This is a genomic window from Yersinia sp. 22-579 (genome assembly GCF_030433455.1).
Classification (GTDB): Bacteria; Pseudomonadota; Gammaproteobacteria; order Enterobacterales; family Enterobacteriaceae; genus Yersinia; species Yersinia enterocolitica.
Map to the genome: position 1 here is coordinate 57,672 of NZ_JAUJTZ010000008.1, position 175,569 is coordinate 233,240.

Below are 175,569 nucleotides of genomic sequence, written 5' to 3' on the forward strand. Positions count from 1 at the left end.
CTGTCGAGCTTCTTTAAAATCCACCGCCACCATACCGTGATAATGGGTGCCCTGATAACTGCAAGCCAGCAGCCGGCGACACAACTCCGGATTACGGCCAAATTGTTTACTCATCAAATACAGTTTTACCTGGTGATGATGGGCAGCTTGCAGTAGCAAACGGGCATTGGCTTCAGTTTGTTCCACATCGATGACATAGCTATCAGGATAAATCTTTCCCTGGTACCAGAATGAGATAGCCGCATCAATAAGTTTAGTGTTCTGTTTTAATAGGGTTTTTAAAAACATTTTATGTCCTGGACGCCCTAGGCATAATTACGTTTGTTAAATAATTATTATTTTGAATATTTTTTATAAAAGAGAACCTGGTGTTGTATTTTGGGGGCACTACCCCGATAAATCTGCTTTAGCGCAACAGGGGCGTGTCACTAGAAAGGTATAGACCGTAAAGGTTCGCGAGTAAATATCCGATTTCATTTTCTGCCGGTTTTAATGAAAAATAAGCTAATAAATCCTGATTTATTTCCCGGATATAGTGAATTTCTTTGCTTTGAACAATTTCCGCTAATATTGCCGGGTCCAACGCAGCGATCTCTTCGCCACGGCGGGTGCGCATTAATGCATTTGCCATATGAGTGATAGCCATCACCCCTTGGTCACCATGTACCGGCAATTGCCAGAAATGTTCTAACCGGTTGATAACCTGGTCTAATCCCTGACCAATATCCTGATCGATAACCCCTGACTGACATAGAATATTAAGACGCGCATCAATACAAATCTTCAAAGAGTGGCCTCCCGAAAATAGCCTGGTTTGCTGCCAGATTGATATGATTAATAACGAGGTTCTATCTCGCCATTCTGTACTGCTCGCTGGTGGTTAAGCAGTAATGTCTCATTAATGCCTTTTTCCAGCAGCAATTTGATCGGATGATTATCAGGTCGGATAAGGATAACGGCTTGCGAAGCTTGAATATAGCGCTCATCGCCTTGCAGTTTTATTGCCTGCAAATCTTCATGAGGGACATTATCCGCCAGATTCCAAATAGCGGCATCAATATCACCACGATTTATATGTGCGATGCAATCGCTATAAGGTAATTCAACTAATTCGATAGGTTGTCCGGCAAATTTAATCTCAGTGAGCAGACATTGATCGGGGGAGCGCGGATCTAACCCAACACGACGAATGTTATTTTGCTCACCACGACGGCAAATAAGTTGGTGACCATCCACATAAGAGCCATTTCCCAGATTCAGTGCCAGAGCGACTTTCCCTTGATCAAGATAACTTTTAGCTGCCAGATGCGAAACCACAGCCATGTCGTAAATACCGTCTATCAGACATTCGATCCGCACTTCAGCGCCGCGCATATGGGCAAAATAGAGGGGAAGTAAGGTAAATTGCTCTCTTAAACCGCTGGCCAAACCTTCATAAAGCTTGGTGTAAGGTAGTGGCATGGCACACACCATATTACCCAGATCAGCCTGTTGCAGTAACAGTGGCATATTCAGGTCAATCAACAAGGTACCATTACGACCTCGGCGTTCAACGATGATAGCGCCATCCGCTTCCAGCACTTTTAATGCATGCTGTACCACGCCGACGGAGATACCGAAATCATCGGATAACTCATCGATGGTTTTAAGCCGATTCCCGGCGCGCTCACCAATTAAATAGCGCGCCATAGATACCAATGCCAACCCTTCTTTTTTTATGAATTTCTTACTCATGGTAGGTCAATTCAGCCTTAATTTACCCTGTGTTACCGGGCAATAAATAGTAAGGGATAATGTTAGCCACACTATTAATTTTCAGTTATATGAATATTTAGACATTCATCTTAATGCCTCATCGTGGCAATATTAAATTAGGATATATGAGATCTAAATCACGTTCTACCACATTTAAAAGCAATAAGTAGACGGTTTTTTTATAACGGATATGCAGGGGAGCGAGAATGGCATCCCCTGAGAAATGAAATAAAATTCAATAATTAAATGACTTTATGCGGGCCGAAGCACTCGTAATGAATTCGCTCGGCTGCTACTCCCTGCGCTAATAATTGGCGGCCGGCAAATTGCATAAAAGCTAACGGGCCGCAGAAGTAATAATGTCGGTTGGGATCGGCTGCCAGCCACTGATGTGAGCTGAGGTCCATTAACCCCTTACTGTGATAATCCTTCTCATGATTATCTTGGGCGGTTGGCTCGCGATACCATACATGGCGGCTGAGATTGGGCATATTGTCTGAAATGGCGGCAACTTCGTCAGCAAAAGCATGAACTTGCCCATTTTCAGCGGCATGTAACCAATGCACTGGTGCGGGATGTTGCTGATTGTGCAAGGTATTGAGCATACTTAACATCGGGGTTTGACCCACGCCAGCTGAAATCAGCGCTACGGGGGTATCCGGCGTAATGTCCAAGAAGAAATCACCACGCGGAGGGGCAATGCGCACACTGTCGCCCTCGTTCAATTCACGGTGCATATAATTAGAAACGGTTCCTTGCTCTTCGCGTTTCACCGCAATACGGTAGGTTTTTCCGTTTGGTGCTGCTGTCAGGGAGTATTGGCGGATTTCCTGATATTCAAGCCGTTCATCTTCAATATAGATACCCAGATATTGTCCTGGTTTGAAATCCAATACCCGGCCACCGTCTTCAGGTGCTAACACAAAACTGCAAATAACCTCACTCTGCATCTCTTTTTTGATGATGCGGAAACGGCGCAAGGTTCGCCAGCCGCCGGTACTATTTTCACCTTGTTGATAAATTTGGCTTTCCCGCGTAATAAACACATCAGCCAACACACCGTAGGCTTTCGCCCAGGCATCTAACACTTCCTCACCAGGAGAAAACATTTCATCCAGCGTACTTATCAAGTGATGACCAACTATCGAGTAATGCTCGGGCTTAATGTTCAAGCTGGTGTGTTTCTGGGCAATACGTTCAACCGCGGGCAGTAAAGCGGCCAGATTTTCAATATTCGCTGCATAAGCACAAATGGCGTTGAACAGGGCTTCGCGTTGATCCCCATTAAACTGATTGCTCATATTGAAAATATGTTTCAGCTCGGGATTGTGCTCAAACATGCGGTCATAGAAATGTGCCGCTAGCTTGGGGCCAGTGGCGGCCAGTAACGGAATAGTGGATTTAACGGTGGCGATGGTTTGACTATCCAGCATGCGGTGCTCCTTAAATATTTATCCCTTTCGCCCTGACTGCAACGCCAATGACTTCAGGTGTTATTGTGTATGATTTAATACATGTATTTTAAATGCATCTTATAGATTGCAGCCTAATTTGTAAATGCACATCATTCTTATAAGGGATTAGCGTGCCGTGTCAGTTCACAGAATATGAAAAAATCACATAATGAATATGAGGATAATTCCGTTGCTTTGGATGAAGTCTGAACAGGTCAAAGCCTTACGCTGCTTGAAGCCAATCGTTTGCGTAAAAACCTCTGTCAAGACCTATCTTAACGGGGGGGAAACAGTTTACACTGTGGGACAGAACCCAAACGGGTGGTCCACTAGGTATATTTAGCAAGCTAAGTCAGGAGAGCCGGATGTTAAAGCGTGAAATGAACATTGCCGATTATGATGCAGATCTATGGCGTGCAATGGAGCAAGAAGTGGTGCGCCAGGAAGAGCACATCGAGCTGATTGCCTCTGAGAACTACACTAGCCCGCGCGTTATGCAGGCTCAGGGTTCTCAGTTGACCAACAAATATGCTGAAGGCTATCCGGGCAAGCGTTACTACGGTGGCTGTGAGTATGTCGATATCGTTGAGCAGTTGGCTATTGACCGCGCAAAAGAGTTGTTCGGTGCTGATTATGCCAACGTTCAGCCGCATTCCGGTTCTCAGGCGAACGTGGCCGTTTACTCAGCATTGCTGCAACCGGGTGACACTGTTTTGGGGATGAATTTGGCGCACGGCGGTCATTTGACCCACGGCTCACCGGTTAACTTCTCCGGCAAACTGTACAATATCGTTCCTTACGGCATTGATGAGTCTGGCAAAATTGATTACGAAGATATGGCGCGTCAGGCCGAAATTCATAAACCAAAAATGATCATCGGCGGCTTTTCTGCCTATTCCGGTATTGTTGACTGGGCAAAAATGCGCGAAATCGCCGACAGCATCGGCGCATGGTTCTTTGTCGATATGGCTCACGTAGCGGGCCTGGTTGCTGCTGGCGTTTATCCTAACCCAGTTCCACATGCACACATCGTAACTACTACCACGCACAAAACACTGGCTGGCCCACGCGGTGGCTTGATTTTGGCGAAAGGCGGTGATGAAGATCTGTATAAAAAACTGAACTCCTCTGTGTTCCCAGCGAACCAGGGTGGCCCATTGATGCATGTTATCGCCGGTAAAGCGGTGGCACTGAAAGAAGCTATGGAGCCTGAGTTCAAGGTTTACCAGCAGCAAGTGGCTAAGAACGCGAAAGCCATGGTGGCTGTCTTCCTGGAACGCGGCTATAAAGTGGTTTCTGGCGGTACAGATAACCACTTGTTCTTGCTTGATTTGGTCGATAAAAACATCACCGGTAAAGATGCCGATGCTGCTTTGGGTCGTGCCAATATCACGGTAAATAAGAATAGCGTACCTAACGATCCGAAAAGCCCGTTTGTCACTTCTGGTGTGCGTATTGGTAGCCCGGCAATCACTCGCCGTGGTTTCAAAGAAGAAGAGTCTCGCGAGCTGGCTGGCTGGATGTGTGATGTGTTGGATAACATCAACGACGAAGCCACAATCGAACGTATCAAACAGAAAGTTCTGGCTATCTGCGCCCGTTTCCCGGTTTACGCATAATCTTGCCAGATTCGCTCTAACCTAATGAAAACCCGCAAAATGCGGGTTTTTTGTCGTTTACATAACGTAAATGTGAAGCCAATCTCAAATTACATGTTTGCCTAATGACAAAGTTGCTAGCAGACGGGGCCTCTGTCACAGTGACCGGCTGACCTCGGAGGGATTCATGGTATTGCAATCAACACGCTGGCTGTCGCTCAGCTATTTCACCTATTTCTTTTCTTATGGCATTTTCCTGCCTTTCTGGGGCATCTGGTTGCAAGGGGAAGGGATACCGCCTGAAACTATTGGTATTTTGCTTGGTGCTGGATTAATTTCCCGCTTTCTCGGCAGCTTGATTATTGCTCCCAGTGTTAAAGATCCCTCTTATCTGGTCACTGCCATCCGAATTCTGGCACTCCTGACATTAGCCTTTGCGGTTGGCTTTTGGTTTGGTCATGGTTGGGCCTGGTTGATGGTGATTATTGCCGGTTTTAACCTATTTTTTGGCCCATTAGTGCCACTTACCGATGCGCTGGCGGCGACCTGGCAAAAACAGATAACCATGGATTACGGCAAGGTTCGGCTATGGGGGTCGCTGGCTTTTGTTATTGGTTCTGCATTGACCGGCAAGTTAGTTTCGGTCTGGGGTCACCCGGCGATTCTTTACAGTTTGCTGTTCGGCGTTTCAGCTATGTTACTGGGAGCATTGCTGAAACCCAGCGTGATGCCTCAGGGAGAAGTTAAGCACGCTAATGTAGCTGCCACCGACTGGAAAGTGTTGCTATCTGAGCCGCAGGTGTGGCGCTTTTTATTGTGTGTGACCTTATTACAAGGCGCACATGCCGGTTATTACAGTTTCAGTTCAATTTACTGGAAAGATGCGGGTTATTCCGCGGCGACAATTGGCTATTTATGGTCGCTGGGCGTGGTGGCCGAGATCCTGGTATTTGCATTCAGCAATGTCCTTTTCCGTCGCTGGACTGCCCGTAGCCTGCTACTGCTTTCGGCCGTGAGCGGCATTATTCGCTGGAGTTTGATGGCTTCTACGACAGAACTGCCGTGGTTGATCCTGATGCAAATCCTGCATTGCGGCTCATTTACTGTTTGCCATTTGGCCGCGATGCGCTTTATTGCCGCCCGGCGTGGGGCAGATGTGATTCGGTTGCAGTCCGTTTATTCTGCACTGGCGATGGGCGGGGGAATTGCGGTGATGACGGTTATTTCGGGGTTCCTGTTCGAACATTATCAGGGGGGGGTGTTCTGGGTAATGGCATTAATAGTGATCCCTGCGCTATTTATTCGCCCTCGGGTGGTGGCAAACCCGGAAGACCTCGCCCATTAGGGCAAATCCAACAGGCGGCGTAACTGCTTGTTTTGTTGTTCAGTTATGGGCAATAACACCTGAATCAGTGGGGGCGTTGATTCAGGTTGTCGCACAGCATAAGGCGTTAGCACCACCGCTGTACCGGAGGGGGCACCAGATTGGAGATACACATCATGGGGCAAGTACTTAATATGTAATGGTAAAAGCGTTAACTCACGAATTTGCTGCTCAACTTGTTGTTCTAATTCCGAATTATTACGTGTCAGTAGTAAAATCTGCTTTTCCTGTAATGCATTTTCTTGCATCAACCAGGCACCAAAACTAATGGCTATCAGCGCAACTTCGTCGGCAGAAAATTGAATCTGGTACTCTTGCTCGAATACGACCAATGCCTGCTGAGTGGTTCGTAACAGCCGGGGATATTGTCGGTTCACTTCTTCCAGTGATGAATTATCAATCCCGATATTGAAATAACAGCGTTCGATAGCAGGGGCGAGATGTGCAAAAAGCTGATTCATCAGCATCTCATTGCTGCCGAGTGTCATTCCGGAAAGCTGTTGAAAACGCATGACTAATTGGTTAGTGGCCGTGATCAGACGTGAATCTTCCGCTGATTGGGTACTGTGATAACGGTGTGCCTTAATCATGGTTAACATCAAGATAAGTACGTCGCGTTCGATTTTATCGAGCGGGTTGCCCAACAGTGGATTAAATGAATCAAATAGACTGTCAGCAGCCGCCAGTGCGGGCTTACGTGTCAACCATTGTTGCTGGGTGAGGGATAACTCTGGCGCAGCATGTTGCCGATTTTCCCAAGTACAATAGGCCAAATACAGTTGTAAGAACTGACGATCTTTTTCATTAAGTTGGCGGTTCAGAAAGGGTTCACACTGAGTGATAATTTGGGGTAAATTCTCTGAAATCAGTCGGTTATCCCATGAGAGTGCCTCATATAAACGGGGAGCGAAATAGTGCTCAACAAATTCAGGACAATAGCGTACACCCCGGCGTAGCCAGTGGATTAAGCACAGCCTTTTGTCCAGCCGATTGCCCTGAATCAAGCAGCTATCATCGGCATTAGCACTCAGTTGCAAATGGTAGAAACGCTGGATTTCATTAGCAACCTCGGCTATATCTTGCCGGGTAGTTGGCTGCTCAACGCCGTTGAATTGGCTGATAGTGTCCAAGTGTACTGTGCTTGCGGGCATAAATAGCATCAGTAACATGTGGCAGCGGCGTTGTTGACCGGATAGTGGTTGACTGGATAACTGGGGCACAGAAGAAGTGTCCAAGTGCATATAACCTTCCGTGATGGATGCGTTGTTATTCATCAGTCTTAAGCATAGCAAAAGAGATTCTATCCGGTTTACTGAGGTCAGGAGCTTTTACATCGACTTACAACTTACATCACAGTTATTGCTGAATTTCCAAGGATTGATCCATGCAGGCTATGTTATGTTATAACAAATTAAGTGCATTTAAGCGGCTGATAGCTCTACTGTTAGTGGGTAGCACTTGTATTTATAGCCAAATAGCGGAGGCGCATCCGCACAGTTTCATCGATATGGATGCCACTTTTGTCAGCGAAAAACAGACATTAGTGGGAATAAAAATGGTATGGACAATGGACGAAATCACCTCTGCGGACCTGCTATATGATGCAGAAAATGCCAAAAGTGATTCTGAAATTTGGAAGAAATTGGCAGCCGAAGTGATGGCTAATGTGTTGGGGCAGCACTATTTCACTGATATCTACCGTGATGGTAAGCCGGTGAAATATAAAAATTTACCGACAGAATATCATTTGTCTCGCAAAGGCCATCAGGCGGTTTTGGAATTCGTGTTACCTCTGGCTGAACCGCAACCCTTAGTCGGAAAGCCTTTTATTATCTCGACTTACGATCCGACCTACTTTGTGGATATGACTTATGCCGATAATAAGGCAGTCAGGCTGTCGACTGAAATGGCAAAAAGTTGCAAATTAACCTTATTCACACCAAACCCTAATGCTTCCTTACAGGCTTATGCGTTGTCTTTGGATAAAAGTGATTCACCGGGAGAAGATATGGAACTTGGCAAACAATTCGCCCAACGGATAACTGTGCAATGTCAGTAGGTCTCACTCCCGTTACGCGGCCAAGACATTGGCTAATCAATTTATGGCCGCTGCTACTTTTCTTAGTATTATTGGCCGGTGCCGCCCAACTTGCCTGGCTCTATTGGCCGGAACTGCTGTTCAAAACGGTAGTCTGGCAAAAAAGTATGCATCAGCAGATGGCCCAGTTACTGCAACAGGTCAAAGCCAATCCGCATCAAACTGGTCTGGCGTTGATGATGTTCAGCCTGATTTACGGCGTGCTTCATGCTGTTGGGCCGGGGCACGGTAAAGTGGTGATAGTGACTTATCTTGCAACCCATCCGGCACAACTCAAAAACAGTCTGAAACTGACTTTTGCTGCGTCGATATTGCAAGGTGGTGTCGCGATCATGCTGGTAACGGTGCTGCTGGGGGTGTTGCAACTCTCGTCGCGTTATTTGCATCAAAGCAGCTTCTGGTTGGAAAAAGGCAGTTTTCTGCTGGTTATCGCGCTCGGAATTTTGTTATGTTTTCGCGCAATAAAACGGCTTTACCATCAAGTAAAGCTATTGAAGCCGCAGAAAATCAGCATCCAGCGTATACAGCCGTTGAGTGCAGATCATGTTCACAGTGAGAGTTGCGGCTGCGGGCATCGACATATGCCGAGTTCTCAAGAGCTGCAAGCGGGCAATGACTGGCGCACCCGTTTAGCGATTATTTTGGCGATGGGCATGCGGCCTTGCTCCGGCGCAATTATGGTGCTGCTGTTTGCCAAAGTGATTGGGGTTTACTGGTGGGGCATTTTGTCGGCCATTGCTATGGCTATTGGCACATCATTGACCATCTCCTTGCTGGCGCTGTTTGTTCACTATGCGCGGCGTTTGGCAGTGCATTTAAGTCGTAAACGAGCACCTGCGGCCTGGGGATCAATAGCCTGGGCGACATTGGCCTTAACTGGCGGCCTCATTTTATTGTTTGCCGGAGTGCTACTTTATCTTTCCAGCCAGCCTGACTTTATCGGTGGAGTTAGGCCATTCGGGCGTTAATTCTCACAATAAAAAAGCCAGTCAGTGTTAGCCGACTGGCTTTTAATGTACATCCGTTAATTGTGTTTAATTAACGTTTTAAGGCATCACTCACTTCGGCCTGAACTATAGACTGAAGAATACCTTTTACAACGCGCGGGTTACCGGCCACGATATTGCCAGAGCTGAAGTGATTATGACCACCGGCAAAGTCAGTTACCACACCACCTGACTCACGAACTAACAGCTCGCCGCCAGCAAAATCCCACGGCTTCAGGCCAATTTCAAAGAAACCGTCAACACGGCCGGCGGCAACATAGGCCAAATCCAGTGCCGCGGAACCGGTGCGGCGAAAATCTGCGCACTGTTCAAACAGTTTGCCAACAATACGGATATACGCCGGAGCATGTTGTTTAACTTTGAATGGGAAGCCAGTTGCCAGAATGGTGCCGTCTAAATCTTTGGCATTGGTGCCACGCAGGCGATAACCATTTAATTGAGCGCCTTGACCACGAGTAGCTGTAAACAGTTCGTTACGCATTGGGTCATAAACTACGGCAACTTCGGTACGGCCTTTGATGCGTACGGCGATAGAAACAGCGAAATGAGGAAGACGTTTAATGAAGTTGGTGGTGCCATCCAGTGGATCAATAACCCATTGTACATCATAATCTTCGCCGACCAACTCACCGCATTCTTCACCAATAATGGTGTGTTTTGGGTAAGATTTACGGATAACGTCAACAATCATAGACTCGGCATCGCGGTCAACGTTGGTAACAAAATCGTTACTGCCTTTTTGGCTCGCTTCGACGGAGTCAGGCGTTTCATAATGTTTGGCAATCAGGTTACCGGCCTTACGCGCAGCGCGTATGGCGATAGTCAGCATTGGATGCATGGGTATCTTCCACTAGGATGTTAAAGAACGAGAAACGGCGCGTAGTATAGCAGGGGTTCGGATAAATTCCTATGTCTGTGTTAAGATATGCCGATTCCCCGTTACCCTCAGAGTTTGTATGTTACACAATATTCGTATCGTTTTGGTTGAAACCTCACACACTGGCAATATGGGTTCGACAGCCAGGGCCATGAAAACAATGGGATTAACCAATTTGTATCTGGTCAATCCTTTGGTCAAACCGGATTCTCAGGCAATTGCATTGTCTGCTGGTGCCAGTGATGTGATTGGCAACGCCACCATCGTGGATACCCTGGATGAAGCGCTGGCGGGATGCAGTTTGGTAGTCGGAACTAGCGCCCGTTCGCGTACTTTGCCTTGGCCAATGCTAGAGCCGCGTGAATGTGGCGTGCGCAGCGCACGTGAAGCTGAACATGCGCCGGTAGCACTGGTGTTTGGTCGTGAGCGGGTCGGCTTGACGAATGATGAGCTACAAAAGTGCCATTATCATGTGGCAATCCCAGCCAACCCGGAATACAGTTCTCTGAATCTGGCCATGGCGGTGCAAATTTTAGCCTATGAAGTGCGAGTGGCTTTTCTTGATAGACAGCAAGCGGCTGCCCCAATAGTAGAAGAAGAGGAAGCCCCTTATCCATTAGTGGATGATCTAGAGCGTTTCTATCTGCATCTGGAACAGGTTTTGTCTCATACGGGCTTTATTCGCCAAGCCCATCCGGGGCAGATTATGAGCAAGTTGCGCCGCCTTTTTACCCGTGCGCGTCCGGAAGCTCAAGAGCTGAATATTCTGCGTGGAATGCTGACATCCATTGAGAAACAAGATAAATACCCACAACGTGGTGCTGATGTCAGCGAGCATAACAACAAAAATTAATGCCTTATATCAATTGGTTATTATAGAAACTGGTCCATATTATTGAAAATGTAATTGTTAAATAATACTTGAGCGATTTACTAGGTTAAATAGTTGACTGAAACACTCGGGTATGTCAAAGTTCTGGCTTGTTCTCACCAACAGGTAATTTTAGCTATGAGACTGACATCCAAAGGCCGTTATGCCGTGACCGCTATGCTTGATGTAGCATTACATTCCCATGACGGGCCAGTTCCTCTGGCCGATATTTCTGAACGTCAGGGGATTTCATTATCCTACTTGGAACAGCTTTTTTCACGGTTACGCAAAAATGGCTTAGTAGCCAGCGTTCGTGGTCCAGGTGGCGGTTACCTGCTGGGTAAAGATGCATCAGCAATCGCGGTCGGTGCGGTTATCACTGCCGTTGATGAATCTGTCGATGCTACCCGTTGCCAGGGTAAAGAAGGTTGTCAGGGTGGCGATCGTTGCCTGACTCATACTTTGTGGCGTGATTTGAGCGAGCGCATTAGCAGCTTCCTCAACAACATCACATTGGCGGAACTGGTTAATAACCAAGATATTCTTGAGGTTGCGGATCGTCAAAATAACGATACGCGCCGTACGGCCAATGGCCGACCGCAAGAGACGATTAACGTCAATCTGCGCGCATAAGCAGAGTCTGCGGAATTTTACGTTTTGGAAGTGATGTACGGAGCATAAGAGCAATGACCGAATCAAAAATAAAGACACCGATCTATCTGGATTATGCAGCAACGACCCCGGTAGACCCTCGTGTCGCTGAAAAAATGATGCAGTACCTGACTCTGGACGGTATTTTTGGTAACCCCGCCTCTCGTTCTCATAAGTTTGGCTGGCAAGCAGAAGAAGCTGTTGATATTGCACGTAATGATATTGCTGCATTGGTAGGTGCCGACCCTCGCGAGATAGTCTTCACCTCCGGTGCAACGGAGTCCGATAACCTTGCGATTAAAGGTGCTGCTAACTTCTACCAGAAGAAAGGCAAGCACATCATCACCTGTAAGACCGAACATAAAGCCGTGTTGGATACTTGTCGCCAGTTGGAGCGTGAAGGCTTCGAAGTGACTTATCTGGCACCGCAGTCTAACGGTATTATCGACCTGAAACAGCTTGAAGCCGCCATGCGTGAAGACACCATTCTGGTTTCTATCATGCACGTGAACAATGAAATCGGTGTGGTGCAGGATATCGCGGCCATTGGCGAAATGTGCCGTAGTCGCGGGATCATTTTCCATGTTGATGCGACACAAAGCGTCGGTAAATTACCTATTGATTTGAGCAAACTGAAAGTCGATTTGATGTCTTTCTCTGCACATAAAGTTTATGGCCCGATGGGCATTGGTGCACTGTTTGTTCGTCGTAAACCCCGTATTCGCATTGAAGCACAGCAGCACGGTGGTGGTCATGAGCGCGGTATGCGTTCAGGGACTTTACCGGTTCATCAGATAGCGGGCATGGGTGAAGCTTACCGCATCGCCAAAGAAGAGATGGAAAGCGAAGCAGCGCGTCTGCGTTCGCTGCGCCTGCGGTTGTGGAATGGCCTCAAAGATATTGAAGAAGTTTACCTGAATGGCGATTTAGAGAATGGCGCACCTGGCATTCTGAACATCAGTTTCAACTATGTTGAAGGTGAGTCGCTCATCATGGCACTGAAAGATTTGGCTGTTTCATCGGGTTCAGCCTGTACTTCCGCGAGTCTGGAACCTTCTTATGTGTTGCGTGCGTTGGGGATGAACGACGAACTGGCCCACAGTTCAATTCGTTTCTCTCTGGGGCGTTTCACCACTGAAGAAGAGATCGACTACGCCATTGCGCTGGTACGCAAATCCATTGGGCGTCTGCGTGACTTGTCTCCGTTGTGGGATATGTTCAAGCAGGGCGTGGATATCAGCAGCATTGAATGGTCTCACCATTAATTCCAGACTTTAAGACTCAGGAGTAATCACATGGCTTACAGCGAAAAAGTAATCGATCACTACGAAAACCCACGTAACGTCGGGTCATTCGACAACGCAGATCCTACCATTGGTAGCGGCATGGTTGGCGCACCCGCTTGTGGTGATGTCATGAAGTTGCAGATTAAAGTTAACGACGCTGGCATCATTGAAGATGCGCGTTTCAAAACTTATGGCTGCGGCTCTGCTATTGCTTCCAGCTCTCTGGTAACTGAATGGATGAAAGGTAAGTCTCTCGAGCAGGCTGAAGCGATCAAGAATACTCAGATCGCAGAAGAGCTGGAGTTACCGCCAGTCAAAATTCACTGCTCAATTTTGGCTGAAGATGCCATTAAAGCAGCTATCGCCGACTACAAAAGCAAACATACTGCCAAGTAGTTGTAACATAGGTTCTTTAGAGTTGAGGTTGTTGTATGTCGATATCAATCAGCGACAGTGCTGCACAACGGGTCAGCGCCTTTTTAAATCACCGTGGTAAGGGCTTAGGTCTGCGCTTAGGCGTGCGGACGTCGGGCTGCTCCGGTATGGCATATGTCCTGGAATTTGTTGATGAAATGAACGATGACGATATCGTTTTTGAAGACAAAGGCGTGAAAGTGATCATCGACGGCAAAAGCATGGTCTATCTTGACGGCACCGAGCTGGATTTCGTCAAAGAAGGTCTGAACGAAGGCTTTAAATTCAACAATCCGAATGTCTCTAATGAGTGCGGATGTGGTGAAAGCTTTAACGTCTGACCCCTGTTTTTGTTCCTGCCTCAGGAACTTGATGCCTATATACCCAAAGTCATTGGAGTTGCAGGTAGATAGCCAGCACAAATCCTGATGAGCTTATTTAAGTAGGTCAACTACAAATAAGTTATTCGGGTGAGTGAGCGCAGCTAACGGCCATGCAATTTCAAGGACTAAGGGGATAACCCCAGAGCATGCTATGGATTACTTCACATTATTTGGGCTGCCGGCTCGGTACCTGATTGACGGCAACCAACTCACGACCCGCTATCAAGAATTGCAACGCCAATTCCACCCTGACCGTTTTGCAAATCAGCCTGAACGCGAGCGTCTGGCCTCATTGCAACAAGCCGCGACCATTAATGATGCCTACCAAACCCTCAAGCACCCGTTAAAACGGGCTGAGTATATGCTATCTTTGCAGGGTTTTGATTTAGGCAACGAACAGCATACTATGCGCGATACCGCGTTTCTGATGGAGCAATTGGAGTTGCGGGAAGAGCTTGATGCTATCGAACGCAACCCAGATGCTGAGACGGAACTCGCTGCATTCAGCCACCGTTTGGCACTGATGACGAAAACACGCAGCCAGTTGATGGTCGAGCAATTGGGTAGGCAACAGTGGGAACAAGCCGCTGATACGGTTCGAAAATTACGTTTTCTGGATAAATTACAGCAACAGGTTGAACAGCTCGAAGAGCGGCTGTTTGATGACTTCGTTTGATTTAAATATCGCATGCAATTAATTAAAAACAAATAAAATCAAAGTATTAATGAAGTTTTAATCACTGCAATGTCTGAATAGTTATTATTAGAGCAATATCGCCGGATAGATTTTGCTCTTTAGACTCATGATTGATGGAAGCTCAACATGGCCTTATTACAAATTAGTGAGCCTGGTTTAACTGCGGCACCACACCAACGTCGGTTGGCCGCAGGGATAGATTTAGGCACCACAAATTCATTGGTAGCCACTGTGCGCAGCGGTAAAGCGCAAACTCTGGCAGATGAACAGCTGCGGGACCTTTTGCCGTCGGTGGTTCACTATCAACAAAATAACATTGATGTCGGCTGGAATGCGCGCGATTTAGCTGCATTGGATCCAGTCAATACTATTAGTTCAGTCAAACGTATGATGGGCCGTTCTTTGGCCGATATCGTGCAGCGCTACCCTAATCTACCTTACCAGTTTCAGCCAAGTGAAAATGGCCTGCCGATGATCCAGACTGCCAGCGGGTTAGTTAACCCGGTGCAAGTGTCTGCGGATATCCTAAAAGCATTGGCACAGCGGGCGCGAGCTGCATTGGAAGGTGAACTTGACGGTGTAGTGATTACCGTTCCGGCTTACTTTGATGATGCTCAGCGTCAGGGAACCAAAGATGCTGCCCGCTTAGCGGGGTTGCATGTGTTGCGTTTGCTTAATGAGCCGACCGCAGCGGCTATCGCCTATGGTCTGGATTCAGGCCAGGAAGGGGTGATTGCTGTTTACGACTTAGGCGGCGGAACATTTGATATATCTATCTTGCGCTTAAGCCGTGGCGTGTTTGAAGTGTTGGCAACTGGCGGTGATTCTGCGCTGGGTGGGGATGACTTCGACCACTTATTAGCTGATTGGCTGCGCGAGCAAGCCGGTATTGATTCCCGTGATGATCATGGTGTCCAGCGGCAATTACTTGATGCGGCGATCGCAGCCAAAATTACCTTGAGTGATGCCGAGGTTGCTGATGTCTCGGTCGCTGGTTGGCAAGGGCAAATCACCCGTGAGCAATTTGAATCGCTGATCGCTTCATTAGTTAAGCGCACATTAATGGCTTGTCGTCGTGCGTTAAAAGATGCTGGCGTGACGGCTGACGAAGTGTTGGAAGTGGTGATGGTAGGCGGTTCGACCCGTGTGCCTTTGGTGCGTGAGCAGGTGGGGCAATTCTTTGGTCGCACGCCACTGACCTCGATTGATCCCGATAAAGTGGTCGCTATTGGCGCGGCGATCCAAGCAGACATTCTGGTGGGGAATAAACCTGACAGTGATATGTTGCTGCTGGATGTTATCCCGCTGTCATTAGGGCTGGAAACCATGGGCGGTTTAGTGGAAAAAGTGATTCCACGCAATACCACCATTCCGGTCGCCCGCGCGCAAGAGTTCACCACCTTTAAAGATGGTCAGAGTGCGATGACTATCCACGTGCTACAAGGTGAACGCGAGTTGGTACAGGATTGTCGTTCTCTGGCCCGCTTTGCTTTACGTGGTTTGCCGCCGCTGCCAGCGGGAGGGGCACATATTCGTGTGACTTTCCAGGTTGATGCGGATGGGTTATTGAGTGTCACGGCGATGGAGAAATCCACCGGCGTGGAGGCATCGATTCAGGTGAAGCCTTCCTATGGGCTATCCGATGATGAAATTGCCAATATGATTAAAGATTCAATGGCGAATGCGCAAAGTGATATCGGCGCGCGTAAGCTGGCGGAACAACAAGTCGAAGCTTCTCGTGTGCTGGAAAGTTTACAAGGCGCATTGGCAGAAGATGCAGCATTACTCAGTGAGCAAGAAAGTACTGCTATCGCTCAGGCGATGGCGGCATTACAGCAGCAGATGCAGGGCACTGACCCACACGCAATCGAAGCTGCGATAAAAGCGTTAGATGCACAAACGCAAGATTTTGCCGCGCGCCGAATGGATGCTTCTATTCGCCGTGCTTTGGCTGGCCATTCAGTGGATGAGGTTTAATCATGCCCAAAATAGTATTTCTGCCCCATAAAGACCTTTGCCCGGATGGTGCAGTACTGGAAGCAACTCAAGGTGAAACCATATTAGATGTCGCCTTGCGTAATGGAATCGACATCGAGCATGCCTGTGAGAAATCCTGTGCCTGTACCACTTGCCACTGTGTGGTGCGGGAAGGTTTTGATTCTCTGCCAGAAAGCAGTGAACTGGAAGATGACATGCTGGATAAAGCCTGGGGGCTGGAGCCAGAAAGTCGTCTGAGTTGTCAGGCCCGAGTGACGGATGAAGATCTGGTGGTTGAGATCCCGCGTTATACCATTAACCATGCGCGGGAGCATTAATTATACTCGTCATACTTCAAGCTGCATGTGCGTTGGCTACGTTCAATCACCCGAATCACTTACAACAGTAAGCTCATCGGGACTCATTCACTTGCCGCCTTCCTGCAACTCGAATTATTTAGAGTATATACACGAGGACATGATATGAGCTTAACCTGGCAAGATACCCGCGAAATTGGCGAAGTGCTGTATGATCAGTTTCCGGATACTGATCCGAAAACAGTGCGTTTCACTGATATGCACCAATGGATCTGCGACTTAGAAGATTTCGATGATGATCCGCAGGGATCAAATGAAAAAGTGCTGGAAGCGATCCTTCTGGTCTGGTTAGATGAGTTTGAATAAATACCTGAGGGTCGCACGAGCGGCCCTTTTTTCTATTGTTACTTTATAGCTGGCTGTTACTGTATAGCAGACAGTATTTTTCGAGTAGAACGTTTTGATCCGCCGTGGCTAACACAGGGCCACGTATAACTAGCTGAATAACAGCAAAAAATAATAATGAAGAGGTTGTCATGACAGAAACAATGCAAGTATCCCTATCAAATAACCCAGCTGACGCCCGTTGGGGTGAGAAAGCGTTACTCAGCACCGATGCTGAGGGGATAACGATTCATCTGACCGGTAATGGCAAATTAGGTGCGATTCAACGTGCCGCCCGTAAAATCGACGGGCAGGGCATCAAACGCGTAAAATTGGCCGGGGACGGCTGGGGTTTGGAACAAAGCTGGGCATTCTGGCAGGGGTTCCGTGGGCCAAAAGGCCAGCGCAGCGTGGAGTGGGCAGAACTGCCAGAGAACGAAAAAACCGAGCTGGAACAGCGGCTGAAAATTATTGACTGGGTGCGCGATACTATTAATGCACCAGCAGAAGATTTGGGGCCAGAGCAACTGGCTAAAAACGCGATCGATTTACTGTGTTCAGTATCATGCGATGCTGTTAGTTACCGTATTACCAAAGGCGAAGATCTGCGTGAGCAGGGTTATGCCGGGATTTACACTGTCGGTCGTGGTTCTGATCGCGCGCCGGTGTTGTTGGCGTTGGACTATAACCCAACCGGCAATCCCGATGCGCCAGTGATGGCGTGCCTGGTCGGTAAAGGTATTACTTTTGATTCAGGCGGTTACAGTCTGAAACAGAGCGCCTTTATGGATTCGATGAAATCCGACATGGGTGGTGCTGCGACAGTTACCGGTGCATTGGCACTGGCTGCGGCTCGTGGTTTGAAAGAGCGCGTGAAACTGTATTTGTGTTGCGCAGATAATATGGTGAGCGGTAATGCCTTTAAGCTGGGTGATATCATTCGCTATCGTAATGGCAAGACTGTTGAAATTATGAATACCGATGCCGAAGGGCGCTTGGTATTAGCCGATGGCCTGATTGATGCGTCGGAACAGGATGCACCGCTGATTATTGATGCGGCTACCTTAACCGGCGCAGCGAAAACTGCCTTGGGTAATGATTACCATGCTCTGTTTAGCTTTGATGATCAACTGGCGCAAGAGTTGTTAAACAGTGCCAAAAGTGAGCACGAACCTTTCTGGCGTTTGCCGCTGGCAGAATTCCATCGCAGCCAGTTACCGTCTAATTTTGCTGAATTGAATAATGTCGCGGGGGCAGCCTACAGTGCCGGTGCCAGCACCGCTGCTGCGTTCTTGTCACATTTCGTGAAAGAGTATCAGCAAGGCTGGTTGCACATTGACTGCTCTGCCACTTACCGTAAAGGCGCGGTTGAGCAATGGTCGGCCGGTGCCACAGGGCTGGGTGTTCGTACCATTGCTAACCTATTGTTGGCGAAAGCAAAACAGTAAGTTTGGTGAAGCAGGGGCTAGCATACCTACGGGCACTCCGGCGGCTCACGCCGCTACGACCCAAACGGCATGCTTCCCCTTCGTCAAGCTTTGTAAGTTATCAATGGGGGCGCATTTGCGTCCCTTGGTTTGATCTGTTTGATGTACTTCTGGAGTAGAGCATGAGTGTGCCGCAGTCCCCTGATGATAAGCACGATCATCACCATCACGATGAAGACCAAAGCCTGGAGTCCTTGCTAAAACTGGCGGCGACGGAGTCTATTTATCGCACCGCCTTTTTCCGTGCATTGCTAGATGCGACAGTTTTAGTGCTGGTGGACGATTCAGAGCAGCGCGGTGAAGACGGTGAAATGACATTTACTGCGGGCAATGGGGTGAATATTCTGCATTGGGAAAAGCAGGATGGTGAATCGGTTATTCCATTCTTTACCTCGGTCGAGGTGTTACAGCAGGCGCTGGATATTGCCGAAGATCAATCGATTGACAGTGAGAGTCTGTCTATTAATACCCCAAAACAGCCTTTTATCGCGATGCCAGTGCGGGTGTTATTTGAAATGACACAGGGTGCGCATCTGTTTTTGAATCCTAAATCAGAGCACGGTAAAGAGTTTTGGCCGCAAGAAGTGGCAATGTTATTGGAAAACGGCGGTTTAGCTCAACCGGCGGAAATGGTAGTGGATAAAGAGAGTCAAATTCTGCTGGGCCAACCGGAAGAGTACCCGTCGGCAATGGTTGATGCTTTGATTCAATTGTTCAGCCAACGTAAACCGGTACGGCGTGCATTTCTGGCGCTGATGCATGATAAGAGTGTGGATGAGAAACCTAATTTATTGTTTGGGCTGGAAGTCGATGGCTCCATTGATGAGATTGACCAACTGATTCAAGAGGCCGGTAATGTGGCCAGTGACCATGCGCCTGATGATGGCCCGGTCGATTTTTGTGTGGTGAATGAGAACGAGCGGGGAGTCAGTCACTATCTGATGACGCATACCCAGGCATTTTACCAGCGCAGATGGGGCAGCTGGCTGAGAAATGCGATTCCTTCAAGCAGTCATTAATACAAGCAGTCATTAATAAATAATAATAAGGGGAGCCAATTGGCTCCCCTTATGTCACACAGAACTATCATTGCTACATGAAGAACTTATGCTGTTTTAGAAGGTGTAAGCAACGCCCATATTGATGGTCATTGGGGTTGCAATGTTCTTACCTTTAGAAACCTTAACTTCAGAACCGACAGACAGGTTAGAGGTCAGGTTGACATTGACACCCACACCGGCATTTGCACGAGTCCCTTTCAGGCTGTTATCAAACATTTCGTTGTTAATCACTACATCATTTTTCGCCATCAGATCGTGATCGACGGAGAAGATAGCGTAAGGTTTAATTTCAGCACCGCTGTTCAATACAAAACGATAACCGGTATTCATACCAATAGTGCCGGTGGTAGTACGAGCGCCTTGGCTCTGTGCTTCCATACCGTTAGACAGTTGGTACTGACTTTTGCCGGAGGTGAAGCTGCTCATAGCAACAAATGGTGAAACATACAGCTCATCAATAGTGATATGTTTACCCGCTTTTACTGCCAGCCCCAGACCAGAGAAGTTAGCATTGCCACTGGCGTTGCTGCCTTTAGCCGTGACGTTGAGATTCTGTTTAAACTGGTTGGTTTTCATCACACCATTCAGGTAATAGCCGCTATTTGCCAGATATTGCGCGTAAGCACCCAATGAGTTACTTTCTACACTGCCGCTGCTTTGGTAGTCGGACTTAATATTTGAGCTACTGTGGCTGGCAAAGGCACCGATACTAAATACCGCCTCGCCCAGTTCCATTGCTTTATCGCCACCCAAGGTCATGCCGTTCAACTTCTGTTTGAAGTTAGTTGCCGTGCCTTTCACATCATAGTTGTCGTTCAGGTAAGTGAGCCACACGCCACTTTCGTTAGCTGATGCACTTTGCTTATCCAAACGATTCTGAATTGAACTTAATTCAGCGTTAAAGATCGTCGGTGTGGTATTGGCTACGGCCAGAATACCTGCCGCACCCGGGGTCAATGCCGTTTTATCGGCTACCAGTTTGAAGCCGCCTTTGCCATCACTGACCAGGTTGTGCTTGTAGTTACCCAAATTGACCGGGCCATTGGAGAGCGCAAAGCGTGCATTATTAGTGCCTTTCACATCAACGATACTTAAGTTGGCTGGAGCTACACCGCTGGCATCAATCTGAACGTTGAAAGCACCAGCAGCATCACCCGTCACATTCAGTGGTGCCGTGGTATGACTATGCAGGGCTGAACCCAAGTTAAAGCTACCGTTACCTGCCAATGCGTTCATGGTCAGTTGCGCTTTCGTTTGGCTCATATCGATAGAACCGCCCGCCAGCGTGACATCTTTAAAGGCGAATTTAGCCGGTTTGCCATTCATGGCGCTAAAGGCCGCACGGGAAGTTGGGTGTAGCCTGACATAAGGTGCATCTTCGGCTACAAATACCATGTTACCTGCTAAGTTCAGGTCTGCATGCTGGGTTACTGCACCGTCATGGACGCTCAGGAAACTGCCTTTGTTGGCATTAATAGTCCCTTCGACTGCGGCAGTTTGGGTGAAAATGGTGGTACCGCCATTTAACTCCGCGTCTTTCAGCGAACTGGCGATCAGCGCATAACCGTCTTCAACCAAAATCTTATTGGCTTGCATGCGCGACTTAAGATTAAAAATACCGCCATTTACCGTGGTGTTGTCAGCTTTGGCATTGCCACTAACGATGAATTCTGCGCCGTTATTAACCGTGGTATGCTGAGCGTTTGCGCTACCAGCAAGCTTGAAATGACTGTTATTCAGCTCGGTATGTTCGGCTGTGGCACCATCGTTAACAATGAACTTGCCGCCATTAACCGTTGTTCTTATTGCCGCAGTATCAGTTTTAAGAGTGAAAACACCGCCATTCAATGTGGTATCCATGGCAATGGTTTTATTTTGCAGGGTTAAGCTCCCCCCCTTGATGATAGCTTTAGAGATAATAGCGTTATCTTTGGCAGTAATATCACCTTCACTGACCAGATCACTGACAACAGAATACTCTGCTGCTGTAATCTGGCCGCCTTTGGCAACAATAGCCCCTTCTGATATGGCTCGTTCAGTGTCATTTTTCCCTGTAAGGGTCAACTGACCTTCTGCGCCAATGACGGTATTCATATCCGTACCACCGTTATTTTCCATAATGCCTTTGGTGATAACAGTGCTATTTGCCAATGCGCCAAGCGCCAGGTTTACCGTGCCATCTTCACTAATAATGCTGCCAATGATTTCGCCGCCTTTTTCCACATTTTGTGTGCCGCCCGATACTTGGGTATCAAGTGCAAAGGTTCCCGTAGCGACTTTTTGTTGCTCAGCGCTGGCAATTTTTTGCTCAAATGCAGGTATATCAACAGTGGTAGTCGTTACTGTCTCTAAATTAGATAATGCTGCTGTCGCATTGTTCATTTCTGTGGTGCTAGTAGCGAGTTTAGCCGCAGCGTCAGTTTTAATCTGCTTGGCAGCAGTAACCTTAAGCTCAATGTCATTAAAAGCAACATCGGCAGACTGATATTTATTGGTTGCGTCAACAACTAACTGTTCTTGTGCTGCTGCATCCTTGATGGCCTTTTGCGCGTCTTCAGCCTTGGTTCTTTTGGTCGTATCAGTGGCTTGGTTTTTAATCAAATCCTGAAGCTGTTGTTCGAGATCTGCTGTATTTTCATTCCAGGCTGGATTGACAGCTTTAATTGCCGTGCTTTTTTCAGTATCAAGCTGTTTTAAGTCATCTTCAGCTTGTTTTTTTTCTTGCTCAGCTTTTTCTACGACTGTTTTAAGAGTAGCGGATTGGTTACTCAGGTCGGCAGCATCAGCTTCTGCCCTGGTGTTTGCTTTGTTGGCTGCTTCCTCTGCCTGTTTAGCAACAGCCAGCTCGTCGAACTTAGTTTGTTTCTCGGTAAAATAAGCTGCCAGTTTTTCTTTTTGTTCCTGGCTAATCACACCTTGAGTCAGGTAATTTTGCACCTTAGTCAGGGTATTTTGGCTTGCTTGTTGCTGCTGTTTGACTGCGGTGACTTTTTGCTCAAGTTGTGGCGAAATAGCTGAGTTGTCGTTGGTTAATGATGCATTAAACAGTAAGTTGGCTTCTTCAGCGGTGAACTGACCCGGTGCTTTATTATTGAGCGAGGTTGTAAAGGCATCTTTTGCTGCTGCATTGAGTTTTTTTTTGTTGTCTTCGGTATCGTCTTTTGCATAAGCAACAACGGCTGCTAGCTGCTTGATTTGTTTTTCAAATACATTTTTAAATGAGTCTAATTCTTTTTGTGCTATTTTTTGTTGTGCAGGTGCTAATGCAGTAATGCTGGTTTCAATATCCTTAATCTGCTGCTGGTGATTCTGTTGCATTGTTTTAATTTGCGACTCAACCTCGGCAGTCATCTTTGATGTGATTGCTTGGCCTTCAGGGAAGAGGCTTTCCAGCAAGATATCTTCAGGGGCTTTGGTGTTAACCACGGTGTTAGTGGTTACTATGAAGCTGCCACCATTGGCTATACCAAGAGTTGCACCGGGTATAAACGTAGGTGTTGATGCAGCCATTGCCCCACCCGATACCAACGATGAGACCAAAATAGATAACGGCAATAAACGTGTATTTAATGTGTTGCGATAACCCATGGTTTTATACATTCCTATTTACAGATTAATTTAAAAGACGAAATATTCAAGAGAATTAATAACGACAAAATGTTGGGTGAAATATAACGATGCGATGCTGACATTCCTATTTATTAAAATATTAAATCTATTCTTTTATATTATTTTTATTTAATAAATTATTTGTGATATTGAGTTTGTTGTATAATACTTTGTTTTATAAGTGTTTTTTGTGTATTGATTTGTGGTGTTTTTGTCTGGAGTCGCGTTTTTATTTATTTTTAAAAAAAAGATTAAATGCAAAGAATTTGCAAATCTAACCTTGAACTTATCTAAGATAGGCTAGATATCAGGCGGTGAATCATCGGCTAAATAATATGAATGGGTTTTATCATAGAAAAAGAGAGAGAATCATGGCGATCCTCTCTCTGTAATTGGCGGGGTATACGAATATAAAAATAGAACCTTAGAAGTTGTAAGCGACACCCATATTAATGGTCATTGGTGTCTCAACGTTCTGGCCCTTCGATAACTTGACTTCAGTGCTGATAGCCAGATTAGCGTTCAGATTGACATTGATACCAGCACCAGCATTTGCACGGGTGCCTTTTAGGCTGTTATCAAATATCTCGTTGTTAACGGATACTTTGTTATTTGCCATCAGGTCATTATCCACCGAGAAGATAGCATATGGCTTAATCTCTGTGCCGCTATTTAACACATAACGGTAGCCACCGTTGACCCCGATGGTACCCGTTACAGCGGTGGCACGTTGATTCTCTGCGGTCATACCGTTAGATAAAGTGTTCTGGCTCTTGCCAGAGCTAAAGCCACTCAAAGCAATATGTGGTGAAACATAGAATGCATCTAAATTGATATGCTTGCCGGCTTTCACCGCCAAACCCAGGCCATTCAATTTAGAGCTACCGGTCGCCTGGCTGCTTTGAGTCGAGATATTAACATTCTGATTGAAACGGTTAGCTTTCAGTACAGCGTTAACATAATAACCATCATCGACCAGGTATTGGCTGTACATCCCTATTGAGAAGCTGTCGACTTTGCCTGAACTTTGATAATCAGACTTGATATTTGAGCTACTGTAGCTGGTGAAACCACCGATACTCAGTACGCCGTTATCCAGTTTTGTCGCTTTATCCGCACCGAACGTCATACCATTTAATTTCTGATCGAAATTAGCAGCAGTGCCTTTCACCTTGTAGTTATCGTTCAGGTAAGTTCCCCATACACCACTTTCATTGGCGGCAGTGCTTTGTTGGTCTAAACGATGATGAATCGAGCTTAACTCGGCATTAAAGATGACTGGGGTGGTGTTAGCTAGCGCCAAAACACCGGCAGTGCTGGGGGTTAGCGCTGCGTTTCCACCTGCGTTACGGCCATTTGTATCAGTGACTAACTTAAAGCCACCTTTGCCATCACTTTGCAGCTTATATTGATAGTTACCCAAATTTACCGTGCCAGTGGCTAAAGTAAAATCGGCATTACCTGAGTTTATTTTAGCCACATCCAGATTGTTCGGCGCAATCCCGCTGTCATTGATAGCCACCATAAATTGGCCATCAGCCTGTCCGTTGACATTCAGCGGCGCGCTGGTGTGATTGATAAACGTCGAGCCAAGGTTAAAAGTCCCGGTTCCTGCCAGTGATGTTGTATTCAACTGAACAGTCGACTTACTCATATCAACCGTACCACCATTCATTGCCATACTTTTGAAAGCGTGTTGGGTAGGAATACTATTATTGGCAGCAATAAACTCCATTTTACCGGCTAATTTTAGGTCAGCATCTTGAGTGGTTGCTTGGTCATAGACACGGATAAAGCTATTGGATTCGGCATTAATCGTGCCGCTGATAATGGCGTTATTATCAAAGGTAGTGGTACCGCCTTTGATAATAACGTCTTGCAAGCTGCTGGCGATCAAAGCATCACCACTTTCAACCACCAATTTAAAGGCCTGCATGCGAGAGCGGAGGCTAAATTTCCCGCCTTTTAATGTTATACCATCAGCAATTGCATCATCAGTAACCTTAAACTCACCACCATTAACTGTGGTGTCTTTGGCGGAGCCGTCAGACAAGGTAAAAGTGCCGCTATTGAGTTTAGTGTTGCTGGCAATGGCGTCTGTCTGCACATCAAATTCACCACCGTTGATAATAGTGCCATCAGTGGCGGCACCATTTCCTAGCGTAAATTTCCCGCCATTCACTTTGGTATTAATGGCTGTTGCACCTTTATTCAATGTAAAGCTGCCCTTCTGTAGCAGGGTATCTTCCGCGCTTGCACCGTCTTGCAGGGTAAAAGTGCCGCCATTGATCTCGGTTGCAATGGCTTTTGCACCCGCCTGAACGATGAACATCCCCTTTCTCAACAGTGTGCTGTGTGCCACTGCACTATCCGCCAGTGTTAAGCTGCCGTCAGCGATGATGGTGTTTGTAAGTGTTGCTTTGCTATCGGCAGTGATGTTACCGCGACTGGTCATATCATTGACGATCGAATCATCACTTACAGTGACACTGCCACCTTTGGTCACCAAGGCATTATGGGATACGGCACGGCCAGTGAGGCTCAGTTGACCGCCAGCTTGTACCACGCTATCGGTATCGGTACCGCCCTGATTATTTAGCGTGCCATCGGTGATGGTGGTGCTAAACGCAGCTGCGCCCGCAGCCAGATTTACTGTTCCACCTTCTCTAACCATGCTGCTAATGATTTTGCCATCTTTTTGCACATTTTGTGTGCCGCCAGCCACATGTGTAAGTACGGCTAGGGAGCTCCCGGCAACGGTTTGTGTAATCGTCTTATCCAGCGTTTGGTCGATGACCGGAGCATTAACCGTTGGGTTCACTCTATTGAGCTGAACTACGGCTTCTTTGGCGTCTTGCAACGCCAGCATTTGATCCTTAACCTTTTTTTCAGCCTCAGATTTAGCCTGTTCAGCGGTGTCAAACTGCTGTTTGGCAGTAGCATTGTTTATTTCGGCTGTATCGAGTGTTGTTTGCGCATCCTTAGCATTTTTTTCAGTGATAAGAGCAAAATCAAAGGCCTCTTTAGCTTGGGTGGCGATAGTGAAATCATCGCGAGCTTGCTCCAGCTTACTTTTGTCCTCTGTAATTGCTTTATGGATGCTTTCTATTTTTAACTCAATTCGCTTAATTTCTTTCAATAAAGCTTTTTTATTTTTATTCTGCTCAGTTTGCTTGTGATCCAACTCCGAACGTTTATCGCGGTGAGCTTTGGCAATTGCTTCTTCGTCTGCGGTGTAATCTTTGGGGTCTTTTGCAATAAATGACTGTGAATTCCACATTGATTCATTTGAGCTTATATCAATGGCTATTTTCTCAAGTTCTACATCGATATTTGTGCGTTCATCGCCCTTGGCTATTAGCTGGTCTGTGGTGTCTTTCAAATGTTTATCATTATCTATAACTGTTTGTTTTTTATTATTTAATTCATCTTTTTTATCATAAAGATTGTTATCTATTTCGTTCTGAGCTGTAGCTGTAAGACTCAGCCCCGCATTCGTCAACGCAGTATCTTTCTTTTTATTCGCTTCATCTCGCGCATCATTGGCTGCTTTTTTGCCTGCTTCGGCTACCTGAAGGTCGACTTTTATGGGGGTCCACAGATCATTTTGGTGTGCAGCTTCTTCAACTGCGGTCTTAAATTTTTGTTCTACTCTTTTAACTTCCGCTTTAGCGATTTCTTCTAATTGTTGTTTCTGTACTTTCTCTTTCATGCGCTCTTGCAGTTGTTGCTGCTGTGTCGCATCTATAACATTCGAGGTCTTAAAATCTTGCAACTTATCTGAGATACTTTTTTCTGTTCCAGCTGCAATAGCACCACCTGATACCAATGATGAGATCAAGATAGATAAAGGCAATAAACGTGTATTTAATGTAGTAGAATTTAACATGGTAAGAATATTTCCTATATATAGTTTTTTTTATAATTAAAGTTAATTAAGATAAATGTATTGTGGTAAACATTGGCGCTCAATATATCAACAAAAATTTAAAAGACTATTTATTAAAAGATTAAAACTTATACTTTTGCCATTTTACTTCATTTTTTTAGATGTTTGCTGACGTTAATTGGTAGGTTTATTTGTTGGTTAACTACATGATTTTATTGATTTTTATGTTAAGTTTTTATCTGATTTTTAGTGAGTTACCAATCCATGGAAAATATTAAATTAAAAAAATATTAAAAAAATATTAAACACCATTTGGTTGTCTTTTAGTTAAGGGTTGTTAATTTATCCTAGGTATAACCGAGAATATTTCCTAGATAAAAGTCTTCATATTTATCTCCCTATATTCCCTTTCAGACGAATGCTATAATCTTGCTATCAATCAGGGAGCAAGATATGAATCACAATGGTTTGCATCGGTTAATATCGAAAATGAGAGCGTGCCAACTGGCCCTCTTGGTCAGTGCTGTCGTATTTTTGGCTGGCTGTGATGACAAGAGCGAAAATAAGGATGTTGCGGCCCCCTCTGCTCCGGCATCTACACAGGTAACTGAATCGGTAGCTAAAGCGCCGGTGAGCAAAATAAACGATGCAAATAAGTTGGCGGAATTGGCAAAACAGCATGCTGGTCAGCCGCTCACTTTACTGGATGCCTCTGAGTTACAATTCGAGGGGGCCAGTGCCATGGTGCTGACTTTCTCGCAGCCATTGGATCCCAAGCAAGACTTCTCCGCACGGGTTCATTTGGTTGATACCGTTAGTGGAAAAATAGACGGAGCCTGGGAGCTGTCTGACAACCTGATGGAGCTGCGGCTACGCCATCTTAAACCTGAGCGTAAATTACTGCTGACCGTCGATAGCACGTTGCAAGGTATCGGTGGTGCTGAGCTGGGTAAACAACAGCAGCAGGAAATAACCACTCGCGATATCAAGCCAAGTGTCGGTTTTGCCAGCAAAGGTTCTTTGTTACCGGGTAAATTGGCCCAAGGTTTGCCAGTGATGGCGCTCAATGTTGATAGTGTTGATGTTAATTTTTTCCGCATCAAGCAAAGCAGTCTGGCTAATTTCCTCGCCAGCTGGCAATACCGCAGTGCATTGTCGAACTGGGAATCAGATGAACTGCTGAAAATGGCTGATCTGGTCTATACCGGTCGTTTTGACCTTAATCCTGCCGCCAATACCCGCGAAAAGTTATTACTCCCGCTCGCCGATATCAAGCCGTTGCAAGAATCGGGTGTCTATCTGGCGGTAATGCAACAAGCCGGGCAATACAGTTACACCAATGCAGCCACCTTATTTACCCTGAGTGATATTGGTGTTTCGTTACATCGCTACCATGACCGGATGGATGTCTTTACCCAAGCATTGGCAGGCGGAGCGGCCTTGAAAGGCGTGTCGCTACAATTACTGGATGAAAAAGGCCAGGTGCTGGAACAGGTTGAGACTGACGCTCAGGGCCATGCACAACTAGAAAAGAATGCCAAAGCCAAATTGCTACTGGCTGCGCAAAACGGGCAGACCAGCCTGATTGACCTCAATGCTCCGGCGCTGGATCTGGCTGAGTTTGATATTGCCGGGCCAGAAGGTTTCCAGAAACAGTTTTTCGTCTTTGGCCCACGCGACTTGTATCGCCCCGGAGAGACGTTAATTGTCAATGGCTTGCTGCGCGATGCTGATGGTAAACCACTGACCACCCAACCGGTTAAAGTGGATATTCTCAAGCCGGATAATCAAGTGGTACGTAGTTTTGTCTGGCAGCCACAGGATGGTTTGTATCAATACCAGTACGCGATTGCAGAAAATGGCCCGACCGGCGAGTGGTCATTGCGCATGAATTTGGGCGATAACCAGCCGCGCCTGTACAAATTTAAGGTGGAAGACTTCCTGCCAGAACGGATGGCGCTTGAGATTGCCACCCGTAAAGAGCCGATCGCCACTGACAGCGAAGCCAGTTTTGCCATCACTGGCCGCTATCTCTACGGCGCTCCGGCAGCCGGTAACCGATTGCAAGGCCAATTATTCCTGCGCCCATTGCGCGAAGCGGTTACCTCATTACCCGGTTTTGAATTCGGTTCGATTATCGAAGAAAACCTTTCGCGTACCTTGGATGAGTTTGATACCACACTCAACAGCGACGGCCAAACTGAGGTTGAAGTTGATAACAGTTGGCAGAATGCGCAATCACCACTGAAGCTGATTTTACAGGCCAGTTTGCTGGAGTCCGGCGGGCGGCCAGTCACGCGGCGCGCTGAGCAAGCTTTGTGGCCAGCCGATGCGCTGGTCGGTATTCGCCCGTTATTCAACAAGCAGCAAGTTTATGATTATCGCAGTGACAGTTATAAATCACAGGCGATGGTCGATCAGGACACCACGGCTGATTTTGAAATTATTTATGCCAATGCTGATGGTGAAAAACTGGCGGCGAAGGGTTTGAAAGCGAAGTTGGTGCGTGAGCGCCGCGATTACTACTGGCAGTGGTCAGAAAGTGATGGCTGGCAGTCACTGTATGATAAAAAAGATCTGACTCTGGCAGAGCAGTCAGTGAATGTTGCCGCAGACGGTAGCGCTAAAGTCAGCTTCCCGGTGGAGTGGGGCGCATATCGTATTGAGGTGAGTAATCCAGATAATGAATTAGTCAGCAGCTCTCGTTTCTGGGCTGGTTACAGCTGGCAGGATAATACCGCAGGCAGTGGTGCTGTGCGGCCAGATCAGGTCAAACTGACACTGGATAAACCGGCTTACCGACCTGGCGAAAAAGTAAAACTGCATATTGAAGCACCGGCTGCCGGTAATGGCTATCTGCTGGTGGAATCCAGTGATGGCCCATTGTGGTGGCAGGAAGTGACTATTCCAGCTGGAGGCGCTGAGGTTGAAGTGCCGATTAACAAACAGTGGAATCGCCATGATTTATATCTCAGTGCGACAGTGATTCGCCCTGGTGATAAGTCACAGCAGGCGACACCAAAACGCGCCATTGGTTTGCTGCATCTGCCGCTGGTTGATGAAACCCGCAAATTAGCGCTAGAGCTGGAATCACCAGAGCGCATTCGTCCTAATCAGACCTTAACGGTAAAAGTAAAAGCCAGCCGCAGCGGTGCGCCGTTACCTGAGAAAGTGCAGGTATTGCTATCGGCGGTCGATAGCGGGATTCTGAATATTACTGATTACGCCACGCCCGATCCCTATGACGCCTTCTTTGGCCGCAAGCGCTACAGCGCCGACCAATATGATGTTTACGGGCAATTAATTGAAGGGCAGGGCCGTCTGGCAAGCCTGCGCTTTGGTGGTGATGGCGATGACGAAGACGCGCTATCCCGGGGCGGTAAGAAACCGATAACTGAAGTCACTATTGTGGCGCAACAGGCCCAGCCGGTGACATTAAACGCGCAGGGTGAAGGCACTATCGAGCTGGCTATTCCAGACTTTAACGGTGAGTTACGTCTGATGGCGCAAGCCTGGAGTGATGAAGATTTCGGTAAAGCTGAGTCTAAGGTGGTGGTCGCGGCTCCGCTGATTGCCCAACTCGCCACCCCGCGTTTTCTGGCGGGAGGAGATAGCACCCAACTGGCATTGGATTTAAGTAATCTATCCGGCCAGCCGCAGACGCTGTCACTTAACTGGGCCGCCAGCGATTTACTGGCACTCAATGGCGCGCCAACCTCAACTATTTCGCTGGCAAATGGCGAGCGCAAGACAGTGCTGATCCCGGTGCGGGCGTTGAATGGTTTTGGGCAGGGTGATATCGGCCTGACTATTACTGGTATGGTTTTACCGAATGAGAAACTGCCCGATTATCAGCATCATTGGAAAATAGGTGTACGGCCAGCTTATCCTGCCCAGACACGCCATTTCGCCAATGTGTTGCATAGCGGTGAAAGCTGGAATCTGCCAGCGGAGGCGACCAAAGGTCTGGCTCCTGAAACGCTACAAGGGCAACTGCTGATAACCAGCCGGCCACCGCTGAATTTAGCGCGCTATATCACTGAATTATATGCTTATCCTTATGGCTGCTTGGAGCAGACGGTGAGCGGGTTGTATCCGTCGTTGTACAGCAATTATGCCCAACTGACGGCACTCGGCATTAAAGCCGATAGTGACGAGAAACGGCGTAAAAGTATTGATGTCGGTATCGAGCATTTGCTCAGCATGCAGCGCTATAACGGCGGTTTCGGTTTGTGGAGCAATGATAGCCCGGAAGAGTTCTGGCTGACGGCGTATGCCACTGACTTCCTCTATCGCGCCAGCCAGCAGGGGTACAGTGTGCCGGTGGCTGCACTCACGGCGGCGAATAATCGTTTGCAACGCTATTTGCAAGATCCGAGTCAAATTGAAATTCGTTACAGCGAACAGACCAAACATACGCGCTTTGCAGTGCAAGCATACGCGGGCTTGGTATTGGCACAACAGCAGCAAGCTTCATTGGGTGCTTTGCGCCAATTATATACCCGTAGCAATGATGCGCGCTCCGGTTTGCCGTTGGTGCAGTTGGGTGTGGCACTGAAATTGATGGGAGATATGCCGCGCGCCAAAGAAGCGATTACGCAAGGGCTGAATACCACCCGCAGTGATAAAGACTATTGGCTGGAGGATTACGGCAGTTCATTGCGCGATGACGCCCTGATTTTGGCACTGCTAACTGACAATAACCTGCTGGCGCAAGATCGTGATACGCGCCTATTGGCACTGTCTGATGCGTTGACCAGCCGTAACTATCTATCAACGCAGGAGAGCAACGCGGTATTCCTCGCGGGTCGTACATTGATGAGTGGGGCAGAAACGCCGTGGCAAGTGGCGATAGCACCGCAAGTTGAGCCAATTGAGCAGGCCGAGACACTGACGCAAAGTGCAGCATTGAATCAAAACTGGTCAGCACAACAATTGGCGGGCGGTCTGCAATTACAAAACCGCGGCGACGTTGCATTGTATAGCCGCGTGAATGTGGTGGGATATCCACAGCAAACGCCAGCGCCGTACAGCAACAATTTACATATCACTCGCAGTTATATTGGGCTTGACGGTCAGCCGCTACGCTTATCCCAATTGAAGAGTGGCGAGTTAGTTCTGGTACATTTAGATGTCTGGGCTGATAAACGGGTACCCGATGCGCTGGTGGTCGATTTGCTGCCAGCCGGTTTGGAACTGGAAAACCAGAACTTGGGCGACAGCAGCGCCAGCCTGGGGGAGAGTGCCAGCAGTGTGACCGAGTTGATGCAGGATATGCAGCAGTCGGATATCAAGCATCAGGAGTTCCGAGATGACCGCTATGTTGCCGCAGTCAATGTTGATGCTTACCGCCATACGACATTGTTATATCTGGCACGCGCAGTGACGCCGGGTATTTATCAGGTGCCTGCGCCACAGGTGGAATCGATGTATGTTCCAGATTGGCGGGCGCTGGGCAGCACGGTGCCGCAGCTTGAAATAGTTAAGTAAACACTGACTCCCCTTTTGCGGTTACAGGTAAAAGGGGAGCTACCTATCTTTGATGCTAAAAACATACTTTGCCCGTCATCGCCGTAAAATCTGGGTGCTGGCGCTTATTGTAGTGCTGTTTCCGGCTATCTTGTGGCTGGCGGATAAACGCTGGCCGCTGCCACTGACTGAAGTGCAGGTTGCGCGGGTAGTGGTCGCCGAGGATGGGACACCGTTATGGCGCTTTGCCGATGCTGACGGGGTTTGGCGTTATCCGGTGACGCTGCAAGAGGTTTCCCCTTATTACCTGCAAGCGCTGCTAACTTTTGAAGACCGCTGGTTCTATTCTCATCCCGGAGTGAATCCATTGGCACTGGCGCGCGCTGCCTGGCAGGATTTGCGCGCAGGTAAGATTCTGTCTGGTGGCAGCACGCTTTCGATGCAAGTTGCCCGCCTGATTGACCCACATCCCCGCACATTAGCGGGCAAGTTACGCCAAGTGTGGCGAACGGCTCAGCTGGAATGGCACTTTTCTAAAGACAAAATTCTCGAAATCTATCTTAACCGCGCCCCTTTCGGTGGCACGTTGCAAGGCATTGGCGCGGCCAGTTGGACATATTTGGGTAAGCCACCCTCACAATTAACGCCGGCAGAAGCCGCGTTATTGGCCGCGTTGCCCCAGGCACCGAGCCGCTTGCGCCCGGATCGCTATCCACTGCGAGCTAAAGCTGCGCGCGATAAAGTGTTAAGTCGGCTGGCGGATTATCAGGTGTGGTCGTCTGAGCAGGTGGCTGATATCAAACAAGAAGATATCTGGCTGGCACCGCGTCAGGTTCCGCAATTAGCGCCATTGTTAGCGCGGCGCTTAACGGCAGGTAACCAGCGGGAAGTGATTAACACCACTGTGGATGCAGGTTTACAGCGCCAGCTAGAAGATATGGCTGCAGGTTGGCGTCATCAACTCCCCGAGAAAACTTCATTGGGATTGCTGGTGGTAGACCATACCACCATGAATGTGCGTGCTTACCTCGGTTCAGTCGATTTTCAGGATGATCGTCGCTTCGGCCATGTGGATATGGTCAGTGCCTGGCGCTCGCCGGGGTCAACACTGAAACCATTCCTGTATGCGATGGCATTGGATGATGGCCTGATCCATGCTGAGTCACTGTTACAAGATGTGCCGCGCCGCTTTGGCGATTATCGGCCCGGTAACTTTGATACCGGTTTCCACGGCCCGGTCAGTGCCAGCGAGGCTTTGGTGCGCTCTTTAAATCTGCCAGCGGTACAATTACTCGAAGCTTATGGCCCTAAGCGTTTTACCGCCAACTTACGTAATGGCGGTTTGGACTTACGTTTCCCACTGTATAGTGAACCCAGCTTGGCAGTGATCCTCGGCGGTACAGGTTCACGGCTTGACCAATTAGTCGCAGCCTACAGCGCTTTTCCGCGGGGCGGAATGGCGGCAACGTTGCGGTTCGAGCCACAACAGCAGATACAGGAACGGCGCTTGTTTTCACCGGGAGCAGCGTGGATTACCCGACGAATTATGGCGGGGGAAGCCCGACCATTACCGGACGATATTTTACCCACCACGGTACCGTTGGCATGGAAAACTGGTACCAGTTATGGCTACCGTGATGCGTGGGCGATTGGCATTAATGCGCGCTATACTATTGGCGTGTGGGTCGGTCGGCCAGATGGCACGCCGGTCGCTGGGCAGTTTGGTTATGCCACTGCTATCCCTATCCTCAATCAAGTCAGTAACTTGCTAATGAATGGGGTACAGCAAACCGGCCACCCGTTACCCCGAGATCCCCGGCCATCGTCCGTCAGTCGCGAAGAGATTTGCTGGCCGGGGGGGCAACCTTTGGCGGCCGGAGACACTAATTGCCGTCAACGTCGACAAAGCTGGGTTCTGGATGGCACCCTTCCGCCGACACTCGCCGCACCTGGGCAGGAAAATACGCAGGGCAGCCAGTTCACTATTTGGTTGAACCCACCAGGCCAGCGAGTCGCGGCTGATTGCCTGGGCGCTATGCCGGTCGCATTAGCATTGTGGCCCTTGCCGCTCGAACCCTGGCTCCCGATGACAGAGCGCCGTAGTCATCGGCTGCCCGCGGCAAGTAGTGAATGCCCGCCACAGGGAGGGATGGATGTGGCTCCGTTGTTGATTTTGGGTATCCGTGATGGCGCGGTAGTGAAACGTTTACCGGGCCAAACTCATCTTGATCTTCGGCTGGAAGCCCAAGGTGGGGGCGGGCAACATTGGTGGTTCCTCAATGGGGAGCAAGTGGCAGTGACTGAAAATAATCAAACATGGATACAGACATTATCAATGCCTGGCCGCTATCAACTTACGGTGTTGGATGAGAGTGGGTTAGTGAGTAATGTATTATTTCGCGTAGAATGAATACATGTAGTAAATTAATTGCTGATAACCTATAACTTGCTTTTATATTCCGTTATTAATTAATTTTTTTGTGATAAATAAAATAATATTGTGATTTTGATTTGTTCGATAAATTAACTCCAGCATATTATAGGACATAGTTGGAGAGTAATCAGATGATTTATAACTTTTTCTTTATAGTATTATTTCTAATAATATCTACTGTTAATGTTTTTGCTGAACAACCGAAAGTCTGTTTTTTTGCTGATGAAGGTTATCAGGGTAACTCTTTTTGTGCTTCTCAAGGTCAGGCGGTAAGTGATCTTAGAACGGAATGGAATGATAGGATATCATCAATTTATATTCCCCCTGGGATGATAGTGACCGTATTTAAAGATATCTATTTTTCAGGCGAAAATTTAACATTTAAAGAAAGTATTGATTTAGAATTCTCCCGACGTTGGGCAAACTTAAATGATGCAATCAGTTCCTTTAAGGTTAGAAGTGCCGCCTGTTTTTATGACTTTGATAATTTTACTGGTGATTCGATTTGTATCTCAGGTAATGAACGCATTGATTTATATAATGAGACTTATGGTCGACGATCTCATATATTAAACCCTCTCAATGATAAAATAAGCTCTATTCTGCTACCTAAAGATACTCAAGCAATTATCTATGAAAATGATGGGTATGGTGGTGTTTATTTTACTCTAACTGAGAGCCATTCTGAGTCAAACCTCGAAAATATAGGGATGAACAATAATATTACTAGTATGCGGGTTTCTCAGTTTGAACACTTTCTCTGTGATAAATACTGTGTCATCAAAGATAGCATGCTTGTTCCTGTACAATATACTTTTGGTAACTATTGGGATGATAAAAGAATAGGTTCAAAACAAGTGTTGATTAGCTTTTATATAACCAATAAAGATAATCATTCTATAGGTATATCCGGTGGTGGTATTTTTAAAATAAAGGGAAAAGAGATTTTATTTGTTCATGAGCATAGTAACAAATCCGCCGTCTTTGAATTAAGTGGTCATGGTAATACCTTATCCCTATTATCTAAATTTAGTGGCGGATATTTTGAATTTCAACTTGTTGAATCCTCTGGTGACCAAGTGATAAATATTTATCCTGTATTGGGCTATTTGTTTGATGTTGATGATACCAATGTCAGGTTTTTTATCAATAACGAGAATAGTAAGCAACCAGTAATAATAGATAAAATAGTCCTGACGGTTGAAAAAGAACACCACAGAATAGAGCGCAGTTTTATAGGAAAAGTCATCTGTTGGTTAGACCCTCTGCTTAACTTATATAATTATATTATCCAGGGGGGATGTAATCAGGTAGACCATTTTATTACTGACGCGAGAGATTTTTTTAGCAGTGCTAGTAATAAAGTATTACAAGTATCTGGTACATCTAAACCACTCCCAAAAATTAAAGATAATGAATCCTTCGCTTTTGAAAAAATGATGCTAGATCTCTCGTCTGATCCTAAGGGTATATTGACTCATATTAATTCTGATATGAATGGTAAATCATTAACTTTACCGGCAACCGCCCTGGCTTGCCATGTTTCAATGAAAGACCAAATACTTCCTCATTTGCGCTCGCGCCGTCAGGCTATTCCTCCCTGTATTACCTGGACATTAAATATTTTAACTGACTTTACGTTGCTATTTGGGAGTAGCATTAGTACCTGGAATGCTGAAAATTTTGGTCGGGTCATATCACGTATTGTTAATTCAGGGGATACCGGCTATGCAGTATCTGATCCGGTGATAGACCAACGTCTGGTTGAAAATGTTCGCACCTTCGTTGCGGAAAATATTGATAACGTGACGCGGTTAAAAACAGCATTTGATTTTTCTCAACTCAGCTATAGCGATTATTTACGGCACAATGAACCAGAGTCAAATGCCCTATCCCCACAAGCGGTGCAGTTATTACCTCAGGGCCGCTATGAGCTGGCCTTGCAAAACTTTCAGTTTGTCGAGACGGTACCCAGAAGACAACATCATGGCGAGTGGGTTGAGCATCCTGAACTGCATTTTGATATTGAGATCATCAGTGGTGAAACTGCAACCACGCAAACAGCCAGGCAAAATGTTCTGCCGGTGGTGGAGGATTGGCGCAAGCGGTATCATCAGGCCTCGCAGTCTTTATATATTACTGCAAATGCTGAAACGATAAGCAATCCTAATATGCATCACGGAATGAATGACGTTATTTCTGCTGCCAGCTTGGTGAGCGATGTTGCTCAAAGTTGGTTAAGAACGCCGCGTGAGGATTATATTTATGTGATTGTTCGTTTATCCGGCGAGGTAGTCAGTATAGCGATGGCGGTAGATATTAATGAATTTGATGTCGGAGTTGCGGGGTCGTTAACCCGGCCAGACGATGTGCTTCATTCTACTGCCAATGGTGTTATTCGCGGGGCGGGTACGGCAGCGATGCGGGCTTTGGCCGAGCATGTGGCCAAGAAAGGAAAGCGGGCATTGGTATCAGATGTGATCAGCCAGCCATCGGCAATTGTGAAAAAAAAGGTGGGTTTTCAATATATTAATGAACTTTGATGTTGAAGGTTTTTTGATAACCAAGTACTGATGTGGGCGGGGCTCAAAAGATTTTTATGTAAAGTGTGATTTGTACATAAAAGTGAGGAATAAAGATAACTGTTTTTTAATAAAATGTTGTAATTTCCGTATGCAAGTGCCAAACACCCACATATAATCGGCGGCCACTGTACAGGGTCGGCATAATTTTGTAGTAAAGGAACTGCCCGCGAGCCAAACAGTATTTTATGCGGCGGGTTCCGAGTCCGGTCAATATTAGAAATCCAATAGAGGTTATCATGGCTGTAGAACGTACTTTTTCCATTATCAAACCTAATGCTGTTGCCAAAAATAACATTGGTGCCATTTATGCGCGTTTTGAAAGTGCTGGTTTCAAAATTATTGCTGCAAAAATGCTGCATCTGACCAAAGAACAAGCTGAAGGTTTTTACGCTGAACATAAAGGCCGCCCATTCTTCGATGGTTTGGTCGAGTTTATGACTTCAGGCCCGGTCATGATTCAGGTTCTGGAAGGCGAAAATGCCGTTCAACGTCACCGCGATATCATGGGTGCAACCAACCCAGACAACGCACTGGCAGGTACTCTGCGTGCAGATTTCGCCGATAGTTTCACCGAGAATGCGGTGCACGGTTCCGATGCAGTTGAATCAGCTCAGCGTGAAATCGCTTATTTCTTCAGCGACAATGAAATTTGCCCCCGCTAATTAATTGATTTTGTGAATTAGATTGGCTTGTTTAATCAACTGAAACAATAAAGTTGCCTGTACGCCTTTCCAATCATGGAATCCATGCTTTAAAATTTGTACAATGCTGCGCCCCGGTGGAGACATCTCTGCCGGGGCGTTCTATTATTTATTCATCGCCGTTTCGAAAGCCGTACCCGGTTTAAAGCGCAGCGCCGTAAAGTGTAACAACGAGGCCACGACAACTCATGTCTGAACAATTATTAACTGCATCAATGCCAATTGATGCTGCCCCCCTGTCTGACAACGCGGTTGCAACCGCAGCACCAGCAACCAGCAAAATCAATCTACTTGATTTAAATCGTCAGCAAATGCGCGAATTTTTTGCCGAAATGGGTGAGAAGCCTTTCCGTGCAGATCAGGTCATGAAGTGGATGTATCACTACTGCTACGATGATTTCGAGCAAATGACTGATATTAATAAAGGGTTACGTGCCAAATTACAGCGCGTAGCTGAAATCCGTGCACCTGAAGTGGCACAAGAACAGCGCTCCACTGATGGTACCATTAAATGGGCCATCAAAGTGGGCGATCAGCAAGTCGAAACGGTGTATATCCCAGAAGGTGAGCGTGCGACACTGTGTGTGTCCTCTCAGGTCGGCTGCGCATTAGAATGTAAATTCTGTTCAACGGCACAGCAAGGTTTTAACCGCAACCTGCGAGTCTCTGAAATTATCGGCCAGGTATGGCGTGCGGCCAAGATTATCGGTTCATTAAAATCAACCGGTACTCGTCCAATCACCAACGTGGTGATGATGGGTATGGGTGAACCCCTGTTGAACTTGAATAACGTGGTACCCGCGATGGATATCATGATGGACGATTTTGGTTTCGGTTTATCCAAACGCCGTGTGACATTGTCGACTTCTGGTGTGGTGCCAGCACTGGATAAACTGGGCGATATGATTGATGTTGCCTTAGCTATCTCATTGCATGCGCCGACGGATGATATCCGTGATGAAATTGTGCCTATCAACCGTAAATACAATATTGAAACCTTCCTTGCCGCTGTTCGCCGTTATTTGGCGAAATCGAATGCCAATGGTGGGCGGGTTACGGTTGAATACGTTATGCTGGATCACATCAATGACAGCACTGAGCAAGCTCATCAGTTGGCGGAATGTTTAAAAGACACTCCGTGTAAGATTAACTTGATCCCATGGAACCCGTTCCCGGGAGCACCTTATGGTCGTAGCTCAAACAGCCGGGTGGATCGTTTCTCTAAGGTATTGATGGAATACGGATTTACCACTATCGTCCGTAAGACACGCGGTGATGATATTGATGCGGCATGTGGTCAATTGGCCGGTGAGGTGATTGATCGCACCAAGCGCAGTTTGAAAAAGAAAATGGCCGGTGAACCTATCGCGATTAAAACAGTCTGATTCACGATGCCATTAGTTTGTGCATAACTATTTGTTATTCAACTTATAATTTGTTAGGTAACCGATACAAAAAGGTTATTCAAAAGTCATTAATGGGAATAACATAGGTGCCTGATTCGGGTAAGTGCAGCGGCTAACATAGCTGTAACTTGCAGACGACGGGTATCTTCACAAATAAGGACAATTGAGCAAGCATGAAGCTGACAAGACTGTGGAGAGTTTGCCTGATAGCGACCATATTGGCGGGCTGTTCTGGTTCATCGCCGGAAAAAACGAGCCAATCCGCCGCAGGGCAGACACGTTTACAACTAGGTTTAGAATATCTGGCGCAAGGTGATCTTACTGCTGCGCGGCAGAATCTTGAGAAGGCTGTAGCGGCAGATCCACAGGATTATCGTGCTCAATTGGGTATGGCTTTTTATGAGCAACGCATCGGCGAAAACGATGCGGCGGAGCAGCGCTATCAGCAAGCGATGAAACTGGCACCAGGAAATGGCACTGTACTGAATAATTACGGTGCGTTTCTGTGTAGTTTAGGGCAGTATGTACCGGCCCAACAACAGTTTAGCGCAGCTGTATTGTCGCCTGATTACGGTCAGGTTGCAGATAGTCTGGAAAACGCTGGATATTGCTTTTTACGGGCTAATCAAAATGACCAGGCTCGGGTACTCTTGAGTCGGGCATTGAAGTATGATCCGGATAAAGGTGAGCCGCTGCTTGCAGAAGCTCAAAGGCATTTTGGAGAAGGGAATCGCGCTCAGGCGCAACTATTACTGGATGTTTATCAACATGTACTTCCAGCCAGTGCTGAAAGTATATGGTTACAAATTCGTTTCGCCGCGCTGGCAGGCCGTCAAGATAGTGTTCAACGCTATGGCAAGCAGCTTGCGCGAAGTTTTCCACAATCCAAACAGTACCAGCATTTTCTAGCTAATGAATACTGAAGCCTCCCAAGATCAAACTGTTCCAGAGACGACAGGTGTGCGCCTGCGTCAAGCCCGCGAAGCACTAGGGCTCACTCAGCAGATGGTTGCAGAACGTCTGTGTCTGAAAGTATCCACAATCCGTGATATTGAGGAGGATAAAGCACAAGCTAATCTCGCCTCGACATTCCACCGTGGCTACATTCGTTCTTACGCTAAACTGGTTCACCTTCCAGAAGATGAACTGTTGCCTATGTTGGCAAAACAAGCGCCGATCAGAGCGGCAAAAGTTGCCCCGATGCAAAGTTTTTCATTGGGCAAAAAGCATAAAAAACGTGATGGCTGGTTGATGAGTTTCACCTGGCTTATTGTGTTAGTTGTGCTCGGTCTGACAGGGGCATGGTGGTGGCAAAATCATCAGGCGCAGCAAGCAGAAATAGTCACTATGGCTGATCAGTCTTCTGCTCAACTGTCGCAAAATAGTGGGCAATCTGTGCCGCTATCTGATGATAATAGCGATCCTGCGAACCCGGTGGATACTCAAGCTCCGGTCGCGGCTAGCCAGCCGTCAACACCAACAGAAAATGGTACAGCACCTGCGACGAGCAGTGCTGCGCCAGTGGATACGGCAAACAGCCCTGTCAACACAATAGCACCTCAAGGAACAACTTCAGCGGAGTCTGCGGTTGTTTCGCCAAGTCAGGCACCTTTGCCTAATGTTTCTCCTGCGCAATCGCCCCTGCCTACAGCAGATGCTGGAGTAACAGGTACTGCATCATCTGTCGGCTCATTGGTCATGAATTTTACCGCTGATTGTTGGCTACAGGTTGTTGATGCAACGGGAAAAACATTATTTAGTGGTATCCAAAAAGGGGGCGCGACTCTCAATCTCTCAGGGAAAGCTCCCTATAAGCTGACCATTGGTGCTCCAGGTGCATTAACGATTACGTATCAGGGTAACCCAGTAGATTTGAGTAAATTTATTAAGGCTAATCGCGTAGCCCGCCTGACTGTCGGTGTAGAGTAATATTGTGTTTTTGACAAACAACTCTGTGGTTCTGACCAAGTGCCATTGTCTTGTGGAAGATAATGGTTTTGAAAGACTACTGCGTTGCGAAAACTACACGACTGTAAAGGAGAGTGTGTAATGCATAATGAATCCCCTATTATCCGCCGTAAATCGACCCGGATTTACGTCGGTAAAGTGCCTATTGGCGATGGTGCGCCGATTGCAGTGCAATCGATGACCAATACCAAAACCACTGATGTTGATGCGACTGTTGCTCAAATTAAGGCACTGGAACGTGTTGGCGTAGATATCGTGCGAGTTTCAGTACCGACCATGGATGCGGCTGAGGCATTTAAGTTAATCAAGCAGCAATCAAATGTTCCGTTGGTTGCCGATATCCATTTCGATTACCGTATTGCGCTAAAAGTTGCGGAGTATGGTGTTGATTGCCTGCGAATTAACCCTGGAAACATCGGTTCAGAAGAACGTATTCGTTCTGTGGTTGATTGTGCTCGTCATCATAATATTCCTATTCGTATTGGTATCAATGGTGGATCGCTGGAAAAAGATATACAGGAAAAGTATGGCGAACCTACGCCGGAAGCCCTGCTTGAATCTGCGATGCGTCATGTCGATATCCTTGATCGTCTCAACTTTGATCAGTTTAAAGTCAGTGTTAAAGCCTCCGATGTTTTCTTGGCTGTAAACTCCTACCGTCTGCTGGCCAAGCAAATTAATAATCCTTTGCACTTAGGGATAACTGAAGCCGGTGGCGCGCGTAGCGGCTCCGTAAAATCGGCTATTGGTTTAGGCCTTTTGTTGTCAGAAGGTATTGGCGATACGTTACGTATCTCATTGGCTGCCGATCCGGTAGAAGAAGTCAAAGTTGGCTTTGATATCCTTAAATCACTGCGGATCCGTTCTCGCGGGATCAACTTTATTGCCTGTCCAACCTGTTCTCGCCAAGAGTTTGATGTTATTGGTACGGTCAACGCGTTGGAACAGCGGTTAGAAGATCTGATTACCCCAATGGATGTTTCTATTATCGGCTGCGTGGTCAATGGGCCGGGTGAGGCATTGGTCTCTACTATTGGTGTGACTGGTGCTCGTAACCACAGTGGTTTCTACGAAGATGGGGTTCGTCAGAGAGAACGTTTTGATAACGAGAAGATGATTGATCAATTGGAAGCTAAAATTCGTGCAAAAGCATCGATGCTCGATGCAAATAATCGAATAGTTATCAATATGCTGGAAGAAAAATAAGTAGCACGATCATTCGTTATCGTTGAATACAAAAAAGCGGGCATGGCCCGCTTTATAATGAGCCAGTGGAGGTGACAAATTGTCACCATTGAATATGTGGGCGGCAAGCCTCTATAATCGGCTTTATTTTTTGCACTATGCCCAATGTTATTGGCGTTGCTGCCGACACCGCTGCAACATCATGTAAACTGGGTATAAAACTACAGAGAACAGACGTGGCAAAGAACATTCAAGCCATCCGTGGTATGAACGACTACCTGCCAGCCGATACGGCAATATGGCAGCGTATTGAAGGCATTCTAAAGCAAGTGCTGGCAGGCTATGGCTACAGCGAAATTCGCATGCCGATTGTAGAGCAGACCCCGTTATTCAAACGCGCCATCGGTGAAGTCACCGACGTGGTTGAGAAAGAGATGTATACCTTTGACGATCGCAATGGCGAAAGTCTGACTCTGCGCCCGGAAGGTACCGCAGGGTGCGTGCGCGCAGGCATTGAACATGGTCTGCTGTACAATCAGGAACAGCGTCTGTGGTATATCGGCCCGATGTTTCGCTATGAGCGCCCACAGAAGGGACGTTACCGTCAATTCCACCAATTAGGTGCGGAAGTCTTCGGTCTGCAAGGACCTGATATTGATGCAGAATTGATACTGCTGACGGCTCGCTGGTGGCGTGCGTTAGGGATATCAGAGCATGTGCAGCTTGAATTGAACTCCATCGGCTCATTGGATGCGCGCGCTGATTATCGTGAAGCGCTGGTGACTTTCCTTGAACAACATGTTGATGTGTTGGATGAAGATTGCAAGCGTCGCATGTACAGTAACCCGTTACGTGTGCTGGATTCCAAAAATCCAGATGTTCAACAATTGCTTAATGATGCACCTAAGCTGTCTGATTATCTGGATGATGAATCAAAACAACATTTTGCCGGTTTGTGTGAACTTTTAAATCAGGCTGGCATCCCATATACCGTCAATGAACGTTTAGTTCGTGGTTTGGATTATTACAACCGCACGGTATTTGAGTGGGTGACCAACAGTTTAGGCGCACAAGGCACAGTCTGTGCCGGTGGGCGTTACGACGGTTTAGTTGAACAACTGGGTGGTCGTGCCACACCAGCTGTTGGTTTTGCGATGGGGCTTGAGCGTTTGGTTCTGTTGGTACAAGCCGTTAATCCAGAGTTCAAAGCACCGGCAACAGTCGATGTGTATCTCATCTCATCGGGTGAGGGGGCGCAAAGTGCTGCGATGCAGCTTGCTGAACGCGTGCGTGATGTTATGCCAGCGCTGAAATTAATGACCAATTACGGCGGCGGCAATTTCAAAAAGCAAATCACCCGCGCCGATAAGTGGGGCGCGCGTGTGGCATTAATACTTGGCGAAAGCGAAGTGGCGGCACAGCAAGTGGTTGTAAAAGATTTGCGGAATGGTGAACAAGAAACGCTGGCGCAAGCGGATGTTGCTGCGCGTCTGGCTTTGATGTTGGGTTAAGGAGAGAGACACCGTGGAAGTCTATACCACTGAAAATGACCAGGTTGATGCAGTGCGCCGTTTCTTTAGTGAGAATGGTAAAGCGCTGGCCGTGGGTGTGGTGCTCGGGATTGGTGCATTAGTGGGTTGGCGTTACTGGCAGAGTCATCAAAACACTGTCTTGACGGAAGCCTCCTCTGCCTATCAGCAAGCCAGTGATGCTTTGTCAGCCAACAGTGCTGATGGTGTTGCTGTCGCTGAAAAATTTGTTCAGAGCAATAAAAATAACTACGGCGTACTTGCCGGGTTAGAGCTGGCTCACCACTTTGTTGAGCAAAACGAATTTGATAAAGCTGCGCAGCAACTTACCCAAGCATTGGGCCAGACAAAAGATGAAAACTTGCTGTCGTTGATTAATCTGCGTCTTGCTCGTTTGCAACTGCAATTGAAAAAACCAGATGAAGCATTGAAAACACTGGATGCAGTGCAAGGTGACGGCTGGACTGCGATGGCACAAGATGTTCGTGGCGATGCATTATTAAGCAAAGGTGATACCGCAGGTGCACGTGCAGCTTACAGTAAAGGTGTCGAATCAAATGCTTCTCAGGCGCTACAAGCTTTACTGCGCATGAAATTGAATAATTTGTCCAGCTAAGGGGTATTCCCATGCAATTGCGTAAAACACTCTTAGTAGGACTGGTATCTGTTGCCCTATTGAGTGGTTGTTCACTGTTTAACAGTGAAGAAGATGTGGTTACCATGTCGCCACTGCCAAAAGTTGAGAATCAATTCACGCCGACAAAAGTGTGGAGCACTTCTGTGGGTGGTGGTGTCGGTGATTATTACTCACATCTGCGCCCAGCCTGGCAGGGAACTTCTGTCTTTGCAGCGGACCGTAAAGGTCTGGTGAAAGCGATGGAAGCCGATACGGGCAAGCAAATTTGGCAAACCGACCTGTCTGAGAAAACCAACTTCCTCTCCAGCAACCGTTCCGCAATGTTATCTGGTGGCGTAACAGCTTCAGGTGCTCATGTGTACGTCGGTAGTGAGAAGGCCGTGGTTTATGCGTTGAACTCTGACGATGGACAGGTGGCCTGGCAGACGGTAGTTGCTGGCGAAGCCTTGTCCCGCCCTGTTGTCAGTGATGGTGTGGTACTGATTCACACCTCGAATGGTATGTTGCAAGCGCTGAATGAATCTGACGGTGCCATTAAGTGGACATTAAATCTGGATACACCAGCCTTGTCTCTACGGGGTGAATCAGCGCCAACAGTTGCATTTGGTGCTGCACTTGTCGGTGGCGACAATGGCCGCGTGAGTGCAGTGATGCTGGAGCAAGGTCAGTTGATCTGGCAACAGCGTATTTCCCAAGTGACTGGGACCACTGAAATTGATCGCCTGAATGATGTTGATACCACACCTGTTGTTGTAGATGGTGTTGTTTATGCTTTGGCATACAACGGCAACCTGACTGCACTGGATTTGCGCTCTGGTCAGATTCTGTGGAAGCGCGAAATGGGTTCAGTCAATGACATCATTGTTGACGGCGGCAATATTTATCTGGTCGATCAGAATGACCGTATTGTCGCGTTGAAAGCCGATGGTGGTGTAACCCTTTGGAGTCAAAGCGATTTATTACATCGTAACTTGACGGCTCCGGTGATGTATAATGGTTATCTGGTTGTAGGTGATGCTGAAGGTTATCTGCACTGGGTGAATACCACTGATGGTCGTTTTGTTGCTCAGCAGAGCGTAGATAGCTCCGGTTTCCTGAGTGCGCCTGTGGTTGCCAGCGATAAGTTGCTGGTGCAGGCAAGAGGCGGCACAGTATACGCGTTCACCCGTTAATCCTTATTTAAAATGCCTGTCTGACAGGTTAATACCCAAGCCACTGGCGTTGCAGTAAGTAACACCGCTGCAACTTCAAGGAGGAAGGGTTCAAAGCGGCTCCTGATATTCAGGGGCCGTTTGTCTTCTAAAAACTGCGCTGTTGAACGTTCGGTACAGTGCTGTAACGCTTTGAAAATTAAGTAATGAGGCTCCAACAATGATACCTGTCATCGCGCTGGTCGGGCGCCCGAATGTGGGTAAATCCACTTTATTTAACCGCTTAACGCACACCCGTGATGCGTTAGTTGCGGATTTTCCCGGGCTAACGCGTGACCGTAAATATGGTCGTGCCGAGGTCGAGGGTCATGAGTTTATTGTTATCGATACCGGAGGTATTGATGGCACAGAAGATGGTGTAGAAACCAAGATGGCTGGTCAATCGTTACTGGCGATTGAAGAAGCGGATATCGTTCTGTTTATGGTCGATGCGCGCGCCGGGCTGATGCCTGCGGATCAGGGCATTGCTCAACATCTGCGCAGCCGTGAAAAAGCCACTTTCCTGGTTGCCAACAAAACTGACGGTATTGATCCAGATACCGCTACAGCTGATTTTTATTCATTAGGCTTGGGTGAAGTTCATGCGATTGCAGCTTCCCACGGCCGTGGTGTGACTCAGCTGATTGAAGATGTCATGGCGCCTTACATGGACGCCGAAGAACCTGAAGCTGAGCTGACAGACGAAGAAGCTAACGCGGCTTATTGGGCTGCGCAAGAAGCTGACGAAGATGAAATTCCAGCAGACGAAGAGGATGATTTTGATCCACTGAGTTTGCCAATCAAATTGGCTATCGTTGGGCGTCCTAACGTAGGTAAGTCCACACTAACTAACCGTATCCTCGGTGAAGATCGTGTGGTGGTTTATGATATGCCGGGCACCACGCGTGACAGCATTTATATTCCAATGACCCGTGATGAACGTGAATATATTCTAATTGATACCGCAGGTGTGCGTAAACGCGGCAAGATCACTGAAGCGGTTGAGAAATTCTCGGTTATTAAAACCTTGCAGGCAATTGAAGATTCCAACGTTGTGCTGTTGGTCATTGACGCCCGTGATGGTATTTCAGATCAGGATTTGTCTCTGTTAGGCTTTATTCTCAATAGTGGGCGCTCACTTGTTATTGCGGTCAATAAATGGGATGGCATGTCAGAAGAAGCCCGTGCTCAGGTTAAAGATATGCTAGACCTGCGCCTTGGTTTTGTCGATTTTGCCCGCATTCACTTTATCTCTGCACTGCATGGTAGCGGCGTAGGTAACCTGTTTGAATCCATTCAGGAAGCGTATGACTGTTCAACCAAACGAGTGGGCACTTCCTTACTGACCCGCATTATGCAAATGGCAGAAGAAGATCATCAGCCTCCGTTAGTTCGTGGTCGCCGTGTGAAGCTAAAATATGCTCACGCCGGTGGTTATAACCCACCGATCGTGGTTATTCACGGCAACCAGGTTACTGATCTGTCGGATTCTTATAAACGTTATCTGATGAATTACTTCCGTCGTTCATTGAAAGTTATGGGTACGCCTATTCGTATCCAGTTTAAAGAGGGTGAGAACCCGTTTGCGGGTAAGCGCAATACTCTGACGCCAAATCAGATGCGCAAACGTAAACGTTTGATGTCGCACTTGAAAAAAAGTAAGTAATATCAGCAAAGCGCGGGCATTCCGCGCTTTTTGCATTTTTAACGCATGGTCTATTAATCAACAGTTTTAACCATCCACATATTCAGCCACTAAATGGTAAACAAAAGGAGTTGAACATCAGCCATGTCTTGGGAAACCTGGAGTTTTGCATTTAGTGTCACAGTACCCAACTTATTGATGATGTTACTCGGAATGCTATTACGGCGCGGCGGCCTGATGGATGATCGGTTCTGCGATGGCGCGACCCGTGTGGTGTTTAATCTGGCGTTGCCTTGCTTGTTGTTTTTTAGTGTCGCCACCAATCACGTTAGCTTACTGGATAACTTGCCCTTGGTTATCTACGGTGCTGTCGGTACCTTGCTGACATTCCTACTGCTCGAGATTGCCGCCAAGTGGCTGGTAACAGACCCAAGAGAGCGTGGTGTGTTCGTGCAGGGTGGTTTCAGAGCCAATACCGCGATTGTTGGCTTGGCATTTGCTATGACGGCTTATGGCGATGAAGGGGTTGCCCTGGGGTCAATGTATCTGACGGTGACGGTGATTTTATTTAATATGCTGTCAGTGATAACACTGACCCGCAGCTTACAGAGTGGGCAGGGCGGTAAAATCAGCAAAGTGGCACTGTTGCGCAGTATTGTGACTAACCCATTGATTATTGGTCTGGTATGCGGTTTGGCCTATGCTCAAACCCAGTTGCCTATTCCCCAAGTGATTGTTCAGACTGGCAGCTATATCTCAGCATTGGCTCTGCCATTGGCATTACTCTGCACCGGCGCGAGTCTTGATTGGCATGCGATGTTCCGTTCTTCTAATGTGGCGGCATTATCCTCGGTGGCAAAACTATTCATCGTGCCAATATTGATGACTTTAGGCGGCTTGCTGATGGGGTTCCGTGGTGCAACGTTAGGTATTATTTTTCTATTTTCCGCGACACCAACTGCCGCAGGTAGTTATGTCATGACCCGCGCGATGGGAGGAAATGCTACGCTGGCCGCAAATATCATCGCGATAACGACTGTCGGTTCATTTTTCACTACCGCGCTGGGGATTTACTTTTTACGTTCGCTGGGTGTGATGTAAGTTTTCGTTAACCGCTGGGAGAGAATTTATGGATGCGCTATGTCCGGTTTGTCAGAAGACAATGGCGGAAGTGAGTGGCCACTTTCATTGCTCTGGTTGTCATGGCAACTATCAGCAACAGGCTGAATGTCCTGATTGCGCTAAACCGCTACAAGTGTTGAAAGCGTGTGGAGCTGTTGATTATTTTTGCCAGAATGGGCATGGGCTGATTTCAAAAAGCCGCGTTCGTTTTAGTTATCTGCCGATGGCCTAATACCAATCGGCAGTTCTATTGGCTGTAGCAATAATAACGGCGCTTAGTTAGCGGCTTTACGCTGACGGGGCTTTTTGGCTACCTTGATTTGAGTGATTTCACTTTCCACCCAGCCATCTTGCAGTCGGGTGGTTAGCTTGTCGCCAGTATGCACTTGTTTCGTGGTTTTGAGTAAGCTGCCCTCTGGGGTCTGCGTTACGCTGTAGCCGCGGGCTAGTGTTGCCAATGGGCTGACCGCCTCCAATTGTGAACAGGCGATGCCAAAACGTTGACGATAGCCATTCAACTGGCGCTCTAATGCCTGACGCAAGCGGTACTCCTGCTGTTGTACCCGCTGATTATAGCGATGGATCTGTCCTTGCGGTTGAGCTTGAACCAGCCGTTGTTGCAGCCGTTCAGTGCGTCGACCTAATAGGCGAATTTGGTTTTGCGCGCTATCTTCCAGCCGGCGTTGTAACTTCAACAGCAGTGTTTGCTGACGAGCCAATCGTAAATGCGGATGTTGCTGTTGCAGCCGATGCTCGAGGCGGGTGAATTGCTGATTGCGCTGCGCCAGATAATAATCCATCGCCATTTCCATGCGCTGCTGCTGCCCCTGAATTTGCCGGACCAACTCTATTTGGTTGCGGCTGACTAGCTCGGCGGCGGCTGACGGGGTTGGGGCGCGTAAATCGGCAACGAAGTCCGCGATAGTGACATCAGTTTCATGGCCGACAGCACTGACAATGGGAATCCTGCTATTAAAAATAGCGCGGACAACCCGCTCGTCATTAAAACTCCACAAGTCTTCCAACGAGCCGCCACCTCTCCCGACGATCAACACATCACATTCCCCCCGCAGATTTGCCAGTTGAATGGCTCGGACTATCTGCAATGGAGCATCAGCACCTTGTACTGCTGTCGGGTAAATAATAACGGGAAGTGAAGGGTCACGGCGTTGCAAAACTTGCAAAACATCGTGTAGAGCAGCACCACTGGATGAGGTTATCACCCCCACTTGTTTGGCTGGGCTGGGCAGAGGTTGCTTGTGGCTTTGGTCGAAAAGTCCTTCAGCGGCCAGTTGCTGTTTAAGCTGTTCAAATTGCTGTTGCAGCAATCCATCGCCGGCGGGTTGCATACTTTCGGCAATTAATTGGTAGTCACCACGCGGTTCATACAGGGTAATTGATGCTCTGACTAACACCTGTTGGCCATTTTGTGGGCGAAAAGTGGTGCGACGATTGGTGTTACGAAACATCGCGCAGCGCACCTGCGCCCGATCGTCTTTTAAGGTGAAATACCAGTGACCCGACGAAGGCTGAGAGAAATTGGAAATCTCGGCAGTGAGCCAAATTTGGCCCATTTCCATTTCCAGCAGTTGTCGCACCGTCTGATTAAGGCGGCTGACGGTAAAAATTGATGACGCGGAAGATTGTGACATGTGACCTGGTTCAAATTTTAAAACAAGCACTTAATTGATCGATATTACCTGCCTCAAACCGCTTGGCAAGAAAAATAGTGAGAAAGTGCTGGAGGCAACCGATTACGCTCTGTATAATGCCACGGCAATATTTTATCTTTTTACATTCACCTTGGTGAGATATTGCCCATGCTACGTATCGCGAAAGAAGCTCTAACATTTGACGACGTTCTCCTGGTTCCAGCCCACTCCACAGTCTTGCCTAATACGGCAGAACTTGGTACTCAACTGACTGCAACTATCCGCCTGAATATTCCTATGCTGTCCGCAGCAATGGATACCGTAACCGAAGCTCGTCTGGCCATTGCGCTGGCACAAGAGGGCGGTTTAGGTTTCATCCACAAAAATATGTCCATTGAGCGCCAGGCTGAAGAAGTCAGCCGCGTGAAAAAACACGAAAGTGGCGTTGTAACTGAGCCACAGACTGTTACCCCTACCACTACTCTCCGTCAGGTTAAAGAACTGACCGCCCGTAACGGTTTCGCCGGTTATCCGGTAGTGACCGAAGATTACGAGCTGGTTGGGATCATTACCGGCCGTGATGTTCGCTTTGTCACTGATCTGGACCAACCTGTGACTGCGGTGATGACACCGAAAGAGCGCTTGGTGACGGTCAAAGAAGGCGAAGCCCGCGAAGTTGTGCTGCAAAAAATGCATGAAAAACGTGTCGAGAAAGCTTTAGTCGTTGACGATAGCTTCCATCTGCGCGGCATGATTACCGTGAAAGATTTCCAAAAAGCAGAGCGCAAGCCAAACGCCTGTAAAGACGAGCATGGCCGCCTGCGCGTTGGTGCTGCTGTCGGTGCCGGTGCGGGTAATGAAGAGCGTATCGATGCTCTGGTCGCTGCTGGTGTTGATGTTTTACTTATCGACTCATCTCATGGTCATTCCGAAGGCGTTTTACAGCGCATTCGCGAAACGCGCGCTAAATATCCTAACCTGCAAATCGTTGGCGGTAACGTCGCAACAGGTGCTGGGGCTAAAGCCCTGGCTGATGCCGGTGTGAGCGCAGTTAAAGTCGGTATCGGCCCAGGTTCAATCTGTACTACACGTATTGTGACCGGTGTCGGTGTGCCACAGATTACGGCGATTGCTGATGCGGTCGAAGCGCTGGAAGGTACTGGTATTCCGGTTATTGCCGATGGTGGTATTCGTTTCTCTGGCGATATTGCTAAAGCCATTGCAGCCGGTGCTTCATGTGTCATGGTCGGTTCTATGCTGGCAGGGACTGAAGAGTCCCCGGGCGAAATCGAACTGTATCAAGGCCGTTCATTCAAATCTTACCGCGGTATGGGATCACTGGGTGCGATGTCCAAAGGCTCTTCAGATCGCTACTTCCAAACCGATAATGCTGCCGATAAATTGGTACCAGAAGGTATCGAAGGGCGTGTGGCATACAAAGGTCTGCTGAAAGAGATTGTGCATCAACAAATGGGTGGCCTGCGTTCATGTATGGGGCTGACCGGCTGCGGCACTATCAATGAATTGCGTACCAAAGCTGAATTTGTCCGTATCAGCGGTGCAGGCATTCAAGAAAGCCATGTTCATGATGTGACGATTACCAAAGAGTCACCAAACTACCGCATGGGCTAATAACAAGTTAATTAGTCATCTGGTGCTAGCCATCAGATGACTATTTTTTATTTTAATATTTGGAATTTGCCGCACATGACAAAAAATATCCATAAACATCGCATTCTTATCCTCGATTTCGGCTCGCAATACACCCAACTGGTGGCGCGCCGTGTTCGTGAAATTGGTGTCTATTGTGAACTTTGGGCGTGGGACGTGACCGAAGACCAGATCCGCGAATTTAACCCAAGCGGCATCATTCTCTCCGGCGGCCCTGAAAGCACCACTGAACATGATAGCCCACGTGCGCCTGATTATGTGTTCACTGCTGGGGTCCCTGTGCTGGGTGTGTGCTATGGCATGCAAACCATGGCAATGCAGCTGGGCGGTAAAGTAGAAGGTTCAAACCAACGTGAATTCGGTTATGCGCAGGTTGAAATTAAAACTGATAGCGCACTTATCCGTGATATCAAAGATGCCATCAATCCAGCCGGTGAAGCGGTGTTAGATGTTTGGATGAGTCATGGCGACAAAGTTACCGCGATCCCGTCTGACTTTGTCACCGTTGCCAGCACTGATACCTGCCCGTTTGCTATTATGGCTAACGAAGAAAAACGTTTTTATGGCGTGCAGTTCCACCCTGAAGTGACGCACACCAAGCAAGGTCAACGCCTGCTGGAGCGCTTTGTTCTGGATATCTGTGCTTGTGAAGCACTGTGGACTCCGGCCACCATTATTGAAGATGCTATTGTGCGTTTGCGTGAGCAAATCGGTGAAGACCACGTCATTCTTGGTCTGTCCGGTGGTGTTGACTCATCCGTGACCGCAATGCTGCTGCATCGTGCCATTGGTAAACGCCTGACTTGTGTGTTTGTTGATAACGGCCTGCTGCGTTTGAATGAAGCGGATCAGGTGTTGGAAATGTTCGGCGATAAATTCGGCCTGAACATTGTTCATGTGGCAGCAGAAGATCGTTTCCTGACGGCACTGGCTGGTGTTGATGAACCAGAAGCCAAACGTAAAATCATTGGTCGCGTGTTTGTTGAGTTATTCGACGAAGAAGCCTGTAAGCAAGAACAAGTTAAATGGCTGGCACAGGGCACTATCTACCCAGACGTGATTGAATCCGCTGCATCTGCCACCGGCAAAGCGCATGTGATTAAATCGCATCACAATGTGGGCGGCTTGCCTAAAGAGATGAAACTGGGTTTAGTTGAACCGCTGAAAGAGCTGTTTAAAGATGAAGTGCGTAAAATCGGCCTCGAACTGGGCCTGCCATACGACATGCTATATCGTCACCCATTCCCAGGCCCAGGTTTGGGTGTGCGCGTTCTCGGCGAAGTGAAAAAGGAATATTGTGATTTACTGCGCCGCGCGGATGCTATCTTTATCGAAGAGCTGCATAAAGCAGATCTGTACAATAAAGTCAGCCAGGCCTTTACCGTGTTCCTGCCAGTTCGTTCCGTCGGCGTGATGGGCGATGGTCGTAAATATGACTGGGTTGTCTCTCTGCGTGCGGTTGAAACTATTGATTTCATGACAGCACATTGGGCGCATTTGCCATATGACTTCCTGGGGCGTGTTTCAAACCGCATCATTAATGAAGTCAATGGTATTTCCCGCGTAGTTTACGATATCAGCGGTAAACCACCTGCCACAATTGAGTGGGAATAAGCCTCTCTAATAAGGTATTGTTTCTAATCTAAATGAAGCCTCCGATATTTCGGAGGCTTTTTTATGTTGGTCATAAGAAAAACAGTAATTATGTTTTTATCTTTAAATATAAATAAAAAATGAATTAATTTTTCACAGATTGTTCTTTTAAGTTGTTTATGTGTGTGTGAGTATAAAAAAGTTAATTATTGCACATCGGGTCATGCAAAAAAATAGCATGTTTCTGCTTACTTATTTTAAAAGGTGAAGCATGAATATCAACAATCAGATTAATAAGGTATTTTATGCATTAATTTTTATTTCATACAGTTCAATGTCTAATCATTTTGATGAGGATAATGTTTGTTTTTACTCTAATGATGGTTATATAGAAAAAGGGGGGGCAAAGAAGTTTTGTGTGCCATATTATACTGAAGATGAATGGTTATTTAGTCAGTGGAACAATAATATAGCCTCTATTAAAATACCATTAAATCTCCAGGTTGATGTCTTTAGTGATTTTTCATTTACGGGGAAATCGGCATCGCTTTATAAAAGCACCAATTCTGCTGAATTGGAAAAGTACGGCCTGATATCTGATATCAGTTCTTATCGTGTTTTACCTAAAAAATTGTACTCCAGTAATAAGCGAATTATTTTTACCTATCATTCTCATCTATTTCCAGAAAGGTATCTCAGCTACAATTATTATTTGAGCCGTGGGCACAGTATTCTTTTAAGCAGAAAGGATCAACCTATAGATATCGACAGTCAAAGTTCCTCTGTCTTTTATAGCCATGCTGGGCAGGTCATGACCGCTTTTTCCGGGCAAGGGTTTGATCGTAATCTCTATTGTTTGTTTCCGGCCGATCGTAGGAAGGGCAATTTAGCTGCTGATGTGACATTTAGCTATTGCGATATAGGAAATAAAGGGCAGGTTTGGTTCCCTCAAAAAATAAAAGATCAGACAGTGTTGGTTAATAAAGGCACGGGCACGGCCCTGTCATTAGATGAACAGGGTTTTTATGTGAGTTTGCACCCACGGCCCAATGCGATGAATCATCTGTTTGGCCGAGGAAATCAAAGTTATCATTCTGAGGTTGAAATTAACGAAAATACAATATGGTTTGATGAACCCTATATTGAGAATATGAAGTTATCTGCGGTAAGACCTTTCCTTCAATATAAAGAGACATTTGAAGCATTAAATGAGTCCGGACATAGAGATGTTATAGTTAATCATTTAGATAAAACCGATGATATTAATATCTATTTTGGCGGAGATAAAATAGGTATGCATGTTTACTACAATGCAGAGACCAAATCTTTAATTTCTTATAATAAATACAGTGATGAACAGAAATTAAAAGAAGCATCATGCCTTTCATTAATTAATAACCCAGTAGCGCAGGGGCATGACTTACCACTCAATTTCACTTATAACCGTAGTAGCTATAGTGATAACGCAATTGAATATCGCTGTGATAATGGTATTGCTTATAATAAATATACACATAGGTGGAATTTTATAGCAGATGATCAATATAATTTTTTAGTTAATGGACATGAAAATAAAGTACTACACTTTTATATTAATGAAAACCCACAGAAGATAAATTTCAGAGGCGGCGTTATTGGTCCGAAAGTGGGTGAGCATATTGGCCAGGCGATTAATTTTAGTGATCGAAAACCACAGGATGCAATATTCATTAATAACCTGGCTTTAGCCCATATTCTTGAGATGGAAAAAGGCATTTGCGAGTTAAGTGCAGCTCAAGATAAAAATAATACCCCGTGTGGAGGGACAAACACCCGTTGGTCTTCAACTGATTATCAGGTACTAAATACTGACCTCAGCCGTGACTATATCCCTTGGTTGTTATCACAAATAGCGCATAGATTGCATATAAATGAATGGACTGATGAATTGGCGGCTTTCCTGCAAAAGGTTGAAGCGCTGGAGACGCTTTTTGAACAGAAGAGAAATCAGCCAGCCGATAAACCGGCATTGGAACAAACAAAAACACTATTGGTTGAGTTTTTGCAGACTTATGGCTCAAGTGAATACACCAAAATTTGGCATCAAGCCGCTTATGTCCTAAATCGAGTTGATGTATTAATCGAATGGGAGAATAACTAGCCACCATAGTTACAAAATGTGACGTACATCACATTTAACTTTACCCTCTCATTGAGGGATGTATAATCTTGACGAATCTTTACAACTAAACTAAATGTTTAACATATTTATCTTATAACTCACATCGCCATCAGGCGGGAAGTCCATTCATTACTAGTCAAGATTGCCACTGCCGCAGGGTGTTTCATACGGCAGTTTAGCTCGCAGTAACCCGCATCTGTTAACGCCATGCCGCTAGCATGCCTATTTATTCAACAGATGAATACTGCGCGCGTGCTCTTTTGTGGAGAAAAAACATGTCGGTAACTCGCTCTGCGATACCTCAGCTGCGCGGTATTTCACGTCGTCGCCTGCTAGGTTATGTCGGTGTCGGGCTGGTCAGCAGCCTGATGAATCCCCTCTCTTTGGATGCTTTCGCAGCATCAACTCAAACTTCGCCGCAGAACTTTGAAAGATTCATGTTGGTTTCCCGCGCACTGACGGGTAAACGCCAGCTTAATGCGCAGGTTGGTCAGCGAATCTATCAAGTATTGCTCGGTAAAATCGGTGGTTTTGACCAAAAACTCGCCTTATTACAACCTCTGCCCGCTGGTGAGCCTCATCAATGGCTGCCATTACAGCAGCAGATTGCCCGGCAGATCTTGCAAGGTTGGTATGTGGGTGTCATTGGTGAAGGAACTGATGCGGCAGTTATCAGTTATGAAAATGCGTTGATGTTCGATGCGGTATCCGATGTGTTGGTTATTCGCTCTTATTGCCCGAATAAACCCGGATACTGGGCTGCAAAGCCTGATGTCGCCTTATAATTTTGGAGAATACATTTATGGCTGACACACTCAAGGCGGATATCGTCGTTATTGGTTCAGGCGTTGCTGGCGGCTTGGTTGCGCATCAACTGGCGATGGCTGGCAAATCAGTATTGGTACTAGAAGCTGGCCCACGACTTTCGCGCTGGGAGATTGTGGAAAACTTCCGCAATCAGCCCGACAAATCAGACAATATGGCACCTTACCCCTCAACTTCTTATGCCCCTCATCCAGAATCTAACCCTAATAATAACTATCTGATTCAAAAGGGCGAACACCCATACGATGTCCAATATATTCGTGCGGTAGGGGGTACCACCTGGCACTGGGCAGCATCAGCCTGGCGTTTCCTGCCGAATGATTTCAAGCTAAAAACAATCTATGGCGTTGGACGCGACTGGCCAATTGATTACGCGGCGCTGGAAAAATGGTATTTACGCGCAGAGCAGGAGTTAGGTGTTTGGGGGCCGAGTGATGAAGATCTTGGCTCACCGCGCAGCGCACCTTATCCAATGGCACCGCTGCCACTGTCGTGGAATGAACAACGCATTAAAACCGTGCTCAACAGTCACACTTTTAATGGTAGCAAATTTGATGTTGTGACCGAGCCGGTGGCGCGCAACAGTCGCCCTTATGATGGCCGTCCCACCTGCTGTGGCAACAATAACTGCATGCCAATTTGCCCGATAGGGGCGATGTATAACGCCATTACCCATGTTGAAAAAGCCGAGCTTGCAGGTGCTGTTATCCGCCCACAAGCCGTGGTTTATAAACTGGAAGTCAATGACCAGCAGCAGATCACCGCTGCCTTATTTAAGGATGCGCAGGGTAATGAGCATCGAGCTGAGGGTAAGTATTTTGTGCTGGCGGCCAATGGTATTGAAACGCCAAAACTGATGCTGATGTCTACCAGTGATAAAAATCCGCTTGGTGTTGGAAATAGCTCCGATATGGTTGGGCGCAATCTGATGGATCACCCAGGCACAGGCGTGACCTTTATGGCTAATGAACCGTTGTGGCCGGGGCGCGGCCCGCAGGAAATGACCTCTTTGATTGGCTTCCGGGATGGTGCATTTCGATCCGAATATGCGGCGAAAAAGATTCATTTATCCAACTTGTCCCGCACTGATCAGGTCACAATTGAGTTACTCAAGCAGGGGGAATTGCAGCTTGGGCCTCAGTTGGATGCGAAAATCCGCGATCGGGCGGCGCGCTTTGTGCAGTTCGATAGTTTCCACGAAATCCTACCGCATGTAGAAAATCGTATTATTCCCAGCCCGACCGAGAAAGATGCCATCGGAATTCCGAAGCCAGAGTTTTACTATGCGATGGATGATTATGTGCGCAAAAGTGCGGTGCACACTCAGGAAGTCTATGCCGAGGCAGCCAGATTGATGGGCGGCACAGAAGTGCAGTTCCACAATAACTTCGCCAATAATAACCATATTACGGGCACCACTATTATGGGTAATGACCCGAAAGATTCAGTGGTGGACAGTGATTGCCGCACCCATGACCACAAAAATTTGTTTATTGCCAGCAGCAGCGTGATGCCAACTGTCGGTTCGGTTAACTGTACTTTGACGATTGCCGCGCTCTCTCTGCGTATCGCTGAAACACTTAAGGCCGAGGTGTAATATGAAAAAGCAAACCTTGGGTCGCTCAATGAAATTCCTGTTTATCGCATTCGGATTAGCTGTGGCCGGATATGCCAGTGCAGATGCTAATTTAATTGCGCGTGGTGAATATCTGACTAAAGCCGCGGACTGCGTGGCTTGCCATACTACCAAAGAGGGTAAACCCTTTGCCGGTGGATTAGCCTTTAAAACCCCGATGGGCACCTTATATTCGCCGAATATCACCCCCGATAAAGAAACCGGAATTGGCAGTTGGACGGATGAGGAGTTTTTGCGCGCATTACATGAAGGTAAAGGTAAAAACGGCGAAAATCTCTACCCTGCATTCCCTTACACCTCGTATACCTTGCTGACGGATGATGATGTTAAAGCGATTAAAGCTTATTTGTTCAGCTTGCCAGCGGTGCATCAGCCGAATCGTGAGAATGACATGCCGTTCCCATTCAATCAGCGCTGGGGGTTGTGGTTCTGGAATCTGGTGAATTTTGAGGGGCAGCGCTTCCAGCCCGATACCAGTAAGGATGCACAATGGAATCAGGGGGCTTATTTTGTTGAAGCGCTCGGGCACTGCGGTGAATGTCATACCCCGCGTAATATCACTATGGGGATGAAAGACAGCAAAGCCTATTCTGGTGCCGATATTGATGGCTGGACAGCATTCAATATTACCTCAGACCCACATGCTGGAATAGGTGGCTGGAGCCAGGAGCAGGTGGTGCAATATCTGCGTAGCGGCCATGTTGATGGTAAAGCGCAAGCTGCCGGGCCGATGGCGGAAGTCATTGAAAACAGTACGCGCCACCTAACTGACAGTGATCTGAATGCGATGGCGGTATATTTGCGCACGCTGAAACCATTGAATCCCGATGATGAGACCAAGAGTCGCTCGGATTGGGGGCTGTCGGCAACCAGTGTTAATACCTTACGCGGTATGCCTTTCACCGCAGATAACAACACCGATGGTGCGCGTTTGTATCTGGGGAATTGCGCCAGTTGCCACAGTTTTACCGGTGAGGGGGTGAAAGACGGTTATTATCCATCATTGATGAAGAACTCGGTGGTCGGAGCATCCACGCAAAATAACCTGATCAATGTGATTCTTCACGGTGTGGCGCGCAAAACTAATGATGGCGAGGTCTTTATGCCCGGTTTTGCCAATACATTAACGGATGAACAGGTGGTTAGTTTGAGTAATTATCTGTTGCAACAGTTTGGCCAACCCACTTTGAATATCAAAGCTGAGGATGTAAAGGCGCTGCGCGGGGAATAGAAAATGAGCACAAGGAAACCCGGTTCCCTTGTGCTCATTTCTGATTTATCTGTGAGGGGAAAATAACGTATATAACGGAGCTAAGATGTTTGATAGTAATTTAGATATTAAACTCTCTTTTTTATAGTCTGGTTCAGATTGTTCTATTTTTACGTCATTGCCGAAATTGGATGTGTCATCTATCGCAATTTTTTTACTTGAAACTGTATTTTCTATGTCCTTGGTAGGGTTTTCTAGTATTGTTTTTTTCTCAGTTATTTTAAAATTATTGCTTGGAACTGTATTTTCTATTTTCTTGGTAGGATTTTTTGGTGTTATTTCTTTATCAGCGAGTTCTATTTCTATATTTTTTTCTGGTGAGATTTTAGTGATGAAATCTCTGAGTATTTTAATATCATTATTTTTTTTAGCGGAATAATCGGTTTCTTGGCTAAGCAATGATAAATCAAAGTGGCGCGCATCTCTGATTTCTATTGCTAGTTCTTTATTTCTATTGTTAATTATCTCAGGTGAATATTGCCGCACAAGTTCTGCAGAAAAAGAGATTGAATCATCTGATTGACTCGCTAAAGAACAGCATGTATTCATAATTTTTTGTATTACTATACTTTCTATCTCGTTTCTTTTATTTATATCACCATGATTGTAATGAAATTTCAATTCATTAACTAATCTATTTTCTAATAATGCCTCTGGTGAGTTCAACCAAGTTGATTGGTGTATCGGTTGAATTGCTGGTAATGTGTTTTGGGCTATTTTCATCACTTTCATATCCTTTCTCATTAATTCAGTTTTCAATATAGCATTTATATTTAACTTGAATAAAGATAATAGGGATGAATCAGGTTTTCACCTTATTTTGTTTTTTAATCAATATTATCAATATTATCCTTATTTAATCTTTTCATTATGCCAATGCATTAATATATAGTCGCCATCGTTACTCTTACCGGAGGCAATTGCTACCCAGTTTTGTTTGCGATAAAACGCTAGAGCTTGCTGGTTTTTTGCCAGGCACTTTAATGAGCCATGAGAAGTAAATAGCTGTTGTGCTGCCAGTAATAAGGCCTTACCCACCCCAAGATGCTGTGCTTTAGGATCAACAAACAGGTTATGCAGGAAACTCTCCTCCGTATATATGGAGGCAAAACCAAGGTGGTCATCGCCATCAATCGCTACCAAAATGGTTTCCCCCAGAGTGGAACGGTCAAAATCCTCCAGATGAAAACGTTCCCCATCCAACCAGCTAAACGCGGCCTGACGTGATGCCAAATACAACGTGCGCAGAAATGGTCGGTCACTCTCTTGATACTGACGAATCTGGATGCTCATGCTTCGGTTATATCTCCAAGACTGCGGGGTTGACCATAGGTTTGGTTAATACATTATTGATCTTCTATCATCTGCCCGTGATAATAACAATTCTGACTCGGGGTGCCTGCCACAAATCGTGGTATGGCTGAGATATTACCCGTATTACCTGATCTGGATTATGCCAGCGTAGGGAAGTGTATTAATGAAGCGTATCAATGCGTTAACTATTGCCGGAACTGACCCTAGCGGCGGTGCCGGTATCCAGGCTGATCTGAAAACCTTTTCTGCATTACAGGCCTACGGCACCAGTGTTATCACCGCTTTAGTGGCGCAAAACACCCGTGGTGTGCAGTCGGTCTATCCTATCGAACCGGCTTTTGTTGCCACCCAATTAGATTCTGTCCTCAGTGATGTGCGTATCGATAGCGCCAAAATCGGCATGTTGGCAAATGCGGAAATTGTCGATATTGTCGCCACGCAATTGCGCCGTTATCCCATCCCATTTGTGGTATTAGATACCGTGATGGTCGCCAAAAGTGGTGATCCATTGCTGGCACCGCAGGCAGTAGATGCAGTGCGTCGTTTACTGCTCCCGCAGGTTGATTTGATTACACCTAATTTGCCGGAAGCCGCGGCACTGCTGGATTGCCAGCCCGCCCACAATGAGCAAGAAATGCGCCAGCAGGGGCGAGCACTGTTGGCTTTAGGCTGTCAGGGGGTATTGATGAAAGGCGGGCATTTGAGCGGCGAAGAAAGCCCGGATTGGTTGTTTACCGCTCAGGCTGAACAGCGTTTTGTGACGCGCCGGGTTAATACCCGACATACCCACGGCACAGGTTGCACCTTGTCGGCAGCACTGGCGGCATTACGGCCACGATATGCCAATTGGCCAGATACCGTCAGTGCAGCTAAAGACTATCTGCAAGGGGCGCTGGAACAAGCCGATACCCTTGAAGTGGGGCAGGGGATCGGGCCGGTCCATCATTTCCACCGCTGGTGGTAATGCCCTTCGCCCTTGAAGCCACAGGGGTGTTAACTGCGCTCACACACCCGAATCACTTACTTGAGTAAGCTCATCGGGATATGTTCACTTATTGCCTACCTGCGACTCCAATGGCTTTGGGCATCCATCGTCTTGAAGCCGCAGGGGTGTTAACTGTGCTCACACACTAGAATTTGTTTTTTATGCCAGTAAATAGCGCTGTGTCATGGCAAACATCGCGATGGCCCGCTGCAAATGATGTGCGTCAAAACGATTAAGTAGGTAACTTTCAGTCCCTTTACGTGGGCGAATGCACAGCAGCAACTTTGGCTCGCCGGCCTCATCTTTTATGAGATCGAACAGATAGCTGCCAATCTCTTTTTCATTTTCTCGCCAGGAAATTTGTATCGCGGGTAAGGGGTTATCGACCGTAGGTTGCCTGACGGCAAAAAAGTAATCGCCTGCCCAGAAACCGGTATAATTGCCATCAGCTTGCAAATGTTTGGTGCGAAAAATAGGGGCCGCAGCGAGTTGGTTAATGGCATCCAAGGTTATTTCTCGATGTGCTTGCTGCCACAACGGCACATCATTTTCGATTTGCCAGCAGGCCGCGCCCAGATAATCATTCAGCTCGCGCCAATCGTCATCAAGTTGCTGACGTAATTCCTCTTCGAGGATATTACGATATTGCTGCATGCCACTGGGTTGATCGCCCAAAGTTTCGTAAGTTATCAGTTCCATAGTGCGCGGCTTGCGACGAAAACTCATCCATAACACCATTTTAGGGATGCGAAACTCAATTGACTGAATACTCAGCCGATAGCGATCCCCTTTGTTCAATACAAAGCCGTTGGCAGTACCGCGCTTGTTTTGATAATTACGTATCACCACCACGCTATTTAGTCCCATCCAACCGGTGACGTAATGCTCACTATCAGAATTGGCAACATCCAGATCGATGACCATTTGAACGATTTTATCGCTCTCGAGCTTGTCTAGCGGATGGGCATCCCCGGCGGAGTAATACAGTTTTTCGGGGGCTTCGGGTAATTCAAGGGTCAACATGACATGGCCTTTTTCGGGGTAACGATTAACTCATCATCTGGTTTATAGCTTACCTCAAGCTGTCATACAGATTGCGCTATAACGAGAATTAAGATGAAAATTCGTGCTATGGATCAACTTTTTCTACAGTTGGGGGTCATAGACAGGCAAACTCATGCACGTCTGCAAATTTGTTGTATAGAGGCTAGTTCAATATTCGGCGAGTATACCCGTCATACTTCAAGCTATTTAGAGTATATATTCATCAGATAATAAGGATTTTCGATAATGAAAGGCCATAAAACCCTCCATTGTCTTGTTACTGCGACGATACTCAGTGCCAGTTCCTGGGCTTTCGCGCAACCTGCGACAAATGTTGCTTTAGTGTCTGCAAGTTCAACACCTGCAAGTTCAGCGCCTGTTCAGCCCACACCAGCTAAACCCCTGCCTACCACAGCAGATTTACTGCAACAGCCAGTGTATAAAAATAGCTGGCAAAAAATGGTGAAAAGCCAAAAAAACTTACCTGCGTGGGCGCGTAAGGGAGTCGGGACATCTGCGCCGTATGAGGTGATAAATTGGGAAGGGCAGCAGTATAAAGTGGGGCGGATTTGTAAACCCCATGATTGTAGTAATAATTTTATGTGGGTTGCCTTTAGCCGGGATGAAAAACAAGTCTGGCAGGCATGGGGGATGCGTGTTTCGGTTGACGACAAGCCAGAGGCGCTACATGCCCCGAGTCAGTTCGCCACTTATCAATGGTTGGGACGCCCGAGCGAGAGTATTCAAGCTATGTTGAAAAAGCAGTTAGAGCAAGACCCTAACTGGCACTGAAGGTTGATTGTTTTCAAGTTGCAGGAAGGCGGCAAATGAGAGCAGCCAACACACCTGCAACTTGAAAGATGACGGGGATATCAGCCAACGCCGGCCTGATGTAGATCGTGCAAGTTGATAGCACCAACCAGTTTGCCATCCAGGTCAACTACCGGTGCCGCACTGATATGATGCTGATGCAGTGCTTCTAATGCTTCACCGGCACGCCATTGTTCTGGCAATCGGAAACCTGGGCGGGTAATCGCGCCTCCGAGCTGCTGCTGTAGCGTGCCTCCTTTGACCAACCAGCGGCGCAAATCACCATCAGTGAAAACACCCACGACTTTTTGGTTAGGACCACATACAGCCACCAGCCCTAATCCGGTACGGCTCAGTTCCAACATAGCTTCCATCACGCTGTCGGATTCATTTACCACTGGTAAGCGGTCACCGGTCCTCATTAGATGGTGAACTCGGTTGAGCAAGCGCGCGCCCAAACTGCCACCAGGGTGCGAGCGCGCAAAGTCTTCTGCATTGAAACCGCGATGGCGCATGAGAGCCATCGCCAGTGCATCACCCATCATCAGGGTATTTACCGCGCTGGAGGTGGGGGCCAGCCCCATCGGGCAAGCTTCATGCTCAACACTGATATCCAGTACACAGGCCGCACCCTGCGCCAGTGGCGACTCTAAACCGCCGGTGATCGCAATCACCGGAATGTGGCTGTCTGCCAGCAACGGCAGGATCAAATCCAGCTCTTTAGCGCGACCCGAATAAGAGATAAAAATCAATACATCTTGCGGCCCAATCATCCCCAAATCACCGTGTAATGCTTCGGCGGGGTGAACGAAAAAGGATGGGGTACCGGTACTGGCCAGTGAGGCAGCAATTTTTTTACCGATATGGCCGGATTTGCCAATGCCAGAAACCACCGCCTTACCGGTACAGGCCAATAATATTTCGCACGCGTGGACAAAATTATTATCCAAACGTGATAACAAACGCTGGGCTTCTGTTAGCTCAATTTCCAGTGTTTCACGGGCATAGGTAAGCAGTGGATTAGTCATCTTTATCAACCAGAATGATGTTAATGCCCATTTTCTGTAGTTCCTGCAAATACTCAGCGCTAATACCTTTATCGGTAATCAGGATATCAACGGCACTCAGAGCACAAACCACATTGGGGCTTTTACGGCCAAATTTGGAAGAGTCGACCAGCAGAATGATGCGACTGGCGGCATGACACATAGCAGTACTGACATGATAAACTTCGTTAAACGTGGTGACACCAGCATTAAGATCAACACCATCTGCACCGATAAACAGTTTATCGAAACTAAACTTATCAAAGGCCGATTCTGCCAGACTGCCATGAAAAGAGGCTGAACCTTTACGGTATGTGCCGCCCGGCATCAAGATAGTCTGATTGTTATCCAGCTCGACCAATTCATTGACGATATGCAAGCTGTTGGTCATCACCGTAATATTATTGAATTTGGCCAGATGCGGCACCATTTGCAGCACAGTACTGCCTGCATCAAAAACCAGACTATCACCGTCATTAATCAGTTTACTGGCCGCTTTGGCGATTTGCTTTTTCTTCTCGGTATTAATATGTGTTTTACGGTCGATGGGTTGCTCAACATCGTCGCGATTTAACACCACCCCACCGTAGGTGCGAATAACCGCGCCTTCATTTTCAAGACTGGTTAAATCTTTGCGGATTGTGGTGCCGGTGGTCGAAAAATGGGCGGCGAGTTGATCAACAGCCGTTTTACCGTGCTGCTGGAGATATTCCAGGATAGCGACTTGTCGCTGCTTTGGTTTCATAACGATTCCTGCTCAAGTATTTCCATTGCCTCTTTTTCAGGCATAACTTTCACATGAAAAAGAATAACTTTCATTGTGAAAATATCATGATTTCGGTTTAATCGCTAATGATAGTGCAGTTTGACATGCTGTATCCGTAGGGAAGATCACATCCGGGATTAAATCCTGCTGATGTAACCCATGAAGGTGCGCTAATGTACGTGGGCGGGCAAAAACACTGATTCCTCGCATGATCATGCTGTCACTGACACGCATGTTTTCATCAAAAGCCAGCGCCATCACTACTCTGGGTTTAAAACGCCCGCCAGAACGTCCAACACCGACCGATTTACCGTGCTGGCAAAGCCGATCAAAAGCACGGTTAAACCGATTGATTTGCCACCATCCAAGTAAGATTTGCAGTACCCAGGCGATGATGACAATGCTAATTAGTGCGGATGTAGGAGACATGATTTACCTTTTTGTCTTGGCACTGCAGCAGTGTTAGCTGCCTTTGGCAAGTTGGCACCCAAATCACTGGTGCGAGTCAGTGATTTGGGCTTGATACCAACAACTTTAAAACATCACTTGCCCGCCGGTGATATTAATTGATTGGCCAGTACAATAGGCGGCTTTATCACTGGCGTAGAACAACAGGGTATTGAGTACATCTTGATAATCGCAACCACGTTTTAGTGGCACTTTATCGGTATAATATTTTTCAACTTCTTCCGGTTTGATGCCCAATTTTGCGGCGTACTGTGGTAAAAGTGACTGGAACATCGGCGATTTCAACAGATTTCCTAACATCAGCGAATGGACGGTGATGCCGTAATCAGCTAAATCCAGTGCCAGCGATTGTGTCAAACCCACACCACCAAATTTAGCTGCACTGTAACCGGAGTTGTGCTTGCTGCCCACTTTACCTGATTTGGAATTGATTTGGATGATACGACCGGCAATTCCATCACGAATCATTAGTCGGGAGAACTCACGAGCACATAAGAAGTAACCGACCAGGTTCACTTGCAGTGAGCGGTCAAAATCATCCAGAGGGAAATCAGTGATAGGTGCTGCCTTGGCAATGCCCGCGCTGTAAACCAGTAAATTGGTTTGATGGAAACGCTGATCGACTGCTTTTGCCAGCATTTGTACGCTGCTTTCATTGGTGGCATCAACCTGGAAACCTTGTGCGCTGTCTGCACCATATTCGGCATTAATCTGATCAGCAACTAACTGTGCGTTGCCGGAATTCAAGTCAGCAACAGCCACTTTATAACCTGCTTCGGCCAGACCATGGCACAAAAATGCACCCAGAGTTTGCCCACCACCAATCACTACTGCTACTTGTGTCATACACACCTCCAAAAATAAATTAACGAATAAATTTCAATGCACTGCCGACCGGAACATCGGTCGGTGTCGGGCCAATGACATGAATGGAGCCAGGAAATTCAGGCTGCTCATCACCGTTAAAACGGATGGTGATATGGCCTAGCTCACGCAGATTTTGCGTCGCCACTTCACCCACGGCGGTGATGACATAGCGCGTCTCGGCCAATTCCATAATGTTGCCTGCCTGTAATTCCCCATCGGTATCGCTGTGCTGGTGGATAAAACAGAACTCTTCAATATCTTTCGGTGCCCCTTCGCGGAAGGTGATGAGCATGTCATCCAACAGCGCCTCCCGGGCGCTGTCTCCGATATTGATAATGGTTGTCTGGTAAATAGTATTCATACGTACATCCTTAACCGTTGAATGTATTACAGAAAATCTAGTGCTTCTGTCTTATTGATAATGTCTTACTGATAAATAAAGGCGGATGCTGCCCAGGCGATCAATACGGTCGGCGCACCTGTCAGGAAGCGGCCAACCAACACTGATGGCACCCCGACACGCACGGTATCTTGCTTCGCTTCAGCCAGTGATAGGCCTACCGGGATGAAGTCACATGCCGCTTGAGCATTAATCGCAAATAAAGCTGGCAGGGCTAATTGTGGTGGGATATTCCCCAAACCAATTTGAACCCCAACCAATACACCGATAACTTGTGCAATAACGGCCCCTGGGCCTAAGAACGGTGACAACAGCGGGAAGGAGCAGATCAGCGCCAAGAGCACTAATCCAATCGGGCTGCTGGCCAGTGGTGTCAAACCGTGGGCAATAAAGTCACCCAAACCAGATGCCATGATGATGCCGATTAATGCCGAGACGAAGGCCATAAACGGCAGGATGGTTTTCAGTACCGTATCAATGGTGTCGCGGCCTGACTGGAAGAACACCGCAACCACAGAGCCCATGCCCATGCCTACTTTTGCCAACAAACCGTCACTTTGCTCAGTGATTTTCTTCGTTGTGTCGTAATCACGGCCACCTTTGGCGGTGTTTGCTGCTGCTTGCGGTGCAACTTCTACTGCGGGTTCTGTTTGTGCAGTTGCGCCATCAGTTTTGCTGATTTTATGGATATTTTTTTCACGCACACCGGAAACATAGATATCTTCCAGTATGTATTTCGCCATCGGCCCTGATTGGCCGGTGGAATGGATGTTGACGGTTGGTATACGCCGTTTCGGATACAGGCCGCAACGCAGGGTGCCCCCACAGTCAATAATGGCGACAGCGATCTCTTCAGCAGGCGGTTCGCCTTCTTTGAATCCGTCAACCGCTTCCCAACCCGTCAGTTCGCTAATGCGGTCAATAATGGCTGGACGGGTACCCGCGGTGATATAAACAATTTTTTTACCGGGGACGATTGGCAACTCTAATGGGCCACCCCAACCGCCTTCGCCTTTTTCAATCCGGATAAATTCACTCATGATCTGCTCCACACAGTATGTATTTGAATTACATATTAAAGTTGTACGTTACGATCCAGGCGGATGCCCATTTTGCGTTCGAAAATGGATGTCGTCAGGTCAGTAATCCAGCCGCGGAAGAAGTTGGTAACCATCCCGACCAGGAAGTAGCTAACCGCCAGCGGGCCTAATGGCAGACCCAGAGTGGTTAAGCCACTGGCTATACCGAGGTAAACGAACAACTCGCCCGGGTTAATGTGTGGGAACAAACCATTCATTGAGTGACAGCTATAAGATGCGGCTGCGTAATAACTTGGCTTGTATTTTTCTGGCATAAAACGCCCAAGACTTAATGTCATTGGGTTACAGAATACAAAGGTACCAATCACTGGCAGTAACAGATAACGCGACACGGGGTTACCCGCGCAACGTTGTGCCAATCGCTCAATTCTGTCCTGACCGACAAACTTGATCAGTGCATTCATGATGACTAACAAACTAATTAACAAAGGTAAAATCCCGGTGACCATGCCAACAAAAACTTCTCCCCCTTTTTGGAAGAGTCCGATAAACCACTCGGCTCCATGGGTTATAAGTTCAATCATTCTTTTTCTCCTGTAATCGAGGTTATGGCTGTTTTTATAATCTTTTGTTATCAAAAGAGATTTAGTGTTCCGCCTGCTAAAGCGGTTGCAAAACACTGAGGTATCAGAATGAACTTCAGCATCTTGTTTGTCGCCATGTGCACTACCATAATCATTTTTTAGATCTATTTATTGCATATAGATCACACTTTGAAAGATAAACCTTTCAAAGTGTATATTAAAAATAAAAGAAAATTGAATTGAAATGAAAGGTTTTACTGTGGAAAATGCAGCTACTTTAACGGTTTTTTGGATGATACAGGGGAGGTGATGAAGCTGTAATGGCAATAAAATCTAGGATATTCATGGGCTAATCATTGATAGCCCATGTTCAGGTCTTTAGCCTAACAACTCGCAATTGGGAGGTAAGCGGCACTGGATAGCATTAGGAATAACCTCAATACGAAAGTTTTTTCCTGACAACGGTTCGCCATCCAGATTAAAAGTGATGTCATGGGGAGCGGTGATTTCTAGCCAGGGCAAAGTGGTCTCAATCACGTTTTTGTTTTTCTCACCACTAAAGACACTGGTCAGCAGGGCGGGAAGCAATTCTTCAGCAATCAACAAACGTAATTGCAGCAGGCCATCATTAATCAGTGCATCGGGGCAGAGAGGTTGCCCGCCACCGGCTTGCCTACCATTACCAATCCCTATGACTAAGGCATCACCCGACCATTCAAAGCCAGGGCCACGAATTTCACAACTATCAGCTTTAATCGTATCCATGCGCATTAAGCCATGAATAAAGTAAGACGCGCCCCCCAACACGGCTTTGAGTTTCTCGGGGGTCTCGGTGGTAATGCGAGTACCAAAGCCACCTGTCGCCATATTGATGAAATAGTGTTTGTCATTCACTTGTGCTAAATCGATGGGAACCGCTCGTCCTTTAATTGCTAACTGTAATGCGTTGTCTATTTGCAGAGGAATACTGCAACTGGTGGCAAAATCATTGGCTGTGCCCAGTGGTAGAATACCCAAACTGGGGCGATTAGACTCAGGTAATGCCATTAGCGCACTGGCTACCTCATTGATAGTGCCATCCCCCCCGCCAGCAATGATCGTCTCAACTGCCAGTACCGCTGCTTCATCGACATAGCGTTTCGCATCACCCTGTTCCCAGGTCACGCGAACATGGAGAATCACACCCTCATCACGCAAGTTTCTGACTGCATTGCGAACATCTTGATTACCCGCTTCTTTACCATTCAGGATGAGAAGGGTATGTGGCATTGAGGTCATAACTTGCTCCAGATCATTTCTTCAATAAGAGTAACAGTAACCCATACTTGTTTATTTTATCTATCAAATTATTCAATAAATAACGCAGAATATCAGTAATAGTTTGCCATAATAAAAATAGGTTTTATTTTTACTGAAATATTTATTTGGCGAAGATAAATTTTATTTCGAATGGGCTATTTGTGATAAGGGGCTATTCTTATTATTATCTAATGCCATAACAAGAATCATTAATAATAAAAAATGGTGAAAATAACCTATAATCAATAGGTTGTTGAATAAAAAAGAAAAGGCCAGCCCAAGGGAGATTGGGCTAGCCAAGGAGGTGGTTCCTAGTCTTGCTTTAAAACTTTTTTAGTTCTTGATTGTACTCGAGCTATCCTACCCCAGTGTTATTATAATTGATGTGATCCATTTCTAATATTTGCTAAAAATGCCATCCTGACGATGGCACTATTTTTTTATTGCTTATCGTTACGCTTTTTCATGGGGATTACGGCTATTTGTCCCGTTCAGATTCCGAATCAACAAGCCATATTCCACATTAATGTCCTCTGGGATCGGCAAATACATGATATGTCCGTTACCCGGAGCGACATCTGCCGGTTGGCCCTTTTTATCTTGCATACTTTCAAGGATAAACTGGATATTACCGTTGGGGGTCATCAGCTCAACACTGTCACCGACTGAGAATTTGTTTTTGACGATCACTTCCGCCAGTCCATCACGACGTATACCGGTAAATTCACCGACAAATTGCTGACGTTCTGAAACCGAATAACCATATTCGTAAGTTTGCTGTTCTTCATGGGCATGACGGCGCAGGAAGCCCTCGGTGTAACCACGATGAGCCAGCCCTTCCAGCGTGGTGAGCAAAGTTGGATCGAAAGGCTTACCGGCCACTGCGTCATCAATTGCACGACGATACACCTGTGCGGTACGAGCACAATAATAGAATGACTTAGTCCGGCCCTCAATTTTCAGCGAATGCACCCCCATTTTGGTGAGGCGCTCGACATGCTGAATTGCGCGCAGGTCTTTCGAGTTCATGATGTAAGTGCCGTGCTCATCTTCCGACGCCGTCATATATTCACCAGGGCGCTGGGCTTCTTCTATCATAAAGACTTTATCGGTAGGGGCACCGATACCCAATGTCGGCTCGACATTCTTAACAGCAATTGGCTGATGAATATGCACAATATTGCCAACGTCATCTTCTTTGCCTTCCTGGACGTTATATTCCCAGCGACAGGCATTGGTGCAGGTTCCTTGATTCGGGTCGCGCTTGTTGATGTAGCCGGAGAGCAGACAACGGCCGGAGTAAGCCATGCACAGTGCGCCGTGGACAAAAATTTCCAGTTCCATATCCGGTACTTGCGCGCGGATTTCAGCGATTTCTTCCAGCGATAATTCACGGGAAAGGATCACGCGTGTCAGCCCCATCTGCTGCCAGAATTTAACGGTCGCCCAATTCACGGCGTTAGCTTGTACCGACAGGTGGATGTCCATCTGTGGGAAAGCTTCACGTACCATCATGATCAAACCAGGGTCAGACATAATTAGGGCATCAGGCCCCATATCAATTACCGGTTTTAAATCACGTAGGAAGGTTTTCAGCTTGGAGTTATGCGGGGCAATATTCACCACCACATAGAAGCGTTTGCCCAAAGCATGGGCTTCCTGAATACCTAATGCCAGATTTTCGTGATTGAATTCATTATTACGCACCCGCAGGCTATAGCGCGGCTGTCCGGCATAAACGGCATCTGCACCATAAGCAAAGGCATAACGCATGTTTTTAAGGGTACCGGCCGGGGATAACAATTCTGGTGTAAAAGGCGTATTGGTATTGGTTGAAGATGCTGATGAAGATGACGATACTTTTGTTAAAGACATATAACGGCTCTCAGTCTGAGTTCAAGTCAGAACCACGCCCGAGGGGGTGGTTAAAAGCCGAGGATTGTAACCTTGGCAACCATGAAAATCAGCCATCGCACAATTTTTGTAAGGTTTAAATGATCTGGATCAATTTGGACGTTTTTTGATGCTTCTTGATATAACCAGTAAATCTATATTCTGAGCAAAATAATGCTCATATTTTGACTAACTTACTTTTTTTGAGTAATATTTTGCACATATCAAGTCTATTTCCTTGTAAATGAGCAAAATATTGCTCGTGAGGTGTCTGTGGCTAAATTGATGATACAAATCTTTAATCACGGTTCTTGGCATGATGCCGCGGAACTGACTTTTGCTTCCCCAAAAAGCGGGAGACAAGGATCAGCGATATTAGGTTATGACGGCAATTATGCTATTGAGTGGATGTATCGTGATGATGAATTCAGTTGTAGCTTAAATCTGCCCGTTGAATTGGCTTATACCTATTCATCTAAGCATTGGTTTAGCTTTCTTGATGACATCATGCCCGCAGGTGCAAGTCGTCGCTATTGGGTTAATCAATTGGGGCTGCAATCGATGCCGGCAAGTGAGCAAGATTATATTTTGCTTAAAACAGGGACTATTGCACCGGTTGGTAATATGCGTATAAAAGAGGCGTTACCCGAATTGCACCCTGATAGCCAATTAAAGAATATCCGTTTTACATTGCAGGATGTCATTGAGCGCGATTCGTCATTTCTGGAATATGCTCAACAAATGGGGGCCGCAGCAGGAGGAGCAACAGGAGCTGGGGGGGAGGCACCAAAGTTACTATTATGTTGTTCAGATAACGATGAAATCTGGATAGACACCTTTCAAGATGGTATCAATAAGCAAGATACTCACTATCTGGTTAAATTTCCGCGAGGGAAACGTAGTGCTATAGATTGCGATATTCTACGTTCTGAGTACCATTTTTATCAGGAGTTAGCCAGTCTTGGCATTGAGACCATCAATACGCAGAAAATGAGATTGGTTGAAGGGGATATTTATCCTTCTTTATGGCTACCTCGCTTTGATGTTGATTGTGTTGATAATCAGCGTGTTCAGTACGGGCTTGAATCGCTTTATTCCGTCATGGATGCCCCACCGGGAAGTCACTTAAATCATTTTGATATTATTCGGACTTTAGCGCAGAAACTAACATCTCAATATCGTGTTAGTGATTTAGGCCAATCTGTAAATGTGGAAAATCTTGTTATTGAGATGATTCAGCGAGATTTACTCAATATTGCTTTTGGTAACTCTGACAATCATGGTCGTAATACCGCTTTAATTAAGCGGCATGAAGGTATTTGGCTTGCACCGATTTATGATTTTGCACCAATGAAAGCTGATCCTGAGGGAATAGTGAGAGTGACTCAATGGGGTTCTCCGTATGAAGAGGGAGGGAATTTTAATTGGCAGGCTATTATTGCTGAATTATCAGATCTTGCTGATCCCAATCGTGTTTTCATAGCATTTCAGCAAACAGCTCAAAAATTGATAGGTCTAAAGTCTCGGCTTAAAGCTCGAGGTGTGCCTGAACGTATTCTGAATATGCCGGGAATGGCTTTTGATTATCTGGATGAAAAATTACAGCGGTGGGCTCAGCTATGAAAGTTAAACTTTTGCCTGTGCAGCGTGAAGCTTTATTACTGGAACTATTGGGGCAGTTTTTCAGTGATCAGGTTTCAACGGGTCAGCTGTTGCGTCGGCTGCGAAAAGATATGCTGAATATGTCTCAAGATGAGTTCTCATCGTTGGTTAAGATTAGTAGAAGAACTTTGTCTGACATTGAGACAGATAAAGGGAGCCAAACGTTAGCTGTCCTTGGGCGAGTTTTCCGGCCTTTTGGGTTGAAAATAGGGGTGTTGCCACGTAATCAACAGATATTAAAAAAAATGCTGGAAAAAGAATTTGTAGCAACACATGAGCAGGAAAGTCTGAAATGAAAGGCGCGGTTAATAGCCCCGCGCGAGTACATTTTTAGTAGGATACTTAGGTAAGATAGCGCTATCGAATCAATAAAATTACAGCGTTAGATCTTTAATAATGGTAGTCGGGCCATTTTTCATCACTGAGGTAATACCATTTTTAGCGGCAGCTTCGGAACTGTAGGACTCACTAACACCAATAATCTGATGGTTTTTCGCTTTCAACACAAAATAAGGCTCATTTTTGGTGTTATGTTTCAGCTCATATTGGCTTTCCAGTGGGGAGTTACTTTGCACCGATGATATGCCGTTTTCCGCCGAGGCTTTGCTGGCATACATCTCACTGGTGAGAATGATTTCGCCATTACTGGCTTTCAGATTGAAATGATACTGCCCATTCTTTGCCTTCTTAATCTCATAGTGACCCGTGGCCATAATGTTTCTCCTGTTGGTGGTGGTACCTCTAATGAGTGTAGTCAATCACTGAGTCACCACCAACCTAAGATGATGAGATTAAAGTAAACGACAGATCTCTGCTTCCCAGCGATACCCCATGCCATAAACCGCGCGAATAAATGGCTTCTCTCCATCAAGTGCTTCCAATTTACGGCGCAGGTTTTTGATATGGCTGTCGATAGTGCGGTCAGTCACCACACGGTAATCGTCATACAGGTTATTCAGTAGTTGTTCGCGACTAAAAACGTGGCCGGGTTGGGTCGCCAGGATTTTCAGCAAACGAAATTCTGCCGGGGTCAGTTCCAACAGATGGCCCTGATAGCTTGCCTGGAAGCGGGACTCATCGATAAGCAGCGGCGCACTCTCACTGGGCTGTTCCCGCTGTTGCTGACAGCGGCGCAAGATAGTTTTGACCCGAGCCACCACTTCCCGTGGGCTGTATGGTTTGCAGATATAATCGTCAGCACCAATTTCTAATCCCAATAATCGGTCAATTTCTTCTGTCTTCGCGGTGACCATCATGATTGGAACATCGGAAAAACGGCGAATTTCACGGCAAATACTAATACCATCACTGCCGGGTAACATCAGATCCAGCAAGATAATGGCCGGAGGAGACTGGCGAACTGCGGCGACCACTTCGGCTCCATTAGTAATCCACTGAGTGCTGTAACCCGCAGCTTGCAGGTAATCGACCAATAGCTGGCCGAGCTTGGGTTCATCTTCAACAATCAATACGGTGCCAGACTGGCTGGCAGACTGAAGCGGTTCGTGTATCACATGAATTACCCTATTGAATGGAATAGGGGAAATACTACCGTAATCCGCAGACCACCCATAGGTGAATGTTCGGCGCTGATTTTCCCCCCGTGCGCCTCGACAATATTGTGACAAATCGCCAATCCCAATCCTGAGCCACCACTGGCGCGATTACGTGAGCTTTCGGTGCGATAAAAACGCTCAAAGATACGTTGTAGCTGCTCGTCGCTCAGGCCGGGTTTACTGTCCTGCCAGCGCAGCGTTAAGGTTTCTTCTTCTTGTTGTGCGCTAATGTCTAACTGGCCGCCTTCGTTGGTGTAGCGCAGGCTATTTTCCAACAGATTGTGAAACAGTTGGTTTAGCCGGTCGGGATCACCAAACATGACTGCTTGTTCCGGAAAGTGGGTAGTGATGGTGATATTTTTGCTTTCAAAGCGGCCACGGAAGCTGGCAATGGCAATTTGCAGCAGACGGGCTGCATCGAGCTGTGTTTTACGGTAAGCCAACGCGCCCCGGTCGGAGAGTGAGAGCTGGTGTAAGTCGTTAACCAATTTGGTCAGTATCCCGACTTCGGCTTGCAGTGAAATTAACGATTCTGGTGTGGGCGCGCGGACACCATCTTGCAGTGCCTCCAGTTCACCGCGCAGTACCGCCAACGGAGTGCGTAACTCATGCGAGACATCTGCCATAAAGTCGCGCCGCATCTGCTCATTTTTCTCCAGTGAGCTGGCAAGCTGATTAAAATCTTGCGCCAAACGGCCCAACTCATCACGGCTGCTGACGGCCACGCGAGCACTAAAATCACCCGCCGCCAGCCGATGAGTTCCTTCCACCAGACGTTTGACAGGGGCTAGCATGCCGCGCGATAAAATCCAGGTGGCGGCGGCAGCCAGTAAGGCCGACAGCCCGACAATAATCCAACTGGTGCGGCGCTGTTGCCTGTCAAAGTTAATATCAGCATTACGGGTTAGTTTTTCCGGCGGGGTAGACATCACCCAGCCCACCACCTGCTTATTTACCGTTATCGGCTGGCGGCTGGCTTCTTTAGGTACCCGGTCGGTACGGCCTGCCAGCAGATTATTATGACTATCGACCACCCAAAACTGAGCACGCCAGCCATGTGGCGGCAGGTTGCGGCTGTTATCACCACTTTGCTCAAAAGACTTCATTATCTGATAGATAATTTGGTCATTGTTGCGCAGAAAATCCCAATTACCGTAGCGTTGATACTGCACTTCAAGCGCATCTCCCAGCATGGCAATCCTTTGTTCATTACTTTGTTTAATATAATCGATGAAACCGCGCTCAAAGCTGGCTCTAACCCCCCAATGCATAGTAATGAGCACCAGCATACAAGTGGCAAATATCGCCATAAACAGTTTTCCGGTAATGCCGATTCTCATGATATTTCCACCTGTTTTATCGGTTGGCCGCTTTCGCGGATGCGCGAGGCAGATTACGGTTAGTGCCGGTATCTGGCGGCACACGGTTAAATATCAGGGCGGGTAGCGCGATAATAATGGCCATACAGATATAGCTGTATAAGAATGCACTGTGAGTCGCCGGTGTGTTTGTGACAACTTCATTGTGAGCAAATATGCCGAGCAATATCCCCGCGGTACTGACTCCCAGACTCATGGATAACTGCATCACCATCGACAATAAACTATTGCCACTGCTGGCCAAGCGATCAGGGAGATCTTTCAGCGCTAATGTATTCATTGTGGAGAAGCGCAGGGCATTGAGCATTCCCTGGAAAAATAACACGATCGGCAATAATAATGTCCATCCCATCAAAGCTACCAATGGGAAGCTGAGACTGACGACCGCCAGCAACAATGTGGCACTGACCAACACCCGCCGGTAGCCGAAACGGTTGACCACGCGTACGATAATTCGCTTCATGCCCATACTGCCGATAATCATCGGAATCATCATCAAACCGGCATGGAAGGGGGTAAATCCCAGCCCGATTTGCAGGAAAACCGGCGTCATAAATGGCAACATGCCACTGCCGATACGGGCGCTCATGCTGCCTATCAGGCCAAGAGAGTAAGATTTATTGTTGAACAACCGCAGTGTGAACAGTGCTGAACTGTTACCTTTGGCATGCCACCAGTAACCGGCCAGCGCTAATATTCCACACAATACCAGACCGGCAATTGCCAGCGGTGGCAGGCCTAATCCTTTGTGTCCGTCCAGCGCCAGTGTCAGGGTTGCCATGCCGATTGCCAACATAATAAAACCACTGATATCAAAGCGTCGGGTGCGGGTGGTGTAATTGGGCATCAACCATAAAGTGGCTAATGCACCGACAACTCCGACGGGTAAATTGATTAGAAATATCCAGTGCCAACTGGCGTATTCGACCAAAAAACCGCCCAGCGCAGGCCCGACCAATGGACCAATCTGACCAGGCAATGTGACGAATGCCATCGCCGACATATATTGCTCGCGCGGGACAATTTTCATCACCGTCAGGCGGCCAACCGGCACCATCATGGCACCGCCAATCCCCTGAATGACGCGGGAAGAAATCAGCTCATTCAGGGTTTCAGCTTGCGCGCACAGTAATGAGCCGAGGGTAAATAAAATAATGGCGGAGAAAAATACCCATTTAACGCCCACTCTATCCGCCAGCCAGCCGCTGGCGGGTAACATCACTGCCACCGTCAGCACATAGGAGACAATCACCGACTGCATGCGCAGTGGATTCTCGCCCAAACTGGCCGCCATTGAGGGCAGGGCAGTGTTGACGATGGTGGTGTCCAGCGTTTGCATGAAGAAGCCGAAGGCCACTATCCACAGTTGCCAACGTATACCCGTCATCTTTCAACCTGCTGCTGTGTTGGCTGCGCTCGCTTACCCGAATCACTTACTGGTGTCAGCTCATCGGGATTCCCTCGCTGGCCGCCTTCCTGCAACTTGAAATCTATAGGGTATTCAGCACGGTGCTGCTTCCTAAACCGCAAGTGTGTTGGCTGTACTTTAAAGTCTATAGCATTTGCCATTATTCCAGTCTCATTAACGGCTTTTTGCTAAAGCGGCTGCGCAGCCGGTCAAAATAGAGGTAAACCACCGGCGTGGTATACAGGGTCAACAACTGACTCGTCACCAGCCCGCCGACAATGGTAATCCCCAGCGGTTGGCGCAGTTCCGCACCATCGCCGCTACTTAACACCAGTGGTAGCGCACCGAATAAGGCAGCCAAGGTGGTCATCAGAATTGGCCTAAAGCGCAATAGGCTGGCCTGGAAAATGGCATCGCGGGCGCTAAGGTTGCCATTGCGTTGGGCATCAAGGGCAAAATCGACCATCATAATGGCGTTCTTTTTCACGATACCAATCAATAGCATGATGCCAATCAGGGCGATAAGGCTAAAGGGCGCATCGAACAACTCCAGCGCCAGTAATGCCCCGACTCCGGCGGAAGGCAGTGTTGAAAGAATGGTCAGCGGGTGGACATAACTTTCATACAAAATCCCCAGCACGATATACACCGTGGCGATCGCCGCCATAATCAGCCAGAGCTGGGATTTCAAGGTATCCTGGAACACTTGCGCGGTGCCGGCAAACATACCGCGCACAGTACTCGGTACGCCCAGTTCTGTCATTGCTCGTTCAACGGCTGCCGTCGCTTCAGACAAGCTGCCGCCATCGGGCAAGTTAAATGAGATAGTCGAGGCGGCCGATAAGCCCTGGTGATTAACCGACAGCGGCGCATTGGCGGGCTGCCATTTAGCGAAATAGGACAGCGGGATAGACTGGCCGGCGCTGTTAATCACAAACATCTTATCCAGCGAACTCACATCCTGCGTGTATTGAGGCGCGACTTCCATCACCACTTTGTATTGGTTTAACGGCTGATAAATGGTAGAAATCTGCCGCTGACCAAAGGCGTTATTGAGCAACGCATTGGCATCAGACACATCGATACCCAGTCGCGCCATAGTTTCGCGGTCATACGTCAGGGCCATTTCTGAGCCTTTATCCTGCTGATCGGAGTTAACATCCGCTAGCTCCGGTAACTTGCTCAAAGCAGCCCGCACTTTCGGCTCCCATTCACGCAGAGCCGCTAAATCGTCGGCTAATAACGTAAATTGATAACTGGCGTTAGATTGACGGCCGCCAACACGGATATCTTGGACTGGAGACAGGAACAGGCTGGCTCCCGGCTCTTTTGCCAATTTTCCACGCAACCGGGTAATCACTTGTTGCGCCGTTTCGCTGCGTTCACTCAGTGGTTTCAATGAGATAAACATCGAGCCACTGTTGGTGCGCGAACCGCCGGTAAAGCCGGTGACATTATCGACCGCTGGGTCAGCACTGACAATTTTCATGAAATCTTTCAGTTTTTGCTGCATCGCCTGGAACGAAATACTTTGATCGGCTTGAATAAAGCCCATCATGCGGCCGGTATCCTGCTCGGGGAAAAAGGTTTTTGGAATGCTGATATAGAGCCAAACATTCAGAGCAATAGTGGACAGCAGCACAACCATCACCCAGCGTGTATGGCCCAGCACCCAATTGAGCGAGCGGCCATAACCTTGCTGAATAGCTAGCAGCACTTTACCGAATCCACGAATACGTTGTTGTTTCCCTGCCGGTTGTGCACGTAATAAATGGGCGCACATCATCGGCGTTAGGGTTAACGAAATAACCAGTGAGATACCAATTGCCACCGACAATGTGACGGCAAACTCACGGAATAATCGCCCCGGTAATCCTTCCATCAACAGCAGCGGAATAAACACCGCCACCAGAGAAATACTCATCGACAGCACGGTAAAACCGACTTCGCGCACCCCGCGCAGGGCAGCAGCCATCGGTTTCACGCCAGCTTCTAAATGGCGAGAAATGTTTTCCAGCACCACGATAGCATCATCAACCACAAAACCGGTGGCGATGGTCAGTGCCATCAGCGACAGGTTATTGAGGCTAAAACCGCACAAATACATGGCAGTAAAGGTGCCGATCAGCGAAACCGGCACGGCGACCGCGGGGATCAAGGTAGCGCGGCCCGATCGCAGGAACAGGAACACCACCAAAATCACCAATGCTACGGCGATCACCAGTGATCGCTCCACTTCCTCCAGTGAGTCGCGGATAGTCGGCGAGCGATCCTGAGCAATATTCAACTCAATTGAGGCGGGGATCGAGGCGCGTAGGGCAGGGAGTTCGGCGCGAATTCGGTCGACGGTGGCAATAATATTTGCGCCCGGCTCACGGCTGATCACCAACAGCACGGCAGGTTTGCCATCGGACATCCCGGCATTGCGCACATCCTGCACAGAATCGACGATATTGGCGACATCTTGTAGCCGCACCGGTGAGCCATTGTTGTAGTGAATGATAAGTGGGCGATAACCCTCGGCAGTTTTGATCTCATCATTGGCCTGCACCTGCCAATGTTGCTCACTGCTGTCGATTGAACCTTGCGGGCGGCGCACGTTAGCAGCACTGATCGCCTGACGCACCGCGTCCAGCGACACGCCCTGATTGAACAGCGCACTTGGATTCAGCTCTACCCGCACCGCTGGCAGGGAACTGCCACCGACGGAGACATCACTGACACCCTCGGTCTGGGCAATTTTCTGCGCCAGTTGGGTTGAGGCAAAGTCATATAATTGTCCCTGACTGAAAGTATCCGAAGTTAGGGTCATTATCATGATCGGCGCATCCGACGGGTTCATCTTGCGATAGGTCGGGCGGTTGGGCATCCCTGATGGGAGCAAACTCTGAGCGGCGTTGAGTGCGGCCTGCACATCACGAGCTGCGCCATTAATATCGCGGCTGAGATCAAATTGCAGAATAATCCGCGTGCTACCCAATGAACTGGTTGAGGTCATTTCATTGACCCCAGCAATTCTTCCCAGTGCGCGCTCCAGTGGTGTGGCAATGGATGACGCCATAGTTTCCGGATCCGCGCCGGGCATGGAGGCGCTGACCATAATCACTGGGTAATCGACCTGCGGCAGTGGTGAGACCGGCAATAAGCTAAAGCCGATCACCCCACTTAGCGTTATCGCCAGTGTCAACAGAGTCGTGGCCACCGGGCGCTGAATAAACAGAGCAAAGAATTTCACGGCTGTTCCCGTCCATTCGGCAATGCTGGTGTATCAATATCCTGATGATTATGGGAATTGCCATGGGAGTTGCGTGCCAGTTTATCGAACAACAGATAGATAACCGGTGTGGTAAACAGAGTCAGCACCTGACTGACAATCAGCCCACCGACCATACAGACCCCGAGCGGCTGGCGCAGTTCGGCACCGGCTCCGGTACTGAGCATCAGTGGCAATGCGCCAAACAGCGCGGCCAGGGTGGTCATCAGAATTGGGCGGAAACGCAATAAGCAGGCCTGATAAATTGCGTCATAGGGGGTCATACCCTGATCGCGCTCGGCGGCCAGCGCAAAGTCGATCATCATGATGGCATTTTTCTTCACGATCCCAATAAGCAGAATGATCCCGATAATGGCGATCACATCCAGCTCATGGCCGGTCAACATCAGAGCCAATAACGCGCCGACACCGGCGGTCGGTAGGGTCGATAAGATAGTGACCGGGTGAATAAAGCTTTCGTACAACACGCCGAGCACAATATACATCGCCACAATGGCGGCAATAATCAGCCATAGCGTGCTGCCGAGTGCGGCCTGAAACGCCAGCGTCGAGCCTTGGAAACGCGTTGTAATGTCAGCCGGCAGTTGAATGGCCTGCTCCGCTTGTGTCACGGCTTCCACCGCCTCACCCAGAGAATAGCCCGGTGCCAAATTGAATGAGATGGTGGCTGACGGGAACTGATTCAAATGGTTGATAGAAAGCGGCCCGAAGCGCTCTTCGATGGTCGCAATACTGCTCAATGGGACGCCTTTGCCGTCACTGCCGGTCAGGCGGATATCATTGAAGGCCGCCAGCCCCGGAGTGGCTTTGACGTCATGCTCCAACACCACCCGATATTGATTGGCTTGGGTATAAATGGTGGAAATTAGCCGCTGACCAAATGCGTTATACAACGCGCTATCGATGGCTGCCATAGTGATCCCCAGACGGCTGGCGCTGTCTCGGTCGACATTCACAAATGCCACTAACCCCTGATCCTGCCAGTCGCTGGTCACATCTTGGAATGGCGCTTGTTGCTGCAATTCACTGACCAGTTTCGGCACCCAGGTACTGAGTTCCTCAAGCGAGGTGGCTTGCAGGGTGAACTGATATTGGGTGCGGCTTAGTTGAGTATCGATAGTCAAATCTTGCACTGGCTGCAAATAGAGCTTAATACCCGGAACGCCGGATACACTCTGTTGCAGGCGGGTGATGATTTCTGGGATGCGATCCTTTCTGCTCTCCAATGGCTTAAGGTTAATCTGTAACCGGCCATTGTTCAGTGTGGCGTTGGTGCCATCCACCCCGACGAACGAGGTCAGGCTTTCGACGTCCGGATCTTTCAGGATGATAGCGGCCACTTGCTGCTGGCGCTCCGCCATATTACTGAATGAAACCGATTGTGGCGCTTCCAGCGTACCTTGAATCAATCCGTTGTCCTGTAATGGGAAAAATCCTTTGGGCATGATGAGGTAAAGCAATACTGTCAGCACTAAAGTGCTCAGCGCGACACCCAAAGTAATCCATTGGTGCTTAAGGACTTTTTTCAGTGCCACCGCATAATGGGCAATCACCCAGTCAAAAAACTTCTCACTGGCGCGTGACAAGCGGTTTTGCTTGCGCAGTGACTCATAACTGAGCATGCGTGCGCACATCATTGGCGTCAGTGTCAGGGACACCACGGCTGAAATCAGGATTGCCACCGCCAATGTCACCGCAAACTCACGGAACAGGCGGCCGACGATATCACCCATAAACAGCAGTGGAATCAATACGGCAATTAATGAGAACGTCAGTGAAATAATGGTAAAGCCAATCTCACCGGCCCCTTTCAGCGCGGCATCTAGCGGTTTTTCGCCTTTTTCGATATAGCGCGAGATATTCTCAATCACCACAATGGCGTCATCGACCACAAAGCCGGTGGCAATAGTCAGCGCCATTAATGTCAGGTTATTGATTGAGAAACCGAGGAAATACATCGCGGCGAACGTCCCGATTAATGACAACGGCACAGCAATACTGGGGATAATCGTGGCCGCCGCATTACGCAGGAACAGGTAAATCACCATCACCACCAACACAATGGCCAGCAGTAACTCGAACTGCACATCATTGACCGAGGCGCGGATAGTGGTGGTGCGGTCGGTCAGTATTTTGACATCAACCGATTTCGGCAGACTTTTGATCAGCTCCGGCAGCATTTCGCGAATACTGTCGGCGGTAGCGATCACATTGACCCCCGGCTGGCGCTGGATATTCAGCACAATGGCCTGCTGGCTATTGGCCCAGGCCGCCAGTTTGTTATTTTCTGCGCCCTGCTCGATGGTGGCGACATCTTGCAAGCGGACTGGCGCGCCGTTTTGGTAAGCCACAATCAGGTCGCGGTAATCCTCAGCCGACTTCATCTGGTCGTTGGCGGATAAGGTTACCGAACGGGTTGGCCCATCCAGGCTACCTTTGGCGGAGTTAACGTTGGCATTGCTGATGGCGGTACGAATGGTTTCACTGTCCAGCCCCAAAGCAGCTACCGCCGGGGCATTCAATTTAACCCGCACGGCAGGGCGCTGCCCACCTGAAATGGTGACCAGACCGACGCCGGTGACTTGCGAGATCTTTTGCGCAATGCGGGTTTCCACCATGTCTTCCACTTGTGTCATCGGGATGGCGGTGGAGGTGACGGCTAGCGTCAGAATCGGTGGATCCGCCGGATTTACCTTACTGTAAATCGGTGGATAGGGCAGATCACTTGGCAGCAAGTTAGTGGCGGAGTTAATCGCCGCCTGCACTTCCTGCTCGGCCACATCCAGCGGCAAAGTGAGCTGGAATTGCAAGGTGATAACCGACGCGCCACCGGAACTTTGTGACGCCATCTGTTTCAAGCCAGACATCTGACCAAACTGGCGCTCGAGTGGTGCGGTAATGGAGGAGGTCACCACATCCGGACTCGCGCCGGGATAGAGTGTGACCACCTGAATGGTTGGGTAATCCACTTCCGGCAGGGCGGAAACCGGCAAGGCGCGATAACCGATAATCCCCGCCAGCAAAATGGCGACCATAAATAAGGTGGTGGCGACAGGGCGCAGGATAAATAGCCGTGATGGCCCGCCGCCCGGAGTTGGAGGCATCACTTGCATCAGGATTTCTCCGCCACAGTGGTGGTACTGCCCGCCGATGCGTCCGTCGCTGGTTTTCCGCCCCGACGGTGTGTGGCTTTCTCAGCCGTAGCGGGTTTTTCTGCTGCATCGGTTGGCGTGGTATCCGCTGCGCGCGGCGTGACCACTTCAACTTGTAAACCTTCCGTCAGGCGATCAATACCGTCAGTGACTACGCGCTGACCGGCATCCAGCCCGGCGCTGATAACCACTTGTTTACTATCCTGAATTCCGGTAGTAACTAAGTGCTTACTGACTTTGTTCTCGTCATTTAACGTCCAGACGAAGCTGCCTTCGTTGCCCATCTGTACCGCAGCGGTTGGAACTACCACGGCGTTTTGCAGTAAATCTACTTTGATACGCGCGTTGACAAATTGATTCGGGAACAGCACGTCATCTTCATTGGCAAAGCGGGCTTTTAGCTTAATGGTGCCGGTGGTGGTATCAATCTGGTTATCAATACTGAGCAGATAGCCCTGAGCCAACAGCTGTTTATTGGTGCGATCCCAGGCTTCAACCGGGACAGTCGTATTATTTTTTGCCGCATTTTTCTGCGCTTGCATAATGGCTGGGATATCACTTTCTGGCAGGGTAAAGACCACATCAACCGGATGTGTTTGAGTGATAACCACAATCGGAGTGGCGGTGCCGCTGGTAATGTAGTTGCCGACATCCACTTGTTTTAGCCCGACTTTGCCGGAAATAGGCGCGGTAATGCGGCTATAAGTCAGTTGCAGTTTGGCGCTATCGATAGCCCCTTGGTCAGCTTTTACACTGCCTTCGCTTTGGCGAACCAGCGAGGCTTGGGTATCCAGATCCTGTTGTGAAATCAGGCCGGTTTTCGCCAGTTTTTGGTAACGGGCTAAATCACGACGCGCGTTATCCAGTGTGGCTTGATCTTTCGCCAGCTGCCCCTGAGCTTGGGTCAGTTGGACTTCGTATGGGCGCGGGTCAATTTCGACCAGTAAGTCGCCAGCGTTGACCTGTTGGCCTTCGGTAAAGTGGATAGCCATTAGCTGACCGTCAACCCGACTGGTGACCGTCACGGTGTTGGCGGCAATCACCGTACCTAAACCGGTGAGATAACGTGGCACCGCTTGTTCGGTAGCCGTGGCGGCTTGTACTGGAGACATCGGCATATTACGCCGCCCCCCAGCGCGGGCGGAACTGTTGCCACTCGCGACTTGTTGTGCGCCGGGTGCACTGCTCTGCGGGGCTGCACTGAAATGACGCCAGACAAACACAGCAACAATAATCGCCACCACTGCCCCCAATAACATCAGTAACCGGGAAGTGCGTTTGGATTGAGCTTTCATAATGGCGGAGAATCCCTTTTATTGATCTGTTTATGCGCACGCAGGTGCAAAATAAAAATTAATACCCAATAGATTTCGAGATTCAGGAAGGCGGCAAGCGAGAGAATCCCGATGAGCTTACTGAAGTAAGTGATTCGGGTGATTGAACGCAGCCAACACACCTGTATCTTGAAAAATGAAGGGTATATCTATGTTACTAGTTTAGCGGGGATTTACCGGATAAAAATGGAGGAAATATGAAAGTATTGTCAGGGGTTGGGGAGTGGAGTTTACAATTCTGACATTTAAAATTGTTTTAGTTGATTGATTAAGTGAGCCGGTTCGGTTGTTAGGGCTTCATGGCTCACTTAACCTCCGACTAATAAGTACAGGTCGGAGCATTGTTTCGGTTGATAGTCGCTCAGCGACCACTTTACCTCCGTAGCCTCAACCGAGCAGGAGGGCAAGCCGGCCCTCCTGCACTTGCGGCTTGCGCGAAATATTACTGCTATTCGCAGTCCCCTCCGGCAGTCGTTGGCCTTATCGAGCCAGCGCGATTCGCTCCTGCTCAAGCGCGCTTTTCGCGGGCGTCCATGCCCGCTCACTCGGGCCATCGTCTTTGTCGGTAATATTCCTGATTGCGCTCAAGGTCAAAACCATGGTTTTAGCTTTTGATGTTTAACAGCACATTTGAGCCGCCGAGTGAAGAGTGGAGGTAGGACGCGAGGCATGGACGCCGAGCGAGGGCCGCTTGAACAGGAGTGAATCGGCCCGTTCCGTCAGCCGAAACGATGAGTAAGGGAACCCACGTAGTGGGCAGGCGATACGTGCGAAACGCGGGATTCCACAAGGGTGCGCGCCCGCACCCTTTGGCGGTTGGTTCATCGGAGATTAAGTGAACAGTGAAATTCTAACAACCGAACCCGATCACTTAATCAACATCAACATCAATATAAAAACATCACCGATATAACGTCTGCGCCCACCTCGCTAACCCGGCGGTGACGGAGCCAAAATCATTACCACCCACTAATGGAATACCCGGCAATTGCTGCTGTAATGCCGCGCGTAGTAGCGGGGAACGAGCGCTACCGCCGGTCAGGTAAATCACATCTGGAGTGACGTGGCTGGTGGCTAGCGCCAGACTGACTTGCTCTTGAATGCGTTGCAGTGGCTGGGATATGGCTTCGGCGAGCTGTTGTTGGCTGATAGTTTGCCCCAACTCTGGTTGCACAAAATCCAGTGCCGCGGCGACCTGTTGTTGCTCGGAAAGCGCAATTTTGCTCTCTTCTGCGGCCCGCACCAGGCGGTAACTTAAGCGCTGTTGATAGACTTTCAGCAGCAGCTCAACTTGCTGCGGATGAGCGGCATCACGGATCAAATCCCGCAGGAAACGGCCATTAACTGTGCTATAGAAATCGCTCTGAGCCGGAACATCATTGGTGGCAACAGCATTCCAATAGGGTAACGACGGCATCGCAATCCCTTTTTCGGTTTCGCTACCCATACCAAACAGCGGCATCAGCTGCTTGAATGCCAACATGATATCGAGATCATTCCCGCCGACACGGCAACCACTGTGGCCTAACAGGCTTTGCTGGCGATCAGCCAGACCTTGCCATTTCGGCCCCATCAGCAGCACTGAACAGTCAGTGGTCCCGCCGCCGATATCTACCACCAACACGGTTTTCTCGTTCTTGAGTGTGGCCTCAAAATCCAGCCCAGCGGCCACCGGTTCAAACTGGAAGGCGATATCGCGAAAACCAGCGCGTTGCGCGGCGCGCAGTAAAATACCTTCAGCTTGTTGGTTGGCTTCTTCACCGCCAGAACCCTGGAAGTTAACCGGGCGGCCAATCACTGTCTGGCTGATTTCAGCGGCCAAGACCGATTCTGCCTGGCGCTTGATATGGAACATCATGGCGCAGACTAAATCCTCAAACAGCGCCAACTGTTGCGGTTTTAATCCATTGGCACCCAAGAAGGATTTAGGCGATTTTACAAAGTAAACTTCTTCGGGATCTTCAATATAGTGAGCCAGCGCTGACAGGCCGAACATCACACTGTCAGCTGTCACCGGAATATCTTCTTCGCGATTGAACGCCATGGCGCGGCGTAACAGTTGCTGGTTTTCGTCACTGCCGGTTGGTACCTGCCAGTGGCGGTGCAGGCACTCACTCACGGCTTCGCGGGTAGGGGCGCACAACATAGAGGGCAAATAGACGTCATTATTTTCCAGCACCAGCAACTCGGGAGCATCATCCCGCATCACGGCAACTGAGCAGTTTGCTGTGCCGTAGTCAAATCCAATGAACATAATTGCCCCCAGGCCAAATAAAAGGGGGCGACTTTACCTTAGAGTGGTCAGTGGGGCAATCGTCAAGACAGGATATCGGGCTATTTTATCGTGCTATTTTATCGCGAAATAGCCGTTGTTAAGTACTTCAGATAAGGGTTCAGTGCGGCCAATCATTGTGCCGTCGGCTAAATCAACACCGATATCAATCAATTTACTCAAAGTCGGCGCTAATTCTACCGGGCCTGCCAGTGTAGCGATATTCGCGCGCTGTGCGGTGCCATTGATAATGGATATCAGCACTTCGTCCATTTGATTAATATGAATATGGGCGATTAATTCGCTGTTAAATTTCAGGTAATCAATGCGGTGCTCAGCTAATAATTCAAAATCATTCAGATTATGGCCAAACTCTTTCACAATGAGCTTGCAGCCTAGCTGTTGCAGTTTGGCGAGGAAGTTACCAATCGCAAACGGATATTGCAGTAATGTGGACTCATCTATCATCCAATACAGGCTTTGTGGCGGCAATAGGGTCTGTTGCACCAGTGTGAGCAGTGATTGACGGAAATCCTCTTTGAGCAGCGCCAATTCTGATAGCGGGATCGCCAGCGCCAGTCCTTTCTGATGAATGGCCTGGGCATGTTCCACTAACAATTGCTCACATATCCAACTGTCGACTTTCGGCAGCAAATTATACAACGTTGCCGCCTCCTCAAAGGCAGACTGGCTGACAAGCGGGCTTTGTGGCCGATCAATCTCGAAACTGACCTGATAGAAACACACTGACAACGGCGTTTTCGGCGGTGCGGTCGGGGTAACCTGTAGCAATAGTTGATTCCCGCTGAGAATACTTTCTACATCTTCCCGACTCAGCAATTCGTGCTGGCGAGCTAACAGCTGCTTTTGCCTCGGCTGATAGAGATAAACCTGACCACGCCCGCTGTGTTTGGCGGTATAACAGGCGATATCAGCCTGCGCCATGATTTCGCTGCGCTGGCTATTGCTGCTACTGATTTGTGTCACACCGGCACTGGCACCTATACGGTATAGCTTATCTTCCCAGTAAAAATGATACCCATTGATCATGGATACCAGACTTTGGGTGATAGCTTTGGCGTGAGGTAGGGTGCAATTGAGCATCAGTAAACCAAATTCATCACCTCCCAGCCGCGCGACACAATCACTGTTGCGCAGATGCTGGCGCATTAATTGACTGAGTTCTTTGAGCAGCGCATCACCCGCAGGGTGCCCGGCGGTGTCGTTAACCGCTTTGAAATAGTCCAGATCAAGGAAGGCCAGCGCGTGTTGTTGGTCAAAATCGATGCTTTTTTGGCTGGCGGCCTTCAACTTATTTTCAAAATTGGCGCGATTTGGCAGGCCGGTAAGGTTATCGTGAGAGGCGCTGTGGCTGAGCTTGCGCATCATCGCGCGCGACTCACCGACATCCTGGAACACCAGAACCGCCCCAACAATGGTTCCCTCCAGTGTTTTCAGTGGCGCGACAGATTCCTGAATGTCGTAATGTTGCCCGTCACGATGATGCAATACCATCGACTCATTCAGTGAGGAATAAGGGCGCTGGGTGAGACAATGTTCTATCGGATTATCAATTTCCGGCCCATCGATACCATCAGTGAGCTTAATAATATGCTGTATGGGTTGGCCCAGTGCGATGGTATTTGCCCAACCAGTCATTTTCTCTGCGACTGGATTCATAAAGGTGATTTTCATTTCCTGATCAGTACACACCACTGCCTCGCCGATGGAATCGAGCGTGATATGTAACCGCTCTTTCTCTTCATGCAGCGCTTCAGTCAGATTTCTGATTTCGGTCATATCCAGCGTGGTACCAATCAGGCGCAAAATATTGCCATTTTTGTCGCAAATCATATTGGCCTGATTACGCAAATGGACGATCTCGCCATTGGGCAGCAATAGCCTGAATTCAAGCCGGTACGGCTGACGTTGAGTGAGGGCTGCACTGTACTCACGCTTTACGCGGTTGATATCTTCCGGGTGAATGTATTGCTGCCAGACCCTTTCATCAACCGGGGTATTGAGCGGAACATGATAAAGTTCATACATCCGTTTATCCCAACTGATCAGCTGCTTTCTGATATCCAATTCCCAGATACCGATCCCACCGGCTTCGTTTGCCAGCGTGATGCGCTCCATCAGACGGCGGTTAACTATCTCGCTCTTTTTCAGATCATTAATATCTTCGACCTGCGAGATGTAATAGAGCGGCTGTTGCTCATGGTCTCGCACCACACTGACCACCAGTAGCGCCCACACCACCTCGCCATCACTGCGGATATAGCGTTTTTCCATCGAATAACTGGGGATATGACCATGATACAAATCATCAAGCAATTTCAAGTCGGCGGAGAGATCCTCCGGGTGAGTAATTTGCTGAAAAGTCAGGGTGAGTAAGGTTTCCTGCCGGTATCCCAGTAATTTACACAGTGCCTGGTTGACCTGCATCCATTTACCTTCCGGCGACACCAGAGCCATGCCGATAGCCGAGTATTCCATCGCATTGCGAAAGCGGTTTTCACTTTCAACGATATGTTCTTTTTCCATGCGAAAGGCGTGCATCACCATCGCCATAGCGTGAGGTGGAATCAGCACCATCAATAATGGAATAAAGGAAAATGCCTGTACTGATAGTTTGGTATCAACCTGAAGGGTAAACAGGTTGAAATTGATCATCATTGCAATCAGCAAGGTGGCCAGAAAACAGATAGTAAAGGTTTCAAAACGCGGCAAGCGGATGGAGGTCCAGATCAATGCCATGATGATGAAAGTAAAGGGAAATGGCAGATACATCAAACCAAGATAGCAAGCTGACAGTGACACTATCATCATCCATGTCATGTCGAACAGCGCTTTGGTTTTGTTGGTTATATTAAAATAACCCCGGCGGTACAGTAGCCCGACTGGCCCTAAAGCCAACATGCCGATGGCTTCAGACATAAACCACACCGTCAGCACTTGGGTAAAGCTGCCGTTTTGCGGCGCTAAATACCACGCCGCTGCCAGCCCACTTATCAGGGGGACGATAACCACGGTACAAATTGAGAATTTAAGCCAACTGAACAGGTTATTTAACGGATCTTTAGGTTGGAGAAATTTACGCAGTAACCAGGCGCCGGCAGCCGCTTCTGTCAGGTTTATCAATGTCAGCGGCAGCGGGAACCAACTGATTCCATATAAAATATAATTGGCGGCAACAATACATATTCCTGCGGACAATAATTGCCACGACCAATAGCGCATGGGGTGGTGGAACAGTGCCACCATCAATACTGCGGTTGGGAACCATAAAGGAGCCAGATTTTCTGATTGCTCAGAAAGGCGGATGCAAAATAATGCGAGCAAAAACACCACGATGCTGATGATAGTGATATGTAGCAGTGTTTTATTGTCAGGAGCCGGTTTTTCAGCCGCGCTGAGATCCATATAACGCCTTATTTTGCTCGCAAACATGTTGATTGTGATGGGGAAATCCATCACATAAAAATAGACCGTATTTGAAAAACGGTCATATTCAGTAGTTTAGTATAGCTAAGCATGGATGGTTGCGATTTTCTGGCTCGATGCTGAATTAATTATTTGTTTATTATAATAATTATTAAACTAAGAATAGAGTGGCGAGTCCCAGAAAAATGAAAAAGCCACCAGTATCGGTAATAGCTGTGATCATGACACTGGAACCGATTGCCGGATCTCGGCCTAAACGGGCCATGGTCATCGGGATAATGACGCCCATCAGTGCCGCCATTAACAAGTTAAGCATCATTGCCAGCGTCATCACGCCGCCCATAGCGGGATCGCCATAGAGCAGGTAGGTGACCACCCCCATAATCCCACCCCACACCAGACCATTAATCAGTGCGACACCTAGCTCTCTGAACATCAGGAAGGTCACATTACCCTGTTGGATATGGTGCAATGCCAGGGCGCGCACAATCATGGTGATGGTTTGATTACCGGTGTTACCGCCAATGCCGGCGACAATCGGCATTAATGCGGCCAATGCCACTAACTGTGAGATGGTGTCTTCAAATAATCCAATGACCCTTGAGGCGACAAACGCGGTGCAGAGATTGATGGCCAGCCATGACCAACGGGTACGAACCGCACGGCCTACAGGGGAGAACACGTCTTCTTCCGGGCTCAACCCCCCCATGCGCCTTAAGGTGGTGTCGCTCTCTTCATTGACCACGTCAACGATCTCTTCGATGGTCAAACGGCCCATCAGTTTGCCTTTCGCATCAATAACGGCGGCACTGATCAAGTCATAACGCTCAAAGGCACCTGCGGCATCTTCGGCTTTCTGTTCCGGTTGGAAAGTCGTCGGGTTGCTCTCCATTACCTCAAATACCTGGGTATCTGGTGCGTTGAGCAGGATGGCAGTTAACGGCAGTTCGCCCAGTAAGGTATTCTTGCGATCAATAACAAAGATTTTATCTGTAGCATCGGGGATATTTTTCCGATAACGCAAATAGCGCTGTACGGTGGCGAGGGTGACATCAGCCCGAACCGTCACCAGTTCGAAATCCATCATCTGACCGACAGTATCACGGCCATATTGGATAACTTCCCGTACCCGAGCGCGTTGATCCGGATCCAGTGACGTTAACAGGCGGCCCATCAAGTTACGCGGCAGGTATTCAGCCAGATAAGCCTGTTCATCGACATGCAAGGTGCGCATCGCTTTCAACAGGTCTTTATCGCTCATCTCTTTGATCAGTGTATCCCACACTGTTTCAGAGACTTCGACCAGCGTTTGACCGCGTTTCTCGTTTTTGACTAACCGCCACAATGCCAAACGTTCATCGTTGGGCAAGGCTTCGAGTAAGTCGGCAAGGTCAGCGGCGTGCAGATCGTCGAGCAGTGTTTTGATTTCTAAAGTTTGTTCAGCTAATTGCTCATCACTGAGTTTTTCCCGCTCATCCTGACGGCCAAGAATGCCATCGACTAGGGCTTTATTATTTAATAAGAGGGATAGTATTCGATTGCGTATTTCTGCCAGTTTTTTCGCGTTATTTTTAGAGGTTTTTTTGGCTGCAGCAGAAAACGAAACCGGAATGATTGGTACTGGCATAATGTGTGATGTCCGTGTATATAAAACGAGCGCATGAGTGCGAAAATCTAGGGGCTAACATCTGTCTCATGAGGGCCAGGAAGTTCACCATCCACTGACAATTCAACTCGTTGTGCTTCACGTCGCTCCTGATGATGAGAAATAGAGGCGATCCCTGCAAACAATAAGCGGCCAAATAGAATGAGAAAGCTCACCAGCAAGATGATTTTTGTTAGTTGGGTTGATGGCCGTCTCTTCATATTTACCCTTTTCTCCTGCGTCCTTGAAATTGCAGCGGTGTTAGCTGCTCTCACTCACCCGAATCACTGACTGTTAGTCGATTTTACTATAAATAAGCTCATCGGGATTTGTTCTGCTTATGTTTTGGGCGTTTCGGCCTCAGATTCGGTTTCTTCCGCTGCTTCTTCTTCAATGATTAGCTTCCAGCCAACCACATCATCCCAATAAGCCTGTTCACGTTCAAAATCCAGTTGTACCAGATTATTTTGTGCCAGGTAACCGGCTGGGAAACGTAATGTCCAATGGCTATCGTCAGTTATCAGTCGCAGAGTTTCCGGTGTGGTGGTCGATTGGCGCTGATTATTCAATAACGTGCTTAAGCGTAATAACTGAATTAACGGCAAATAATACTTTTTCTTGAACAAATTCAAGCGTGGCAACTCATCAAGCTTAATGGCTTTACGATGCATACGCACCAGGGTTGCCAGCAGCAATTGCTGCTCCTGATTGAAGCCGGGCAGATTGGTATTTTGCAATATATAGGCAGAATGGCGGTGCATCCCGCTGTGATTAATACTCAGCCCCACTTCGTGCAGCATGGCCGCCCAGTTTAGCAAGGCTTCCAGCTGCGGTTGTACCAACTTAGTATTCTGCGCCATCCATTGAGCATAAAGTTGCTCGGTGGTTTCCAGTACCCGGCGGGCTTGCTCCCGGTCAATATTGTAGTGTTCGGCCAAACTTTTAGCTGTGCGCTGACGGATATCTTGATGACGGAAACGGCCTTCCATTTCGTACAACACGCCTTCACGCAATGCACCATCAGACAGACGTAACTCTTTGATTGCTAATGCATCAAACACACCACACAAGATAGCCAAACCAGGCACAAATACCGATTGGCGATCTTCCGATAACCCCGGCAGGCTTAGTGCAGAGAAGTGTTTGTATTGCAGTACTTGCTCAACCAGCATTTCGAGGCGTTCTGGGGTGATCAACCCGTCTTTCTCGCCCATTTCCACCAATACTTCGTAGGTGGCCTTAATGGTGCCGGATGCACCCAGAGCATATTGCCAGCCTTGAATGCGGTATTGCCAGGCAAGATTTTCCAACTTTTGTGCAGCAGCCAGGCGGGCGCGTTTAAAGTTTGTCTTACTGATTTCGCCATGTGGGAAAAACTGTTGCGCAAAACTGACACACCCCATACGGCGGCTTTCAACCAGCAGAGGTTCAAAATCTTCGCCAATCACCAACTCGGTTGAACCACCACCGATATCAATCACCAGTTTACGGCCTTTCTCCGGCTGGGTATGTTCGACTCCCATGAAAATCAGACGCGCTTCTTCCTGACCCGAAATAATTTCGATCGGGTAAGGAATAACTTCGGCGGCGCGCTTGAGGAAAGTCTCTGCATTCGCCGCTTGTCGTAGTGAATGCGTCCCCACGATGCAGACATTATCGGGTGAGAAACCTTGCAAACGCTCTGCAAACAGGGCTAGGCAAGCCAGACCCCGCTCAATGGCTTCTTCACTGAGCATATTATTGCTATCCAGACCATCAGCCAGATGCACGCGCTGCTTCAGGCGCCCTAAAACCTGCAACGCGCCGTTGACGACGCGGGCAATGACCATATGAAAACTGTTAGATCCCAGGTCGATAGCAGCAATTTCTTGCGGTTTCGAGGTAATTGAATTGTTGGTTAGCGGCATAGTTTTAGCTCGATGCGTCTGGTTGTTCCAGCGCTTTTAAATAATCATAGATGGCAATCTGTGCACGTACTTTGCGCCTATTTCCACGCGGTACATAACGATTACTCAGTTCTTTATCAATATAACGGGCTTTCACCGTGTCGTTGAATAACAGCTCTAAAATATCCAGCACCCGCTGCTTTAACCTCGGGTCGAGTAATGAGACTGCCACCTCAATACGATAATCAATGTTACGGGTCATCCAGTCGGCGGAAGAGAGATAGACTAGTTTGTCGCCTTTATTCTCAAAAACGTACACCCGGTCATGCTCTAAGAAGCGATCAACAATACTGGTGACCTGAATATTATCGCTGATCCCCGGCATATTGGGGATTAACGAACACATCCCTCGCACTAATAGCCGGATTTTCACGCCCGCACTGGAGGCGCTATATAACCTATCTACCAGGCCTTTATCCACTAAATTATTTATCTTCAGGGTAATGCCGGCGCTTTCTCCCGCCTGAGCATGAATAATTTCCTGATCAATCAATTGATACAACATCAAGCGTGAGTTCTGTGGTGACACCATCAGATTATCGAACTTGACCGGGCGGTAAGGGTTTTCAATAAAGTTAAATACCCGTCGCACTTCATTGGTAATACGCGCATCAGCCGTCAGCAAAGAATAGTCGGTATAAATACGAGCTGTTTTCTCGTTAAAGTTACCGGTGCCAATATGAGCATAACGCACGATCTCCTCGCCTTCGAGCCGAGAGATTAAGAATAATTTGGCATGAATTTTCAGCCCCGGCGCGGAGAAAATAACATGCACGCCCGCGGCAGTCAGACTTTTGGCCCAATGAATATTGGCTTCTTCATCGAAACGCGCCTGTAATTCCACCACCACCGTCACTTTTTTACCATTATGAGCAGCATGGATCATTGATTCGATAATGCGTGAATCTTTGGCAACGCGGTAAATATTGATTTTAATGGCCAAAACGCTGGGGTCGAATGATGCCTGACGCAGCAATTCCAATACGTGTTCGAAGGTGTGATAAGGGTAATACAGCAGCACATCCTGTTCGCGAATGGCATCAAAACCATTGCGGAATTTATCAAACCAAATATGGCGCAGACGCGGCAAGGGTTTGTTAACCAGATTGCTTTTCCCCACATTCGGGAAGCTGATAAAGTCTTTGAAATTATGGTAACGGCCACCGGCAATGACAGAATCATCGTTAGAGATGCCCAGTTTATTGCGCAGTAACTCCACCATTTCATCAGGCATATCGCGTTGATAAACAAAACGTACTGGCTCAGCGGTCAGGCGCTGTTTTAGGCTCGACGACATCAATTCCAGCAGGCTGGATTCCATTTCAGTGACCAAATCATATTCCGCATCGCGGGTCATCTTCATGGAATAGGCATTCAGCGCGTCGTAATCAAAGAAGCCTTTAAAAATCTCATCGAGACAATACCTAAGAATATTATCAAGTAATATCATTGGCTTGCGACGGCGAGGAGCTTCCGGTGGTAAATTAACGAAGCGTGGTACTTTGTCTGAAGGTATTTCTAACAGCGCATAGGCTATTTCCTGACCACGGATAATTTCTACTGCCAGATAGGTGTAATCATCTTTTAAGAATTGCACCAAATTAGTGTCGTGGTTAATCAGAATCGGCGTGATGTGCTGGCGCAGATGCTGTTTGAAATATAGCTTTAACCAGATTTGCTGATTCTCGGAAATTTGCCGCTCATTAATCAGGAAGATTTGATTACGCGCCATTTCCAGCAATAGATCGTTATAAAGCCCGTCAAATTCTTGATCGGCTTTCACCACTTTACTTTGGATTTTTTTCAGCAAATGGCGAGAGGTGACGGCTGAGCCTTGCTCCTCGCTAATTAAAATGCGCCGTTTCAGATCGGCGAAACGGACTTTATAAAATTCGTCGAGATTATTGGAGTAAATGCCAAGAAATCGCATCCGCTCGATAAGTGGATTGCTCTTATCCGCCGCTTCCTGCAATACCCGTTCATTAAAAGATAACCAACTGAGTTCTTTTTCGGTGTAGAGCTTTTCCTGACCCATTGCAACTCCAGTAAGATTATTGTGGGAGTATTTAGTGTCCTCAATCATTATTGCGAAAGATTGACAAGAAAGTCCAACAGATATCACGAGTTAACGTTGTTGGTTAAAAACTCCTACATTGTCATGCAAACGCCACAAAACTGACATAAGATGCTCGGTCATCTGGCGGTATATCTATTATAGATAGGCGCTGGCTTGATAACATAGGCGACATATAGCGTAAGGGCATGGGGCAAGCAAAGATTATGCAGCAAGCGGGCGTAGTAACACTATCAGGGAGAGATAAGCGCCGGGCTGTCATTGAACGTCTGGTGCTTATGTTAGTGACGGGCAGTGGCCTGTTGGTTCTGCTGACCTTAATGCTAATTTTCGTCTATTTATTGTACGCCGTTCTGCCTCTATTTAAGCCCGCATCCATCAATTTGCATCATCAGTTTGCCGTGAATCGTAGTGCGCCGACGCTTGCTATGGGAGCTGATGCCCAAGGGCTGGTAGGGTATCGCATTGATGATAAGGGCAGAGGCTATTTCATTCGGCTGGATAAGCTGGGTGAATCTCCTGCTGGAAGCCTTATCAGTGAGCACCCGCTATCGCCCCCACCGCTATCAATCAGTCGTGCTGCGGGGGCACAATCTTTATATGGCATTGGCCTGAGCAATGGTCGTTTTATTCTGCTGCAACCCGATTTTTCAGCGACACCGCCCCGCTGGCAATTTCCGCTGGGTGAGCAGCCGCGTTTTCTGGATTTGACCGGCCAAAACCTGAGTCATTTGGTGTTGGCTGAACCGCAACCCCAACATTTTTCTATTGCCGCTACTACCGCAGATGGTCGTCTGATGGCCGGGATGTTTACTGCTCAAGGGCAGCAGGTCACCGAACTGACGGATGTCCCCAAGACCATTGAGCAACTGTTATTGTCACTCGACGGGCACCTGCTCTATCTGTTATCCGGCCATCAGGTGTCTATCTACCAATTTGGCGCTGAACTGACATTACGAGAAGTGGTTTCTTTGCAAGATGACAAACACCCGTCGGAAGGGCCATTGCACCTTTCTTTATTAGCGGGAGGAAAGTCACTGTTGGTTCAATCGCCGGACGGTGCTGTCACGCAATGGTTTGATGTACCTAAAGGGCCAGACAACCAATATCATTTGACGCGAATTCGCAGCTTTACGCCTGCAGGTAAGGGCTTACTAACCACTGAAAACACGCGGCGGGTGTTTGCTTCACTATCCCCTCAAGGCGAGCTATCACTGTTCTCGAGTATCCAGTCAGAACCACTATTACAGCATAAACTGGTGGCGGGAATGACTCATGCCGCATTCTCCCCTTGGGGCGATAACTTGCTGATCGAGAATGCTGCCGGTTGGACTACCTATCAATTAGACAATCGCTACCCTGACATCAATTGGCGCAGCCTATGGCAGCGGGTGTGGTATGAGAATTACCCCGAACCGGCCTATGTTTGGCAATCAAGCTCGGCACAAGAGAGCTATCAAGCCAAATTTAGTCTGATACCGATAATATTCGGCACCTTAAAAGCCGCAGGCTACGCCATGTTATTCGCTGTACCTTTGGCATTGGCTGGTGCCATTTATACGGCTTATTTTATGTCGGCGGGCCTAAGGCGAATAGTTAAACCGACGATTGAGATGATGGGGGCCTTTCCGACGGTGGTGATTGGTTTGATTGCCGGTATTTGGCTGGCTCCGGTTATCGAACAGTACTTGACCGGTATTTTATTGTTGCCCCCCTTGCTGGCATTGATGATTTTATTATGTGGCTGGGGTAGCGCTCGATTGGCGGCAAAAACGCCACGCCAGTTGCCTGCGGGCTGGGATGTCATTATTTTGCTGCCGGTCATTTTATTGACTGGCTGGCTGGCACTTTGGTTGGGGCCAAAACTGGCGATAGCGGTGTTGGGAGTGCCGTTGCATGAATGGTTGGGTGATAATTATGACCAGCGCAATGCCTTAGTAGTGGGGGTTGCCATGGGCTTTGCCCTGATCCCTGTCATTTTCTCGCTGGCCGAAGATGCACTATTTAGCGTGCCGCCATCACTGAGTCAGGGCTCTCTGGCGCTGGGGGCGACCCCGTGGCAAACCCTAATTCGCGTGGTACTGCCTTCAGCTTATGCCGGTATTTTTTCCGCATTAATGATTGGTTTTGGCCGCGCAGTAGGGGAAACCATGATTGTGCTGATGGCGACCGGCAATACACCGATTATCGATGGCAGCATTTTCCAGGGGTTACGGGCGATGGCCGCTAATATTGCCATTGAAATGCCGGAGGCGGTGATGGGCAGTGGCCATTATCGGGTACTGTTCTTGACGGCATTAGTGTTGTTTTGTTTCACATTTTTAGTCAATACACTCGCTGAGTCCATTCGCTTGCGGTTACGTGAACGCTATCAAATGGAGCAGATTGTCTGATGATTGGCTTCACTAAAAAATGGTTTGCTTCCGGTTCGCCGTGGATCTGGCTGACGGCTGGGGCGGTGAGTATCAGCTTGCTGGCCTTGCTGGGTGTGGTTTTATTGTTGGCGGGGCAGGGGATGCGCTATTTTTGGCCCAGTCCGGTTTACGTTTTTGAACTCAAACAAACCGCCGCCGGCCCTGTCCGGGTGATAGGTGAAATTTATCAGCAGCAGTCTATCCCACGCGAACAACTAGAGCAGGCAGGTATTATGTTACCGCCTGAAGCGGGTGAAACTGTGACCCGTTATCTGATTAAGACGGGTAATCGTGAGATACAAGGGCAAGATTTTCATCGCTTGCTGGACACTGATATTCAACAACGCAGCCAGCCCAAAGATTTATTGGTGTTAGACCGCCACATTAATGGTACGGCATACGGATTTCTGGCTGGAATGCTGGATAACGGTCAGCCGGTGGTGGGCGATAATTTAGCTCAGGAACTGCAAAAACGTATTCCGGTGATACAAGCGCTGGTCAGGCAGTCCAAAGATATTCAGTTCCGTCAGATGAACATGCTGAATCAACAGTTCGAAGCATTGCGGCTACAGAAAAAACGCCTGCAAATGAGCGGTAATTTTGATGGCAAAGCGCAAGACCGCATTGAAGCCGAGTGGGGCGAACTCCAGCGCAGCCATCAGGCGATGATGGAGAAATTACGCGGCTTACAAAGCGACCAAAGCCGTTACACTCTGCTGTTGCGCGATATGAATGGGCAAGTTCATCCACTGCCACTGAGCCAAATCAACCGTGCCTGGTACCCCAATGATATGAGTCTCGGGCAGAAACTACGCCATTTCGCGGTACAAACACATAAGTTTCTGACAGATAACCCGCGCAACGCCAATACTGAAGGTGGGGTGTTCCCGGCTATTTTTGGCACGGTGCTGATGGTGATCCTGATGTCTATTGTGGTCATGCCATTGGGGGTGATTGCCGCGGTTTACTTACATGAATATGCAGGGAAAAACTGGCTGACTCGGATGATTCGTATTTCCGTGGTGAATTTAGCTGGTGTACCGTCCATTGTTTATGGGGTGTTTGGCCTCGGTTTCTTTGTCTATTTTATCGGTGGCTCACTGGATAAACTGTTTTATCCCGAAGCTTTGCCTAACCCGACATTTGGTACGCCGGGCGTGCTATGGGCGGCGTTAACGCTGGCTTTATTGACATTGCCGGTGGTGATTGTTGCTACTGAGGAGGGGTTATCGCGCATTCCGGCCAGCTTGCGGCAGGGGTCATTGGCGCTAGGGGCCAGTAAAGCCGAGACACTGTGGCATATTGTGTTGCCGATGGCTGCCCCGGCGATGATAACCGGGTTGATTTTGGCGGTAGCGCGAGCCGCAGGGGAAACGGCTCCCTTGATGTTGGTGGGAGTAGTGAAATCAGCGCCATTATTGCCAGTAGACGGCGTTTTCCCATTCCTGCATTTAGAACGTAAATTTATGCATTTAAGCTTTCAGATATACGATATGGCATTCCAAAGCCCCAATGTAGAAGCTGCCCGGCCATTAGTCTTTGCCACTGCGCTACTGCTGGTGATTATTGTGGTAGGTCTTAATTTAGCCGCTATTGGTATTCGCCATCATCTGCGCGAAAAATACCGTGGTTTAATGCTGTGACTGAACTTTTTAACCCGCAGGATGAGATATGGGACTTTTGATGCCAGATTCGCTGCCACTGTTAGATGTGCAGCAATTGACCCACGAGCAAACTGCATTAGCGGTCGAAAAGCTCAATTTATTTTATGGCGATAAACAGGTGCTGCATGATATTTCCTTTAATGTCCCCAGGCACCGTGTTACTGCGCTAATTGGCCCTTCCGGTTGCGGTAAATCAACCTTGTTGCGCTGTTTTAATCGCATGAATGATTTGCTGGATAACTGCCGCCTTGAGGGCCAGATTCGGCTGGGTAACCAAGTGATTACCGAGAAAACCACCGATGTGGCGGCATTGCGTCGGCGGGTCGGCATGGTCTTCCAGCGGCCGAATCCCTTCCCAAAATCTATTTATGAGAATGTGGTTTATGGCCTGCGTTTGCAGGGGATCCGCGATAGGCGAGTACTGGATGATGCCGTCGAGCGCTCATTACGCGCTGCTGCCTTGTGGCACGAAGTCAAAGATCGATTGCGTGAAAATGCCTTTCGCCTCTCCAGTGGTCAACAGCAGCGCTTAGTGATAGCCCGGGCTATTGCCATTGAGCCGGAAGTGTTATTGCTCGATGAGCCAACCTCGGCGTTAGATCCTATTTCGACATTAACCATCGAAGAGCTGATTACCGAGTTAAAACAGCAATATACCGTGGTGTTAGTGACCCATAATATGCAGCAGGCGGCCAGGGTTTCAGATTACACCGCGTTTATCCATCAAGGCGCGCTGGTGGAATATAACGCTACCGATGCGTTATTTACTTCACCACATCAGCGGCGTACGGAAGACTATATTACCGGGCGCTATGGTTGACCATTGAGTAATAGCGAACCACTTTTCTAAGGTGTTCGCTTTATTTATCAATTGCGATTTAAGTTTATACTTTCATGTGTCGCTCGTTATTTTGGTGACTATTGAATGGAAGCGTTAAGTGAAAGAGCTATTGATAACTCAGCCTGATTTTATGGAGACATTTAGCTGTGTCGGTTCAGCTTGCCGAGAGCACTGCTGCAAAGGCCAGAGTGTCACGCTTGATAGAAATCGTTATCAAAAATATATTAAAAGCCCTTATGCAGATATTAAACGCATTGCCATTAACCAGATTTCCGTTACCCAAGCCAGCCTTGCTTCTTGGGCTAACATCCACCCTGATAACCAGGGGAATTGTCCATTTCTTGATGAACAACAGTTATGTCAAATTCACAAACATGCAGGCCCTAATGCACTGAGTAACAGTTGTGCGACTTACCCCCGCGTCGAGCATATTTATAAAAATCAGAAAATCAAAAGTATGTCGCTTTCTTGTCCAGAAGTGACGCGGAAAGTCTTATTTTCTCCTGAAGCATTAATATTGCGATTTTCGACTATCCATCAATATGATTATTACAAAGCACCAGATATTGTTATTGATGAGCGACTGGCTAACCGTGCTTGTGCAGCTATTGTCGCGGCAAGTCAGCAACAAACTATTGAAGAAAGCTTGTGGGCAATAAATAATTTTTTACAGGCATTTCCTGTCAGCTATGATGTTAATAAAAATAAAATGATTGAAATAGATAATCTGAGAACTGAGTTAGCAGCTGAAATAACATCAGGGAAAGCAGTAGAGTCATTAACGACAGTAAATTATGCACCAGCACTTCGCCACGAGCTATTGCATCACTTTGGTGATTTAATTATGCAGTTATCTGATGTTCGGGGGAAAAAGGTTTTGGCCGTTTATGCTAAAACCCTATTAGATAATTCCCCAGATAAAAAGATTGCATCTCCAAATCGTGAACAACCATTAAGTGATGCCTGGCACCAGATTGCATTGCCATTTTTTGCTGAGCATCCGTCAGTATTGCGTAATTATTTTCTATATCGAATTCATCACGACCAATTAGCAATGGGAGAAAAGCCAGCACTCGCTACGTTTAATTTACAGGTTATTGATTATTTTTATTTAAAATTATTGATTAGTGCCCATGCAGCTAAATATGGATTTTTAACAAAAGATAACATTATTGATATTTTCTATTCTTATCATGCTTGTCGTGAGTCAACAGATGGCTTAAGTCTGTTGTTTACACAAAAATTGCGAGCATTGGCAACCAGAGAGGATTTTTCTTCCCTATCACTTTTGGTCTAAAATAGTGAATATGATTTAAGTTGGCAATAAGTTGTGTCGCTTGTTATTTATAATTATCGATATAATAGGCTATCTTTAGTGAAAGAGTTACAGATTATTCAACCACAATTTGTGGAGCATTTTAGCTGCGTGGGCTCAGCTTGTCGTGATCATTGCTGCAATGGCTGGGATATCAGCATTGATAAAAATACATACCGAAAATATAAAAACAGCCAAAACCAAGCAATTAGAAATATAGCAATCAAGAATATTTCTGTTACGCGGACTAGCCAGTCGGATTGGGCTAAAATACGCCTCAAAGAAGATGGCAATTGCCCCTATCTGGATGAAGCCCGTTTATGTGAGGTTCATAAGCGGCTGGGGGGCGAAGCACTCAGTAAAATTTGCACAACATATCCTCGTAGTAGTTATTCCTATAAGGGGGAGAAATTCAATACATTGACACTCTCCTGTCCAGAAGTGGCCCGATTAGTCTTATTTGATCCTAATGCATTTAATATGCATGAAGAGACAGTGAAGCAACAACAAAATTTTAATGATATAGAAATTAATACTGAAGGGCGGTTGATTAATTATTATTGCAATCAATTAGTTCTCATTCCTGGCGAAAATGTTGAAGAAAATATTTATGCAATTAATATTTTCATTCATTGCTGCCAAGATATCGATAAGACAGACGACGATAGAGAAGAGATAATATCAGCACTATATGAGACTATCCGTGACAAGTTAGTCTCGGGGGATATTAAGCAGAAAATGGCAATGATCCCGTTTAATGCTAATGTACGCTGGCATTTTTTAATGATATTTCAACGACGCACTGTCAGTGCTTTAAAAACCCGAGGTCAAAAGACACTCTTTAATTATATGGCTTTTTTGATTCATCATTTGATGAATGAAGTGGATGTTAATCAGTTAGACGCGCGTATGGCAATGCTGAGTTCCACCTGGAGTGACAAGGTTATGCCATTACTTAATCAATATCCGCATATTTTACGTAATTTATTTCAGTATTGTTTCTATCACAATCAGTTTGCCATTAAAAAACCTGAGAATATGGGAAAGGATTTTTATGGCTATTCCATTGATTTCTTTATTATCAAATCAGTAATCAGTGCTTTTGTTATCTATAACGGTACTCTGAGTGAAGATGATATTATCAATATCATCTATTCATATAATATCTTTAGAATTCATAACAGCAATTCACAGGATTTGTTGCTGGCGAATATAGATAAGATCAATGAGAGTGATCATATTACTTTACTGGATTTACTGAATTAGATGTTGGGGTCTGGTGACCCCAATATAATCAAATACTCTTTATCGATGGTGTCTTATATTTAGCCAAATATTGCGGCTGGAAAATGCACATGCGGATTACTGTGCGATACTCACCATTGATAAAGAACTCTTGTTTCAATTCACCTTCGATTTCAAAGCCTAATTTTGTATAAATATGAATGGCTTTCTCATTTTCTTTATCCACAATTAAATACAGTTTGTACAGATTCAGGACAGAAAAACCGTATTCCATTGCTAGTCGTGCAGCCGAACCGGCAAAACCTTTACCTTGATGGGCTGGGTCGATAATAATTTGAAACTCAGCGCGGCGGTGAATGTGGTTAATTTCGACTAACTCAACCAGACCCACTTTGGTGCCCTGGCTTTCAATAATAAAGCGGCGCTCGCTCTGATCATGGATATGTTTATCATACAAATCAGACAGTTCGACGAAAGCCTCATAAGGCTCTTCAAACCAATAACGCATAACACTGGCATTGTTATCTAACTGATGGACAAACGGCAGATCATCCCGTTCCAGAGGGCGTAACCGGACGCTGCTAGTGGTTGACATGCTTATTCCTCATATGACGACAGCGGTTGCTGCCCTAAAAATTATACTATTAGCACAAGGGGTAAGCACTGGGGAATTAAAAAAGGCGCTCACCTTAAAATGGCAGCGCCTTTAACCAATATTCATTAACTTGTTTCACTCAGCCGCATAACCTTGTGCGGGTAAGCGTTTATCATCCAGCCAGGCGGTATTATCACGCATTGCCAGACGGCCATCAGTAAACCAGCCGACCACTAACGGATAAATGCTGTGCTCTTGAGTTTGCACTCTCGAAATTATATCCGCTTCGCTATCATCACTAAAGATCGGGACTTTAGCTTGCAGGATGACCGGGCCGCCATCCAATTCTTCTGTGACAAAATGCACTGAGGTACCGTGTTCCTGGTCGCCGTTTTCCAATGCTTGACGATGGGTATGCAAGCCTGGGTATTTCGGCAGCAGCGAGGGATGAATATTCAACATCCGGCCAGCATAATGCTGAACAAATTCCGGGCTGAGAATGCGCATATAACCCGCCAACACCAGCAAATCAGGTTGATACTGATCAATGGCTTGCGCTAATGCTAAATCAAAACTGGCGCGATCGGCATAAGCCTTGGCATCCAGAGCATGATGCGCAATACCCGCCAGCTCAGCTCGCTTTAGCCCATAAGCATCAGGATTATTACTGAAAACAGCACTAATCTCGCCTGAAATACGCCCTTGTTGTTGGGCGTCTATCAGTGCCTGTAAATTACTGCCTTGGCCTGAGACCAATACCACTATCTTTTTCATAATACCCTTCGTACTTGAAGTTGCAGTGGAATTATCAATATTACGGATTGATAATGACTTGCTCTGCGCCATCAGTCGCCGCAGCGATAACACCGATTTTCCAGGCTTTTTCACCGGATGCGGTTAGCAATTCAACCGCTTTGTCTGCCAGTTCAGCGGGGAGCGCAACAACCATGCCGACGCCGCAGTTAAAGGTACGGTACATTTCGTGGCGGCTGACATTACCCGTCTCTTGCAACCAGCTAAACACCGCGGGCCACTGCCAGCTAGCTTCATCAATCACTGCCTGAGTCCCTTGTGGCAACACGCGTGGGATATTCTCCCAGAAGCCACCACCGGTCAGGTGAGCAATCGCATGAATATCAAGTTGTTCAATCAAGCTAAGAATTGATTTTACGTAAATTTTGGTCGGTTCCAGCAGATGGTCGGCCAGAGATTTGCCATCCAATTGGGTCTGTTCTGGGTTGGTTTGACTGACTTCCAGAATTTTACGCACCAAAGAGTAGCCGTTAGAGTGCGGGCCACTGGCCCCTAACGCCACCAGTGCATCACCTGGCGCGACTTTGCTGCCGTCGATAATTTCAGATTTTTCGACCACGCCAACACAGAAACCGGCAACGTCGTAATCTTCACCATGGTACATCCCCGGCATTTCGGCCGTTTCACCCCCGACCAGCGCACAACCTGATTGTTTGCACCCTTCGGCAATCCCGGTAATCACACTGGCAGCAGTATCCACATCCAGTTTACCGGTGGCAAAGTAGTCAAGGAAGAACAGCGGCTCTGCGCCTTGAACCACCAGGTCGTTAACACACATAGCGACTAAATCGATACCGATGGTATCGTGACGTTTCAGGTCCATCGCCAGACGCAGCTTGGTGCCGACGCCGTCGGTGCCTGAAACCAAGATAGGTTCACGGTATTTTTGTGGCAAAGCGCAGAGGGCACCGAAGCCGCCCAATCCACCCATCACTTCTGGGCGACGAGTCTGTTTAACCACACCTTTTATGCGATCAACAAGGTCATTGCCGGCATCAATATCTACACCTGCGTCTTTATAGCTGAGAGAGGTTTTGTTGGTCACTGCGAGGTCCCCACTGCGGTTGGCTGTTTGAGCTTAGGAAGAAAACGCGACAATTCTAACAGCGGAGGCAAACGTTTGCGAGTAGCTTGTGATATCACTCCGATTTTTAGCTTTCTTGACTTAATAATGATTTTCTATTGATCTGAATCAGGCTATTCATTGTGGCGTTCAAAAAAAAAGGCGGTATAATCTCGCGATTTTTTTGGCCGCCAGTCGCCTAACCAGGAGAAAAATAATGAAGATCGTTGAGGTGAAACACCCGCTAGTAAAACATAAACTTGGTTTGATGCGTGAGAATGATATCAGTACGAAGCGTTTTCGCGAGTTAGCGTCTGAAGTGGGGAGTTTGCTGACTTACGTGGCAACCGCCGATCTGGAAACTGAAAAAGTCACCATCGAGGGTTGGAACGGGCCGGTTGAGATTGAACAGATTAAAGGTAAGAAAATTACTGTAGTCCCTATTCTGCGTGCTGGTTTGGGCATGATGGAAGGGGTATTGGAAAATGTACCTAGTGCGCGCATCAGTGTGGTGGGTGTCTATCGTGATGAAGAAACCCTAAAACCTGTCCCTTACTTCCAGAAGCTGGTATCAAATATCGATGAGCGCATGGCGCTGGTGGTTGATCCGATGCTGGCAACCGGTGGTTCGATGATTGCAACCATTGATTTGCTCAAGAAAGCGGGTTGTAAGAGTATAAAGGTACTGGTATTGGTCGCCGCTCCTGAAGGTATCAAAGCGCTGGAAGCCGCTCACCCAGATGTCGAGCTGTACACCGCTTCCATCGATCAAGGCCTGAACGAACACGGCTACATTATCCCTGGATTGGGTGATGCCGGCGATAAGATTTTCGGAACCAAATAATTGATGATAGCCGACTCGATAGTCGGCTTTTTTTTGAATAATTTTTAGCATTCAACACCACAACCTATAACTTTCATTAGAGGATAGAGAAAATGAGCCGTCGCACCATTGGCGTCAGCGAGCGCCCACCGCTGCTCCAGACGATCCCCCTGAGTTTCCAACATTTGTTCGCAATGTTTGGTGCCACTGTTTTAGTTCCTATTCTGTTTAAAATTAACCCGGCGACGGTGCTGCTGTTTAACGGCATCGGAACCTTGCTTTACTTATTCATTTGTAAGGGAAAAATCCCTGCTTATCTGGGTTCCAGTTTTGCCTTTATTTCACCAGTATTGCTATTGCTGCCATTGGGTTACGAAGTCGCCTTGGGCGGTTTTATCATGTGCGGTGTGTTGTTCTGTCTGGTGGCGTTGATTGTAAAAAAAGCCGGTACCGGTTGGTTGAATGTGTTGTTCCCGCCTGCGGCAATGGGGGCGATTGTTGCGGTTATCGGCCTTGAATTGGCTGGCGTGGCTGCGGGAATGGCGGGGCTGTTGCCTGCCGAAGGGGTGACAGTCGATTCCACCACCATCATCATTTCAATGGTGACCTTAGGGGTGACCATTCTGGGGTCAGTGTTATTCCGTGGTTTCTTTGCCATTATCCCTATTCTGATTGGTGTGCTGGTCGGTTATGCCTTGTCATTCGTGATGGGGGTGGTTGATTTGACTCCTATTCGTGAGGCCCACTGGTTTGCCTTGCCGACATTCTATACTCCACGTTTTGAGTGGTTTGCCATTCTGACCATCTTGCCAGCGGCATTGGTGGTGATTGCCGAGCATATTGGGCATTTGGTGGTCACAGCAAATATTGTGAAAAAAGATTTGATTCGTGACCCTGGCCTACACCGTTCGATGTTTGCTAATGGTATTTCGACGGTTATTTCTGGTTTCTTCGGTTCGACACCAAATACCACTTATGGTGAAAATATCGGCGTTATGGCGATCACCCGTGTTTACAGTACCTGGGTTATCGGTGGTGCGGCGATTCTGGCGATTATGCTCTCTTGTATCGGTAAATTGGCTGCTGCAATTCAGGCGGTGCCAGTGCCGGTTATGGGGGGCGTCTCACTGCTGCTGTACGGGGTTATTGCTGCGTCAGGTATTCGCGTGTTGATCGAGTCAAAAGTTGACTATAACAAAGCACAAAACCTGATCTTAACCTCCGTCATCCTGATAATTGGGGTGAGCGGTGCGAAAGTGAACATTGGTGCAACTGAGTTGAAAGGCATGGCACTGGCGACAGTAGTGGGTATCGGCCTGAGCCTGTTGTTCAAAGTGATTAGCTTAATCCGCACCGAAGAAGAAATTATCGAGGCGACGGAAGACGAGCCTGCGCTTAAGTAAAAGTGATATCTGGCCGAGCCATACTTGCAGGTTCGGCCAGTTTTTCACCTTATACCCGTCATACTTCAAGCTGCATGTGCGTTGGCTACGTTCAATCACCCGAATCACTTACAACACAGTAAGCTCATCGGGACTCTCTCACTTGCCGCCTTCCCGCAACTCGAATTATTTAGGGTATAGGCCAGGTTTTTATGCTGTTATGGTTTTTTGTGGTAAGCTTGCCACGTTTTCCCGCCCGTTTTGTTGGTTGAGGTGCTTCTGAATACGCCGGCACAGCTTTCACTGCCACTCTATCTTCCCGATGATGAAACTTTTGCCAGTTTTTATCCGGGGGAGAACCCGTCCCTATTAGCTGCGATCCAGTCCGCTGTTCATCAGCCTCATGGCAGTTATATCTATTTTTGGTCGCGCGAAGGCGGTGGCCGCAGTCATCTGTTGCATGCAGCTTGCGCCGAGTTATCACAAAAAGGTGAGGCGGTGGGGTATGTTCCGCTGGATAAACGCGCATACTTCGTGCCGGAAGTGCTGGATGGCATGGAGCAATTGGCCCTGGTTTGTATTGATAATATTGAGTGTATTGCTGGTGACGAGCAGTGGGAGATGGCGATGTTTAATCTCTATAACCGCATTGTGGAAACCGGCCGTACCCGTTTATTGATCACCGGCGATCGTCCGCCACGGCAGTTAAATCTTGGTTTGCCTGATCTGGCCTCTCGGCTTGATTGGGGGCAAATCTATAAATTGCAGCCCTTGTCAGATGATGAAAAATTGCAGGCTTTGCAATTGCGCGCCAAATTACGCGGCTTTGAATTACCGGAAGATGTGGGTCGTTTTTTGTTAAAACGCCTCGATCGAGAAATGCGCACTTTATTTATGACGTTAGATCAGCTTGATCGAGCCTCCATTACTGCGCAGCGCAAACTGACTATCCCCTTTGTGAAAGAGATCCTCAGCCTTTAATACCCCGCGTTCTTATGACGCAGGGCATGATTCCATTCAGGCAATGACTACAAAATCTCGAGTACCTGCTCTGGTGGGCGGCCAATGCGCGCTTTGCCGTGATAAACCACGATGGGACGCTCGATAAGCTTGGGATTATTACTCATGGCTTGCAGCAATTGCTCTTGCGTTAGCGCTTTATCCGCCAGATTCAGCTCCTTATAAAGCTCTTCTTTGGTGCGCATCAACTGCCGGGCGTCACTGAAACCCAACTGTTGCAGTAATTCTTTTAACGTTGCTACTGAGGGCGGAGTATCCAGATATAATACCACCTGCGGTTTAATGCCTTGTTGCTCAACTAATGCGAGTGTTTCCCGGCTTTTGGAGCAACGCGGATTGTGATAAATCGTGACGTCTTTCATAGTAACTTTCCTTAGGACTTCTGGTATTTGCGGAAGCGTTCATTCAATTGGCGCAACTGGTCAATTCGGGCATCATAGCGAGCCTGTTCCAAACTCCCTAGTTTCACCCGCGCACTGGCATCACTCAGTAAGCCGATGGCTTGAGTTAATTTGCCACTCAATGCCAGGCTTTCCGCGCGCGCAGCCAGTTCCTGATCGCGCAGGCCTAGTGCTGCTGCGGCTTGCGCCAGTAAATCCCAACCGTTAGGATCATTCGGATAGCGGAATGTGTAGTTACGCAATATTTTGATCGCCGCCGCTGGTTGCGCGCCCTGAACATAGGCGTTGGCCAAATTCAGCAGTAACACCGGGTCATTATTTTGTTTAGCGGTTGCTGCTTGCAGCCGGCTAATGGCACTGGCCGCTTTGTTTTGCCCCAAATCGATATCTGTCATCAAATCGAGGAACCACACATTGCCCGGCTGTTGGGTTAACAGCGGTTGTAACTGATTGCGGGCTTCATCGTACTTTTTGGCTTGATACAACAAAATAGCCTGGCCATATTTGGCGGCCAGTTGTTCGCGTGTAGTGCCTTTGCTCAACGTCTCAAGCAGATCGGGTGTCAGGCTGTTTTCGTTTGAACCATACATACCCAGAATACGAACTTTAGCGAACAAGTAATCTTGCGACGAGGCAATCGGGTGCGGCTTCATCTGATTAGCACGGTTACGTGCATCAGATAGACGACTATCGGGTAATGGGTGGGTCAGTAGCATTTCCGGCGGTTTGGATGCATATCGCGACTGATCGGCCAGTTTTTGCAGGAAATTAGGCATGGCTTGTGGATCAAACCCTGATCGCTGTAGCACTTGAATGCCAATTCGGTCGGCCTCTTGCTCATTGCCCTGCGTAAAGCTGATGATACCCTGCTGAGCACCAGCCAGTGTACCACTTAAACCCGCCATACCTGCTTGTGGACTGGCCATTGTCAGCAGGATAGACCCTAATACACCAACCCATGTCAGTGGTGCCATACGTTGCTGTTCTTCCATCGCTCGCGCCAGGTGGCGTTGAGTGACATGAGAGATTTCATGAGCTAATACGGAGGCCAGTTCGCTTTCGTTTTCTGTATAGCGGAATAGGGCTGAGTGGAGCACCACATTGCCGCCAAAGAATGCAAAGGCGTTAATTTGATCGTTATTCACCAAATAGAAATGGAATGGTGTGCGCACTGAGTAAGCATTTGCGACTAAGCGGTTACCCAACGAATTGATGTATTGTGTCAATAATGGGTCATAAATCAGTGGGGCGCTGGCACGCATTTGGCGGACATAAAAATCCCCCATAGCTTTTTCCTGATCGATACTCAAGGTTGCACCTGCTGAGGTGCCGATATCGGGCAGCAGATCTTGTGTCTGTGTGTCAGCATTGACAGGTATAGGGCCAGTGAGCAGTAAGCTGCTGAGCAGTGTGGCGATCACCGTCTTACTTATCCGGCCTGTTTTATTGAACCGACCTGTTTTATTTAACTGATATGTCATAAACGAGATTGCCCCTACTGATGTAATGACAATTAGACTCCGAGATGTGTAAGAGTTCTTCTTCCTTGCACTGCTCTCCAGTACAATCATCACGAAAGCGAGTTAGATCACAAAAATAGTATTAAATAGGTCAAAGGCTAAGCTCATCATCCTTAACTGAGGCTCGCAGCTATCTTAGTCAGCCTATAGATATAAAGAAATAGTTATATAAAGGAATGGCGGCTAGGGCAACGGCGATAAAGAAACGGTTGGCGTGTAAAACGGACCTTCAGGTTATGCCTCTGCATCATGGGGCTGTTTAAGGAATTCGCTTATTTGCGGATTCCTCATAGTATTTAAGGAGCAATTTCGGATGCTAGAGCTGTTGTTACAATGGTATCGCCGTCGTTTTACCGATCCGCAGGTTATCGCTTTACTGGTTATTCTGTTGGCTGGGTTCTGTATTCTTTACTTCTTCAGCGGTATTTTGGCCCCGTTATTGGCGGCTATTGTTCTGGCGTACCTATTGGAGTGGCCAACGGCTCGGTTACAGCGTATTGGCTGTTCGCGCCCGTGGGCGGCCAGTCTTGTGTTGGTGGTTTTCGGCGGTATTGCGTTGCTGGCGGTGTTTGTGGTTGCTCCCACCGTCTGGCAGCAGGGCAATAACCTGATGTCAGATATGCCGAAGATGCTGAATAAATTCAATGCGTTTGCTCAGACATTACCTGCGCGCTATCCCGCATTAGTGGACGCTGGCATTGTCGATATGATGGCAGAAAACCTGCGTAGCAAGCTCTCCGGTATGGGGGAGTCAGTGGTGAAAATCTCGCTGGCTTCATTAATCGGTTTGCTGACATTGGCCATCTATTTGATTCTGGTGCCGCTAATGCTGTTTTTCCTGCTTAAAGATAAAGAGCAGATGCTAAATGCGGTGCGCCGTATTTTACCGCGCAATCGTGGTCTGGCAGGTCAGGTTTGGTTGGAAATGAACCAACAGATCACCAACTATATTCGTGGGAAAGTGTTGGAAATGGTGGTGGTCGGCATCGCCACTTATCTGGTGTTCTTCGTGATGGGGATGAATTACGCCCTGTTGCTGGCGGTGTTAGTCGGTTTTTCCGTCCTGATTCCCTATATTGGTGCGGTGATTGTTACCATTCCAGTGGTGCTGGTGGCGCTGTTCCAATGGGGGATTGGCGCGGATTTCTGGACGCTGTTTGTCGCTTATTTGGTGGTGCAAGGGCTGGATGGCAACCTGCTGGTGCCGGTGCTGTTCTCTGAGGCGGTGAATCTGCACCCACTGGTGATTATCCTGTCAGTGATCATTTTTGGTGGGATGTGGGGCTTTTGGGGGGTGTTCTTTGCCATCCCGCTGGCAACCTTAGTTAAAGCCGTTATCCATGCCTGGCCGGAGGAGTTTATCCCGGATGCGGATTAACTATCCCCTGTGTCCTTGATGCCGCAGCGGTGTTAGCTACACTCACTACTCGCCCCATCCATGGGCCTCGCCTCGTTGAGGCCGCTGCAAGCAGCGTTCAAATCAGCTCCCGGCAGATTTGTCACCCGAATCACTGACCAGAGTCAGCTCATCGGGATGAGTTCGCTGGCTGCCTTGCTGCAACAGCAATGGCTTTGGGGATCATTCGATTTATTGCCAATAAAAAAGAGCGTTTGAGCGCTCTTTTTTGCCATTTATCGGTCAGGGCCGGTGTGTTATGACTCAAGCACTTTGGCGCAAATAGTCCATAACGATTTCGTGGTGGTTAGTGGTTTTGAAATTATCAAACACATGCTCCACCTTACCATCAGTGCCAATCAAGAAACTGATCCTATGGATACCGTCATAGGTTTTACCCATAAAGCTTTTCTCGCCCCAGACGCCAAATTGCTCCGCAACTTCATGATTTTCATCAGAAAGTAAAGTGAAATTCAGTAGCTCTTTTTCGGCGAAACGTGACAGCTTTTCAGGTTTGTCAGTGCTAATACCCAGCACTTCGACACCTGCTTTTTTCAATTCATCCATATTATCGCGCAGACCACAGGCCTGAACGGTACAGCCAGGCGTCATGGCTTTAGGATAGAAATAGACCAAGACACGTTGTCCCTGGAAGTCGGCCAAACTAATTTGCTCGCCATCTTGGTCGGGCAAACTAAACTTCGGCGCTATATCACCGGCTTTCAATGGGCTCATTACTAACTCTCCATTCGTGAGTCATGCTGTGGATAGTTCACAACGCTAATACTGCCTTGTGCGTTGAGTTCTGTACATAGCTGATAAAAAGCGTGTTCGATTATCGAACTGTTTTGGCTAGCAGGACTGTGCGCACTTATCTGAATATGTAACCGGGGAGGAATGTCACCTTCAGCGGGTTGAGTTTTGGAAACCAACTCTGCGATATTCATATTGTGGCAATGGAACAGATTGGTAAACCGTTCAATAATATGAGGGGAGTCATTCACTTCGACTTTCACCCAGACAGTGGCAGGCATGGCTTTCTGATTTTGTGCATTGGTGCGTTTCATCACAATCAGCAAATCAAGTTCGGCCCCTTTTTGCGGCAAGGTCGATTCCAGTAAGGTTATGGCGTTCCAACTGCCGGAAAGCAGCATAATAAAAGTGAACTCTTCACCAAACATGGCCAGCCGGCTATCTTCAATATTACAACCGCAGCTACTGACATGGCGGGTGATAGTATTCACGATTCCAGGGCGGTCAGCACCGAGTGCGGTAATGACCAGATAATGTTCATCAAGCTGCGGCAAAATCGCTCTTCCTGTCATGCTCTTTGGGGTTACCATGGTAAACATAAAAAAAACCTGCTGCCAAGCGCTTACAACACAGTTGTTTGCTTGCTTTTGGATAGAGGTCAAAAGTACCATGAGTAACTTGTTTATGGAGGGGGTGGGCAATGTTTACGGGAAGTCCGATGTTTACAGGAAGCATAGTTGCGCTGATCACGCCGATGGACGACAAAGGTAATGTCGATCGTGCGAGTCTTAAAAAACTTATCGATTATCATGTAGCCAGTGGAACTGCGGCGATTGTCTCCGTAGGCACGACGGGTGAATCTGCGACGTTGAACCATGACGAGCATGTTGATGTTGTCTTGCAGACGCTCGAACTGGCCGATGGCCGGATTCCTGTGATTGCCGGAACTGGTGCTAATGCCACCTCCGAAGCTATTTCGCTCACGCAGCGCTTTAATGATACCGGTGTGGTGGGTTGTCTGACGGTGACGCCATATTATAACCGCCCAATGCAGGAAGGGTTATATCAGCACTTCAAAGCGATTGCTGAAAGTACCGATTTACCACAAATTCTCTATAATGTGCCCTCGCGTACCGGTTGCGATATGTTACCGCCAACGATTGCCCGTTTAGCCAAGATTAAAAATATTGTTGCTGTTAAAGAAGCAACAGGGAACTTAAGTCGTGTAAGTCAGATCCAAGTGCTGGTTGATGATGAAGATTTCATCCTGCTCAGTGGTGACGATGCGAGCGGTTTAGACTTTATGCAGTTGGGTGGCCAAGGTGTTATTTCGGTGACAGCCAACATTGCTGCGCGCGAAATGGTTGAACTTTGCGCGCTGGCTGCACAGGGTAACTTTGCAGAGGCACGCCGTTTGAATCAGCGCTTGATGCCGTTGCATCAGCATTTATTTGTAGAAGCAAACCCAATTCCGGTGAAATGGGCCGCGAAGAAGCTGGGATTAATGGCGAATGACACTCTGCGTCTGCCAATGACCCCACTGACTGACCCAGCTAAACGGGTTGTGGAAGACGCGCTGAAAAGCGCAGGTTTGCTGTAACTCTTAGGGAAATTTGATGGCAATAACATTGCAAAAGTCGACGGTGGTAACGGTTGTGGGGGTTTCGCTGGCGATGTTGCTGGCAGGCTGTACCACTGACCAACGCTACAAACGCCAGGTTGGCGGTGACGAGTCTTATCTTGAAGCTCCGGGGTTGAAGCCACTGAATTCGCCGGCAGGGATGATTCTGCCAGTGCAAAATGGTGAGTATGATGTCCGCTCTGTCAACACACAAGGCGCTGTGGGCAAACAGTTGGACATCCGTCCTCCAGTTCAGCCACTGGCATTGTTAAGCGGTTCTCGCGCTGAAAATGCTAACGATACCAGCAAGCTATTGTTAGAAAATAGCCCGCAAAATCGTAACTTGTGGGCGCAAGTCACCCGCGTGCTACAGGATAAAAACTGGACAATCGCCAGCCGCCAGGATGCCAGCCAAACCCTGACAACTGACTGGGTTAAATGGAATCGTGCAGATGAAGACGTCCAGTTTGAAGGGCGTTATCAGATAAGTGTGCAAGAGCAAGGTTATCAGTTGGCTCTGGTGGTGAAATCCCTTGAGTTACAACAAGGTGGCAAGCCGGTTACCAGCTATACCGAAATTCAGCGCTACAATGGTGCCATGCTGAATGCCATTATCGAAGGTCTGGATAAGGTGCGTTCTGATAGCGAAAACAATCAGGCGGCACGTACAGCTGGTGCTCTTGATGTCCAGAGTGGCAGCGATGATACCGGCTTACCGCAACTGATTGTGCGTGCGCCGTATGCGGTACTGTGGGAACGTCTGCCAAATGCACTTGAAAAAGTGGGCATGAAAGTGACGGATCGCAGCCGTCCACTGGGTACGATTAACGTCACAGTAAAATCGATGAGCAGCAGTAGTTGGGATGCCTTGGGTGCCAAAGACCCAGAATTACCAACCGGTGATTATAAGCTGCAAGTCGGTGACCTTGATAACCGCAGTAGCTTACAGTTCATCGGGCCTAAAGGGCAAACGCTGACTCAGGCGCAGAATGATGCGCTGGTCGCGGTGTTCCAGGCAGCGCTTAGCCAGACTAGTGCTATAAGTACTCAATAAAACCAAAGGGGCTTCGGCCCCTTTGTTTATTTCTACCCAAAGGGCTTGGTGTTGCAGCTAATACCTCTGTGGCTTCAAGTACCAAGGGTATATCGAAGATTGTCACATTACTGGAGTAATTAAGATGCAAAAGCTAGCTGAGTTGTATCGTGGCAAGGCGAAAACCGTCTATACCACCGAAAACCCTGACCTATTGGTATTGGAGTTCCGTAACGATACATCAGCACTGGATGGTCAGCGCATTGAGCAGTTCGATCGTAAAGGCATGGTAAACAACAAATTTAACCATTTCATCATGGCTAAATTGGAAGAGGCCGGTATTCCTACCCAAATGGAACGCTTGCTATCAGACACCGAAGTGCTGGTGAAAAAACTGGAAATGATCCCGGTTGAGTGTGTTATCCGTAACCGTGCTGCGGGTTCTTTGGTCAAGCGTCTGGGTATCGAAGAAGGTCTGGAACTGAATCCACCGTTGTTTGATTTGTTTTTGAAAAACGATGCCATGCATGATCCGATGGTTAATGAGTCTTACTGCAAGACTTTTGGCTGGGCGACAGAAGCACAATTAGCACGGATGAAAGAACTGAGCTATTTGGCTAATGACGTGCTAAGCAAACTGTTTGATGACGCAGGTTTAATCCTGGTGGATTTCAAGTTGGAATTCGGTCTGTTCAACGGTGAAGTGGTGTTAGGTGATGAGTTCTCACCCGATGGCAGCCGTTTGTGGGATAAGAAAACCCTGAACAAAATGGATAAAGATCGTTACCGTCAAAGCTTGGGTGGTTTGATCGAAGCGTACGAAGAAGTTGCACACCGTATTGGCGTAAAATTAGACTAACTACGCAATCGATTACGTTTTCTCTGACGTAATCGATTTATACCTTAAATAATTCGAGTTGCAAGAAGGCGGCAATTGAGAAAATCCCGATGAGTTGACACTAGTCAATGATTCGGGTGAGCGAGAGCAGCCAACGCACATGCAGCTTGAAGTATGACGGGTATAAGGGGAGATAGCCTCTGTCTCCCCCTCATATCTTCTTATTTCCCCCGTGACATTAATCATTTTTGCTTTTGATGGTATTTGCTTTATGGATTTTCTACGATAATACGTAAGGAATATATCTGGGAGCAAAACTATGCGTTGGCAAGGTCGTCGCGAAAGTGACAATGTAGAAGACCGGCGGGGTGATTCATCTGGCGGCGGTGGCGGATTCCGGCCTCCTATTGGTGGCAAAGGGGGCTTGGTCATTTTGATTGTAGTGCTGGTCGCAGGTTACTACGGGGTTGATCTGACGCCGCTGTTAAACGGCAGTGATCCTATGTCTCAAACCCAGACTCAACCACGCCCACAAGGTTCTGTCAGCGCCAAAGATGACCAATACGCTAAATTTACCTCGGTGGTGCTGGCCGATACTGAAGACACTTGGAAACCTATTTTTCAAAAAATGGGCCGCAGCTACCAAGAACCTAAATTGGTGATGTATCGCGGTGCAACGCGTACCGGTTGCGGCACCGGTCAGTCGGTAATGGGGCCGTTTTATTGCCCGGCTGACAGTACGGTTTATATCGATTTATCTTTCTATGAAGATATGAAAAATAAACTCGGCGCAGATGGCGACTTTGCTCAAGCTTATGTGATTGCTCATGAAGTTGGGCATCATGTGCAACATTTGCTGGGTATCGATACTAAAGTGCGTCAACAGCAGCAGGGCGCTTCTGAGGCGGAAGCTAATCGCTTATCGGTCAAAATGGAATTGCAGGCGGACTGTTTTGCCGGTGTCTGGGGCAAAGCCATGGAAGAGCAAAATGTATTAGAGGTCGGCGACTTACAGGAAGCGCTGAATGCCGCACAGGCCATTGGCGATGACAGGTTACAACAACAGCGCCAAGGGCGCGTAGTACCAGATAGCTTTACTCATGGCACCTCTGCGCAACGTTATACCTGGTTTAAGCGAGGGTTCGACAGTGGGGACCCGAATAGCTGCAACACCTTTGCCACCCGCTAATAGCGCTAGAACCTCAAGTAAGCAAAGACTATCATAAGCATACTTTTAGCCGGTGCATTCGCCGCCGGCATTTTATTGCAAGGCAGAATAACCATTATGATAAGGCGCAATAACAATGGCCGCTCTTGATCCAACTTTATTAATCCTATTAGTACTGGCTGGACTCGGTATTATTAGCCACAACATGACTGTTACACTCGCAATTCTGACATTAATCGCGGTGCGTATCACCCCACTGAATCAGTTTTTCCCCTGGATAGAAAAATACGGTTTAACCATCGGTATATTGATTCTGACTATTGGCGTGATGACACCGATTGCCAGTGGAAAAATCAGTGCCAGCGAAGTGTTGCACTCCTTTGTCCAGTGGAAATCGATCCTGGCTATTGTGGTTGGGGTCGCAGTTTCCTGGCTCGGTGGGCGGGGCGTATCACTGATGACACACCAACCCTCGGTCGTTGCTGGTCTATTAGTCGGAACCGTGTTGGGTGTTGCCTTGTTCCGTGGCGTGCCGGTTGGGCCATTGATTGCTGCTGGTTTGCTCTCACTGGTTATTGGTAAATCCTAGCGTGATCAACGGGATTATCGCCAGTCAGGCATTGATGGCACAGCAGGGGCATCGGCGCTTGCTGGTGCTCAGTGGCGATGCTGATTGGGCGCGGCAACAGGCGATAAATCTGAGTGAACAACTGCCTGGCGATTGGCTGTGGATAGGGGATCATTTTCCCCCTGGTGCCAATGGCATTCTACCGACGGCGGCCAAAACCTTATTGGGGCAGGAGGGGTTACACGGTGTATTCGATGCCACCAATGGCCTGAATACCGAAGCGCTGGCGGTGTTAGCAGGGGTATTACGGGCAGGAAGTTGGCTACTGTTATTGGTGCCCGCGTGGGACGATTGGGCACTGTTACCAGACAGCGACAGCTTGCGCTGGAGTGAACAGAGTGCCCCTATCTCGACGCCGAATTTTATCCGCCATATGCAGCGCCAACTTCTGGCCTCTCCCGATGTGTTTTTGTGGCAGCAGGGTCAGTTGCCGCCTGTACCGCAGTTTGCTGCTCGCCCAAACTGGCAACCGCCAGACGGCACCCCCACTACAGAACAGCAGGTGATTCTTCAGCGCTTGATGCAGGCCAGGCAGGGTGTTTGGGTACTAACAGCAGCACGCGGTCGGGGGAAGTCGACACTTGCCGGTATGCTGGTGGCACAGTCAGCGGGCCATTGTTGGGTCACTGGGCCGGGCAAGGCAGCCACCCAAGTATTAAGCCAGCGAGCAGGGGATCGCGCGCGGTTTTGGGCGCCAGATGCACTGCTGGAGTATTGCCAGCAACATGATGTCAGTGGTGTTGACTGGTTATTGATTGATGAGGCCGCAGCTATCCCAACAGCGTTGTTATCGGCGCTTTTGGCTCACTTTCCTCGGGCTTTATTAACCACGACGGTACAGGGTTATGAGGGCACTGGACGTGGCTTCTTATTGAAGTTTTGCGCGACCTTAAGTGACTGGCATCATTTAACACTGACAGATCCTATTCGCTGGGCCAGCCATGATCCGCTGGAGCAGATTATCGACGATATTATGCTGTTCGATGATGATCGGATAAATGATAAATTGTCGCCGACAGAATCAGCCACGACATCCATCGATATTACTGTCTGTGAACAATCTGATTGGTTGAGCAACTCCGAGTTATTGCGGCACTTTTATGGTTTGCTTTCCAGCGCTCATTATCGCACCACACCACTTGATTTGCGTCGTTTGATGGATGCACCCGGTATGCATTTTTCAGCCGCAAAGGTTGCAGATTCAGTGGTCGGTGCTTTGTGGCTGGTGGATGAAGGTGGGTTGGAGAGCGCATTAGCTCATGCAGTTTGGGCCGGCCAACGACGACCCAAAGGCAGTTTGGTGGCGCAATCACTGGCGGCCCACAGCGGCCAATGGCAAGCACCAATTTTATTATCCAGACGAATTAGTCGAGTCGCGGTAGCACCATTATGGCGACAGCAAGGGATTGCCCGGCAGATGATTGCCGCCGAACAAGCTCGGGCGCAGCGCGAAGGGCTGGACTTTCTTTCGGTCAGTTTTGGCTATACGGCAGAATTAGCGTGTTTTTGGCATGCTTGCGGCTTTCATCTGGTGCGTATTGGAAGTCATAAAGAAGCCAGTAGTGGCTGTTACGCGGCAATGGCTGTGTTACCTCTGAGTCGCGCCGGGAAAATGCTCTGTGAGGCGGCACGCCAGCAATTAGTGCGGGATTGGTATTGGTTGCAGCAATGGATTGGTCTCGAAACGCCCGTATCGTTATTCCCACCTGAACAACCTGATATTACCTTAAATGATGATGACTGGCGTGAACTTGCCGGGTTTGCGTTTGCTTTGCGCCCATTAGAGGCGAGCTTGCCTGCGTTGCAGCGACTGTTGTTGCAACATAATGAATTGCAAATAAAAGCCCCTCTTCCCGCCTTACGGCAATATTTACAACAGGGGCGTACGACAGCGGAAATTGTTCATCATCTGGGCCTTTCAGGGCGCAAAGCATTGGTGAGCAAGTGGCGTCAAGAGGCTGCAGAAGCGATGGCGGAGCTAAAACCGGTGGGCAATTTTTTAGTTAACATCAATAATTTCCAATAACTCCCTCAATAAAACCCAATATCCTTTTTAAACCAGCAGCCTATAGTTAATCCTATTATTATTTGGATACTAAAGGTCTCACGATGAATCAGAAACATATTGTGGTGCAGCAACCGGCACAACCTGAGCAATTAATTTTGTTATTTCATGGTGTTGGCGACAGTGCTGCAGGGATGGCACCGGTCGGTAGCCATTTTGCTCAAGCTTTCCCACAGGCATTGGTGGTTAGTATTGATGGGCCATTTACCAGCAGCATGGGTAATGGGCGGCAGTGGTTTTCCGTTCAAGGGATCACCGAGCAGGGGCGGCAAGGGCGTATTGATGAAGTGATGCCCGAATTTATTGCTACGGTGCGTCACTGGCAGCAACAAAGCGGGCTTAGCGCAGCGCAGACGACATTAGTGGGATTCTCGCAGGGCACTATTATGTCATTGGAAGGCGTGAAAGCGCAGCCGCAGTTGGCCGGGCAGGTCGTTGGATTCAGTGGGCGTTTCGCCACCTTGCCACAGCAGCCTATTGCTGACGTCATCATTCATCTGATTCATGGGGAACAGGATGGCGTTATCTCGGTAGAACAGGCCAAAGCCGCAGCGAATAGCTTAACGGCGTTGGGATGCTCGGTGACATTGGATCTGGATGCCAATACCGGACATGGCATTAATCAACCCATGTTGGCGCGAGCTATTACTCATTTGCACCACGATCTTGCGGGAAATTAATCAGGGGGAGCGGTGCTCCCTCCCATTTACTTTTTCTTGTCTTTATCCGGCCAGTCGTCATCATCATCCCACTGCGCATTATTGTCGCGATGGGGCGGGATTTCCGGCTTATTGCTCAAAAATTTCTTATGATCAAGGCGGCGTAACTCTTTGATACCGTTTAAGATCATGCCGACAAGTATGATGAGAACTACCCACCAGTAATCTGCGAGCCAATGCATGGTTAAATTCCTTTACCTGTCATCTTTCAAATTGCTATGTGTTAACCGCAGCTTGAAATCTATTAGGTATCGTTATAAATCGTGAAAAAATCATGGGTAAATGACCGGTAAGCCACTCACTACCCGCCACATCCTGTGATTGCCAGGCTTCCAGCAAGATGGCTGGTGTCAGTAAATGCTCCGCGGTTGTCGCCAGAGGGCGGTAACTCAGGTGCCAAGGTTCAGCAGCAACGCCGCCGGTATCTGTGCTAAAAGGCCGGTAAAAGCCAAACTCAGCCATATGTGCATCAAGCCATTGAGTCAGCGGATAAAAATACCCACCCAGTTGGTATTCCCACGGCTCCAGTTGCAATTTTGCCTCCAAGGGTAACAGTGATGGATCGTAAATATCCAAATCACTGCCCCAATGGTGACGGCTGGCCCCAGGCAGGGCGGACCAACGCAAAATAGCTTCACAACGGCTGGCGGCATCAAGCTGAGAAATGTCTATCGGTTGACTATCTTTATCTAATACTGGTCGCTCACCGCGAAATTTGCCATTCCAGATAGCCAATTGGCGGTCAAAATCACGAAAAGTACTGGCAGGCTGCAAATCAAAACCAGCCACTTTAGCTGCCAGTTGCATGGCGAGAAAGGCATCAACAGCCTGTGGCTGCATGCGGTGATTGCCGGTTAACACCACTAAATGTTCCGTTGAGCGGCCGGTAATCATCTGTGGGGTCAATGTATTAGCTGTCATGCGATGAGTTGCTCCATGATTTTCTGATACATCCGGCTTAGCAGTTGTAAATCCGCAGCGTGAACACATTCATTCACTTTATGGATTGTGGCATTAACTGGTCCCAGTTCAACCACTTGTGCACCCATCAAGGCAATAAACCGGCCATCAGAGGTGCCACCAGTGGTCAACAGCTGCGGCGTTATCTCGGCGTAATGCTCAACGGCATTGACCACAGCATCAACCAACGCGCCACGCGCAGTCAGGAATGGCTGACCAGATAGAACCCATTCCAGGGTGTAATCGAGTTGATGACGCTCCAGCAATGCCTCAACCCGCTGCTTAATCATGCTATCAGTCAGTTCAGTGCTGAAGCGGAAATTGAACTGCACATAGAACTCACCGGGAATCACGTTATTACTGCCAGTACCGGCATGCAAGTTAGCGATTTGCATGCTGGTGGCGGGGAAGAACTCATTGCCTTCGTCCCATTGTGTCGCCACCAGTTCATTCAGCGCGGGTATCGCACGGTGAACGGGGTTATCAGCCAGATGAGGATAAGCTACATGCCCTTGGATTCCGTGGATGCGCAAGTTGGCGGTGATAGAGCCTCGGCGACCATTTTTCACCACATCACCGACGCGGTCGGTACTAGATGGCTCACCCACCAGGCAGTAATCCAGCCGCTCATGACGCGCCATCAGGGCGTTAACCACTTTGACGGTGCCATTAATAGCTTTGGCTTCTTCATCGGAGGTAATCATAAATGCCAGGCGACCTTTATGATTAGGATGTGCGGCCACAAAGCGCTCAGCCGCAACTACCATCGCCGCCAGTGAACCTTTCATGTCGGCAGCACCACGGCCATACAGCATACCATCGCGAATAGTTGGCTCAAACGGTGGGCTGCTCCAGTGGCTTTCATCACCGGTAGGAACCACATCGGTATGACCAGCAAACGCCAGTGTCTCGCCTTCGCCACGCCAGGCCCAGAAGTTGAGAGTGTCGCCAAAATTCATCGGTTCGACAGTAAAACCGATAGCTTCTAAGCGCTGAATCATGATCTCCTGGCAACCCGCATCATTAGGGCTGAGCGACGGGCGTTTAATTAATTGTTGGGCCAGGTCGATTACCGGACAGATCATGTTATTGCACCTCAATAGCGTTTTGGTTATGGATCACTTTTTGACTATGTTGCTGAATAAATTGTTGCTGAATAAATTGTTGATAAATTTCAATTTTGAAACCCAGAAGCAGCTCACCATTGGCCGCTTCCAGCAGCGGGCGCTTGATGATAGCAGGTTGTTCCAGCATCAGCAGTTTGGCCGATTGTGCATCAGTAATGGCATCGCGCTGAGCTGGTGGCAATTTACGCCAGGTTGTCCCGCGAGTGTTCAGCAACGGCTCCCAACCCAGTTTATCGATAAAACCTTGCAGGCGTTCGTCACTCAATCCATCCACGCGATAATCGTGAAACTGATAGGCAATGTTTTGTTCTTCCAGCCAGCGGCGGGCCTTTTTTATGGTGTCACAATTTTTAATGCCATAAAGGCACAATAATGGGGTTGCTGGGTTATCTGACATGGAAAAATAATACCTCGGCTAGAATGGCGCGATTATGCAGGATAAATACCAGGCCAGTCACTGATGTGGCTGCCTGGCTTGTCCATAATGCGGGAAAATGGGGTTTGAATCCAGACGGCTATGGGGGGTTTAGCGCGTAAATACGCACGTCAGTCGAGGGATTTAGCCAATTCGGTCAAGGTCAGCGGCATATTGGCGAATAGCTTTTTGGTAGAGGCTGATATCTTGATGATTTGAGGTTTCAGCCAGCAATATCAATAATGCTGCGACCGCTTCTTTGGTTTCACCCAAATTGTACAGTGTCATGGCACGAAACAACGTTATCTCTTTTGCTTGTGGAAAACGAACTAGCGCCGCGTCAAAGGTATTTAATGATTCCTGATATAGCCCCAGCGCCCGGTAAGTACTACCTAGCCCAAGATAGGCTTCCTGTAGCTCTTTTCCCGCCAAATTATGCTCGATAGCCGCACGATAGAAGGGGATCGCTTGCAACTCTAGCCCTTGCACATCATAAAGAGAGGCAATCTTATACAGCAGGATGGCGTTGTCTGGGTCGCTGCGCAGTAAATTTTGCGCCATTGCTACTGCATCATCGTAACGGCCCAACTCTTTCAGCGAATCAATAGAGTGTTTCATGGTTTACTCTGCATTTTGCCAATAATGGGTTGTGTCAAAAACGGCATTTACCCCTATATATCTGAGCACGCTACTCCGGAATCGACCAACAGGCAAGTAAAGTGCTCACCGCCGGAGAAACACAGTCAAAAGACCAAATTCAATATCTCTGAAGCAGATCTCATTTCCACACTAATTTAAATGGATTCCAATTTTGACTGTTCAAAAAACAGGCGTATAATTGACCGCGATAATTAGAGAGGAAGTTATGGTTGATTTTGAGTTAGGTACGTGGAAAGAGTTTATCGATGCTATGCTGCGTAAGGCATAAGCGAATAAACCGGCAGTAAGAGTTGTTATCTTTTGTTGTTTTATTAATACATATCCAGGGGCGGGTTATCGTCCGCAGAAGGCAGAAACGTCATCGTTCCTGCCTTTTTTATTGGCTATCTATCGCTTTTGCTCTCAGCCAATTATCACTAGCTGTTTTGATATTGATAGCCCATCCAAGGCACCACAATGTTGCCGCTATTAATAAGAAAGAAACGCTCAAAGCCAGGAACCAACACATTGACGACTGTACAGCCAGAAGTACTTTGATAGAGAATATTGACCAGCAATTGATACCCTCGCATGTTTAACTCCCGCTCTACCTGCAATAATTGCTCAATTACTGGCGCAATGGGGCCATCTTCTGGGATATCGACACTATGCAAGGTTCTATCGGTTAATAATCCGGGCAAATAGGCTTTACAGCTGCGCTGTAGTTTTGGCCACTGTGCTAATCGCCGTAAAGAATGTTTTTGTGTCTCAATGAGGTAAGGGAATCGGGCGACAATAGAGTGAAACTGGATCAGTTCGGTTATTGCCCGGGATATGGCGTAATAAGATGATAGGGAGGTTCCTGCACCAAATAAATGTACCGCCTGGCAGATTTTATGGCCGAAAGCGATGAATGTCCGACAACTTGAAGATTGGCTGATTTCGAGTACTGTAATGTGATCTGCTATTTCGGCCTGAGCATTTAACCATAAGGTGTGAAGTTCTTCTTGTAGCGAATCAGGATTAACCAGGCGTAATGCTTTTTTGTTATCTTGATAAAAGTAATTAATCAAAAATTGAGATAAATCTTCACGCTCAATACTTTCATTTGCAGCATGCAGCGCAGCTTCCTGAAAAGAAGAACCAATGGCGGTACCACTGTTACTGGAATAGCGGCGTAATACCTGATAATCGAAATTATCTCCTTCAAGGGGACAATCCGCGTAATCCGGTGTTGAAAAAGCGGCTGGATAATAAATCGAAATATCGCCAGTGATATTACTATAATGGCGACAAGCAATTTTTGTATTAGGTTGAGTTTGTAGCACATCTCTAACGAAATCAGTACCGCCCAATGTATGTTGCAGTTTATTGGTTTTGCATAATGTCATTTCGCCGAATTTTTGGTGATTTGTTGAAATATAATGTTCAAATGCTTCATAAAAAGCACCAGTTAGTGCCGCGCCATCAATACCTTTGCCCACACCTTGGCTGAGTAAATTATTATTTTGATCATAGATATTACATGTGGTTGTAATGATATGTAGACCAATATTTTCTATGTGAGGAGTGATGGCGTTATCCTGAAATTCAGCCAGAATTCGTTTTTTTGCTTCAGCTAATGTAATTTCACGCTCATAGGGTAATTCCATTAATTTATCTCCTGTTAACAATTAATTAAGGAGGCCTAAGCCCCCTTAATTATGATGCTATTAACTTTCCAGTTCAGCCAACTCCTTTTCTGTTAAACAAGTAAGGTGTTCATTATTTTCAATAGACTCATCTTCATCAACTTTGTTTGGCAATAAGCCGAGAATACCCATAGCTATATCTCCTGACTCTTTTGAGGTTAATGTTATGCTGTATTTTTATTCCCGAAGTATGACGGGAGAAATAAATATGGATGATGATTTTAAGATGGTCAAGATATAACTATAAATATATGGCGCTGTTTTTTTATTTAACTTTTAATTACTTATTAAAATATAATTAATATATTTGCTTATTATCCTTTGATTTACTTTAAATAAAAAGGTGAGGTTAATGACAAAGTGCCCGTATCGGTGAAAACAGGCAGATCGTAAAGACGCCGTAAACCCTTCCCTGGGGGCTCGAGCCGCGCCGTCCCTGGCGCGGACGCTTTACTCTTCTACCTGTCCTCACCTTGCAAGATCGAGTTGTTGGGGTTTGTCAGCAGTCTGAGGTGACATTAATCGTTAGTATCACCTTTTTTACGTACCGCCTGTATTTTTTCTGTTTTACTGAGTATCACTATTTTTTGCACGTGCTGGCCTGCCGGGGAAGCGGCGTCGTACCAAAACAAAGAACAGTGGCACGAAGAAAATAGCCAGCACGGTAGCTGAAATCATCCCACCCATCACACCGGTACCCACTGCATGTTGGCTACCAGAGCCAGCCCCTTGACTGATTGCCATCGGCAAGACACCAAAAATAAATGCCAATGAAGTCATCAGAATGGGCCGTAGCCGCAGGCGAGAGGCTTCAAGTGTGGCCTCAACCAAATCTTTGCCTTTATTATTCAGTTCACTGGCAAACTCAACTATCAAAATAGCATTTTTGGCTGATAGCCCAATGATGGTGAGTAATCCGACCTGGAAATAGACGTCATTTTCCAAGCCCCGCATCCAGGTTGCGGCAACCGCCCCAATCACCCCGAGTGGCACAACCAGCATCACTGAGAAGGGTATTGACCAACTTTCATATAATGCTGCCAGACATAAAAATACGACTAACAGTGAAATGGCGTATAGGGCAGGGGCTTGTGAGCCAGAGAGCCGTTCCTGATAGGACATTCCTGTCCATTCCAAGCCAAATCCATTAGGCAGTTGTTTGACCAATCCCTCCATGACATCCATAGCAGTACCGGTACTGACGCCTGGAGCCGCTTCACCGACGATTTCCAAAGCAGAATAGCCGTTATAGCGCTCCAGTCGTGGCGAGCCATACTCCCAGCGAGTGGTTGAAAAGGCAGAGAAAGGTACCATGCCGCCGTTTTTATTACGCACATACCATTTGTTAACGTCTTCCGGCAACATACGCGCAGTGGCTTCAGATTGAACATACACTTTCTTCACCCGCCCACGATCAACAAAGTCGTTAACGTAAGTCGAGCCCCACGCCGTTTTTAGTGTGTTGTTAATATCATCCAGGGACACCCCCAGCGCTTGTGCTTTGCGCTGATCAATATCTATCTGTAATTGCGGGCTATCATCCAGCCCGTTATGACGCACGCGTGTTAGCGCGGGATCCTGAGATGCCATCTGTAATAATTGGTCGCGCGCCGCCATCAGTTTGTCGTGGCCTAAACCGCCGTGATCTTGTAATTCCATATCAAAACCTGACGAACCACCCAAACCTGAAATGGCCGGTGGGCTACTGACAGAGACTTTTGCTTCGGCGATTTTGTTAAACACTTTGGTGGCGCGTTCAATGATGGCAAATGACGAATCATTACTGTCTTTTCGCTGTTCCCAGTCAGACAGTCTGATGAACAGGCGCGCGACATTTTGACCATTACCACCGGGGCCAGAGCCCACGGTGGAGAAGACCGACAGCACATTATTTTTCTCTGCCGTCAGGAAGTAATTCTCGACTTTCTCAACCACTCTGAGTGTCTGCTGCTGAGTCGAGCCGACAGGAAGTTGTACCTGAGCCATAAAGACACCACGGTCTTCCAGTGGCAGGAATGAGGTTGGTAACTTGATAAACAGCAGCGCCAGCCCACCCAAAAGCAATAAATACAGCAGCATATAACGCACGCTGTGATGTAAAACCTGCGCTACGCCCCGCTCATAGCGGTGAGCATTGCGGTCAAACATGCGGTTAAACCAGCCGAAGAAGCCGCGTTTGGCATGATGATGCCCCGGTTTGATCGGCTTGAGCATGGTGGCGCAAAGTGCCGGGGTCAAAATCAATGCCACCAGCACTGAAAGCACCATCGCGGATACGATAGTAATGGAGAACTGGCGGTAAATAGCCCCGGTGGTGCCACCGAAGAATGCCATCGGAATAAATACCGCCGACAGCACCAGAGCGATCCCCACCAGCGCGCCCTGAATTTGGCTCATGGATTTGCGCGTGGCTTCTCGTGGTTCAAGCCCTTCCTCACTCATCACGCGCTCCACATTTTCCACCACGACAATGGCATCATCGACGAGTAAACCGATGGCTAACACGATGGCGAACATGGTTAAGGTATTAATGCTGAATCCGAATGCCGACAGTATCGCGAAGGTGCCCAATAGCACTACTGGAACGGCAATCGTCGGAATCAGTGTGGCGCGGAAGTTTTGTAAGAACAGATACATCACCAGGAAAACCAGCAAAATGGCTTCCAGCAGTGTTTTGACCACGTCTTTAATGGAGGCTTTCACAAAGGGGGTGGTTTCATAGGCAATTTTTGCTTCGAGGCCGTGCGGGAAGAATGGGGTCAGTTCTGCGATACGGGCTTTGACTAATTCATCTGTTTGCAGTTCATTAGCGCCTGATGCCAGCTTGATGCTCATTCCCGAGGCGGGCTGACCATTAAAACGGCTCAGGTAATCATATTTTTCGGCACCCATCTCAATTTTTGCTACATCACCTAGTGTCACCAGTGAGCCATCTTGATTGACTCGCAGCGTGATTTCTCTGAATTGTTCTGGGGTTTGTAACTGGGATTGGGCATTAATCGTGGCATTGAGTGCTTGATTATCGACAGAAGGTGTTCCGCCCAATTGCCCCACGGCTATCTGGCTGTTTTGTGACTGAATTGCAGTCACAATATCTTGGGTAGTAAGTTGATAATTATTGAGTTTATTAGGATCAAGCCAAATACGCATCGCATATTGAGAGCCGAATGCATCAATGCTGCCCACCCCTTCAATACGGCTGAGTGGGTCTTGCAGGTTACTGGCGACATAGTCGGCAATATCTTGTTTATCCATGCTGCCATCAGTGGAAACAAACGCCACCATCATCAGGGTATTATCCCCTGATTTAGACACTGAAACACCTTGCTGCTGTACATCTTGCGGCAACTTTTTGATAGCGGATTGCAACTGGTTTTGTACCTGCTGCATAGCTTCATTAGGATTGGTTCCAGCCTGAAAAGTCAGGGTTATTGATGCACTGCCGGAGTTACTGCTTTGTGATGACATATACAGCAGATTATCCAGACCGGTCATACTTTGTTCTATGACCTGCGTGACAGTATTTTCCAGTGTTTGTGCCGAGGCTCCGGGGTAGGATGCACTAATGCGCACATTGGGCGGTGCCAGATTAGGGTATTGCTCAACCGGCAGTGTTGATATTGCCAATGCGCCAGTCAGACACAAAATTATCGCCAATACCCAAGCAAATATTGGGCGGTCGATGAAAAAATTAGCCATGCAGTGCCAGCCTCTCGGGTTAAATACAGCAGAATCCACGTTGCACTTTACGCGGGAATGCTTAAGAAAACGTGAAGAAAATAAGGAGAAGCTGTAAATAACATCGTAAAAATCGAGTTAATTCACCTTGATGGTAAAAAGAGTGATATATCCTAAATAATTCGAGTTGTAGGAAGGCAGCCCACGCATATGCAGCTTGAAGTATGACGGGTATAAACAGGTGTTTTTTCTGGTATCAGGTAGACTATTAAATAGCTATCCAACCTTGGAGGATGTTATGGAACTTAATCCGGTATTTGCCCGTCGTCTCTACCTTTGTTGGTTGATAAGCCGAGGGGAGTCGCTGAATGTACCGCGCTTGATGGAATTGACTGGCTGGCCACGGCGAACATTACAGGATGTGCTGAAAGCGCTGCCCGGTTTGGGCATCACCATGACATTTGTACAGGATGGTGTGCGCAATAATGCGGGATATTATCAGTTAGACAGTTGGGGGCCGCTGAATAAAAAATGGATAGACGATAACCATAATTTTATCTTAGCAGCCATTGAGTAATCTAATAACTTGGCTGCTATTATACCCGTCATACTTCAAGCTGCATGTGCGTTGGCTACGTTCAATAACCCGAATCACTTACGGGTCTTGACCTTAAGAAAGAGTAAACTCATCGGGATTATCTCCCTTGCCGCCTTCCTGCAACTCGAATTATTTAGGGTATAGATAATATGGTGGTTATTAATATTGTTTATTTTCTAAATACATGATGGTTGCCGCAACGCGTGAGCGGACATTCAGTTTCCGTAATAAATTGCGGATATGCACTTTCACGGTTTCTTCTGAAATGTGTAACTCAAACGCGACTTGTTTATTGGACATTCCCCGCGCGACTTCTTGCAGAACATCTAATTCTCGCTCGGTTAATTCAGAGAATGGATTAACCTGCTCATCTCGCGAGGATAAATATTGTGTGACTGCATCACTGAATACATTCTCACCCTTTGAAGCCAGACGGATATTTTCCAGTAATATTTCAGGTTCACTGTCTTTAAGCAGATAACCATCTGCGCCTGCATCAATCATGGCGTAGACATCACTGCGCGCATCTGAGACGGTTAAAACAATAATTCGCGCATCAATACCTTCATTACGCAAAGCTTTCAATGTATCCAGCCCAGACATGCCTTTCATATTTAGGTCAAGCAGAATGACATCTGGCTGGCACTTGGCCGCTTCAATAATGGCATCACTGCCGCAATTGGCTTCAGCAACCACATCAAAGTTGCTATCCAGCTCAAGTAACTGCTTGATCCCACGGCGCATGAGGGGATGATCGTCAACGATCATTATAGTGTGACTTTTGGTCATGATAAGTAATGTCCCTGTAACCGATAGCATTAAATGTCTGGCTGTTGAACGTGGATTATTTGGCGGCATTAATTTGGCCAACCATGTTATCCATCATAGTTAGTTGAACCACGCGTTAAGTGTACCTCAAAACTTCGGCCAAATTCATTTAACCGCGCCAGTTTATCTAAAGAATAATCACCAAAATATCATTTCTTTTTGATAGCCATTCTCATTAAACAAATCGTTATATAAAAAAAGTAATAACGCAAATAGATTTAATCGTGAGAAACCACGCAAATAACCACTAAATTAATTGATCTTGCTCAATATCTACCAACGATTAACTCTAAAGAGTAATTATTTTATTACTCATTATTCTGTATTTAATACCTAGACACTGGGGAATTCTCTAATAATACAAATAACAATCATTATCATTGCTTTGGTGTGACTCACCGAGCTTTAAATGAACACTCTCCTAAAGTACACGCGGGCGCGCCAGTAGATGTTAAGGATATCAGTATGACTGATTTATCGCGGCGTAAATTGCTGACGGGTTCTTGGCAAGCAGGTAAACAGCAGCCCTCGGCTATTCGGCCACCTTGGTCGGTTAGCGAAAGTGATTTTATTGCTGGTTGTACCCGTTGCCAAAACTGTGTTGCCGCTTGTGAAACTGGCGTATTGGTTGCTGGCAGTGGTGGATTTCCTGAAATAGATTTTCAGCGTGCCGAGTGCAGCTTCTGTCAAGCCTGTGTGCAGGCCTGTGAAGTGGGCGTTTTTACTTCAACGGAGCAACCCGCCTGGTCGCTGAAAATCAATATCTCTGACCGCTGTTTACCTTTTCACAATATTGAATGCCGCAGTTGTCAGGATAGTTGTGAAACGCGGGCGATAAAATTCCGTCCGCGCCTAAACGGCATTGCTCAGCCCGAATTAGACCTTCCTGCTTGTACCGGCTGTGGTGCCTGTGTACCCAGTTGCCCCGTCCAGGCAGTAACCCTTACCCGGAGTGAAGATGGACGATAAAGAATGGCATGTCTGTGGATTGGTGATACAAGCCAAGCCTGCGCGAATAGCGCCACTCATCGACAGCCTGCTGGCGATTCCGGGCACAGAAATACCCACCAGTGATACCGCTCTGGGTAAATTGGTGGTGGTTATGCAGGCAGCGCGCTCAGACGTGCTCCTGAATTATATTGAGTCAGCACGCAATCTGGATGGTGTGCTGGCTGTATCGCTGGTTTATCACCAGCAGGATCAGCAAGGTGAGGAAATGCCATGAAACTCAGTCGCCGGGATTTTATGAAGGCCAATGCCGCAGTTGCTGCGGCAGCCGCAGCCGGATTGACCATACCCACCGTCGCCAAGGCGGTTGTGGGTGAGACAACAAACGCAATCAAATGGGATAAAGCGCCTTGCCGATTCTGTGGTACTGGCTGCGGTGTTTTGGTTGGCACGCAAAATGGCCGTATCGTGGCATCTCAAGGTGACCCGGATTCACCGGTCAATCGTGGGTTGAACTGCGTTAAAGGCTATTTCCTGCCTAAAATCATGTACGGCAAAGACCGCCTGACCCAGCCACTGCTGCGGATGAAAGACGGCCAGTATGATAAAGAAGGTGATTTTACTCCGATCAGTTGGGAGAAAGCCTTTGATATCATGGAGCTGAAATTCAAAAATGCACTGAAAGAAAAAGGCCCGACCGCCGTAGGCATGTTTGGCTCCGGCCAGTGGACAGTGTGGGAGGGTTACGCGGCGTCTAAACTGCTGAAAGCCGGTTTCCGCTCCAACAACCTTGATCCCAATGCGCGTCATTGCATGGCTTCTTCCGTGGTGGGCTTTATGCGTACCTTCGGTATGGATGAGCCAATGGGTTGTTATGACGATATTGAAGAAGCAGATGCCTTTGTGCTCTGGGGCTCCAATATGGCGGAAATGCACCCTATCTTGTGGTCACGCATGACCAGCCGTCGTCTGACGAATGAGCATGTCAGAATTGCGGTGCTGTCTACTTTTGAACATCGCAGCTTTGAACTGGCCGATAACCCGATCGTCTTTACCCCACAGACCGATCTGGTGATTATGAATTACATCGCCAATTACATTATTCAAAATAATGCCGTTGATCAGGGCTTCCTGGATCGCCATGTGAACTTCCGCCGTGGTGCAACGGATATTGGCTATGGTTTACGGCCAACACATCCACTGGAAAAAGCGGCCAAAAACCCCGGTAGTGATGCATCAGAACCGATGAGTTTTGATGATTTTAAAGCCTTTGTTGCTGAATATACGCTGGAAAAAACCGCCAAAATGAGCGGTGTGCCGGAAGATCAATTAGAGTCACTGGCGCAGTTGTATGCTGATCCGAAAGTGAAACTAGTGTCTTACTGGACGATGGGCTTTAACCAGCATACTCGTGGTGTTTGGGCCAATAACATGTGCTACAACCTGCACTTGTTAACCGGCAAGATCTCTAAACCAGGTTCTGGGCCTTTCTCTCTGACCGGCCAGCCTTCCGCTTGTGGTACAGCCCGTGAAGTGGGGACATTCTCCCACCGCCTGCCTGCCGATATGGTGGTCACTAACGAAAAACATCGCCAAATTGCCGAAACCAAATGGCAACTGCCAGCGGGTACGATTCCGGAGAAAGTGGGGTTACATGCCGTAGCGCAAGATCGTGCGCTGAAAGATGGCACGCTTAATGCCTACTGGGTGATGTGTAACAACAACATGCAGGCCGGGCCAAATATCAATGAAGAGCGCATGCCGGGTTGGCGTGATCCGCGTAACTTTATTGTAGTTTCAGACCCTTATCCCACTATCAGTGCCCTAGCCGCTGACCTTATCTTACCGACCGCGATGTGGGTCGAGAAAGAGGGCGCTTACGGCAATGCTGAGCGCCGTACCCAGTTCTGGCGTCAACAAGTGCCTGCACCGGGTGAAGCGAAATCTGACTTATGGCAGATCGTTGAGTTTGCCAAGCGCTTCAAAGTTGAAGAAGTATGGCCTGATGAGCTGATTAATAAGAAACCGGAATATCGCGGTAAGACGCTGTATGACGTGCTGTTTGCCAATAATGTGGTGAATAAATACCCACTGAGTGAAATTCCTGCTGACCAATTGAATGATGAAGCGCGTGATTTCGGTTTCTACATCCAAAAAGGGCTGTTTGAAGAGTATGCCGATTTTGGCCGTGGTCATGGTCACGACTTAGCGCCGTTCGATCGCTACCATCAGGAACGCGGCCTACGCTGGCCGGTGGTGAATGGTAAAGAAACGTTGTGGCGTTACCGTGAAGGCTTTGATCCCTTCGTACCAAAAGGTGAGGACGTGCGTTTCTATGGCAAACCGGATGGTAAGGCCGTGATATTTGCATTGCCTTATGAACCGGCGGCGGAAAGTCCGGATCAGGAATATGACTTGTGGCTCTCCACTGGCCGTGTTCTGGAGCATTGGCATACCGGTTCCATGACCCGCCGAGTGCCTGAATTACATCGTGCTTTCCCTGAAGCGGTACTTTTCATTCACCCATTGGATGCTAAAGCTCGTGGTTTACGGCGCGGTGACAAAGTGAAAGTGATTTCACGCCGTGGCGAAGTGATTTCGCTGGTGGAAACCCGTGGACGTAACCGTCCACCACAAGGGCTGGTGTACATGCCGTTCTTTGATGCTGCGCAGTTGGTGAATAACCTGACATTGGATGCTACCGATCCGTTATCCAAAGAAACTGACTTCAAGAAATGTGCAGTCAAATTGGCTCGAGTTGTCGCGTAGTTCAAAGATAGCGCGTAGTTCAGAAGATAGCGCGCAGTTCAGGAAGAGCGGTGTTCTCAGGAGAAAATAATGAATAACACGATGTTTCACGCATTCAATCGCCGGGTAATATCTGTGGTATCGCTACTGGCGGTATTGCTGATAGCTGGTGTCGTCAATGCTGCCAGCAATGTCGAGATGGATTTAAGCCAATCACCGGAAGTCTCTGGTACGGCAGAAGGTAAGGTGAAAATGCCCAAACAGCAACAGCGGATGGCGCTGAACTATGTTAACCAACCCCCACTGATCCCACATAGTGTTGATGGCTATCAAATCAGCAAAAACACCAACCGTTGCCTGCAATGTCATGGCGTTGAACATTATCGTACTACGGGTGCGCCGCGTGTTAGCCCAACCCACTTTATTGATCGCGATGGCAAGGTATCGAGTGAAGTATCCCCACGTCGCTACTTCTGCTTGCAATGCCATGTGCCACAAACTGATGCAGCACCGATTGTCGGTAATAGCTTCCAGCCAGCACCTGGCTTTGGTCAATAAGCGAGATGGCTATTGTGAGAATAAAAAATGAATGAAACTAAAAAGCCCGGCATGATCAAACGAATATGGCAGTGGTGGCGTCGGCCGAGCCGGCTGGCGCTCGGCACGTTACTGCTGATTGGCTTTGTCAGTGGCATCATTTTCTGGGGCGGTTTTAATACCGGTATGGAAATGGCGAATACTGAAAAATTCTGTATTAGCTGCCATGAAATGAAAGACAACGTTTATCAGGAATACATGGGAACCATCCACTACAGCAACCGCAGTGGTGTGAAGGCGACCTGCCCAGATTGCCATGTGCCCCATGAGTGGGGGCCGAAAATGCTGCGTAAAATCAAAGCCAGTAAAGAGCTATATGCCAAGGCCTTTGGTTTGATTGATACACCGCAGAAGTTTGAGGCTCATCGCCTGACGATGGCGGAAAACGAGTGGGCGCGGATGAAAGCCAATGGTTCGCAAGAGTGTCGCAACTGCCATAATTTTGACAATATGGACTTCACGGCGCAGAAAACGGTGGCGGCGAAAATGCACAGTAAAGCGATTGAAGAAGGTAAAACCTGCATCGATTGCCACAAAGGCATCGCCCATAAGTTGCCGGATATGAAGGATGTACCCACTGGTTTCTGATAGCAACGTTTCTAATATCTCACCTTAAATGCTCCGTTATCGGGGCATTTTTATTGCGCTGGTTCCTATTGCAAATGAACAAGGACTAGCGTTAGCTAAGTAAATAAAATTCTAGGGTGTTTTGGGGATTAAAGAAGGTCTTATGTCAGTCAAAATTGAAAATATTCGCAGTGAATTGTTATCTAAAAACTGGTTCAAGCTCCACAAGTACACCTTTGATTTAATAGATGATAATGGAACGTCAGTACAACAGATTCGCGAAGTGTATGACCGAGGAAATGGCGCGACTATTCTGTTGTATAACCGCCCCAATGGCACTGTCTTGCTGATTAACCAATTCCGTATGCCAACCTATGTCAACGGCAATCCCGACGGCATGTTGCTGGAAACTTGTGCCGGTTTGCTGGATAACGACTCGCCGGAAGAGTGTATTCGTCGTGAAGCCATGGAAGAAACCGGCTATCAGGTTGATAACGTACAAAAGCTGTTTGAAGCTTATATGTCGCCGGGTGGCGTGACTGAAATTGTCCATTTCTTTGCTGCGGAATATCATGTGGCTCAAAAAGTGACTGATGATGTCGGCGTTGAAGATGAAGTTATCGAGGTGGTTGAGTTGCCCTTCACTGAAGCTATTGCCATGATCGCGGATGGCCGAATTAAAGATGGTAAGACCATCATGCTTTTACAATATGCGCAAATCCACAATTTATTAGGTTAGTATTCCTTCTTCTCCGAGTGATGCTCTGCATTTGTTGCCGCGATTTCGCGGCACTTAATTCCCCGATTGTTGATTATTCCCCCCTGATTGATCAGTAAATTATGCTGTTGATATAAAAATGTTATGCAGAGTATGCCCTGCTTCATAGATTGTGATAATTCACTCACTATACTGGTTCCCTACCACCTCAAAGAATAAAAGCAAAGGGAACCTACAATGGACGAACAATTGAAACAGAGCGCGCTTGATTTCCACCAATATCCTACTCCGGGGAAAATTCAGGTGTCGCCAACTAAACCGCTGGCGACCCAACGGGATTTGGCGCTGGCTTATTCTCCAGGTGTTGCTGCTCCGTGTTTGGAGATTGCGGCTGATCCACTGGCTGCCTATAAATATACGGCGCGCGGCAACCTGGTCGCAGTGATTTCAAACGGTACCGCGGTACTGGGGCTGGGCAACATTGGCGCATTAGCGGGTAAACCGGTCATGGAGGGGAAAGGGGTTCTATTTAAGAAATTCTCCGGTATTGATGTGTTTGATATTGAAGTAGATGAACTCGATCCCGATAAGTTGATCGACATTATTGCTTCACTGGAACCGACATTCGGTGGCATTAACCTGGAAGATATTAAAGCGCCCGAGTGTTTTTATATTGAGCAGAAATTGCGTGAACGCATGAAGATCCCGGTGTTCCATGATGACCAGCATGGTACCGCGATTATCTGTACCGCTGCGGTACTCAATGGCTTGCGTGTCGTGAAAAAAGATATCAGCGATGTGAAACTGGTGGTGTCTGGGGCCGGGGCGGCATCTATTGCTTGTCTGAATTTGCTGGTTGCACTGGGATTAAAGCATCACAATATTACGGTATGTGATTCTAAGGGTGTGATTTATAAAGGCCGTGAAGCCAATATGGCTGAAACCAAAGCGGCTTATGCAATTGAAGATAATGGTCAGCGCACCTTAGGCGATGCGATGCCAGGTGCGGATATCTTCCTCGGCTGCTCCGGCCCGGGTGTCCTCACGCAAGATATGGTGAAAACCATGGCCCCCAGCCCGCTGATTTTGGCGCTGGCGAACCCTGAACCTGAAATCCTGCCGCCACTGGCAAAAGCTGTGCGCCCTGATGCGATTATTTGCACCGGCCGTTCGGACTACCCGAACCAGGTGAATAACGTGCTGTGCTTCCCGTTCATTTTCCGTGGCGCATTAGATGTGGGCGCGACCACCATTAATGAAGAGATGAAACTGGCCTGTGTGCATGCGATTGCTGACCTGGCACTGGCTGAACAGAGTGATGTGGTGGCATCAGCCTACGGTGAACAAGACCTTTCCTTTGGCCCTGAATACATTATTCCTAAACCATTCGACCCGCGTTTGATTGTGAAAATCGCACCGGCGGTGGCGAAAGCAGCAATGGATTCCGGTGTGGCAACCCGTCCAATCACTGACTTTAGTGCTTACATCGAAAAACTGACGGAATTTGTCTACAAAACCAACTTATTTATGAAGCCGATTTTCTCGCAAGCGAAAAAAGAGATGAAGCGGGTAGTCTTGGCGGAAGGGGAAGAAGAGCGAGTATTGCATGCGACTCAAGAGCTTATTTCCCAAGGGCTGGCCTATCCTATCTTGATTGGTCGCCCAAACGTGATTGAGACTCGGCTGAAGAAGTTGGGCCTGCAAATTACGGCGGGGAAAGACTTCGAAGTGGTCAATAATGAGTCTGACCCACGCTTTAATGAATATTGGCACGAATACTATCAAATCATGAAGCGCCGTGGGGTTTCGCAGGAACAGGCGCGTCGGGCAGTGATTGGCAACCCAACCCTGATTGGCTCCATTATGGTTCATCGGGGGGAAGCCGATGCGATGATTTGTGGCACCATTGGCACTTATCATGAGCATTATGATGTGGTCGAAAAAGTATTCGGTTTCCGCGAGGGGGCACATGTGGCGGGCGCGATGAATGCGTTGTTGCTGCCAACTGGCAATACGTTTATCGCTGACACTTACGTCAATGATGACCCGACACCTGAGCAGTTGGCCGAGATTACTCTGATGGCGGCTGAAACGGTGCGCCGTTTTGGTATTGAGCCAAAAGTGGCACTGTTATCTCATTCGAGTTTTGGTACCTCGGATTGCCCGGCCGCGCGTAAAATGCGCCGCACACTTGAGTTGGTGAATCAGATGGCACCTGAACTGGAGATTGACGGTGAAATGCATGGGGATGCCGCGCTGGTAGAAAGTATCCGCCATAACCTGATGCCAGATAGCCCACTGAAAGGGGCTGCGAACTTACTGATAATGCCAAATATGGAAGCGGCGCGAATCAGTTATAACTTGCTGCGAGTGACCACTTCAGAGGGCGTGACCGTTGGGCCGGTGCTGATGGGGGTGGCAAAACCGATTCATATTCTGACGCCGATTGCTTCTGTGCGCCGAATCGTGAATATGGTGGCATTAGCGGTGGTAGAGGCGCAAACCCAGCCATTGTAGTTTCTGGTGTTATAACGTGATGAACCAGAAGGGGAGCTATATTGGCTCCCCTTTGGGTTATTAAATTGTAAAACTGCGAATGCAGGGCTGGCTTCTTGTCAGCAGATTATATGAATATATATAAATGACTCTATACAATAAAAATTGATCTATTATCGATTGCGTTTATGATTAACTGAGTCACCTAAGGTTATTGGTGGTTATTTAATAAGATATGTCTTGTTTTTATAGGGTAAATATTTAATCGTAATGATGTTTGATAGATATTAATTGTTCGTTTTATCTTGTTTGATGTCTATTATTTTGTTTAACTTAATGATTTTTAAGGTTATTCTGTTTTTGCTAAATGTCTTTTCATTTTAAGATCTGTTGTGATTTTATTTTACATAATAGGATTATTCCCAGCACGGCAAGGTGTGTCTGAATTACTTTATCTATTGGTATTGATACCATGATTACCAATAGATTGATGCGCTGTGTTCGTTTGTTTAATATCAAGGGTAATCCAATGATTTCAGTTGTGTCTTTAAGTCAATCATCATTTTTTGGGGCAGGATTAGACTATGTAGTCTCGGATATCATGCCACTCAAAAAATCTAATCGTTTAATATCGCTAAATAATTTTACTGATATTGCTGAGGTCTGTGATTATATCGAGGTGCACAGCGTCGATTTCTTAATAATTGATTATACCTGGCCAGGTGAAAACTGGTTAAATATGATAATTTCACTGAAGGAACGGATGAGATATCATCCTATTAAAATAGTCAGTATTATTGGTGAGAAAATTCTTGAAATAGAACACATTGTTATTAAGCAAGCCTCTTATCTGTCTTTTGATTTATACAATAGTATCCAAGGGCTACAATTGGTACTTTCTGATAGCTCCGCCATTAAAGGACGGAGTAATAATGATATTAATATTGATGATATTCTCTATATCTACTATTTAAGAAAATTTAAAATAACACAAAGAGAGTATACCATCCTTAGCCTGATTTTATCGGGTGACAGTAATAAGGAAATTTCACAAAAACTTGATATTAGTGAGAAAACTGTGAGTGGCCATCGACACAGTATTTATATCAAACTAAAAGTTAAGTCGGTAGGGCAGCTTTATAATAAATTACTTAATCAGGCTGTGTGTTGTTAGTCTCCGTTAACGAAGATTCTGTATGATTTTGAGACATTTTCTGATCAGGTCATTTGAGTCAGATTTCTTATTAATATAGGCATAATACGATACTAAACCATTATTTGAAAAGGGGAGTGGGGACATGTGGACATTGAATTGTTTCGCTAAGAATGACTGCATCATAAAGGGGAAAATCGCTAAGTAGTCTGTATTGGCGACCAGAGTTACAGCGTTGAGTGAGTTGGTTGTTTCAATCTTTGCATTATCATTGACATGAATATCATTAAAAGAGTTTCCTGGAGTAAATAAAGCTCTTTGGGTATTGATATTCCAAATTAAGCGCTGTTCTTGCAACCAGTCATCTTTAGTTATGTCACCAGAAATTCTACTGTGTGAATTACTTAATAAAACCCCCAGTGGAAACGACCCTAAATGATAACTGACTAATGAACGGTCTATATCTAAAATAGAGCCGATATCGATATCTACTTCACTATTTCTTAACCGTGATACTCGTCGCTCACTGGTATAATGACTGTCAACATATTTGATAGTAAAACTTTCGCCCATATCGCTGGACTGTGACAGTTGGTATATTTGGCAACTTAGCCAATGTTGGATTAATGGGCTGGCACTGATTGTCAGCGAGTTTTGGGCCGAATCACTATTTTTTCCGGCAGCAATGGCATTATCAATCAGGTCTGCGGCAGATGAAAAATGGCTGTTGAGGGTTATTGCGAGTGTGGTCGGAACCAAACCTTCTTTGGTGTTAATGACAATCCGGTCATTGAATTCACGCCTCAAGCGAGCAAGACCGTGGCTAACCGTTGAAATTGCGACATCCAGCTCTTCTGCTGTGCGGGTAACACTACGAAACTCAATCAGGCATTGCAGCAATTTCACCAGATTGTAATCAAATTTTTTCATATACCAGCCCGCAGTGAAGGTTTATATAAAGTATATAGCACGATATAAAACCAAACTATTCATTGTGGGCTGTAGGGGCAGGGATAGCGCTAAATTTTTAGTTATCGATATTTAGACTCGCGCTTTAATCGCTTGCTGTAGCCATTTATCCAGCTCATTGGCAAATTGCTGGCGATCGCGCTGATTTAAGGTATTAGGGCCACCAGTTTGAATACCGCTGGCGCGCATAGTGTCCATAAAGTCACGCATATTCAACCGCTCACGGATAGTATCTGGAGTATAGCGTTCACCGCGCGGATTTAACGCAATGCCCCCTTTCTCAATCACCTCGGCGGCCAACGGAATATCTGCAGTGATGACCAGATCATTTTTTTCGACGCGCTGTACGATTTCGTTATCAGCAACATCAAAACCAGAAGCAACTTGTAATGTGCGAATAAACTTTGAAGGCGGGGTTTTTAGTGGCTGGTTTGCCACCAGCGTTACCATCATGCCAGTTCTGTCTGCGGCACGAAATAACACTTCTTTAATAACATTCGGACAAGCGTCCGCATCAACCCAAATTTGCATCAGTGATGTTCTCCTGCGGCTAGCCAGTTTTTTACCGGCAGAAAATCTCGGTACAGCGCCGCTTCAGCGCTGTCTGCTGCCGGTTGATAATTATATTCCCAACGCACCAGTGGCGGCATGGACATTAAAATAGATTCTGTGCGCCCACCGGTTTGTAACCCAAATAACGTGCCGCGATCCCAGACCAAATTAAATTCAACATAACGACCCCGACGATAAAGCTGAAATTCGCGCTCACGCTCGCCCCAACTCAGAGTTTTGCGCCGCGCGACAATCGGCATATAAGCATCCAGGAAACCGTCGCCGACTGCTTGAGTAAAGTTGAAACAGGTATCAAAGTCGGGGCTGTTTAAATCGTCGCTGTTTAAATCGTCAAAGAACAGGCCGCCAATACCACGAGCTTCATTACGATGCTTAATATAAAAATAGTCGTCGCACCATTTTTTATAACGCGGATAGAGTTGTTCGCCAAAAGGTTGGCACAGGTTATAAGCAGTTTGATGCCAGTGAATCGCATCTTCTTCAAAACCATAGAAGGGGGTTAAATCAAAGCCACCACCAAACCACCACACCGGATCTTCGTCAGGCTTTTCAGCAATAAAAAAGCGTACATTGGCATGGCTGGTGGGCAGATAAGGGCTATTCGGGTGAATAACCAGTGACACGCCGAGCGCCTGAAAACTGCGACCCGCCAGTTCGGGGCGATGTGCGGTGGCAGATGCTGGCAGTGCTGCGCCAGAAACATGTGAAAAGTTTACCCCTGCTTGCTCGAAAACTGCCCCTTTGACCATTACCCGACTGCGGCCACCGCCACCTTCTTCACGCACCCAGTTTTCTTCTGTGAATTTGGCGCTGCCGTCAGCTTGGGCCAGCGCGGCACAGATTTTATCCTGTAAATCCAGCAGGTAGGTTTTGATTTGGTCTATATCGGGTAAATTCATCTGAAGGGTTCTGGTAGCCGGGAAATTATAAGGGACCAAGTATACCGCGATTTGCCGCCATTGTTGTACTCTCGCTGTGGAGTTGTGCTGAGTGGGTTGGAATCCGACACAATTTATCCAATTCTCCTATCATTACGTACTATCACTATGGGAAATATCACTTTATTATTGCGTGATATAATTTTGTGTAATGATCAGCATATCCATTTGACTCAAGGGTGCGAATATCCATGGAAATCCGTGTATTTCAGCAAAGTGATTTTGAAGAAGTGATTCTGCTGTGGGAGCATTGCGACTTGCTGCGGCCCTGGAATGATCCGGAAATGGATATTGAACGTAAACTAAATCATGATCCCGAATTGTTTCTGGTGGCGGAAGTCAGTGGCGCGATTGTTGGCTCGGTGATGGGAGGGTATGACGGCCACCGAGGTTCGGCTTATTATCTGGGCGTTCATCCTGATTTCCGGGGACGTGGCTTTGCCAATGCGCTGATCAGCCGCCTTGAGAAGAAACTCATCGCCCGCGGCTGCCCGAAGCTGAATATCATGGTGCGCGAAGACAATGACGCAGTGATCGGCATGTATGAAAAGCTGGATTACGAAACCCAAGACAGCATCATGCTGGGCAAGCGGCTGATTGTTGATCAGGAGTATTGAGGGTTATTTTGACGCTAACTACGTTGGTGGATCTTCAGTATTTGAAGCTAGCGATGAAAGATTACACTGAATCGGCATAAACTTTCCCTCCAGTCACGAGGGAAAGTCCATGTTAGGTGATAGATTTATACTGCGGGAACGACCTGCGGTATTATCGGTGAATTATAATGAATTCGTATTAGTGGTGCCGGAACAATATTGTTTTCTTGAAAAAACGCCATATATTCAATTAAGGTCTCTTCTGGTGATGACATTTCCTCAATAACGGTTTCATATTCATCCGTCAGTTGGGCGTTGAAATAAAGGGCCATATCTTTTTCACTCATAAGTGATTGTGCTATTTCCGTGTTTCCATTGTTGCGTGCGATATTAATCTCGTCATCTAATGTATCAATGAAGCTAAGAGTGGCGTCAGAGAGAGTTTTTGATGTTATTATGCCATCCTGATAATACTTATGAGCGTTTTTAAGTGTATGTTTTAAATCACCATACTGCGTGTTGATATACTCGGGTGTTCGGTTGAGTATCGCTGTATTCATTTCTTTTAGTTGATTAAAATTGTCAGCAATATTATTTTTATATTCAGTAAGGTTTGTTGATGTGTTTTTAATTGTCATTATATATCTCTATGATTGATGTTAGCTTTGTGATTGAGTTATCTGTAGGTTTATCTTTAAATAAAATCCTGACAGGCACTTACTGTAATAAATTTTTAATATTATAAAAATAAACAATTAATAAACATGGTTTCACAGTAATATAATTAAATATATTACCATTGTAATGGTTTTCAGTACGAAATATTCAATGAATAGACAGAAATAGATGAGGTGGGCCGGGGTGCCTCTGGTACTGAATTTATACAGCACCAGAGGTAGAAAAGATTAATTACTTAATCTTGGTAATGTTTTTCACATCAACTTCCACAGAGTTCCAGTCTTTATCCACTTTCCCTTCGATTTGGACTTTATCTTGTGGCGTGATGGTTTGGCCTTTCCAGCGTTTGCTGTCGATATCGACAGTAATGGTGCCGGTGCTATCGCGGAAAGTATAAGTATCATGGCCCAGGCGCTCGGTAATATTCCCTTGCAAGGTAACATGGGCATCATCACGCATGGCTTTCACTTTATCTACCGTGGTGTTGCTGGCATTTGGCCCTGAGAACCCGCCTTGAGCGGCTGGCTGAGTCTGCGTTGTTGCCGGGCCGTCAAAACCACCTTGCGCTGCGGTTGATGCGCTTTGCGCCAGGAATGGTGTGCTGCACAACATAACCAAGGTTGCAGCTAAGGTCAGTTTCTTCATTTTATTGCTCCTTCAATGAATGAATTATTGCATTTGAAACCAGAGGCCTTGTTAGCCTCGTTACCCAATACTAGACCAAAATGACGTTAGAATTTGCCTAATAAGAGATTAGCCCATTGCGAAATATAACTGTCTGATGGGTATAAATGGGGATAAAGTCTATTTTATCAAGCTGATTAGCGGCATTTTCTTCTGTGGGTGAATTCGTTTGATGACACCGATAATGGGAAAGAATGATGAAAGCCGGTAGTGTGATGGCACTTTTTCAGCCAGCCGGACTCCAATCTCTGGTTATCATTTTCAACTGTCATGCTCTTGCTTCCATGCATAGTCTTTTTGCAGGAGAACTTATGGGATGCAGTGGTTTTTTTAGGAGTTTTAGATGAATATTTGCCCACGATTGTCTGGGATGCGCTGGTTATTACTGGGAGCCCCTTTGTTGCTGGCAGGGTGTTCAGCCACGTCCAGTTTTTCTTGGTCAAGTTTGTCTCCGCTTAATTGGTTTGGCGGTAGCAGCAGTATGCAAGTTACCGATAAAGGTGTTGGTGGTATTACAGCCAGTACGCCGTTGAGTGAAAATGAGATTAAAGAAGGACTGAAAGGCGATTATCGGCTGCGCAGCGGTATGGCAACTAATGATGGCAAGTTAGTGTCGTTCTATCAGGCCATGAAAGAAGACCAAATTAAGTTGGTTATCTCCGGCCAACCAAAAGGTACGGTGGAGCGCATTGATGTCATGGATAAAGATATTCCTAGCCAATGGGGTGTCAGTATCGGCACGCCATTTAGCCAATTGTATAAAAAAGCCTTTGGTGTCTGCCGTCAAGGTACCGGTGATGATCATGCACAAATAGAATGTGCTGCGCCAGATAGTCAGCATGTCAGTTATTTATTTGATGGTGACTGGCATGGTCCGGAGGGCTTAATGCCATCTGACGATGCTTTGCAAAGCTGGAAAGTCAGTAAAATTATATGGCGCGCTAAAAGCGAATAAATATTATTCTCTTTTTATTGTAAGGCGCGGCTTATATTTGCGCCTTAATAATATTCTTCCTTCTCAAGGCCTCGGCCCCAGCTCAGTTTTATTTTGCGCTGACGCAAGGTTATTTTAATCGCTTCAGCTATGATATTCGGCATAATCAATATTGGCTGTTAGTGAGGAAATAACATGACTCAAGTTCAGAGTGGCATTTTGCTGGAGCATTGCCGTTTTGCCATTTTTATGGAAGCAAAAGTGCAGGGCGAATTTGATGCCATTCGCCAAGGGTGTAAAAAATTCTGTCAGGCATTGCAAGAGTTACAACAGCAATTCCCCAATGAGCATTTAGGCGCAGTTATCGCTTTCGGTTCCGATATTTGGCATGACTTGTCTAATGGTCAGGGCGCGAAAGAGTTAAAGCCTTTTACCGCATTGGGCAAAGCGCCGATGATTGCTCCTGCCACCCAACGTGATTTATTAATTCATATTCAGTCATTACGCCAGGATATCAACTTCACTCTGGCGCAAGCTGCGGTGGCTGCGTTTGGTGATGCTATTGCGGTTGAAGAAGAGACTCATGGCTTCCGCTGGGTTGAAGAGCGTGATTTTACTGGCTTTATTGATGGCACTGAGAATCCGCAAGGTGAAAGTCGACCTGAAGTGGCTGTTATTGCTGATGGCGAAGAAGATGCGGGCGGCAGCTATGTCTTAGTTCAGCGCTATGAACATGATCTGAAAAAATGGCAGCGTATTCCAGAACATAAACAAGAACAAATTGTAGGGCGTACCAAACATGGCAGTGAGGAATTGCCTTCAGATCAACGCCCCGATACCTCTCATGTCAGCCGGGTTGATCTTAAAGAGAATGGTAAAGGGCTAAAAATATTGCGTCAAAGCTTGCCTTACGGTACTGCCAGTGGCAAACACGGTTTGTATTTTATTGCCTATTGCGCGCGGTTGCACAATATCGAACAGCAATTACTGAGCATGTTTGGTTCAATAGACGGTAAGCACGATCTGTTATTAGGTTTTAGTAAGCCAGTAACCGGCAGTTATTACTTTGCGCCGTCTCTGACTAAGTTATTGTCTTTATAAGTGCAGCTCTTCTGAATGACGAAAGGCCGGTTTTCCGGCCTTTATCTTTTTGTGATGAGTTATCTATTGTAATTAAATCGCGATGGCATCCCGCATTCTATTCACCACGGTTTGTTTCTGTTCTTTAGTCAGCGCACGCAATGGCAGGCGTGGATTACCGGCATCAATACCGTGTAATTGCATTGCAGCTTTACCGGCAGCAACGCCACCAAATTCGACCAAAACGCGAATAAGAGCAATAACCTGATCCATACCGCGTTGTACGGCAACTTGATTGCCAGCATTAAAATCAGCAATGATTTTATGGAATAGCGGCGCGGCGTAATTATAAGTACTGCCGACTGCGCCAATAGCTCCCACTGCCAGACCACCCGGTAAATGTTCATCGACCCCGAATGGAATATCAAATTTGCCACCGCTGACGCGCAGACAGCGTTGGAATTCATACAAATCCGCATTATTGAATTTAATCCCTGACAGATTTGGGATTTTTGATTCGGCTTTGATGAGGAATTGTTCCATATCCAAATTCACACCGGACATTCCGGAATGATAGTAATAGAAACCTTTTGAAGGTGCGGCTGCCGCGATGGCCTGACAATAGGCAATCAGGTCGTCAATATTACCCGGTTTAAAGAAGCATGGGCCGATGGCTGAAGTCGCGAAAATATCCAGTGTTTCGGCATGACGCGAAAGGTCGACAGCATCTTTAATGCTGAGTGCGCCAGTGTGTAAAGTAATGCTCAGTTTACCTTGTGCCGCTTTTACCCAGCGCTCGGCAATTTTTTTGCGCTCTTCTACCGAGCAATGAATACCTTCACCCGTGGTGCCACACACATAGACCCCTTTCACACCATCATTCACCAGATGCTCGGCAATTTGGTCGATGACGGGATAATTGACTTCACCCTGCTCATCAAAGGGAGTGTGCGGAGCTGCGATCAGGCCGGTTAACTTTTTCATACGCATCCTTAATAAATCAGAGAGAGTGGGGGCATGGTTAGCCAAAATAGTTTTGAGTACCAGCGACATCTTGTTGTGCCATCAGTGACTCGTTAGTTTTGCTGCTTCGTGTTCTTGTGGCGCATGTTGAATTGCTTCACAAAACCAACTGCAAATATGTTCTATACGCGTGATGGCGGAGCCAACGGTTACGGCATAAGCGCCGGCTGATATTGCCGCTGCGGCTAAGGCTGGAGAGTTATAACGGCCTTCAGCAATCACCTTACAGCCCGCTTGAGATAACTGTTTTACCAGTTCTAAGTCCGGTTCAGTGGGGACGGGGGTTTGGGTATAGCCGGATAATGTCGTGCCGATAAAGTCGATACCTAAGCGGTATGCCAACAGGCCATCTTCAATATTAGAGGCATCCGCCATCGCCAGGCAGCCCGTTGCCTGCACCCGCTGGAATAAATCTTCCACTGAAACCGGGCGTGGGCGGCAGGTGACGTCAAAAGCGATAATATCGGCTCCGGCGGCGCTTAACGCATCAACATCTTCCAGCCACGGTGTGATCCTGACTTCTGAGTCAGGCAAATCACGTTTAATAATGCCGATGATTGGGGCATCGGTAACCCGGCGCACCGCTTCAATATTGCTGATGCCCTCAACACGCAGACCTACCGCGCCACCAGCCAGTGATGCCAATGCCATTGCCGCGACAATTTCTGGCGTATCCATAGCACTGCCAGGTACGGGTTGGCATGAGGCGATGAGGCCATTCTGGAGCTGGTGGCGGAGACGACTTATTTTAGTTACGTTCAAATTGCTCACGGTCTTTAGCTCCGATAAAATATTTTAAATGAAGTTTTACTCCACTATGTTAGATCTTTTATTTGCAGGGTGCAATGGTCAACCTTTCATTAATCAGGTCAAAAAGCGTTTATTGTGGAGCGTAACTCCAATAATTAAAAAATAATGGAGTTGTGGCCAAAAAATTGTCATAGTGATTCTATCAACATCATTACAGGTACAAGAGGGTTGCGCCAGATGGGAAAAGTGTTGGCACTGGATATCGGTGGAACAAAAATTGCGGCAGCGATGGTGACCGAGAGTGGCATGTTAATTGGCCGCCAGCAGGTGGCCACACCTCGAGGCGGGGCAGCACAGCTGGCGCTAGCATTGAAAACGTTAATTGAGCCTTATCGTAATCAGGTTGATTTTATTGCTGTTGCCTCAACTGGCATTATCAGTGATGGTCGCCTGACCGCGCTTAATCCCGCCAACTTGGGCGGCTTAGCAGATTTTCCGTTACAAGAATGCATCCAATCGATCGCTGATTTACCTTGTGTGCTGCTTAATGATGGGCAGGCGGCTGCCTGGGCTGAATATCAGGCATTAAGCCATAAGAGTGACAATACGATTTCGATAAACAATGAGATTTCGATAAACAATATGATGTTTGTGACGGTTTCCACCGGAGTGGGCGGCGGCATTGTGTTGAATAAAAAACTGTTGGTCGGTAATCACGGATTGGCTGGGCACATAGGTCATACGCTGGCCGATCCTCATGGCTTGTTGTGTGGTTGTGGCCGTAAGGGGTGTGTCGAGAGTGTGGCTTCCGGTACGGCAATCGGCGCGGAAACCTTGGGTTGGAAGCAACCGGTGACTGCCGCCAAAGTGTTTGAGTTGGCACAACTTGGCAATGTTCATGCGGAAAACATTATTAACCGCTCCGCAACTGCCATTGCTCAGATGCTGGCAGACATGAAAATGGCGCTGGATCTGGAAGTGGTCATTCTGGGCGGCAGTGTCGGGTTAGCACCAGGATATTTAGAGCGGGTCATTGGCGCACAAAAAACCTTGCCACAAATCTATCGTGTGCCGCTACAAGCAGCTTATCACCGGCAGGATAGCGGGTTGTTAGGTGCAGCATTATGGGCCAAAGATACTCTTTGTCATTGAAGTCTCAGCGGTGTTAGCCGCTCTCGCTCACCCGAATCACTTACTTGAGTAAGCTCATCGGGATTAATGAGCCTCATCCTTGAGGCTCACCCTGCGGGCTAGCATAAATGCTGTTCAAATCGGTTCCCGACCGATTTGTCTCTCGTTTGCTGCCTTGCTGCGACACCAATGACTTTGAGTATATATTTTATGATTGAATATTGAGGTCAATATGATCAGTGGATCATTAACACAAACAGCTTTTTTCAGCGGATTACCAGAACGTCTGCAATGGGTTTTAGCCTATTTGGCTAAGGCGCCGTTGGCTCAATTGAGTTGCGGGCGTCATGAAATAGATGGCGAGCTTATTTTCATGAACGTGATGGAGTTCGATACCCAACCGGCTGAAAATAAGAAAGCTGAAATGCACCAAACTTATGCCGATGTGCAACTGCTTATCAGCGGCGTTGAAGGGATTGAATACTCGGTATTGACGCCCACCGAGCATCTTGAGCCTTATCATGCTGACGATGACTACCAGCTGATTGCTGAAATTCCAGATAAAAGCCAATTGCGCATGTTACCGGGGATGTTTGCGGTATTTCTGCCGGGTGAACCGCATAAGCCGGGTTGCCAAATCGCCGGTTCTGGCACTATCAAAAAAGCAGTGGTGAAAGTTCACCATTCTTTATTGTGAAGAAACTATCTCTATGATTTTTATATAATAAGAATGCACGTTATCTTTGACATCTTCCCCGGCCCCCCGGGGTTTTTTTATTGATCTTACCCCGCACAATACCGCCATTCTTCTTCACGAAATGGGCCAGTTATGTCATGATGCGCCGCAGAACTGTCTCCTGTCCGTCAATTCTCTTTCCCTTGAGGTGTCCGCGTGAAAACTGGTGCCCCCCGTTTTAAGCCAGGTAAAATTCTTGATGCCTTGGGTGCGATGCAAAATAGCCTGACCCGCTCAGCGCAGCGTATTGCTGCCTATATTCTGGCAGAACCCGCTAAAGTGACTCAGCTTTCCATTGCTGACCTTTCTGCGCTGACACAAGCCGGTGAAGCCACGATTATCCGTTTTTGTCGCACGCTGGGTTACAAAGGGTTTCAGGATTTCAAAATGGATTTGGCCATTGAAGTGGCAACCCGGCATAACAATGAAAACAGTCTGTTAGATGCTGATGTACAAGAGGGGGATGATACGTTGGCGATAGGCAATAAATTGCAATCGGCGATTAATAATGTGTTGTCTGAAACCCTGAATCTGTTGTCTATCGAGAGTGTCGAGCAGGTGGTTAAGCTATTGCGCCCGGCTGATCGTATCTGCATTTTTGGTGTCGGTTCATCCGGTATCACTGCGGAAGATGCCAAAGGTAAATTGATGCGTATCGGATTGCGGGTTGATGCGGCCACAAATAATCATTTTATGTATATGCAGGCTTCTTTGATGCGCCCCGGTGATGTAGCAATTGGTATCAGCCATTCGGGAACCTCAACTGAGACGGTACATGCATTAAAGCTGGCAAAGCAGGCTGGGGCCACCACTGTGGCGCTGACGCACAATATGGGCTCCACCATTACTGAACTGGCGGATTATGTGCTGATTAACGGCAACCGTCAGGGGCAGCTGCAAGGGGACTCCATTGGCACCAAAATTGCCCAATTATTCGTGCTCGACCTGATTTACGCCTTGCTGGTCAAAGCTGATCCGGCTCAGGCAGAAAGCATTAAACGTAAAACCACCCAAGCCGTTAGCCAAAATGGATGACCGGTAATCTATTTCTGCTGCCATTTCTAGCCGCTGCTGCGGGGATCTTCCGCCAGCGGTGGTAAATACCCCGCATCCTGTTGCTTATCTCACTCACCTCAGCATTTCGCCATCTTTGTCACGTTTTAGACACATTGTGATTGAAATAGCGGGCTGATCTTATACACTCAAATGGAGTTTTACTCCTTTGATTGATTTTATTTGGAGTTAAACCACATAAATATAAATGTGGCGAAAACCGTCTGGTAGTGACAGATTAAGTGATGCTAAACAATCAGTTGCTATGGTTTACCTGCCGCGAGGAAAACAGTTTCTGCCAGTGAACTTGGCTGGTGGTGGAGAGAGAGCGACGCTATGAGCACTTCAGTACAAGCACAAACGGACAAACCACCTCGTGGAGACAAACCATTGCGCTGGTATAAGCAGCTTACCCCTGCGCAATGGAAGGCATTTATTGCCGCCTGGATCGGTTATGCCCTGGACGGCTTTGATTTTGTTCTTATTACTCTGGTTCTGACTGATATTAAACAGGAATTTGGTCTGACACTGATTCAGGCTACCAGTCTGATTTCAGCTGCGTTTATTTCACGTTGGTTCGGTGGTTTGGTACTGGGTGCGATGGGTGACCGTTATGGCCGTAAATTGGCCATGATCACCAGCATCGTGTTGTTCTCTTTTGGTACGCTGGCTTGTGGTTTAGCGCCAGGTTACACCACGCTGTTTATCGCCCGACTGATTATCGGTATCGGGATGGCGGGGGAGTATGGCTCCAGTTCTACCTATGTGATGGAGAGCTGGCCTAAGAATATGCGTAACAAAGCCAGTGGTTTCCTGATTTCTGGTTTCTCTATTGGCGCGGTGTTAGCCGCTCAGGCGTACAGTTATGTGGTTCCGGCATTTGGCTGGCGTATGCTTTTCTACATTGGCTTGCTGCCGATTATTTTTGCTTTGTGGTTACGTAAAAATCTGCCAGAAGCTGAAGATTGGGAAAAAGCGCAAAGTAAGCATCAGCAATCTAAGCAGGCTAAAGACCGCAACATGGTGGATATTCTGTATCGCAGCAACTTGAGCTACCTGAATATTGTGCTGACCATCTTTGCCGCCGCCGCGCTCTATGCTTGCTTCACCGGCATGGTATCCACCCCTGTAGTGGTGCTCCTCGGTATCCTTTGCGCCGCAGTATTCATCTACTTTATGGTGCAAACCAGTGGTGATCGTTGGCCGACCGGTGTGATGCTGATGGTGGTGGTGTTCTGTGCTTTCCTCTACTCATGGCCGATTCAGGCATTATTGCCTACGTACCTGAAAATGGATTTGGGTTATGACCCGCACACCGTGGGCAACGTATTGTTCTTCAGTGGGTTTGGTGCCGCAGTGGGCTGCTGTGTTGGCGGCTTTTTGGGTGATTGGCTCGGGACGCGTAAAGCCTATGTCACCAGTTTACTGATTTCACAGTTACTGATAATTCCACTGTTCGCTATTCAGGGCAGCAGCATCCTGTTCCTCGGTGGGTTATTGTTCTTGCAACAAATGTTGGGCCAGGGGATTGCCGGGTTGTTACCAAAACTGCTGGGTGGTTATTTTGATACTGAACAACGTGCGGCAGGGTTGGGCTTTACCTATAACGTCGGTGCATTGGGTGGGGCATTGGCACCGATTCTGGGAGCTTCAATTGCTCAACATCTCAGCCTCGGCACGGCATTGGGTTCACTCTCATTCAGCCTGACATTTGTGGTTATTCTGCTGATTGGTTTTGATATGCCATCCCGTGTGCAGCGCTGGGTGCGGCCATCAGGTTTACGTATGGTGGATGCCATTGACGGCAAACCATTCAGTGGCGCTATCGGCCCAGTGGCTGCCAGTGTGGTGACGCAGAAATAATATTTCTACCTAAGAACGCCTTTTTATCGCCCGGTGTAGTTTAGCCGGGCTTTTTATTGACCAGATATAAGTGAAATAGGCGGCTGGCGACCTGCGTGGTGACTGGCTTAGAGCATTTGATACTTGCACATCACTAAACGGTATATAAAAGCGTTATAGGTATGCACCTAGTTATAAATACACTGAACATAATTTAGCGGCGCAACATTCTTTATGAATAGGTTTTATGAATAGGTTTGTTGCCGAATGAACCCAGTGAATAAGGTGCAAAATGAAACAGATTTCAATAAAGAAAAATGGATGGACCCGTGTTGCCTTATTTAGCGCGTTAATCTTCGGCAGTGCAACGGCCTCTGCGACTGAGTTGCTCAATAGCTCTTATGATGTCTCCCGCGAGTTATTCACCGCATTAAATCCGGGCTTTGAGAAACAGTGGGAACAGCAAAATCCCGGTGACAAGCTCACCATCAAACAATCTCATGCCGGTTCTTCTAAACAGGCCTTGGCTATCTTGCAAGGGCTGAAAGCGGATGTAGTGACCTATAACCAAGTCACCGATGTGCAAATCTTGCATGACCGCGGCAATCTTATTCCGGCTGATTGGCAAGCGCGATTACCCAACAACAGCTCGCCGTTCTACTCCACCATGGCTTTCCTGGTGCGGAAGGATAATCCAAAGAATATCCATAGCTGGGATGATTTGGTGCGTGAAGACGTCAAACTGGTATTCCCGAATCCAAAAACCTCTGGTAATGGCCGTTATACCTATCTGGCCGCTTGGGGAGCCACCGAGCAAGCTAATGGCAAAGACGAGGCCAAAACCCGTGATTGGATGAAGCGCTTCCTGAAAAACGTGGTGGTTTTTGACACTGGCGGACGTGGTGCCACCACCACTTTTGTTGAGCGTGGCTTGGGTGATGTGCTGATCAGTTTCGAATCTGAAGTCAACAATATCCGTAAAGAGTATGGCAGCGACAAATATGAAGTGATTGTCCCGCCGGTCGATATTCTGGCGGAATTCCCTGTGGCCTGGGTAGATAAGAATGTTGAGAAAAATGGCACTGAAAAAGCGGCCAAGGCTTATCTCAATTACCTCTACAGCCCACCGGCACAGCAGGTGATTACCAGCTTTAACTACCGTGTTTATGATAAAGCGGCAATGGAAGCGGCTAAATCCCAATTCCCTGACACCAAATTATTCCGGGTTGAAGAGCAATTTGGTAGCTGGCCACAAGTGATGAGCACCCACTTCGCCACCGGCGGTGTGCTGGATAAATTGTTAGCAGAAGGTCATCAGTAATGTTGTCGGCATCCAGTAAACGGGTTCTGCCCGGATTCACCCTCAGTCTTGGGAGCAGCCTGCTTTACACCTGTCTGATCTTGTTATTGCCGCTCAGTGCGTTAGTGATGCAAGTGGCCCAGATGAGCTGGGCACAGTACTGGGAAGTGATAACTAACCCTCAGGTGGTTGCCGCTTATAAAGTCACTTTACTGGCCGCCGGTGTAGCCAGTGTATTCAATGCGGTATTTGGCATGTTGATGGCGTGGATCCTGACGCGCTATCAATTCCCCGGCCGTAGTTTGCTGGATGGTTTGATGGATTTACCCTTCGCCTTGCCCACTGCGGTGGCGGGGTTGACACTGGCAACCTTGTTCTCCACCACCGGGTGGTACGGAGCCTGGTTAAACGACGTTTTGGGAATCAAAGTCTCCTTTACCTGGTTAGGGATCGCAGTCGCTATGGCCTTTACCAGCTTGCCGTTTGTGGTACGCACCGTGCAGCCTGTATTGGAAGAGTTAGGGCCGGAATATGAAGAAGCGGCGGAGACCTTGGGTGCCAGCCGTTGGCAGAGTTTCCGTCTGGTAGTGATGCCAGAACTGGCACCGGCGTTGTTGGCAGGGACAGCATTATCCTTTACTCGCAGTTTGGGCGAATTCGGTGCGGTTATCTTTATCGCTGGCAATATTGCCTGGAAGACTGAAGTCACTTCGCTGATGATTTTCATCCGCTTGCAAGAATTTGATTACCCGGCTGCCAGCGCCATTGCCTCCGTTATTTTGGCGGTTTCATTGGTGTTGTTGTTCGGTATTAACACGTTACAAAGTCGCTTTGGTCGGCGGATAGGTGGGCACTGATGGCTGATATTTCAGAGTTTAATGGTGTGGCCCGCCCGCCGATCAATTGGGGCAAATGGACACTGATTGCCATCGGCGCACTGTTCTCGGTTTTGTTGCTGGTGATCCCGATGGTGTGGATCTTTATCACCGCTTTTTCGAAAGGAATTGAGGTAGTAGGGCAGAACTTATTCGACCCGGATATGTTGCACGCGATTTGGCTGACGGTGTTGGTGGCGCTGATTGCCGTGCCGGTCAATTTGGTCTTTGGTGTGGTATTGGCCTGGCTGGTGACGCGGTTTGTCTTCCCAGGACGGCAGCTATTGATGACGTTAATTGATATTCCGTTTGCCGTTTCACCGGTGGTTGCCGGCCTGATGTATCTGCTGTTTTACGGCTCAAACGGTGTGGTGGGCGGTTGGCTGGATTCTCACGATATCCAATTGATGTTCTCCTGGCCGGGCATGGTGCTGGTAACCATCTTTGTCACCTGCCCATTTGTGGTACGTGAATTGGTGCCGGTGATGATGAGTCAGGGCAGTCAGGAAGATGAGGCTGCGGTGCTGTTAGGCGCCTCAGGCTGGCAGATGTTTCGCCGCGTGACACTTCCCAATATCCGCTGGGCATTGCTGTATGGCGTGGTGTTGACCAACGCCCGCGCTATTGGCGAGTTCGGTGCGGTTTCAGTGGTATCCGGTTCTATTCGTGGCGAGACCTACACCTTGCCGCTGCAAGTTGAGTTGTTGCATCAGGATTACAATACCGCCGGGGCATTTACCGCCGCCGCGCTGCTGACTCTGATGGCAATAGTGACCCTTTTTCTGAAAAGCGGCCTGCAATGGCGCTTAGCGCGTCAGGTTGTTCGTCTCGAACAGGAGCAAAAGCATGAGCATTGAGATTGATAATATCAGCAAGTATTTTGGTCGTACCAAGGTACTGAATGACATCACACTTGATATTCCTTCAGGCCAAATGGTGGCATTGCTTGGCCCTTCTGGTTCGGGAAAAACCACCTTATTGCGTATTATTGCCGGGTTGGAGAACCAAAACGCTGGGCGTTTAAGTTTTCACGGCACCGATGTTAGCCGTTTACATGCCCGTGACCGGCGTGTCGGGTTTGTGTTCCAGCATTACGCGCTGTTCCGCCATATGACGGTATTCGATAACATCGCTTTCGGTTTAACGGTATTGCCGCGCCGTGAGCGGCCAAATGCGGCGGCTATCAAGCAGAAAGTTGCGCAGTTGCTGGAAATGGTGCAATTAGGTCATCTGGCTAACCGCTATCCATCACAGCTTTCCGGCGGGCAGAAGCAACGTGTTGCTTTGGCGCGTGCGCTGGCGGTAGAGCCGCAAATTCTATTATTGGATGAGCCGTTTGGTGCACTGGACGCGCAAGTGCGTAAAGAGCTGCGCCGTTGGTTACGTCAGTTACACGAAGAATTGAAATTCACCAGCGTTTTTGTGACGCACGATCAGGAAGAAGCCATGGAAGTGGCTGATCGCGTGGTGGTGATGAGTCAGGGGAATATTGAGCAGGTCGGGACACCGGATGAAGTGTGGCGCGACCCGGCAACCCGTTTTGTATTGGAGTTCCTCGGTGAAGTTAACCGCTTAAGTGGTGAAATTCGTGGGTCACAATTGTTTATCGGTGCCCATCATTGGCCGCTGGATTTGACGCCAATGCACCAAGGCAGTGTGGATCTCTTCCTGCGTCCTTGGGAGATGGAAGTCAGTACTCAATCAAGCTCGCGCTGCCCGCTGCCGGTTCAGGTGCTTGAAGTCAGTCCTCGCGGTCATTTCTGGCAATTGACGGTGCAACCTATTGGTTGGCATCAGGATCCTATTAGTGTGGTCTTGCCGGAAGGTAACATTGACACTCCGGTACGCGGCACTCGTTATTATGTTGGTGGATTAAATGCTCGCTTATATTCTGGCGATCAATTACTACAACCCATTGCTTTAGCCCAAAGCGCCTGATAAGTTTTTCTTCTTTTGATAAACATAGAATTATACCCAACATCATTGGAGTGGCAGCAAGGCAGCTAACGAGCGAATCCCGATGAGCTTACATAAGTAAGTGATTCGGGTTCGTGAGAGCAGCGAACACAGCTGCCGCTTCAAGGAGGAAGGGTATTTAATAGGTATTTACAGTGACAACCCTCGAACACTGCATCGGCAACACCCCGCTGGTAAAACTGCAACGCATGAGCCAAGGGCTGAATGCTGAGATTTGGGTCAAATTGGAAGGCAATAACCCAGCCGGTTCGGTGAAAGACCGTGCCGCACTGGCAATGATCCAACGGGCAGAGTTGCGTGGGGAGATTTCTCCAGGTGATGTGCTTATCGAGGCAACCAGCGGTAATACCGGCATTGCGCTGGCGATGATTGCCGCCATGAAGGGGTATCAGCTGAAATTACTGATGCCGGAAAACATGAGCCAGGAACGTCAGGCCGCTATGCGAGCCTATGGGGCCGAGCTGATTTTGGTCAGCCGTGAGCAGGGCATGGAGGGCGCGCGGGATAGCGCTTTGGCAATGCAAGCCGCAGGGCAGGGCAAGGTGCTGGATCAGTTTAATAATACTGACAATCCGTATGCCCATTTTACCGGTACCGGGCCGGAAATCTGGCAGCAAACCGCGGGTAAAGTGAGCCATTTTGTTTCCAGCATGGGCACTACTGGCACCATTACCGGTGTTAGCGAGTATCTGAAAAGCCAAAATCCGGATGTTACGATTATTGGTCTGCAACCCGCCGAGGGCAGTAGTATTCCGGGAATCCGCCGCTGGCCTGCGGCCTATATGCCAGGAATTTTCCGCCCCGAACTGGTGGATCAGGTGTTGGATATCTCGCAGATTGCGGCAGAGGAAACCACAAGAAGATTGGCGCGGGAAGAGGGCATTTTCTGTGGTGTTAGCTCAGGTGGTGCGGTAGCCGGAGCATTAAGAGTGGCAACTGAGAACCCAGGCGCGGTGATTGTGGCGATTATTTGCGATCGTGGCGATCGTTATTTATCGACCGGCGTTTTTGAGTAAAGGGTGTGCAGCAACACACCCTTTGCCGGTTGAATAAAATATAACCCGACTCTTGCTATATAAACCCTACTCTCGCTCCAATGCTCTGATAGGGTCCATTTGTGCCGCTCTTTTGGCGGGGAAAAAACCAAAAATTACGCCAATTAGACTGGAACAGATAAACGCGGTGATAATTGATGTCGCGGAGTAAACCATCGAAAAACTGCTGCTAAATTGGCTGAACAACAGGCCGATAACCAGTGATAACACCACGCCGAGGCAGCCCCCCAATAAGCATACCAGCACCGCTTCAATCAAAAATTGCTGCATAATATCGCTGGTTCGTGCGCCAACAGCCATTCTTACCCCTATCTCTTTGGTGCGCTCGGTGACTGAAACTAACATAATATTCATCACCCCAATTCCACCGACAACTAATGAAATAACCGCTATCATCGATACCAGTAATGTCATGGTTGAGGTGGTTTTCTCAATGGTCTGGCGGATGCTGTCGGTGTTCATAACGAAAAAATCCTGCGTTCCATGACGTTGTGTCAGTAGCTTGGTGACTCCCTGTTCGGCGTTCGCCAGATCAATATCATCATTCACCCGCACCGTGATGCTTTTCAGATAGGATTGCCCCAGCATACGTTTCATCGCGGTGGTGTAGGGGATCCATACGTTGAGATTTTCGTCACTGCCGAAACCACTCTGCTTCTTAGCCGCGACACCGATGACTCGGCAGGGTAGGGAGCCGAGCAAGATAACTTTGCCTAACGGATTTTCCCCATTTGGAAACAGCTTATCGCGGGTGTTTTCATCAATAACCGCTTCTTGCATCAAGTTATCTACACCGGTGCGATTAAATGCCATTCCCTGAGCGAGGGTATAGCCGCGTACCAAGAAATATTGCTCGCCGACACCATTAACCGTGCCACTGACGGACTTATTGCCATAGCGCAAGGTGGTGCTGGTAGACACAGTTGGTGTCACGCTGTGAATATAACCTTGTTGCGCTAAAGCATCAGCATCAGTGGCCCGCAGTGTGTGGATCGCCGCCGAGCGCATGTCACCGAAATCTTTGCCGGGGAAGATCTCTAACGTACTGGTGCCCATCGAATTGATATTTGCCAGAACTTGTTGTTGCGATCCTTTACCCAATGCCACCACCGAGACCACCGAAGCAATACCGATAATAATCCCCAGCATGGTCAATAAGGTGCGTAAGCGCTGGGCTGACATTGCCAGCAGAGCCATTTTAAACGCCTCTTGTAGGCGGTCACGCTGCGCTTTCCATGAGACTAGCGGTGGCTTATGGGCAATGTCGGGCGTTTCTATCGTGCTTATTTTCGCGGGTAACTCCGGTTGCGGCATTTGTCTGTCTGCAATCACCTCACCGTCTCTGAGTTCGATAATTCGCTGAGCATGTTCCGCAATCGACATGTCATGGGTGACAATCACCACGGTATGGCCTTGCTGATGTAAGCCCTTCAGGATATTCAATACTTCAGTGCCGCTGTGGGTATCCAGTGCGCCAGTGGGCTCGTCGGCCAGAATAACTTCTCCGCCATTCATCAGTGCCCTGGCAATGCTGACCCGTTGTTGTTGCCCGCCGGAAAGTTGGCTTGGGCGATAATCCAGGCGGTCAACCAACCCTAGACGCGAGAGCAGGCTGGCAGCTCGCTGGCGACGCTCTTCACGATTAACTCCGGCATAAATAGCCGGAATCTCGACATTTTCTTGCGCGCTTAAATCATTCAGTAAATGGTAGCGCTGAAAAATAAAGCCAAAATGCTCGCGGCGTAATTCGGCTAATTCATTGCTATCCAAATGCTGAGGGATGCGACCAGCCACCAGATACTCACCCGAACTGGGTTTATCCAGGCAGCCGAGAATATTCATCAGTGTTGATTTACCGGAACCTGATGCGCCAACAATCGCCACCATTTCGCCGCTATGAATGGTGAGATTAATATTTTTCAGCACCTGAACACGTTCTTCACCGCTGATAAACCAGCGGCTGACATTATCGAGCTGAAGCAAAATCTTACTTTGATTGAGATTGGGCATCTGTTACATCCCCATCGGTGGCCCCATGCGTTGGGCCTTATTGTTGGAGGTGACAGCACTTGCCTGACTGACAATCACTTGCTCCCCGGCTTGCAAACCAGAGAGTATCTGGGCATCGACATTGTTATTTATCCCAACAGTGACCTCACGCATACTGACTTTGCCATTGCTATCAACGACCTGGACCCGATAGCGCCCATTGTTATTCTCCAATGCGGTCGCCGGGATCACCACGGCATCCTCAGCTTTATGCAATACGATATACACCTGTGCAGTCATTGAAATACGTAAAGCCCCGTTTGGATTAGCGACATCAAATAAACCGTTATAGTAAATAGCGGTAGTAGTGGAGCTGGAGCTGCTACTTGAGCTGGATGATGTGGTGGTGGTTTCATCGTTGATCGAGTCAGGGGCGGGTTCAATAGCCCGCAGGGTGGCGTTAAAGCGCTTTTCCGGTTCACCCAAAATGGTGAAGTAAACCGGCATGCCAGCTTTGACTTTTACTACATCAGCTTCGGAAATCTGCGCTTCGACGGTCATGGTATCGAGTTGTGCCACTTTTATAATTGTTGGTGCACTTTGCACCGCATTGACGGTTTGCCCCTCTTCAACCGGAATAGCGACAACGGTACCGTTGATCGGCGAAGTGATTTTGGTATAACCGAGGTTGAGTTTGGCAGTGCTGACGGCGATTTCAGCCTGTGCAATTTGGGCATCCAAGGCTTTAATTTCAGCTTGGGTGCTTTCTAATGTGGCTTTGGCGCTATCAAAATCGGCCCGTACACCAAGCCCTTTGGCGAGGATTTGTTGCTGGCGTTGGTAGGTTAACTGGTTATTTTTCTGGGTTGCCTCTTTAGCCGCGCGCTGGGCTAACACATTTTTTAGTGCTTCTTCTGCGTCTTTCAACGCATTTTGCTGAGTAAGATCATCAATTTCAGCCACTAACTGGCCTTTTTCAACCTGTTGCCCTAGGGTGACATGGAGGGCTTTGATTTGCCCTGAAACCTGAGCGCCCACCGTGACCTGTTTCTGTGCTTTGATAGTGCCATCTGCCAGTACCGTTTGTTCCAGAGTGCGGATCTCTGCTGGGGCGGTGATAAATCCTGGCCTGTCAAGCGGTGAAATCAGTCTAAACAACAGTACGCCACCGGCGATCAATAGCACCACAGCTAACCCCATAAGGCGCCGTTTCGAGCCTGTAACCTTTTGCATAATCAATCAACGATCCTTGAACCACGATGAACAAAATAGTGAAGCCAAATGTCAGGGGATAATTTACCGCCAAGGCCAACGGGTGTGAGTTAAGTGAAATTCAAGGATATGTAAGGATTGAGTAAAATTGGCTGCGCGCGAGTCAAATAGGCATGAAAATAGCCGAAATCAGGCAGGAGAGTTAAAAGATGAAAATTTTGTTAGTCGATGATGATGTTGAACTGGGCAGCATGTTGAGAGAATACCTGAGCGGTGAAGGGTTTACCGCCGAGCTGGTATTAACCGGCAAAGAGGGTATAGACGGTGCGTTGTCCGGTAACTATACCGCCTTGATCCTCGACATTATGTTGCCTGATATGAGTGGTATCGATGTGTTGCGGCAGGTGCGTAAAAAAAGCCGCTTACCGATCATCATGCTGACCGCCAAAGGCGACAATATTGATCGAGTCATCGGCCTGGAAATGGGCGCTGATGACTATATGCCAAAGCCGTGTTACCCGCGCGAGCTGGTGGCCCGATTGCGTGCCGTTTTACGCCGCTTTGACGAGCATCCGGATGTGTCATCGGATGATGATGGTGTTATTACGCATGGTGATTTGACGCTTAACCCGTCGACTCGCAGCAGTGAATGGCAGAGTAAACCCTTTGATTTGACTGCCTCTGAGTTTAATTTGCTGGAGTTGCTATTACGCTCGCCCGATCGTGTGGTGACTAAAGATGAGTTATCTGATAAAGGTTTGGGCCGACCACGTGAGGCTTATGACCGCAGTGTCGATGTGCATATCAGCAATATCAGACAAAAGCTTGCGGCGTTGCCGGGAAGTACCTTAAACATTGAAACGGTACGCAGCATTGGCTACCGCATCAGATAATCGCTATTGGTGGAGTCAGTCAGCTATGCGTGGACGGTTATTTTGGAAAATCCTGCTGGGATTTTGGCTTACCTTTATTTTAATGACTCAGATGCTGTGGCTGGTGTTTTCCTTTTACGGCAATCGCCATGAACCGCCTGAGCGTGAGATGGTGCGCAGGATTGCCAAATTACAAGTCGCTTCTGCGGCCTCGGTACTGCAAAGTGGTGGTCTGCCAGCCCTAAATGCCATGACGGCTAACTGGTCAGAAACAGATAAAAGTCACTTTTCGGTTTTGCCGGTGGCGAAAATTCCCCTGGTCACAGCACTATCATCGGATAAGGTACAACCCCCTAAGGGTCGCGATCCCGAGTTTTACAGCCGGGAGGTGACGATCTGGACTCAAGGTCTTGATGGTCAGAATTATCGTATTAGTTACGATATTGATGGACTGAGGGATATTAATCAGCGGGGCGGAGGCGGTGAGAGTCGCCGCGAAATACTGAATATACCGATCCCGATGATTTGGATGGGGGTGTTAGGTGGTTTGTTCTTCAGTACATTGCTGGCCTGGAACCTGACACGGCCGATGCGCCAATTACGCGCGGGTTTTGAACGGGTGGCTCAGGGGGATTTGTCGGTGCGACTGTTGCCTGTCATGCGGCGGCGCCATGATGAATTGACTGAAGTAGCGCGGGATTTTGATTCAATGGCCGAGCGCTTGGAAGAGTTGGTCAGCGCCCGTGAGCAGTTGCTGCATGATGTTTCTCATGAGTTACGTTCGCCGCTGGCACGGTTGCAATTGGCGATTGGATTGGCGCGCCAGAATCCCGATAATGTCGAAAATTCATTACAGCGTATTGAGCATGAGTCGGAACGCCTTGATAAGATGATTGGCGAGTTACTGGCGTTATCGCGTGCTGAAAACCACAATATTGCCGAAGATGATGAGTATTTCGATTTGCGCGAGTTAGTGACTGTGGTGGTTAATGATGCCCGCTATGAAGCGCAGGTGCCGGGGGTTGAAATTCTGCTACAGGTATCACCGCAAGTTGACTATACCGTCAAGGGAAATGCTGAGCTGATGCGGCGGGCGATCGACAATATTGTCCGTAATGCACTGCGTTTTTCAACTCACGGCCAACAGGTGAAAGTACTGCTTTCACAGGTTGATAAGAGTTACCAGATTCAGGTTTCTGACCAAGGGCCTGGTGTTGATGAGAGCAAGTTATCCAGTATTTTTGATCCCTTCGTGCGCGTTAAGTCGGCGATGTCGGGTAAAGGCTACGGCTTAGGGCTGGCTATTACTCGTAAGGTGATTTTGGCTCATGGTGGGCAGGTTGAAGCAAGAAACGGTGAGCAGGGCGGGTTGGTGATTACATTACGTGTGCCGCGCTGGATTACAGCGGATTAAATGATTAAACAAAAACGGCGCTCAAGAGCGCCGTTTTCCATTCGTATGCAATTACTTCTTGATACGAATAATAGGTGTCTCACCCACGGTGACACTACCAGATAGTTTAATCAGTTCTTTGATCTCATCCATGTTAGAGATAACAACCGGTGTCAAAGTAGACTTGGCTTTCTCTTCCAACAGGGCCAGATTGAACTCAATAACCACATCACCTTTCTTGACGCGTTGGCCTTCTTCCGCGATGCGTTTGAAGCCTTCGCCTTTCAGTTCAACAGTATCAATACCGAAGTGGACGAACAGCTCAATGCCGCTGTCTGATTCGATAGAAAAAGCATGGTTAGTCTCGAAAATTTTACCGATGGTGCCGTCAACAGGAGCAACCATTTTATTGCCTGAAGGCTTGATGGCAATACCATCACCAACGATTTTCTCTGCAAACACAACATCAGGAACATCTTCGATGTTGACGATCTCACCAGACAACGGTGCTACGATTTCAATAGTACCACTGTCTTTTTTATCATCTGAAACCAGTGATTTCAGTTTATCGAACAAACCCATGATCTTCTCCTAAGTATTTATATTGGGCAGCGTTCCAGTATCGTGGAATTAGCAGAGCGTTTTTTCTTCGATGAATGTGGTAACCAAATCCATCAATTCCTTCGCTGTTGGTTGAGCCAATGCCTGCTCCGCCAACACCTTCACATCTTCGAAATTCGTATTACGGATAATTTTCTTGATGCGTGGGATCGAAATCGCACTCATGCTGAACTCATCCAGCCCCATGCCCAATAGCAACAGTGTAGCACGTTCGTCGCCAGCAAGTTCACCGCACATACCGGTCCACTTACCTTCAGCGTGAGACGCATCAATCACCTGTTTGATCAGGCCCAATACCGATGGTGACATTGGATTATAGAGATGAGAAATCAGCTCATTGCCACGATCTACTGCCAGAGTATACTGAGTTAGATCGTTTGTCCCAATACTAAAGAAGTCAACTTCTTTAGCTAAATGGCGAGCGATGACCGCCGCCGCTGGTGTTTCCACCATCACACCGACCTCGATGGTTTCATCAAAGGCCTTGTTTTCTTCGCGTAATTGGCTCTTCAGCAGTTCAAGTTCTGCTTTCAGTTCGCGCACTTCTTCTACCGAAATAATCATCGGGAACATGATGCGCAATTTACCAAACGCCGAGGCACGCAAGATAGCGCGCAGCTGTGCGTGCAGAATTTCTTTGCGATCCATAGCAATACGGATGGCACGCCAGCCCAGGAATGGGTTTTCTTCTTTCGGCAAGTTCATGTACGGCAGGTCTTTATCACCACCGATGTCCATAGTACGGACGATAACAGCTTGCGAGCCCATAGCTTCCGCAACGGCTTTATAGGCCTGGAACTGCTCTTCTTCAGTCGGCAGTGAGTCGCGGTCCATGAACAAGAATTCGGTACGATACAGACCTACACCTTCAGCGCCATTACGCTCAGCACCAGCGATATCACGCACAGTACCGATGTTGGCAACCACTTCAACCTGATGACCATCCAGGGTGATGGCAGGCAAGTCTTTCAGTTTGGCCAGATCATTTCTCTCGGTGATGTACTGTTCTTTCACCGCTTTCAACTGATCAATCACTTCGTTAGTTGGGTTTAAATAGATTTCGTTATTGACCGCATCAAGAATCACATAATCGCCATTCTTAATTTCTTTGGTCGCTGCGCTGGTGCCGACGATCGCCGGTAACTCCAGTGAACGCGCCATAATCGAGGTGTGAGAGGTACGGCCACCTAAATCGGTGATGAACCCCAACACTTTGTTCAGATTAATCTGTGCGGTTTCAGATGGCGTAAGATCGGTTGCCACCAGAATGACTTCATCCTGGATGGTCGTTAAATCGATAATCTCCAGACCGAGAATGTTTCTCAGCAGGCGCTTACCGATATCACGTACGTCAGCCGCACGTTCTTTCAGATATTCGTCATCCAATTCTTCCAAGGCTTTTGCTTGCCCTTCGATGACTGAATAAGCGGCTGCGTCAGCAGAAGAAAGCTCGTCTTTAATGAGGGCTATGATTTCCTGCTCAAGCTCTTCGTCTTCCAGCAGCATGATATGCCCTTCGAAGATAGCCTCTTTCTCTTCACCGAATGTTTCGCCAGCTTGGGTCTTAATCGTTTCTAATTGCGCAGACGCTTTGGCTCGCCCAGCTAAGAAACGCTCGACTTCTTGCTCCACGTGGTCAGCAGAGATTTTTTTCCGGTTGATGACAATCTCATCTTCTTTCAGTAAAAGTGCTTTACCAAAAGCGATGCCCGGTGATACTGCAATGCCTGAAATCATAACCCTACCTTACTCTTGACTGGTGTTAACTAAAAAAGAGTGCGTGATTACTCAAGCTCTGCCATCAGTTTTACCAGATGCTCAACAGCTTTCTTTTCATCTTCGCCTTCAGCCGAAATCGTCACAACAGTACCTTGGGTCAGGCCCAGAGTTTGCAGTTTGAACAGGCTTTTGGCGCTAGCGCTTTTACCGTTAGAGGTCACAGTAATTTCGCACGGGAAGCCTTTTGCTTCTTTTACGAACTGGGCAGCAGGGCGGGTATGCAGACCGTTTGGTGCAGTAATAGTAACTTCTTGCTGGAACATTGTATTTCCCCAACTTATTTTGGATTTATGTTGTGGAGCTAAAGTTTAGTGTAGAACCTAAACTTTAGCCTGTATTGGTGCGCGGATAACTCTTCTTTCACACTCGCGCATGACTATGCCTTAACCGCAGGTAAGTCACAAAGACAGTTTCCGATACAACCTGAGTTCAGGCTTAAAATCGATACTGCTACATCTAAGAATAATGCTCTCTTTGCGTTATGTCTTCAATCAGCACTCAGTGACGACATTTTTTGTTGTGTTGCATAATTGATAAATCGATTCAGCTAGAGATACACAGGATACGTGATTAATTTCGCGTATCAAAATAATTGACCGGTTAAATACTAAACCCAGAGGGTAAAATCAATCTTTATGTAGTAAAAACTTTGAAGCGCGCCACAAAAAAAGCACCCATAAGGGTGCTTTTTTAGCATTTAGTGCGACGGTCTAACTACTGTTGCAGTTCTTGTTCAGTGAACAAATCTGCGAACAACGCCGTACTTAAATAGCGCTCACCCGAGGACGGAAGAATAACCACAATTGTTTTGTCAGTAAAGTCTGGTTCTTCAGAAAGCTTGACTGCTGCTGCAACCGCGGCACCGGAAGAAATGCCGGCCAGGATACCTTCTTCATCCATCAAACGACGAGCCATAGAGATGGCTTCATCATTGGTAACCAGTGCGACACGGTCAACCAGGCTCAAATCAAGGTTGCCGGGAATGAAACCCGCGCCGATACCTTGAATTTTGTGTGGGCCGGGTTTGATTTCCTGACCCGCCAATGCCTGAGTGATAACAGGAGAATCAGTCGGCTCAACCGCAACCGTGGTGATGGCCTTGCCTTTAGTTTTTTTAATGTAGCGGCTGACACCGGTCAGAGTACCGCCGGTACCCACACCTGCGATAAAGACATCCACTTCACCATCGGTGTCTTCCCAGATTTCTGGGCCAGTGGTCTTTTCGTGAATTTCCGGGTTTGCTGGGTTACTGAATTGCTGCAAGATAATATAGCGATTTGGGTCGGTGGCTTGAATTTCTTCCGCTTTGGCTATCGCCCCTTTCATCCCTTTAGCACCTTCGGTTAGTACCAGATTGGCACCCAATGCTTTGAGTAGTTTACGGCGCTCAATACTCATGGTTTCAGGCATGGTCAGGGTTAGTTTATAACCGCGCGCGGCTGCAACAAATGCCAGTGCGATACCGGTATTGCCACTGGTAGGTTCTACCAGTTCTTTGTCTGCGGTCAGAATGCCACGATTTTCGGCGTCCCAAATCATATTGGCACCGATACGGCATTTAACACTGAAACTTGGATTGCGTGACTCAACCTTCGCCAAAATGCGCCCGTTACCGATACGGTTCAGACGAACCAGCGGCGTATGGCCGATTGTTAAAGAGTTGTCTTCATATATCTTGCTCATAGCCCGTCCTTTAACTCTATGAAAATGTAGGAAACGTTCAAAGCATACGCTAACAGTATGGCTATGGAAGTAAGTAATTGGTATATCGATATGTTATTAGGAAATAAGTTTTAATCCCAATAGCTTTTAATCTTGGCAGCTCACTTTTAACCTCGGCAATAGGGGCGCGACCAGCACGCCCATGCAAAATTAACGTGGTGGTTGCATAAACTGATCGCGATAACGATCAACCCACATTGCGGTGGCACCACAGACTGCCACTGGCATAATCACCAGATTAAGCAATGGAATCATAGTGAATAAGCTTACCAGTGCGCCAAATTGCAGGTTGTCGACCTTATCTTGACGCAACGCGCTGCGCATATGCTGAAAACTCACTTTGTGGTTATCAAAGGGATAATCACAATATTGAATCGACAGCATCCAAGCGCTGAACAGGAACCACAAAACAGGGGCCAGTGTTTGGCCGACACCCGGCACCAAATACAACAGCAGCAGCACTAATGCTCGGGGCAAGTAGTAAGCTAATTTACGCCATTCACGCGCCATAATTCGCGGCAGATCTTTCATAATCCCCAGAATACCGGTATCCGGCAGGGGCTTCCCGGTTAAACTGGCTTCTAACTGCTCGGCCAGCAAACCGTTAAAGGGGGCGGCGATGAAATTGGCGATGGTGCTAAATAGATAACTGAATACCAGTAGCACTGAAATCACCATCACTGGCCACAATAGATAACTGAGCCACTGCAACCAGTCAGGGACATAACTCATCAACTGGGGGACCCAGTCTCCTATCCGATTGAATAACCACCAGAAAGCCCCACCCATCAGCAGAATATTCACCAAGAGGGGCAAAATCACAAATCGCCGGATACCTGGACGGGAGATTAACTGCCATCCTTGGGCGAAATAATGGATACCACTGACCTTTTTTACCGCTTTTTGCGTATACGCCATGCCATTCCGTTCTCTATAAGCTCATTGACCTGCGTATCATATCGGTATGATTTCCCACTGCATAGTCACATATTGTATGAAAAGTGAGCGAAACATCTAGCATAATCATCTTTCTTCGAAGAAAATTGAGCACGGACTTGCACTTGTGTTCGTTGGGAAATAGAGTTAAAGGGTGAATGTTTGCCGCGGTGGCAATGTATTGGAACAACAGAGATAGTAATGATGCAGGATTTGCGTCTGATATTAATCGTTGTTGGCGCGATCGCCATAATAGCGTTGTTATTGCATGGTTTATGGACCAGCCGTAAAGAACGCTCATCGCTTTTTCGCGATCGCCCAGTTAAACGTCCGAAACAAGAACGTGTTGAAACCCCGATCGAGAGTCTCGATGAAGGGGTAGGAGAAGTGCGCGTCCGCACTGCTCATCCACAAGAGAAGCCTTCGTTTAATCATATTGATGAAGACGACGATGAACTACCGGTGATTCAGCATACTGAAACCAAACCGGTGCAGGTCAAGGCGGAGCCTCGCCAAAAACCTTTTGCTTCAGTGCAAACAGATTATGAAGACCCTCTTTTGGGTGGACTATCTGCTGAGCAACCACCGCATGAATCACAGCGTGATCCTTTGCTTGGCTCGGTTGAAGAACATGACTCACAACCGCGTTATGCAGAGCCACAACATGTGGCTGAACATGCCCCTCGGGTGGCTCCACAACATGTGGAATTACAGCCAGAGCCTGCTGTTGCGGCTCCTGAGGTGAAACCGCAAAAACTGAAAGAAACCGTTTTGGTGCTGCATGTTGCTGCACATCACGGTGGTGCTCTGGGTGGCGAAGTGTTGCTACAGAGTGTGCTTCAGTCTGGTTTCCAGTTCGGTGAGATGGGGATTTTCCATCGTCATCTAAGCCCTGCTGGCAGTGGCCCAGTATTATTCAGTCTGGCAAATATGGTGAAACCGGGTTCTTTTGACCCTGACACTATGTCTGACTTCTCAACGCCGGGTGTCTCAATGTTTATGATGGTGCCGTCTTATGGCGACGCGAATCAAAACTTTAAGTTGATGTTGCAATCAGCCCAACGCATTGCCGATGATGTCGGTGGTGTGGTGTTGGATGACGAACGCCGCATGATGACCCCGCAAAAACTGGAAACATATAAGGCTCGCATCCGCGAAGTGTTGGATGCAAACGCAACCGCCTGATAATGTTGCCTCGCAATGAATCGAATTAACCCGAACCCCCGCATGCCGGGGGTTTTTTATCTTTGATGGTGAGCTATGGAATCAATAATTCAGCAAATTAATCAACTAAGAACCTCATTGCGCCATCACGAACATCTGTACCATGTGTTGGATGCACCAGAGATCCCTGATGCTGAATATGACCGCCTGATGCAGCAATTGCGTGAGCTGGAAGCACAACATCCTGAATTGATCACCAATGATTCACCGACCCAACGAGTGGGTGCTGCGCCGCTTGATGCTTTCGAGCAGGTAAAACACGAAGTCCCGATGCTCTCTCTCGATAACGTATTTGATGAAGAAAGCTATCTGGCTTTTGACAAAAGAGTCCATGACCGGTTGAAACGTGCCGACCCGCTGACATTCTGCTGTGAATTGAAGCTTGACGGTTTAGCGGTGAGTTTATTGTACGAAGATGGCGAATTGGTCAGAGCGGCAACGCGTGGTGATGGCACTACCGGTGAGAATATTACCGCCAATGTACGCACTATCCGTGCAATCCCGCTGCGTTTGCAGGGCGATAAACTCCCACGACGAGTCGAAGTTCGCGGTGAGGTTTTTATGCCATTGGCGGGTTTCGAGCAGCTTAACGATGAGGCTCGTCGCAAAGGGGGGAAAGTTTTTGCTAACCCGCGTAATGCTGCTGCTGGATCATTGCGCCAGCTTGATCCTCGCATCACGGCCAAACGGCCATTGACTTTCTTCTGCTATGGCGTCGGTTTATTGGAGGGCGGCGAACTTCCCCGTAGCCATATTCAGCGCCTGATGCAATTTAAGGCCTGGGGCTTACCGGTCAGTGATCGAGTGAAATTATGCACTGGCAGCGAGCAAGTGATTACTTTCTATCGTCAAGTCGAACAAGACCGTGGTGGTTTAGGTTTTGATATTGATGGGGTAGTTATCAAAGTTGATTCACTCGACTTACAGGAACAACTGGGCTTTGTCGCGCGCGCACCTCGCTGGGCTACAGCATTTAAATTCCCGGCACAAGAGCAGATAACGCAAGTTCGTGAAGTGGAGTTTCAGGTGGGGCGTACGGGCGCAATTACGCCAGTTGCGCGGCTGGAACCGGTGCAAGTGGCAGGTGTGATTGTCAGCAATGCAACCTTGCATAATGCCGATGAAATTGAGCGTTTAGGCTTACGTATCGGCGATACCGTGATTGTCCGTCGCGCTGGCGATGTTATTCCACAAGTGGTGGGCGTGGTGATGGATCAACGTCCGCAGGATGCCAAAGAGATCACTTTCCCTGAGCACTGCCCGGTGTGTGGTTCTGATATCGAGCGGGTTGAGGGGGAAGCGGTTGCCCGTTGCACTGGTGGGTTATTCTGTGCCGCACAACGTAAAGAGGCACTGAAGCATTTTGTCTCGCGCCGCGCACTGGATGTCGATGGCATGGGCGACAAGATTATCGAACAATTAGTAGAAAAACAGTATGTTGAGAACCCAGCTGATTTATTTACGCTGACTGCGGGCAAGCTGACGGGTCTTGACCGGATGGGGCCGAAGTCGGCTCAAAATCTGATTGTGGCGCTGGAAAAGGCAAAACAGACGACTTTTGCCCGCTTCCTCTATGCGCTGGGCATTCGCGAAGTAGGTGAGGCGACAGCGGCTAATTTGGCTGCTCATTTCCGTAATCTGGAAAACCTACGTGCTGCTGATATCGAGGCATTAAAAAGTGTGCCGGATGTCGGGGAAGTGGTGGCCAGGCACGTGGTGAACTTCCTTGGTGAAGAGCACAATCAGAAAGTGATCGAAGCGCTGGAAAAAGTGATCACTTGGCCCGAGCCACAGCAAATTATAGCCGAAGAGATAGACAGCCCATTCGCCGGTAAAACTGTGGTTCTGACCGGCTCACTGACTATCCTCTCACGGGACGAAGCCAAAGATCGCCTTGCCGCTTTGGGGGCCAAAGTCAGTGGCAGTGTTTCCAAAAAAACTGATCTGGTGATTGCGGGTGAAGCTGCGGGATCGAAACTGGCGAAAGCACAGGAACTGGGAATTACCGTTATCGATGAAGCGGAAATGATCCGTTTGCTCGGTGAGTCGTCCTAACGGCTGAGGATTGCATGGAAAAAGAGAACTTGGTTGAGATAGCCAATACCCGGATGCCCTTTGGTAAATATCAGGGGCGGGCGTTAATCGATCTGCCGGAAGAGTACCTGCTTTGGTTCGCCCGTAAAGGTGAGTTTCCGCAAGGCAAGCTGGGTATGTTGATGGAGATGACGCTCGCGATTAAAATTGAAGGGCTGGATGGTTTGGTTAAGCCACTCAAACGGGGCTAATTTTTTAGACTTAAATATGGCGATGAACAGTCTCAGATCATCGCCATAGTCTTATTTTATAGGGCACAAACTTCATTAAATATAAACGTCAATCTGGTTTTGAGCAGAAGGGCGGTTTACCCCATCACCTGTAGGTGTACTCGCGCTGGTTGTATCGTCTTTACCTTCTTTGGCTTTTTCCGCCGCCTGTGCCTCAATACGAGCAACTTGAGCTTGCAGTGCTGCAATTTGACTCTGAATTTGTTGCTGCTGCTTTTGCAACTCATCAGCAGTTAAACCAGAGTCTTTTAAGGTACTTAACTTTTCGGTCAGTTTTTGGATCTCTTGATTAAGAGATTTAATCTGTGCGGCGGTACTGCTATCTGAAGAGCTGCTACTGCTCACTGAAACGGATGCTGTAGAGATAGTATTCGACATCATTATTCCTTAGAACATGTGGGTGGAATAATGCTTATCGACGTGAAAGATATTAATCTTTAGCCTTTCAGCCGGGTTTTACACAATCTTATCACTTGCTAATCAGTAACCTATCACTTGGTGATTTTATGCGCGTTAAATCCAGGCTCTAAGCCGTTAGAGCACTAATTGTAGTTGCGGCCAATGCTGCTGCCAGCCTTTGCTATTGACCCGCTGGTAGTAAGTGTCGACTTCACCGTTTTTGGTATTCAGCGTGATGGTTTGACTAAATAAAGCAGCCAAACCGAATGGGGCGACCAGCTCAATATCCCCATTTTCTTTAAGGCAGGCTCCAATCGCCGTTTCCACTTCAACCCAATAGCTGATGGCGTCTTGTGTGCTGGTGTAAGGCCAGCGGCCACTACGCAGGTGCATCCTGGCTTGATTTTTAACTGACCACGGAAACGATGGATGCAGGGCTGACGTTGTGCGATTAAGTTGTTCTTCCAACTGTAAATCATGCTGCTCACTGGCATCTTGTTCATCGAAATAGACTAAATCAATATCATTAAGTGGGGTAGAGGAAGGGTATCCATGTAGCTTATCCCACACCAGATTACGGACAAATCCTGCGGCCAGACACCATTGGTTTAACTGAAGTTCACGGGCAATAGACAATGCTTGCATCCGATAGGGATCCGCGCGTAGCCATTCAATGATTTGTTGTTGCTGGTTCATTGCCAGTTTCCTCGGTAATCAATGTGTTTGGAGCAGGATAGCAGCGGGGAATGATTATGATAAATGCTAAAAAGCAAAAAACCGGCCATAGGCCGGTCTTTTAAATAGTGGTGGAGCTAGACGGGATCGAACCGTCGACCTCTTGCATGCCATGCAAGCGCTCTCCCAGCTGAGCTATAGCCCCA

General features: G+C 47.7%; 146 protein-coding genes, 1 tRNA gene, 1 pseudogene and 1 riboswitch (1 of these 149 cut by a window edge). Of the genes and pseudogenes, 81 read left to right on the forward strand and 67 right to left on the reverse strand.

The annotated features are described in order from the left end of the window. The 4 genes from QSV56_RS11430 to hmpA all read right to left on the reverse strand — a co-directional run. A protein-coding gene (locus QSV56_RS11430) for a YhfX family PLP-dependent enzyme (RefSeq protein WP_050298627.1) crosses the window boundary here: on the reverse strand, positions 1-288 show its 5' portion. Its footprint begins 882 nt before the window's first position; the window shows 288 of its 1,170 coding nt (coding positions 1-288); the start codon lies at positions 286-288; its stop codon lies beyond the left edge, outside the window. 118 nt (positions 289-406) lie between these two features. After that, the gene (locus QSV56_RS11435) at positions 407-787 is read right to left on the reverse strand and encodes a PRD domain-containing protein (protein WP_005159480.1); all 381 of its coding nucleotides are present in this window, start codon (positions 785-787) and stop codon (positions 407-409) included. 47 nt (positions 788-834) lie between these two features. Continuing rightward, entirely contained in the window at positions 835-1,734 is a 900-nt protein-coding gene (yhfZ, locus tag QSV56_RS11440) for a GntR family transcriptional regulator YhfZ (RefSeq protein ID WP_019081838.1), read from the reverse strand. A 263-nt stretch (positions 1,735-1,997) separates the two neighbouring features. After that, positions 1,998-3,188, reverse strand: coding sequence for an NO-inducible flavohemoprotein (gene hmpA, locus QSV56_RS11445; RefSeq protein ID WP_046694683.1), 1,191 nt, complete (start codon positions 3,186-3,188; stop codon positions 1,998-2,000). A gap of 386 nt (positions 3,189-3,574) precedes the next feature. Between hmpA and glyA the strand changes: the two genes are divergently transcribed. Further along, the gene (gene glyA, locus QSV56_RS11450) at positions 3,575-4,828 is read left to right on the forward strand and encodes a serine hydroxymethyltransferase (RefSeq protein WP_046050422.1); all 1,254 of its coding nucleotides are present in this window, start codon (positions 3,575-3,577) and stop codon (positions 4,826-4,828) included. Positions 4,829-4,994: 166 nt separating this feature from the next. Further along, on the forward strand, positions 4,995-6,152 hold the full coding sequence (locus QSV56_RS11455; RefSeq protein WP_019081836.1) for a 3-phenylpropionate MFS transporter: 1,158 nt from the start codon (positions 4,995-4,997) through the stop codon (positions 6,150-6,152). On the opposite strand, the gene csiE is transcribed toward QSV56_RS11455, so the two are convergent. After that, positions 6,149-7,432, reverse strand: coding sequence for a stationary phase inducible protein CsiE (gene csiE, locus QSV56_RS11460; RefSeq protein ID WP_019083721.1), 1,284 nt, complete (start codon positions 7,430-7,432; stop codon positions 6,149-6,151). The two genes, QSV56_RS11455 and csiE, sit on opposite strands and share 4 nt — an antisense overlap. Positions 7,433-7,575: 143 nt before the next feature. On the opposite strand from csiE, the gene QSV56_RS11465 reads away from it, so the two are divergent. Beyond that, positions 7,576-8,250: a DUF1007 family protein gene (locus tag QSV56_RS11465; RefSeq protein WP_019083720.1), complete on the forward strand. Its 675-nt coding sequence runs from the start codon at positions 7,576-7,578 to the stop codon at positions 8,248-8,250. Beyond that, positions 8,241-9,257 (forward strand): nickel/cobalt transporter, encoded by a 1,017-nt coding sequence (locus QSV56_RS11470; RefSeq protein WP_019081833.1) that lies wholly within the window; start codon positions 8,241-8,243, stop codon positions 9,255-9,257. Before QSV56_RS11465 ends, QSV56_RS11470 begins: the two co-directional genes overlap by 10 nt. A 70-nt stretch (positions 9,258-9,327) precedes the next feature. Here QSV56_RS11470 and suhB read toward each other — a convergent pair whose 3' ends face one another. Next, positions 9,328-10,134: an inositol-1-monophosphatase gene (gene suhB / locus QSV56_RS11475; RefSeq protein ID WP_005172639.1), complete on the reverse strand. Its 807-nt coding sequence runs from the start codon at positions 10,132-10,134 to the stop codon at positions 9,328-9,330. 118 nt (positions 10,135-10,252) lie between these two features. On the opposite strand from suhB, the gene trmJ reads away from it, so the two are divergent. From trmJ to sseB, 11 genes are all read left to right on the forward strand, one after another. Next, positions 10,253-11,026, forward strand: a complete 774-nt coding sequence (gene trmJ / locus QSV56_RS11480) for a tRNA (cytosine(32)/uridine(32)-2'-O)-methyltransferase TrmJ (RefSeq protein WP_004393584.1) — start codon at positions 10,253-10,255, stop codon at positions 11,024-11,026. A 156-nt stretch (positions 11,027-11,182) separates the two neighbouring features. Further along, positions 11,183-11,677 (forward strand): Fe-S cluster assembly transcriptional regulator IscR, encoded by a 495-nt coding sequence (gene iscR / locus QSV56_RS11485; RefSeq protein WP_004393583.1) that lies wholly within the window; start codon positions 11,183-11,185, stop codon positions 11,675-11,677. Between the two features lie 68 nt (positions 11,678-11,745). Then, a complete protein-coding gene (locus tag QSV56_RS11490) occupies positions 11,746-12,960 on the forward strand; it encodes an IscS subfamily cysteine desulfurase (RefSeq protein WP_032821291.1) in 1,215 nt (404 codons plus the stop codon). A gap of 30 nt (positions 12,961-12,990) precedes the next feature. After that, positions 12,991-13,377 carry a Fe-S cluster assembly scaffold IscU gene (iscU, locus tag QSV56_RS11495; RefSeq protein WP_004393581.1) on the forward strand — a complete coding sequence of 129 codons (387 nt, stop codon included), beginning with the start codon at positions 12,991-12,993 and terminating at the stop codon, positions 13,375-13,377. A 35-nt stretch (positions 13,378-13,412) separates the two neighbouring features. Continuing rightward, the gene (gene iscA, locus QSV56_RS11500) at positions 13,413-13,736 is read left to right on the forward strand and encodes an iron-sulfur cluster assembly protein IscA (protein ID WP_004393580.1); all 324 of its coding nucleotides are present in this window, start codon (positions 13,413-13,415) and stop codon (positions 13,734-13,736) included. A gap of 193 nt (positions 13,737-13,929) precedes the next feature. Next, positions 13,930-14,454 carry a co-chaperone HscB gene (gene hscB / locus QSV56_RS11505; protein ID WP_301212415.1) on the forward strand — a complete coding sequence of 175 codons (525 nt, stop codon included), beginning with the start codon at positions 13,930-13,932 and terminating at the stop codon, positions 14,452-14,454. 147 nt (positions 14,455-14,601) lie between these two features. After that, positions 14,602-16,452, forward strand: a complete 1,851-nt coding sequence (hscA, locus tag QSV56_RS11510; RefSeq protein WP_019081829.1) for a Fe-S protein assembly chaperone HscA — start codon at positions 14,602-14,604, stop codon at positions 16,450-16,452. A gap of 2 nt (positions 16,453-16,454) precedes the next feature. After that, entirely contained in the window at positions 16,455-16,790 is a 336-nt protein-coding gene (fdx, locus tag QSV56_RS11515; protein WP_004713939.1) for an ISC system 2Fe-2S type ferredoxin, read from the forward strand. 144 nt (positions 16,791-16,934) lie between these two features. Continuing rightward, positions 16,935-17,135, forward strand: coding sequence for a Fe-S cluster assembly protein IscX (gene iscX / locus QSV56_RS11520; RefSeq protein ID WP_301212418.1), 201 nt, complete (start codon positions 16,935-16,937; stop codon positions 17,133-17,135). Between the two features lie 170 nt (positions 17,136-17,305). Then, a complete protein-coding gene (gene pepB / locus QSV56_RS11525; protein WP_172666721.1) occupies positions 17,306-18,601 on the forward strand; it encodes an aminopeptidase PepB in 1,296 nt (431 codons plus the stop codon). Between the two features lie 161 nt (positions 18,602-18,762). Continuing rightward, a complete protein-coding gene (sseB, locus tag QSV56_RS11530) occupies positions 18,763-19,659 on the forward strand; it encodes an enhanced serine sensitivity protein SseB (RefSeq protein WP_301212420.1) in 897 nt (298 codons plus the stop codon). A 96-nt stretch (positions 19,660-19,755) separates the two neighbouring features. Here the strand turns inward: sseB and QSV56_RS11535 are convergent, their stop codons facing one another. Continuing rightward, positions 19,756-23,289, reverse strand: a complete 3,534-nt coding sequence (locus tag QSV56_RS11535; protein ID WP_301212422.1) for an autotransporter outer membrane beta-barrel domain-containing protein — start codon at positions 23,287-23,289, stop codon at positions 19,756-19,758. Between the two features lie 445 nt (positions 23,290-23,734). Then, complete coding sequence (locus QSV56_RS11540; protein ID WP_301212423.1) at positions 23,735-27,199, reverse strand: autotransporter outer membrane beta-barrel domain-containing protein; 3,465 nt, start codon at positions 27,197-27,199, stop codon at positions 23,735-23,737. A 453-nt stretch (positions 27,200-27,652) separates the two neighbouring features. On the opposite strand from QSV56_RS11540, the gene QSV56_RS11545 reads away from it, so the two are divergent. From QSV56_RS11545 to QSV56_RS11610, 14 genes are all read left to right on the forward strand, one after another. Next, complete coding sequence (locus QSV56_RS11545) at positions 27,653-32,689, forward strand: alpha-2-macroglobulin (RefSeq protein ID WP_301212425.1); 5,037 nt, start codon at positions 27,653-27,655, stop codon at positions 32,687-32,689. A 52-nt stretch (positions 32,690-32,741) separates the two neighbouring features. After that, the gene (gene pbpC / locus QSV56_RS11550; RefSeq protein WP_301212427.1) at positions 32,742-35,078 is read left to right on the forward strand and encodes a peptidoglycan glycosyltransferase PbpC; all 2,337 of its coding nucleotides are present in this window, start codon (positions 32,742-32,744) and stop codon (positions 35,076-35,078) included. A gap of 155 nt (positions 35,079-35,233) precedes the next feature. Next, a complete protein-coding gene (locus QSV56_RS11555; RefSeq protein ID WP_301212429.1) occupies positions 35,234-37,645 on the forward strand; it encodes a peptidase inhibitor family I36 protein in 2,412 nt (803 codons plus the stop codon). Between the two features lie 278 nt (positions 37,646-37,923). After that, the gene (gene ndk, locus QSV56_RS11560; RefSeq protein ID WP_019081823.1) at positions 37,924-38,349 is read left to right on the forward strand and encodes a nucleoside-diphosphate kinase; all 426 of its coding nucleotides are present in this window, start codon (positions 37,924-37,926) and stop codon (positions 38,347-38,349) included. A 254-nt stretch (positions 38,350-38,603) separates the two neighbouring features. Next, complete coding sequence (locus QSV56_RS11565; RefSeq protein WP_227747492.1) at positions 38,604-39,773, forward strand: bifunctional tRNA (adenosine(37)-C2)-methyltransferase TrmG/ribosomal RNA large subunit methyltransferase RlmN; 1,170 nt, start codon at positions 38,604-38,606, stop codon at positions 39,771-39,773. 194 nt (positions 39,774-39,967) lie between these two features. Beyond that, a complete protein-coding gene (gene pilW / locus QSV56_RS11570; RefSeq protein WP_046694692.1) occupies positions 39,968-40,717 on the forward strand; it encodes a type IV pilus biogenesis/stability protein PilW in 750 nt (249 codons plus the stop codon). Further along, a complete protein-coding gene (rodZ, locus tag QSV56_RS11575; RefSeq protein ID WP_019081820.1) occupies positions 40,707-41,723 on the forward strand; it encodes a cytoskeleton protein RodZ in 1,017 nt (338 codons plus the stop codon). Before pilW ends, rodZ begins: the two co-directional genes overlap by 11 nt. A gap of 120 nt (positions 41,724-41,843) precedes the next feature. Further along, entirely contained in the window at positions 41,844-42,968 is a 1,125-nt protein-coding gene (gene ispG / locus QSV56_RS11580; RefSeq protein WP_019081819.1) for a flavodoxin-dependent (E)-4-hydroxy-3-methylbut-2-enyl-diphosphate synthase, read from the forward strand. 215 nt (positions 42,969-43,183) lie between these two features. Then, the gene (hisS, locus tag QSV56_RS11585; protein WP_026018098.1) at positions 43,184-44,458 is read left to right on the forward strand and encodes a histidine--tRNA ligase; all 1,275 of its coding nucleotides are present in this window, start codon (positions 43,184-43,186) and stop codon (positions 44,456-44,458) included. 13 nt (positions 44,459-44,471) lie between these two features. Then, on the forward strand, positions 44,472-45,092 hold the full coding sequence (locus QSV56_RS11590) for a YfgM family protein (protein WP_005172568.1): 621 nt from the start codon (positions 44,472-44,474) through the stop codon (positions 45,090-45,092). Between the two features lie 11 nt (positions 45,093-45,103). After that, positions 45,104-46,285: an outer membrane protein assembly factor BamB gene (gene bamB, locus QSV56_RS11595; protein WP_005172565.1), complete on the forward strand. Its 1,182-nt coding sequence runs from the start codon at positions 45,104-45,106 to the stop codon at positions 46,283-46,285. 199 nt (positions 46,286-46,484) lie between these two features. After that, positions 46,485-47,969: a ribosome biogenesis GTPase Der gene (der, locus tag QSV56_RS11600; protein WP_019081817.1), complete on the forward strand. Its 1,485-nt coding sequence runs from the start codon at positions 46,485-46,487 to the stop codon at positions 47,967-47,969. A 123-nt stretch (positions 47,970-48,092) separates the two neighbouring features. After that, positions 48,093-49,049: an AEC family transporter gene (locus QSV56_RS11605; RefSeq protein WP_019081816.1), complete on the forward strand. Its 957-nt coding sequence runs from the start codon at positions 48,093-48,095 to the stop codon at positions 49,047-49,049. 28 nt (positions 49,050-49,077) lie between these two features. Next, positions 49,078-49,302: a zinc ribbon domain-containing protein gene (locus QSV56_RS11610; RefSeq protein ID WP_019081815.1), complete on the forward strand. Its 225-nt coding sequence runs from the start codon at positions 49,078-49,080 to the stop codon at positions 49,300-49,302. Positions 49,303-49,345: 43 nt separating this feature from the next. Here the strand turns inward: QSV56_RS11610 and xseA are convergent, their stop codons facing one another. Beyond that, positions 49,346-50,722 (reverse strand): exodeoxyribonuclease VII large subunit, encoded by a 1,377-nt coding sequence (gene xseA / locus QSV56_RS11615; protein WP_019083706.1) that lies wholly within the window; start codon positions 50,720-50,722, stop codon positions 49,346-49,348. A gap of 168 nt (positions 50,723-50,890) precedes the next feature. Here xseA and guaB point away from each other — a divergent pair, with 168 nt between their 5' ends. The 6 genes from guaB to QSV56_RS11645 all read left to right on the forward strand — a co-directional run bounded on the left by guaB (position 50,891) and on the right by QSV56_RS11645 (position 59,839). Beyond that, positions 50,891-52,354 carry an IMP dehydrogenase gene (gene guaB / locus QSV56_RS11620; RefSeq protein ID WP_005172545.1) on the forward strand — a complete coding sequence of 488 codons (1,464 nt, stop codon included), beginning with the start codon at positions 50,891-50,893 and terminating at the stop codon, positions 52,352-52,354. 75 nt (positions 52,355-52,429) lie between these two features. After that, on the forward strand, positions 52,430-54,007 hold the full coding sequence (gene guaA, locus QSV56_RS11625) for a glutamine-hydrolyzing GMP synthase (RefSeq protein WP_046050434.1): 1,578 nt from the start codon (positions 52,430-52,432) through the stop codon (positions 54,005-54,007). A gap of 250 nt (positions 54,008-54,257) precedes the next feature. Continuing rightward, complete coding sequence (locus QSV56_RS11630) at positions 54,258-56,126, forward strand: hypothetical protein (RefSeq protein ID WP_301212439.1); 1,869 nt, start codon at positions 54,258-54,260, stop codon at positions 56,124-56,126. Between the two features lie 296 nt (positions 56,127-56,422). Then, complete coding sequence (locus tag QSV56_RS11635) at positions 56,423-56,932, forward strand: sugar dehydrogenase complex small subunit (protein WP_046050436.1); 510 nt, start codon at positions 56,423-56,425, stop codon at positions 56,930-56,932. A 17-nt stretch (positions 56,933-56,949) separates the two neighbouring features. Beyond that, on the forward strand, positions 56,950-58,569 hold the full coding sequence (locus tag QSV56_RS11640; protein WP_050076365.1) for a GMC family oxidoreductase: 1,620 nt from the start codon (positions 56,950-56,952) through the stop codon (positions 58,567-58,569). A 1-nt stretch (position 58,570) separates the two neighbouring features. After that, entirely contained in the window at positions 58,571-59,839 is a 1,269-nt protein-coding gene (locus QSV56_RS11645; protein ID WP_301212443.1) for a cytochrome c, read from the forward strand. 45 nt (positions 59,840-59,884) lie between these two features. Here the strand turns inward: QSV56_RS11645 and QSV56_RS11650 are convergent, their stop codons facing one another. Together QSV56_RS11650 and QSV56_RS11655 are read right to left on the reverse strand one after the other, a co-directional pair. Then, the gene (locus tag QSV56_RS11650) at positions 59,885-60,610 is read right to left on the reverse strand and encodes a hypothetical protein (protein WP_301212445.1); all 726 of its coding nucleotides are present in this window, start codon (positions 60,608-60,610) and stop codon (positions 59,885-59,887) included. Between the two features lie 120 nt (positions 60,611-60,730). Beyond that, a complete protein-coding gene (locus QSV56_RS11655) occupies positions 60,731-61,171 on the reverse strand; it encodes a GNAT family N-acetyltransferase (RefSeq protein WP_076707166.1) in 441 nt (146 codons plus the stop codon). A gap of 88 nt (positions 61,172-61,259) precedes the next feature. Then, positions 61,260-61,363: riboswitch (TPP riboswitch) on the forward strand. On the opposite strand from QSV56_RS11655, the gene thiD reads away from it, so the two are divergent. Beyond that, positions 61,356-62,156 carry a bifunctional hydroxymethylpyrimidine kinase/phosphomethylpyrimidine kinase gene (gene thiD, locus QSV56_RS11660; RefSeq protein WP_050129802.1) on the forward strand — a complete coding sequence of 267 codons (801 nt, stop codon included), beginning with the start codon at positions 61,356-61,358 and terminating at the stop codon, positions 62,154-62,156. It overlaps the preceding riboswitch by 8 nt. Positions 62,157-62,336: 180 nt before the next feature. Here thiD and QSV56_RS11665 read toward each other — a convergent pair whose 3' ends face one another. Continuing rightward, positions 62,337-63,200: a hypothetical protein gene (locus QSV56_RS11665; RefSeq protein WP_019081805.1), complete on the reverse strand. Its 864-nt coding sequence runs from the start codon at positions 63,198-63,200 to the stop codon at positions 62,337-62,339. 267 nt (positions 63,201-63,467) lie between these two features. Here QSV56_RS11665 and QSV56_RS11670 point away from each other — a divergent pair, with 267 nt between their 5' ends. Next, positions 63,468-64,013 carry an inhibitor of vertebrate lysozyme family protein gene (locus QSV56_RS11670; RefSeq protein WP_301212449.1) on the forward strand — a complete coding sequence of 182 codons (546 nt, stop codon included), beginning with the start codon at positions 63,468-63,470 and terminating at the stop codon, positions 64,011-64,013. 80 nt (positions 64,014-64,093) lie between these two features. Here the strand turns inward: QSV56_RS11670 and gutQ are convergent, their stop codons facing one another. The 9 genes from gutQ to yegQ all read right to left on the reverse strand — a co-directional run bounded on the left by gutQ (position 64,094) and on the right by yegQ (position 72,376). Continuing rightward, positions 64,094-65,059, reverse strand: a complete 966-nt coding sequence (gutQ, locus tag QSV56_RS11675; RefSeq protein WP_050157517.1) for an arabinose-5-phosphate isomerase GutQ — start codon at positions 65,057-65,059, stop codon at positions 64,094-64,096. Continuing rightward, positions 65,052-65,822, reverse strand: coding sequence for a DNA-binding transcriptional repressor (locus tag QSV56_RS11680; protein ID WP_005162210.1), 771 nt, complete (start codon positions 65,820-65,822; stop codon positions 65,052-65,054). The genes gutQ and QSV56_RS11680 overlap by 8 nt, the downstream gene beginning before the upstream one ends. Positions 65,823-65,906: 84 nt before the next feature. Continuing rightward, entirely contained in the window at positions 65,907-66,272 is a 366-nt protein-coding gene (gene gutM / locus QSV56_RS11685; RefSeq protein WP_005172508.1) for a transcriptional regulator GutM, read from the reverse strand. 105 nt (positions 66,273-66,377) lie between these two features. Then, positions 66,378-67,157: a sorbitol-6-phosphate dehydrogenase gene (gene srlD / locus QSV56_RS11690; RefSeq protein ID WP_005162204.1), complete on the reverse strand. Its 780-nt coding sequence runs from the start codon at positions 67,155-67,157 to the stop codon at positions 66,378-66,380. Between the two features lie 19 nt (positions 67,158-67,176). Then, positions 67,177-67,539, reverse strand: a complete 363-nt coding sequence (gene srlB, locus QSV56_RS11695) for a PTS glucitol/sorbitol transporter subunit IIA (protein ID WP_019081801.1) — start codon at positions 67,537-67,539, stop codon at positions 67,177-67,179. A 65-nt stretch (positions 67,540-67,604) separates the two neighbouring features. Further along, positions 67,605-68,618: a PTS glucitol/sorbitol transporter subunit IIB gene (locus QSV56_RS11700; RefSeq protein ID WP_019081800.1), complete on the reverse strand. Its 1,014-nt coding sequence runs from the start codon at positions 68,616-68,618 to the stop codon at positions 67,605-67,607. Between the two features lie 35 nt (positions 68,619-68,653). After that, complete coding sequence (locus QSV56_RS11705; RefSeq protein WP_004391259.1) at positions 68,654-69,202, reverse strand: PTS glucitol/sorbitol transporter subunit IIC; 549 nt, start codon at positions 69,200-69,202, stop codon at positions 68,654-68,656. A gap of 378 nt (positions 69,203-69,580) precedes the next feature. Next, complete coding sequence (gene yegS, locus QSV56_RS11710) at positions 69,581-70,471, reverse strand: lipid kinase YegS (RefSeq protein WP_072082993.1); 891 nt, start codon at positions 70,469-70,471, stop codon at positions 69,581-69,583. A 483-nt stretch (positions 70,472-70,954) separates the two neighbouring features. Further along, positions 70,955-72,376, reverse strand: coding sequence for a tRNA 5-hydroxyuridine modification protein YegQ (gene yegQ, locus QSV56_RS11715; protein ID WP_019081798.1), 1,422 nt, complete (start codon positions 72,374-72,376; stop codon positions 70,955-70,957). Between the two features lie 291 nt (positions 72,377-72,667). On the opposite strand from yegQ, the gene QSV56_RS11720 reads away from it, so the two are divergent. Together QSV56_RS11720 and QSV56_RS11725 are read left to right on the forward strand one after the other, a co-directional pair. After that, positions 72,668-74,017, forward strand: coding sequence for a type II toxin-antitoxin system HipA family toxin (locus QSV56_RS11720; protein WP_019081797.1), 1,350 nt, complete (start codon positions 72,668-72,670; stop codon positions 74,015-74,017). Next, positions 74,014-74,352 carry a helix-turn-helix transcriptional regulator gene (locus QSV56_RS11725; protein ID WP_019081796.1) on the forward strand — a complete coding sequence of 113 codons (339 nt, stop codon included), beginning with the start codon at positions 74,014-74,016 and terminating at the stop codon, positions 74,350-74,352. Before QSV56_RS11720 ends, QSV56_RS11725 begins: the two co-directional genes overlap by 4 nt. A gap of 78 nt (positions 74,353-74,430) precedes the next feature. Here QSV56_RS11725 and QSV56_RS11730 read toward each other — a convergent pair whose 3' ends face one another. The 14 genes from QSV56_RS11730 to ppk1 all read right to left on the reverse strand — a co-directional run bounded on the left by QSV56_RS11730 (position 74,431) and on the right by ppk1 (position 97,504). Further along, the gene (locus QSV56_RS11730; RefSeq protein WP_046050445.1) at positions 74,431-74,769 is read right to left on the reverse strand and encodes a YegP family protein; all 339 of its coding nucleotides are present in this window, start codon (positions 74,767-74,769) and stop codon (positions 74,431-74,433) included. Between the two features lie 78 nt (positions 74,770-74,847). After that, the gene (gene baeR / locus QSV56_RS11735; RefSeq protein ID WP_019083694.1) at positions 74,848-75,567 is read right to left on the reverse strand and encodes a two-component system response regulator BaeR; all 720 of its coding nucleotides are present in this window, start codon (positions 75,565-75,567) and stop codon (positions 74,848-74,850) included. Between the two features lie 8 nt (positions 75,568-75,575). Continuing rightward, positions 75,576-76,952 (reverse strand): two-component system sensor histidine kinase BaeS, encoded by a 1,377-nt coding sequence (baeS, locus tag QSV56_RS11740; RefSeq protein ID WP_019081794.1) that lies wholly within the window; start codon positions 76,950-76,952, stop codon positions 75,576-75,578. 16 nt (positions 76,953-76,968) lie between these two features. Further along, positions 76,969-78,378 (reverse strand): MFS transporter, encoded by a 1,410-nt coding sequence (locus tag QSV56_RS11745; RefSeq protein ID WP_046050446.1) that lies wholly within the window; start codon positions 78,376-78,378, stop codon positions 76,969-76,971. Then, positions 78,375-78,560 (reverse strand): hypothetical protein, encoded by a 186-nt coding sequence (locus QSV56_RS11750; protein WP_019083692.1) that lies wholly within the window; start codon positions 78,558-78,560, stop codon positions 78,375-78,377. The genes QSV56_RS11745 and QSV56_RS11750 overlap by 4 nt, the downstream gene beginning before the upstream one ends. Beyond that, on the reverse strand, positions 78,560-81,634 hold the full coding sequence (gene mdtC / locus QSV56_RS11755; RefSeq protein ID WP_301212458.1) for a multidrug efflux RND transporter permease subunit MdtC: 3,075 nt from the start codon (positions 81,632-81,634) through the stop codon (positions 78,560-78,562). The genes QSV56_RS11750 and mdtC overlap by 1 nt, the downstream gene beginning before the upstream one ends. Further along, positions 81,631-84,786 (reverse strand): MdtB/MuxB family multidrug efflux RND transporter permease subunit, encoded by a 3,156-nt coding sequence (locus QSV56_RS11760; protein ID WP_050321925.1) that lies wholly within the window; start codon positions 84,784-84,786, stop codon positions 81,631-81,633. The genes mdtC and QSV56_RS11760 overlap by 4 nt, the downstream gene beginning before the upstream one ends. After that, on the reverse strand, positions 84,786-86,120 hold the full coding sequence (locus tag QSV56_RS11765; RefSeq protein ID WP_046050450.1) for an MdtA/MuxA family multidrug efflux RND transporter periplasmic adaptor subunit: 1,335 nt from the start codon (positions 86,118-86,120) through the stop codon (positions 84,786-84,788). The genes QSV56_RS11760 and QSV56_RS11765 overlap by 1 nt, the downstream gene beginning before the upstream one ends. A 940-nt stretch (positions 86,121-87,060) precedes the next feature. Then, positions 87,061-88,413: a molecular chaperone gene (yegD, locus tag QSV56_RS11770; RefSeq protein WP_019081788.1), complete on the reverse strand. Its 1,353-nt coding sequence runs from the start codon at positions 88,411-88,413 to the stop codon at positions 87,061-87,063. 93 nt (positions 88,414-88,506) lie between these two features. After that, the gene (locus QSV56_RS11775) at positions 88,507-91,857 is read right to left on the reverse strand and encodes a diguanylate cyclase (RefSeq protein WP_050298642.1); all 3,351 of its coding nucleotides are present in this window, start codon (positions 91,855-91,857) and stop codon (positions 88,507-88,509) included. Positions 91,858-92,029: 172 nt separating this feature from the next. Continuing rightward, positions 92,030-93,505, reverse strand: coding sequence for a magnesium transporter (gene mgtE / locus QSV56_RS11780; protein WP_005162151.1), 1,476 nt, complete (start codon positions 93,503-93,505; stop codon positions 92,030-92,032). Positions 93,506-93,552: 47 nt separating this feature from the next. Beyond that, positions 93,553-93,744 (reverse strand): YfgG family protein, encoded by a 192-nt coding sequence (locus QSV56_RS11785; protein ID WP_011815811.1) that lies wholly within the window; start codon positions 93,742-93,744, stop codon positions 93,553-93,555. A 117-nt stretch (positions 93,745-93,861) separates the two neighbouring features. Continuing rightward, positions 93,862-95,430 carry an exopolyphosphatase gene (gene ppx, locus QSV56_RS11790; protein WP_050335466.1) on the reverse strand — a complete coding sequence of 523 codons (1,569 nt, stop codon included), beginning with the start codon at positions 95,428-95,430 and terminating at the stop codon, positions 93,862-93,864. A gap of 4 nt (positions 95,431-95,434) precedes the next feature. Further along, positions 95,435-97,504: a polyphosphate kinase 1 gene (gene ppk1, locus QSV56_RS11795; protein WP_019081785.1), complete on the reverse strand. Its 2,070-nt coding sequence runs from the start codon at positions 97,502-97,504 to the stop codon at positions 95,435-95,437. A gap of 245 nt (positions 97,505-97,749) precedes the next feature. On the opposite strand from ppk1, the gene QSV56_RS11800 reads away from it, so the two are divergent. The 5 genes from QSV56_RS11800 (at position 97,750) to fliB (QSV56_RS11820) (ending at position 105,043) form a co-directional block, all read left to right on the forward strand. Then, positions 97,750-99,936 (forward strand): ABC transporter permease subunit, encoded by a 2,187-nt coding sequence (locus tag QSV56_RS11800; protein ID WP_301212522.1) that lies wholly within the window; start codon positions 97,750-97,752, stop codon positions 99,934-99,936. Beyond that, the gene (gene pstA, locus QSV56_RS11805; RefSeq protein WP_046050454.1) at positions 99,936-101,600 is read left to right on the forward strand and encodes a phosphate ABC transporter permease PstA; all 1,665 of its coding nucleotides are present in this window, start codon (positions 99,936-99,938) and stop codon (positions 101,598-101,600) included. The genes QSV56_RS11800 and pstA overlap by 1 nt, the downstream gene beginning before the upstream one ends. A 28-nt stretch (positions 101,601-101,628) precedes the next feature. Then, a complete protein-coding gene (gene pstB / locus QSV56_RS11810) occupies positions 101,629-102,441 on the forward strand; it encodes a phosphate ABC transporter ATP-binding protein PstB (protein WP_019081782.1) in 813 nt (270 codons plus the stop codon). Positions 102,442-102,559: 118 nt separating this feature from the next. Beyond that, a complete protein-coding gene (fliB, locus tag QSV56_RS11815) occupies positions 102,560-103,759 on the forward strand; it encodes a flagellin lysine-N-methylase (RefSeq protein WP_046694704.1) in 1,200 nt (399 codons plus the stop codon). A 78-nt stretch (positions 103,760-103,837) separates the two neighbouring features. Continuing rightward, complete coding sequence (gene fliB, locus QSV56_RS11820) at positions 103,838-105,043, forward strand: flagellin lysine-N-methylase (RefSeq protein ID WP_046694705.1); 1,206 nt, start codon at positions 103,838-103,840, stop codon at positions 105,041-105,043. Between the two features lie 28 nt (positions 105,044-105,071). Here fliB (QSV56_RS11820) and speG read toward each other — a convergent pair whose 3' ends face one another. From speG to purM, 3 genes are all read right to left on the reverse strand, one after another. Further along, a complete protein-coding gene (gene speG, locus QSV56_RS11825) occupies positions 105,072-105,617 on the reverse strand; it encodes a spermidine N1-acetyltransferase (RefSeq protein ID WP_005162143.1) in 546 nt (181 codons plus the stop codon). A 135-nt stretch (positions 105,618-105,752) separates the two neighbouring features. Then, on the reverse strand, positions 105,753-106,391 hold the full coding sequence (purN, locus tag QSV56_RS11830; RefSeq protein ID WP_019083683.1) for a phosphoribosylglycinamide formyltransferase: 639 nt from the start codon (positions 106,389-106,391) through the stop codon (positions 105,753-105,755). Between the two features lie 40 nt (positions 106,392-106,431). Next, positions 106,432-107,475, reverse strand: a complete 1,044-nt coding sequence (gene purM, locus QSV56_RS11835; protein ID WP_019081779.1) for a phosphoribosylformylglycinamidine cyclo-ligase — start codon at positions 107,473-107,475, stop codon at positions 106,432-106,434. A gap of 235 nt (positions 107,476-107,710) precedes the next feature. Here purM and upp point away from each other — a divergent pair, with 235 nt between their 5' ends. The 3 genes from upp to hda all read left to right on the forward strand — a co-directional run bounded on the left by upp (position 107,711) and on the right by hda (position 110,679). Beyond that, complete coding sequence (upp, locus tag QSV56_RS11840) at positions 107,711-108,337, forward strand: uracil phosphoribosyltransferase (protein ID WP_005162121.1); 627 nt, start codon at positions 107,711-107,713, stop codon at positions 108,335-108,337. A gap of 92 nt (positions 108,338-108,429) precedes the next feature. Then, the gene (gene uraA, locus QSV56_RS11845) at positions 108,430-109,719 is read left to right on the forward strand and encodes a uracil permease (protein ID WP_005172384.1); all 1,290 of its coding nucleotides are present in this window, start codon (positions 108,430-108,432) and stop codon (positions 109,717-109,719) included. Between the two features lie 252 nt (positions 109,720-109,971). Next, a complete protein-coding gene (gene hda, locus QSV56_RS11850) occupies positions 109,972-110,679 on the forward strand; it encodes a DnaA inactivator Hda (protein WP_032901279.1) in 708 nt (235 codons plus the stop codon). Between the two features lie 47 nt (positions 110,680-110,726). Here hda and arsC read toward each other — a convergent pair whose 3' ends face one another. After that, positions 110,727-111,080, reverse strand: coding sequence for an arsenate reductase (glutaredoxin) (gene arsC / locus QSV56_RS11855; RefSeq protein WP_019081777.1), 354 nt, complete (start codon positions 111,078-111,080; stop codon positions 110,727-110,729). Positions 111,081-111,091: 11 nt separating this feature from the next. Beyond that, the gene (locus QSV56_RS11860; RefSeq protein ID WP_046050455.1) at positions 111,092-112,600 is read right to left on the reverse strand and encodes a M48 family metallopeptidase; all 1,509 of its coding nucleotides are present in this window, start codon (positions 112,598-112,600) and stop codon (positions 111,092-111,094) included. 352 nt (positions 112,601-112,952) lie between these two features. Here QSV56_RS11860 and QSV56_RS11865 point away from each other — a divergent pair, with 352 nt between their 5' ends. Beyond that, a complete protein-coding gene (locus QSV56_RS11865) occupies positions 112,953-114,017 on the forward strand; it encodes an AI-2E family transporter (RefSeq protein ID WP_019081775.1) in 1,065 nt (354 codons plus the stop codon). 282 nt (positions 114,018-114,299) lie between these two features. On the opposite strand, the gene bcp is transcribed toward QSV56_RS11865, so the two are convergent. Then, the gene (gene bcp, locus QSV56_RS11870) at positions 114,300-114,770 is read right to left on the reverse strand and encodes a thioredoxin-dependent thiol peroxidase (RefSeq protein WP_005172369.1); all 471 of its coding nucleotides are present in this window, start codon (positions 114,768-114,770) and stop codon (positions 114,300-114,302) included. A gap of 2 nt (positions 114,771-114,772) precedes the next feature. Next, positions 114,773-115,342: a glycine cleavage system transcriptional repressor gene (locus QSV56_RS11875; protein WP_005162088.1), complete on the reverse strand. Its 570-nt coding sequence runs from the start codon at positions 115,340-115,342 to the stop codon at positions 114,773-114,775. 164 nt (positions 115,343-115,506) lie between these two features. Here QSV56_RS11875 and dapA point away from each other — a divergent pair, with 164 nt between their 5' ends. The 7 genes from dapA to ypfH all read left to right on the forward strand — a co-directional run bounded on the left by dapA (position 115,507) and on the right by ypfH (position 122,821). Beyond that, entirely contained in the window at positions 115,507-116,388 is an 882-nt protein-coding gene (gene dapA, locus QSV56_RS11880; protein ID WP_005172368.1) for a 4-hydroxy-tetrahydrodipicolinate synthase, read from the forward strand. A gap of 16 nt (positions 116,389-116,404) precedes the next feature. Further along, the gene (gene bamC / locus QSV56_RS11885) at positions 116,405-117,463 is read left to right on the forward strand and encodes an outer membrane protein assembly factor BamC (protein ID WP_019083681.1); all 1,059 of its coding nucleotides are present in this window, start codon (positions 116,405-116,407) and stop codon (positions 117,461-117,463) included. Positions 117,464-117,587: 124 nt separating this feature from the next. Continuing rightward, positions 117,588-118,301 carry a phosphoribosylaminoimidazolesuccinocarboxamide synthase gene (purC, locus tag QSV56_RS11890; RefSeq protein ID WP_019083680.1) on the forward strand — a complete coding sequence of 238 codons (714 nt, stop codon included), beginning with the start codon at positions 117,588-117,590 and terminating at the stop codon, positions 118,299-118,301. Between the two features lie 298 nt (positions 118,302-118,599). Beyond that, positions 118,600-119,469: a neutral zinc metallopeptidase gene (locus QSV56_RS11895; RefSeq protein WP_019081771.1), complete on the forward strand. Its 870-nt coding sequence runs from the start codon at positions 118,600-118,602 to the stop codon at positions 119,467-119,469. Between the two features lie 115 nt (positions 119,470-119,584). Continuing rightward, complete coding sequence (locus QSV56_RS11900) at positions 119,585-120,037, forward strand: DUF441 domain-containing protein (protein WP_005172363.1); 453 nt, start codon at positions 119,585-119,587, stop codon at positions 120,035-120,037. 1 nt (position 120,038) lies between these two features. After that, positions 120,039-122,102 carry a tRNA(Met) cytidine acetyltransferase TmcA gene (locus QSV56_RS11905; protein ID WP_050157507.1) on the forward strand — a complete coding sequence of 688 codons (2,064 nt, stop codon included), beginning with the start codon at positions 120,039-120,041 and terminating at the stop codon, positions 122,100-122,102. Between the two features lie 83 nt (positions 122,103-122,185). Next, complete coding sequence (gene ypfH / locus QSV56_RS11910) at positions 122,186-122,821, forward strand: esterase (protein WP_046694707.1); 636 nt, start codon at positions 122,186-122,188, stop codon at positions 122,819-122,821. A gap of 26 nt (positions 122,822-122,847) precedes the next feature. Here the strand turns inward: ypfH and QSV56_RS11915 are convergent, their stop codons facing one another. From QSV56_RS11915 to acrD, 7 genes are all read right to left on the reverse strand, one after another. Further along, positions 122,848-123,042, reverse strand: coding sequence for a YpfN family protein (locus QSV56_RS11915; protein WP_005172354.1), 195 nt, complete (start codon positions 123,040-123,042; stop codon positions 122,848-122,850). Positions 123,043-123,076: 34 nt separating this feature from the next. Next, positions 123,077-123,781 (reverse strand): M15 family metallopeptidase, encoded by a 705-nt coding sequence (locus QSV56_RS11920; RefSeq protein ID WP_046050458.1) that lies wholly within the window; start codon positions 123,779-123,781, stop codon positions 123,077-123,079. Further along, positions 123,778-124,905: a succinyl-diaminopimelate desuccinylase gene (gene dapE / locus QSV56_RS11925; protein WP_019083676.1), complete on the reverse strand. Its 1,128-nt coding sequence runs from the start codon at positions 124,903-124,905 to the stop codon at positions 123,778-123,780. The genes QSV56_RS11920 and dapE overlap by 4 nt, the downstream gene beginning before the upstream one ends. Before the next feature lies 1 nt (position 124,906). Then, complete coding sequence (locus tag QSV56_RS11930) at positions 124,907-125,344, reverse strand: ArsC family reductase (protein WP_301212478.1); 438 nt, start codon at positions 125,342-125,344, stop codon at positions 124,907-124,909. A 162-nt stretch (positions 125,345-125,506) separates the two neighbouring features. Further along, on the reverse strand, positions 125,507-125,980 hold the full coding sequence (locus QSV56_RS11935) for a tetratricopeptide repeat protein (RefSeq protein ID WP_019081767.1): 474 nt from the start codon (positions 125,978-125,980) through the stop codon (positions 125,507-125,509). 458 nt (positions 125,981-126,438) lie between these two features. After that, a complete protein-coding gene (locus tag QSV56_RS11940) occupies positions 126,439-127,653 on the reverse strand; it encodes a YcaO-like family protein (RefSeq protein ID WP_050157503.1) in 1,215 nt (404 codons plus the stop codon). Positions 127,654-128,259: 606 nt separating this feature from the next. Continuing rightward, positions 128,260-131,391: a multidrug efflux RND transporter permease AcrD gene (gene acrD, locus QSV56_RS11945; protein ID WP_019081764.1), complete on the reverse strand. Its 3,132-nt coding sequence runs from the start codon at positions 131,389-131,391 to the stop codon at positions 128,260-128,262. A 277-nt stretch (positions 131,392-131,668) separates the two neighbouring features. Between acrD and QSV56_RS11950 the strand changes: the two genes are divergently transcribed. Next, on the forward strand, positions 131,669-131,947 hold the full coding sequence (locus QSV56_RS11950) for a helix-turn-helix domain-containing protein (RefSeq protein WP_019081763.1): 279 nt from the start codon (positions 131,669-131,671) through the stop codon (positions 131,945-131,947). A gap of 180 nt (positions 131,948-132,127) precedes the next feature. Here QSV56_RS11950 and QSV56_RS11955 read toward each other — a convergent pair whose 3' ends face one another. Beyond that, complete coding sequence (locus tag QSV56_RS11955; RefSeq protein WP_005165685.1) at positions 132,128-132,757, reverse strand: response regulator; 630 nt, start codon at positions 132,755-132,757, stop codon at positions 132,128-132,130. A gap of 504 nt (positions 132,758-133,261) precedes the next feature. Between QSV56_RS11955 and napF the strand changes: the two genes are divergently transcribed. From napF to QSV56_RS11995, 8 genes are all read left to right on the forward strand, one after another. After that, positions 133,262-133,765 (forward strand): ferredoxin-type protein NapF, encoded by a 504-nt coding sequence (gene napF, locus QSV56_RS11960; protein ID WP_046694737.1) that lies wholly within the window; start codon positions 133,262-133,264, stop codon positions 133,763-133,765. Continuing rightward, a complete protein-coding gene (gene napD, locus QSV56_RS11965; protein ID WP_019081761.1) occupies positions 133,755-134,021 on the forward strand; it encodes a chaperone NapD in 267 nt (88 codons plus the stop codon). Before napF ends, napD begins: the two co-directional genes overlap by 11 nt. Further along, a complete protein-coding gene (gene napA, locus QSV56_RS11970) occupies positions 134,018-136,513 on the forward strand; it encodes a nitrate reductase catalytic subunit NapA (protein ID WP_019083673.1) in 2,496 nt (831 codons plus the stop codon). Before napD ends, napA begins: the two co-directional genes overlap by 4 nt. Positions 136,514-136,582: 69 nt before the next feature. Beyond that, on the forward strand, positions 136,583-137,050 hold the full coding sequence (gene napB, locus QSV56_RS11975; protein WP_019081760.1) for a nitrate reductase cytochrome c-type subunit: 468 nt from the start codon (positions 136,583-136,585) through the stop codon (positions 137,048-137,050). A 27-nt stretch (positions 137,051-137,077) separates the two neighbouring features. Beyond that, positions 137,078-137,677 carry a cytochrome c-type protein NapC gene (gene napC / locus QSV56_RS11980; protein ID WP_005172326.1) on the forward strand — a complete coding sequence of 200 codons (600 nt, stop codon included), beginning with the start codon at positions 137,078-137,080 and terminating at the stop codon, positions 137,675-137,677. Between the two features lie 142 nt (positions 137,678-137,819). Continuing rightward, positions 137,820-138,395: a GDP-mannose pyrophosphatase NudK gene (gene nudK / locus QSV56_RS11985; RefSeq protein WP_019081757.1), complete on the forward strand. Its 576-nt coding sequence runs from the start codon at positions 137,820-137,822 to the stop codon at positions 138,393-138,395. Between the two features lie 216 nt (positions 138,396-138,611). Next, positions 138,612-140,891 carry an NADP-dependent oxaloacetate-decarboxylating malate dehydrogenase gene (maeB, locus tag QSV56_RS11990; RefSeq protein WP_019081755.1) on the forward strand — a complete coding sequence of 760 codons (2,280 nt, stop codon included), beginning with the start codon at positions 138,612-138,614 and terminating at the stop codon, positions 140,889-140,891. Positions 140,892-141,399: 508 nt separating this feature from the next. Continuing rightward, complete coding sequence (locus QSV56_RS11995; RefSeq protein ID WP_301212487.1) at positions 141,400-142,044, forward strand: LuxR C-terminal-related transcriptional regulator; 645 nt, start codon at positions 141,400-141,402, stop codon at positions 142,042-142,044. Between the two features lie 6 nt (positions 142,045-142,050). On the opposite strand, the gene QSV56_RS12000 is transcribed toward QSV56_RS11995, so the two are convergent. The 3 genes from QSV56_RS12000 to hemF form a co-directional block, all read right to left on the reverse strand. After that, on the reverse strand, positions 142,051-142,953 hold the full coding sequence (locus QSV56_RS12000) for a LysR family transcriptional regulator (protein ID WP_301212489.1): 903 nt from the start codon (positions 142,951-142,953) through the stop codon (positions 142,051-142,053). Between the two features lie 111 nt (positions 142,954-143,064). Then, on the reverse strand, positions 143,065-143,523 hold the full coding sequence (locus QSV56_RS12005) for a YaiI/YqxD family protein (protein WP_019081752.1): 459 nt from the start codon (positions 143,521-143,523) through the stop codon (positions 143,065-143,067). Continuing rightward, positions 143,523-144,464 (reverse strand): oxygen-dependent coproporphyrinogen oxidase, encoded by a 942-nt coding sequence (gene hemF, locus QSV56_RS12010; RefSeq protein ID WP_046050464.1) that lies wholly within the window; start codon positions 144,462-144,464, stop codon positions 143,523-143,525. The genes QSV56_RS12005 and hemF overlap by 1 nt, the downstream gene beginning before the upstream one ends. Before the next feature lie 230 nt (positions 144,465-144,694). Here hemF and QSV56_RS12015 point away from each other — a divergent pair, with 230 nt between their 5' ends. Next, complete coding sequence (locus QSV56_RS12015; protein ID WP_005166566.1) at positions 144,695-145,120, forward strand: GNAT family acetyltransferase; 426 nt, start codon at positions 144,695-144,697, stop codon at positions 145,118-145,120. Between the two features lie 125 nt (positions 145,121-145,245). On the opposite strand, the gene QSV56_RS12020 is transcribed toward QSV56_RS12015, so the two are convergent. Both QSV56_RS12020 and QSV56_RS12025 read right to left on the reverse strand, forming a co-directional pair. After that, positions 145,246-145,737: a hypothetical protein gene (locus QSV56_RS12020; RefSeq protein ID WP_050157469.1), complete on the reverse strand. Its 492-nt coding sequence runs from the start codon at positions 145,735-145,737 to the stop codon at positions 145,246-145,248. A gap of 271 nt (positions 145,738-146,008) precedes the next feature. Beyond that, positions 146,009-146,422: a YgiW/YdeI family stress tolerance OB fold protein gene (locus QSV56_RS12025; protein WP_046050491.1), complete on the reverse strand. Its 414-nt coding sequence runs from the start codon at positions 146,420-146,422 to the stop codon at positions 146,009-146,011. Positions 146,423-146,804: 382 nt separating this feature from the next. On the opposite strand from QSV56_RS12025, the gene QSV56_RS12030 reads away from it, so the two are divergent. Continuing rightward, a complete protein-coding gene (locus QSV56_RS12030) occupies positions 146,805-147,416 on the forward strand; it encodes an RpoE-regulated lipoprotein (protein WP_019081748.1) in 612 nt (203 codons plus the stop codon). 174 nt (positions 147,417-147,590) lie between these two features. After that, positions 147,591-148,496: a Dyp-type peroxidase gene (locus tag QSV56_RS12035; RefSeq protein ID WP_019081747.1), complete on the forward strand. Its 906-nt coding sequence runs from the start codon at positions 147,591-147,593 to the stop codon at positions 148,494-148,496. Positions 148,497-148,568: 72 nt separating this feature from the next. On the opposite strand, the gene QSV56_RS12040 is transcribed toward QSV56_RS12035, so the two are convergent. Next, entirely contained in the window at positions 148,569-149,459 is an 891-nt protein-coding gene (locus QSV56_RS12040) for a dihydrodipicolinate synthase family protein (RefSeq protein ID WP_019081746.1), read from the reverse strand. An 81-nt stretch (positions 149,460-149,540) separates the two neighbouring features. Beyond that, positions 149,541-150,260, reverse strand: coding sequence for an N-acetylmannosamine-6-phosphate 2-epimerase (locus QSV56_RS12045; RefSeq protein ID WP_072076929.1), 720 nt, complete (start codon positions 150,258-150,260; stop codon positions 149,541-149,543). A gap of 225 nt (positions 150,261-150,485) precedes the next feature. On the opposite strand from QSV56_RS12045, the gene QSV56_RS12050 reads away from it, so the two are divergent. From QSV56_RS12050 to cysM, 9 genes are all read left to right on the forward strand, one after another. Next, positions 150,486-151,400, forward strand: a complete 915-nt coding sequence (locus QSV56_RS12050; protein WP_050298671.1) for an N-acetylmannosamine kinase — start codon at positions 150,486-150,488, stop codon at positions 151,398-151,400. Positions 151,401-151,611: 211 nt separating this feature from the next. Further along, positions 151,612-152,076, forward strand: coding sequence for an N-acetylneuraminate anomerase (nanQ, locus tag QSV56_RS12055; protein ID WP_019081743.1), 465 nt, complete (start codon positions 151,612-151,614; stop codon positions 152,074-152,076). Positions 152,077-152,271: 195 nt separating this feature from the next. Further along, positions 152,272-153,150 (forward strand): MurR/RpiR family transcriptional regulator, encoded by an 879-nt coding sequence (locus tag QSV56_RS12060; protein WP_019081742.1) that lies wholly within the window; start codon positions 152,272-152,274, stop codon positions 153,148-153,150. Between the two features lie 354 nt (positions 153,151-153,504). Beyond that, positions 153,505-155,031, forward strand: a complete 1,527-nt coding sequence (locus QSV56_RS12065; RefSeq protein WP_046050495.1) for an MFS transporter — start codon at positions 153,505-153,507, stop codon at positions 155,029-155,031. A 271-nt stretch (positions 155,032-155,302) separates the two neighbouring features. Further along, positions 155,303-156,331 (forward strand): sulfate ABC transporter substrate-binding protein, encoded by a 1,029-nt coding sequence (locus QSV56_RS12070; protein WP_019083659.1) that lies wholly within the window; start codon positions 155,303-155,305, stop codon positions 156,329-156,331. Continuing rightward, a complete protein-coding gene (cysT, locus tag QSV56_RS12075) occupies positions 156,331-157,167 on the forward strand; it encodes a sulfate/thiosulfate ABC transporter permease CysT (RefSeq protein WP_046050496.1) in 837 nt (278 codons plus the stop codon). Before QSV56_RS12070 ends, cysT begins: the two co-directional genes overlap by 1 nt. After that, positions 157,167-158,042 carry a sulfate/thiosulfate ABC transporter permease CysW gene (cysW, locus tag QSV56_RS12080; RefSeq protein ID WP_301212502.1) on the forward strand — a complete coding sequence of 292 codons (876 nt, stop codon included), beginning with the start codon at positions 157,167-157,169 and terminating at the stop codon, positions 158,040-158,042. Before cysT ends, cysW begins: the two co-directional genes overlap by 1 nt. After that, entirely contained in the window at positions 158,032-159,123 is a 1,092-nt protein-coding gene (gene cysA / locus QSV56_RS12085; protein ID WP_019081738.1) for a sulfate/thiosulfate ABC transporter ATP-binding protein CysA, read from the forward strand. Before cysW ends, cysA begins: the two co-directional genes overlap by 11 nt. Positions 159,124-159,296: 173 nt before the next feature. Next, positions 159,297-160,178 carry a cysteine synthase CysM gene (gene cysM, locus QSV56_RS12090; protein WP_046050498.1) on the forward strand — a complete coding sequence of 294 codons (882 nt, stop codon included), beginning with the start codon at positions 159,297-159,299 and terminating at the stop codon, positions 160,176-160,178. A gap of 66 nt (positions 160,179-160,244) precedes the next feature. Here the strand turns inward: cysM and QSV56_RS12095 are convergent, their stop codons facing one another. Then, positions 160,245-162,227, reverse strand: a complete 1,983-nt coding sequence (locus QSV56_RS12095; RefSeq protein ID WP_050129821.1) for a MacB family efflux pump subunit — start codon at positions 162,225-162,227, stop codon at positions 160,245-160,247. 3 nt (positions 162,228-162,230) lie between these two features. Beyond that, positions 162,231-163,439, reverse strand: coding sequence for an efflux RND transporter periplasmic adaptor subunit (locus QSV56_RS12100; RefSeq protein ID WP_050162349.1), 1,209 nt, complete (start codon positions 163,437-163,439; stop codon positions 162,231-162,233). Between the two features lie 188 nt (positions 163,440-163,627). On the opposite strand from QSV56_RS12100, the gene QSV56_RS12105 reads away from it, so the two are divergent. Then, entirely contained in the window at positions 163,628-164,311 is a 684-nt protein-coding gene (locus QSV56_RS12105; RefSeq protein WP_050123153.1) for a response regulator transcription factor, read from the forward strand. Positions 164,312-164,336: 25 nt separating this feature from the next. After that, entirely contained in the window at positions 164,337-165,704 is a 1,368-nt protein-coding gene (locus QSV56_RS12110) for an ATP-binding protein (RefSeq protein ID WP_301212524.1), read from the forward strand. 51 nt (positions 165,705-165,755) lie between these two features. On the opposite strand, the gene crr is transcribed toward QSV56_RS12110, so the two are convergent. The 5 genes and pseudogenes from crr to cysZ form a co-directional block, all read right to left on the reverse strand. Then, positions 165,756-166,265 (reverse strand): PTS glucose transporter subunit IIA, encoded by a 510-nt coding sequence (crr, locus tag QSV56_RS12115; protein WP_004392561.1) that lies wholly within the window; start codon positions 166,263-166,265, stop codon positions 165,756-165,758. A 17-nt stretch (positions 166,266-166,282) separates the two neighbouring features. After that, positions 166,283-168,041 (reverse strand): annotated as a pseudogene (gene ptsI, locus QSV56_RS12120) (phosphoenolpyruvate-protein phosphotransferase PtsI). Between the two features lie 47 nt (positions 168,042-168,088). Next, on the reverse strand, positions 168,089-168,346 hold the full coding sequence (ptsH, locus tag QSV56_RS12125; RefSeq protein ID WP_005164859.1) for a phosphocarrier protein Hpr: 258 nt from the start codon (positions 168,344-168,346) through the stop codon (positions 168,089-168,091). Between the two features lie 451 nt (positions 168,347-168,797). Further along, positions 168,798-169,766 carry a cysteine synthase A gene (gene cysK, locus QSV56_RS12130; protein ID WP_019081731.1) on the reverse strand — a complete coding sequence of 323 codons (969 nt, stop codon included), beginning with the start codon at positions 169,764-169,766 and terminating at the stop codon, positions 168,798-168,800. Between the two features lie 189 nt (positions 169,767-169,955). Beyond that, the gene (cysZ, locus tag QSV56_RS12135; protein WP_019083653.1) at positions 169,956-170,723 is read right to left on the reverse strand and encodes a sulfate transporter CysZ; all 768 of its coding nucleotides are present in this window, start codon (positions 170,721-170,723) and stop codon (positions 169,956-169,958) included. A 219-nt stretch (positions 170,724-170,942) separates the two neighbouring features. Here cysZ and zipA point away from each other — a divergent pair, with 219 nt between their 5' ends. The 3 genes from zipA (at position 170,943) to QSV56_RS12150 (ending at position 174,250) form a co-directional block, all read left to right on the forward strand. Next, the gene (gene zipA, locus QSV56_RS12140; RefSeq protein ID WP_046694744.1) at positions 170,943-171,926 is read left to right on the forward strand and encodes a cell division protein ZipA; all 984 of its coding nucleotides are present in this window, start codon (positions 170,943-170,945) and stop codon (positions 171,924-171,926) included. Between the two features lie 75 nt (positions 171,927-172,001). Next, positions 172,002-174,020 (forward strand): NAD-dependent DNA ligase LigA, encoded by a 2,019-nt coding sequence (gene ligA / locus QSV56_RS12145; protein ID WP_050298675.1) that lies wholly within the window; start codon positions 172,002-172,004, stop codon positions 174,018-174,020. 14 nt (positions 174,021-174,034) lie between these two features. Next, entirely contained in the window at positions 174,035-174,250 is a 216-nt protein-coding gene (locus tag QSV56_RS12150; RefSeq protein WP_046694746.1) for a DUF3820 family protein, read from the forward strand. 75 nt (positions 174,251-174,325) lie between these two features. On the opposite strand, the gene QSV56_RS12155 is transcribed toward QSV56_RS12150, so the two are convergent. From QSV56_RS12155 to QSV56_RS12165, 3 genes are all read right to left on the reverse strand, one after another. Beyond that, entirely contained in the window at positions 174,326-174,667 is a 342-nt protein-coding gene (locus QSV56_RS12155) for a FlxA-like family protein (RefSeq protein ID WP_019081726.1), read from the reverse strand. A gap of 156 nt (positions 174,668-174,823) precedes the next feature. Next, entirely contained in the window at positions 174,824-175,384 is a 561-nt protein-coding gene (locus QSV56_RS12160; RefSeq protein WP_019081725.1) for a nucleotidyltransferase family protein, read from the reverse strand. A gap of 108 nt (positions 175,385-175,492) precedes the next feature. Further along, positions 175,493-175,568 (reverse strand) — tRNA-Ala (locus tag QSV56_RS12165). Position 175,569: the final 1 nt, after the last annotated feature.

Excerpts from the sequence above, each read along its gene's own strand:
- yhfZ (WP_019081838.1), bottom strand. The coding sequence starts at position 1,734 with ATGAGTAAGAAATTCATAAAAAAAGAAGGGTTGGCATTGGTATCTATG.
- hmpA (WP_046694683.1), bottom strand. The coding sequence starts at position 3,188 with ATGCTGGATAGTCAAACCATCGCCACCGTTAAATCCACTATTCCGTTA.
- glyA (WP_046050422.1), top strand. The coding sequence starts at position 3,575 with ATGTTAAAGCGTGAAATGAACATTGCCGATTATGATGCAGATCTATGG.
- QSV56_RS11455 (WP_019081836.1), top strand. The coding sequence starts at position 4,995 with ATGGTATTGCAATCAACACGCTGGCTGTCGCTCAGCTATTTCACCTAT.
- csiE (WP_019083721.1), bottom strand. The coding sequence starts at position 7,432 with ATGCACTTGGACACTTCTTCTGTGCCCCAGTTATCCAGTCAACCACTA.
- QSV56_RS11465 (WP_019083720.1), top strand. The coding sequence starts at position 7,576 with ATGCAGGCTATGTTATGTTATAACAAATTAAGTGCATTTAAGCGGCTG.
- QSV56_RS11470 (WP_019081833.1), top strand. The coding sequence starts at position 8,241 with ATGTCAGTAGGTCTCACTCCCGTTACGCGGCCAAGACATTGGCTAATC.
- suhB (WP_005172639.1), bottom strand. The coding sequence starts at position 10,134 with ATGCATCCAATGCTGACTATCGCCATACGCGCTGCGCGTAAGGCCGGT.
- trmJ (WP_004393584.1), top strand. The coding sequence starts at position 10,253 with ATGTTACACAATATTCGTATCGTTTTGGTTGAAACCTCACACACTGGC.
- iscR (WP_004393583.1), top strand. The coding sequence starts at position 11,183 with ATGAGACTGACATCCAAAGGCCGTTATGCCGTGACCGCTATGCTTGAT.
- iscU (WP_004393581.1), top strand. The coding sequence starts at position 12,991 with ATGGCTTACAGCGAAAAAGTAATCGATCACTACGAAAACCCACGTAAC.
- iscA (WP_004393580.1), top strand. The coding sequence starts at position 13,413 with ATGTCGATATCAATCAGCGACAGTGCTGCACAACGGGTCAGCGCCTTT.
- hscB (WP_301212415.1), top strand. The coding sequence starts at position 13,930 with ATGGATTACTTCACATTATTTGGGCTGCCGGCTCGGTACCTGATTGAC.
- hscA (WP_019081829.1), top strand. The coding sequence starts at position 14,602 with ATGGCCTTATTACAAATTAGTGAGCCTGGTTTAACTGCGGCACCACAC.
- fdx (WP_004713939.1), top strand. The coding sequence starts at position 16,455 with ATGCCCAAAATAGTATTTCTGCCCCATAAAGACCTTTGCCCGGATGGT.
- iscX (WP_301212418.1), top strand. The coding sequence starts at position 16,935 with ATGAGCTTAACCTGGCAAGATACCCGCGAAATTGGCGAAGTGCTGTAT.
- pepB (WP_172666721.1), top strand. The coding sequence starts at position 17,306 with ATGACAGAAACAATGCAAGTATCCCTATCAAATAACCCAGCTGACGCC.
- sseB (WP_301212420.1), top strand. The coding sequence starts at position 18,763 with ATGAGTGTGCCGCAGTCCCCTGATGATAAGCACGATCATCACCATCAC.
- QSV56_RS11535 (WP_301212422.1), bottom strand. The coding sequence starts at position 23,289 with ATGGGTTATCGCAACACATTAAATACACGTTTATTGCCGTTATCTATT.
- QSV56_RS11540 (WP_301212423.1), bottom strand. The coding sequence starts at position 27,199 with ATGTTAAATTCTACTACATTAAATACACGTTTATTGCCTTTATCTATC.
- QSV56_RS11545 (WP_301212425.1), top strand. The coding sequence starts at position 27,653 with ATGAATCACAATGGTTTGCATCGGTTAATATCGAAAATGAGAGCGTGC.
- pbpC (WP_301212427.1), top strand. The coding sequence starts at position 32,742 with ATGCTAAAAACATACTTTGCCCGTCATCGCCGTAAAATCTGGGTGCTG.
- QSV56_RS11555 (WP_301212429.1), top strand. The coding sequence starts at position 35,234 with ATGATTTATAACTTTTTCTTTATAGTATTATTTCTAATAATATCTACT.
- ndk (WP_019081823.1), top strand. The coding sequence starts at position 37,924 with ATGGCTGTAGAACGTACTTTTTCCATTATCAAACCTAATGCTGTTGCC.
- QSV56_RS11565 (WP_227747492.1), top strand. The coding sequence starts at position 38,604 with ATGCCAATTGATGCTGCCCCCCTGTCTGACAACGCGGTTGCAACCGCA.
- pilW (WP_046694692.1), top strand. The coding sequence starts at position 39,968 with ATGAAGCTGACAAGACTGTGGAGAGTTTGCCTGATAGCGACCATATTG.
- rodZ (WP_019081820.1), top strand. The coding sequence starts at position 40,707 with ATGAATACTGAAGCCTCCCAAGATCAAACTGTTCCAGAGACGACAGGT.
- ispG (WP_019081819.1), top strand. The coding sequence starts at position 41,844 with ATGCATAATGAATCCCCTATTATCCGCCGTAAATCGACCCGGATTTAC.
- bamB (WP_005172565.1), top strand. The coding sequence starts at position 45,104 with ATGCAATTGCGTAAAACACTCTTAGTAGGACTGGTATCTGTTGCCCTA.
- der (WP_019081817.1), top strand. The coding sequence starts at position 46,485 with ATGATACCTGTCATCGCGCTGGTCGGGCGCCCGAATGTGGGTAAATCC.
- QSV56_RS11605 (WP_019081816.1), top strand. The coding sequence starts at position 48,093 with ATGTCTTGGGAAACCTGGAGTTTTGCATTTAGTGTCACAGTACCCAAC.
- QSV56_RS11610 (WP_019081815.1), top strand. The coding sequence starts at position 49,078 with ATGGATGCGCTATGTCCGGTTTGTCAGAAGACAATGGCGGAAGTGAGT.
- xseA (WP_019083706.1), bottom strand. The coding sequence starts at position 50,722 with ATGTCACAATCTTCCGCGTCATCAATTTTTACCGTCAGCCGCCTTAAT.
- guaB (WP_005172545.1), top strand. The coding sequence starts at position 50,891 with ATGCTACGTATCGCGAAAGAAGCTCTAACATTTGACGACGTTCTCCTG.
- guaA (WP_046050434.1), top strand. The coding sequence starts at position 52,430 with ATGACAAAAAATATCCATAAACATCGCATTCTTATCCTCGATTTCGGC.
- QSV56_RS11630 (WP_301212439.1), top strand. The coding sequence starts at position 54,258 with ATGAATATCAACAATCAGATTAATAAGGTATTTTATGCATTAATTTTT.
- QSV56_RS11635 (WP_046050436.1), top strand. The coding sequence starts at position 56,423 with ATGTCGGTAACTCGCTCTGCGATACCTCAGCTGCGCGGTATTTCACGT.
- QSV56_RS11640 (WP_050076365.1), top strand. The coding sequence starts at position 56,950 with ATGGCTGACACACTCAAGGCGGATATCGTCGTTATTGGTTCAGGCGTT.
- QSV56_RS11645 (WP_301212443.1), top strand. The coding sequence starts at position 58,571 with ATGAAAAAGCAAACCTTGGGTCGCTCAATGAAATTCCTGTTTATCGCA.
- QSV56_RS11650 (WP_301212445.1), bottom strand. The coding sequence starts at position 60,610 with ATGAAAGTGATGAAAATAGCCCAAAACACATTACCAGCAATTCAACCG.
- QSV56_RS11655 (WP_076707166.1), bottom strand. The coding sequence starts at position 61,171 with ATGAGCATCCAGATTCGTCAGTATCAAGAGAGTGACCGACCATTTCTG.
- thiD (WP_050129802.1), top strand. The coding sequence starts at position 61,356 with ATGAAGCGTATCAATGCGTTAACTATTGCCGGAACTGACCCTAGCGGC.
- QSV56_RS11665 (WP_019081805.1), bottom strand. The coding sequence starts at position 63,200 with ATGTTGACCCTTGAATTACCCGAAGCCCCCGAAAAACTGTATTACTCC.
- QSV56_RS11670 (WP_301212449.1), top strand. The coding sequence starts at position 63,468 with ATGAAAGGCCATAAAACCCTCCATTGTCTTGTTACTGCGACGATACTC.
- gutQ (WP_050157517.1), bottom strand. The coding sequence starts at position 65,059 with ATGACTAATCCACTGCTTACCTATGCCCGTGAAACACTGGAAATTGAG.
- QSV56_RS11680 (WP_005162210.1), bottom strand. The coding sequence starts at position 65,822 with ATGAAACCAAAGCAGCGACAAGTCGCTATCCTGGAATATCTCCAGCAG.
- gutM (WP_005172508.1), bottom strand. The coding sequence starts at position 66,272 with ATGTCTCCTACATCCGCACTAATTAGCATTGTCATCATCGCCTGGGTA.
- srlD (WP_005162204.1), bottom strand. The coding sequence starts at position 67,157 with ATGACACAAGTAGCAGTAGTGATTGGTGGTGGGCAAACTCTGGGTGCA.
- srlB (WP_019081801.1), bottom strand. The coding sequence starts at position 67,539 with ATGAATACTATTTACCAGACAACCATTATCAATATCGGAGACAGCGCC.
- QSV56_RS11700 (WP_019081800.1), bottom strand. The coding sequence starts at position 68,618 with ATGAGTGAATTTATCCGGATTGAAAAAGGCGAAGGCGGTTGGGGTGGC.
- QSV56_RS11705 (WP_004391259.1), bottom strand. The coding sequence starts at position 69,202 with ATGATTGAACTTATAACCCATGGAGCCGAGTGGTTTATCGGACTCTTC.
- yegS (WP_072082993.1), bottom strand. The coding sequence starts at position 70,471 with ATGCCACATACCCTTCTCATCCTGAATGGTAAAGAAGCGGGTAATCAA.
- yegQ (WP_019081798.1), bottom strand. The coding sequence starts at position 72,376 with ATGTCTTTAACAAAAGTATCGTCATCTTCATCAGCATCTTCAACCAAT.
- QSV56_RS11725 (WP_019081796.1), top strand. The coding sequence starts at position 74,014 with ATGAAAGTTAAACTTTTGCCTGTGCAGCGTGAAGCTTTATTACTGGAA.
- QSV56_RS11730 (WP_046050445.1), bottom strand. The coding sequence starts at position 74,769 with ATGGCCACGGGTCACTATGAGATTAAGAAGGCAAAGAATGGGCAGTAT.
- baeS (WP_019081794.1), bottom strand. The coding sequence starts at position 76,952 with ATGAGAATCGGCATTACCGGAAAACTGTTTATGGCGATATTTGCCACT.
- QSV56_RS11745 (WP_046050446.1), bottom strand. The coding sequence starts at position 78,378 with ATGACGGGTATACGTTGGCAACTGTGGATAGTGGCCTTCGGCTTCTTC.
- QSV56_RS11750 (WP_019083692.1), bottom strand. The coding sequence starts at position 78,560 with ATGGCAAATGCTATAGACTTTAAAGTACAGCCAACACACTTGCGGTTT.
- QSV56_RS11760 (WP_050321925.1), bottom strand. The coding sequence starts at position 84,786 with ATGCAAGTGATGCCTCCAACTCCGGGCGGCGGGCCATCACGGCTATTT.
- QSV56_RS11765 (WP_046050450.1), bottom strand. The coding sequence starts at position 86,120 with ATGAAAGCTCAATCCAAACGCACTTCCCGGTTACTGATGTTATTGGGG.
- yegD (WP_019081788.1), bottom strand. The coding sequence starts at position 88,413 with ATGTTCATTGGATTTGACTACGGCACAGCAAACTGCTCAGTTGCCGTG.
- QSV56_RS11775 (WP_050298642.1), bottom strand. The coding sequence starts at position 91,857 with ATGGATCTCAGCGCGGCTGAAAAACCGGCTCCTGACAATAAAACACTG.
- mgtE (WP_005162151.1), bottom strand. The coding sequence starts at position 93,505 with ATGCCAGTACCAATCATTCCGGTTTCGTTTTCTGCTGCAGCCAAAAAA.
- QSV56_RS11785 (WP_011815811.1), bottom strand. The coding sequence starts at position 93,744 with ATGAAGAGACGGCCATCAACCCAACTAACAAAAATCATCTTGCTGGTG.
- ppx (WP_050335466.1), bottom strand. The coding sequence starts at position 95,430 with ATGCCGCTAACCAACAATTCAATTACCTCGAAACCGCAAGAAATTGCT.
- ppk1 (WP_019081785.1), bottom strand. The coding sequence starts at position 97,504 with ATGGGTCAGGAAAAGCTCTACACCGAAAAAGAACTCAGTTGGTTATCT.
- QSV56_RS11800 (WP_301212522.1), top strand. The coding sequence starts at position 97,750 with ATGCAGCAAGCGGGCGTAGTAACACTATCAGGGAGAGATAAGCGCCGG.
- pstA (WP_046050454.1), top strand. The coding sequence starts at position 99,936 with ATGATTGGCTTCACTAAAAAATGGTTTGCTTCCGGTTCGCCGTGGATC.
- pstB (WP_019081782.1), top strand. The coding sequence starts at position 101,629 with ATGGGACTTTTGATGCCAGATTCGCTGCCACTGTTAGATGTGCAGCAA.
- speG (WP_005162143.1), bottom strand. The coding sequence starts at position 105,617 with ATGTCAACCACTAGCAGCGTCCGGTTACGCCCTCTGGAACGGGATGAT.
- purN (WP_019083683.1), bottom strand. The coding sequence starts at position 106,391 with ATGAAAAAGATAGTGGTATTGGTCTCAGGCCAAGGCAGTAATTTACAG.
- upp (WP_005162121.1), top strand. The coding sequence starts at position 107,711 with ATGAAGATCGTTGAGGTGAAACACCCGCTAGTAAAACATAAACTTGGT.
- uraA (WP_005172384.1), top strand. The coding sequence starts at position 108,430 with ATGAGCCGTCGCACCATTGGCGTCAGCGAGCGCCCACCGCTGCTCCAG.
- arsC (WP_019081777.1), bottom strand. The coding sequence starts at position 111,080 with ATGAAAGACGTCACGATTTATCACAATCCGCGTTGCTCCAAAAGCCGG.
- QSV56_RS11860 (WP_046050455.1), bottom strand. The coding sequence starts at position 112,600 with ATGACATATCAGTTAAATAAAACAGGTCGGTTCAATAAAACAGGCCGG.
- QSV56_RS11865 (WP_019081775.1), top strand. The coding sequence starts at position 112,953 with ATGCTAGAGCTGTTGTTACAATGGTATCGCCGTCGTTTTACCGATCCG.
- bcp (WP_005172369.1), bottom strand. The coding sequence starts at position 114,770 with ATGAGCCCATTGAAAGCCGGTGATATAGCGCCGAAGTTTAGTTTGCCC.
- dapA (WP_005172368.1), top strand. The coding sequence starts at position 115,507 with ATGTTTACAGGAAGCATAGTTGCGCTGATCACGCCGATGGACGACAAA.
- bamC (WP_019083681.1), top strand. The coding sequence starts at position 116,405 with ATGGCAATAACATTGCAAAAGTCGACGGTGGTAACGGTTGTGGGGGTT.
- purC (WP_019083680.1), top strand. The coding sequence starts at position 117,588 with ATGCAAAAGCTAGCTGAGTTGTATCGTGGCAAGGCGAAAACCGTCTAT.
- QSV56_RS11895 (WP_019081771.1), top strand. The coding sequence starts at position 118,600 with ATGCGTTGGCAAGGTCGTCGCGAAAGTGACAATGTAGAAGACCGGCGG.
- QSV56_RS11900 (WP_005172363.1), top strand. The coding sequence starts at position 119,585 with ATGGCCGCTCTTGATCCAACTTTATTAATCCTATTAGTACTGGCTGGA.
- ypfH (WP_046694707.1), top strand. The coding sequence starts at position 122,186 with ATGAATCAGAAACATATTGTGGTGCAGCAACCGGCACAACCTGAGCAA.
- QSV56_RS11915 (WP_005172354.1), bottom strand. The coding sequence starts at position 123,042 with ATGCATTGGCTCGCAGATTACTGGTGGGTAGTTCTCATCATACTTGTC.
- QSV56_RS11920 (WP_046050458.1), bottom strand. The coding sequence starts at position 123,781 with ATGACAGCTAATACATTGACCCCACAGATGATTACCGGCCGCTCAACG.
- dapE (WP_019083676.1), bottom strand. The coding sequence starts at position 124,905 with ATGATCTGTCCGGTAATCGACCTGGCCCAACAATTAATTAAACGCCCG.
- QSV56_RS11930 (WP_301212478.1), bottom strand. The coding sequence starts at position 125,344 with ATGTCAGATAACCCAGCAACCCCATTATTGTGCCTTTATGGCATTAAA.
- QSV56_RS11935 (WP_019081767.1), bottom strand. The coding sequence starts at position 125,980 with ATGAAACACTCTATTGATTCGCTGAAAGAGTTGGGCCGTTACGATGAT.
- QSV56_RS11940 (WP_050157503.1), bottom strand. The coding sequence starts at position 127,653 with ATGGAATTACCCTATGAGCGTGAAATTACATTAGCTGAAGCAAAAAAA.
- acrD (WP_019081764.1), bottom strand. The coding sequence starts at position 131,391 with ATGGCTAATTTTTTCATCGACCGCCCAATATTTGCTTGGGTATTGGCG.
- QSV56_RS11950 (WP_019081763.1), top strand. The coding sequence starts at position 131,669 with ATGGAACTTAATCCGGTATTTGCCCGTCGTCTCTACCTTTGTTGGTTG.
- QSV56_RS11955 (WP_005165685.1), bottom strand. The coding sequence starts at position 132,757 with ATGACCAAAAGTCACACTATAATGATCGTTGACGATCATCCCCTCATG.
- napF (WP_046694737.1), top strand. The coding sequence starts at position 133,262 with ATGACTGATTTATCGCGGCGTAAATTGCTGACGGGTTCTTGGCAAGCA.
- napD (WP_019081761.1), top strand. The coding sequence starts at position 133,755 with ATGGACGATAAAGAATGGCATGTCTGTGGATTGGTGATACAAGCCAAG.
- napA (WP_019083673.1), top strand. The coding sequence starts at position 134,018 with ATGAAACTCAGTCGCCGGGATTTTATGAAGGCCAATGCCGCAGTTGCT.
- napB (WP_019081760.1), top strand. The coding sequence starts at position 136,583 with ATGAATAACACGATGTTTCACGCATTCAATCGCCGGGTAATATCTGTG.
- napC (WP_005172326.1), top strand. The coding sequence starts at position 137,078 with ATGAATGAAACTAAAAAGCCCGGCATGATCAAACGAATATGGCAGTGG.
- nudK (WP_019081757.1), top strand. The coding sequence starts at position 137,820 with ATGTCAGTCAAAATTGAAAATATTCGCAGTGAATTGTTATCTAAAAAC.
- maeB (WP_019081755.1), top strand. The coding sequence starts at position 138,612 with ATGGACGAACAATTGAAACAGAGCGCGCTTGATTTCCACCAATATCCT.
- QSV56_RS11995 (WP_301212487.1), top strand. The coding sequence starts at position 141,400 with ATGATTTCAGTTGTGTCTTTAAGTCAATCATCATTTTTTGGGGCAGGA.
- QSV56_RS12000 (WP_301212489.1), bottom strand. The coding sequence starts at position 142,953 with ATGAAAAAATTTGATTACAATCTGGTGAAATTGCTGCAATGCCTGATT.
- QSV56_RS12005 (WP_019081752.1), bottom strand. The coding sequence starts at position 143,523 with ATGCAAATTTGGGTTGATGCGGACGCTTGTCCGAATGTTATTAAAGAA.
- hemF (WP_046050464.1), bottom strand. The coding sequence starts at position 144,464 with ATGAATTTACCCGATATAGACCAAATCAAAACCTACCTGCTGGATTTA.
- QSV56_RS12015 (WP_005166566.1), top strand. The coding sequence starts at position 144,695 with ATGGAAATCCGTGTATTTCAGCAAAGTGATTTTGAAGAAGTGATTCTG.
- QSV56_RS12020 (WP_050157469.1), bottom strand. The coding sequence starts at position 145,737 with ATGACAATTAAAAACACATCAACAAACCTTACTGAATATAAAAATAAT.
- QSV56_RS12025 (WP_046050491.1), bottom strand. The coding sequence starts at position 146,422 with ATGAAGAAACTGACCTTAGCTGCAACCTTGGTTATGTTGTGCAGCACA.
- QSV56_RS12030 (WP_019081748.1), top strand. The coding sequence starts at position 146,805 with ATGAATATTTGCCCACGATTGTCTGGGATGCGCTGGTTATTACTGGGA.
- QSV56_RS12035 (WP_019081747.1), top strand. The coding sequence starts at position 147,591 with ATGACTCAAGTTCAGAGTGGCATTTTGCTGGAGCATTGCCGTTTTGCC.
- QSV56_RS12040 (WP_019081746.1), bottom strand. The coding sequence starts at position 149,459 with ATGAAAAAGTTAACCGGCCTGATCGCAGCTCCGCACACTCCCTTTGAT.
- QSV56_RS12050 (WP_050298671.1), top strand. The coding sequence starts at position 150,486 with ATGGGAAAAGTGTTGGCACTGGATATCGGTGGAACAAAAATTGCGGCA.
- nanQ (WP_019081743.1), top strand. The coding sequence starts at position 151,612 with ATGATCAGTGGATCATTAACACAAACAGCTTTTTTCAGCGGATTACCA.
- QSV56_RS12065 (WP_046050495.1), top strand. The coding sequence starts at position 153,505 with ATGAGCACTTCAGTACAAGCACAAACGGACAAACCACCTCGTGGAGAC.
- QSV56_RS12070 (WP_019083659.1), top strand. The coding sequence starts at position 155,303 with ATGAAACAGATTTCAATAAAGAAAAATGGATGGACCCGTGTTGCCTTA.
- cysT (WP_046050496.1), top strand. The coding sequence starts at position 156,331 with ATGTTGTCGGCATCCAGTAAACGGGTTCTGCCCGGATTCACCCTCAGT.
- cysW (WP_301212502.1), top strand. The coding sequence starts at position 157,167 with ATGGCTGATATTTCAGAGTTTAATGGTGTGGCCCGCCCGCCGATCAAT.
- cysA (WP_019081738.1), top strand. The coding sequence starts at position 158,032 with ATGAGCATTGAGATTGATAATATCAGCAAGTATTTTGGTCGTACCAAG.
- QSV56_RS12095 (WP_050129821.1), bottom strand. The coding sequence starts at position 162,227 with ATGCCCAATCTCAATCAAAGTAAGATTTTGCTTCAGCTCGATAATGTC.
- QSV56_RS12100 (WP_050162349.1), bottom strand. The coding sequence starts at position 163,439 with ATGCAAAAGGTTACAGGCTCGAAACGGCGCCTTATGGGGTTAGCTGTG.
- QSV56_RS12105 (WP_050123153.1), top strand. The coding sequence starts at position 163,628 with ATGAAAATTTTGTTAGTCGATGATGATGTTGAACTGGGCAGCATGTTG.
- QSV56_RS12110 (WP_301212524.1), top strand. The coding sequence starts at position 164,337 with ATGCGTGGACGGTTATTTTGGAAAATCCTGCTGGGATTTTGGCTTACC.
- crr (WP_004392561.1), bottom strand. The coding sequence starts at position 166,265 with ATGGGTTTGTTCGATAAACTGAAATCACTGGTTTCAGATGATAAAAAA.
- ptsH (WP_005164859.1), bottom strand. The coding sequence starts at position 168,346 with ATGTTCCAGCAAGAAGTTACTATTACTGCACCAAACGGTCTGCATACC.
- cysK (WP_019081731.1), bottom strand. The coding sequence starts at position 169,766 with ATGAGCAAGATATATGAAGACAACTCTTTAACAATCGGCCATACGCCG.
- cysZ (WP_019083653.1), bottom strand. The coding sequence starts at position 170,723 with ATGGCGTATACGCAAAAAGCGGTAAAAAAGGTCAGTGGTATCCATTAT.
- zipA (WP_046694744.1), top strand. The coding sequence starts at position 170,943 with ATGATGCAGGATTTGCGTCTGATATTAATCGTTGTTGGCGCGATCGCC.
- ligA (WP_050298675.1), top strand. The coding sequence starts at position 172,002 with ATGGAATCAATAATTCAGCAAATTAATCAACTAAGAACCTCATTGCGC.
- QSV56_RS12150 (WP_046694746.1), top strand. The coding sequence starts at position 174,035 with ATGGAAAAAGAGAACTTGGTTGAGATAGCCAATACCCGGATGCCCTTT.
- QSV56_RS12155 (WP_019081726.1), bottom strand. The coding sequence starts at position 174,667 with ATGTCGAATACTATCTCTACAGCATCCGTTTCAGTGAGCAGTAGCAGC.
- QSV56_RS12160 (WP_019081725.1), bottom strand. The coding sequence starts at position 175,384 with ATGAACCAGCAACAACAAATCATTGAATGGCTACGCGCGGATCCCTAT.